Annotated in this window: 194 protein-coding genes, 1 tRNA gene and 2 pseudogenes (2 of these 197 cut by a window edge); 103 read left to right on the forward strand and 94 right to left on the reverse strand. The window is 59.4% G+C overall.

Translation table 11 applies throughout. The features are described 5' to 3' along the window. Window positions 1–211 carry the 3' portion of a type II toxin-antitoxin system ParD family antitoxin gene (locus JOE33_RS15220; protein WP_010433119.1) on the forward strand. Its footprint begins 23 nt before the window's first position, so the window shows 211 of its 234 coding nt (coding positions 24–234); its start codon lies off the left edge, out of view; the stop codon is at window positions 209–211. Between the two features lie 89 nt (window positions 212–300). Here the strand turns inward: JOE33_RS15220 and JOE33_RS15225 are convergent. The 4 genes from JOE33_RS15225 to JOE33_RS15240 form a co-directional block, all read right to left on the reverse strand. Then, a tRNA-Phe gene (locus tag JOE33_RS15225) sits at window positions 301–376 on the reverse strand. 101 nt (window positions 377–477) lie between these two features. Beyond that, window positions 478–750: an oxidative damage protection protein gene (locus JOE33_RS15230; protein ID WP_002555777.1), complete on the reverse strand. Its 273-nt coding sequence runs from the start codon at window positions 748–750 to the stop codon at window positions 478–480. After that, the gene (gene mutY / locus JOE33_RS15235) at window positions 747–1,814 is read right to left on the reverse strand and encodes an A/G-specific adenine glycosylase (protein WP_122579077.1); all 1,068 of its coding nucleotides are present in this window, start codon (window positions 1,812–1,814) and stop codon (window positions 747–749) included. Before mutY ends, JOE33_RS15230 begins: the two co-directional genes overlap by 4 nt. A gap of 93 nt (window positions 1,815–1,907) precedes the next feature. Continuing rightward, window positions 1,908–4,133, reverse strand: coding sequence for an AsmA family protein (locus JOE33_RS15240; protein ID WP_187625506.1), 2,226 nt, complete (start codon window positions 4,131–4,133; stop codon window positions 1,908–1,910). Between the two features lie 498 nt (window positions 4,134–4,631). Here JOE33_RS15240 and JOE33_RS15245 point away from each other — a divergent pair, with 498 nt between their 5' ends. The 8 genes from JOE33_RS15245 (at window position 4,632) to JOE33_RS15280 (ending at window position 11,974) form a co-directional block, all read left to right on the forward strand. After that, the gene (locus JOE33_RS15245; protein ID WP_122579075.1) at window positions 4,632–6,293 is read left to right on the forward strand and encodes an OFA family MFS transporter; all 1,662 of its coding nucleotides are present in this window, start codon (window positions 4,632–4,634) and stop codon (window positions 6,291–6,293) included. A gap of 335 nt (window positions 6,294–6,628) precedes the next feature. After that, the gene (locus tag JOE33_RS15250; RefSeq protein ID WP_187625505.1) at window positions 6,629–7,828 is read left to right on the forward strand and encodes an amino acid aminotransferase; all 1,200 of its coding nucleotides are present in this window, start codon (window positions 6,629–6,631) and stop codon (window positions 7,826–7,828) included. A 93-nt stretch (window positions 7,829–7,921) separates the two neighbouring features. Further along, entirely contained in the window at window positions 7,922–8,515 is a 594-nt protein-coding gene (gene hisB / locus JOE33_RS15255) for an imidazoleglycerol-phosphate dehydratase HisB (protein ID WP_002551454.1), read from the forward strand. Next, entirely contained in the window at window positions 8,515–9,153 is a 639-nt protein-coding gene (gene hisH / locus JOE33_RS15260) for an imidazole glycerol phosphate synthase subunit HisH (protein WP_032613091.1), read from the forward strand. The genes hisB and hisH overlap by 1 nt, the downstream gene beginning before the upstream one ends. Before the next feature lie 4 nt (window positions 9,154–9,157). Further along, window positions 9,158–9,418 (forward strand): DUF2164 domain-containing protein, encoded by a 261-nt coding sequence (locus JOE33_RS15265; RefSeq protein ID WP_010433134.1) that lies wholly within the window; start codon window positions 9,158–9,160, stop codon window positions 9,416–9,418. Between the two features lie 87 nt (window positions 9,419–9,505). Then, window positions 9,506–10,243: a 1-(5-phosphoribosyl)-5-[(5-phosphoribosylamino)methylideneamino]imidazole-4-carboxamide isomerase gene (gene hisA, locus JOE33_RS15270; protein ID WP_003372206.1), complete on the forward strand. Its 738-nt coding sequence runs from the start codon at window positions 9,506–9,508 to the stop codon at window positions 10,241–10,243. Window positions 10,244–10,262: 19 nt separating this feature from the next. Then, window positions 10,263–11,033 (forward strand): imidazole glycerol phosphate synthase subunit HisF, encoded by a 771-nt coding sequence (gene hisF, locus JOE33_RS15275; RefSeq protein WP_010433139.1) that lies wholly within the window; start codon window positions 10,263–10,265, stop codon window positions 11,031–11,033. A 185-nt stretch (window positions 11,034–11,218) separates the two neighbouring features. After that, entirely contained in the window at window positions 11,219–11,974 is a 756-nt protein-coding gene (locus JOE33_RS15280) for an ABC transporter substrate-binding protein (protein ID WP_096101730.1), read from the forward strand. A gap of 4 nt (window positions 11,975–11,978) precedes the next feature. Here the strand turns inward: JOE33_RS15280 and JOE33_RS15285 are convergent, their stop codons facing one another. From JOE33_RS15285 to gpmI, 5 genes are all read right to left on the reverse strand, one after another. Then, entirely contained in the window at window positions 11,979–13,481 is a 1,503-nt protein-coding gene (locus tag JOE33_RS15285) for a serine protease (protein WP_187625504.1), read from the reverse strand. A 1,014-nt stretch (window positions 13,482–14,495) separates the two neighbouring features. After that, window positions 14,496–15,278 carry a divergent polysaccharide deacetylase family protein gene (locus tag JOE33_RS15290; protein WP_032613086.1) on the reverse strand — a complete coding sequence of 261 codons (783 nt, stop codon included), beginning with the start codon at window positions 15,276–15,278 and terminating at the stop codon, window positions 14,496–14,498. Between the two features lie 3 nt (window positions 15,279–15,281). Next, on the reverse strand, window positions 15,282–16,619 hold the full coding sequence (locus JOE33_RS15295) for a S41 family peptidase (protein ID WP_010433148.1): 1,338 nt from the start codon (window positions 16,617–16,619) through the stop codon (window positions 15,282–15,284). Window positions 16,620–16,652: 33 nt separating this feature from the next. Then, window positions 16,653–17,978, reverse strand: coding sequence for a murein hydrolase activator EnvC (locus JOE33_RS15300; RefSeq protein WP_054993776.1), 1,326 nt, complete (start codon window positions 17,976–17,978; stop codon window positions 16,653–16,655). Window positions 17,979–18,131: 153 nt separating this feature from the next. Continuing rightward, window positions 18,132–19,664 (reverse strand): 2,3-bisphosphoglycerate-independent phosphoglycerate mutase, encoded by a 1,533-nt coding sequence (gpmI, locus tag JOE33_RS15305; protein WP_187625503.1) that lies wholly within the window; start codon window positions 19,662–19,664, stop codon window positions 18,132–18,134. Window positions 19,665–19,820: 156 nt separating this feature from the next. Here gpmI and JOE33_RS15310 point away from each other — a divergent pair, with 156 nt between their 5' ends. The 3 genes from JOE33_RS15310 to secB are packed head-to-tail and all read left to right on the forward strand — an operon-like array spanning window position 19,821 to window position 21,017. Further along, window positions 19,821–20,234 (forward strand): rhodanese-like domain-containing protein, encoded by a 414-nt coding sequence (locus JOE33_RS15310; RefSeq protein ID WP_187625502.1) that lies wholly within the window; start codon window positions 19,821–19,823, stop codon window positions 20,232–20,234. A 2-nt stretch (window positions 20,235–20,236) separates the two neighbouring features. After that, the gene (gene grxC, locus JOE33_RS15315; protein ID WP_002551467.1) at window positions 20,237–20,488 is read left to right on the forward strand and encodes a glutaredoxin 3; all 252 of its coding nucleotides are present in this window, start codon (window positions 20,237–20,239) and stop codon (window positions 20,486–20,488) included. 40 nt (window positions 20,489–20,528) lie between these two features. Then, window positions 20,529–21,017 carry a protein-export chaperone SecB gene (gene secB / locus JOE33_RS15320; RefSeq protein WP_003372189.1) on the forward strand — a complete coding sequence of 163 codons (489 nt, stop codon included), beginning with the start codon at window positions 20,529–20,531 and terminating at the stop codon, window positions 21,015–21,017. A gap of 488 nt (window positions 21,018–21,505) precedes the next feature. Here secB and trmL read toward each other — a convergent pair whose 3' ends face one another. Next, complete coding sequence (gene trmL, locus JOE33_RS15325) at window positions 21,506–21,961, reverse strand: tRNA (uridine(34)/cytosine(34)/5-carboxymethylaminomethyluridine(34)-2'-O)-methyltransferase TrmL (protein ID WP_002551469.1); 456 nt, start codon at window positions 21,959–21,961, stop codon at window positions 21,506–21,508. Between trmL and JOE33_RS15330 the strand changes: the two genes are divergently transcribed. The 8 genes from JOE33_RS15330 to JOE33_RS15365 all read left to right on the forward strand — a co-directional run bounded on the left by JOE33_RS15330 (window position 21,960) and on the right by JOE33_RS15365 (window position 30,221). Then, window positions 21,960–22,400, forward strand: a complete 441-nt coding sequence (locus JOE33_RS15330; RefSeq protein ID WP_054993777.1) for a hypothetical protein — start codon at window positions 21,960–21,962, stop codon at window positions 22,398–22,400. The genes trmL and JOE33_RS15330 overlap by 2 nt on opposite strands. Window positions 22,401–23,481: 1,081 nt before the next feature. Continuing rightward, on the forward strand, window positions 23,482–24,828 hold the full coding sequence (locus tag JOE33_RS15335) for an OprD family porin (RefSeq protein ID WP_096103306.1): 1,347 nt from the start codon (window positions 23,482–23,484) through the stop codon (window positions 24,826–24,828). A 169-nt stretch (window positions 24,829–24,997) separates the two neighbouring features. Beyond that, the gene (locus JOE33_RS15340; RefSeq protein ID WP_024648852.1) at window positions 24,998–25,636 is read left to right on the forward strand and encodes a peroxiredoxin; all 639 of its coding nucleotides are present in this window, start codon (window positions 24,998–25,000) and stop codon (window positions 25,634–25,636) included. Between the two features lie 506 nt (window positions 25,637–26,142). Further along, window positions 26,143–27,108 (forward strand): sulfonate ABC transporter substrate-binding protein, encoded by a 966-nt coding sequence (locus JOE33_RS15345; protein ID WP_010435801.1) that lies wholly within the window; start codon window positions 26,143–26,145, stop codon window positions 27,106–27,108. Between the two features lie 28 nt (window positions 27,109–27,136). After that, the gene (gene ssuC, locus JOE33_RS15350) at window positions 27,137–27,934 is read left to right on the forward strand and encodes an aliphatic sulfonate ABC transporter permease SsuC (protein WP_032614408.1); all 798 of its coding nucleotides are present in this window, start codon (window positions 27,137–27,139) and stop codon (window positions 27,932–27,934) included. Beyond that, window positions 27,931–28,743, forward strand: a complete 813-nt coding sequence (gene ssuB / locus JOE33_RS15355; RefSeq protein ID WP_096101952.1) for an aliphatic sulfonates ABC transporter ATP-binding protein — start codon at window positions 27,931–27,933, stop codon at window positions 28,741–28,743. The genes ssuC and ssuB overlap by 4 nt, the downstream gene beginning before the upstream one ends. Before the next feature lie 26 nt (window positions 28,744–28,769). Next, complete coding sequence (locus JOE33_RS15360; protein WP_002555770.1) at window positions 28,770–28,985, forward strand: TOBE domain-containing protein; 216 nt, start codon at window positions 28,770–28,772, stop codon at window positions 28,983–28,985. Between the two features lie 144 nt (window positions 28,986–29,129). Beyond that, on the forward strand, window positions 29,130–30,221 hold the full coding sequence (locus JOE33_RS15365; protein ID WP_187625501.1) for an RHS repeat-associated core domain-containing protein: 1,092 nt from the start codon (window positions 29,130–29,132) through the stop codon (window positions 30,219–30,221). A gap of 46 nt (window positions 30,222–30,267) precedes the next feature. On the opposite strand, the gene JOE33_RS15370 is transcribed toward JOE33_RS15365, so the two are convergent. Both JOE33_RS15370 and JOE33_RS15375 read right to left on the reverse strand, forming a co-directional pair. Continuing rightward, window positions 30,268–30,912, reverse strand: coding sequence for a TetR/AcrR family transcriptional regulator (locus JOE33_RS15370; RefSeq protein WP_187625500.1), 645 nt, complete (start codon window positions 30,910–30,912; stop codon window positions 30,268–30,270). A gap of 331 nt (window positions 30,913–31,243) precedes the next feature. Further along, window positions 31,244–32,620 (reverse strand): glutamine synthetase family protein, encoded by a 1,377-nt coding sequence (locus JOE33_RS15375; RefSeq protein WP_003413528.1) that lies wholly within the window; start codon window positions 32,618–32,620, stop codon window positions 31,244–31,246. A 593-nt stretch (window positions 32,621–33,213) separates the two neighbouring features. On the opposite strand from JOE33_RS15375, the gene JOE33_RS15380 reads away from it, so the two are divergent. From JOE33_RS15380 to JOE33_RS15410, 7 genes are all read left to right on the forward strand, one after another. Further along, window positions 33,214–34,572 carry a glutamine synthetase family protein gene (locus JOE33_RS15380; RefSeq protein WP_002555767.1) on the forward strand — a complete coding sequence of 453 codons (1,359 nt, stop codon included), beginning with the start codon at window positions 33,214–33,216 and terminating at the stop codon, window positions 34,570–34,572. A 68-nt stretch (window positions 34,573–34,640) separates the two neighbouring features. Further along, window positions 34,641–36,005: an aspartate aminotransferase family protein gene (locus JOE33_RS15385; protein WP_187625499.1), complete on the forward strand. Its 1,365-nt coding sequence runs from the start codon at window positions 34,641–34,643 to the stop codon at window positions 36,003–36,005. 141 nt (window positions 36,006–36,146) lie between these two features. Further along, window positions 36,147–37,244: a polyamine ABC transporter substrate-binding protein gene (locus JOE33_RS15390; RefSeq protein ID WP_032614400.1), complete on the forward strand. Its 1,098-nt coding sequence runs from the start codon at window positions 36,147–36,149 to the stop codon at window positions 37,242–37,244. Between the two features lie 171 nt (window positions 37,245–37,415). After that, window positions 37,416–38,510, forward strand: coding sequence for a polyamine ABC transporter substrate-binding protein (locus tag JOE33_RS15395; RefSeq protein WP_032614398.1), 1,095 nt, complete (start codon window positions 37,416–37,418; stop codon window positions 38,508–38,510). A gap of 55 nt (window positions 38,511–38,565) precedes the next feature. Next, window positions 38,566–39,708, forward strand: coding sequence for a polyamine ABC transporter ATP-binding protein (gene potA, locus JOE33_RS15400; RefSeq protein ID WP_010438884.1), 1,143 nt, complete (start codon window positions 38,566–38,568; stop codon window positions 39,706–39,708). Continuing rightward, window positions 39,705–40,625: an ABC transporter permease subunit gene (locus JOE33_RS15405; protein ID WP_003372160.1), complete on the forward strand. Its 921-nt coding sequence runs from the start codon at window positions 39,705–39,707 to the stop codon at window positions 40,623–40,625. Before potA ends, JOE33_RS15405 begins: the two co-directional genes overlap by 4 nt. Continuing rightward, window positions 40,622–41,503 carry an ABC transporter permease subunit gene (locus tag JOE33_RS15410; protein ID WP_003394422.1) on the forward strand — a complete coding sequence of 294 codons (882 nt, stop codon included), beginning with the start codon at window positions 40,622–40,624 and terminating at the stop codon, window positions 41,501–41,503. The genes JOE33_RS15405 and JOE33_RS15410 overlap by 4 nt, the downstream gene beginning before the upstream one ends. A gap of 355 nt (window positions 41,504–41,858) precedes the next feature. On the opposite strand, the gene JOE33_RS15415 is transcribed toward JOE33_RS15410, so the two are convergent. Beyond that, window positions 41,859–44,246, reverse strand: a complete 2,388-nt coding sequence (locus JOE33_RS15415) for a penicillin acylase family protein (protein ID WP_187625498.1) — start codon at window positions 44,244–44,246, stop codon at window positions 41,859–41,861. A 271-nt stretch (window positions 44,247–44,517) separates the two neighbouring features. Between JOE33_RS15415 and JOE33_RS15420 the strand changes: the two genes are divergently transcribed. Next, entirely contained in the window at window positions 44,518–45,459 is a 942-nt protein-coding gene (locus tag JOE33_RS15420; RefSeq protein ID WP_032614394.1) for an alpha/beta hydrolase, read from the forward strand. On the opposite strand, the gene JOE33_RS15425 is transcribed toward JOE33_RS15420, so the two are convergent. Together JOE33_RS15425 and JOE33_RS15430 are read right to left on the reverse strand one after the other, a co-directional pair. Continuing rightward, on the reverse strand, window positions 45,456–45,647 hold the full coding sequence (locus JOE33_RS15425; RefSeq protein WP_096126348.1) for a hypothetical protein: 192 nt from the start codon (window positions 45,645–45,647) through the stop codon (window positions 45,456–45,458). The genes JOE33_RS15420 and JOE33_RS15425 overlap by 4 nt on opposite strands. A 51-nt stretch (window positions 45,648–45,698) precedes the next feature. Continuing rightward, window positions 45,699–46,457, reverse strand: coding sequence for a DUF2059 domain-containing protein (locus JOE33_RS15430; RefSeq protein WP_003372151.1), 759 nt, complete (start codon window positions 46,455–46,457; stop codon window positions 45,699–45,701). Window positions 46,458–46,598: 141 nt separating this feature from the next. On the opposite strand from JOE33_RS15430, the gene JOE33_RS15435 reads away from it, so the two are divergent. Both JOE33_RS15435 and JOE33_RS15440 read left to right on the forward strand, forming a co-directional pair. Then, a complete protein-coding gene (locus tag JOE33_RS15435; protein WP_032614391.1) occupies window positions 46,599–47,234 on the forward strand; it encodes a 2OG-Fe(II) oxygenase in 636 nt (211 codons plus the stop codon). Between the two features lie 138 nt (window positions 47,235–47,372). Then, window positions 47,373–47,810, forward strand: a complete 438-nt coding sequence (locus JOE33_RS15440) for a DUF4399 domain-containing protein (protein ID WP_025991017.1) — start codon at window positions 47,373–47,375, stop codon at window positions 47,808–47,810. Window positions 47,811–48,689: 879 nt separating this feature from the next. Here the strand turns inward: JOE33_RS15440 and serA are convergent. Further along, window positions 48,690–49,919 carry a phosphoglycerate dehydrogenase gene (serA, locus tag JOE33_RS15445; protein ID WP_032614772.1) on the reverse strand — a complete coding sequence of 410 codons (1,230 nt, stop codon included), beginning with the start codon at window positions 49,917–49,919 and terminating at the stop codon, window positions 48,690–48,692. Between the two features lie 160 nt (window positions 49,920–50,079). On the opposite strand from serA, the gene JOE33_RS15450 reads away from it, so the two are divergent. From JOE33_RS15450 to JOE33_RS15465, 4 genes are all read left to right on the forward strand, one after another. After that, window positions 50,080–51,474, forward strand: coding sequence for an FAD-binding oxidoreductase (locus JOE33_RS15450; protein WP_010434116.1), 1,395 nt, complete (start codon window positions 50,080–50,082; stop codon window positions 51,472–51,474). Window positions 51,475–51,540: 66 nt separating this feature from the next. Further along, window positions 51,541–52,206 carry a fumarylacetoacetate hydrolase family protein gene (locus JOE33_RS15455; RefSeq protein WP_010434117.1) on the forward strand — a complete coding sequence of 222 codons (666 nt, stop codon included), beginning with the start codon at window positions 51,541–51,543 and terminating at the stop codon, window positions 52,204–52,206. Window positions 52,207–52,387: 181 nt separating this feature from the next. Then, complete coding sequence (locus JOE33_RS15460; RefSeq protein WP_010434118.1) at window positions 52,388–53,332, forward strand: SdiA-regulated domain-containing protein; 945 nt, start codon at window positions 52,388–52,390, stop codon at window positions 53,330–53,332. 123 nt (window positions 53,333–53,455) lie between these two features. Beyond that, window positions 53,456–54,361 carry an SdiA-regulated domain-containing protein gene (locus tag JOE33_RS15465; protein ID WP_025991018.1) on the forward strand — a complete coding sequence of 302 codons (906 nt, stop codon included), beginning with the start codon at window positions 53,456–53,458 and terminating at the stop codon, window positions 54,359–54,361. A 45-nt stretch (window positions 54,362–54,406) separates the two neighbouring features. On the opposite strand, the gene rpiA is transcribed toward JOE33_RS15465, so the two are convergent. Continuing rightward, on the reverse strand, window positions 54,407–55,078 hold the full coding sequence (rpiA, locus tag JOE33_RS15470; protein WP_010434120.1) for a ribose-5-phosphate isomerase RpiA: 672 nt from the start codon (window positions 55,076–55,078) through the stop codon (window positions 54,407–54,409). Between the two features lie 160 nt (window positions 55,079–55,238). Here rpiA and ilvA point away from each other — a divergent pair, with 160 nt between their 5' ends. Together ilvA and JOE33_RS15480 are read left to right on the forward strand one after the other, a co-directional pair. Next, the gene (gene ilvA, locus JOE33_RS15475; protein WP_209924099.1) at window positions 55,239–56,753 is read left to right on the forward strand and encodes a threonine ammonia-lyase, biosynthetic; all 1,515 of its coding nucleotides are present in this window, start codon (window positions 55,239–55,241) and stop codon (window positions 56,751–56,753) included. A 412-nt stretch (window positions 56,754–57,165) separates the two neighbouring features. After that, window positions 57,166–57,594, forward strand: coding sequence for a DUF2269 family protein (locus tag JOE33_RS15480; protein ID WP_096125555.1), 429 nt, complete (start codon window positions 57,166–57,168; stop codon window positions 57,592–57,594). Between the two features lie 13 nt (window positions 57,595–57,607). Here JOE33_RS15480 and JOE33_RS15485 read toward each other — a convergent pair whose 3' ends face one another. Then, window positions 57,608–58,264 (reverse strand): HAD family hydrolase, encoded by a 657-nt coding sequence (locus tag JOE33_RS15485; RefSeq protein WP_187625290.1) that lies wholly within the window; start codon window positions 58,262–58,264, stop codon window positions 57,608–57,610. 142 nt (window positions 58,265–58,406) lie between these two features. Here JOE33_RS15485 and JOE33_RS15490 point away from each other — a divergent pair, with 142 nt between their 5' ends. The 6 genes from JOE33_RS15490 (at window position 58,407) to JOE33_RS15515 (ending at window position 64,583) form a co-directional block, all read left to right on the forward strand. Beyond that, entirely contained in the window at window positions 58,407–58,886 is a 480-nt protein-coding gene (locus JOE33_RS15490; protein WP_002555745.1) for an RNA pyrophosphohydrolase, read from the forward strand. 21 nt (window positions 58,887–58,907) lie between these two features. Then, a complete protein-coding gene (gene ptsP, locus JOE33_RS15495) occupies window positions 58,908–61,187 on the forward strand; it encodes a phosphoenolpyruvate--protein phosphotransferase (protein ID WP_003420161.1) in 2,280 nt (759 codons plus the stop codon). Between the two features lie 385 nt (window positions 61,188–61,572). Further along, window positions 61,573–62,385: a prolipoprotein diacylglyceryl transferase gene (gene lgt, locus JOE33_RS15500; RefSeq protein WP_010434503.1), complete on the forward strand. Its 813-nt coding sequence runs from the start codon at window positions 61,573–61,575 to the stop codon at window positions 62,383–62,385. Window positions 62,386–62,437: 52 nt separating this feature from the next. Next, the gene (locus tag JOE33_RS15505; protein ID WP_003405274.1) at window positions 62,438–63,409 is read left to right on the forward strand and encodes a thymidylate synthase; all 972 of its coding nucleotides are present in this window, start codon (window positions 62,438–62,440) and stop codon (window positions 63,407–63,409) included. Between the two features lie 76 nt (window positions 63,410–63,485). After that, a complete protein-coding gene (locus JOE33_RS15510; RefSeq protein ID WP_010434507.1) occupies window positions 63,486–63,683 on the forward strand; it encodes a hypothetical protein in 198 nt (65 codons plus the stop codon). Window positions 63,684–63,686: 3 nt separating this feature from the next. Continuing rightward, complete coding sequence (locus JOE33_RS15515; RefSeq protein ID WP_032614301.1) at window positions 63,687–64,583, forward strand: hypothetical protein; 897 nt, start codon at window positions 63,687–63,689, stop codon at window positions 64,581–64,583. Window positions 64,584–64,604: 21 nt separating this feature from the next. Here JOE33_RS15515 and cadR read toward each other — a convergent pair whose 3' ends face one another. Beyond that, on the reverse strand, window positions 64,605–65,051 hold the full coding sequence (gene cadR / locus JOE33_RS15520; protein WP_010434512.1) for a Cd(II)/Pb(II)-responsive transcriptional regulator: 447 nt from the start codon (window positions 65,049–65,051) through the stop codon (window positions 64,605–64,607). 86 nt (window positions 65,052–65,137) lie between these two features. Here cadR and JOE33_RS15525 point away from each other — a divergent pair, with 86 nt between their 5' ends. Then, complete coding sequence (locus JOE33_RS15525; RefSeq protein ID WP_122695095.1) at window positions 65,138–67,402, forward strand: heavy metal translocating P-type ATPase; 2,265 nt, start codon at window positions 65,138–65,140, stop codon at window positions 67,400–67,402. A gap of 120 nt (window positions 67,403–67,522) precedes the next feature. On the opposite strand, the gene hutG is transcribed toward JOE33_RS15525, so the two are convergent. From hutG to hutU, 9 genes are all read right to left on the reverse strand, one after another. Continuing rightward, window positions 67,523–68,323 carry an N-formylglutamate deformylase gene (hutG, locus tag JOE33_RS15530; RefSeq protein ID WP_122695094.1) on the reverse strand — a complete coding sequence of 267 codons (801 nt, stop codon included), beginning with the start codon at window positions 68,321–68,323 and terminating at the stop codon, window positions 67,523–67,525. 11 nt (window positions 68,324–68,334) lie between these two features. Continuing rightward, on the reverse strand, window positions 68,335–69,540 hold the full coding sequence (gene hutI, locus JOE33_RS15535; RefSeq protein WP_096125550.1) for an imidazolonepropionase: 1,206 nt from the start codon (window positions 69,538–69,540) through the stop codon (window positions 68,335–68,337). A gap of 15 nt (window positions 69,541–69,555) precedes the next feature. Beyond that, window positions 69,556–70,932 carry an amino acid permease gene (locus JOE33_RS15540; protein ID WP_054994409.1) on the reverse strand — a complete coding sequence of 459 codons (1,377 nt, stop codon included), beginning with the start codon at window positions 70,930–70,932 and terminating at the stop codon, window positions 69,556–69,558. A 102-nt stretch (window positions 70,933–71,034) separates the two neighbouring features. Further along, window positions 71,035–72,582 carry a histidine ammonia-lyase gene (gene hutH / locus JOE33_RS15545; RefSeq protein ID WP_122695093.1) on the reverse strand — a complete coding sequence of 516 codons (1,548 nt, stop codon included), beginning with the start codon at window positions 72,580–72,582 and terminating at the stop codon, window positions 71,035–71,037. A gap of 54 nt (window positions 72,583–72,636) precedes the next feature. Then, window positions 72,637–74,178, reverse strand: a complete 1,542-nt coding sequence (gene hutH, locus JOE33_RS15550; protein WP_187625292.1) for a histidine ammonia-lyase — start codon at window positions 74,176–74,178, stop codon at window positions 72,637–72,639. A gap of 12 nt (window positions 74,179–74,190) precedes the next feature. Continuing rightward, window positions 74,191–75,021, reverse strand: a complete 831-nt coding sequence (locus JOE33_RS15555; RefSeq protein WP_096103440.1) for a glycine betaine/L-proline ABC transporter ATP-binding protein — start codon at window positions 75,019–75,021, stop codon at window positions 74,191–74,193. Further along, window positions 75,018–75,869, reverse strand: a complete 852-nt coding sequence (locus tag JOE33_RS15560; RefSeq protein ID WP_003343849.1) for a proline/glycine betaine ABC transporter permease — start codon at window positions 75,867–75,869, stop codon at window positions 75,018–75,020. Before JOE33_RS15560 ends, JOE33_RS15555 begins: the two co-directional genes overlap by 4 nt. A gap of 73 nt (window positions 75,870–75,942) precedes the next feature. After that, a complete protein-coding gene (locus JOE33_RS15565; RefSeq protein ID WP_010435922.1) occupies window positions 75,943–76,911 on the reverse strand; it encodes an ABC transporter substrate-binding protein in 969 nt (322 codons plus the stop codon). A gap of 113 nt (window positions 76,912–77,024) precedes the next feature. Beyond that, window positions 77,025–78,722 (reverse strand): urocanate hydratase, encoded by a 1,698-nt coding sequence (gene hutU / locus JOE33_RS15570; protein WP_032614315.1) that lies wholly within the window; start codon window positions 78,720–78,722, stop codon window positions 77,025–77,027. Between the two features lie 649 nt (window positions 78,723–79,371). On the opposite strand from hutU, the gene betT reads away from it, so the two are divergent. After that, the gene (gene betT, locus JOE33_RS15575) at window positions 79,372–81,327 is read left to right on the forward strand and encodes a choline BCCT transporter BetT (RefSeq protein ID WP_206429961.1); all 1,956 of its coding nucleotides are present in this window, start codon (window positions 79,372–79,374) and stop codon (window positions 81,325–81,327) included. 69 nt (window positions 81,328–81,396) lie between these two features. Here betT and JOE33_RS15580 read toward each other — a convergent pair whose 3' ends face one another. Further along, window positions 81,397–82,443 carry a LacI family DNA-binding transcriptional regulator gene (locus JOE33_RS15580; protein WP_187625293.1) on the reverse strand — a complete coding sequence of 349 codons (1,047 nt, stop codon included), beginning with the start codon at window positions 82,441–82,443 and terminating at the stop codon, window positions 81,397–81,399. Window positions 82,444–82,613: 170 nt separating this feature from the next. On the opposite strand from JOE33_RS15580, the gene JOE33_RS15585 reads away from it, so the two are divergent. From JOE33_RS15585 to mgrA, 4 genes are all read left to right on the forward strand, one after another. Beyond that, complete coding sequence (locus JOE33_RS15585) at window positions 82,614–84,929, forward strand: TonB-dependent receptor (RefSeq protein WP_187625294.1); 2,316 nt, start codon at window positions 82,614–82,616, stop codon at window positions 84,927–84,929. A 34-nt stretch (window positions 84,930–84,963) separates the two neighbouring features. Further along, window positions 84,964–86,289 carry an LLM class flavin-dependent oxidoreductase gene (locus tag JOE33_RS15590; RefSeq protein WP_187625295.1) on the forward strand — a complete coding sequence of 442 codons (1,326 nt, stop codon included), beginning with the start codon at window positions 84,964–84,966 and terminating at the stop codon, window positions 86,287–86,289. Window positions 86,290–86,400: 111 nt separating this feature from the next. Then, window positions 86,401–87,336: a sulfonate ABC transporter substrate-binding protein gene (locus JOE33_RS15595; protein ID WP_010438446.1), complete on the forward strand. Its 936-nt coding sequence runs from the start codon at window positions 86,401–86,403 to the stop codon at window positions 87,334–87,336. 81 nt (window positions 87,337–87,417) lie between these two features. Next, window positions 87,418–88,455, forward strand: a complete 1,038-nt coding sequence (gene mgrA / locus JOE33_RS15600; RefSeq protein WP_010438449.1) for an L-glyceraldehyde 3-phosphate reductase — start codon at window positions 87,418–87,420, stop codon at window positions 88,453–88,455. Between the two features lie 147 nt (window positions 88,456–88,602). On the opposite strand, the gene JOE33_RS15605 is transcribed toward mgrA, so the two are convergent. The 7 genes from JOE33_RS15605 to glnA form a co-directional block, all read right to left on the reverse strand. Continuing rightward, a complete protein-coding gene (locus tag JOE33_RS15605) occupies window positions 88,603–90,396 on the reverse strand; it encodes an amidase (protein ID WP_187625296.1) in 1,794 nt (597 codons plus the stop codon). Between the two features lie 105 nt (window positions 90,397–90,501). After that, complete coding sequence (gene ntrC / locus JOE33_RS15610) at window positions 90,502–91,938, reverse strand: nitrogen regulation protein NR(I) (protein WP_003413458.1); 1,437 nt, start codon at window positions 91,936–91,938, stop codon at window positions 90,502–90,504. Continuing rightward, window positions 91,935–93,020 (reverse strand): nitrogen regulation protein NR(II), encoded by a 1,086-nt coding sequence (glnL, locus tag JOE33_RS15615; protein WP_002555720.1) that lies wholly within the window; start codon window positions 93,018–93,020, stop codon window positions 91,935–91,937. Before glnL ends, ntrC begins: the two co-directional genes overlap by 4 nt. 282 nt (window positions 93,021–93,302) lie before the next feature. Next, on the reverse strand, window positions 93,303–93,920 hold the full coding sequence (locus JOE33_RS15620; protein WP_187625297.1) for a DUF4124 domain-containing protein: 618 nt from the start codon (window positions 93,918–93,920) through the stop codon (window positions 93,303–93,305). An 11-nt stretch (window positions 93,921–93,931) separates the two neighbouring features. Further along, the gene (locus tag JOE33_RS15625) at window positions 93,932–94,471 is read right to left on the reverse strand and encodes a DUF4124 domain-containing protein (protein WP_280922018.1); all 540 of its coding nucleotides are present in this window, start codon (window positions 94,469–94,471) and stop codon (window positions 93,932–93,934) included. 78 nt (window positions 94,472–94,549) lie between these two features. Next, window positions 94,550–95,107 (reverse strand): chorismate mutase, encoded by a 558-nt coding sequence (locus JOE33_RS15630; protein WP_187625299.1) that lies wholly within the window; start codon window positions 95,105–95,107, stop codon window positions 94,550–94,552. A gap of 164 nt (window positions 95,108–95,271) precedes the next feature. Next, a complete protein-coding gene (gene glnA, locus JOE33_RS15635) occupies window positions 95,272–96,678 on the reverse strand; it encodes a glutamate--ammonia ligase (RefSeq protein ID WP_032614280.1) in 1,407 nt (468 codons plus the stop codon). Window positions 96,679–97,014: 336 nt separating this feature from the next. Between glnA and thiI the strand changes: the two genes are divergently transcribed. Together thiI and typA are read left to right on the forward strand one after the other, a co-directional pair. After that, window positions 97,015–98,469 (forward strand): tRNA uracil 4-sulfurtransferase ThiI, encoded by a 1,455-nt coding sequence (gene thiI, locus JOE33_RS15640; protein WP_003426934.1) that lies wholly within the window; start codon window positions 97,015–97,017, stop codon window positions 98,467–98,469. 142 nt (window positions 98,470–98,611) lie between these two features. Beyond that, entirely contained in the window at window positions 98,612–100,432 is a 1,821-nt protein-coding gene (gene typA / locus JOE33_RS15645; protein WP_003405222.1) for a translational GTPase TypA, read from the forward strand. Window positions 100,433–100,532: 100 nt separating this feature from the next. On the opposite strand, the gene JOE33_RS15650 is transcribed toward typA, so the two are convergent. From JOE33_RS15650 to JOE33_RS15660, 3 genes are all read right to left on the reverse strand, one after another. Beyond that, on the reverse strand, window positions 100,533–101,360 hold the full coding sequence (locus tag JOE33_RS15650; RefSeq protein ID WP_010438475.1) for a DeoR/GlpR family DNA-binding transcription regulator: 828 nt from the start codon (window positions 101,358–101,360) through the stop codon (window positions 100,533–100,535). Window positions 101,361–101,489: 129 nt separating this feature from the next. After that, window positions 101,490–102,263 (reverse strand): L-iditol 2-dehydrogenase, encoded by a 774-nt coding sequence (locus JOE33_RS15655; protein ID WP_096124665.1) that lies wholly within the window; start codon window positions 102,261–102,263, stop codon window positions 101,490–101,492. A 39-nt stretch (window positions 102,264–102,302) separates the two neighbouring features. Beyond that, a complete protein-coding gene (locus JOE33_RS15660; RefSeq protein WP_187625300.1) occupies window positions 102,303–103,619 on the reverse strand; it encodes a sugar ABC transporter substrate-binding protein in 1,317 nt (438 codons plus the stop codon). 282 nt (window positions 103,620–103,901) lie between these two features. On the opposite strand from JOE33_RS15660, the gene JOE33_RS15665 reads away from it, so the two are divergent. Continuing rightward, a complete protein-coding gene (locus tag JOE33_RS15665; RefSeq protein ID WP_187625301.1) occupies window positions 103,902–104,801 on the forward strand; it encodes an AraC family transcriptional regulator in 900 nt (299 codons plus the stop codon). Here the strand turns inward: JOE33_RS15665 and JOE33_RS15670 are convergent, their stop codons facing one another. Both JOE33_RS15670 and JOE33_RS15675 read right to left on the reverse strand, forming a co-directional pair. Further along, entirely contained in the window at window positions 104,802–106,061 is a 1,260-nt protein-coding gene (locus tag JOE33_RS15670; RefSeq protein ID WP_003343805.1) for a sodium:proton antiporter, read from the reverse strand. 278 nt (window positions 106,062–106,339) lie between these two features. After that, complete coding sequence (locus JOE33_RS15675; RefSeq protein ID WP_010438490.1) at window positions 106,340–106,669, reverse strand: DUF2790 domain-containing protein; 330 nt, start codon at window positions 106,667–106,669, stop codon at window positions 106,340–106,342. Window positions 106,670–106,890: 221 nt separating this feature from the next. Here JOE33_RS15675 and JOE33_RS15680 point away from each other — a divergent pair, with 221 nt between their 5' ends. Both JOE33_RS15680 and JOE33_RS15685 read left to right on the forward strand, forming a co-directional pair. Next, window positions 106,891–107,109 carry a hypothetical protein gene (locus JOE33_RS15680; protein ID WP_187625302.1) on the forward strand — a complete coding sequence of 73 codons (219 nt, stop codon included), beginning with the start codon at window positions 106,891–106,893 and terminating at the stop codon, window positions 107,107–107,109. A gap of 459 nt (window positions 107,110–107,568) precedes the next feature. Beyond that, on the forward strand, window positions 107,569–108,894 hold the full coding sequence (locus JOE33_RS15685) for an OprD family porin (protein WP_187625303.1): 1,326 nt from the start codon (window positions 107,569–107,571) through the stop codon (window positions 108,892–108,894). A gap of 760 nt (window positions 108,895–109,654) precedes the next feature. Here the strand turns inward: JOE33_RS15685 and JOE33_RS15690 are convergent. The 11 genes and pseudogenes from JOE33_RS15690 to JOE33_RS15740 form a co-directional block, all read right to left on the reverse strand. Further along, window positions 109,655–110,779, reverse strand: a pseudogene (locus JOE33_RS15690) (RHS domain-containing protein); the annotation flags it as partial. Window positions 110,780–110,923: 144 nt separating this feature from the next. Further along, window positions 110,924–111,400: a hypothetical protein gene (locus JOE33_RS15695; protein ID WP_096125767.1), complete on the reverse strand. Its 477-nt coding sequence runs from the start codon at window positions 111,398–111,400 to the stop codon at window positions 110,924–110,926. Between the two features lie 154 nt (window positions 111,401–111,554). Next, complete coding sequence (locus JOE33_RS15700; RefSeq protein WP_074909755.1) at window positions 111,555–112,025, reverse strand: SMI1/KNR4 family protein; 471 nt, start codon at window positions 112,023–112,025, stop codon at window positions 111,555–111,557. A 157-nt stretch (window positions 112,026–112,182) separates the two neighbouring features. Further along, window positions 112,183–112,833, reverse strand: coding sequence for a hypothetical protein (locus JOE33_RS15705; protein WP_187625304.1), 651 nt, complete (start codon window positions 112,831–112,833; stop codon window positions 112,183–112,185). Window positions 112,834–113,231: 398 nt separating this feature from the next. After that, window positions 113,232–113,903: pseudogene (locus JOE33_RS26060) on the reverse strand (RHS repeat-associated core domain-containing protein); the annotation flags it as partial. 98 nt (window positions 113,904–114,001) lie between these two features. Then, window positions 114,002–114,601, reverse strand: coding sequence for a hypothetical protein (locus JOE33_RS15715; protein WP_003397094.1), 600 nt, complete (start codon window positions 114,599–114,601; stop codon window positions 114,002–114,004). Between the two features lie 6 nt (window positions 114,602–114,607). After that, window positions 114,608–118,810, reverse strand: coding sequence for an RHS repeat-associated core domain-containing protein (locus JOE33_RS15720; RefSeq protein ID WP_187625305.1), 4,203 nt, complete (start codon window positions 118,808–118,810; stop codon window positions 114,608–114,610). Between the two features lie 112 nt (window positions 118,811–118,922). After that, complete coding sequence (locus tag JOE33_RS15725; protein WP_187625306.1) at window positions 118,923–119,510, reverse strand: hypothetical protein; 588 nt, start codon at window positions 119,508–119,510, stop codon at window positions 118,923–118,925. Between the two features lie 290 nt (window positions 119,511–119,800). Then, window positions 119,801–122,953, reverse strand: coding sequence for a CusA/CzcA family heavy metal efflux RND transporter (locus tag JOE33_RS15730; protein WP_187625307.1), 3,153 nt, complete (start codon window positions 122,951–122,953; stop codon window positions 119,801–119,803). 24 nt (window positions 122,954–122,977) lie between these two features. After that, a complete protein-coding gene (locus JOE33_RS15735; protein ID WP_187625308.1) occupies window positions 122,978–124,252 on the reverse strand; it encodes an efflux RND transporter periplasmic adaptor subunit in 1,275 nt (424 codons plus the stop codon). Between the two features lie 67 nt (window positions 124,253–124,319). Further along, a complete protein-coding gene (locus tag JOE33_RS15740; RefSeq protein WP_187625309.1) occupies window positions 124,320–125,546 on the reverse strand; it encodes a TolC family protein in 1,227 nt (408 codons plus the stop codon). A gap of 252 nt (window positions 125,547–125,798) precedes the next feature. Here JOE33_RS15740 and JOE33_RS15745 point away from each other — a divergent pair, with 252 nt between their 5' ends. The 3 genes from JOE33_RS15745 (at window position 125,799) to JOE33_RS15755 (ending at window position 128,377) form a co-directional block, all read left to right on the forward strand. Then, on the forward strand, window positions 125,799–126,473 hold the full coding sequence (locus tag JOE33_RS15745; RefSeq protein WP_003420115.1) for a heavy metal response regulator transcription factor: 675 nt from the start codon (window positions 125,799–125,801) through the stop codon (window positions 126,471–126,473). Beyond that, complete coding sequence (locus JOE33_RS15750) at window positions 126,470–127,861, forward strand: heavy metal sensor histidine kinase (protein WP_187625310.1); 1,392 nt, start codon at window positions 126,470–126,472, stop codon at window positions 127,859–127,861. Before JOE33_RS15745 ends, JOE33_RS15750 begins: the two co-directional genes overlap by 4 nt. Before the next feature lie 114 nt (window positions 127,862–127,975). After that, window positions 127,976–128,377, forward strand: coding sequence for an MAPEG family protein (locus tag JOE33_RS15755; protein ID WP_010431521.1), 402 nt, complete (start codon window positions 127,976–127,978; stop codon window positions 128,375–128,377). A 46-nt stretch (window positions 128,378–128,423) separates the two neighbouring features. On the opposite strand, the gene JOE33_RS15760 is transcribed toward JOE33_RS15755, so the two are convergent. The 4 genes from JOE33_RS15760 to JOE33_RS15775 form a co-directional block, all read right to left on the reverse strand. After that, window positions 128,424–128,834: a DUF1090 domain-containing protein gene (locus tag JOE33_RS15760; protein ID WP_032612367.1), complete on the reverse strand. Its 411-nt coding sequence runs from the start codon at window positions 128,832–128,834 to the stop codon at window positions 128,424–128,426. Between the two features lie 40 nt (window positions 128,835–128,874). Continuing rightward, window positions 128,875–130,560 (reverse strand): NAD-dependent DNA ligase LigB, encoded by a 1,686-nt coding sequence (ligB, locus tag JOE33_RS15765; RefSeq protein WP_187625311.1) that lies wholly within the window; start codon window positions 130,558–130,560, stop codon window positions 128,875–128,877. 745 nt (window positions 130,561–131,305) lie between these two features. Continuing rightward, window positions 131,306–132,496 (reverse strand): methionine adenosyltransferase, encoded by a 1,191-nt coding sequence (metK, locus tag JOE33_RS15770; RefSeq protein ID WP_003372639.1) that lies wholly within the window; start codon window positions 132,494–132,496, stop codon window positions 131,306–131,308. A 20-nt stretch (window positions 132,497–132,516) separates the two neighbouring features. Next, entirely contained in the window at window positions 132,517–133,512 is a 996-nt protein-coding gene (locus JOE33_RS15775; RefSeq protein ID WP_032612363.1) for a metalloregulator ArsR/SmtB family transcription factor, read from the reverse strand. Between the two features lie 258 nt (window positions 133,513–133,770). Between JOE33_RS15775 and tkt the strand changes: the two genes are divergently transcribed. From tkt to fba, 7 genes are all read left to right on the forward strand, one after another. Further along, the gene (gene tkt, locus JOE33_RS15780) at window positions 133,771–135,768 is read left to right on the forward strand and encodes a transketolase (protein WP_096126098.1); all 1,998 of its coding nucleotides are present in this window, start codon (window positions 133,771–133,773) and stop codon (window positions 135,766–135,768) included. Between the two features lie 116 nt (window positions 135,769–135,884). Continuing rightward, window positions 135,885–136,928 carry an erythrose-4-phosphate dehydrogenase gene (epd, locus tag JOE33_RS15785; RefSeq protein WP_010432325.1) on the forward strand — a complete coding sequence of 348 codons (1,044 nt, stop codon included), beginning with the start codon at window positions 135,885–135,887 and terminating at the stop codon, window positions 136,926–136,928. A 22-nt stretch (window positions 136,929–136,950) separates the two neighbouring features. Then, on the forward strand, window positions 136,951–138,114 hold the full coding sequence (locus tag JOE33_RS15790) for a phosphoglycerate kinase (protein WP_187625312.1): 1,164 nt from the start codon (window positions 136,951–136,953) through the stop codon (window positions 138,112–138,114). A gap of 27 nt (window positions 138,115–138,141) precedes the next feature. Next, a complete protein-coding gene (locus JOE33_RS15795; protein WP_010432320.1) occupies window positions 138,142–138,372 on the forward strand; it encodes a hypothetical protein in 231 nt (76 codons plus the stop codon). An 84-nt stretch (window positions 138,373–138,456) separates the two neighbouring features. Next, window positions 138,457–138,654, forward strand: a complete 198-nt coding sequence (locus JOE33_RS15800; RefSeq protein WP_003405172.1) for a hypothetical protein — start codon at window positions 138,457–138,459, stop codon at window positions 138,652–138,654. A gap of 52 nt (window positions 138,655–138,706) precedes the next feature. Further along, window positions 138,707–139,033 (forward strand): MliC family protein, encoded by a 327-nt coding sequence (locus JOE33_RS15805; protein ID WP_010432314.1) that lies wholly within the window; start codon window positions 138,707–138,709, stop codon window positions 139,031–139,033. A gap of 113 nt (window positions 139,034–139,146) precedes the next feature. Continuing rightward, entirely contained in the window at window positions 139,147–140,211 is a 1,065-nt protein-coding gene (gene fba / locus JOE33_RS15810; RefSeq protein ID WP_003372623.1) for a class II fructose-bisphosphate aldolase, read from the forward strand. 318 nt (window positions 140,212–140,529) lie between these two features. Here the strand turns inward: fba and JOE33_RS15815 are convergent, their stop codons facing one another. Beyond that, window positions 140,530–140,949, reverse strand: coding sequence for a DUF3010 family protein (locus JOE33_RS15815; RefSeq protein ID WP_010429341.1), 420 nt, complete (start codon window positions 140,947–140,949; stop codon window positions 140,530–140,532). A gap of 55 nt (window positions 140,950–141,004) precedes the next feature. Then, on the reverse strand, window positions 141,005–141,415 hold the full coding sequence (locus JOE33_RS15820) for a lysozyme inhibitor LprI family protein (protein ID WP_032612356.1): 411 nt from the start codon (window positions 141,413–141,415) through the stop codon (window positions 141,005–141,007). Window positions 141,416–141,643: 228 nt separating this feature from the next. On the opposite strand from JOE33_RS15820, the gene JOE33_RS15825 reads away from it, so the two are divergent. The 6 genes from JOE33_RS15825 (at window position 141,644) to JOE33_RS15850 (ending at window position 149,436) form a co-directional block, all read left to right on the forward strand. After that, window positions 141,644–142,621 carry a dipeptidase gene (locus JOE33_RS15825; RefSeq protein ID WP_003372603.1) on the forward strand — a complete coding sequence of 326 codons (978 nt, stop codon included), beginning with the start codon at window positions 141,644–141,646 and terminating at the stop codon, window positions 142,619–142,621. 83 nt (window positions 142,622–142,704) lie between these two features. Continuing rightward, a complete protein-coding gene (locus tag JOE33_RS15830; protein ID WP_032612354.1) occupies window positions 142,705–143,235 on the forward strand; it encodes a DUF5943 domain-containing protein in 531 nt (176 codons plus the stop codon). Window positions 143,236–143,250: 15 nt separating this feature from the next. Then, window positions 143,251–145,311: a dimethylglycine demethylation protein DgcA gene (gene dgcA / locus JOE33_RS15835; protein ID WP_187625313.1), complete on the forward strand. Its 2,061-nt coding sequence runs from the start codon at window positions 143,251–143,253 to the stop codon at window positions 145,309–145,311. A gap of 156 nt (window positions 145,312–145,467) precedes the next feature. Beyond that, complete coding sequence (dgcB, locus tag JOE33_RS15840) at window positions 145,468–147,429, forward strand: dimethylglycine demethylation protein DgcB (protein WP_187625314.1); 1,962 nt, start codon at window positions 145,468–145,470, stop codon at window positions 147,427–147,429. Then, on the forward strand, window positions 147,429–148,649 hold the full coding sequence (locus tag JOE33_RS15845) for an electron transfer flavoprotein subunit alpha/FixB family protein (protein WP_010429330.1): 1,221 nt from the start codon (window positions 147,429–147,431) through the stop codon (window positions 148,647–148,649). Before dgcB ends, JOE33_RS15845 begins: the two co-directional genes overlap by 1 nt. Next, window positions 148,639–149,436 carry an electron transfer flavoprotein subunit beta gene (locus tag JOE33_RS15850; protein WP_032612349.1) on the forward strand — a complete coding sequence of 266 codons (798 nt, stop codon included), beginning with the start codon at window positions 148,639–148,641 and terminating at the stop codon, window positions 149,434–149,436. The genes JOE33_RS15845 and JOE33_RS15850 overlap by 11 nt, the downstream gene beginning before the upstream one ends. 712 nt (window positions 149,437–150,148) lie before the next feature. Here JOE33_RS15850 and gbcA read toward each other — a convergent pair. Next, window positions 150,149–151,447, reverse strand: coding sequence for a glycine-betaine demethylase subunit GbcA (gene gbcA, locus JOE33_RS15855; RefSeq protein WP_004415612.1), 1,299 nt, complete (start codon window positions 151,445–151,447; stop codon window positions 150,149–150,151). Window positions 151,448–151,756: 309 nt separating this feature from the next. On the opposite strand from gbcA, the gene gbcB reads away from it, so the two are divergent. Beyond that, window positions 151,757–152,857: a glycine-betaine demethylase subunit GbcB gene (gene gbcB, locus JOE33_RS15860; RefSeq protein WP_010429324.1), complete on the forward strand. Its 1,101-nt coding sequence runs from the start codon at window positions 151,757–151,759 to the stop codon at window positions 152,855–152,857. 534 nt (window positions 152,858–153,391) lie between these two features. Here the strand turns inward: gbcB and JOE33_RS15865 are convergent. Further along, complete coding sequence (locus JOE33_RS15865) at window positions 153,392–153,658, reverse strand: hypothetical protein (protein ID WP_010430136.1); 267 nt, start codon at window positions 153,656–153,658, stop codon at window positions 153,392–153,394. A gap of 119 nt (window positions 153,659–153,777) precedes the next feature. Beyond that, complete coding sequence (locus JOE33_RS15870; RefSeq protein ID WP_187625315.1) at window positions 153,778–154,008, reverse strand: DUF3077 domain-containing protein; 231 nt, start codon at window positions 154,006–154,008, stop codon at window positions 153,778–153,780. Between the two features lie 377 nt (window positions 154,009–154,385). On the opposite strand from JOE33_RS15870, the gene rlmJ reads away from it, so the two are divergent. Further along, a complete protein-coding gene (gene rlmJ / locus JOE33_RS15875) occupies window positions 154,386–155,222 on the forward strand; it encodes a 23S rRNA (adenine(2030)-N(6))-methyltransferase RlmJ (RefSeq protein ID WP_003432503.1) in 837 nt (278 codons plus the stop codon). Between the two features lie 111 nt (window positions 155,223–155,333). Here rlmJ and msrA read toward each other — a convergent pair whose 3' ends face one another. The 6 genes from msrA to JOE33_RS15905 form a co-directional block, all read right to left on the reverse strand. Next, window positions 155,334–155,981 (reverse strand): peptide-methionine (S)-S-oxide reductase MsrA, encoded by a 648-nt coding sequence (gene msrA / locus JOE33_RS15880; RefSeq protein ID WP_096140532.1) that lies wholly within the window; start codon window positions 155,979–155,981, stop codon window positions 155,334–155,336. A gap of 149 nt (window positions 155,982–156,130) precedes the next feature. After that, on the reverse strand, window positions 156,131–158,824 hold the full coding sequence (locus JOE33_RS15885; RefSeq protein WP_032612341.1) for a GGDEF and EAL domain-containing protein: 2,694 nt from the start codon (window positions 158,822–158,824) through the stop codon (window positions 156,131–156,133). A gap of 251 nt (window positions 158,825–159,075) precedes the next feature. Continuing rightward, a complete protein-coding gene (gene mdtD / locus JOE33_RS15890; protein ID WP_010430123.1) occupies window positions 159,076–160,488 on the reverse strand; it encodes a multidrug transporter subunit MdtD in 1,413 nt (470 codons plus the stop codon). 9 nt (window positions 160,489–160,497) lie between these two features. After that, window positions 160,498–161,823: a metallopeptidase TldD-related protein gene (locus JOE33_RS15895; RefSeq protein WP_187625316.1), complete on the reverse strand. Its 1,326-nt coding sequence runs from the start codon at window positions 161,821–161,823 to the stop codon at window positions 160,498–160,500. Further along, complete coding sequence (locus JOE33_RS15900; RefSeq protein ID WP_096140534.1) at window positions 161,823–163,265, reverse strand: TldD/PmbA family protein; 1,443 nt, start codon at window positions 163,263–163,265, stop codon at window positions 161,823–161,825. The genes JOE33_RS15895 and JOE33_RS15900 overlap by 1 nt, the downstream gene beginning before the upstream one ends. A 123-nt stretch (window positions 163,266–163,388) precedes the next feature. Further along, the gene (locus JOE33_RS15905) at window positions 163,389–164,429 is read right to left on the reverse strand and encodes a low specificity L-threonine aldolase (protein ID WP_003432507.1); all 1,041 of its coding nucleotides are present in this window, start codon (window positions 164,427–164,429) and stop codon (window positions 163,389–163,391) included. A 99-nt stretch (window positions 164,430–164,528) separates the two neighbouring features. Between JOE33_RS15905 and JOE33_RS15910 the strand changes: the two genes are divergently transcribed. After that, on the forward strand, window positions 164,529–165,275 hold the full coding sequence (locus JOE33_RS15910; protein ID WP_096125686.1) for a TraX family protein: 747 nt from the start codon (window positions 164,529–164,531) through the stop codon (window positions 165,273–165,275). Between the two features lie 339 nt (window positions 165,276–165,614). Here JOE33_RS15910 and JOE33_RS15915 read toward each other — a convergent pair whose 3' ends face one another. Both JOE33_RS15915 and JOE33_RS15920 read right to left on the reverse strand, forming a co-directional pair. Beyond that, window positions 165,615–166,811 (reverse strand): class I SAM-dependent rRNA methyltransferase, encoded by a 1,197-nt coding sequence (locus JOE33_RS15915; protein WP_032612333.1) that lies wholly within the window; start codon window positions 166,809–166,811, stop codon window positions 165,615–165,617. An 85-nt stretch (window positions 166,812–166,896) separates the two neighbouring features. Next, on the reverse strand, window positions 166,897–167,436 hold the full coding sequence (locus JOE33_RS15920; protein ID WP_032612331.1) for a type 1 glutamine amidotransferase domain-containing protein: 540 nt from the start codon (window positions 167,434–167,436) through the stop codon (window positions 166,897–166,899). 239 nt (window positions 167,437–167,675) lie between these two features. Here JOE33_RS15920 and JOE33_RS15925 point away from each other — a divergent pair, with 239 nt between their 5' ends. The 3 genes from JOE33_RS15925 (at window position 167,676) to JOE33_RS15935 (ending at window position 169,782) form a co-directional block, all read left to right on the forward strand. Further along, complete coding sequence (locus JOE33_RS15925; protein ID WP_186005908.1) at window positions 167,676–168,488, forward strand: HDOD domain-containing protein; 813 nt, start codon at window positions 167,676–167,678, stop codon at window positions 168,486–168,488. Between the two features lie 45 nt (window positions 168,489–168,533). After that, window positions 168,534–169,346 (forward strand): bifunctional DNA-formamidopyrimidine glycosylase/DNA-(apurinic or apyrimidinic site) lyase, encoded by an 813-nt coding sequence (mutM, locus tag JOE33_RS15930; protein WP_010434763.1) that lies wholly within the window; start codon window positions 168,534–168,536, stop codon window positions 169,344–169,346. 97 nt (window positions 169,347–169,443) lie between these two features. Continuing rightward, on the forward strand, window positions 169,444–169,782 hold the full coding sequence (locus tag JOE33_RS15935) for a hypothetical protein (RefSeq protein ID WP_003411945.1): 339 nt from the start codon (window positions 169,444–169,446) through the stop codon (window positions 169,780–169,782). An 8-nt stretch (window positions 169,783–169,790) separates the two neighbouring features. On the opposite strand, the gene JOE33_RS15940 is transcribed toward JOE33_RS15935, so the two are convergent. After that, window positions 169,791–170,042, reverse strand: a complete 252-nt coding sequence (locus tag JOE33_RS15940; protein ID WP_003316325.1) for a YfhL family 4Fe-4S dicluster ferredoxin — start codon at window positions 170,040–170,042, stop codon at window positions 169,791–169,793. A gap of 98 nt (window positions 170,043–170,140) precedes the next feature. Then, window positions 170,141–170,620: a pantetheine-phosphate adenylyltransferase gene (coaD, locus tag JOE33_RS15945; RefSeq protein WP_003348749.1), complete on the reverse strand. Its 480-nt coding sequence runs from the start codon at window positions 170,618–170,620 to the stop codon at window positions 170,141–170,143. Between the two features lie 367 nt (window positions 170,621–170,987). On the opposite strand from coaD, the gene JOE33_RS15950 reads away from it, so the two are divergent. After that, entirely contained in the window at window positions 170,988–171,650 is a 663-nt protein-coding gene (locus JOE33_RS15950) for a TetR/AcrR family transcriptional regulator (protein ID WP_054992473.1), read from the forward strand. 54 nt (window positions 171,651–171,704) lie between these two features. Beyond that, window positions 171,705–172,562 (forward strand): sulfurtransferase, encoded by an 858-nt coding sequence (locus JOE33_RS15955; protein WP_187625317.1) that lies wholly within the window; start codon window positions 171,705–171,707, stop codon window positions 172,560–172,562. Window positions 172,563–172,569: 7 nt separating this feature from the next. Here JOE33_RS15955 and JOE33_RS15960 read toward each other — a convergent pair whose 3' ends face one another. From JOE33_RS15960 to JOE33_RS15975, 4 genes are all read right to left on the reverse strand, one after another. After that, a complete protein-coding gene (locus JOE33_RS15960) occupies window positions 172,570–173,604 on the reverse strand; it encodes a hydrolase (RefSeq protein ID WP_187625318.1) in 1,035 nt (344 codons plus the stop codon). A gap of 307 nt (window positions 173,605–173,911) precedes the next feature. Further along, window positions 173,912–174,502: a 16S rRNA (guanine(966)-N(2))-methyltransferase RsmD gene (rsmD, locus tag JOE33_RS15965; protein WP_003316320.1), complete on the reverse strand. Its 591-nt coding sequence runs from the start codon at window positions 174,500–174,502 to the stop codon at window positions 173,912–173,914. Then, window positions 174,502–175,992 carry a pitrilysin family protein gene (locus tag JOE33_RS15970; RefSeq protein WP_187625319.1) on the reverse strand — a complete coding sequence of 497 codons (1,491 nt, stop codon included), beginning with the start codon at window positions 175,990–175,992 and terminating at the stop codon, window positions 174,502–174,504. The genes rsmD and JOE33_RS15970 overlap by 1 nt, the downstream gene beginning before the upstream one ends. Then, window positions 175,989–177,341 carry a pitrilysin family protein gene (locus JOE33_RS15975; protein WP_122528862.1) on the reverse strand — a complete coding sequence of 451 codons (1,353 nt, stop codon included), beginning with the start codon at window positions 177,339–177,341 and terminating at the stop codon, window positions 175,989–175,991. The genes JOE33_RS15970 and JOE33_RS15975 overlap by 4 nt, the downstream gene beginning before the upstream one ends. Window positions 177,342–177,597: 256 nt before the next feature. On the opposite strand from JOE33_RS15975, the gene ftsY reads away from it, so the two are divergent. The 4 genes from ftsY (at window position 177,598) to rpoH (ending at window position 181,778) form a co-directional block, all read left to right on the forward strand. Further along, window positions 177,598–179,106, forward strand: coding sequence for a signal recognition particle-docking protein FtsY (gene ftsY, locus JOE33_RS15980; protein ID WP_187625320.1), 1,509 nt, complete (start codon window positions 177,598–177,600; stop codon window positions 179,104–179,106). Continuing rightward, window positions 179,103–179,774 carry a cell division ATP-binding protein FtsE gene (ftsE, locus tag JOE33_RS15985; protein ID WP_002555631.1) on the forward strand — a complete coding sequence of 224 codons (672 nt, stop codon included), beginning with the start codon at window positions 179,103–179,105 and terminating at the stop codon, window positions 179,772–179,774. Before ftsY ends, ftsE begins: the two co-directional genes overlap by 4 nt. Further along, entirely contained in the window at window positions 179,771–180,805 is a 1,035-nt protein-coding gene (gene ftsX, locus JOE33_RS15990) for a permease-like cell division protein FtsX (protein ID WP_003393643.1), read from the forward strand. The genes ftsE and ftsX overlap by 4 nt, the downstream gene beginning before the upstream one ends. Window positions 180,806–180,923: 118 nt before the next feature. Beyond that, window positions 180,924–181,778: an RNA polymerase sigma factor RpoH gene (rpoH, locus tag JOE33_RS15995; protein WP_002555629.1), complete on the forward strand. Its 855-nt coding sequence runs from the start codon at window positions 180,924–180,926 to the stop codon at window positions 181,776–181,778. A 196-nt stretch (window positions 181,779–181,974) separates the two neighbouring features. Here rpoH and mtgA read toward each other — a convergent pair whose 3' ends face one another. After that, window positions 181,975–182,685 carry a monofunctional biosynthetic peptidoglycan transglycosylase gene (mtgA, locus tag JOE33_RS16000; protein WP_054992489.1) on the reverse strand — a complete coding sequence of 237 codons (711 nt, stop codon included), beginning with the start codon at window positions 182,683–182,685 and terminating at the stop codon, window positions 181,975–181,977. An 80-nt stretch (window positions 182,686–182,765) separates the two neighbouring features. Between mtgA and JOE33_RS16005 the strand changes: the two genes are divergently transcribed. The 4 genes from JOE33_RS16005 to trmB all read left to right on the forward strand — a co-directional run bounded on the left by JOE33_RS16005 (window position 182,766) and on the right by trmB (window position 185,053). Further along, on the forward strand, window positions 182,766–183,146 hold the full coding sequence (locus JOE33_RS16005; protein WP_003372515.1) for a DUF423 domain-containing protein: 381 nt from the start codon (window positions 182,766–182,768) through the stop codon (window positions 183,144–183,146). 115 nt (window positions 183,147–183,261) lie between these two features. After that, window positions 183,262–183,462: a sulfur carrier protein ThiS gene (gene thiS, locus JOE33_RS16010; protein ID WP_010432400.1), complete on the forward strand. Its 201-nt coding sequence runs from the start codon at window positions 183,262–183,264 to the stop codon at window positions 183,460–183,462. 51 nt (window positions 183,463–183,513) lie between these two features. Continuing rightward, entirely contained in the window at window positions 183,514–184,308 is a 795-nt protein-coding gene (locus tag JOE33_RS16015) for a thiazole synthase (RefSeq protein ID WP_010432397.1), read from the forward strand. 97 nt (window positions 184,309–184,405) lie between these two features. Then, window positions 184,406–185,053: a tRNA (guanosine(46)-N7)-methyltransferase TrmB gene (gene trmB, locus JOE33_RS16020; RefSeq protein WP_222943635.1), complete on the forward strand. Its 648-nt coding sequence runs from the start codon at window positions 184,406–184,408 to the stop codon at window positions 185,051–185,053. A 41-nt stretch (window positions 185,054–185,094) separates the two neighbouring features. On the opposite strand, the gene JOE33_RS16025 is transcribed toward trmB, so the two are convergent. Together JOE33_RS16025 and JOE33_RS16030 are read right to left on the reverse strand one after the other, a co-directional pair. Continuing rightward, window positions 185,095–186,153, reverse strand: coding sequence for a phosphorylcholine phosphatase (locus tag JOE33_RS16025; RefSeq protein WP_096130491.1), 1,059 nt, complete (start codon window positions 186,151–186,153; stop codon window positions 185,095–185,097). Window positions 186,154–186,343: 190 nt separating this feature from the next. Next, window positions 186,344–186,856 (reverse strand): dihydrofolate reductase, encoded by a 513-nt coding sequence (locus JOE33_RS16030; protein WP_032612310.1) that lies wholly within the window; start codon window positions 186,854–186,856, stop codon window positions 186,344–186,346. Window positions 186,857–186,965: 109 nt separating this feature from the next. On the opposite strand from JOE33_RS16030, the gene JOE33_RS16035 reads away from it, so the two are divergent. From JOE33_RS16035 to JOE33_RS16080, 10 genes are all read left to right on the forward strand, one after another. After that, complete coding sequence (locus JOE33_RS16035; protein WP_122528865.1) at window positions 186,966–188,345, forward strand: DUF2868 domain-containing protein; 1,380 nt, start codon at window positions 186,966–186,968, stop codon at window positions 188,343–188,345. Beyond that, the gene (locus JOE33_RS16040; RefSeq protein WP_187625322.1) at window positions 188,338–189,726 is read left to right on the forward strand and encodes a GTPase/DUF3482 domain-containing protein; all 1,389 of its coding nucleotides are present in this window, start codon (window positions 188,338–188,340) and stop codon (window positions 189,724–189,726) included. Before JOE33_RS16035 ends, JOE33_RS16040 begins: the two co-directional genes overlap by 8 nt. Before the next feature lie 453 nt (window positions 189,727–190,179). Further along, window positions 190,180–190,773, forward strand: coding sequence for a transcriptional regulator BetI (gene betI / locus JOE33_RS16045; RefSeq protein WP_002555619.1), 594 nt, complete (start codon window positions 190,180–190,182; stop codon window positions 190,771–190,773). Between the two features lie 102 nt (window positions 190,774–190,875). Then, a complete protein-coding gene (betB, locus tag JOE33_RS16050; protein WP_096244392.1) occupies window positions 190,876–192,348 on the forward strand; it encodes a betaine-aldehyde dehydrogenase in 1,473 nt (490 codons plus the stop codon). Between the two features lie 140 nt (window positions 192,349–192,488). Beyond that, a complete protein-coding gene (gene betA / locus JOE33_RS16055) occupies window positions 192,489–194,195 on the forward strand; it encodes a choline dehydrogenase (RefSeq protein WP_010432379.1) in 1,707 nt (568 codons plus the stop codon). A 288-nt stretch (window positions 194,196–194,483) separates the two neighbouring features. Continuing rightward, a complete protein-coding gene (locus JOE33_RS16060; protein WP_010432377.1) occupies window positions 194,484–195,002 on the forward strand; it encodes an RNA polymerase sigma factor in 519 nt (172 codons plus the stop codon). Beyond that, window positions 194,999–195,982 (forward strand): FecR family protein, encoded by a 984-nt coding sequence (locus tag JOE33_RS16065; RefSeq protein WP_187625323.1) that lies wholly within the window; start codon window positions 194,999–195,001, stop codon window positions 195,980–195,982. The genes JOE33_RS16060 and JOE33_RS16065 overlap by 4 nt, the downstream gene beginning before the upstream one ends. 121 nt (window positions 195,983–196,103) lie before the next feature. Then, the gene (locus JOE33_RS16070; protein WP_010432370.1) at window positions 196,104–197,237 is read left to right on the forward strand and encodes a PepSY-associated TM helix domain-containing protein; all 1,134 of its coding nucleotides are present in this window, start codon (window positions 196,104–196,106) and stop codon (window positions 197,235–197,237) included. Beyond that, window positions 197,234–197,416 carry a hypothetical protein gene (locus JOE33_RS16075; RefSeq protein WP_010432367.1) on the forward strand — a complete coding sequence of 61 codons (183 nt, stop codon included), beginning with the start codon at window positions 197,234–197,236 and terminating at the stop codon, window positions 197,414–197,416. Before JOE33_RS16070 ends, JOE33_RS16075 begins: the two co-directional genes overlap by 4 nt. Before the next feature lie 69 nt (window positions 197,417–197,485). Beyond that, window positions 197,486–198,115 (forward strand): glutathione S-transferase family protein, encoded by a 630-nt coding sequence (locus tag JOE33_RS16080; protein WP_187625324.1) that lies wholly within the window; start codon window positions 197,486–197,488, stop codon window positions 198,113–198,115. A gap of 558 nt (window positions 198,116–198,673) precedes the next feature. Here JOE33_RS16080 and JOE33_RS16085 read toward each other — a convergent pair. Continuing rightward, entirely contained in the window at window positions 198,674–199,177 is a 504-nt protein-coding gene (locus tag JOE33_RS16085; protein ID WP_010435849.1) for an ATP-dependent zinc protease, read from the reverse strand. Window positions 199,178–199,370: 193 nt separating this feature from the next. On the opposite strand from JOE33_RS16085, the gene JOE33_RS16090 reads away from it, so the two are divergent. Continuing rightward, window positions 199,371–200,264, forward strand: a complete 894-nt coding sequence (locus JOE33_RS16090; protein WP_032612291.1) for an acyltransferase — start codon at window positions 199,371–199,373, stop codon at window positions 200,262–200,264. A gap of 71 nt (window positions 200,265–200,335) precedes the next feature. Continuing rightward, window positions 200,336–201,400, forward strand: a complete 1,065-nt coding sequence (locus tag JOE33_RS16095; RefSeq protein WP_187625325.1) for an RHS repeat-associated core domain-containing protein — start codon at window positions 200,336–200,338, stop codon at window positions 201,398–201,400. On the opposite strand, the gene JOE33_RS16100 is transcribed toward JOE33_RS16095, so the two are convergent. After that, window positions 201,380–201,943 (reverse strand): DUF2780 domain-containing protein, encoded by a 564-nt coding sequence (locus JOE33_RS16100; protein WP_122578999.1) that lies wholly within the window; start codon window positions 201,941–201,943, stop codon window positions 201,380–201,382. The genes JOE33_RS16095 and JOE33_RS16100 overlap by 21 nt on opposite strands. 235 nt (window positions 201,944–202,178) lie before the next feature. Here JOE33_RS16100 and JOE33_RS16105 point away from each other — a divergent pair, with 235 nt between their 5' ends. Next, a complete protein-coding gene (locus JOE33_RS16105; RefSeq protein ID WP_187625326.1) occupies window positions 202,179–208,007 on the forward strand; it encodes a hypothetical protein in 5,829 nt (1,942 codons plus the stop codon). A 143-nt stretch (window positions 208,008–208,150) separates the two neighbouring features. Then, complete coding sequence (locus JOE33_RS25835; RefSeq protein WP_010435861.1) at window positions 208,151–209,230, forward strand: RHS repeat-associated core domain-containing protein; 1,080 nt, start codon at window positions 208,151–208,153, stop codon at window positions 209,228–209,230. An 88-nt stretch (window positions 209,231–209,318) separates the two neighbouring features. Here JOE33_RS25835 and fdhA read toward each other — a convergent pair whose 3' ends face one another. The 10 genes from fdhA to JOE33_RS16160 all read right to left on the reverse strand — a co-directional run bounded on the left by fdhA (window position 209,319) and on the right by JOE33_RS16160 (window position 221,459). After that, window positions 209,319–210,518, reverse strand: coding sequence for a formaldehyde dehydrogenase, glutathione-independent (gene fdhA, locus JOE33_RS16115; protein ID WP_010435863.1), 1,200 nt, complete (start codon window positions 210,516–210,518; stop codon window positions 209,319–209,321). A 49-nt stretch (window positions 210,519–210,567) separates the two neighbouring features. Continuing rightward, window positions 210,568–211,425, reverse strand: a complete 858-nt coding sequence (gene purU, locus JOE33_RS16120) for a formyltetrahydrofolate deformylase (protein ID WP_096139732.1) — start codon at window positions 211,423–211,425, stop codon at window positions 210,568–210,570. A 205-nt stretch (window positions 211,426–211,630) separates the two neighbouring features. Next, window positions 211,631–212,263: a sarcosine oxidase subunit gamma family protein gene (soxG, locus tag JOE33_RS16125; protein WP_010435867.1), complete on the reverse strand. Its 633-nt coding sequence runs from the start codon at window positions 212,261–212,263 to the stop codon at window positions 211,631–211,633. Window positions 212,264–212,313: 50 nt separating this feature from the next. Then, window positions 212,314–215,334, reverse strand: a complete 3,021-nt coding sequence (locus JOE33_RS16130) for a sarcosine oxidase subunit alpha (RefSeq protein ID WP_032612278.1) — start codon at window positions 215,332–215,334, stop codon at window positions 212,314–212,316. Beyond that, window positions 215,331–215,627 (reverse strand): sarcosine oxidase subunit delta, encoded by a 297-nt coding sequence (locus tag JOE33_RS16135; RefSeq protein ID WP_003316160.1) that lies wholly within the window; start codon window positions 215,625–215,627, stop codon window positions 215,331–215,333. Before JOE33_RS16135 ends, JOE33_RS16130 begins: the two co-directional genes overlap by 4 nt. A 15-nt stretch (window positions 215,628–215,642) precedes the next feature. Next, entirely contained in the window at window positions 215,643–216,893 is a 1,251-nt protein-coding gene (locus JOE33_RS16140) for a sarcosine oxidase subunit beta family protein (RefSeq protein WP_010435875.1), read from the reverse strand. Window positions 216,894–216,910: 17 nt separating this feature from the next. Further along, window positions 216,911–218,164 (reverse strand): serine hydroxymethyltransferase, encoded by a 1,254-nt coding sequence (glyA, locus tag JOE33_RS16145; protein ID WP_010435878.1) that lies wholly within the window; start codon window positions 218,162–218,164, stop codon window positions 216,911–216,913. A gap of 259 nt (window positions 218,165–218,423) precedes the next feature. Beyond that, window positions 218,424–219,602: a choline ABC transporter ATP-binding protein gene (choV, locus tag JOE33_RS16150; protein WP_003420013.1), complete on the reverse strand. Its 1,179-nt coding sequence runs from the start codon at window positions 219,600–219,602 to the stop codon at window positions 218,424–218,426. Continuing rightward, window positions 219,599–220,447 (reverse strand): choline ABC transporter permease subunit, encoded by an 849-nt coding sequence (gene choW / locus JOE33_RS16155; protein WP_170846044.1) that lies wholly within the window; start codon window positions 220,445–220,447, stop codon window positions 219,599–219,601. Before choW ends, choV begins: the two co-directional genes overlap by 4 nt. 64 nt (window positions 220,448–220,511) lie before the next feature. After that, window positions 220,512–221,459 (reverse strand): choline ABC transporter substrate-binding protein, encoded by a 948-nt coding sequence (locus JOE33_RS16160; protein WP_010407068.1) that lies wholly within the window; start codon window positions 221,457–221,459, stop codon window positions 220,512–220,514. 782 nt (window positions 221,460–222,241) lie between these two features. On the opposite strand from JOE33_RS16160, the gene JOE33_RS16165 reads away from it, so the two are divergent. Beyond that, window positions 222,242–223,345 (forward strand): GlxA family transcriptional regulator, encoded by a 1,104-nt coding sequence (locus JOE33_RS16165; protein ID WP_010435885.1) that lies wholly within the window; start codon window positions 222,242–222,244, stop codon window positions 223,343–223,345. A gap of 315 nt (window positions 223,346–223,660) precedes the next feature. Here JOE33_RS16165 and JOE33_RS16170 read toward each other — a convergent pair whose 3' ends face one another. Further along, window positions 223,661–225,286, reverse strand: a complete 1,626-nt coding sequence (locus JOE33_RS16170) for a methyl-accepting chemotaxis protein (protein WP_010435565.1) — start codon at window positions 225,284–225,286, stop codon at window positions 223,661–223,663. Window positions 225,287–225,697: 411 nt separating this feature from the next. On the opposite strand from JOE33_RS16170, the gene JOE33_RS16175 reads away from it, so the two are divergent. Both JOE33_RS16175 and JOE33_RS16180 read left to right on the forward strand, forming a co-directional pair. Next, window positions 225,698–225,931: a hypothetical protein gene (locus JOE33_RS16175; RefSeq protein WP_003316169.1), complete on the forward strand. Its 234-nt coding sequence runs from the start codon at window positions 225,698–225,700 to the stop codon at window positions 225,929–225,931. After that, window positions 225,928–226,230, forward strand: a complete 303-nt coding sequence (locus JOE33_RS16180) for a cell division protein ZapA (RefSeq protein ID WP_003316170.1) — start codon at window positions 225,928–225,930, stop codon at window positions 226,228–226,230. The genes JOE33_RS16175 and JOE33_RS16180 overlap by 4 nt, the downstream gene beginning before the upstream one ends. Window positions 226,231–226,255: 25 nt before the next feature. Here JOE33_RS16180 and JOE33_RS16185 read toward each other — a convergent pair whose 3' ends face one another. Together JOE33_RS16185 and JOE33_RS16190 are read right to left on the reverse strand one after the other, a co-directional pair. Then, window positions 226,256–226,969: a 3'-5' exonuclease gene (locus JOE33_RS16185; RefSeq protein ID WP_122528875.1), complete on the reverse strand. Its 714-nt coding sequence runs from the start codon at window positions 226,967–226,969 to the stop codon at window positions 226,256–226,258. Next, complete coding sequence (locus JOE33_RS16190; protein ID WP_032611846.1) at window positions 226,966–228,900, reverse strand: DUF294 nucleotidyltransferase-like domain-containing protein; 1,935 nt, start codon at window positions 228,898–228,900, stop codon at window positions 226,966–226,968. The genes JOE33_RS16185 and JOE33_RS16190 overlap by 4 nt, the downstream gene beginning before the upstream one ends. A gap of 231 nt (window positions 228,901–229,131) precedes the next feature. Between JOE33_RS16190 and JOE33_RS16195 the strand changes: the two genes are divergently transcribed. After that, on the forward strand, window positions 229,132–229,578 hold the full coding sequence (locus JOE33_RS16195; RefSeq protein ID WP_010435570.1) for a response regulator: 447 nt from the start codon (window positions 229,132–229,134) through the stop codon (window positions 229,576–229,578). Between the two features lie 66 nt (window positions 229,579–229,644). Here the strand turns inward: JOE33_RS16195 and JOE33_RS16200 are convergent, their stop codons facing one another. Next, window positions 229,645–230,686, reverse strand: partial view of a malate synthase G gene (locus JOE33_RS16200; RefSeq protein WP_122695058.1) — the end only. Its footprint extends 1,136 nt past the window's final position; 1,042 of the gene's 2,178 nt are visible here — the last part of the coding sequence; its start codon lies beyond the right edge, outside the window; its stop codon occupies window positions 229,645–229,647.

The raw sequence follows: 230,686 nt of genomic DNA on the forward strand, positions 1-230,686 counted from the left end.
TCAAAAGGGCGCCTTGATAAACGCGCAGACCGACGTAGACGCTTACACCAGCGACAGCGAACCTATTCGCGACTTGATTCGTCGCAGCCAGGCCCGTAGCGCCGACATCGAAGCTATCCAGCTTGCGCTGATCGAAGGCGAGTCCAGCCGGGAGCCTCGTCCATTCAACGTCGATGAGTTCAAGCAGAGAATGTTGAAAGCGAATGGCTGAGTACTGTTTCGCCAGACAACAAAAAGCCCGCACGAGGCGGGCTTCTTATGTGCTTTCAGGTGTGCTTGGCATCACCTGAAAACGGAAGGTGGTGCCCAGAGACGGAATCGAACCGCCGACACGGGGATTTTCAATCCCCTGCTCTACCGACTGAGCTATCTGGGCAACGGGGCGCATTAGACGTGTTTTTCAGGAGGTCGTCAAGCGTGTTTTTTAAAAAATTTGAATTATTACCGACGCTTACGACCTTCACTGCGTGAAACGCTTTATTTTTCGGGGGGAACGTAGCCTTCGGCCTGGGCGTATTCTTCGCCCGAGAGAAACTTGTCCATCTCGGTCTGGAGGAATTTGCGGTCTTCGGCGTTCATCATGTTCAGGCGACGCTCGTTGATCAGCAGGGTCTGGTGTTTCTGCCAGTCGGCCCAGGCTTTCTGCGAGACGTGGTTGAAGATGTCCTCGCCCTTGGCTCCCGGATACGGGGCGCGTTCCAGGCCGGGCAGTTCTTCTTTGTATTTGCGGCACATTACGGTGCGGGTCATGACGACTCTCCTGCGTTCAATACGTCGGCTGCGCGTTTGAGCAGCTTTTTCACCGGGGCAGCAAGGCCCAGGCGTGGCGGGGTGGCGAGGTTATACCAGAGCCAGTCGGCCTCGGCCACGTGATCGGCGGACTCGCGGACCTTGACCAGCCAGGGTTCGATGCTCAACTGGAAGTGGCTGAAGGTGTGGATAAGTTCCGGCAGTTCATGGTGCTCGCCCAGTTGCAGCGCGTGCTGGGTGGCCAGGTGCTGAAGGTCATCGAAGTCATCCAGCTCCGGCAGGCTCCACAGGCCGCCCCACAAGCCGCTGGAAGGGCGGCGATAAAGCAGGATCGCGCCGTCTTCGTTGGCGAGCATCGGCATGAGCGTGCGTTTCTGCGGCACGGTCTTGCGCGGCTTGGGGATCGGGTAGCGCGTTTCCAGGCCCAGCATGTGCGCCTCACAACTGCGCTCCAGCGGGCAGAGCAGGCAGCTGGGTTTGCTGCGGGTGCAGAGTGTGGCCCCCAGGTCCATCATCGCCTGGGTGTAGTTGTTGACCCGGCTGTGCGGCGTGAAGCGTTCAGCGGTGGCCCACAGCTGTTTGGCCACCTTCGGTTCGCCAGGGTAGCCCTCTTGCGCGGTGAAGCGCGCCAGCACGCGTTTGACGTTGCCATCGAGGATCGGCGCACGAATGCCCATGCTCAGGCTGGCAATCGCGCCCGCGGTGGACAGGCCGATGCCGGGCAGCAGAATGAGTTTTTCGACATCGCGGGGAAACTCGCCGCCATGATCGGCGACGACGATTTTTGCCGTCTTCTGCAGGTTGCGGGCACGGGTGTAGTAACCCAGCCCGGTCCACAGGTGCAGCACTTCGTCCTCGGGCGCTTCGGCCAGCGCCTGCACGGTCGGCAGGGCCTCCATGAAGCGGTCGAAATAGCTCAGAACGGTGCTGACCTGGGTCTGCTGCAGCATGATTTCCGATACCCAGACCCGGTACGGCGTGATGTCTTGTTGCCAGGGCAGGTCATGTCGGCCATGACGGTCGTACCAGTCCAGCACGGCGCTGGAGAATTGTTCGGGTTGCATGGCCTGGAGGGCTCTCGTCGAGATGTGAGTCGGGATATGAAAGGTTGCGCCAGTGGAGCGCCGCGAGGGCGCTCCTGAGCAGTCCAAGTTGCCCTAGCGTTTGAACAGTCCCTTCAAGGCGTCCTTGAGTTCGGGGCTGACCTTGTCACCGAGTTTGTCGTTCAGCTTGTCCTCAAGCTTCTCGCTGATCCGGTCGCCTGCCAGTTTCGCAGCGATCTGGCCGACGCCTTCCTTGTCCAGACGGCAGGCCTTGGCGCCCAGTTCCAGCGGGCCACGGCACTGTACCGGCCACTCGATGCCGACAAAGCGCGGGTTGACCTCACAGGCCGGGTCCGGCATATCGCTCTTGTCGCCTTCGACGATGATGCCGACGCGGTAGTTCATGCCCAATACGCGCAGGTCGACGTCGCCGTTACCGTTGACCGCCATGCCCGGCGTGCGGACCTTGAGGTCCGGATTGCTGGCTACGCCATTGCGTATCACCAGATTGCCGTTGAGCTGCTGGAAAGGAGTGTCCTTGGCACGCGGTTCGCCACTAAGCGTCTTGCGGTTCAGGATCGAAATCCCCTTGCACAGCTGCTGCTCCAGGTTGGCATTGACCAGTACGCCGTTGTTGAGCGCAAAGCTGGCGGTGCCGTTCAGGCTGTCGATCAGGGTTTTTTCGCTGTTGCCTGTGCCGGTCAGGTTGCTGTCGAGGTTCAACAGGCCGCGCACGGGCGGCGTTTGTCCCAGGCTTTCCAGAATGCGTTCGACCGGTACTTTGGCAATGCGCGTCTGCACAGTGGCTACAGGCGTGTCCGGACGTGCGTCCAGATTGCCTTTGACCTCGAAATTGCCGTTGTACAGATCGCCACTCAGCGTATCGACCTTGATAAGGCCGCCGTTGGCCTGGGTCTTGAAGGCTGCGTTGTCGATTGGCAGTTTGTTCAGGGTCAGCTTGCCGAAGCTCAGGTCAGCCTCGACATCCAGCGCACGCAAGCGCTCCAGCGGCAGCAGTTTTGCCGTGCTCCAGGCGGCCTTGGTCGGTTGTTCGGGCAGCGGCGAGTCGCCTGCAGCGGCGGCGGCTTCACCTGCCTGCACCTCGGATTTGCGCGCGGCCTTGGCACCTTTGCTTTCTTCGCTTTCGGCCGGACGATAGCGGTCGGTGTCGAAGGTATCGCCCTTGAGCTGGACACGCAGCGCCTGTTTGGCGAAGTCGTCCACTGCGATGCGACCGGTGAAGGTGCTGTCGTCGACTTTCAGGTTGAGGTTGTCCAGCGCAAGGCTGGTCGGCGTGCCCGCCAGGCGCGTGACCATTTCAACCTTGCTCAGCGCGCCCTCGGACATGGCCGGCAGCGGCTGGCCGATGTTCTCGAAGAACGCGCGCAGATCGAGCTGGGCAATGGACAGGCCGCCGCTGATCTGTGGCGTTTTGTCCAGATCGCGGGCACGCAGTTCGCCGAGTGCACGCAACTGGTTGGCCGAGACTTTGAGGCTGTTCCACTCAGCGATATTGGCAGCCAGGTCGACGAGCAACTGGCCCTGCGCCGAGAAGGTCACGGTCTTGCCTTGCAGCGGCTCGCCGGCGACTTCACCGGACAGGCGCATGTCTTCGAATTGATAACGCTTGAGCACGCGGTCCATGCGCAATTCGCCGACCAGCTCGGTCTTGGCGCGCACGACGGGCTGGTTGGTGCTCAGGAACGCCGTCAGTTTGATCGGGATATCGGACGCCTCACGAATCGGCCCGGTACTCAGCTGAATGCTCTCGGCCATGAAGGTCCGGCCTTTTCGGGCATCGCTGTAATCCACGCGGGCGTTGTTGACGGTCAGGCTGTCGATATCCAGCCGGATCGGCTGGGAAGGGCGATCCGTTTTGGGTGCGTCCGGAGCCGGGGCCGGTGTTGGCTCGCCAGGTGTTTCAGTGCTTGCCACGGCAGGCTTGCCGATGTCTTCCCAGTTGCCATGACCGTTTTCATCGCGGTGCAGGGTCAGGTTCAGGCCTTCGACGCGAATGTCGCTCATCTGGACCTGGCGACGCAGCAGTGGAAGGACGCGAACGGACAGGCCGAGCATCTGCACATCGGCGAACGGCTGATCGGGAGCGGTCAGGGTGGCGACATGGGCGTCGTGCAATTCCAGGCCGAGCCAGGGGAACAGGCTCCAGCCGATATCGCCATTGAGCGTCAGCTCGACGTTGGCCTTGTCGCGTGCCAGCTGGCGAATCTCGTCTTTGTAGTCGTTGGGATCAAACAGGTGGGTCAGGGCGAAGCCTAGAGCCACGATGATCAGCAACAACCCGAGAATAAACAGCCCCAGGATTTTGCCGAACGCTTTCATGGGCGAGTCCTTGTGTCGATGTTCAAAAATAGCCCACGAGTATACCGCTCTGACGAGCCGACCGTGCTGCGGATGCCGTTATTGCTGTCTGGCCACGTGCCTGATGAGGCAGCGCAGCGCTCCATGACGTCTGGGTGCAGCTATAAAGATGGCATGCGTCTGGTGCCGATATAGCTGCCGAGCCACTTGTGCAGCGCACTAACAGGTACACCGTTACCGGTCCAACTTCGGCTCAGGCCGATGTTATGTAACGCTTAATTGACTGCATCTATGGCTTCATAGAGCAGGTGGATTAACTTCTGAAAATAGATAATAAAAGCATATGACGAGATGCTTATTTGCCATCAGACAGTGATAGTCTCCGTTTTTGCTGGTTCAGGTGCGTCTTTTTGTCACGTATCCGGATAACCTGCCGATAAGACAGACATGGCCGCTCGGCACTAAGTCTGTGGCGGACCAGCGGACCATCTGCGAGCTTCACACATTGGGGTAATTATAATGAGCACAAGCACAGCCTTGGGCGGCGAAGCCGTTCAGCCTGCGTTCTTGTCCAAAGAGCGCATTATCGCCAAGCCCGGTTTCAACCGTTGGCTTGTTCCACCTGCAGCATTGGCCATCCATCTTTGTATCGGTATGGCTTACGGCTTCTCGGTATTCTGGTTGCCGCTGTCGAAGGCTATCGGTGTTACGGCGCCTGTCGCTTGCACACCGGACATGGGTTTTTTCGCGCAGATGTTCGCGTCGACCTGTGACTGGCAGATCTCCATGCTGGGCTGGATCTACACACTGTTTTTCATCTTCCTGGGTTGCTCGGCTGCCATTTGGGGTGGCTGGCTGGAGCACGCAGGTCCACGCAAGGCGGGTGTGGTGTCGGCACTCTGCTGGTGTGGTGGCTTGCTGATTTCCGCACTGGGCATTTATACGCACCAGATCTGGCTGATGTGGCTGGGCTCGGGCGTGATCGGCGGTATCGGTCTGGGGTTGGGCTATATCTCCCCGGTATCGACCCTGATCAAGTGGTTCCCGGACAAGCGCGGCATGGCGACCGGCATGGCGATCATGGGCTTTGGTGGCGGCGCGATGGTGGGTGCTCCGTTGGCTACGGCTCTGATGGGTCACTTTGCTTCGGCTGAAGGCGTTGGCGTATGGCAGAGCTTCGTGGTGATGGCGGTGATCTACTTCATCTTCATGATCGGCGGTGCGCTGGGCTACCGTGTTCCGCCAACCGGCTGGAAACCTGAAGGCTGGACCGCTCCGGCTGCCAAGGCCAAGAACTCGATGATCACCAACCGTCACGTGCACGTCAGCGTGGCCTGGAAGACACCTCAGTTCCGTCTGGTCTGGCTGGTGCTGTGCCTTAACGTATCGGCCGGTATCGGCATCCTGGGCATGGCTTCGCCGCTGCTGCAGGAAGTCTTCGCCGGTAAACTGCTGGGCCTCGATCTGACCTTCAGCCAGCTCAATGCCGACCAACTGAAAGCCATTGCTGCGATTGCAGCCGGCTTCACCGGTCTGCTGAGTCTGTTCAACATTGGCGGTCGTTTCTTCTGGGCGTCGTGCTCGGACTTCATCGGTCGCAAGGCAACCTACTTCGTGTTCTTCGCACTGGGTTTCCTGCTTTATGCGTCGGTTCCGACCCTGAGCCATATGGGTAGCATCGCCCTGTTCGTGGCTGCGTTCTGCATCGTGCTGTCGATGTACGGTGGCGGTTTTGCGACGGTTCCGGCTTATCTGGCTGACCTGTTCGGTACGCAGATGGTCGGCGCGATTCACGGTCGTCTGCTGACTGCCTGGGCTGCGGCCGGTGTGCTGGGTCCGGTATTGGTCAACTACCTGCGCGAGTACCAACTCGCCCACGGTGTTGCACGTGCCGACGCCTACGACATCACCCTGTACATCCTCTCGGGTCTGCTGGTGCTGGGCTTTATCTGCAACCTGCTGATTCGTCCGGTTGCCGACAAGTACTTCATGACCGACGCCGAACTGGCGGCTGAACAAGCCATCGGTCACGACAAGGGTGCCAACGCCACGACTTCGCTGGAGTGGAAAGCATCCGCAGGCAGCAAGCCATTGGTCATCGCCGCCTGGCTGGCCGTAGGCATCCCGCTGGCATGGGGCGTCTGGATTACCCTGCAAAAAACCGCAGTGCTGTTCCACTAAAAGCCTGCCGTTAACTGAAAAGCGCTTGCACCTCGGTGCAGGCGCTTTTTTTTGCCTGGGTTTTTGTGGGCTGCGCTTTTGACTATCGTGCCAATGCTCTGAACTCACCCCCCAAAAGTTGGACGCCTTTGCGCTTGATACCGCGCAAGGCTGCAGATTTTGTGACGCGGAGCGTCACGAACGGCATTCCCACGCGGAGCATGGGAACGATGACCAGTGTGTTCGCCGCGATAGCGATATTCAGTTGACCCTATGTACTCGATGCACTGCCCGTTTCGGTGCATACGCTGCTACATTAGTCAGCCCTGATTTTATTGCCCGAAGGAGTTGTTTGCATGCTAGCCCACGTGGAGTCATACGCCGGTGATCCGATCCTTTCGCTGATGGAGACCTTTGGCAAGGACTCGCGTGCGGACAAGGTCAATCTGAGCATCGGCCTGTATTACGACGCACAGGGCCGCATCCCGCAGTTGGCATGCGTAGCAACGGCACAACAGCAACTGGCCGAAGGCGAGCAGGCAGCGTCCGTGTACCTGCCGATGGAAGGCCTGGCGGCGTATCGGCAGGCGGTGCAAACCCTGTTGTTCGGCGCCGATCACCCGCTCGTTCAGGCAGGCCGCGTGGCCACCATTCAAACCGTGGGCGGCTCGGGCGCACTCAAGGTAGGTGCCGATTTCCTCAAGTATGCGTTTCCGGACTCGCAGGTCTGGGTCAGCGACCCGACCTGGGAAAACCATAACGCGCTGTTCGGTGGGGCGGGCTTCAAGGTCAACACCTACCCGTACTTCGATGCCCAGACGGGCGGAGTGAGGTTCGAGGCCATGCTCGACACGGTGCAGGGGCTGCCTGCGCAGAGCATTCTTCTGCTGCACCCGTGCTGTCATAACCCGACCGGTGCCGACCTGACGGTGGCGCAATGGGACCGCCTGATCGAAGTGATCAAGGATCGTCAGCTCATTGCCTTCCTGGATATCGCCTATCAGGGCTTCGGCAAAGGCATCGACGAAGACGCCTATGCCATCCGGGCAATGGCCAACGCAGGTGTCACAACGCTGGTCAGTAACTCGTTCTCGAAAATCTTTTCGTTGTACGGCGAGCGGGTCGGCGGGCTGTCGGTGGTCTGTGAAGACAAGGCCTCCGCGGCCAACGTATTCGGTCAGCTCAAGGCGACTGTGCGCCGCAACTATTCCAGCCCGCCTGCGCACGGTGCCTTTCTGGTGTCGAAGGTGCTCAACACGCCGCCATTGCGCGAGCAGTGGCTGAGCGAAGTCGAAGCCATGCGCCTGCGTATCATCGACATGCGCACGCGTCTGGTCGAGGTGCTGGCGCAGAAAGTGTCCGGCCGCGATTTCAGCTTTATCCTCAGGCAGAACGGGATGTTCAGTTACACCGGTCTGACCCCGCAGCAGGTCGACGAACTGAAAGATGTTCACGGCATTTACATGCTGCGCAGTGGCCGGGTATGCATGGCAGGTTTGAATGAAGGGAATATAGACAAGGTATGTAACGCAATCGCGAGCCTCTTCGCCCGTTAAATACCCTGCTGGTCGTCTGTTTGCTTCATGGCGGGCGCTTCTGGGCCTATAATGCTCGCCTTTTTTTCGCCCAATGATTTTGCGGAGCTGGTGATGGCCGAACGTAAGGCGTACGTCGAGCGCAATACTCTGGAAACCCAGATCAAAGCCTCGATCAACCTGGATGGTACCGGAAAGGCCCGATTCGATATCGGCGTGCCTTTCCTTGAGCACATGCTCGACCAGATCGCCCGGCACGGGCTGATCGATCTGGACATCGAATGCAAGGGCGACCTGGCAATCGACGATCACCACACGGTGGAAGACGTCGGTATCACCGTGGGCCAGGCGTTCAGTCAGGCGATCGGCGACAAGAAGGGCATTCGTCGTTATGGCCATGCCTACGTGCCGCTCGACGAAGCGCTGTCGCGCGTGGTCATCGATTTCTCCGGGCGTCCGGGCCTGCAGATGCATGTGCCGTATACCCGCGCCACGGTAGGCGGCTTCGACGTGGATCTGTTTCAGGAGTTCTTTCAGGGCTTCGTCAACCACGCGAACGTGACGCTGCACATCGACAACCTGCGTGGCACCAACACTCACCACCAGATCGAGACCGTATTCAAGGCCTTCGGTCGTGCGCTGCGCATGGCGGTCGAGCTGGATGAGCGTATGGCCGGACAGATGCCATCCACCAAGGGTGTGCTCTGATGCAGACAGTTGCGGTCATCGATTACGGCATGGGCAACCTGCACTCTGTCGCCAAGGCGCTGGAGCACGTGGGTGCAGGCCGTGTGCTGATTACCAGTGACGCCAAGGTGATTCGCGAAGCCGACCGCATCGTCTTTCCGGGTGTGGGCGCGATTCGCGACTGCATGGCGGAGATTCGCCGCCTGGGCTTCGACTCGCTGGTCAGGGAAGTCAGCCAGGACCGTCCGTTTCTGGGTATCTGCGTCGGCATGCAGGCGTTGCTCGACAGCAGCGAGGAGAACGGCGGTGTGGACTGCATCGGCCTGTTTCCCGGCCAGGTCAGGTTTTTCGGCAAGGACCTGCACGAAGAGGGCGAACACCTGAAAGTGCCGCACATGGGCTGGAACCAGGTCGCTCAGGCGGTGGATCACCCGCTGTGGCATGACATTCCGGATCAGGCGCGTTTCTACTTCGTGCACAGCTTCTACATCGATGCTGCCAATCAGCGTCAGGTGGTCGGGCGTGGTCACTACGGCCTCGATTTCGCCGCTGCGCTGGCCGACGGTTCGCGTTTTGCCGTGCAATTCCACCCTGAAAAGAGCCATACCCACGGCCTGCAGTTGCTGCAGAACTTCGCCGCCTGGGATGGTCGCTGGTAAGCGCATGAACAAAGCCAAGGGCAAGCCGCCGATCCTGACCCTCTCGCCCGAGCACGAGCAACAGGCGATCGACAAGCTCAAGCGCCTGTTTGCACAGCGCTTCGAGCTGGATCTGGGCTCGTTCGAAGTGGCTGAAGTGCTCGAGCTGTTCACGCGCGAGATTGCCCCGCATTACTACAACCGCGCCATTTTCGATGTTCAGCAGCAGCTCAAGGAGCGCTTCGAGAGCATCGAAAGTGACCTGTGGGCACTCGAAAAAAATTAGCTAGAAAGCAGCTGCACGCATCAAGCAGCAAGAATGGGTGAGTGCGCATCATTGCAGCTTGCCGCTCTTTTTGACCAAGGAAAAAGCATGCTGATTATCCCCGCTATCGATCTCAAGGACGGCGCTTGCGTGCGTCTGCGTCAGGGCCGGATGGAAGATTCCACGGTGTTCTCCGATGACCCGGTGGCCATGGCCGCCAAGTGGGTCGAGGGTGGTTGCCGCCGTCTGCATCTGGTCGATCTGAACGGTGCGTTCGAAGGTCAGCCGGTCAACGGCGATGTGGTCACGGCCATCGCCAGACGCTACCCGAACCTGCCGATCCAGATCGGCGGCGGCATCCGTTCGCTGGAAACCATCGAGCATTACGTCAAGGCGGGTGTGAGCTACGTCATCATCGGCACCAAGGCCGTCAAAGAGCCTGAGTTCGTGGCCGAAGCCTGCCGTGCGTTCCCCGGCAAGGTGATTGTCGGTCTGGATGCCAAGGATGGTTTCGTCGCCACCGACGGCTGGGCTGAAGTCAGCTCGGTGCAGGTCATCGATCTGGCCAAGCGTTTCGAGGCCGATGGCGTGTCGGCCATTGTCTACACCGACATCGCCAAAGACGGCATGATGCAGGGCTGCAACATCCCGTTCACCGCGGCACTGGCGGCTGCCACGCGGATCCCGGTGATCGCTTCGGGTGGCATTCACAACCTCGGCGATATCCAGGCGCTGCTGAATGCGAAGGCTCCGGGCATCATCGGCGCAATCACTGGCCGTGCGATTTATGAAGGCACGCTGGATGTGGCCGAAGCTCAGGCGCTCTGCGACCGAGAACAACGCTGAACAGCTGGAGACTGACCCTGTGGCCCTAGCCAAACGCATCATCCCTTGCCTGGACGTCGACAACGGTCGAGTGGTCAAGGGCGTTAAGTTCGAGAACATCCGGGATGCAGGCGATCCGGTGGAAATCGCTCGTCGTTACGATGAGCAGGGTGCCGACGAAATCACTTTTCTCGACATCACCGCCAGCGTCGATGGCCGTGACACCACGCTGCATACCGTCGAGCGCATGGCCAGTCAGGTGTTCATCCCGCTGACCGTAGGCGGTGGCGTGCGTACCGTGCAGGACATCCGCAACCTGCTCAATGCCGGTGCCGACAAGGTTTCGATCAATACGGCCGCGGTGTTCAACCCCGAGTTCGTCGGTGAAGCGGCCTCGCGTTTCGGGTCGCAGTGCATCGTGGTCGCTATCGACGCCAAGAAGGTCTCCGGTCCGGGCGAAACCCCGCGCTGGGAAATCTTCACCCACGGCGGGCGCAAACCCACCGGGCTGGACGCGGTGCTCTGGGCGAAAAAGATGGAAGACCTGGGCGCTGGCGAGATCCTGCTGACCAGCATGGATCAGGACGGCATGAAGAACGGCTTCGACCTGGGCGTCACGCGCGCCATCAGCGATGCGCTGGGTATTCCGGTGATTGCTTCCGGCGGTGTCGGCAACCTTGAGCACCTGGCTGCCGGTGTCATCGAGGGCCACGCCAGTGCTGTGCTGGCGGCGAGTATTTTCCACTTTGGCGAATACACGGTCCCCGAGGCCAAGGCTTACATGGCCAGCCGCGGGATTGTCGTGCGCTAAGTCACTGCGCATAAAAGCGGGCGCCGCCTGTTTCAGACCAAGTGTTTGAAACAGGCGGCGCTCGCTTTGTTTCAGCCCTGTGGCATTCGACTATTGCCTGTAAGCGACATCGCCGGACAGCGCGCTAGACAGTACGCCGGGTTCACGGCACTCTGCATGCGTCGTTCACGATCGAGTGCCGGAACATGTTCAAACGCCTATTGCTTGCACTGATCGGGATCGGTGTCTTGTCGAGTGAAGGTGTCCGGGCCAACGAGTCGACGCCTTATTCCATGGTGTTGCTGACCGAGAACTTCCCGCCGTTCAACATGGCGGTCGACGGCAAGAATTTCGCGCAGGAAAACAACATCGACGGTATCGCCGCCGAGGTGGTGCGCGAGATGTTCAAGCGCGCGAATATCGGCTACAGCATGACGCTGCGCTTTCCGTGGGACCGTGTCTACAAACTGGCTCTGGAAAAGCCCGGCTACGGCGTGTTTTCCACCACGCGTCTGCCCGAACGTGAAAACCTCTTCAAATGGGTCGGCCCGGTAGGTTCCTACGACTGGATCATGTTGGCGCGCGGTGACAGCCCGATCACCTTGACGTCGCTGGAGCAGGCCAGGGATTACAAGATTGGCGCTTACAAAGGCGATGCCATCGGCGAACGTCTGAACACCATGGGCCTGAACCCGATTCTGATGCTGCGTGACCGCGATAACGTGAAAAAGCTCGCCAACGGTCAGATCGACCTGTGGGCGGTAGGCGATCCCGTGGGCCGCTATCTGGCGAAACTGGAGGGCGTCACGGGCTTCAAGACAGCGCTGCGTTTCAACAGCGCCGAACTCTACCTGGCGGTCAACAAGAGCACGCCTGACGAGGTTGTCAATCGCCTGCAAAAGGCCCTCGACCAGATGCGCGCCGAGGGCTGGATCGACGCCGTCAAGGCGCGCTATCAGTAACCGCTCAGCCTTCAGCGGGCGACGCGATGATGTCTTCGCGCAAGGCGGATGGCTGACCGTTGATGTCGTGGGCGTAGGTGCAGATCTTCAACGGCAACGACTTCGCGCGTAATACCAGATCGCGAAATTGCGGCTTGAAACCTTCAGGAGCGGAACAGTCGGTGGTGTCCGGCTGGCCCATTTTGACCGTGTAGTGGTCGATCAGCCGGTGCTCGTGCGACCAAGTGACCGTTGTCGCGCCAGATCGGTTTTTGCCGATCTGCACGTGCGGTTCCGGGGTAGGACCTGCTGCTTGCAGCTCTATCGCAAGCGTCAGTGCGTTGCGCATCAGGCCGACGCTGGAGCGTTGCTCGGCAGAAGATACGCCGACCATGCACAGCCAGTTGATGCCGATCTGCTGATCGACAAGGTCATCAATGGCCGCGTTTTCCGAGCTGATTGTGTGGCTGTAACCCACAGGGTCTTCGCACTGCATGGCCGAATCGACCTTCTTGTAGCGATACAAGGGCGTGTCGACCATAAAGTGCAAGTCCCAGGATGGGTAGACATTCCTGCCTTCGGCATCCAGTTGCACCCTGGCAAGCCTTGCGGGCTGGCGGCCCAGCGTTTCGAAATCGACCGAGAAGGCTGGAAACAGGTCGCAGACTGCCGGATCGGTACTCAACGCGCCGCTGACGAAACACTTCTTCAGCAGCGTGACCGGGTTGCCATAGTTACTGTCGGCGACCATGGGTGGAAAGCCGGGTATTTCATCACTGAGGTCTTCGGTCGGGTTATCCGACGAGGCCTGGTTGGTGAGGTTCAAGACCGCATAGAGCTCGCCGTTGTCACGGGTCAGCAGCGGACTGCCGGAGGCGCCCGTATCGACATCACGGCATTGATTGCGTGCGGTGTGACGCCAGACCCAAGGCTGCTCCATGATCACCTCCGACGTCTGGTGAACACAGGCCGCCATGCGCAGATGCCCGGTATCCTTATCGAGCGGTGCGCCCACCCACAGGATATCTCGACCCTGTTCGGGCATCTCTGCAGCGAGCCTGACTGGCTGAATACCGTCGTTGACGAGCGTTTCAAGCGTGGGCTGCAATTCGACAATCGCCAGGTCCACACCCTGCATGCTGCTCCAGCTGACGCGTTTCAATGGATAGCTACGGGCCTTTGTGTCGGTGAAGAAGTTGAACTGCACGCCGCCTTCGACTTCGCCATCGGTGATGATCAGGCCATTCTGACGATTGATACAGTGACCGCTGGTGAGTACATAGGCGGGCGCATCAGACGGGCTGTCGACACTTCGGCTATCGATCAGCGTCGCCGTACAGTTTGACCCTGACCTGCTGTTGATACGGCCGATGCCGTTCCAGTGGTCGCGCGAGCCGTCAGCGTTGAGCAGCGCTATGGAAGGCGCGAGAGCCATCAGCCCTTCGCCCAGGTCTGCAGGTGTGGCGTGGATGGAAAAAGGCAGCAGTGCCGCAACGCAGCACGCCCCCGTCATCATGGTCGGTTTCATCATCAATCCCTGATAAATATGTCTGGGTCCCCGTCATGGGAACACCTTCCTTTAAGCCGGAATTGACACGTTTATCAAGGCTGAAACGGCGGTGGACACGGAAAGCAGATTTGCCGGACTTAACGTATGGAAATTACTGACGCGCAAGAGTGGGATTAGCCCTAAAACCCCCGTGTCTGACTATTGCTCTGTCGCGGTGTGAGACAGTCAGGCTCAACTCACCTCAATTCTGATGTCAGTCAGGAACGGAATAATTAAGGCACTTGCCGGACACACGTTTATCGCGACATACCTTGGTTCTGGCTGTTTCCTGCAGATAAAAAAAGCCCCGCCGAAGCGGGGCTTTTTCCCTTCAGCCTTTACAGGCCGTCGAATGCGTCGCAAATCCATTCCCAGGTCCTGTAGGCACTGAAAATATTCATCGCTAGGCGCAGCAGGCGTTTTATAGGTCGCATACTGTTGTCCTCGTGAAAGGACTGCCTCTCTTGGCGTCTCCCAGCCGAACTTCCAAGTCGGTCTCACGCGAATGATCCCTTGAGGCTGGTCCAGCTTAGGGCCTTTCGATAAAGCCGAGACGGGTTCCTAGGCCCGCGTCGAAAGGTCCTGCAACAGACGTCACCGGCTGTTGAGCCGGCTCGCATCTTATCAGCCTTTTAGTACCCGCTTTTTTACCATTGGCAAGAAATAGCCTGATCCTGGAAATTTTCCATGAGGCGATTTTTCGTGTTCCGTTTCGGCCTCTTCGAGGCCCTCAACAGGTTCTTCCAAGGGGCTTAATGGGCCCTGATTTGTGGTGCCATTCGCACAAAGGGTGTACTATCAGCCTCACACGCGAATGATCCCTTGGGATTGCGGAAATGGTTCCTAAGCCATTTCCATCAAAAGAGCCGCTTCCTAGAGCGGCTTTTTTGTTGCCTTTTTTTGGTAGATTTTTTCCCAATCAACTTCACTCAGGCGAGCTGTTAGTACGAGTAGAGAGCAATCTTGAGCTCTGGCTGAAAGCGACACGCCGGATCAGCGATACACGCCATTCTTGCCATGCGCCGCACTCGCCTGATTGCCGCGTTCGCTGATCATGCTGCGCAGGTCGATCCATTCGACGCCTTGTGCCTTGAGGTTGGGCAGTTCGCGTTCCAGCACGTCCAGCGTGACCGGGTAGGGGTGGCCGATAACCACGGCCGAGCCATATTTGCGGGCGATTTTTATCGCGGTCTGCAATTGGCGGGTGATGGCTTCTGCGGTGCGTTCGTCATCCAGGAATACGTCCCGCGAGACGCTGGCCAGCCCGATACGCTGCGCCTCGGCGGCCGCCACGGTTTTCGCGCTGGTGCGGCTGTCCACGAAAAACAGGTGACGGCGCTGCAGCTCGGCCATCAGCCAGGTCATGGCGACCGGCTCGGCGGTCATCCGGCTGCCCATGTGGTTATTGATGCCGGCTGCATACGGCACCTTCAGCAGGGCGGCATTGAGACGGCTTTCCAGCTCGGGCAGTGGCAGCTCGGGATGCCAGGCGTAAGGACCGGTCGCGGGGTCCATGGGCATGTGCAGCATGACCGTCTTGCCTGCGCGATGGGCTTCGCGGGCAAACTCGGTGGCATGCGGGGTGTCGGGCATGATCGCCAGGGTGACCGGGCCGGGAAGCGCGAGTGTGCGGCTGTCGCGCTGCGGATTCTGGCCCAGGTCGTCGATGATCAGGCTCAGGTAGGCCTTGGGCGGTTTGCCGCTGTTCTCGGCTGGCGCTGCATGAGCAGCGCCAGTGATCGAGAGGGTCAGCAGTAGCAGAGCTAGAAAGCGCATCCGTCAATTGCCGCGGGTGATACTCAGCCCTTTCAGCAGGCTGAGCGCCTGGCTGAGCTGGAAGTCGTCATCCTGCGGACGCGCCTTGGCTGCTGCGCCGCTCTTGACGGTCGGTTTGTCCGCGCCGCCGTTGCCATTGCCCAGGTGACCCAGCAGGTCGGCTTCCTTGTAGTTCTCGCCGTCCGCTTCGTTGGTGACCTTGGCCCGACGTACCACGATGTCCGGGTTGATGCCTTGAGCCTGGATCGAGCGGCCGTTCGGCGTGTAGTACAACGCTGTGGTGATCTTCAGGGCGCGATCGTTATTCAGCGGCAGGACGGTCTGCACCGAGCCTTTGCCGAAGGTGTCAGTACCCATCAGGATGCCGCGTTTCTGGTCTTGCAGGGCGCCGGCAACGATTTCCGATGCAGAGGCGCTGCCGCCGTTGATCAGCACCACCAGAGGCACGCCTTCGCTGGCGTCTGCCGGGTCTGCCGAGAAGCGCAGCTCGGAGTTGGCGATACGGCCCTTGGTGTAGACGATCAGGCCTTTGGTGAGGAAGTGGTCCGCCACCTGCACCGCCGATTGCAGCACGCCGCCCGGGTTGTTGCGCAGGTCGAGAATCAGGCCGCTCATCTTCTTGCCGTTGTCCTTGCGGAATTTGGCCAGCGCCTTGCCGACTTCGTCACCGGTCTTGACCTGGAACTGGGTGATGCGGATATAGCCGTAGCCATTTTCCAGCATCTGCGCCTTGACGCTCTTGACCTGAATGGTTGCCCGCGCCAAGGTCACGTCAAACGGCGTGCCGCCATCGCGGACCAGCGTCAGGGTGATCTTTTCGCCGATCTTGCCGCGCATCTTGTCGACCGCTTCCTGCATGTTCTGGCCCTGGGTCGGCGTGCCGTTGATCTTCACGATCAGGTCGCCTGCCTCGATGCCCGCCTTGGAAGCCGGTGTGTCGTCGATGGGCGAAACCACCTTGACGAAACCGTCCTCGACGCCGACTTCGATGCCCAGCCCACCGAACTCGCCGCTGGTGCTTTCCTGCAGCTCCTGGAAATCTTCCGGGCCGAGGTAGGCGGAGTGCGGGTCAAGGTTGCTGAGCATGCCTTTGATGGCGTTCTCCAGCAGGGTCTTGTCGTCGACCGGCTCCACATAGGCCGCCTTGACCCGGTCCATGACCTCGGCAAAGGTGCGCAACTCGTCGAGCGGCAGCGGTGGCTTTGCGGCGGCATTGGTTTTGGCGGGCGAGACTGCTGCAGGCGTGGCTGGCGCGGTCTTTTCGGCAGCTTGCGCCAGAGGCGCGCCGATAACGATGGCAATTGCCAGGGCCAGCGAGGTGAGGCGGGACAAATGCAGCATGTCTAACGAACTCCTACAGATATTGACGCCGACTTATCCTTGAGTGCGGCACCATTGGGCCGGATCGCTGGGGCGACCCTGCTGACGAATAGCAAAGTACAACGCTGCCGTGTCCTGACCGCCACTATTGCCGACCGTGGAAATCGCTTCACCGGCTTTTACAATGTCACCTGCCGACTTGAGCAGGCTCTGGTTATGCCCGTAAAGGGTCAGATAACCGTTGCCATGATCGAGAATGACCAGAAGCCCGGCACCGCGCAACCAGTCGGCGAACACCACTCGTCCGCCATGCACGGCACGTACCTGGCTTCCGGCTGCGGCGCTGATCATGACGCCGTCCCATTTGGTCCGTTCGTCATCACCGCGGGCTTCACCGAAACGCGCAAGCAGTCGACCATCGATAGGCCATGGAAGTTTTCCCTTGGCCTCTGCAAAAGGTCCGCCATAGGAGACACCGGCACTGGAAACGACTGCGCCTGGGGCTTTGACCGGGCGACGCGGTGCCGGTTCATCATCGCTTTTTCTACTACTGTTGCTGCTGTTATTACGAGCAACGGCTTCAGCTTCGCGCTGACGCTTCTCCTCCGCCTCGCGGGCTGCAACCAGGGCCTTCTGGCGAGCTTCTTCGGCTTCACGCGCCTGGCGGGCCAGGGTTTCCTCGATGGTCTTGAGGACTTTGGCCAGGTCGGCCTGATCCTGCTGACGGGCCTGCAGTTTCTGGTCGCGGGCCTTGTAGTCCTGATTCAGCTTGGCCAGCGCCTGCTGACGTTCCTGGCGAACCTTGGCCAGCTCTTCGCTCTGGCTGTCCAGACTGCTTTTCTGCACCAGCAGTTGGGCCTGTTGCAGGTCGATGTTTTTTTCGACATTGGCAAGCTGGCGCAGGGTTTCATTGAAATTGCGTAGCTGCTCCAGGCGCGCCTGGCTCAGGTAATCGTAATACGTGAGGGTTCGGGCGAACTTCTCGGGGTGTTGCTGGTTGAGCAGCAGCTTGAGGTATTCCTGACGGCCACTCTGGTAAGCGGCGCGGGCCTGGATGGCGATCAGGCGTTGCTGTTCAACGCGGGCGCTGTTCAGTTTCTTTTTTTCACTGTCGAGCTTTTGCAGCTCGGTTTCGGTCTTTTTTAGTTCCTTTTGCAGGACCTCGACCTGCTTTTCCAACTTGCCCATTTCGGTTTCAGTGGTGCGCAGGTCCTTCTGGACGCCTGCACGTTCTTCCTGAAGCTTGCCCAGGACTTTTTGCAGCTCCGTCACATCCTGACGCGCAGCATCTATCTGTTTTTGGGTTTGCACACGCTCGTCTTCGGCAAACGCCGGATTGAGCAGGCAGATCAGAGCAAGGGCAATCAAGGCGCGAAGCATGTGGGTGGGCGATACCGAGGAATTGTGAGAAAAAATGTCAGGCCTAGTATGCCCGCCATGCGCTGCAAAAAAAACGCCTCGCAGCCACTGCTTTGAGGCCTGAAACATAAAAAACCGGCCTTGCCTGGTGGCTAAAGGCCGGTTTTTACCGGATTACTCGTTCACAAGGATCGAGTGGCCGGTCATTTCCTGCGGCTTCTCCATGCCCAGCAGGTGCAGCATGGTCGGCGCGACATCGGCCAGAACACCGCCCTGGCGAACTTTCAGCTGGCGTTTGCCAACGTAAACAAATGGCACTGGCTCGGACGTGTGTGCGGTGTGCGCCTGTCCGGTGGAGTCGTCGGTCATCTGCTCGACGTTGCCGTGGTCAGCGGTAATCAGCGCCTCACCACCGACTTTCTCCAGCGCCTCGGTAATGCGTCCGACGCACACGTCCAGGCATTCCACGGCCTTGATCGCGGCTTCCATGATCCCGCTGTGGCCAACCATGTCGCCGTTGGCGTAGTTGACGACGATCACGTCGTAACGCTGATGTTCGATGGCATCGACAATTTTGTCGGTCACTTCCGGCGCGCTCATTTCCGGCTGCAGGTCGTAGGTAGCGACTTTCGGCGACGGAATCAGAATGCGCTCTTCACCCGGGAACGGTTCTTCACGGCCGCCGGAGAAGAAGAAGGTGACGTGGGCATATTTCTCGGTTTCGGCAATGCGCAGCTGAGTCTTGCCGTTGGCGGCCAGATACTCGCCGAACACGTTTTTCAGGCTGCCCGCAGCAAAAGCGGACGGCGCAGGGATGCTGGCCGCGTACTGGGTCAGCATCACATAGTTGACCTTCGGCTGGCGGGCGCGCTCGAAGTCCTTGAAGTCGTCTTCGACGAATACGCGGGTCAGTTCACGGGCGCGGTCGGCGCGGAAGTTCATGAACACGACTGCGTCGCCATCTTCCACGCGGGCGGCGTCGCCGATGCGGGTGGCTTTGACGAACTCGTCGTTCTCGTCGCGTGCGTAGGCGGCTTCGAGCCCGGCAACGGCGCTGTCTGCGTGGAAATCGGCGGTGCTGTCGACGATCAGGTTATAGGCGGAGGAAACCCGGTCCCAACGGTTGTCACGGTCCATGGCGAAGTAACGGCCGACGATCGTGGCAGTACGGCCCTTGCCCAGGCGGGCGAAGGTTGCGTCCATCAGCTCAAGGGATTTCTTCGCGCTGCGCGGTGGTGTGTCGCGACCGTCGAGGAAAGCATGAAGGTAGATTTTTTCTGCACCGCGTTTGACCGCCAGTTCCGCCATCGCAACCAGATGGTCCTGGTGGCTGTGCACGCCGCCATCGGACAGCAGGCCCATGATGTGCACGGCCTTGCCGGCGCTGACGGCTTTATCCACAGCGGCGCAGATGGTCGGGTTTTCGAAGAACTCGCCATCGCGAATCGCTTTGGTCACCCGAGTGAAGTCCTGATACACCACGCGGCCGGCACCCAGGTTCATGTGCCCGACCTCGGAGTTGCCCATCTGCCCGTCCGGCAGACCGACATCCATGCCAGACCCGGAAATCAGGCCATTGGGCATGGTTTGGTAAAGACGATCCATGACGGGCATCTTCGCGGCCAGAATGGCATTGCCCTTGTGGCTTTCGCTGTGTCCGAAGCCATCCAGGATGATAAGAACCAGAGGTTTTGGCGTGGCAGTCATAGAACCCACTCGATGCTGATTGGATAAAGAGATGAACAAAGTACAAGGGAACGGCATTTTAAGGACAAGTTCAAACGGCGTCACTGCCGTACGGACTTTGGCCGACCTTGGCTGCTGTGTATACTGGCCGACATTTTAACGCCCTGGAACCTACTGATGGTTGCTCACCTGCTTGAATTCGCCACTAACCACTATTTGATCACCGGTGCCTTCGTCATTCTGCTGGGACTGCTGATTGCTTACGAAATGAGCAAGGGCGGCGCCAGCCTTAGCACTCGCGAGCTGACCGCGCTGGTCAACAGCGATCAGGGCGTGATCATCGACGTGCGCTCGAAGAAGGATTACACCGCAGGGCACATCGTCGGCTCCCTGAATTTCCCCCAGGACAAGGTACTGACCCGTACCGCCGAACTGGAGAAATACAAGGACAAGACGTTGATCATAGTCGATGCAATGGGGCAGCATGCTGGCACCACCGCCCGCGAGCTGCTCAAGTCCGGCTTCAAGGCGGCCAAGCTGTCCGGCGGTATTTCCAGCTGGCGCGGCGATAACCTTCCTCTGGTGAAGTGAACATGGCTCAAGTCATCGTCTATTCCAGCGACTACTGCCCGTATTGCATCCGTGCCAAACAGCTTTTGCAGAGCAAGAGCGTGGCCTTCGAGGAAATCCGGGTCGACGGCAAGCCACAGCTGCGAGCCGAAATGACCAAGAAGGCCGGTCGTACTTCCGTACCGCAGATCTGGATCGGCTCGACCCACGTGGGCGGCTGCGACGACCTGTTTGCTCTGGAGCGTGCCGGCAAGCTCGATGCGCTGCTGGCCTGATACCCCTTACTCTTTCAGCCTAATCTGACAAGGATCCGAGATGACCGACCAACCGAACAACGACGCTGTTGCCAACGAAGAAAACGGCCCACAATTCTCCCTGCAGCGTATCTACGTTCGCGACCTGTCGTTCGAAGCGCCAAAAAGCCCGGCGATCTTCCGTCAGGAGTGGACGCCGACCGTCAGCCTGGACCTCAACACCCGTCAGAAGCAGCTGGAAGGCGATTTCTACGAAGTCGTACTGACCCTGTCCGTGACCGTCAATAATGGCGACGAAGTTGCCTTCATCGTTGAAGTGCAACAGGCCGGTATCTTCCTGATCAAGGGCCTGGACGACGGCGCAATGAGCCACACCCTCGGCGCATTCTGCCCGAACATCCTGTTCCCTTACGCTCGCGAAGCCATCGACAACCTGGTCGTACGTGGTTCGTTCCCTGCGCTGATGCTGGCTCCGGTGAACTTCGACGCCCTGTACGCGCAAGAACTGCAACGCATGCAGGAAGCTGGCGAAACGCCGACTGTTCAGTAAGCGTTACCGCTGCAAGCAAAAAGCGCCTTTCGGGGCGCTTTTTTGTGCCTGTTCAAACAGCAGCGGCTGACCGTGCACATCGTCGTGCATGCTGTCCGTATGCTTTTTATCGCGATGCTACTGACGACGCAGAGTGCGACGTAAGTGACGGCTGAGTCCTGGCGCTGATCCGGGGGGAGCCTGGCAGGACGCCAGGCTAGCCGCACCGGGCCATGGATGGCCCGTTGCGGCGACCCCCGGATCAGTGACAGGGCGAAGGAACCCGACGAAGTCGGGCCGGAAACGGAGCTTGGGACTTTGCTCACTTTGGTCCCTCAAAGTGAGTCGCCGAGGGGCGAAAAGGTGACCTGAGTCGATCCCCAATCCACCTGGCATCGCAGAACCGCTGTGTAACGCAACTCGTCACCCAATCCATGCCAACGCGTAGCATTGGCACGAGTGTCAGTCAGATAACAGGCATATGGCGCAGCAGGGTCCCGCACTGAAGCCTAAGCAAACCCGTGCTGGCGCCACGCCTCATAAACCGCCACAGCGACGGTGTTGGACAGGTTCAGACTGCGGCAGCCTTCTCGCATGGGCAGTCGCAGGCGATGCTCGCTGCTCAGCGAGTCGAGGATATCGGCGGGCAGGCCGCGGCTTTCCGGGCCGAACAGAAATGCATCGCCCGGCTCAAAGCTCGCATCATGAAAAGGGCGCGAGCCTTTGGTGGTGAAGGCGAACAACCTTGGGTTGCCTATCTTCTCCAGACAGCTTGCCAGGTCAGCATGTGTCTGCAGCGTGGCATACTCGTGATAGTCGAGCCCGGCACGGCGCAGGCGCTTGTCGTCCAGCTCGAAACCCAAGGGTTCGATCAAATGCAGGGTGCAGCCACTATTGGCGCATAGCCTGATGACATTGCCGGTATTCGGCGGAATTTCTGGTTGAAAAAGGATGACGTGAAACATGCACGGCTCCGAACGAAAGGACGGGATGCATTCTACCCTTGAAGAGGACCCGAGACCGAAGCTATGGCCGCGTGTTCTTGGTTCCATCGCGATTCTCGGGTTTACCGTGGGCACGATTATCGGCCGCCTGCAGCAGCCTGATCCGGTCCAGCTGGAGCAGATCGAAGAGTTGCCTGCCGGTCTGGCGCTGTGGTTCAACGAAGAACCGAAGTATCGCGGCGCGACAGTCGATGGCGCGGTGGTACTCAACGTCGATGCTTCAGGGCAGCCGTGGACGGGCCAACTGAGGTTCGACAATCGGGTTGCGCGCTGGAAGGTTGAACGAGGAGAGAAGGGGTTGGTGCTGACGCTCCTGGCAGCCCGCCCACTTCATGGCGACTGGCGCACTGAGAAGGTGGACGGGCGCTGGAGACTGGAGGTCAGTCTCCGGGAGGAATAAAAGAGGGGAATCCCCGGCCTGCCTGTACCAAGGTCCCCAAAACTGGTGATGTAATACCTCTTGCAGGGGGCGTGCCAGTTTTGAGAATTAATCCGAAAGAGCGGGCCCGATTAGTCATATTCAATTAAGTATTTCTGATAGAAAGAAAGCTTTCGATTACCCAAGTAATTGAATTTAATGAATATTTATTAATTTTTACAAAATCATGGCCGATCAGTTCCCTGTCTTCCATGAATGCCTGGTGACACCAGCCTGAACCCTGAATGCCACGGCAGCCCCGGCTGTGCGTCGTCAGGACATGCACCCTATTTGCGCACCGCAACGATGCACACACCCATACTGATGCATTAATGAGGCTGAACCTGCCAGGTATCAGCCTGGATGACTGCGCGCGCAGACCTGACTTCAAGCATCGGCTTGCAGAGATTTTCCTCTGGCGACTGCACATCGAGAGCCCTCTGCGCATTGGCCAATCGGCTGAGAGGGCGGGCGCCGGACAACAAAATTGCTTTTTTGTTCACCTCGACTACAGTTCAACGCGTGTTTCGGACGCTGAAAAGTACTGAAGAAGGACGTTTTGAGTGGTTTTTGGAAAATATTTCGTGGCTTGGCAGCGCTAGCCGTCAAAGTGGTGACAACTGTCATATTTCATCACTAACCTCTCTGAAGTGCCCGTTTTGAAAGGCTTTTGCCGGAAGGCAAATGGCGCGCTGTCGTAAGGGATTATGACCGACCGGCTTCGGTTTGGCTGGTCAGTGGCACAAAACCAAACGATCTGACGAACGGTATCAAAATAAATTTTGGGAATTACACAATTAGGTCGATACACTCCGTGACGTCCTGGCTGACACGAGTTGTGACATATGCCTGATTGTTCTTAGGGGTTGAAGAAATGCTTCCTTTTAGGCATGAAAAGTGTTCACTGACGTGCGGCCAATGACATACGCGGTCTAGTCAAAAGTCGGGGTGTACAGAAACCATTGACCTCCAGGTCGGGACTGTCGCCTTTCGCAATATCTCTGGGTCAGGGCAACGCCCGGCACCAGAGACATAAAAAATTAGATTCACGAGGAGCGTAGTAATGAAGAAGTCCACCCTGGCCTTGGCCGTAACCGTTGGTGTATTGGCTCAGCAGGCCGGTGCAGCTGGTTTCCTGGAAGACAGCAAAGCGTCCGTTAGTTCTCGTACTCTGTATTTCAATAACGACTTGCGTGAAGGCTTCCGTGCTTCCGACCAGCGTGAAACCGCTACCGGTCTGAAATTCGACTACCTCTCTGGATTTACTCAGGGGACCGTCGGTTTTGGCCTTGATGCGCAAGCTGTAATGGGTCTGCATTTGGGTGGCGGCATTGAGCACCATAATGCCAACACATCTAACACCGTTGTTCCGACCGATACTGATGGTTCTTCGGTCAGCGACTGGTCCCGTGTTGGCGCCAACGCCAAGATGCGCTTCTCCAAAACTGAATTGAAGGTCGGTAATGCTTTGGCACCGAACCTGCCAATTCTGGTCAGCAACGATGGTCGTCTTCTGCCTCAGGCTTTCCAGGGCGGCATCCTGACTTCCAAGGATCTGGACAACGTTACCTTCACAGCTGGTCAGCTGAACAAATCCATCGGTCGTGCTTCGAGCAACTGGACTGACCTGTCCGTGGCCGGCGCTTCCCAGACCTCCGACCAGTTCCGTTTCGCGGGTGCTGACTGGAAAGTCACCAAAGACCTGACCCTGCAGTACTACTACGCCAACCTGGAAGACTTCTACAAGCAACACTTCCTGGGCCTGGTTCACGTCTATCAGATCGATAGCGATCAGTCTTTCAAGACCGACCTGCGTTATTTCAACAGCAGCTCTGACGGTAAAAACAGTGAGGCTGCATCAGGCTATCGTTTCAACAACAACGGTGGTTACGCCTCGCACACCGGCGAAGTCGACAACCAGACCTGGTCTGCAATGTTCACTTACGCCTTGGGCGGTCACTCGTTCATGGTTGGTCACCAGCAAGTAGGTGACAGCGGCGGTATGGTCTATCTTGGCCAAGGTAACGTAGTGGACAGTCGCGGTCGCCCTGAAGGTAACGGCGGTTCGAGCTTCTACCTGTTCACTGATTCGATGATCAACGGCTTCAACCGCGCGGGTGAAAACACCACCTTCGGTCAGTACTCGTATGATTTCGCCAAGGTTGGTGTTCCGGGCCTGAAGGCCGCGATTGCTTACCTGAGCGGTGATGACATCCGTGACGTCAACCGCAATCTGGGTAGTCACTCTGAGTGGGAACGCGATATGCGCGTCGACTACGTAATTCAGAGTGGTCCACTTAAGGGCTTCGGTACCACTGTACGTCACGGCACCTTCCGTGGTGACGTCGCTACCACTGCCGATACCGATCAAACCCGTATCCTCTTCAACTACACCTACAACTTCATGTAAGTGTATTGAAGCTCAAAGGAACCCCGCCCCGTGCGGGGTTTCTTTTGCCTGTTTTTTGATATTCCTGGCAGGTCTATGAGGCGCATTATTTATTCTTTTTAACTTCTCTCGACAGGGCGCACAGTAGTGCTATACCAAGGCCTACCCGATACAGACAAGGAGCAACACCATGACACTGCGACTTGGCGACATCGCCCCTGACTTCGAGCAGGAATCCAGCGAGGGTCGTATCCGTTTTCATGAATGGCTCGGCGACAGCTGGGGTGTGTTGTTTTCTCATCCGGCTGACTTCACGCCGGTGTGCACCACCGAGCTGGGTTTTACTGCCAAATTGAAAGACGAGTTCGCCAGGCGCGGCGTGAAAGCCATTGCGCTGTCGGTGGACCCGGTCGATTCGCACATCAAGTGGATCGACGATATCAATACCACGCAAAACACCCTGGTCAACTTCCCGATTCTGGCCGACGCTGATCGCAAGGTTTCCGACCTGTACGACCTGATTCATCCCAATGCCAACGACACGCTGACTGTGCGCTCGCTGTTCGTGATCGACCCGAACAAGAAGGTGCGTCTGACCATTACCTATCCGGCCAGCACCGGGCGTAACTTCCACGAGATTCTGCGCGTTATCGACTCACTGCAATTGACCGACAACTACAAGGTCGCTACGCCCGCCAACTGGGTGGACGGTGATGACGTAGTGATCGTGCCGTCGATCAAGGACGAAGCCGAGATCAAGCAACGCTTTCCCAAGGGCTACAAGGCGGTCACGCCTTACCTGCGCCTGACACCACAGCCAAACCGCTGATTTTCGATCTACCAAGCGTGGGGTTATTCGGGCCGATTTATCGGCCCTTTTTTATTACTCCCCCATGGCCGCCTGCTATGCGCGCGATCAAGCGCGGACGCGGAGCATGGGCACGATAGTCGAGATGATCGTTCCTCACGCTCCAGCGTGGGAATGCCGTGGGTGACGCTCTGCGTCAAAAATCTTCGTCGCGCTGCAAAGTCAGGATCGGACGCGGAGCGTCCAGAGCGGCGTGCCAACGATAGTTGAGATGATCGTTCCTCACGCTTCAGCGTGGGAATGCCGTGGGTGACGCTCTGCGTCACAAATCTTCGTCGCGCTGCAAAGTCAGGATCGGACGCAGCTGGCTATCAGCGAGACCTTTATATATTCATTTATGGAATAACTAAATGAATAAATAAGATTTATAGATATAAAAAATGGCTGCTAATGTCGTGCCTATTCCCACCTTGCTCCTTCCTCAATGGTCGAGCAGGGGACCACTTCAAATAGGTAAAGGAGCGCATATGCGCACTGTCATTTTGCGTCGAGGCCTTGTCGCGCTGTTTGCTGCTGCGGTCGCTCTTGGTGCGGTCACTCAGGCCCAGGCGGAAGATCTGCGCATCGGTTACCAGAAGTACGGCACGCTGGTGCTGCTCAAGGCCAAGGGTTCGCTGGAAAAGCGTCTGGCCGAACAGGGCGTGAAAGTCCAGTGGACCGAATTCCCTGGCGGCCCGCAGCTACTTGAAGGGCTGAACGTCGGCTCTATCGACTTCGGCGTCACTGGCGAAACACCGCCGGTCTTCGCCCAGGCCGCAGGCGCGGACTTGCTGTATGTCGCCTACGAGCCGCCAGCGCCGACCAGTGAAGCCATCCTGGTGCCCAAAGACTCCCCGATTACCTCGGTCAAAGACCTGAAAGGCAAAAAAGTCGTCCTCAATAAAGGCTCGAACGTCCATTACCTGCTGGTCAAGGCGCTGGAAGATGCTGGTCTGAAATACACCGATATCCAGACCGTCTTTCTGCCTCCGGCCGATGCGCGTGCCGCTTTCGAGCGGGGCAGCGTGGATGCCTGGGTCATCTGGGACCCGTACCAGGCCGCTGCTGAAAAGCAACTGCAGGCGCGGACCTTGAAGGACGGCAGCGGCATTGTCGACAACCATCAGTTCTATCTAGCGACCAAGCCGTACGCACAGAAAAACCCCAAGGTGATTCAGGCCCTGATCGAAGAGGTCCGTGCGGTGGGCGAGTGGTCCAAGGCCAATCCCGATGAAGTGACCCGACAGGTCGCACCGTTACTGGGGCTGCCGGCCGACATCACCCTGACCTCGGTCAAGCGTCAGGGCTACGGCGCGCAGTTCATCACTCCGCCGGTGGTGGCGGCACAGCAGAAAATCGCTGACACCTTCTACCAGCTCAAGCTGATTCCAAAGCCGCTCAGCATTGCTGATGTGGTCTGGACACCTCCTGCTGCTGTTGCTCAAGCACAGTGATCGTCAGGCCCTTCGAGGAGACAACTCCATGAGCCTCAGTGCTTCGCAACGCATCGTTCATCGACTGGCGCCCTGGGCACTTCCAGTCCTGTTGTTGGCAGTCTGGCAGCTGTCGGTCAGCGCCGGCTGGTTATCCACACGCATTCTGCCCGCGCCGAGCGCGGTCATCGAAGCGGGCATAAACCTGGTCGCCAGCGGCGAAATCTGGACGCATCTGGCTATCAGCGGCTGGCGCGCCGGGATCGGTTTCGCCATTGGCGGCGGCATCGGTCTGGCGCTGGGCTTTATTACCGGCCTGAGCAAATGGGGTGAGCGTCTGCTGGACAGCTCGGTGCAGATGATCCGCAACGTGCCGCACCTGGCGCTGATTCCGCTGGTCATCCTGTGGTTCGGTATCGATGAGACCGCCAAGATATTCCTTGTCGCGCTCGGCACCCTGTTCCCGATTTATCTGAACACCTACCACGGCATCCGCAACATCGATCCTGCGTTGGTGGAAATGTCCCGCAGCTATGGCCTGTCCGGTTTCAGCCTGTTCCGTCATGTGATCCTGCCGGGCGCCATGCCTTCGATTCTGGTAGGCGTGCGCTTTGCGCTGGGCTTCATGTGGCTGACGCTGATCGTCGCGGAAACCATTTCTGCCAGCTCCGGCATTGGCTACCTGGCGATGAATGCGCGGGAATTTCTGCAAACCGACATCGTGGTGCTGGCCATCGTGTTGTACGCCGTACTCGGCAAGCTGGCCGATCTGGCGGCGCGTGGCCTGGAACGTGTCTGCCTGCGCTGGCACCCGGCCTATCAAGTGAGCAAAGGCGGTGCCGCATGACCAGTCTGAAACAGCAACCTCCACACTTGCTGCGTGGCATCCCGCTGGCGGTGCACAAGCTGAAAAAAGCGTTCGGCACCCGCGAAGTGCTCAAGGACATCGACCTGCACATCCCTGCCGGTCAGTTCGTTGCCATCGTCGGCCGTAGCGGTTGCGGCAAAAGCACGCTGTTGCGCCTGCTCGCCGGCCTCGACAAACCGACGCAAGGGCAGTTGCTGGCCGGCTCTGCGCCATTGAACGATGCTCGCGAAGACACGCGATTGATGTTTCAGGAAGCGCGCTTGCTGCCCTGGAAAAAGATCATCGACAACGTCGGCCTCGGGCTGAGCGGCGACTGGCGGGCGCAGGCCCTTGAAGCGCTTGAGGCCGTCGGCCTTGCCGAGCGCGCCAACGAGTGGCCTGCCGCATTGTCCGGTGGTCAGAAGCAGCGTGTTGCCCTGGCCCGTGCGCTGATTCACAAACCGCGCCTGCTGTTGCTCGACGAGCCGTTGGGCGCGCTGGACGCCCTGACCCGGATCGAAATGCAGCAACTGATCGAAAAGCTGTGGGGCCAGTATGGTTTCACGGTGCTGCTGGTGACCCACGACGTCAGCGAGGCTGTGGCCATTGCCGACCGAGTGATCCTGATCGAAGAAGGGCAGATCGGTCTCGATCTGCTGGTCGACCTGCCACGTCCGCGTGTTCGTGGCTCGCATCGCCTTGCGGCACTGGAGGCCGAAGTGCTCAACCGCGTGCTGGCACTCCCTGGCTCGCCACCCGACCCGGAACCGTTTTCGCCACTGCCCACGCAATTGCGCTGGGCAAATTAACCCTGATCCCCAAAGGAAGACATGCCATGACTATCAAAGCCATCAACGTTCGCAACCAGTTCAAAGGCACCATCAAGGAAATCGTCCACGGCGACGTATTGTCGGAAATCGACGTACAGACCGCATCGGGCGTCGTGACCTCGGTCATCACCACCCGCTCGGTCAAGGAGCTGGAGCTGGTCGTTGGCAGTGAAGTGATTGCCTTCGTGAAGTCGACTGAAGTCTCCATTGCCAAGTTGTAATTGCCGTAATGGAACACCCCGGACGGTGAAAGCCCCTCCGGGGCGTTTCTGTTTGTCGTCAGGGCGATCCTAGTAGATCTGCCAGCTAGGCAATGCCGCCATTGAGGTCGAAGCTGATGGCTCGAACACTGGCGGGAGAACGCCATGACGCCTACCACCTCAGCGGTATTGTGCCGCTATCGCTACGATCCGCTTGACCGTCTGGCGAGTACCTCGCCGGCCGGTCAGGGCGCTGCGCTACGTTTCTACTGCAAGAGCCGTCTGGCCACGCATATCCAGGGGGCGATTCGGCATACGATTTTTGGTCATGACGAGCACTTACTGGCCCAACAAAAGCACTCGGTTACCGGCTATGAAACGAGCCTGTTGGCGACCGATCAACCGGTTTCGGTGTTACACGGGGTGAGTGGCGCGGGCATCGAGTCTGCTGCCTACAGTGCTTACGGTTATAGCGATGCCGAAAATGGATTTGATTGTTTAATGGGATTTAACGGCGAGCTACGTGATCCGGTGTCCGGACACTATCTTTTGGGTAATGGCTACCGAGCGTTCAATCCGGTGTTGATGCGATTTAACAGCCCGGACAGTCTCAGTCCATTTGCAGCCGGCGGGATCAATTCGTACGCCTACTGTGAAGGTGATCCGATGAATAAGCGTGACCCTACAGGGCACAGTGGGAAGTGGTCTTTAATAAAAGTCCTTTCCAGGATTCTTACGCTCGGTCGATCAGCCACGTCGAACTCGAGAAGACTTCTTGATCAGCCTGCAGGAAAGCTTGAAAGAAGTCAGTCGCTCGTTCAGCTTGCTTCGCCCAAATCAGCATTTGATATGGACAAAACCTTGATAGGCTTCCATGGCTCGACGCTAGAGGATGGAAAAAGTTTGATGCAAGGGCTCAATCCCTCATATATGAATAGCTCCGCAGGTTTAAGCAGTGGGAGGGGGTTCTATGTAGCCCCCACCAGAACAATGGCTTCAGACTTCGCCGAGGTTGCAGCTAACTATAAGCCTGGCTCGACGCCCGCCGTTTACACCGTTCACATGAGCCATTACCCCGCTAGAATGCCGGGGCGGGATTATCGCTTCGGTACTATGGGGGAGGGAGGTTTAGGGCCGCGTGGTTTGGGGGATATGGAGCTGGTTATAAAGGAGCATTTATACAGGGCTATTTCCATACGTCATACCGAGGCCGGTGCGCGATTGACATTGCCGCGAGCGTCCGAGGCGCCTTTTTAGCGAGTGATGGAATTATGAATATCGCACGCTTACGGGCATTCGAGGCTCACAGGGCTTGAAGCAATTCTCTTTTTGGCAAGAATGCAGGTAAGTAAAGTCCCAGATAAGCATCAAACACCCGCATGCCTTCTTCGGCCATGCGCGGTGTAATCTCGTCGTGTAACTGAACCGACCGCGCATACACCCGATCCCCCAGTTCCATCGCCAGCGCAAACACATCTACATCGTCGGGCAGTGCGGGCAACTGGAAGTGGCGGTCAAACACTTCAAGCATCAAGTGCCCCAGTTCAATGTCGTGCTGTCGATCGGCCTGGTTGATTTCGGTCAGGCCGTGCTGGGCGAGGATCAATTGCCGGGCGGCGGCGTCGGCGTTGTAGATGGCCAGCATGCGCAGCTCGACGATGCGTGACAGGTCGCGCCAGGTGGTGAGCTGATCGTGATCGATGGGAGCCTGCAGCGAGGCGCGAAAGGCGGCGTGGATGTCGGCGGTCAATGCTTCAAGCAGCGCGGGTACGCTGGCGAAGAAGTGGTACACCGAGGATGGCGGAATGCCGGCTCGCTCGGCAACGCTGTAGATCGACAGGCTGGCCACCCCCTGTTCGGCAAGCAGCGTACGTGCGGCGTCGAGAATCGAATCGATTCTGGCCTGGCTGCGTGCTTGAGGTTTGCGAGGAGTGGCGGCGCGGGTCATGGGCGTGGCTCTTGGGTGGGCTGCGGGCATTGTAAGGGATTCTGACGGGATGAATCGCTGTCGTCGCCAAACGATTATGGCTCCCACGCTCCGCGCTCATCGGTATACACAAATCCAACTGTTTATCGTGCCAATGCTCCGCGTTGGCACGCAGTTCGTGACGCTCTGCGTCACAAATTCGGGCCGCACCGCATGTTCAAGATCGGACGCAGAGCGTCCAGAACGGCATTCCCACGCTGGAGCGTGAGGAACGATAGGTGTCCGGGGGGGACACCAGACAAAAACGCCGCAAGACTCAAAGCCTGCGGCGTTTTGTGTTGCTCGGCCTCAATCAGACCGTATGCAGGTACCAGTTGTACTCGAGGTCGGAGATGGAGTGTTCGAACTCTTCCAGCTCGCTCTCTTTACAGGCCACGAAAATATCGATGTATTTCGGGTCGATGTACTTGGCCATCACCGGGTTGTCGTCCAGCTCACGCAATGCATCGCGCAAGTTATTCGGCAGGCTCTGTTCGTGCTGTTCGTAGGAGTTGCCTTCTACCGGGGCGCCAGGCTCGACCTTGTTGACCAGGCCGTGGTGCACGCCGGCCAGGACAGATGCCATCACCAGATACGGGTTGGCATCGGCACCGGCAACGCGGTGTTCGATACGTACCGCATCGGCGGTGCCGGTCGGTACGCGAACGGCGACAGTACGGTTATCCAGACCCCAGGTCGGTGAGTTGGGCACATAGAACTGCGCACCAAACCGGCGGTACGAGTTGACGTTCGGGCACAGGAAGGCCATTTGTGCCGGCAGGGTCTCGAGCACACCGCCGATTGCGTGACGCAATGCGGCGTTCTGCTCGGGATCCTCGCTGGTGAAGATGTTCTTGCCATCGCGATCCAGAATCGAGATGTGAACGTGCAGACCATTACCCGCCTGACCCGGATAGGGCTTGGCCATAAAGGTCGTGTCCATCTCGTGATCGTAGGCGATGTTCTTGATCAGGCGCTTGAGCAATACGGCGTAATCACACGCCTTGATCGCGTCGGCGACGTGATGCAGGTTGACTTCGAACTGGGCCGGGGCGCTTTCCTTGACGATGGCGTCGGCAGGGATGCCTTGTTCCTTCGCACCTTCGAGGATGTCCTGAAGGCAATCGACGTATTCGTCGAGGTCGTCGATCAGATAGACCTGTGTCGAATGCGGGCGTTTGCCGGAGATCGGCGAGCGGGGCGGTTGCGGGCGACCGTTCACGTTCTCCTGATCGATCAGGTAGAACTCCAGCTCGAACGCGGCGCAGATGGTCAGGCCCATTTCGTCGAATTTGGCGACGACCTGACGCAATACTTCACGCGGGTCGGCGAAAAACGGGTCGCCTTCGAGTTCGTGCATGGTCATCAGCAATTGCGCGGTAGGGCGCTTTTGCCATGGCTCGTTGCACAGGGTGTCGGGGATGGGATAACAGATTCGGTCAGCATCACCGATATCCAGGCCCAGGCCGGTGCTTTCCACCGTGGAGCCATTGATATCCAGAGCAAATAAAGAGGCAGGCAGGTTGATGCCCTTCTCGTAAACCTTATGGAGGCTGGTGCGTTCGATGCGTTTGCCACGCACCACACCATTCATATCTGCAATCAGAAGGTCAACGTACAGAACCTCAGGATGTTCCTTAAGGAACGCGTTCGCTTCGTTAAGCTGAACGGCACGCGGGGGTACCGACATGATGCAACACCTTTGTTGTTAAAAATATCAATCATCAATGATTGCGGATCTCAGTCAATCCGAAAGCCATGATGAAGTCAATAGAGCCTCTTTTGCCCTAAAACTGCGCCATATGGCCTTTTTTGCTGCTATTTAGGGCGTTTTATTCCGTTTCTGACCGCTTTTAAATATGAGCTAGAGCGGCCTGTCTTCTATTCTTAACGGGTTGTTGTATAAAAAAATGAACGAGGCTAAGCTCGATCTCAACCCAGTAGAGCAACAATAGCGGGGGTCAAATGCTTCACCTTTCCCTGGTCGACACGCGACTATCAAGTCCTTACAGCGCCCATCATGCCTGTGATATCGGTGCTCGTGGTGGGTTGCCACGTATTGCGACATCCCTGAACGGCTCTCGAAGCCAGTCTGCTCTACTCTCAACGCTGGACATTACCACTATAGCGGCGTCGTCGGTGTGACCGCGGCCGTCTGGAAATCCGGCCCCGCAGCTGTCACCTTACCCCTAATCGGCGTCTGCCGAAACGAGTTGTACATCATGACGCCAATGCGTCTGGAACGCCTGATCACGATCAGGACAATAAAACCCTGAGGTATTTATGAGTACCAACCTCGACCAGCTCACCGATTGGTTGAAAGAACACAAGATTACCGAAGTCGAATGCATGATGTCCGACCTCACCGGGATTACCCGCGGCAAGATCTCGCCGACCAACAAGTTCATCGCTGAAAAAGGCATGCGCCTGCCTGAAAGCGTGCTGTTGCAGACGGTGACCGGTGACTACGTAGAGGACGATATCTACTACGAGCTGCTGGACCCGGCAGACATAGACATGATCTGCCGTCCCGACCAGAACGCGGTGTATCTGGTGCCCTGGGCGGTCGAGCCCACTGCGCAGGTGATTCACGACACCTACGACAAGCAAGGCAACCCCATCGAGCTGTCGCCACGCAACGTGCTGAAGAAGGTACTCAAGCTCTACGCCGATCAGGGCTGGCAGCCCATCGTGGCGCCGGAGATGGAGTTTTACCTGACCAAGCGCAGCGACGACCCTGACTATCCGCTACAGCCTCCGATCGGACGCTCCGGGCGTCCGGAAACCGGCCGTCAGTCGTTCTCGATCGAAGCAGCCAACGAATTCGATCCGCTGTTCGAAGACGTCTATGACTGGTGCGAACTGCAGAACCTGGACCTGGACACGCTGATCCACGAAGACGGTACGGCGCAGATGGAAATCAACTTCCGTCACGGTGATGCCCTGTCGCTGGCCGACCAGATTCTGGTGTTCAAGCGCACCATGCGCGAAGCCGCCCTCAAGCACGACGTCGCGGCGACCTTCATGGCCAAGCCGATGACCGGCGAGCCGGGCAGTGCCATGCACTTGCACCAGAGCATCATCGACATCGAGACCGGCAAGAATATCTTCTCCAATGAAGACGGGACCATGAGCGAGCTGTTTCTGAACCACGTCGGTGGTCTGCAGAAGTTCATCCCCGAGCTGTTGCCGCTGTTCGCGCCCAACGTCAACTCGTTCCGGCGCTTTCTGCCCGACACCTCGGCGCCAGTAAACGTCGAGTGGGGCGAAGAGAATCGCACCGTCGGCCTGCGTGTTCCGGACGCCGTACCGCAGAACCGTCGCGTGGAAAACCGCCTGCCGGGTGCCGATGCCAACCCTTATCTGGCCATCGCCGCCAGTCTGCTGTGCGGCTTCATCGGCATGGTCGAAGGCATCAATCCGAGCGCTCCGGTGGTCGGACGAGGTTACGAGCGGCGCAATCTGCGTCTGCCGTTGACCATCGAAGACGCGCTGGAGCGCATGGAAAACAGCAAGACCATCGAAAAATACCTGGGCAAGAAATTCATCATCGGTTACGTCGCGGTCAAGCGCGCCGAGCATGAAAACTTCAAGCGCGTGATCAGTTCGTGGGAGCGGGAATTCCTGCTTTTCGCCGTCTGATCACGCAGAGCGCCGCTGCGGTTAATGCGCGGCGCTCTGCCAACTGACCTGATCAAAGGAAGTGCTGCATGAGTGCCAACAACCCGCAAACCCTCGAATGGCAGGCCCTGAGCAGCGAGCATCATCTGGCACCGTTCAGCGACTACAAACAGTTGAAAGAGAAGGGCCCGCGCATCATCACCCGTGCCGAGGGCGTTTATCTGTGGGACAGCGAGGGCAACAAGATCCTCGACGGCATGTCCGGCCTGTGGTGCGTGGCCATCGGTTATGGCCGCGAAGAACTGGCCGACGCAGCCAGCAAACAGATGCGCGAGCTGCCGTACTACAACCTGTTTTTCCAGACCGCCCACCCGCCGGTGCTGGAGCTGGCCAAGGCCATTTCCGAGATTGCACCGCAGGGCATGAACCATGTGTTCTTTACCGGTTCAGGCTCCGAAGGCAATGACACGATGCTGCGCATGGTCCGTCATTACTGGGCACTGAAAGGCCAGCCGAACAAGAAAACCATCATCAGCCGCGTCAATGGCTATCACGGCTCCACTGTCGCCGGTGCCAGCCTGGGTGGCATGACGTACATGCACGAGCAGGGCGACCTGCCGATTCCGGGGGTGGTGCACATTCCACAGCCATACTGGTTCGGCGAAGGCGGCGACATGACGCCGGACGCGTTTGGCATCTGGGCTGCAGAGCAACTGGAAAAGAAAATTCTCGAGCTGGGCGTCGAGAACGTCGGTGCGTTCATTGCCGAGCCGATCCAAGGCGCAGGCGGTGTGATCGTCCCGCCTTACTCTTACTGGCCGAAGATCAAGGAAATTCTCTCCCGCTACGACATCCTGTTCGCCGCCGATGAGGTGATTTGTGGCTTCGGGCGTACCAGTGAGTGGTTCGGTAGCGATTTCTATGGCCTCAAGCCCGACATGATGACCATCGCCAAAGGACTGACTTCCGGTTACGTCCCGATGGGCGGCCTGATCGTGCGCGATGAAATCGTCGCGGTGCTCAATGAGGGCGGCGATTTCAATCATGGCTTTACCTACTCCGGACACCCGGTGGCGGCCGCGGTTGCGCTGGAGAACATCCGTATCCTGCGCGAAGAAAAGATCGTCGAACGGGTCAGGTCGGAAACGGCACCGTATTTGCAAAAGCGTTTGCGTGAGTTGAGCGATCATCCGCTGGTGGGCGAAGTCCGGGGTGTCGGGCTGCTTGGGGCCATCGAACTGGTGAAGGACAAGGCCACCCGCGAGCGCTATACCGACAAGGGCGCGGGAATGATCTGTCGAACCTTCTGCTTCGATAATGGCCTGATCATGCGGGCTGTGGGCGATACCATGATCATTGCGCCGCCGCTGGTGATCAGTTTTGCGCAAATCGACGAGTTGGTAGAGACGGCGCGCAAATGCCTGGATCTGACGCTGGCGGTGTTGCAGGGCTGAAAACGCGAAAAAAGCGTCGATTCGAGCGCAATGTGCATTGTTTGAGGGGCTTTGGCTTGAAAGCCTGCCCAGGAAGTTGCCAGACTAATGGCTACACGCCGCTAACTGACGGTCAGTGATAAAAATACATTGGAGCTACGCATGAAAAAATTTGGCAAGACCCTTCTCGCGCTGTCCCTGATGGGCGTTGTGGCCACTGCTGCGCAGGCCGATGACAAAGTGCTGCACGTCTATAACTGGTCCGATTACATCGCGCCGGACACCGTTGCCAAGTTCGAGAAAGAATCGGGCATCAAGGTGGTCTACGATGTTTTCGACAGCAACGAGACGCTCGAAGCCAAATTGCTCGCTGGCAAATCCGGCTATGACATCGTCGTACCGTCCAACAACTTCCTGGCCAAGCAGATCAAGGCCGGCGTTTATCAGGAGCTGGACAAGTCCAAGCTGCCGAACTGGAAGAACCTCAACGAATCGCTGCTCAAGGCCGTGTCGGTCAGCGACCCGGATAACAAGCACGCATTCCCGTACATGTGGGGTTCTATCGGTATCGGCATCAACCCGGACAAGGTCAAGGCCGCGCTGGGTGCTGACGCGCCAGTCAATTCCTGGGACCTGCTGTTCAAGCCCGAGAACGCTGCCAAGCTGAAGTCGTGCGGCATCAGCTTCCTCGATTCGCCGACCGAAATGCTGCCGATCGCCCTGCATTACCTGGGTTACCCGACCGATTCTCAGGACAAGAAGCAGATCGCCGAAGCTGAAGCGCTGTTCATGAAGATTCGTCCGTCGATTGGCTACTTCCACTCTTCCAAGTACATCTCGGACCTGGCCAACGGCAACATTTGCGTCGCCGTCGGCTACTCGGGTGATATCTACCAGGCCAAATCCCGTGCTGCCGAAGCCGGTGGCAAGGTCAAGGTTGCCTACAATATTCCGAAAGAAGGCGCCGGCAGCTTCTATGACATGGTCGCCATTCCCAAGGATGCCGAAAACGTCGAGGGTGCCTACAAGTTCATGACCTTCCTGATGAAGCCGGAAATCATGGCCGAGATCACCAACGCCGTGCGCTTCCCGAACGGCAATGCGGCGGCTACGGCGCTGGTCGACAAGGAAATCACCAGTGACCCTGGCGTTTATCCACCTGCCGACGTTCAGGCCAAACTGTATGCAATCGCAGACTTGCCTGCTGCCACGCAGCGGATCATGACCCGCAGCTGGACCAAGATAAAGTCAGGTAAATAAGTCTGTCATCAAACCTGTGGATGCTGCGTAGCCTTGGCCGCGCAGCATCCAGCAGACAGGAATATTGCCTAAACCTTTGCTGGTTGGACGCATAGACGGTAAGTTGCGCGCCGGTTTGGTTTTCCGGACGCCCTCCGGCGCTCAGGCCCCTCTGTTAAAAGGACTCATTCTTTGTCTATTTCTATTCTTTCCAAAGCCTTGCTGGCGGCTGCCGGGCTGACACTGTCGATCAGTGCCCAGGCCGAGTCCACCGTGCATATTTATAACTGGTCCGATTACATCGGCAAGACCACCCTGGCGGACTTCGAAGCCGCAACCGGCATCAAGCCGATGTACGACGTGTTCGACTCCAACGAAACCCTGGAAGCCAAGCTGCTGGCCGGACGCACGGGCTATGACGTGGTGGTGCCGTCCAATCACTTCCTCGGCAAGCAGATCAAGGCCGGCGCGTTTCAGAAGCTCGACAAGTCGCTGCTGCCCAACTACAAGAATCTCGACCCGGCGCTGCTCAAGCGTCTGGAGAAGAACGATCCGGGTAACCAGTACGCCGTGCCGTACCTGTGGGGAACCAACGGCATCGGTTACAACGTCGAGAAGGTCAAGGCAGCACTGGGCGTCGACAAGATCGACTCCTGGGCCGTGCTGTTCGAACCGGAGAACATCAAGAAGCTCTCCAGCTGCGGCGTAGCGTTTCTGGACTCTGCCGATGAAATGTTGCCAGCGGTGCTCAACTACATGGGGCTGGACCCCAACAGCACCAAGGAAGCCGATTACAAGAAGGCCGAAGCCAAGCTGCTGGCGATTCGTCCTTACGTGACCTATTTCCACTCCTCCAAATACATCACCGACCTGGCCAATGGCGACATTTGCGTCGCGGCCGGTTTTTCGGGTGACGTGTTCCAGGCCAAATCCCGGGCTGAAGAAGCGGGCAAGGGCGTGAAGATCGCCTACAGCATTCCGAAAGAGGGCGGCAACCTGTGGTTCGACATGCTGGCGATCCCGGCGGACTCGAAGAACATCAAGGCGGCCAGTGCTTTCATCAACTACATGCTCGACCCCAAGGTGATTGCCAAGGTCAGCGATGAAGTCGGCTACGCCAACCCCAATCCCGCCTCCGGCGAGTTCATGGACCAGAGCATCCGTACCGATGAAGCGGTTTATCCGCCTCAGGAAGTACTGGACCGCCTGTTCGTGAACAGCGAGTTGCCACCCAAGGTGCAACGTCTGATGACCCGCAGCTGGACCAAGGTCAAGTCGGGCAAATAAAAATCCAGCACCCGGCCATACGGGCCGGGTTGCCTACCTGTTGGGAGTTTCACCCATGGCAGTTGCCTCCGGCGCCTACAAGAAAGCCATCGAAGGCGGTCAGCAACCCAAAGAGGTGCTGGTCAGGATTGATCGGGTCACGAAAAAGTTCGACGAGACGATCGCGGTGGACGATGTGTCCCTGCAGATCAACAAGGGCGAGATCTTCGCCCTGCTTGGCGGCTCTGGCTCCGGCAAATCGACACTGCTGCGCATGCTGGCCGGGTTCGAACGGCCGACCGAAGGCCGCATCTACCTCGACGGTGTCGACATCACCGACATGCCGCCGTACGAGCGGCCGATCAACATGATGTTCCAGTCCTATGCGCTGTTCCCGCACATGACCGTGGCGGACAACATCGCCTTCGGCCTGAAGCAGGACAAGCTGGGCAAGTCGGAAATCGACGCCCGCGTGGCGGAAATGCTCAAGCTGGTGCAGATGACCCAATACGCCAAGCGCAAGCCGCACCAGCTCTCCGGCGGTCAGCGTCAGCGTGTGGCTCTGGCCCGGTCGCTGGCCAAAAAGCCCAAGCTGTTGCTGCTCGACGAGCCGATGGGCGCGCTGGACAAGAAACTGCGTTCGCAGATGCAGCTGGAACTGGTGGAAATCATCGAGCGCGTCGGCGTGACCTGCGTGATGGTGACTCACGATCAGGAAGAGGCCATGACCATGGCCGAGCGCATCGCGATCATGCACCTGGGCTGGATCGCGCAGATCGGCAGCCCGATCGACATCTACGAGACTCCGACCAGCCGTCTGGTCTGCGAATTCATCGGCAGCGTCAACCTGTTCGAAGGTGACGTGATCGAGGACATGGAAGCGCATGCGCTGATCCGCAGCCCTGAGCTGGAGCGCAATATCTATGTCGGTCACGGCGTCAGTACCTCAGTGGAAGACAAGCACATCACCTACGCACTGCGTCCGGAGAAACTGCTGATCACCACCGAGCAGCCAGCCTTCGAATACAACTGGTCGCGCGGCAAGGTCCATGACATCGCCTATCTGGGCGGTCATTCGGTGTTCTACGTCGAGCTGCCGGGCGGCAAGCTGGTGCAGTCGTTCGTCGCCAACGCCGAGCGTCAGGGCGCACGGCCTACCTGGGGCGATGAAGTCTACGTCTGGTGGGAAGACGACAGCGGCGTGGTACTGCGCTCATGAAAATCCGCAAGATCAAGCGCGCTTTCGAGCGCATAAAGCCCAACGGGCGGCAGATGGTCATCGGCGTGCCGTTCCTCTGGCTGTTCCTGTTCTTTGCCCTGCCGTTTCTGATCGTGCTCAAGATCAGCTTCGCCGAGGCCGACGTCGCGATCCCGCCGTACACCGAAATCTTCAGCTACGCCGATGAAAAGCTGCAGATGGTCCTCAACTTCGCCAACTACACCCTGCTCAGTGGCGATGACCTGTACGTTTCGGCCTATCTGGGCTCGCTGAAGATGGCCTTCATCAGCACCTTGCTGTGCCTGCTGATCGGCTATCCGATGGCCTACGCCATCGCCAGCGCCCGCAAGGACCTGCAAACCGTGCTGTTGCTGCTGATCATGATGCCGACCTGGACGGCGATCCTGATCCGCGTCTACGCCTGGATGGGCATCCTCAGCAACAACGGGCTGCTCAATGCGTTCCTGATGTGGCTGGGGCTGATCGATGCGCCGTTGCAGATCCTCAACACCAACCTGGCGGTGTACATCGGCGTGGTCTATTCCTACCTGCCGTTCATGATCCTGCCGCTGTACGCCAACCTTGTGAAGCACGACACCAGCCTGCTGGAGGCTGCGTCTGACCTGGGTTCGAGCACCTTCAACAGCTTCTGGAAAATCACCGTACCGCTGTCCAAGAACGGCGTGATCGCCGGCTGCATGCTGGTATTCATTCCGGTGGTGGGCGAGTTCGTGATTCCCGAGCTGCTCGGCGGCCCGGAAACCCTGATGATCGGCCGCGTGCTGTGGCAGGAATTCTTCAACAACCGTGACTGGCCGGTGGCTTCGGCGCTGGCGGTCATCATGCTGCTGGTGCTGATCGTGCCCATTATCCTGTTCAACCGCAGTCAGGCCAAAGAACTGGAGGGCAAGGCATGAACCGCTTTCGATTCTCGAACCTGATGCTGGTTCTGGGTTTGCTGTTCATCTATGCGCCGATGGTGATTCTGGTCATCTACTCGTTCAACGCCTCGCAACTGGTGACGGTCTGGGGCGGCTGGTCGGTGAAGTGGTACGTCGGCCTGCTGGACAACTCGCAACTGATGGGCTCGGTGATGCGCTCGCTGGAAATCGCCTGCTATACCGCCATTGCTGCGGTGGCGCTGGGGACCATGGCTGCGTTCGTGCTGACCCGCATCAGCCGCTTCAAGGGCCGCACGTTCTTTGGCGGGCTGGTCACCGCTCCGCTGGTAATGCCGGAAGTGATCACCGGTCTGTCGCTGTTGCTGCTGTTCGTGGCCATGGCGCAGTTGATCGGCTGGCCGCAGGAACGCGGCATCATGACCATCTGGATCGCGCACACGACGTTCTGTGCGGCCTATGTGGCTGTGGTGGTATCGGCGCGCCTGCGTGAGCTGGACCTGTCGATCGAAGAGGCCGCAATGGACCTGGGTGCCCGCCCGTGGAAGGTGTTCTTGCTGATCACCATCCCGATGATCGCGCCATCGCTGGCAGCCGGGGGGATGATGTCCTTCGCGCTGTCGCTGGACGACCTGGTACTCGCCAGCTTCGTTTCCGGGCCCGGTTCGACGACCTTGCCGATGGAAGTGTTCTCCGCCGTGCGTCTGGGTGTGAAGCCTGAAATCAACGCAGTGGCGAGCCTGATCCTGCTGGCCGTTTCACTGGCGACCTTTCTGGTCTGGTTCTTCACCCGCCGCGCCGAAAACAACCGCAAGCGTGCGATTCAACAGGCTATCGAGGAAAGCGCGGCAGACGCCTGGAAGCAGCCTGATCCGAGGCGCGCTCCGGCGGCGTGAAGACCTGAACGCGGATACACAAGTCCGCTCTTGATTCTGCCCGAAGGGCGTAGGAGCGAACTTGCTCGCGAAGACGTTGGTCGCAAGTCTGCTCTTGATTCTGCCCGAAGGGCGTAGGCGCGAACTTGTTCGCGAAGACGTTGGTCGCAAGTCTGCTCTTGATTCTGCCCGAAGGGCGTAGGAGCGAACTTGTTCGCGAACTGCCGGGGACCGACAGCAAAACCAGCGATCTCGGTTGTGCCTGATGTACCGCACTTGACGGTTTCACTGTCGGTTCCCGACAGTTCGCGAGCAGGCTCGCTCCCACGCCCTCCGGGAAGAAGCCCCGTTTCCGGGCTCGGCGCAGAGAGTGTCGCTACGCCCCCGGCACCAGCCGCAAAACCCCTTCCGTGTGCCTGGCCACGTCCTTCTCGCTGAAGCGCTGGGGCAGGTACTCGCCATTCACGAAGGCTTTGGCCTGATCGGAATAGTGCTTGTCGAACGGCACGCCGCTTTGTCCTACCGGGTTTATCCCCAGGCTGTGTGCCGGGTCGGCAAAGTCGATCAGGCGGCGGGTCGAGGGGCCGTAGCCGACTGGCCACGGGGCAGGGCGGATGCTCGACGACAGGTTGTTCGGTACTTCATGCGTGCCCGGCGCTGCGTACGGGCCGACGTTGAAAATCATGTCCAGCGGCTTCTGCGAACCCAGCGGATGGCCTTGAGTCAGGGTATGCGCCTTGCCCCACACCCATTCGTCCGGGTTGGTGCCGTACAGCGACCTCAAATGCGAAACACTGGCGCGCCAGGCCACCTTGACGGTGTTGGCGCGGCTTTCTTCGTGCGGTGAATTGCGATTGTTCCACCATGGCGAATCGGCATCGGCGGCCAGGCGCGGCAGGGCGGCGTCCAGTACGCGGGCCGAGAGCAGTGTTTCAAACATCGCGTCGCCCAGCTCGTCGTGAAAGGTCTCTTCGGTCAGGTCGAACAGGAACTGATTGAACAGCGTGGCACCCACCGAATCGACGGGGTAATCGCCTTTCCAGCTGGCCAGCCGCTCCACGAGTGCCAGTTCGTCCGGGTCGCTGACGACGCTGCGCAGTACCGGAATCAATGGCCTGAGAATGCTTGGTGCATAGTCGGTCTGCGTGCCCAGTTGCAGCGCTTTGTTGGCGGCCAGGTCCCACTTTATGCTGGAGTCACTCAGTTGCCGGTTGAGCGCCTGGCCACGTTCAGCCGGGTTGTAATAGCCGGGAATCTGCATGCCGGTCGGCGACTGCGGCTGGAAGTTGGCCGATACGATGTAACCACGCGCCGGATTTTCTTCGTGCGGGTTGGCGCTGAATGGGTAGAAGCCCTCTTTGTCGGCCTGCGCGGTGCTGCCATCCAGAATGAAGCCCGGGTTGACGCCTTGCGGACGGATCGGCAGTTGCGCTGCGGCCCACCAGCCGATATCGCCCTTGGCGTTGGCCCAGACGATATTGAGGCCCGGCGACTGAATCTTCTCGGCCGCGCTACGCATCTTGTCCAGAGTGTCGGCACGGTTGGCCTGGTAGAAGCCATCCAGTACCGGGTTGGCAGACACCAGAAAAGACCACCACATGGCAATCGGCGTCTGACCGGCGTTCTTGCCCATCACATTATTGACGATAGGGCCGTGCGGTGACTCCAGCAGCGTCAGTGTGACCGGGGCCTGGCCTTTGACGGTGATTTGCTGCTCGGTGCGTTTCATGTCCGCCCATTGCCCGTGGTACCAGACCTGATTCGGGTTAGCCGGGTTGGTCTTTTCGGCAATCAGGTCCACGTCATCGTTCTGGAACATGGTCAGGCTCCAGCCGAAATCCATGTTGTGCCCCAGAAACGCGAACGGGTTGAGTGCAGGAAAGTGTCCGTACAACTCAAAGCCCGGTGCAGACAGCTGCGCTTCGTACCACACCGAAGGCACCGAGAAGCGAATGTGCGGGTCACCGGCCAGTATCGGTTTGCCGCTTTGCGTGCGGCTGCCGGAAATCACCCAGGCGTTGCTGCCCTCGAACTGCGGCAGGCCCGCATCATCCAGCGCCTTGTGGCTCAACTGAGCGAGCTGCGCCAGCCCCTTCCAGTCGGCACTGGCCAGCGCCGGCTTCGAAGCCAGCATGCCGTCCGGGTGCCAGTCCAGATCGAAGACTTTCAAGTAATCCGGGCCAAGCTGATCGCGCACGTACGTCAGCAATGGCTCGGTCCTGAAGGCTGCCGCGAAGCTGTACGCCAGGTAGCCACCGACGCTGACGGTGTCTTCGGCAGTGAAGTGTCGTCTGGGGATGCCCAGCGCGTCGAACTCCATCGGCCTTGCGTGGGTGTCCTGGTACTGGTTGATGCCGTCGATGTAGGCTTCCAGCGCTTTCCAGGTCGGGGTGTTCTTGTCCTGACGTGCGACATACGCATCCGCATGTTCACGAATGCGCAGGGTACGAAACAGTTTGTCGGTCTCGACCAGGTTCGGCCCGAGTACCTCTGCCAGCTCGCCGCGTGCCAGGCGACGCAGCATTTCCATCTGGAACAGCCTGTCCTGAGCATGGGCATAGCCCAGCGCACGATAAAGGTCGGCTTCGTTCTCGGCGCGGATGTGCGGCACGCCACGCTCGTCGTAGCTCAGGGTGACGGGGGCCTGAAGACGGCTCATGGCGATCTCGCCGTCGCGTACCGGCAACTTGCTGTTTACGTACCAGCCCGCGCCACCTGCAAGCAGGGCGATGATGATGGCTAGAATGAAGAGGCTGCGTTTCATCCGGTTTCTCTGTAAATGGCGTAGGCAGGAATGGAGACTATCGTTGTGATGCAGTTGACTCGATGAAATCCGACACATGAGCCCGTTTGAAGCGGCTTCAGGGCGAACTCAGGCAGGTGAGCTGGCGAGCAATGCCCAGTGTGCAGACAGCAATGTGCACGTTCAATGACAGATGTCTGCGATTACAGCGGCTTAGCTTGCCATGCCGGAGCAGACAGAAGAATATCGTTACACAACTTTACGAGTCCTTTTGTTGAAATCTGGAAACCACATGTCCGCCACGTTTGACCCCGATAACCTGCGTGCCAGCCTGCTGCCGCTGAGCGTTATTGATCCGCTTTCTCTGGATGCCCAGGCCTACCAGCGTTTCTATGGTCTGGCCGGACTGGGCGGCGAAAACGTCATACGCAGCTGGCTGGGGCGTCTCGATGTGGCGGGCTACGAGGTGGTGGGGCAGGTATGGCTGCCTGAAAATCCGGTTGCCACGCTGTTTCTGTTTCACGGTTTCTATGACCACATGGGGCTGTATCGGCATGTGATCGAGTGGGCTCTGGCACAGGGCTTTGCCGTGATCGCCTGTGACCTGCCGGGGCATGGTCTGTCGAGCGGCAATCGTGCCTGCATCAATGACTTCGCCGAGTATCAGTTGGTGTTGCAACGCTTGCTGCTCGAAGCCGAGGGCCTTGGGCTGCCACATCCCTGGCACCTGTGCGGACAAAGCATGGGCGGTGCCATCGTGACGGATCACCTGCTTCATCAGGGGGCTGACTCGCCGGCGCAGGGTGAGGTGATCCTGCTGGCGCCGCTGGTCAGGCCGCGTGCCTGGGGCTGGTCGCGTCTGAGTTATCACCTGCTCAAGCCGTTCGTGAATGGCATTGCCCGCCGTTTCACGGAAAACTCCAACGCGCCCGCGTTCCTGCCTTTTCTGCTGGCCGATCCGTTACAGCCGTTGCGGCTGCCGACTGCCTGGGTCGGCGCGCTGGCGCAATGGATCGTGCGCGTTGAAAGCGCGCCGCGCAGCCTGCGCAGCCCACTGATCATTCAGGGTGAGGCGGACATGACGGTCGACTGGTCGCACAATCTGGCGATCCTGAAAGACAAGTTCAGCCAGCCGCAGATTCTGATGCTGGGGCATGCCCGACATCATCTGGCCAACGAAACGCCAGAGCTGCGGGCCCGGTACTTTGATTTTCTGGAAGGGCGACTTCGTTAGACTTTTTCAGCCTTGCCGGCCTGCAGCGCCTTTACCTGGCGGCGCAGGCGAGAGTTTTCAACGGCCAGTACGACGAGCATCAGCGCCCCGAACACGGCAAAGGCGTCCTGTCCCAGAGAACTCCAGAACAGCCATGAGAAAAAGGCCATGACGATAGCGGTGGCGAGCAGGGCCAATGAGTCTTTCATACGATGGTGTCCATTCCTTTGACCTCAGGCGCTTGAAGGCCTGAACGGTTTTTACTGTCCGGGATTGAGGCTCGACGCACTCTGCCCGACGGCCAGCCCGGCACGAATCGCGGCCAGAGCGGCCTGATAATAGGCTTTGCCTTCCGGCGACTCGGCGAAGGTCGAGAACTCTTCGAGCTCAGGGTCCGACAGGTCGCGATAGACGTACAGCAGCGTGTTGTTCAGATCAGCACTCATCTGCGCCATCAGTCGCTCGCGCTGGCCTTCGAGCATGCCCTGCGCCTGGCCTCCGCCCAGCAGGCCGGGAATCATCTGGCTCAGGCTATCTGCAGCAACGCCTGCGATGGCAAGGCTGACTTCCGCGCCGGCCTCTCTGGCAGGCAGCGCCTGGGCCAGATGGCCGATCAACAACTGACGCGTCGCGTCCGCTTCGATATGCGGCAGCCCCTGTGCATGTTTGGCCAGTTGATCGGCGCGGGTGGCGGTCAGCTCGGCATTGACGATCTTGCGGCCCAGCGGCGACTGGAAAAACTGCAGCGACGGGGCAGGGTCCTTGAGGCTTTCACGCAGGCGCTTCGACGCGCGCTGGTCCATGGCCTGTGGGGCGAAACGCTGATTACTGTTGTTGACCAGCGCTTGATAAACCGCGGGCGGCAGGTTGTTGCTGTAACGCTGTTGGGCAGCCTTGAGGGCATCGTTGAAATGCGCGCGCTGTTCCGGCCAGCCTGCAGACTTGTACAACTGATCGTAGCTGTCTGCCCAGGCAGGTGAGGTGCAGAACATCAACAGCAAAACAAACAAACGACGCATTGGGGACTCCTGTCGGCAGGCCGCTATTCTCCCGGTGTTAGCGTGGATTTGTCGAGTTATGAGTGCCTTCGGTGAATGAAATCTCATGCGCGTAATGCCGCCTGTATAAGCCTCTGTCCGATTTCAGGGCTTATGGATACTATGCACGCCATGCGCATACCCTCTGACCACCCACTGCTGTTACGAATCGTCGACGATCTGGCCGCCAACGGCTGGTCGCAGCAGAATATTTTCCTGCCCGAAGCTCTGACTCTGGAACTTGAGCAAGAGTGCCGCAAACGTGCTGCCGAAGGTGAGCTCGAGCCTGCCGCAATTGGCAAGGGAGCCGCGCTGGAAATACGCGAGGGTATTCGTGGCGACCGCATTCAGTGGCTTGAGCCGGGGCAGGTACAGTGCTGCGACCGCTATCTTGAGCTGATGGACAGTTTGCGTCAGGCGCTCAATCGCGGCCTTTTCCTGGGGCTTGAAGATTACGAAAGCCATTTTGCGCTGTATCCGCCAGGTGCCCGCTACCTCAGGCATGTGGACCGATTCCGCGATGACGATAGGCGCATGGTGTCGGCGGTGCTCTACCTCAACAACGCCTGGTTGCCCGAGCATGGCGGTCAGTTACGCATGTACCTAAAGGACGAGGTGGCTTACGACGTTCAGCCTGCGGGCGGCTGTCTGGTGGTCTTCATGTCCGGCGAAATTCCCCATGAAGTCATGCCCGCCAGCCGTGACCGGCTGTCACTGACGGGGTGGTTCAGGCGCCGGGGCAACGAGCTTTTTCAATGACCTTCGGGCCGCGTTCATGAAAACAGTTTCATCAACGCAATGAGCCATTGAGCCGGACTGCGGTCTATCGTGAGCACTCCTGAAGCGACGGATTCGTCGTTTCAGGGTCGACTTACGTCAACTGCAGCCGGAGCAATCATGAAATCCTTATTTTCTGGAACGATGGTCGCCGGCCTGTTGCTCAGCGCATCCATGCTGGCCAGCGCCGCCGATATACCACGCACCGCCGCCCCCGAAGGCGCCGAGGTGTACATCATCTCGCCCAAGGACGGTGAAACGGTAACCTCACCGTTCAAGGTGCAATTCGGTCTCAAGGGCATGGGCGTCGCGCCTGCGGGGGTCGATGTTCCCGAGACCGGTCACCATCACCTGCTGATCGACGTGAAGGACCAGCCCGCGATGGACGCGCCGTTGCCGGTCAGCGACAACATCCGCCACTTCGGTAAAGGCCAGACCGAAACCGAAATCAACCTGCCGCCGGGCCAGCACACCCTGCAATTGCTGATGGGCGACAAAGGCCACATGCCGCTGAATCCTTCGGTCGAGTCGAAGAAAATCACCATCAATGTGAAGTAGGGCTTTCAGTGCTTGTGTGACGCAGAGCGTCACGAACGGCATTCCCACGCTGGAGCGTGAGGAACGATAGGTGTTCGCGAAACCACTGATCGTGCCCATGCCCTGCGTGAGGATGCAGCTCTGGACGCTCTGCGTCAGATTTCCAGACGTATGACGCAGAGCGTCACGAACGGCATTCCTACGCTGGAGCGTGAGGAACGATAGGTGTTCGCGAGACCACTGATCGTGTCCATGACCTGCGTGGGCATGCAGCTCTGGACGCTCTGCGTCCGATTTCCAGACGTGTGACGCAGAGCGTCACGAAAGGCATTCCCACGCTGGAGCGTGAGGAACGATAGGTGTTCGCGAGATCACTGATCGTGCCCATGCTCTGCGTGGGCATGCAGTTCTGGACGTTCTGCGTCCGATTTCCAGACGTGTGACGCAGAGCGTCACGAAAGGCATTCCCACGCTGGAGCGTGAGGAACGATAGGTGTCCGGAAGATCACTGATCGTGCCCATGCTCTGCGTGGGCATGCAGTTCTGGACGCTCTGCGTCCGATTTCCAGACGTGTGACGCAGAGCGTCACGAAAGGCATTCCTACGCTGGAGCGTGAGAAACGATAGGTGTCCGGAAGATCACTGATCGTGCCCATGCCCTGCGTGAGGATGCAGCTCTGGACGCTCTGCGTCCGATTTCCATACGTGTGACGCAGAGCGTCACGAAAGGCATTCCCACGCTGGAGCGTGAGGAACGATAGGTGTCCGGAAGATCACTGATCGTGCCCATGCTCTGCGTGGGCATGCAGTTCTGGACGTTCTGCGTCCGGTCTTGAAGGGGCGGTGTAGCGCGGGAAATTACAGAAAGCGTGCCCACACGGGGTGGGCACGGCGATCAGATCAGAACAACACGCGGCTGCGGATGGTGCCTTTGATCTGTTGCAGCTTGGCCTGAGCGAGGTCGGAGTATTCGGCGTCGACGTCGATGACCACGTAGCCGACTTTCTCGTTGGTCTGCAGGAACTGACCGGAGATGTTGATACCGTTCTCGGCGAAGACCTTGTTGATCTCGCTGAGCACGCCCGGGATGTTTTCGTGGATGTGCAGCAGACGGTGCTTGCCAGGGTGCGCAGGCAGGGCGACTTCCGGGAAGTTGACCGAGGACACCGACGTACCGTTGTCGCTGTACTTGACCAGCTTTTCCGCGACTTCCAGACCGATGTTGGCCTGCGCTTCGGCTGTGGAACCACCGATGTGCGGCGTCAGGATCACGTTGTCCAGACCGCGCAGGGGGCTCTCGAAAATGTCGTCGTTCGAGCGCGGCTCGATCGGGAACACGTCGATGGCGGCGCCGATCAGGTGCTTGTCCTTGATGGCGTCGGCCAGTGCGTCCAGCTCGACCACCGTGCCACGCGCAGCGTTGATCAGGATGCTGCCCTTCTTCATCGCGCGGATTTCTTTTTCGCCGATCATCCACTGGGTTTCCGAGGTTTCCGGAACGTGCAGCGTGACGATATCGGACATGCCCAGCAGCTCGTTCAGGCTCGATACCTGAGTGGCGTTGCCCAGTGGCAGTTTGGTCAGCGTGTCGTAGAAGTACACCTGCATGCCCAGACCTTCGGCCAGCACCGACAGCTGCGTACCGATCGAGCCGTAACCGATGATGCCCAGCTTCTTGCCACGGATCTCGAAGGAATTGGCCGCGCTCTTGATCCAGCCGCCACGGTGGCAGGAAGCGTTCTTCTCGGGGATACCGCGCAGCAGCAGGATGGCTTCGGCCAGCACCAGTTCGGCGACCGAACGGGTATTGGAGTAGGGCGCATTGAACACTGCGATACCGCGCTCGCGCGCCGCGTTGAGGTCAACCTGGTTGGTGCCGATGCAGAAGCAGCCGACCGCAACCAGCTTCTTGGCGCAATCGAACAGCTCTTCGGTCAACTGAGTACGGGAGCGGATACCGATGAAATGAGCGTCGGCGATCTTTTCTTTCAGTTCGGCTTCCGGCAGAGACTTGGTGTGGTACTCGATGCTGGTGTAACCGGCTGCCTTGAGGACGTCGACAGCGGATTGGTGGACGCCTTCGAGAAGAAGGAACTTGATCTTGCTCTTGTCGAGGGAAGTCTTGCTCATCTGCGTAAACCTGTGTCCCGAAGAAAATTGGCAGGGGGTGGCCGGATCGGCGCTGGGCACGACTCGCGGGGGGCGTATGCTAGCATATGAGCCCCGCGAAACCTCATCCGGAACGTGAACCGTTCTCAGGATGCCCATGAATCGTTCGAGAGTTGATTCAATGACCGATCGCGTTTTGATTGATGAGCTGCAGACCCTGGTTGAACCCGGCAAGGTACTCACTGACGCCGGTTCTCTGGAGACTTACGGCAAGGACTGGACCAAGCAGTTCACCCCCGCACCATTGGCCATCGTATTCCCCAAGACCACCGAACAAGTGCAGGCCATCGTACGCTGGGCCAATGAACGGCTCGTGGCGCTGGTGCCTTCGGGTGGACGAACCGGGCTTTCGGCGGCCGCGGTGGCCGCCAACGGCGAAGTGGTCGTTTCGTTCGATTACATGAACCGGGTGCTGGATCTGAACCTCACCGACCGCACGGCGGTCTGTCAGCCCGGCGTGATCACCCGACAATTGCAGGCGCTGGCTGAAGAAAACGGCCTTTATTACCCGGTCGACTTCGCGTCTTCGGGCTCCAGCCAGATCGGCGGCAATATCGGCACCAATGCGGGCGGTATCAAGGTCATTCGCTACGGCATGACGCGCAATTGGGTCGCCGGCCTCAAGGTGGTCACCGGCAAGGGCGACCTGCTGGAGCTGAACAAGGACCTGATCAAGAACGCCACCGGCTACGATTTGCGTCAGCTGTTCATCGGTGCCGAAGGTACGCTGGGCTTTGTCGTCGAAGCGACCATGCGCCTCGATCGCGCGCCGAAGAACCTCACCGCGATGGTGCTGGGCACCTCGGACTTCAACTCGATCATGCCGGTGCTGCATGCCTTTCACGGCAGGCTCGACCTGACGGCCTTCGAATTCTTCTCGGACAAATCCTTCGCCCGGGTCATGGCGCGTGGTGACGTGCCGTCGCCTTTCGACACGCCATGCCCGTTCTATGTGTTGCTGGAATTCGAAGCAACCACCGAAGACCTGGCCGATCAGGCCCTGGCGACTTTCGAGCACTGCGTCGAGCAGGGTTGGGTGCTGGACGGCGTGATGAGCCAGAGCGAGCAGCAATTACGCAACCTGTGGAAGCTGCGCGAGTACATCTCGGAAACCATCTCGCACTTCACGCCGTACAAAAACGATATCTCGGTCACAGTCTCGAAAGTGCCCGAGTTCCTGGCTGAAATCGATGCCATCGTTGCCGAACACTATCCGGACTTCGAAGTGCTGTGGTACGGCCACATTGGCGACGGCAACCTGCACCTGAACATCCTCAAACCCGAGAGCCTCGACAAGGACGAGTTCTTCGTCAAATGTGCCCGGGTCAACAAGTGGGTGTTCGAGACCGTCGAAAAGTACAACGGCTCGATTTCGGCCGAGCACGGCGTCGGGATGACCAAGCGTGACTATTTGACGTACAGTCGCTCGCCGGTCGAAATCGAATACATGAAGGCGTTGAAAGCGGTGTTCGATCCCAACGGGATCATGAATCCCGGAAAAATCTTCGCCGTTTGATCCGTCGCAACAGTTTGATCCGCCGCAACAATAAGCAGGCTACCTCTTACAGCCTCAGGAGACGTCATGAGCTACCAGCACAAATATGTCGATGGCACCAACATTCACTTCCCGCTGGGTAAAGTGGTCTGCATCGGGCGTAACTACGCCGAACACGCCAAGGAACTGGGCAACGCGGTGCCTACCGAACCGCTGCTGTTCATGAAACCCGGCAGCGCGGTGGTTGCGCTGGAGGGTGGCTTCACCATCCCGGCAGACCGTGGTTCGGTGCATTACGAAGCCGAGATCGTGGTGTTGATCGGCAAGCCCCTGAGCAAGGACCCTTCGCGCGAAGAAGTACTCGACGCGATCAGCGGTTTTGCGCCTGGCCTGGACCTGACGTTGCGTGACGTCCAGTCGCGTTTGCGTGAGAAAGGCCTGCCGTGGGAGCTGGCCAAGTGTTTCGACGGCGCTGCGGTGATCCCGCCGTTCGTGCCCGCCGAGACCTTCCCTGATCTGGAAGACATCGGTATCCGCCTGACCCTCAATGGCAAGGTGGTTCAGGACGGCAACAGCAGCATGATGCTCAACCCGATCGTGCCGATGATCCAGCACATGGCAGCCAACTTCTCGCTGCAGGCCGGCGACCTGATCATGACCGGCACGCCTGCCGGTGTCGGGCCGTTCGAAGCCGGCGACCAGATCGCTCTGGAACTGGTCGGGCAGACGCCGTTCGAGAGCGTCGTCAGGTAAGCCGACAGCATTTCAGGCAGCGCCCAAAGCCACGCGGGATTACTCTCGGGTGGCTTTTGTTTATGGGGTGACTGATAGTCCAGTCGGTTTTGCGTTTTTTTCACACCTGTTCTGGATAATCCGGCCGTCCCTGCAAGGGCACCACGTCGTCATGAAGTCTCATTTGCTCAGGAACACATGAATGGCCAGTACTGCCGCAACGCCGCCTCGTACCAAAAAACGCTTCGCTTTCCTGCGCAACATGCGCTGGTATTCGTGGTTGTTAGTGGTTGCCTTGCTGGGCTATGGGCTGGCTTTCATCATGCATTGGGATGATCGCGCGCTGCTCTGGTTTCAGGAGCGGTTCGAGAGCAAGGCAGGTCGTCACGCCAGCATCTGGCTGCCGGACTACCATGTGGATATCGACGCAAAAGTGTTGCCAGGCATGGAAAAGGACGAGGCGTCGGACCTGTCCTATAACCCGGTGACCAAAACGCTGTTTGCGGTCATGGGCAAAAATGCGTTTCTGGTAGAACTGACGCTCACGGGCGATGTGCTGCGCAAGATCCCCTTGGTGGGCTGGAGCAATCCGGAAGGCGTTGCCGTCATGAACGATGGCCTGATTGCGATCACTGACGAGCGCCAGCACAAGCTGACCATCGTTAAAGTGAATGCAGACACCACCACCCTGAACATCGCGGATTTCCCCCAGTATGAACTCGGCAAGTCCTCCAACCAGAACAAGGGCTTCGAAGGCGTCGCCTGGGACCCGCAGCGTCAGCAGCTGATACTGGGTGAGGAACGGCCTCCCGCGCTGTACACCTGGAAAAGTGATGGTAGCGACGTGCTGACAGGCGACAAGCAGCCGCTACCAAGTCGCTCGCTGGACATGCGCAATCTGTCCTCGTTGAGCATCGACCCGCGCACGGGCCACATGCTCGCGCTGTCTGCCGATTCGCACATGTTGCTGGAAGTCGATGATCAAGGCGAGCAGGTGAGCTTCATGACATTGTTGGGCGGCATGAACGGTTTGAAGGATACAATTCCGCGCGCAGAAGGCGTCGCCCTCGATGAGGCCGGTACGCTGTATATGGTCAGCGAACCGAACCTGTTCTATTCGTTTCACAGGGCGCTTCACAAGCACTGAGCCAGGACGGCAGCTACACAGGTCGCCGATACACTCGGCAAAACATAGCACCATGCCATTAAGCTTGCTTTCAGGATGGCATGGTATCAATCCCGTCCGCTCAATCCGTCCGAGTCACCTTTCATGCGTCGCTCTACTCGCTCTTTAGTCCTGCTTCTCGCCCTTGTACCCCTGATCGTGGTGTTCGTGATCGCCAATCAACGATACCGCTATGTTGAAAGCGCCCTGTTCGACTGGCAGGTGTTCTGGCAGTCCGACTCGCTTCAGTCCATTGGCCTGGACCAGTACCGCGTTGTCACAGAAGCACAGGTGATCGACGGGCTGCAGGATGATGTCTCGGGCCTTAGCTACGACCCGGACCGCAAGAGTCTGTTTACCGTGACCAACCAGAACCCCGAACTGGTCGAGCTGAGCCTGGACGGTCGCGTCCTGCGGCGCATTCCGCTGGTGGGGTTCGGTGATGCCGAGGCCGTCGAATACATCAGCCCGGGCACCTACGTGATCAGCGATGAGCGTCGGCTCCGGCTGATTCAGATTCACGTCGATGACAACACCAAAAGTCTCGATGCAGCCCAGGCCGAGCAACTGACGCTGGGTATCACCGCCAGCGGCAACAAGGGCTATGAAGGGCTGGCCTATGATTCGGTCGGCAAGCGCCTGTTTGTCGCCCGCGAGCGTGATCCGGTGCAGATCATCGAAGTGCGCGGCTTTCCCAAGACCAACTCCGAGGCTCCCGGCAATCTGCAGGTCATCTCCAACAGCAAGCGTGATGGCCGATTGTCGGTTCGTGACCTCTCCAGCCTGCAATTCGATGAAACCAGCGGCCACTTGCTGGCGTTGTCCGATGAATCGAAGCGCATTCTCGAACTCGACACCAGCGGTCATCCGATTGGCAGCGGCTCGCTGGCAAAAGGGGCGATGGGGCTGAGCAAGGACGTTCCGCAGGCTGAAGGGATGGCCATGGACGCGGAAGGGACGCTGTATCTGGTGAGCGAGCCGAACCTGTTTTACGTGTTCCGCAAGCCTTGAGCCTGTGAGGCACATGCCCACCTTGCGTGGGCATGACCGGTTTTATCAGCGCGTCAGGGTTTTCACGCCTTCAGCGGTGCCCAGCAGCAACAAGTCGGCCGGACGTGCGGCGAACAGGCCATTGGTGACCACGCCGACGATGGCGTTGATCTGTGCTTCCAGCTCCGCCGGATTGGTGATGCTCATGTTGTGCACATCAATGATGATGTTGCCGTTGTCGGTCAGAACGCCTTCGCGATAAACCGGGTCGCCGCCCAGTTTCACCAGTTGCCGTGCAACGTGGCTGCGGGCCATCGGGATGACCTCGACCGGCAGCGGGAACGCGCCCAGCACCGGCACCAGCTTGCTGCCGTCGGCGATGCAGATGAAGGTCTTGGCCACCGCCGCGACGATTTTTTCGCGAGTCAGTGCCGCGCCGCCGCCCTTGATCAGGTTCAGGTGCTCGTCGCTTTCGTCGGCACCGTCGACATAGAACTCCAGATCGCTGACCGTGTTCAGCTCATAGACCGGAATGCCGTGCGCCTTGAGGCGCGCCGCAGTGGCTTGCGAGCTGGCGACAGCGCCGTCAAAGGCGGCCTTGTGCTTTGCCAGCGCATCGATGAAGCAGTTGGCCGTGGAGCCGGTGCCGACGCCCACAATGCTTTTGTCATCGAGCTTCGGAAGGATGAAGTCGACAGCTGCCTGGGCGACTGCCTGTTTGAGTTGATCCTGGGTCATGCGGGCTCCACGGTGCCTGATGTAGGTAGAAGAGGGGAATGCAAAAAGGCCCGCATTATAGCGGCGACTGCGCCGCAAAGCCCTGTCATTCGTATGGTCGTCTTTCAGTACGCAGAGTAGACTTCCCGACCTTGCCCGCTTCGTCAGTGATGCCACCCCGATGCTTGAACAGTACGTCAAGAAAATCCTCACCTCGCGCGTCTACGACGTCGCCATCGAAACGCCGCTGCAAGGCGCTCGTCAGCTGTCCGAACGGCTGGGCAATCAGGTGCTGCTTAAGCGCGAAGACCTGCAGCCGGTGTTCTCGTTCAAGATTCGCGGCGCGTACAACAAGCTCGCGCAATTGCCCGCAGAGCAGACTGCGCGTGGGGTAGTGACGGCATCAGCGGGCAATCATGCACAGGGCCTGGCGCTGGCGGCGCGTGAGTTGGGGATCAAGGCGACCATCGTCATGCCGCGCACCACGCCGGAGATCAAGGTCGAAGGCGTGCGATCGCGGGGTGCCACTGTGGTGCTGCACGGCGACTCCTTCCCGGAAGCGCTGGCCTACTCGCTGAAGCTGGTCGATGAGCAGGGTTTCGTCTACATCCATCCGTATGACGACCCTGACACCATCGCCGGGCAAGGCACGGTGGCGATGGAGATCCTTCGTCAGCAACCGGGCCAGCTGGATGCGATCTTTGTCCCGGTCGGCGGTGGCGGTCTGATTGCCGGTATCGCGGCCTACGTGAAATACCTGCGCCCGGAGATCAAGGTCATCGGCGTCGAGCCGGACGACTCCAACTGCCTGCAGGCGGCGATGGCCGCCGGGGAGCGTGTGGTACTGAGCCAGGTCGGGCTGTTTGCCGATGGCGTGGCGGTAGCGCAGATCGGCCATCACACCTTTGAGGTGTGCCGCCATTATGTCGACGAAGTGATCACCGTCAGCACCGACGAGATCTGCGCGGCGATCAAGGACATCTACGACGACACCCGCTCGATCACCGAGCCGTCCGGCGCGCTGGGCGTGGCCGGGATCAAGAAGTATGTCGAGCAGCGCGGCGTCAGCGGTCAGACGCTGGTGGCGATCGACTCCGGGGCCAACGTCAACTTCGACCGTTTGCGTCACGTGGCCGAGCGCGCCGAACTGGGCGAAGGTCGCGAGGCGATCATTGCCGTGACCATTCCCGAACAACCGGGCAGCTTCAAGGCCTTCTGCGAGGCCATCGGCAAGCGGCAGATCACCGAGTTCAACTACCGCTACCACACCGACCGCGAGGCGCACATCTTCGTCGGCGTGCAGACCCATCCCGAGAACGACCCGCGCAGCGCCCTGATTGCCAGCCTGACCGAACAGGGTTTCCCGGTGCTGGACCTGACCGACAACGAACTGGCCAAACTGCACATTCGCCACATGGTCGGCGGGCATGCCGAGCGGGTGAATGATGAAGTGGTACTGCGCTTCGAGTTCCCGGAGCGACCGGGCGCGCTGTTCAACTTCCTCAACCGCCTGGGCGGGCGCTGGACCATCTCCATGTTCCACTACCGCAACCACGGCGCAGCCGATGGCCGCGTGGTTGCCGGGCTGGTAGTGCCGGAGGAAGAGCGGCATCTGGTCGGCGCTGCGCTGGACGAGATTGGTTACCCGTATTGGGACGAAAGCGAGAACCCGGCGTACAGACTGTTTCTGGGCTGAGGCCGTGGATATTTCTCGCTCTTCACGCTCCGCGTCACAAGAGGACGCAGAGCGTCCAGACCGGCATGCCCACGCGGAGCATGGGCACGATAGTGTGATCCCTGACGACTATCGTTCCTCACGCTCCAGCGTGGGAATGCAGTTCACGACGCTCCGCGTCGCAAGAGGACGCGGAGCGTCCAGACCGGCATACCCACGCGGAGGATGGGCACGATAGTGTTATCCCTGACGACTATCGTTCCTCACGCTCCAGCGTGGGAATGCAGTTCACGACGCTCTGCGTCGTAAGAGGACGCAGAGTGTCCAGACCGGCATACCCACGCGGAGCATGGGCACGATGGCTTTCAAGGCGCGACTCTTGTGTCCGCGCTGCTAAACTCACTCAAGCCCGATCCAAGAGGAACACCGCGTCATGGAACCCATCATCGCTCTCAATACCCTGCATATCGCCGCCATCGCGTTGTTGCTGATCAGCGCCCTGGTGTTGGCCAGTGGGGTGGTCAAAGTGCGTCTTGAAGGCGACACGACCGTGCAGAATCGCCTGCTCAAGCGGCCTTTACTGTTTTTCTGGGTGTTGATGGCCGTGTGCCTGGCGACGTTGCCGTTCAGTGGCTGGTGGCTGGTGCATTTGAAAGGGTTGTCACTGGGCCAGACCTGGGTGCTGGGCAGCAGCGTGCTTTACACCCTTGGGCTGTGCAGTTGGGTCTGGCTGCTGGCCAGGCTCAACCGGTTGCGTCTTGGTGCCAACGGCGGCAAGCGCGGCTTTACCCTGGCGCTGACGGTGATCAGCGTCGTGTGTTTCGTGGCGATGGCCGGTCTGACGGGCTTCAAACCGGCCTGAGCATTGCCGGCACTCAGTGACGCAGGGTTATCACCGGCCAGCCGCGTCGCTCGGCTTCGGCACGCAATTTATCGTCCGGGTCGACCGCAACCGGGTTGGCCACCTGCTCCAGCAGAGGCAGGTCGTTCATCGAGTCACTGTAGAAATAGCTGTCCTCAAGGCTGAACGCGTTGTCTTGCAGCCACTGATTGAGGCGCGTGACCTTGCCTTCACGGAAGCAGGGCACACCTGTGGTGTGGCCGGTATAGCGTCCGTCCAGCATCTCGCATTCGGTCGCCAGCAGCGTATCGATCCCCAGTTGCGCCACGATAGGTGCGGTCACAAAGCGGTTGGTGGCAGTGATCACCACCAGCTTGTCGCCGGCCTCACGGTGTTTGGCGATCAATTCCAGCGCTTTGGGCAACATGATCGGTTCGATGCAATCGCGCATGAACTCGCGATGCCACTGCTCAAGCTGCGCCATGTCAGTGTTGCCCAGAATCTCCAGAGTAAAATTCAGGTAGTCGGTCATGTTCAGCGTGCCGGCCAGGTAATCCTGATAGAACTCGTCGTTGCGGGTCTTGTAGGTCGCGGCATCAAGGATCCCGCGCCGGCACAGGTAATCGCCCCAGGCGTGATCGCTGTCGCCGCCCAGAAGGGTGTTGTCGAGGTCGAATAAAGCCAGGCGCATAGGGTTACTCGCTGAAATAGTTGAAAAAAGAGCCCCAGAATACGAGGTTTTCACAAGTCTTCACATAAGGTGATAAGCCTCGTTGCTGGTTTGATCGCCTTTGTGGAACAATGCGGCGACATGCGTTTGCGAGGTTGTTGCCGTGATCGACCCCGATGGTTTCCGTCCTAATGTCGGGATTATTCTGACAAACGATGCTGGTCAGGTCCTATGGGCTCGGCGTATTAACCAGGATGCCTGGCAGTTTCCTCAAGGGGGTATCAACCCGCAGGAGACGCCGGAAGACGCGCTTTATCGTGAATTGAATGAAGAAGTCGGTCTGGAACGACATGATGTGCAAATACTTGCCTGCACTCGGGGCTGGTTGCGCTATCGTCTGCCGCAAAGACTGGTCCGTACCCACAGCCAGCCGCTGTGCATCGGCCAGAAGCAAAAATGGTTTCTCCTGCGCCTGATCTCCAACGAGCAGCGGGTGCGGATGGATTTGACCGGTAAACCGGAGTTCGATGGCTGGCGCTGGGTCAGTTATTGGTATCCGTTAGGCCAGGTGGTGACATTCAAGCGCGAGGTGTATCGACGCGCACTCAAAGAGCTTGCCCCGCGCCTCTTATCGCGCGACTGACACGGAGTTCGACCCCGAGCCATGCTCAATACGCTGCGCAAGATCGTCCAGGAAGTTAACTCCGCCAAGGATCTCAAGGCGGCGTTGGGCATTATTGTGTTGCGCGTCAAGGAGGCCATGGGCAGCCAGGTCTGCTCGGTCTACCTGCTCGATGCCGAGGTCAACCGCTTTGTCCTGATGGCTTCCGAAGGCCTCAACAAGCGCTCCATCGGCAAAGTCAGCATGGCACCGAATGAAGGCCTGGTCGGTCTGGTCGGTACGCGCGAAGAACCGCTGAATCTCGAAAACGCTGCAGATCACCCTCGTTATCGCTATTTCGCCGAAACCGGTGAAGAGCGCTACGCCTCGTTCCTGGGCGCGCCGATCATCCATCACCGGCGTGTGGTCGGTGTGTTGGTCATCCAGCAAAAGGAGCGCCGTCAGTTCGACGAGGGCGAAGAAGCCTTCCTGGTCACCATGAGCGCGCAACTGGCGGGCGTTATCGCGCATGCCGAAGCGACCGGCTCGATCCGCGGTCTGGGTCGTCAGGGCAAAGGCATTCAGGAAGCCAAATTCGTGGGTGTGGCCGGTTCGCCGGGCGCAGCGGTCGGTGTTGCCGTGGTCATGCTGCCGCCTGCCGATCTGGAAGTGGTCCCCGACAAGACCGTCACTGACATCGCTGCCGAGTTGGCGCTGTTCCAGAACGCTCTGGAAGGTGTGCGCGGTGACATGCGCACCCTGTCGGCCAAGCTCGCCACCCAGTTACGCCCCGAAGAGCGGGCGCTGTTCGATGTCTACCTGATGATGCTCGACGACGCTTCGCTGGGCAGCGAAGTGACCGACGTCATCAAGACCGGCCAGTGGGCGCAGGGCGCCTTGCGCTCGGTGGTCAGTGAGCACGTCAAACGTTTCGAACTGATGGATGATGCCTACCTGCGCGAGCGGGCGTCGGACGTCAAGGACCTGGGCCGCCGTCTGCTGGCCTATCTCCAAGAGGCGCGGCAACAGGCGCTGGTCTATCCCGACAACACGATTCTGGTGAGTGAAGAGCTGACCCCGGCCATGCTCGGCGAGGTGCCTGAAGGCAAACTGGTCGGTCTGGTGTCGGTTCAGGGTTCCGGCAACTCCCACGTTGCGATTCTGGCGCGGGCCATGGGTATTCCCACGGTCATGGGCCTGGTGGATTTCCCTTATTCCAAGGTCGATGGCATCGATCTGGTGGTCGACGGCTATCACGGCGAAGTCTTCACCAACCCCAGCGAAATCATGCGCAAGCAGTTTGGCAAGGTGGTGGAGGAGGAGCGTCAGCTCTCCCAGGGCCTGGATGCCCTGCGCGAACTGCCTTGCGTCACCCTCGACGGGCATCGCATGCCATTGTGGGTCAACACCGGTCTGTTGGCCGACGTGGCGCGTGCGCAACAGCGTGGCGCCGAAGGGGTGGGGCTGTACCGAACCGAAGTGCCGTTCATGATCAACCAGCGCTTCCCGAGTGAAAAGGAACAGCTGGCGATCTACCGCGAGCAACTGGCCGCCTTCCATCCTCTGCCGGTGACCATGCGCAGCCTGGACATCGGTGGTGACAAGTCGCTGTCCTACTTCCCGATCAAGGAAGACAACCCGTTCCTCGGCTGGCGCGGTATTCGCGTCACCCTCGATCACCCGGAAATCTTTCTGGTCCAGACCCGCGCCATGCTCAAGGCCAGCGAGGGCCTGAATAACCTGCGCATCTTGCTGCCGATGATCTCCAGCACTCACGAAGTGGAAGAAGCGCTGCACCTGATCCACCGCGCCTGGGGCGAGGTGCGCGACGAAGGCACCGACGTGCCGATGCCGCCGGTGGGCGTGATGATCGAAGTGCCGGCGGCGGTCTACCAGACCCGCGACTTGGCGCGTCAGGTGGACTTCCTCTCGGTCGGCTCTAACGACCTGACCCAGTACCTGCTCGCGGTGGACCGCAACAACCCGCGGGTGGCCGATCTCTATGATTACCTGCACCCTGCAGTGCTTCAGGCCCTGCAAAGCGTGGTGCGTGATGCCCACGCCGAGGGCAAGCCAGTGAGCATCTGCGGCGAAATGGCGGGTGATCCGGCAGCAGCGGTGCTGTTGATGGCGATGGGCTTCGACAGCCTGTCGATGAACGCCACCAACCTGCCGAAAGTGAAATGGATGCTGCGCCAGATCAATCTCAGCAAGGCCAAGGAACTGCTGGCGCAACTGATGACCAACGACAACCCGCAAGTCATCAGCAGCTCCCTGCAACTGGCGCTGAAAAACCTCGGCCTGTCGCGGATGATCAATCCGAGCTCCGTCAAAGGGCACTAAGCGCTTCCAATGCTTTCGTGAGCAAGCTCACTCCCACAGTGGGGACACATTGCCGTTGTAGGAGCGAACTTGTTCGCGAAGAGGCCGGTACAGACTCCGGGGAATGGGCGTTTGGGCTACTGCCTTCGTGAGCGAGCTCACACACACACACACACGCCTGTTTCAAGACCGGACGCAGAGCGTCCAGAACGGCGCTACCACGCGGAGCGTGGTAGCGATAACCACGTCGCACACTCCAGACCTTACGGCTGGACACATCAGGCGCATCTTTTTTCACTTCGTTCAGGCGGCTTCCATCGGTCGCCGCTAGAGCATCCTGCCGGGCTCCGGTAACATGCGCGCCTGATTCAGTCGCTCGCAAGGGCGTTCCAATTGAGGAGTCGCAATGCTGCCTTACCCGCAGATTGACCCGGTAGCCGTCGCTATCGGCCCGCTGCAAATTCACTGGTACGGTTTGATGTACCTGGTCGGTATCGGTGGTGCCTGGCTGCTTGCGTCGCGTCGCCTGAACAAGTTCGACCCGACCTGGACCAAGGAAAAACTCTCCGACCTGATTTTCTGGCTGGCCATGGGCGTGATTGTCGGTGGGCGGCTGGGCTACGTGCTGTTCTACGATCTGTCGGCCTACATCGCCAATCCGTTGCTGATCTTCGAGGTCTGGAAGGGTGGCATGGCGTTCCACGGCGGCTTTGTCGGCGTGATGATCGCGGCCTGGTGGTTTGGCAAGCGCAACGGCAAAAGCTTCTTCCAGCTGATGGACTTCGTTGCCCCGCTGGTGCCGATCGGCCTGGGTGCCGGGCGCATCGGCAACTTCATCAATGCCGAGCTGTGGGGCAAGCCGACCGATGTGCCGTGGGCCATGGTCTTCCCGCCGTTCAGCGACCCTGCGCAACTGGCGCGCCACCCTTCGCAGCTGTATCAGTTCGCGCTGGAAGGCGTTGCGCTGTTCATCATCCTCAATCTGTACGCCCGCAAGCCGCGTCCGACCATGGCCGTTTCCGGCATGTTTGCGCTGTTCTACGGGATCTTCCGCTTTGTGGTCGAGTTCGTTCGCGTCCCTGACGCCCAGTTGGGTTATCTGGCGTGGGGCTGGGTGACCATGGGTCAGATCCTCAGCCTGCCGATGATCATCGCCGGCCTGTTCCTGATCTGGCTGGCCTACAAGCGCGACCCGTCCGCCAGTAAAGCAGCGGCTTAATACCGAAACGCCGGGTGACAGCGCCCGGCGCGTTCAACAATGCAGGTGATTTATGAAGCAATATCTGGAACTGGTCGCTCATGTGATCAAGCACGGGACCTTGCAAGCCAACCGTACCGGCGTGAACACCATCAGCTTTCCGGGTGCGATGCTGCGTTATGACTTGCAGGAAGGTTTTCCGGCTATCACTACACGGCGCATGGCCTTCAAATCGGCTATCGGCGAGATGGTCGGCTTTCTGCGTGGCGTAAACAATGCCGCCGAATTTCGCGAGCTGGGCTGCAAGGTCTGGGACCAGAACGCCAACGAAAACGCTCAGTGGCTGAACAACCCGTTCCGCAAGGGCGAGGACGACCTGGGCGAAATCTACGGCGTGCAATGGCGCAAGTGGCCTGCCTACAAGCGTATCGATGCCGGCAATGTCGCGGCCATCGAGCTGGCGCTGGGCCAGGGGTATCGTCAGATTGCCGAATCCGAAGAAGACGGCCAGTCTTTCGTAGTCCTGTACAAGGCCATCGACCAGATTCGCCAGTGCGTCGACACCATCATCAACGATCCAGGCAGCCGCCGGATCCTGTTCCACGGCTGGAACTGCGCACAGCTCGATGAAATGGCCCTGCCGCCGTGCCACCTGCTGTACCAGCTGCACCCGAACCCGCAGACCCGCGAAATCTCGCTGACGCTGTACATCCGCTCCAACGATCTGGGCCTCGGCACGCCGTTCAACCTGACCGAAGGCGCCGCGCTGCTGAGCCTGATCGGCCGCCTGACCGGCTACACGCCGCGCTGGTTCACCTACTTCATCGGCGATGCCCACGTGTACGAAAACCACCTGGACATGCTCAACGAGCAGATGACCCGAGAGCCGTACCCGATGCCGAAACTGGTGATCTCCGACCGCGTGCCGGAATTCGCCAAGACCGGTGTGTACCAGCCTGAATGGCTGGAGCTGATCGAGCCTTCGGACTTCTCACTGGAAGGCTATCAGCACCACCCGGCAATGACGGCGCCGATGGCGGTTTGAGTCCTTAAGTGAGCGAATTTAGCGCTGTGCTATAGTTTTGGCGTAAGTCCCCTGACCCTGTTCAATGGAATCGACTATGTTTTTCAATCGGATTGGACATCGTAGCGATACGAAGAAGGCTGAAGATGAAGCCTTCATGCAGGCAATCAAGAACATCGACACCCTCGTGGTGAGGGGTGGTCGCATGTCCATGGACGCCAAAGAAATCGAAGGCTTGGTTCGCTCCTCCCGCGATAAGGCTAAAAAACTGGTCACTCCGCAAGCCGAATCCTGATAAATGGCTTTTTTACTTCTGCTGCCATTACTCGTCAGTGGCTTTTTGGTGTGCCTGAAAGATCCCACCATTTACTGCAGGTTGCATCGCTATGAAGGCCAGATGCTGTACTTGCAGGTGGGGCGGTATGGTATCTACTGCTTTCTAGCGGCCATGTTTGTCACCGCAGCCCTTGCAGGTCTGTTCTCGCATGACTGGGGTGTGTTTTGCCCCAAGTGGGCCCAAACCAATGACGCGGCCTCGCCAGTCTGTTTTGCCGTGAACACCGATTTCATGGGCGCTTTAGGTCAAATGGGGCAGGATTTCGACATCTCTGGCAAAAATTTCAGTCAGGTGGGCGTGTTCCTTGCCCTTTCGGGATTACTTACATTGGCGATGCCAGGCTTGGGCGCTTTTTTTACTGTCAAGATTCTCAAGTGGCAACTGAAGGCCAGTAAAGAAGAAGAAATTGCGGCCTATCTGTTGGGCGAGTCTGTAGAGCATAGTCCTATCTGCTCGACGCTTTTCGATGCATTTGTCGACAAGGAAGAAGTGATGATCACGATGGTGGATCGAAAGGTCTACGTCGGTTACATCATGGACGTCGGAGCCCCCACCGAAGTGACGGGTGTCAATCAGGAAATTTTGCTCATCCCGACCGTCAGTGGCTATCGGGACAAGGACACCCTTAAAGTGGTCTACACGACCGATTACCCGAGTGATACACCGCTCAGGCCTATTGGTTTTCGGCAGGAAAATATCGTCTCGATCAGCATCTTCAGTGATGAGGTGCGTGAAGCATTCAAGCGCGCTGATTATGAGCGGGCGGGTGAAGAGACAGCGAAAGAGAAAGCCGCCAAAGATCAGCTAGTCAAGGCGATCACTGAGCTTGTGGCGGTGGTGCAGGCTGCGCAGCGCTGAACCGGGAATTTCAAACCCGTCTCAATGCCCATGACTCCTCCCCACATGTGAAGGCTCGCCCTCGGGCGCTGCCACAGCCCCCGTCACTTCCAGCCTTTCCAGTATCGCGCAATGTTCTGTGGTGCCATCGCTGCAGCGGCGGCGCAGGTCGAGCAGTTGTTCCTGGAGCGCCTGCAGGCTCGCGACGCGGGCATTGACGTGTTCGATGTGCTCGTCGATCAGGGCGTTGACGTTTTCGCACTGGTCCTGAGGGCTGTCGCGCAGGTTGAGCAGGTTGCGGATTTCTTCGAGGGTCATGTCCAGGCTGCGGCAATTGCGGATGAACGACAGGCGCTCCATGTGCGCCTGGGTATACAGCCGGTAATTACCGTCACTGCGCGCGGGGGCGGGCAGCAGGCCTTCGCGTTCGTAATAGCGGATGGTTTCGACCTGGGTGTCGGTCAGCTTTGCCAGTTCGCCGATTTTCATTTGGACTCATCTCGTTTGAGTGCTTGACCCTATAGTGGCTACAGGGTGTTCACTTGGCAACAAGCAGAATCCTGGAGCCACAACGAATGGGCACGACGATCAAGAATTCCCCCGCACATGACCACGATCATGACCATGACCATGATCACGGCCAGCACGCACACGAGCAAAAGCCCGTGGAGCATGCGCATTCGTGCTGCTCCAGCGATGCGCAGCCTGCTGTAGTGACCTTCAGCGAAGCGCCTGCAGCAGGTGGTCGTCTGAGCAGCTTCCGTATCGAGGCGATGGATTGCCCCACCGAGCAGACGCTGATCCAGAACAAACTGGGCAAGCTGGCCGGTGTGCAGAAGCTGGAATTCAACCTGATCAACCGCATGTTGGGCGTCTGGCACGACCTGCCGTCCACCGACCCGATTCGTGATGCTATCAGCTCGTTGGGCATGCAGGCCGAGCCGGTCGAGGAAGGTGCAGCGTCTGCCGAGCCGGCGCCGGTGGTGAAAAAACACTGGTGGCCGCTGGCATTGTCCGGCGTTGCGGCGCTGGGCGCAGAAGTGGTCCATTTTGCTTCGCTCGGTCCGACCTGGGTCGTCGCGCTGCTAGCGCTGGTGTCGATCTTCAGTTGCGGGCTGACGACTTACAAGAAGGGTTGGATTGCACTCAAGAACTTCAACCTGAACATCAATGCGCTGATGAGCATCGCGGTGACCGGCGCGATTCTGATCGGTCAGTGGCCGGAAGCGGCGATGGTGATGTTCCTGTTCACCATTGCCGAGCTGATCGAAGCCAAGTCGCTGGATCGTGCGCGTAATGCAATCAGTGGCCTGATGCAACTGACGCCTGAGCTTGCCACCGTCAAACAGGAGGATGGCAACTGGCAGGAAGTCGAAGCCAAAAACGTCGAACTGGAGGCTATCGTCAGGATCAAGCCTGGCGAGCGTGTCGGGCTTGATGGCGAGGTTGTGTCCGGTAGCTCGACAATTGATCAGGCATCGATCACCGGTGAAAGTCTGCCGGTGGAGAAGACTGTCGGCGACAAGGTTTTCGCGGGCACCATCAACCAGGCCGGTTCGCTGGAGTATCGAGTCACCGCCGCCGCGAATAACTCGACGCTGGCGCGCATCATTCATGCGGTGGAAGCGGCTCAGGGTTCGCGTGCGCCGACCCAGCGCTTTGTCGACAGCTTTTCGCGTATCTACACGCCGGTGGTGTTCGTCGTTGCGTTGGCACTGGCGTTGGTCGCGCCGCTGTTCTTCGGTGGCGAATGGTATGACTGGATCTACCGGGCGCTGGTGCTGCTGGTGGTGGCCTGCCCATGTGCGCTGGTGATTTCCACGCCGGTAACCATAGTCAGCGGTCTGGCAGCAGCGGCGCGCAAGGGGATTCTGATCAAGGGTGGCGTTTATCTGGAAATGGGTGAAAAGCTCGATTACCTGGCGCTGGATAAAACCGGCACGCTGACCCACGGCAAGCCGGTGCAGACTGATTATGTGCCTTTGAACCCTGCTGTCTTCGATAGCGCGCCGGCGATTGCCGCGAGTCTCGCCGGTCGTTCAGATCACCCGGTTTCCCAGGCGATTGCCAAGGCCGCCGATGGCAGCCTGACCCTGCATGAAGTCAGTGCGTTCGAGGCGTTGGGTGGGCGCGGAGTGAAGGGCGAGATCAACGGCCAGATGTATCACCTGGGCAACCATCGTCTGGTGGAAGAACTGGGCCTGTGTTCGCCAGAGCTGGAAGCCAGGCTCGATGCGCTGGAGATGCAGGGCAAGACCGTGGTGCTGTTGCTTGATGCGTCTGGCCCGATCGCGCTGTTTGCCGTCGCCGATACGGTGAAGGAGACCAGCCGCGAAGCCATTGCTCAGTTGCACGAGCTGGGCATCAAGACGGTCATGCTGACCGGTGATAACCCGCACACGGCCAAGGCGATTGCCGATCAGGTCGGCATCGACGAGGCGCAGGGTAATCTGCTGCCTGCCGACAAGCTCAGTGCTATCGAGGCGCTTTACAGCCGCAATCACCGGGTAGGCATGGTGGGCGACGGTATCAACGATGCCCCGGCGCTGGCCCGTGCGGAGATCGGTTTCGCGATGGCCGCTGCAGGCACCGATACTGCCATCGAGACGGCAGATGTCGCCCTGATGGACGATGATCTGCGCAAGATACCAACGTTCATTGCGCTTTCACGCCGGACCTCGGCGGTGCTGAAACAGAATATCGTGTTGGCCATCGTGACCAAGGTGCTGTTCATCGGCATCACCTTCGCAGGCCTGGCGACCATGTGGATGGCGGTGTTTGCCGACATGGGCGTGAGCTTGCTGGTGGTGTTCAACGGCTTGCGGTTGCTCAAGAAGTGATCGGTCTGGAGCTTTGAGGAGCGGACGCGGAGCGTCCGGAACGGCATTCCCACGCGGAGCGCGGGAACGATAATCGGTGTTGCTATCGGCCATCGCTCCCACGCTCTGCGTCCGACGTTGTCAGCCAAAGTGCTCCTGCCCCCAGGCGATGAAGGTTTCCAGCAGTGGCTTGAGCACGGCGCGGGTCGGTTCGGCCAGGTCCGGGCGATAGTGGAAGGGCACGAACTCATCCATATAGGTGCTTTGCGCCAGCTCCAGCTGTACGGCATGGATGTTGTTGGCGGGGTTGCCATAGTGGCGAGTGATGTGGCCGCCCTTGAAGCGCCCGTTCAATACATGGCTGTAGTCTTTCGCCGCTGCGCAGACCTGCTCCATTCGGCTGGCCAGCTCCGGGTCGCAGCTCGCGCCATTGAAGGTGCCCAGGTTGAAGTCCGGCAGACGGCCGTCGAACAGGTGCGGGATGTGGCCGCGAATCGAGTGGGCGTCGAACAGCAGTGCGTAGCCGAACTCGTCACGCATGCGCTGCAGTTCCTGCTCCAGTGTCTGGTGGTAGGGCGTCCAGATCTGCTCCAGATACCGCGCCCGCTCCTCGGCGCTGGGCGTCTGGCCGTCCTTGAACAGTGGCACGCCATCGAACAGGATCGACGGAAACAGCCCGGTGGTCGCGCCGACGTACATCGGCTTATCGTCGGAGGGTCGATTGAGGTCGATGACAAAACGCGAGTACTCGGCGGCCAGGGTGCTGGCGCCCAATTCAGCGGCGAAGTCATACAGACGCGGAATATGCCAGTCGGTGTCCGGCAGGCTCAAGGCTTCGTCCACCAGCGCGGCTTCGACCACCGGGGTCAGTTTCAGACCGGCATGCGGCATGCTGATCAGCAGCGGGATCCGGCCACGTTTGAATGTCAGAACGTTATCCACAGGGCTCTCCTTCAGATCGATGATTCGACGCCGTGGCGCACGATACGTTTGTCCAGATCGCCGCCTAGCCAGTAGGCCAGATCAGCTGGTCGTTCGATGTTCCAGGCGACGAAATCCGCGACCTTGCCGGCCTCCAGCGAGCCGTGGGTCGCGCTCATGCCCAACGCTTTGGCGGCATTGAACGTCACCCCCGCCAGTGCTTCTTCGGGCGTCATGCGAAACAGCGTGCAGGCCATATTCAGCATCAGGCGCAATGACAGGCCCGGCGAGGTGCCAGGGTTGAGGTCGGTGGAAATCGCAATCGGCACGCCGTGCTTGCGCAGCGCGTCCATCGGCGGCAATTGTGTTTCACGCAGGAAGTAAAATGCGCCCGGCAGCAGCACCGCGACGGTTCCGGCAGCCGCCATGGCGATGGCGTCGTCTTCGGTCATGAATTCCAGATGATCCGCAGACAGCGCCTTGTAGCGCGCTGCCAGGCTCGATCCGCCCAATGACGACAGCTGCTCGGCATGCAGTTTGACCGGCAATGCCAACTGCCCTGCGGTGATGAACACCTGCTCGACCTGCGCGGGCGAAAACGCCAGGTATTCACAGAAAGCATCCACCGCATCGACCAGCCCTTCGGCTGCCAGCGCCGGGAGCATGTCGTTGCAGATATGGTTGATGTAATCGTCGGCGCGATCGGTGTATTCCGGTGGCAGTGCATGGGCGGCCAGGCAGGTGGCACGCACGGTGACTGGCTGGGTGTTGCCAAGGCGACGAATCACCCGCAGGATCTTGCGCTCGTTTTCCAGGTCCAGCCCGTAGCCCGACTTCATCTCGACGGTCGTGACGCCGTCCTTGAGCAAGTGCCGCAAGCGACGCTCGGCACTGGCGTACAGCTCATCCTCACTGGCGGCGCGAGTCGCACGCACCGTGCTGGCAATACCACCGCCCGCTGCGGCGATCTCGGCGTAGCTCACACCCTGCAAACGCTGTTCGAACTCGCCGCTGCGGTTGCCGCCGAACACGGTATGGGTGTGACAGTCGATAAGGCCGGGCGTGACCCAGGCACCGTTCAGATCGATGCAGTTGTCATGTTCCGGCTCGGCCAGCTCGGCCTGAGGCCCGATCCACTCGATGAGCGCTCCGGAGGTCACGATGGCGGCATCCTCGATGATCGAGTATTTGCCGTGTGCCATGCTTGCGATGTGACAGTTTTTCCAGAGCGTTTTCATTCCAGACCTCGTTGATCAGTGAGTGTGGTTGAGCGCCTTGGGCTTGACCCACACACCGTAGGCGATGAGCAGCAGCACGATCCAGATTGCGCCGACGATCAAGGCTGCACGGTTGTCCGGGAAGTAGCCCAGCACGCCGAAGATGAACAGCATGAAGGCGATGGCGGCCGCAGGCCCGTAAGGCCAGAACGGCACGGCGAATTTCAGCTGTGCCGCTTCCTCGCGGTTCATCGAGCGGCGCATGGCGACCTGCGTCAGCAGAATCATCAGCCAGACCCACACGGTGGCGAAGGTGGCCAGCGAAGCGATCAGCAGAAACACATCCTTGGGGATCAGGTAGTTGAGCAGCACGCCGCCCAGCAGCGCGATGCCCATGACCAGCACGGTCATCCACGGCACGCCATGGCGTGACACGCGGGCAAAACTGGCGGGCGCCTGACCTTCACGGGCCAGGCCATACATCATGCGGCCTGCGCCGAAGATGTCGCTGTTGATCGCCGACACCGCCGCCGAGATCACCACGATGTTGAGGATGGTCGCCGCCGAAGCGATACCCAGGTTGTCGAAAATCTGCACGAACGGGCTGCCCTGTGTGCCGATCTGCGGCCAGGGGTAAATGCACATCAGCACAAACAGTGTCAGCACGTAGAACAGCAGAATGCGCAGCGGTACGGCATTGATCGCCTGCGGCAGGCTGCGTTGCGGGTCCTTCGCTTCGCCTGCGGTAATGCCGATGATTTCGATGCCGCCGAAGGCAAACATCACTACCGCGAACGAGGCGATCAGGCCGGTGACGCCGTTGGGCATGAAGCCGCCATGCGCCCACAGGTTGCTGATGCCGATTTCGGTGCCGCTGGTCGCGCTGCCGATACCAAAGATCATGATGCCAAAGCCTGCGACGATCATCGCCACGATGGCGCTGACCTTGAGGATCGACAGCCAGAACTCGGTTTCACCAAAGACTTTCACATTGCACAGGTTGAGCGCGCCGATCAGAAAGACGATGCCCAGCACCCAGATCCAGCGTGGCACTTCCGGAAACCAGAAGCCCATGTAGATGCCGAATGCAGTCACGTCGGCCAGGCAGACGATGATCATCTCGAACGCGTAGGTCCAGCCGAGCACGAAGCCGGCCAGCGGGCCCATGTAACGCGTGGCGTAATGGCTGAACGAACCGGACACCGGGTCGTGAACGGCCATCTCGCCAAGTGCGCGCATCACCATGTACACCGCCGCGCCGCCAATCAGGTACGCCAGCAGCACGGCGGGACCGGCCTGTTGAATCGCCGAGGCCGAGCCGTAGAACAACCCTGTGCCGATGGCAGAGCCCAGGGCCATGAAGCGGATGTGGCGGGCGGATAACCCGCGTTTCAAACCATCTTGTGACGTCATTTCAGGTCCATTTCATTACAGGTATGGCAATAGCTGCGAGAACGCCTGCATCCGGCTTCCCGCAGCAATGACCAAAGCGAGCCCTGCCAGGCTCGCGGTGCATCACAGACTGGGTAGCAGACGTGCAGGAACCAGCGGGTTCAGGCAAGTGGAGGACAACAGCTGACTGGCAGCTTCGATGTCCGGTGCAAAAAAGCGGTCCTTTTCATAGAACGGGACCTTGCTGCGCAACAGGCTGCGGGCTTGCTCCAGCTTCGGAGAGGTTTTCAGACCCCCACGCAAGTCCAGACCCTGGCAGGCAGCCAACCATTCTACGGCAAGAATCCCGCGAACGTTTTCTGCCATTTCCCATAAGCGCTTGCCGGCGGCCGGGGCCATCGACACATGGTCTTCCTGATTGGCCGACGTCGGCAGGCTGTCGACACTGTGCGGATGGGCCAATGCCTTGTTTTCACTGGCCAGTGCGGCGGCAGTCACCTGCGCGATCATGAACCCGGAATTGACGCCGCCGTTGGCCACCAGGAAGGGCGGCAACTGCGACATGTGCTTGTCCATCATCAGCGAAATGCGCCGTTCGCTGAGCGAGCCGATCTCGGCGATGGCCAGCGCGAGGTTGTCCGCTGCCATGGCGACCGGCTCGGCGTGAAAATTGCCACCGGATATGACGTCGTTCTCGGCGGCGAACACCAGCGGGTTGTCGGACACCGCGTTGGCTTCGATTTCCAGCACCTCGGCGACCTGGCGCAACTGGGTCAGGCATGCGCCCATGACCTGCGGCTGGCAGCGCAACGAGTAGGGGTCCTGAACCTTGTCGCAGTTGCGGTGCGACTCGGACACGCCGCTGCTTTCGCCCAGCAGGTCACGGTAGCAGGCTGCGGCGTCGATTTGCCCGCGCTGGCCGCGTGCAGCATGAATGCGCGCGTCGAAGGGCGAGCGCGAGCCGAGTACCGCCTCAACCGTCAGCGAGCCGCAGGTCAGGGCCGCGGCGAACAGGTCTTCGCCCTCGAACAGGCCGCGCAATGCGTACGCGGTAGACACTTGCGTGCCGTTGAGCAGTGCCAGCCCTTCCTTGGCCGCCAGGGTCAGCGGTTGCAGCCCCGCAGCCGCCAGCGCATCGACGCCGTTGAGCCATTCGCCCTTGTAGCGCGCCTTGCCTTCGCCCAGCAGCACCAGCGACATGTGCGCCAGCGGCGCCAGGTCGCCGGAAGCACCGACCGAGCCCTTGAGCGGAATATGCGGGTAGACCTCGGCGTTGATCAGCGCAATCAAGGCGTCGATGACCACTCGCCGAATGCCCGAGAAGCCACGGCTCAGACTGTTGACCTTGAGCACCATGATCAGACGCACCAGCTCATCGCTGATCGGCTGACCGACACCGGCCGCATGCGACAGCACCAGCGAACGCTGAAGGTTTTCCAAGTCTTCGCTGGCAATCCGCGTCGAAGCGAGCAGGCCGAAGCCGGTGTTGATGCCGTAGGCGGTGCGGTTCTCGGCCAGAATGCGTTCGACACAGGCGACGCTGTCGTCGATCTGGCGGTCTGCGCTGCTGTCCAGCGTCAGGCTGACCGGTTGCAGATAAATGCCGCGCAGTTGCGCCAGGGTCAGTTGGCCGGGGTTCAGGTTCAGCGTCTTGGCAGATAAGGTGGTCACGATGCTGCTACTCCTTGATGGATGTCAGCGACGGCTTGTGGCCGTGCACTGTTTTTATAAGTCTGCCGAGTTGTCACGGCAGTGCTGGAAAACCCTTTCCAGCGACGTTTCGTCTTTGATCAGGGCCGCGCTGCTGGCGATGTCCGGGGCCAGCCAGCGGTCTTCGTCATAGGCCGGAATGCGCTCACGCAGCAGTCGCCACGCGGCACCGGTGCCCACGCCAAAACCCTGTGTCTTGAGAAATTCGAATGCCTGGGCCGCAAGCAAATACTCGATGGCCAGAATCTGCGTGGTATTGCCCAGCACCTTGTGCAGCTTGAGCGCAGCGCTGGTGCCCAGGCTCAGGTGATCTTCCTGCAGACCGGAGGTCACGTAATTGTCGACCACGGCCGGTTGCGCCATCTGGCGGTTTTCCGCGCACAGCGAAGCGGCGACGTACTGGACGATCATCATTCCCGAGTTGACGCCCGGCTGGGTGACCAGAAACGCCGGCAGGCCGCTGACCATCGGGTTGATCAGGCGATCCAGGCGTCGTTCGGCAATCGAGCCCAGCTCGGCCATCGCCATGCACAGCAGGTCTGCCGCCATGGCCACCGACTGGCCGTGTGGATTGGCCTGGGACACCACTCGGAAAGCCTCGGGCGTGCCGAGCAGCAGCGGATTATCGGTGACTGAATTGAGCTCGATCTCGACCTGGCGAGTGGCGTGAGCCAGTTGGTCGCGGGTGGCGCCATGCACCTGGGGAATCGAACGAATACTCAGCGCATCCTGCGTACGAATGCCTTCGCTGCTGGCGAGCACGTCGCTGCCCGCCAACAACATGCGCAGGTTCTTGCCCACCTGCTGCATGCCCGGATGTGGCTTGAGGGCGAGAATGCTTGCGTCGAACGCGTCCAGTTGGCCGCGCAGGGCTTCGAAGCTCATCGCGCCGATCACGTCGGCCCATTGGCTCAGGCGCTCGGCATCGGCAATGGCCAGACAGCTCAGACCGGTCATGCACGGTGTACCGTTGACCAGACACAAACCGTCCTTGGCACCGAGGACTACCGGAACCAGACCTTCTTCGTTCAAGGCCTGCTCAGCCGGGACGATCTGCCCGCGATAGCTGACTTGGCCGATACCCAGCAACGCGACACCGACGTGCGCCATGTGCGTCAGGTAACCCACCGAGCCCTGCGCCGGTACTTGCGGTGTGATGCCCCGGTTGAGCAGGGCCAGCAGCGCTTCGACCACTTGCCGGTGAATGCCCGACTTGCCCTGGCTGTAGTTGAGAATCGCGGCACAGATGATTGCCCGGGTCTGCTCGTCGGCCAGTGGCGCACCGACGCCGCAGGCATGGCTGAGCAGGGTATTGCGCGACAGGCGACTGAGCTGCTCGCCTTGCAGTGACACATTGCACAGCGCGCCGAGCCCGGTGTTCACGCCATAGGCGCGCTCGCCGCTGACGACGATGCGCTGCACGATGGCTTGAGCGTTGTCGATCCGTGCCCAGGCGGCGTCCGACAGGGCCAGTTTTGCGCCATGTCGGGCCACGGCGACCACGTCCTGCCAGCCCGCAGGTGCTTCACCGATGACGATCTGTTCTGCTCGCGACATCTGCAACGGTCCTTAAAGGGTGGCTACGCGGCGCTGAACGAAACGATCCACGTAATCGTCGGCGGGCGAGTGGAGGATTTCTTTCGGCGTGCCGACCTGAATCAATCGTCCGTCCTTGAGGATCGCGATGCGATTGCCGATGCGCACGGCCTCGTCCAGATCGTGGGTAATGAACACGATGGTCTTGTGCAGGCTGGCCTGCAGCTCCAGCAACTGGTCCTGCATCTCGGCGCGGATCAGCGGGTCGAGGGCGCTGAATGCTTCGTCCATCAGAATGATGTCGGTGTCGGCCGCCAGTGCGCGGGCCAGACCTACACGCTGACGCATGCCGCCGGAAAGCTGGTGCGGGTATTTGTTTTCGTAGCCCTTGAGGCCTACGGTGGTGATCCAGTGCTGCGCGCGTTCCTGACACAGCGCCTTGCTCTCGCCACGCACGGTCAGGCCGTAGGCCACGTTGGCGAGCACGGTCTTGTGCGGCAGCAGGCCGAAACTCTGGAATACCATGCTGATCTTGTGCCGGCGGAATTGGCGCAAGGCTTCCATGTCATAACGCAGGATGTCTTCGCCATCGACCAGGATCTCGCCGCTGGTGGGGTCAATCAGCCGGTTGAAGTGACGCACCAGCGTCGATTTTCCCGAGCCGGACAGACCCATGATGACGAAGATTTCGCCGCTGCCGATCGACAGCGACAAGTCGTTGACCCCGACCACGCAGCCGGTCTGGGCCAGCACCTGATCCTTGCTCTGGTTTTGCCTGATCAGCTGCAGTGCTTCCTTCGAGCGGTTGCCGAAGATCTTGAATACGTTTTTGACGACGATTTTGTTCGGTTCCACGCTGCTCATTTGTGCGCCTCATGCCGTGGGCGGCCATAGGCCTGCGTGATACGGTCGATGACGACCGCCAGAATGACAATGGCCAGGCCCGCTTCCAGCCCGCGTCCGACGTTGAGGGTCTGAATGCCCACCAGTACGTCTTCGCCAAGCCCGCGTGCGCCGATCATCGAGGCAATCACCACCATCGACAGCGCCATCATGGTGGTCTGGTTGATCCCTGCCATGATGCTCGGCATCGCCAGCGGCAGTTGCACACCGAACAGTTGCTGCCAGCGGTTGGCGCCGAACGCGTTGATGGCTTCCATCACCTCACCATCCACCTGACGGATGCCCAGATCGGTCAGACGAATCAGGGGCGGCGCGGCGTAAATCACCGTGGCGAAGATCGCCGGAACCTTGCCCAGACCGAACAGCATCAGCACCGGGATCAGGTACACGAAGCTGGGCATGGTCTGCATGATGTCGAGCAGCGGCATCAGCACCGAGCGCAGACGATTGCTGCGTGCCGAGAGGATGCCCAGCGGAATGCCGATCAGCACCGCAATGATCGTTGCGACCAGCATCAGCGCCAGGGTCTGCATCAGCTTGTCCCACAACCCGACCGCGCCGACCAGAAACAGCAGGCCGACGATGACCAGCGTCGTGACGATCTTGCGTGTCGCGTGCCAGGCAATACCGCCGACGATCATCAGCATCAGCCACCATGGCGCCATGCGCAGCAGGCCTTCGAGATTGACGATGGCCCATAGCAGGGTGTCGGAGATGTGCCGGAACACATCGCCGTACTGCGTGACCAGTGAGTCGACGCCATCGTTGACCCAGTTGGCGATCGAGAAAGTGAAGCTTTCAGGAAACATAAGCGGCTCTCAAATGAGGTGTGTCGGGTCAACGACAGGGCTGTCGAACCGTTCAGTCCGACAGCCCGGTCGTTTACAACGAAGCGTCCACCTTCTTCGCGGCGTCTTCGCTGACCCATTTGTGCCAGACTTCGGGGTGCTCTTTCAGGAAAATCTTCGCCAGCTTCGGCGATTCGATGCGTTCCTTGGCCATGCGCCCCAGGTTCTGGTTGAGCAGGTCGATCGGCAGGTTGACCTTTTCCAGGATGGCGACCAGTTCAGGGGCCTCATCGTGGAACACTTTGGACACGCCGACCTTGATATCGATCGTCTTGTTGACCCCGGCTTTCTCCTCCAGACGCACCAGGTCTACCTGACCCATGAGCGGCGTGGGTGACCAATAGTAGGTCAGGATCGGCTCGCCACGTTTGTAGCTGGAGAGAATCGCCGCATCCAGCGCCGGGCCGGTGCCCGGGCGGAAGTTGGTGTATTTGCTTTCCAGGCCGTAGCTCTTGAGCATTTCGCTGTTTTCCAGCTCACAGGTCCAGCCGGCCGGGCAGTTGTAGAAACGGCCCTTGCCAGGCTCTTCCTGATCCTTGAACACGGCTGAATACTGGGCCAGATCGCTGATGGATTTCAGGTTGGGTGCCTTGGCTTCCAGCTTGCGTTTGGGATCGCCTTCGATCACGTAGCGGGGCACGTACCAGCCTTCCACAGCGCCGACGATCGGTGCGCCGACACCGACCACCTTGCCGGCAGCGGCCGCCTTGTTCCAGACCTCGCTGCGACCGACCCATTCTTCGGCAAAGATCTGGATATCGTTGGTGCCCAAGGCGTTTTCCATGGCGATGGAATTGCCGGGCAGGGCGTCAACGGTGCAGCCGTAACCCTTGTCCAGAACCACCTGCAGGATGTCGGTCAGCAGCATCGCGCTTTCCCAGTTAAGACCGGCGAATTTCACCGGCTTGCCTGATTCGCACCAGCCGGCAGCCTGACTTGCGCCTGCGCTGGCGAGCAGGCCAGCGGATACCAGAGTGGTCAACAGGGCCTTTTTCATATTCATTGTCGATGCTCCTAAGCCTTAGAGGGATGACGGCAGCTTCAAGTAGGCATCCGGCCCGTGGGCATGCTCATGCCCGTCCCCGACGTGTGCCGGCCTGATGGCCGACAACGTTGTTAACGCCCGATCATTGGCAGGTTCAAGCCCTGCTCTCTGGCACAGTCGATAGCGATCTCGTAACCGGCATCGGCATGACGCATCACCCCGGTGGCCGGGTCATTGTGCAGCACGCGGGCGATACGCTCGGCGGCCTCATCGGTACCGTCGCAGACGATCACCATGCCGGAATGCTGCGAGAAGCCCATGCCGACGCCGCCACCGTGGTGCAGCGAGACCCAGGTCGCACCGCTGGCGGTATTGAGCAGGGCATTGAGCAGCGGCCAGTCGGAGACGGCATCGGAGCCGTCGCGCATGGATTCGGTTTCGCGGTTGGGGCTGGCGACCGAGCCGGAGTCCAGGTGGTCGCGACCGATCACAACCGGTGCCGACAACTCGCCACTGCGGACCATTTCATTGAAGGCCAGACCCAGTTTGGCGCGTTGACCCAGCCCGACCCAGCAGATACGCGCCGGCAGGCCCTGGAAGCTGATGCGCTCGCGGGCCATGTCCAGCCAGTTGTGCAGGTGCTCGTCGTCCGGAATCAGCTCTTTGACCTTGGCGTCGGTCTTGTAGATGTCCTGCGGATCACCCGACAGCGCGGCCCAGCGGAACGGCCCGATGCCACGGCAGAACAGCGGACGGATGTAGGCGGGCACGAAACCCGGAAAATCGAAGGCATTGGTGACGCCGACTTCCTTGGCCATCTGGCGAATATTGTTACCGTAGTCGAAGGTCGGAATGCCGGCTTGCTGGAAGGCGAGCATGGCTTCGACGTGCTCGGCCATCGACTGCTTGGCCGCCTTGACCACACTGGCCGGCTCGCTCACCGAACGGGCACGGTACTCGTCCCAGGTCCAGCCTTTGGGCAGGTAGCCGTTGAGCGGATCGTGGGCGCTGGTCTGGTCGGTGACCATGTCCGGGCGCACACCGCGACGGACCATTTCCGGCAGGATTTCCGCTGCGTTGCCACACAGGGCGATGGAGATGGCTTTGCCTTCGGCCGTGTATTTGGCGATACGCGCCAGTGCGTCGTCGAGATCAGCGGCCTGTTCGTCGACGTAGCGGGTCTTGATGCGGAAATCGATGCGGCTCTGCTGGCATTCGATGTTCAGCGAGCAGGCCCCGGCCAATGTCGCAGCCAGCGGCTGTGCGCCACCCATGCCACCCAGGCCTGCGGTCAGCACCCAGCGGCCCTTGAGGTTGCCGTCATAGTGCTGGCGACCGGCTTCGACGAAGGTTTCGTAGGTGCCTTGCACAATGCCCTGGCTGCCGATGTAGATCCAGCTGCCTGCAGTCATCTGGCCATACATGGCCAGGCCCTTGGCATCCAGTTCGTTGAAGTGCTCCCAACTGGCCCAGTGCGGCACCAGGTTGGAGTTGGCGATCAGGACGCGCGGGGCATTGCTGTGGGTCTTGAACACGCCGACCGGCTTGCCGGACTGCACCAGCAGGGTTTCATCATCGTTGAGCTGAGTCAGGCTCTCGACGATCTTGTCGTAGCACTCCCAGTTGCGCGCGGCACGGCCGATGCCACCGTAAACCACCAGCTCATTGGGGTTTTCGGCGACTTCAGGGTCGAGGTTGTTCATCAACATGCGTAGCGGCGCTTCGGTCAGCCAGCTCTTGGCGGTCAATTGAGTACCGCGTGCAGCCCGAACGACACCTTCGCGATGGCGGGTCCAGTCCTGCTTCAGGTCTTGATTATTCTCGGTCACAAAAAAATCCTCGGCGATCAATTCGAACCAGCCCGGTGAAGGGCGAGCAAAGCCTGGCGAAGCAGGCCGATTCAGTTGGGTAGAAGGCAGAGTGTTCAGCCTGTATCTACTTGTACATACAAGCATATGCAATCAGAAGACCAACTTTGCGCCTTTGCTGTTTTTTGATCATCGAATTGGCCTGCAGGGCTTTATTTACGCGGCCTGACGGTTTTTATCAGCAAGCAGGCATTTTCCCGATAAGGGCAGGACATTGTTACCGGAATGACTTTTTGCGCAGTTTTGGGGCGGCCGGTAACAGGTTGGTGCGGGAAATGTGTACGCAACGTCCGGAGTGGATTGAAGCCTCGTGAGTGTTCGCAAAGAGCGCATTTTGGCGGGCTGCAAATGGCCTCTTTGGCGTGGGAACGAACCCGCTCAAGCACGCGTCATACCCAGGCCTGAGCCAGCATTCACCGGCCTGCGATTAGGTCTCGCGGGTGTTTTCATGTTTAAATTGAACGCTCGTTCAAGTTAAACCGGTGGTTCGCTGCCCGCTCATAACAGGAGGCTTACCCTTGCCGTATCCGCTTTTTGCAGTTGGTTTTATCAGTCCGGAGGCACTCAACCGATGAGTTCTGCGAGTTCCTCTTCAAGCGGCATGGTTCGCATGAATGCTCCAGTGTTCTATTTCGCTGCGAGTTTTATTCTGATTTTCGGCATCGTCGTGATCGCCTTCCCGCAAGCCAGCGGCGAATGGCTGCTGGCGGCGCAAAACTGGGCGGCCAACACGGTCGGCTGGTACTACATGATGGTCATGACCCTGTACCTGGTCTTCGTGGTGGTCACCGCCTTGTCGGGCTTCGGCAAGATCAAGCTCGGTGCCGACCACGACGAACCCGAGTTCAGTTACCTGTCATGGGCCGGGATGCTGTTCGCCGCCGGCATCAGCATCACGCTGTTCTTTTTCTGCGTGTCAGAGCCCCTGACACACCTGCTGCAACCGCCGCAGGGCGAGGGCGGCACCGCTGAAGCAGCACGCCAGGGCATGCAGTTGCTGTTTCTGCACTGGGGTCTGCATGGCTGGGGCGTGTTCGCGTTCGTCGGTATGGCGCTGGCCTATTTCGCTTATCGCCATAACCTGCCACTGGCCCTGCGCTCGGCGCTGTATCCGCTGATCGGCAAACGCATCAATGGCCCTATCGGCTATGCCGTCGATGGCTTCGGTATTATTGCGACCATCTTCGGTCTCGGTGCAGACATGGGCTTCGGGGTGCTGCACCTCAATTCCGGTCTGGATTACCTGTTCGGTGTAGCGCACACCCACTGGATTCAGGTCGGTCTGATCACCCTGATGATGGGCGCGGCGATTCTGGTGGCGATCGCCGGTGTCGACAAGGGCGTGCGCGTCATGTCCGACATCAACATGCTGCTGGCCTGTGCGCTGCTGCTGTTCGTACTGTTTGCCGGCCCGACTCAGCATTTGCTCAATACGCTGGTGCAGAACATCGGTGACTACCTGGGCGCACTGCCGAGCAAGAGTTTCGACGTGTATGCCTACAACGAGCCGAGTGACTGGCTGGGCGGCTGGACGGTGTTCTACTGGGCCTGGTGGATTGCCTGGGCACCGTTCGTAGGCCTGTTCATTGCACGCATCTCCCGTGGCCGGACCATCCGCGAGTTCGTCTTCGGTGTGTTGCTGATCCCGCTGGGTTTCACTCTGGCCTGGATGTCGATCTTCGGTAACAGTGCCATCGATCAAGTGCTCAACCACGGCATGACTGCGCTGGGCCAGTCGGCTATCGACGATCCGTCGATGACCCTGTACCTGCTGCTGGAAACCTATCCGTGGAGCAAGACGGTCATTGCGGTCACGGTGTTCATCAGCTTTGTGTTCTTCGTCACCTCGGCCGATTCGGGCACTGTGGTGCTGTCGACACTGTCAGCCAAAGGCGGCAACCCTGACGAAGACGGTCCGAAATGGCTGCGGGTGTTCTGGGGTGTGGCCACGGCGCTTATCACCAGTGGCCTGCTGTTCTCGGGCAGCATCGATGCGCTGAAATCGGCTGTAGTGCTGACGTCGCTGCCGTTCTCGCTGATTCTGCTGCTGATGATGTGGGGGCTGCACAAGGCGTTCGTCATGGAGTCGCAGCGCAAGATCGCGCAGCTGTACTCGCTGGCGCCAGTGTCCGGTTCACGACGCGGCGGCTGGCGTCAGCGCTTGAGCCAGGCGGTGCATTACCCGTCGCGAGACGAGGTGTACCGTTTCCTCGATCAGACCGTGCGTCCGGCGATTGAAGAAGTGACGGCAGTGTTCGTCGAGAAGGGCTTGAGCGTGGTCAACGTCCCCGACCCGTCCAACGACTCGGTGACCCTGGAAATCGGCCATGGTGAAGAACGTCCGTTCATTTACCAGGTGCAGATGAAAGGTTTTTTCACCCCTTCGTTCGCCCGTGGCGGCATGGGCTCCAAGCAATTGAACAACCGCCGCTACTACCGCGCAGAGGTTCACTTGAGCGAGGGCAGTCAGGACTACGACCTGGTGGGTTACACCAAGGAACAAGTCATCAACGACGTGCTCGATCAGTACGAACGGCATATGCAGTTCCTGCACCTGGTGCGTTGATCGGAGCTTGGGGGGGCGGTAACCACTATCGTTCCTCACGCTCCAGCGGGGCACGAGATTGCGTCGGGCTCAAGTACTTTCCCGCTCCACCAGGCTGCACTCCAGCAGATTCAGCCGCTGTATTTCTCCCTCTACCGGTAACACGCCGAGGCTTTCAAGCACCCGTGTGGCGGCCATCACGCCGATCTGCAGTGCGGGCGGTTTGATGGTGGTCAGGCTGGGCAGCATCATTTCTGCGAAGGCGTAATCGCCAAAGCCCATCACGGCGCAATCCTGCGGAATGTGCAGGCCTGCTCGCTGGCTGGCGAGCAGGGCGCCGGCGGCCAGGTTGTCATTGGCGAAGAAGATCGCGTCAGGGCGCGGGTTGTGGTCCATCAGGGTTTCCATCGCCTGTTTGCCGGCCTCGAATGGCGCTCGACCCGCGTCCGGGACGAAGACCCACGGCGTGATACCCAGCTCTTCCACGGTTGCGGCATAGCCGTCGCGACGCTCCAGTGCGCTGAAGTCGGCCGCGATGCTGTTCTGCACGAAGGCAATGCGCCGGTAACCTTTGTCATGCAGATAACGGGCTGCCATCACGCCGACGTCATAGTGCGAAAAGCCGATCTGGATCGGGCTGCGTTCGGGTTGGTAGTCCCAGGTTTCGATCACCGGGACATCGGTCTGCTCGATCATTTTCTCGGTAGCTGAGCTGTGAAAGCGACTGGTCAGCACCAGTGCCGCCGGCGACCAGCCCAGGAACGCCCGTACCGCGCTTTCCTCCTGCTCGGCGGAAAAGTAGCTGGAGGCGAGCAGCAACTGGAAACCGTGCTGGCTCAGTGTGTCGCTGAAGCCCTGAATGGTATTGGCAAAGATCGGCCCGGAGATGTTGGGAATCACCATCGCCACCACCCGGCTGCGCGCTGATGCCAGGCCGCCAGCAACCAGATTGGGCACGTAGCCCAGCGCATTGACTGTGTTCGCAATTCGCTCGCGCAGTTCGGGCGAAACCTGTTCCGGCTGATTGAAATAGCGCGACACGGTAATGGCCGACACCCCCGCCTGACGCGCCACGGCGGTGATCGTCACCCGGCCTGCGCCTCGGCGTTTGCGTATCAGGGGCTTCTCGTCGGCCATGCTCGATCACTTCGTATAAAAGTAAAAAGAATATAAAACTAATTTTTCAGTATTGGACGATCTATAAGTCGTTTCCTGATACTGGCGATGTTAGCGCTAACAAAGATGGTTGTCTGCTACTCGCCACCGCGAATGCCCGGACCCGGTTTAGTCAGCACGCATAGGCGCCAGTGCGCATCGCACTGTCGGATCAGGGCATATTTCAGGTAGGCACGCAGATGCACACAACAGGTGGGGATGGCGTCGGACACACGCTTCTGGCGCAGGCGATCGATCAGGCTCATGCGGCGCGGGGGCGTCGTTGTGGGTGGTTGCTGATGGGGCTGACGGCATTGCCGTGTGTTCCGGCCATGGCAGAGACAGCGGCAGGGCAGAACACAGAAACGGTAGAGCTGGAATCGGTGACCGTGACCGCCACACGCCGCGAAGAATCGCTGCAAAAAGTACCGGTCGCCGTGTCCGTGATCGAGGGCGAACAACTGGAGCGCGATAACCGTAATGGTGTGGCCAGCATCGTGCAGCAGGTGCCGTCGTTGAATTTCCGCACCGGGGCTTCCAACAAGGACACTTCGCTGTTCGTTCGCGGTGTCGGCACCATTTCCACTTCGCCAGGCGTCGAACCGACCGTGGCGACCGTGATCGATGGCGTGGTGTATGCCCGTCCGGGTCAGGCCACGCTGGACTTGCTCGACCTGGAACGCATCGAAGTACTGCGCGGCCCGCAAGGCACGCTGTTCGGCAAGAACGCTTCGGCGGGCGTGCTCAACGTCACCACCAAGGCTCCGACCGAAGAGACTCACGGTTACATCGATCAGTCCTATTACAGCGGCAATGAAAGCCGCACCCGTTTCGGCATTGGCGGCAGCCTGATTCCGCAGACCCTCAAAGGCTCTATCACGACGTTGTTCGGCAGCTATGACGGCAATGTCGATAACAAGCTCAATGGTCAGGAAGTCAACGGCTACAACCGCAAGGGCGCACGCGGCAAGCTGGAATTCACGCCCAGTGACGACATTACCTTTACCCTCGCAGCGGACTACATGCAGTCCCACGACGACGCACCCAACGGTGTGGTAACCAAGGCGCTGACCCCGTCCTTCGCCAGTGCCCTGGCGCCGGTACGTGCCGACAGCGATAACCGCAATGTAGTGAGCGATTACCGCAGCCATGTCGAGGACGTCAACAAGGGTTTGTCCGGCCAGCTCGACTGGCAACTGGGTGACTACACCCTGACGTCCATCACCGCCTGGCGCGGCTGGGACAACACCCAGTATCAGGATGGCGACCGGCTTGGCACCATCACCGCCGCGTTCCCCGGCACCGAAGACCAGGGCGATCTTGAGTTCAACCAGTATTCCCAAGAGCTGCGTCTGGCGTCGCCGAAGGGCCAGTTTGTCGAATACGTGGGCGGTCTGTTTTACATGCACGGCAAGAGCGACGAGACCTATCAGCGCACGCTGATCACGCCGACGACTCAGGATCGCGGCGTCGCCGACTACAGCACCACCACCGACAGCTATTCGGTGTTCGGCGAAACCACGTTCAACTTCACACCGGACTTGCGTGCGATTGCCGGGGCACGCTGGACCCATGACGATCTGGAATACGATCATCGCCGCGTGTCGACATCGGCTACGACCGTCAGCGGCATTCAGCCAGCGACCAGCAGTTCCGGCTCGGTGGATGAAGACGGCAAGTCCGGGCGTCTCGGTTTGCAGTACGACCTGAGTGACAGTGTGATGACCTACATTACCTACTCGCGCGGCTACAAAGGCCCGGCCTACAACGTGTTCTTCAACATGCAGCCGCGTGACACCGAGGCCCTCAAGCCGGAAACCTCGAACACCTGGGAAGTCGGCCTCAAGGCCACCACCTGGAACAATCGTCTGACCACCAATCTGGCGGTATTCCACAGCGAGTACGACAACTATCAGGCGAACTTCTTCGACAGTGTGGCCGGACAGGTCGTGACACGCCTGATCAACGCAGGCAGCGTCAGTACCGAAGGTGTCGAGCTGGATTACGCCCTGCAAGCCACCCGAAACCTGAAATTCTCCGGTGCGCTGTCCTACACCAGAGCACGCATCGACAGCTTTGCCTGCCCGGCCGGTGCGGCGGCTTCCTGCAACGTCGACGGTAAAACCCTGCCGTACAGCCCGGACTGGAAAAGCTACGTTCGTGCCGATTACACCATCCCGCTGGACAACGGTCTGGATATCGAACTGGGCACCGATTACAGCTGGCAGAGCGAAGTGCAGTACGACATCAGTCAGAACCCGGACACCAAGCAGGGCGCTTACGGCATCTGGAACGCCAGCGTGGCACTGGCGGATTACAACAGCGGCTGGCGCGTTGCACTGCTGGGCAAGAACCTGGCCGACAAGTCCTATTCGCCAATGCTGGCGACCGGGGGCAACTATGTTTACCGGTCTGTCCCGCGTGATGACGAACGCTATTTCGGCGTGCAGTTGCGCAAGGATTTTTGAGTCGAGACCCCAGGCAACACGTAAGGAGTGAGGTATGAGCACGACTGCTCGACAGATGAAACTGGGCGCTTTCCTGATGGCCACCGGGCACCATGTCGCTGCCTGGCGGCACCCGGATGTGCCGGCCGATGCAGGGCTGGATTTCAAGCATTACCGGCGCCTGGCGAGGGTCGCGGAGGCGGCAAAATTCGATGCCTTGTTCGTTGCAGACAGCGTGGCTGCCGCGACCGGTGATATTGCCAGCCGCATGGCGCGCTCCGATCATTTCGAGCCGCTGACCCTGCTCTCGGCACTCAGCGCGGTGACCGAGCACATCGGTCTGATCGCGACGGCAACCACCACTTACAACGAGCCGTATCACGTAGCCCGAAAGTTCGCCTCGCTGGATCATCTCTCAGGTGGGCGAGCGGGCTGGAATCTGGTGACCTCGGATGCCGCCGCCGAAGCGCAGAACTTCGGTCGCGCCGAGCATGTGGGGCACGCCGAGCGCTATAGCCGCGCACGAGAGTTTCATCAGGTGGTGACCGGCCTTTGGGACAGTTGGGCAGACGACGCTTTCACCCGCGACAAGGCCAGTGGCGAGTATTACGACCCGGCCAGACTGCATGTGCTCGATCATCAGGGCGAGCATTTCCGCGTCAAGGGTCCGCTGAACGTGGCGCGTTCGCCGCAGGGTCAGCCGGTGATGGTGCAGGCCGGCTCCTCGGAAGTCGGGCGTGATCTGGCAGCGCAGACGGCGGAAGTGGTGTTCACCGCGCAGACCTCGCTGGCCAGTGCCCAGGCTTTTTATGCCGACCTCAAGGGCCGTCTGAGTGCTTACGGGCGGGCCGTCGACTCACTGAAAATCATGCCAGGCGTGTTCATCGTCGTGGCCGAAACCGAAGCATTGGCGAAAACTAAATTCGAGTCGTTTCAGGAACTGGTCGAGCCTCGGGTCGGGGTCGCTCTGCTGGGCCGCATGCTGGGTAATTTCGACCTGTCGGGCTACCCGTTGGACGGCCCGCTGCCAGAGCTGCCACTGACTGACAGCGGCCAGCGCAGCCGACAGAAACTGCTCACCGAACTGGCCGATCAGGAAAGCCTGACCCTGGCGCAACTGGGGCGGCGGATTGCCGGTGGGCGAGGGCACTACAGCCTGATCGGCACGCCAGAGCAGATCGCCGATGAGTTGCAACGCTGGTTCGAGCAGGGCGCGGCGGATGGCTTTAATGTGCTGGTGCCGCACCTGCCGGGCGGTCTGGAAGATGTCGCGCAGTTGCTGGTGCCGGAGTTGCAGCGGCGCGGGCTGTTTCGCACCGAGTATGAAGGCACGACCTTGCGCGAGAACCTGGGCTTGCAGCGGCCTGCTTACAGATTTTGATATTTCCCGTACCGGATACCGAGCCTGGCTGCAGAGAGGTGACGCGGAGCGTCACGGGATGCATGCCAACGCGGAGCATTGGCACGAGAGTCGACCGAGAAAGGATTACCCATGAAACCATTCACGTTTATCGCCGCCATTCTGGCTTTCAGTGGCCTGTTCGGTACGGTTGCTGCCGACGAGCCTGACACCCTTCGCATCGGCTACCAGAAGGGCTCGATCACGCTGGTGCTGGCCAAGGAACATGGCCTGCTGGAAAAGCGTTTTCCCGAGAAAAAAATCAAATGGATCGAGTTTCCGGCCGGGCCGCAGATGCTGGAGGCGCTGAACATTGGCAGCCTCGACATCGCCTCCACCGGCGACATCCCGCCGATCTTCGCCCAGGTCGCAGGTGCCGACCTGGTCTACATCGGTGCCGAGCCGCCCAAGCCGCAAGTGGAAACCCTGTTGGTGCGCAACGAAAGCCCGGTGCACAGCGTCGCTGACTTGAAAGGCCGCAAGGTCGCGCTGCAGAAAGGCTCCAGCTCGCATAACGTGGTGCTGCGTGTGCTGAACAAGGCCGGCCTGACCTTCAAGGATATTCAGCCGATTTACCTGACCCCCGCCGATGCCCGCGCTGCCTTTGAAAACGGCAGTGTGGATGCCTGGGCGATCTGGGACCCTTACTATTCCATCGCCATGAGCGAAGGCCATAGTCGCCTGCTGGCCAACGGCGAGGGGCTTGGATTGTCCGGGCCGTTCTATACCGCACGGCGTGCGTTTGCCGAGGAAAACGCGGTGCTCGTGCAGCAGGTGCTCGACGAACTGACGGTTGCCGACGGGTTGTCGCGCTCGCAGCGTGTCGAGAGTATTCAGATACTGGCGCGCAGCATGGGCTTGTCCGAAGCGGTCATGACTCAGTATCTTGACCATCGGCCTGTATCACCCAGCCTGCCGATCACGCCGGAGATCGTAAGCGCGCAGCAGGCGACCGCTGATCTGTTTTACGACAACCACTTGATACCCAAGCGGGTCGACATTCAGCAGGTTGTCTGGCAAAAGCCATGATTCCGGCGTTGCGAACAGGCCTCGCCTGTTCGCAAACGCAATCAAGACGCCTCGAATATCCCCCAGACAAGAGAGGATTCAATGACCTACATCGCTGCCGAAAATCGTTACGAAGACATGCCTTATCGCCGTACCGGCCGCAGCGGGCTGGTGCTTCCGGCACTGTCTTTGGGCTTGTGGCACAACTTCGGTGATAGCACGCCGATCGACACCCAGCGCGCCATGCTGCGCACGGCGTTCGATCTGGGCATCAATCATTTCGACCTGGCCAACAACTATGGCCCGCCGTACGGCAGCGCCGAGATCAACTTCGGCCGGCTGCTGCGCGAAGACTTCAAGCACTACCGTGATGAACTGATCATTTCCAGCAAGGCTGGCTGGGACATGTGGCCAGGGCCGTACGGACAGGGCGGTGGTTCACGCAAATACGTGCTCGCCAGCCTTGATCAGAGCCTGCAACGCATGGGCCTCGATTACGTCGACATTTTCTATTCCCACCGTTTCGACCCGGACACTCCGCTGGAAGAAACCGCCAGCGCGCTGGCCACCGCGGTTCAGCAAGGCAAGGCCTTGTATATCGGTATCTCGTCGTATTCCGGGGCCAAGACCCGCGAAATCGCCGCGCTGCTCAAAGAGTGGAAAGTACCGCTGCTGATTCACCAGCCGGCCTACAACCTGCTTAACCGCTGGGTCGAGAAAGACTTGCTCGACGCTACCGAAGAGCTGGGTGCTGGCGTGATCGCGTTTACTGCACTTGCCCAGGGGCTGCTGTCGGACAAGTACCTGAACGGCGTGCCCAAAGATGCACGGGTCAATCGTCCGGGTGGCGGCTCGCTGCAGGCTTCGCACCTGTCCGAGCAGAACATCGCCCACGTGCGTGCGCTCAATGAAATCGCCCAGCGTCGCGGTCAGAGCCTGGCACAAATGGCCCTGGCCTGGACGTTGCGCGATCCGCGCGTGACCTCAGCGTTGATCGGTGCGAGCCGTCCCGAGCAGATCGTCGAAAACGTCGGCGCGCTGAAGAACCTGGCGTTCAGCAGCGAAGAACTGACCGAGATCGACAGCTTTGCGGTGGAAGGCGGTATCAACCTGTGGGAAAAACCTTCTCTGGCAGAGTAAGCACAGCCGTTTCCGGGTAATAAGTCAGGCCCTGCGTGGGCCGCCATCGCACGTTGAAAAATGCGTCTGGCGGCTCACTCGCCTGCGCCGGCAGCAATGCCGGGTTGTTCAGTGGCTTCCACTGGATAACAAAGAAGGAGGTCGGGCTCATGATTTTTTCCGCCTGCCTTCGGCAATGACCAGCGGATCCGCTGAGTACTGCCAAGGAATCTCGTCCAGTGTCCAGAGATGAAACGCCAGAGGTGAGGCGAAGTCCGGGTCTGGCGGGGCCTTGGTGTGATACTCGGGATAATGGGTTTGAAAGTCGATGGCGGCCTGCACCAGCAAAGGCTCGCTGAAGCGCCCTCCCCAAAAGGACGCAGTAATGGGCAATTGCTGTGGAATGCCGGTCGCGCCATAGCCGATGGGCAGTGTCAGCATGGGCCATGCCAGCGCGTTGGGCATATCGAAATACTTACGTTGTACCGGAAGCGTCTTCGTCAGTGTGCCTGCCCGCTCGCCGACGTGAGCACCGAGCGGCAGCACCATCATGAAGTCAATCTGATAGTCATTCAGGGCCTTTTCAAAAAGCCCCTGCTGTTGACGGCGTCTGTTCTCTGCTTCGAGTCTGATCCCCACTGGAATGAGTGAGGCAACCTGATCGAAGAACTCCGGATATCTTCTTAGCAAATAGTCTCTGTCATCTTGATTCTCCAACACGTCTGCGAAGTCACGCACGGCCGACCAGTGCCGGGTTTCCAGTTGGTTGGCGTAACTGGTAACGGCCTGGGCGTTGACTCTCATCAGAATGCTGCCATCACTGTTCAGCACGTCGTGAATGGGTTCGGGCGCGGTGTAAGGGCTGTTTTCAGGGGGTCCGGCATCCAGCCAAGGGAAGTCGACGACCTTTGCGCCCAGCGCTGCAAGCTGATCCTTGAACCTGACGAAGGCTGCGCTGTAGTCCTCGTCGTAGGACTGCGCGGGAGGGTGACCGGGCGAAGACATCCAGTCTGTCTGCGGAATCCCTATGGTCAGCCCCTCCAGAGGAAGAGAGCCGGGGGTCGGGGTAATGCAAAGCTGCTCGCCTATCGACGGGGCCGACAGGCTTTGCGGATCGTGTTCTCCATCAGGGCCGGAAATTATCGACAGTATCAGCGATGCATCGCGAATCGAACGGGCCATGGGGCCGACCACGTCCCAGCCGCTTCGCAGTGGCATCACGCCGGCGCCAGACACCAGCCCCAGCGACGGTTTTATTGCGCTGGCGCCATTGGCTGCCGCCGGGATGATAATCGAGCCCGCAGTTTCTTCGCCCAGCGCTGCGGCGCACAGACGTGCCACCGGAGCGACCCCCGAGCCCTGACTGGACCCGCCCGGCGTACGTGCCGGGTCCCACGCATTCCCGGCAAACTGCCCGACGGTGTGGGTCGAGAGTTCGGAGCAGATGGTATGACCGATAATCAATGCGCCCTGAGCCCTCAGCCGGGCGACGCATGTCGCATCACGTAATGCCAGGTTGCCGGAAAAGGCCTGAGTGCCGTTTTTGCTTTCAAGGCCCTGGATGGCGAAAGAGTCTTTTATGCCGAAGGGAATTCCGCACAACGGAGGGGCCGGGCCGCGTTGATCGTCTGGAGTCGTCAGCCATTGATCGGCGAGTCTTGCCTGCTCCAACAGTGTCGAGAAATCTTCCAGCCGCACAAAAGCGTTGTATTTACCGTTATCGCCGTAGGTTTCTTGCGGGCCGTTGAACCGCGTGATGCGGCTCCAGTACTCGACGAACACCTGTTCGGCGGTCAGTCTTTGCGGGTTATCTTCGCGCAGCAATGCGGCGAGTTCGACAATATCGTAGTCAACAATCCGCTCGCGTCTTTCAATGCTGGCACCACGCGGCAGTGCTGCAAGCAAACGTAAATTATTGGCGTACTGTCGGGCGTCAGATTCATCGAGTAATGCACTTTCCATAATGATTAGCTCCTTATGCCCCTTGAGTGGGGGCAGAAGAAGCTAATCATTAAAGGACGTGGCGAGTAACTGTCAGAAATGCCAGTGTTCGGTCTTGAGGACGGCTCAGCCTTCGTCAGCCTCGTCGTCATCCCCGCCATCGATCTTCATGCCCAGTTCCTTGATCTTGCGGGTCAGGGTGTTGCGGCCCCAGCCCAGCAGCACCGCGGCATCGCGGCGGCGGCCAGCGGTGTGCTTGAGGGCGGTTTCGATCATGATCCGCTCGAAGGTCGGCACGGCGCTGTCCAGCAGGCTGGACTGACCGCGAGACAATGCCTGGTCGGCCCACTGGCGCAGCGCCTGTTCCCAGTTGGTGACCGGCGCGGCGTCCTGCGGCAGGCTCAGCAGTTCCGGTGGCAGATCGCTGATGTGCACTTCACGACCCGACGCCATGACCGTGATCCAGCGGCAGGTGTTTTCCAGCTGACGAACGTTGCCAGGCCACGGCAGATGCTTGAGGTACTCCTCGGTCTCGGCCTTGAGCAACTTGGGCTCGACCGCCAGTTCCTGAGCCGCGCGGCTGAGGAAGTGCTTGGCCAGGGTCGGGATGTCTTCGCGACGGTCCGACATGCGTGGAATGTGGATACGGATCACGTTCAGGCGGTGGAACAAGTCCTCGCGGAACTTGCCGGCCTGCACCAGGGTTTCCAGATTCTGGTGGGTGGCGGCAATGATGCGCACATCGACCTTGACCGGCGTGTGACCGCCGACCCGGTAGAACTCGCCGTCCGCCAGTACACGCAACAGGCGGGTCTGGGTGTCGGCGGGCATGTCACCGATTTCATCGAGAAACAGCGTGCCGCCGTCGGCCTGTTCGAAGCGCCCGCGGCGCAGGTTGGCCGCACCGGTGAACGCACCTTTTTCATGTCCGAACAGCTCGGACTCCATCAGGTCCTTGGGGATCGCCGCCATGTTCAGTGCAATGAACGGCGAGGCCGAACGCGGGCTGTGGCGATGCAATGCGTGAGCGACCAATTCCTTGCCGGTACCCGACTCACCGTTGATCAACACCGTGATGTTGGAGTGACTCAGACGGCCGATGGCGCGAAACACTTCCTGCATCGCTGGCGCTTCGCCAATGATTTCAGGGGTGCGGGTCAGCGTCGGTGCAACGTCCAGGCCCTGTTGTTCCTGAGCGTGCTGATTGGCGCGCTTGACCAGCGAGACGGCTTCATCGACGTCGAACGGCTTGGGCAGGTACTCGAACGCGCCGCCCTGATAAGACGCCACGGCGCTGTCCAGGTCCGAGTGGGCGGTCATGATGATCACCGGCAGACGTGGATGCTGCTCGCGAATCCGCGCCAGTAGGTCCAGGCCACTGGCACCCGGCATGCGGATGTCGGAAATGATCACGTCCGGTTGCTGACGGGCCAGACGGCTCATCACCCCGTCGGCGCTGTCGAAGCTCTGCGTGGTCATGCCTTCCTGTTGCAAGGCCTTTTCCAGTACCCAGCGGATAGAACGATCGTCGTCTACGATCCAGACAGTTTCACTACGGCTCATGTCGAAGCTGCTCCTTGTTCCAGCGGCAGGAAGATCGAGAATGTGGTGTGGCCGGGATGGCTGTCACACTCGATCAGACCCTGGTGCTGGCTGATGATGTTCTGGGTAATGGCAAGACCTAATCCCGTACCGTCCGGGCGGCCACTGACCATGGGGTAGAAAATGGTTTCCTGAAGTTCGGCCGGAATACCGGGGCCGTTGTCGATGATTTCGATCTTGCTCACCAAGCGATGGCGAACGTGGCCGATGGTGAACTGGCGCATGGCGCGGGTGCGAAGGGTGATCCGGCCAAGGCGCAATTCGTTCTGGCCGCTGATGGCCTGCATGGCGTTGCGCACGATATTGAGCACGGCCTGGATCATTTGCTCGCGGTCGATCAACACGTCGGGAATGCTTGGGTCGTAGTCGCGCACCAAGGTGATGCAGCCCTGGCTTTCGGCCTCGACCAGGCTGCACACGCGCTCCAGCACTTCGTGCACATTGGTCATCGCCAGCGATGGCAGCTTGTTGGAGCCGAGCATGCGGTCGACCAGATTACGCAGGCGGTCGGCCTCTTCGATAATGACGTTGGTGTAGTCTTTGAGGCTTTCTTCAGGCAGCTCGCGGGCCAGCAGCTGTGCGGCCCCGCGAATGCCGCCTAGTGGGTTCTTGATTTCGTGAGCCAGACCACGCACCAGCATCTTGGTGGTTTCCTGCTTGGAGAGCTGGGCCTCTTCCTTGGTGATGCGCAACAGCCGGTCACGCGGGTGTACTTCAAGCAGCAGCAGGGTATCGCCCTTGCTGAGGATAGGCGTCACCGCATAGTCGACAGTCAGGGTCTGACCGGTCAGTGCAGTGAGCATCGCTTCGCGCTTGGTGAAAGGATGAGCCTGTTCGACTGCCTGACGCAGCGAACTCAATGCTTCGGCCGACTCGGTGAACAGCTCGCTGATGAATTGCCCATGGCTGCGCTGCCCGCTGATGGCCAGCAGCATTTCCGCTGCCGGGTTCATGTACTCAAGTCGCAGGTCAGCGTTGAGCAGAATGGTGGCAGTGGTCAGGTTATCCAGTAACAGTCTGTGCAGCGCGTCGCTGATAGTCATGAATCGTGTTGACCTCTTTTGGCACATTGCAGTTGCGCAATGCTGGTGCTGGTTGGTCTGCACCAGCAGGAGCAAGGCCACCAATACGGTGCTGTGTCAGTGAAGTTGCAAAAAACAAACCAAGGCTCCGAAAAGAAGCGCTTTATCTGCAAAATCGGGACGTTTTTGTAAAGAGTGCCCGCATACGGCGCTACCCGGCCAGGCTTCCTGAACCAGATTGGGCTGTATTGTTGCGCAGGCAGAGATTGAGTGCACCAAAAAGGTGCTGGCGCTTTGGCGAGATCAGAAGAAGGGCAGGATGCTGCTTTTTGGCTCAGGCTTGTCCTTGAGCGGACACTCCGGACGCACGCCATAGTCATCATCCTTGCACGGATGAGTCGCGCGCTTTTGCGCCAGGGAAATACGCTGCACGTGCAGCGGCTGGTTCGGTGTTTTTTCCAGAACACGGCCGAGCTCGTCGAAAATCTCTACCGACAGTTGATGCGTGCCGCGATCCACGTTGCTCAGCGGGAACACCGGGCTGCGGCCGGCCTGGCCGACGGCAACACCGTCCAGCAGCAGCCGGTAGCTGTGCCCCGCCTGTAATAACGGTTCGCTGGTGACGGTAACGATCAGGTCGCCACTGGGATTGACCAGGGTAGCGTCCGGTTCCGGCACCAGGATTCTCAGCAACTGGTAATGAAACATCGGTTGTACTGCTGGTTTGGCAGGGTGGGTCTTCAAGGTCCGGGTCGGTGGTGTGCCGGTCATGTTGTTGCTGGGCGCAATGTCGACGCGGGTGGCGTTCTTGCGCGGCTGGTCGGTAAACACCCGATTACCCTGCGCGTCGATATAGGTGTAGACGTCGGCCACTGCGGGCAGCGTCGAGAGCAGCAACAGGCAGGTCAGCAGGCGGCGCATCGTGTGTCTGCTCATGGCTTGCCGAGGTGTACGCGCTGAACGGTCAGGGTGATGGTTTCACTCTGCTGAATGATCCGCTCGCCGTCTTTCACGACTACCGCGAAACTGTGCTCGCCGCGATCTATGTTGACCACCTGAAAGCGTGGCAGGTTGGAGGGCTGTCCGTACAGGTTGCCGTCCAGCAGCAGTTGCAGGCTGTGATTGGGTTGCAGGCGTGGCTGGATCTTCACACCGATGATGAACGTGCCATTGTTGGCGCGTAACGCTTCGTCAGCGGGCAAGTCGGTGATTGCCAGCACGTCATAGGCCGTCTGCGGCTGCGAGGGTGGTGCGACGGGGGCCGTTTGTTGCGGCTCGCGGTTGAGGGCTGGCCTGGAAGGCGTCTGCGTTTCGATGCTGTTGAGTGGCGGCAACTCGACCACTTCGGTCTTGGCCCCGTTGGGCGGCTGGTTGCTGAACGCGGTGTTCCCGTTCGCATCGGTGTACTTATAGATCTGCGCCAGCGCAGGCAGGCTGATCAACAGCAGCAGGCAAATCAGACTTTGACGCATGAGACTCTCGACAGCAGGGGCAAGATTGGCCGTCAGCATAGAACACATCGCCCTATGCTGCGCTATCCGCCTGATGTGTCAGAGTTTCGCAGGGCAAAGGTCGGCAGTGGCCAGTATCAGCGCCTGATCGTGAATCGGGTCGGTCTGATAACGCTTCAGCGCCGCATCCAGTTGCATCCGGCAGGTTTCCGCCTTGCGCAGTGGCTGGAAGTCCGCGTATGCCTGAAGCAATTGGGTTTGCAGGCGATCCAGCTTCGGGCGGATGTCATCGACCAGGCTGAGCCTGACCGTGTCGGGCGCCTTGCCTGCTGCGTGCCATTGGGCGAGCAGGGCGTTCTGCACCTGTTTATTGGCTTCGATCTGGGCGAGGAACAGGCGTTGAACGTCATCTGGGTTGAGCTTGAACTCGGCAGCACGGGCCTGGGCTGCGCTGATCACTTGCAGCTCGCGCGGCGGGTCCTCGACGGCCTTGCCGCTGTCCCACTTGCTCAGGGCAACCTGATCGGCGATGGTCAGGCGCTCGCTGATCGCTTGCAGCAGGGGTTCAAGTGCAGAAGGCTTTTGCTCGGCAGTGAAAGCGAAACAGGAAGACATGAACGTCATTGTCAGCAGGGAAGTGGCCAGAATAAGGCGCATGGCAGTTCCATCTCGGTTCGGTTGGGAGATGCAGATTTAACTCCAGGCGACCGGACAGAGCCAGTGTTGCGGGGTGAACAAAAGTTCACGCGGTAAAATCCGGGCAAAAAAAAGACCTCCCGAAGGAGGTCTCCTGTTACGCCATCAACGCTGGCGCAGCTGGATCAGCAGCTGTAGTACAGCTCGTATTCCAGTGGGTGTACGAAGGTGCGAACCTTGATTTCTTCTTCGCTTTTCAGCTCGATGTAGGCATCGATGAAGTCGTCGCTGAAGACGCCGCCCTTGGTCAGGAACGCGCGGCCCTTGTCCAGTTCTTCCAGGGCTTCTTTCAGGCTGCCGCAAACTTGTGGGATCTCTTTGGCCTCTTCAGGCGGCAGGTCATACAGGTTTTTGTCAGCTGCGTCGCCAGGGTGGATCTTGTTCTGGATTCCGTCCAGGCCAGCCATCAGCAGGGCAGCGAATGCCAGGTACGGGTTGGCCGCTGGATCCGGGAAGCGTGCTTCGATACGACGGCCGCGCGGGCTGTTGACGTACGGAATACGGATCGACGCGGAGCGGTTACGCGCCGAGTAGGCCAGCATCACCGGTGCTTCGAAACCTGGGACCAGACGCTTGTAGGAGTTGGTCGACGGGTTGGTGAAGCCGTTCAGGGCCTTGCCGTGCTTGATGATGCCGCCGATGAAGTACAGGGCGGTATCGGACAGACCGGCATAGCCTTCGCCTGCGAAGGTGTTCTTGCCATCCTTGGAGATGGACATGTGTACGTGCATACCCGAGCCGTTGTCACCGTACAGTGGCTTGGGCATGAAAGTAGCGGTACGGCCGTAAGCGTCGGCAACGTTGTGTACGCAGTACTTGAGGGTCTGAACTTCGTCAGCCTTCTTGACCAGCGTGTTGAATTTCACGCCGATTTCGTTCTGGCCGGCAGTCGCCACCTCGTGGTGGTGAACTTCCACGACCTGGCCCATTTCTTCCAGGGCGTTGCACATTGCGGTACGGATTTCGTGGTCGTGGTCGACTGGTGGCAGAGGGAAGTAGCCGCCTTTGACGCCCGGACGGTGGCCCTTGTTGCCGCCATCAACGTCGCCGTCGGTCATCCAGGAAGCCTGTTCGGAGAAGATCTTGAACATGGAACCGGAGATGTCGGACTTGAACTTCACTTCGTCGAAGATGAAGAACTCTGGCTCCGGACCTACGAATACGGTGTCGCCGATACCGGTCGACTTCAGGTATTCCTCGGCACGGTGGGCAATGGCGCGCGGGTCGCGGTCGTAGCCTTGCATGGTCGAAGGTTCGATGACGTCGCACACCAGAACCAGGGTCGGCTCTTCGGTGAACGGGTCGAGCAGAGCGGTTTCGTCATCCGGCAGGAGAATCATGTCGGACGCTTCGATGCCTTTCCAGCCAGCGATGGAGGAACCGTCGAACATTTTGCCGACTTCGAAGAAATCGTCTTCCAGTGCATCGCGCGCAGGCATGGTGACGTGCTGCTGCTTGCCCTTGGTGTCTGTGAAGCGCAGATCAATCCATTTAACGTCATGATCTTTGATGAGTTGAACCGACTTCGACATGGTGTCCTCCGGGTGGCTAGAGACCGACTTGATAGAGTTGTGGTCCCTTGGATTTGGGTGATGCCGGCGCAAATACTCTGCCAAGGCAACCTGCCTCACAAGGGAGCAATTTGCATGCCAGTGCCCCGTGTTGGGTTTTTTGCCTCAAACGCAGGTTTTCAGGGGGTGAAAACGCACCACACGTGAAAAACACGCACCTTTATGGCGCTGCAATTTGGTGCGCCGACTCTTTTTGGTGCGCCGATGATTGCGTGTACGATAACTGGTTAAACCTTGAGCAATTTCCGCTATAATCCGCGCCCCCCTTTTTTGGTCGGCACCTCACGCTCCGTTTCCATGAAACTAATCGTTAAAGTTTTCCCAGAAATCACCATCAAAAGCCCGCCGGTGCGCAAGAAGTTCATCCGGCAACTGGGCAAGAACATTCGTACCGTGCTCCGTGAACTGGACGCGGACATTGTCGTGGGTGGCGTATGGGACAACCTTGAGGTCGAAACCCGCCTTACCGACCCCAAAGTGCTGCAGGGCATCCGCGAGCGGCTGAGCTGCATGCCGGGCATTGCCAATTTTCTGCAGGTCGCCGAGTACCCGCTGGGCGATCTGGACGACGTGGTTGCCAAGTGCAAACTGCACTACGCCGACCTGTTGCCAGGCAAGATGTTTTCAGTGCGCTGCAAGCGCGCCGGCCGACACGACTTCAGCTCCATGGACGTCGAGAAATACGTCGGCAGCAAGTTGCGCATGCAGTGCGGCGCGGCCGGAATCGAGCTGAAAAAGCCCGATCTGGTCGTTCGTATGGAAATTCGCGACCAACGGTTGTTTGTCGTTCACGATCAGCATCAGGGCATGGGCGGTTACCCGCTGGGCGCGCTGGAGCAGACCCTGGTATTGATGTCCGGCGGGTTCGATTCGACCGTTGCGGCCTACCAGATCATGCGCCGCGGCCTGATGGCGCACTTCTGCTTCTTCAATCTGGGCGGACGGGCCCATGAACTGGGCGTGATGGAAGTCGCGCACTTCATCTGGAAGAAGTACGGAAGTTCACAGCGCGTGCTGTTTGTCAGCGTACCGTTCGAGGAAGTTCTCGGAGAAATTCTGCAGAAAGTCGATAACAGTCATATGGGTGTAGTTTTGAAGCGTATGATGTTACGCGCTGCATCCGCCGTGGCTGATCGTCTTGAAATCGATGTGCTGGTCACCGGCGAAGCGATTTCCCAGGTTGCCAGCCAGACGCTGCCCAACCTGTCGCTGATTGACGCGGCAACCGACAAGCTGGTCCTGCGGCCACTGGTTGCCACCCACAAGCAGGACATCGTGGACCTGGCGACTGAAATCGGCACCGCTGATTTTGCCCGGCACATGCCTGAGTATTGCGGGGTGATTTCGGTCAACCCCAAGACCAACGCCAAGCGGAATCGCGTTGAGTACGAAGAAAAACAGTTCGACATGGCGATTCTCGAGCAGGCGCTCGAACGCGCGAAGCTGGTTTCGATCGATCGGGTCATCGACGATCTGAGCCGCAATGTCGATATAGAAGAAGTCAGCCAGGCGCTGGCCGGTCAGGTGATTCTCGACATCCGTCACCCGGATGCCCAGGAAGACCAGCCGCTGCAAGTCCCTGGCGTGGAGATACAGACGTTGCCGTTCTACGCATTGAACAGCCGTTTCAAGGCACTGGATGACACGCGCCAGTACCTGCTGTATTGCGACAAAGGCGTCATGAGTCGCCTGCATGCCCACCATTTGCTCAGTGAGGGACATGCCAATGTGCGCGTATATCGACCGAGCTAAGTGCCCGGGGCTGTTTGCCTGTGGCTTGCGTCACCGGCCCCCCGACACCCGTCGTCATGCCGTAACGGCTTTTGCCGACTCAAAATAGTAATCGCTGTCCTTAACCAGTCAGCAGACCGAATCCTCTGATCGAGATACACAAGTGATCGAAAATCTACGTAACATCGCCATCATTGCTCACGTTGACCATGGTAAGACCACCCTGGTAGACAAACTCCTGCGTCAATCCGGCACTCTGGAGCGCGGCGAGCTCAACGATGAGCGCGTGATGGACTCCAACGACCAGGAAAAAGAGCGCGGTATTACCATTCTCGCGAAGAACACCGCGATCAACTGGAATGGCTACCACATCAACATCGTGGACACCCCGGGCCACGCCGACTTCGGTGGTGAAGTAGAGCGCGTGATGTCGATGGTTGACTCCGTTCTGCTGCTGGTCGATGCCCAGGACGGCCCTATGCCGCAAACCCGTTTCGTGACCAAGAAGGCTTTCGAAGCCGGCCTGCGTCCAATCGTGGTCATCAACAAGGTTGACCGTCCAGGCGCACGTCCGGACTGGGTTCTGGACCAGATCTTCGACCTGTTCGACAACCTGGGTGCCACCGAAGAACAGCTGGACTTCAAAGTCGTCTACGCCTCGGCCCTGAACGGCATTGCCGGTCTGGAACACACCGCCATGGCTGAAGACATGACCCCGCTGTACCAGGCGATTGTCGATCACGTCCCTGCGCCAAAGGTTGACCGTGACGGTCCGTTCCAGATGCAGATTTCCGCACTGGACTACAACAGCTTCCTGGGCGTCATCGGTGTTGGCCGTATCGCTCGTGGTCGCGTCAAGCCGAACACTCCGGTTGTTGCCATCGACGTCAACGGCAAGAAGCGTAACGGCCGTATCCTGAAGCTGATGGGTCACCACGGTCTGCACCGTATCGACGTTGAAGAAGCAGCTGCCGGCGACATCGTCTGCATCAGCGGCTTCGACCAGCTGTTCATCTCCGACACCCTGTGCGACCCACTGAATGTCGAAGCGATGAAGCCGCTGACCGTTGACGAACCTACCGTTTCGATGACCTTCCAGGTTAACGATTCGCCGTTCTGCGGTAAGGAAGGCAAGTTCGTCACCAGCCGTAACATCAAGGAACGTCTGGACAAGGAACTGCTGTACAACGTTGCCCTGCGCGTTGAAGAAGGCGACACCGCCGACAAGTTCAAGGTCTCCGGCCGTGGTGAGCTGCACCTCTCGGTACTGATCGAAACCATGCGTCGCGAAGGCTTCGAAATGGGTGTTGGTCGTCCTGAAGTGATCATCCGCATGGTTGACGGCGTCAAGCACGAACCGTACGAAAACGTCACCATCGACCTGCCTGAAGAAGCGCAGGGCGCGATCATGGAGCAAATGGGTAACCGTAAAGGCGACCTGACCAACATGGTTCCGGATGGCAAGGGCCGTGTGCGCCTTGAGTACAACATCCCGGCACGTGGCCTGATCGGTTTCCGTAACGAGTTCCTGACCCTGACTTCCGGCGCAGGCATCCTGACCAGCATCTTCGACCGTTACGACGTGATGAAGTCCGGCGACATGTCCGGCCGTCAGAACGGCGTTCTGGTTTCGGTTGCTACCGGCAAGGCGCTGACCTACTCCCTGGAAACACTGCAAGCCCGTGGCAAGCTGTTCCTGGGTCATGGCGAAGACGTGTACGAAGGTCAGATCGTCGGCATCAACAGCCGCGACAACGACCTGGGTGTAAACCCAACCAAAGGCAAGAAGCTCGACAACATGCGTGCTTCCGGTAAGGACGAAACCATCGCTCTGGTTCCGCCTATCCGTTTCACTCTGGAACAAGCGCTGGAATTCGTACAAGAAGACGAACTCTGCGAAGTGACTCCAAAGTCGATCCGCCTGCGTAAGAAAATCCTTGGCGAAAGCGAGCGTACTCGTGCTGCCAAGAAGTCGGGCAACTGAGTAATCAGTTAGTCGGCTAGACACAAAAAACCCGGTCGCGAGACCGGGTTTTTTTATGCCCGCCGTTTGTGGCCTATGGCACAGCTCGCTCGGCGGCAAGCTACTTTGAACGGCCGCCGCCCACTGGCGCCAACAGCAACTCGATACGTTGCTTGCGGATCCCGTCGGCAGCCGCTTCGGCCAGAGCTGCGTCGGTGATGATGGTGTCGAATTGCTCGAGCCCGGCAACCTTGTACATACCGAAGGTGCCATATTTGGAGCTGGTAGCGATCAGCACGGTTTGCGAGGCCGACTGCATGGCGGCCTGCTTGACCTCGACCTTCAGCGCTGACGGTGTGGTGGTGCCACGTTGCAGGTCCCACGAGCTGGTGGACATGAAGGCCACATCAGTCGCCAGCTGGCGCAAGGTTGCCGCTGCCAGGCCGCCGACGCTGGAGCGGTTCGGATGATCGAGCAGCCCGCCGGTGTGAATCACATCCACATGCGCAGCATCGGCCAGCGCGTTGACCACGCCGAAATCATTGGTGACCACGGTCATGCCCGACAGCGCGATGATGTGCGGGACGATTTCGAGTGTGCTGGTGCCTGCGTCCAGATAGATCGTCATGTCCGGGTGCAGCAAACCCGCTGCTAGCCGAGCCATGCCCTGCTTGTGCGGCAACTCCACCACCGCCTTGGACTGGTGGCTGGGTTCGCTGTGGACCTGGCTGGCGATACGCACGCCCCCGGTGACCGAGTAGGCGCGACCTTCCTGTTCCAGCTGGGCGATGTCGCGGCGGATGGTCATGTGCGAGCAATCGAACATCTCCATCAACTGATGCACGCTGAGCACCTGATGCTTGCGCAACTGACGCAGCATCAGCTCCCGGCGCTGATCAGGGATCATAGGTGTACCGCCGGAAATGGCGATCTCCTCTTCAGTGGACATTCGTACTCCTGTACATCAATGAGCCGCCTCAGGCAGCAGACGGTCCGCGCATCTTAGCCAATCGCTTCGGCAATGGAAGCGGTTGCAGGCTTTTTTGCGCGGTTCGGCTCATCTTACCTCTGTCGCACTTCAACTCATCCAGTTGCCACCGTCGACGTTATAGGTCTGGGCGACCACGTACTCGCTGTCCGCTGAAGCCAGGAAAATGGCCATGCCGGTCAAATCGTCCGCCGTGCCCATGCGCCCGAAAGGCACTTGTTCGCCCACCAGCCTTTTCTTCTCGCCCAATGGCCGGTTTTCGTGGCGGGCGAACAATGCATCGACGCCGTCCCAGTGTTCGCCATCGACCACACCCGGCGCGATGGCGTTGACATTGATGCCATGCCGAATGAGGTCCAGCCCGGCCGATTGGGTCAGGCTGATCACTGCAGCCTTGGTCGCGCAATACACAGCCACCAGCGCTTCGCCACGGCGACCCGCCTGGCTGGCCATGTTGATGATCTTGCCGCCGTGTCCCTGAGCAATCATTTGCTTCGCCGCGGCCTGCAAGGTGAACAGCGTGCCGCCGACATTGATCGAAAACAGCCGCTCGTAGCTGTCGCGGGTGATGTCGACGATCGGTGCCAAGTCGAACAGTGCGGCATTGTTGATCAGGATATCCAGCTTGCCGACCTGGGCGACCACTGCGGCGATGGCCTGATCGATGGACGACTGATCCGTGACGTCCATCCGCACCGCATAAGCGTGGGGTCCCAATTCGGTCGCTGTCGCCTGTGCGCGTTGCAGATCGATATCGGCAATCGCCACGCGCGCGCCTTCGTTAATGTACGCCTGCGCAAACGCCCGCCCGATGCCTCGCGCCGATCCGGTGATCAGCGCGCTTTTACCTTCAAGTCTTTTCATGAGTTCATCATCCGTTCAATACAGTTGAGGGCTGGCGCTCTACTTCGGGTAGCCGGCACGTTTCATCTCGCGCTCGGTCACCGCCTGCGCGGCTGTGAGCGCCTGTTCAGTGGTGGTTTGCCCGGTCACGGCGGCAGAGAACAGCTTGCCGACTGAGGTGCCGATGGCCTGAAACTCGGGGATGGTCACGTACTGGATACCCACGTAGGGCACGGGCTGGGCCGACGGGTGCGCCGGGTCGGCGTGTTGCATCATCTGCAGCGTGACTTTGGCGAACGGCGCAGCTTTCAGATAAGCCTCGCTGTAGGTGGAGGTGCGGGTGCCAGGCGGCACGTTGCTGATGCCGTCTGTCTCGGCGACAAGCTGGATATACGCCTTGGACGTCGCCCAGGTGATGAACGCCTTGGCCGCATCCTTGTGTTTCGACGTGGTCGGTATCGCCAGCGACCAGGCGTAAAGCCATGACGAGCCCTTGTCGGTCACTTCAACCGGCGCAGGTGCGAAGCCGACGCTGTCGACGACCTTGCTCTGCTCCTTGTCGGTGGTGAACGAGCCGGCCACGCTGGCATCCACCCACAACGCGCATTTGCCGCTGTTGAACAGCGCGAGGGTTTCGTTGAAACCGTTGCTCGACACGCCCGGCGGGCCATAGTTTTTCAGGGTGTTGACGTAGAAATTCGCGGCCTTGCTCCATTCCGGGCTGGTCAACTGCGGTTTCCATTGCTCATCGAACCAGCGCGCGCCGAATGCGTTGGCCATGGTGCTGAGCAGGGCGATGTTCTCACCCCAACCGGCCTTGCCGCGCAGGCACATGCCGTAAACGCCCTTGTCGGGCTGATGCAGCTTTGCAGCGAATTCGCCCAGCTGCGTCCAGGTCGGGTGTTCGGGCATGCTCAAGCCTGCCTGCTTGAACAAGTCGGTACGGTAATAAGTGATGGTGCTTTCGCCGTAAAAGGGCAGGGCATAGAGCGTGTCCTTGACTGACAAGCCTTGGCGCACCGAGGGAAAGATATCCTCCAGATCGTAGTCCGGCGCAAGATCGGTGATTGGCTCCAGCCACTGTTTGGCGCCCCATAGCGGGGTCTCGTAGGTGCCGATGGTCAACACGTCGAACTGGCCACCCTGCGTGGCGATGTCGGTGGTCAGGCGCTGACGCAGGACGTTTTCTTCGAGCACCACCCAGTTGAGCTTGATGTCGGGATGCTGCTGCTCAAAGGTTTTCGACAGGCGCTGCATGCGGATCATGTCGCCGTTGTTCACCGTGGCAATGGTCACGGTTTCGGCGGCCTGAGCCGTCAGGTTGAGCAGGGCGGCGGACACGCCTGCGCACAGGAAAAGCGTTTTCCGAATGTTCATCGTAGTGCTCTCCACCCCGCGCCTGATCTGGCGGGAGTCATTGTTTTTGTTGTTGGCCACGGTTGAGTCACCCTGGTGGACGGCTCGATTACAGCAGCCCTGAAGGGGCCGAACAAACGCAGCGCGGATCATCGACTGATACTTTTTTAACCGAGTGCGCTCCGGCGGTCCGAAAGCAAAAAAGTATCAGTGCCGGTTTGAACGTGAGCTAGCGCTGGTTGGGCGCGAGGGCGTATGTTCAAGCGTCCACAGTGCATTCATAACGATAAAAAGGGGCCTCCCGTGCCTGACAGCCGAGCCGCCTTGCTCGAGCAGCGCCCTGCCGAGCTTGAGGTTATTCTCCCGCAGCCCGATCACTGCTTTCGCTGGTACGAGCATGACTATCCCTATGCGCTGGCGCGCTGGAACCATCATCCGGAATTCGAAATTCACCTGATCCGCCAGGGCAGCGGCAAGCTGGTGGCCGGTGATTACATCGGCGAGTTCGCGGCAGGGCATGTGGCTCTGATCGGTCCGGATCTGCCGCATGACTGGATCGGCGATCTGGCCCCCGGTGAGCATTTGCCCGGGCGCGACGTGGTGCTGCAGTTCGATGGTGCAGCGCTGCTCGCCTTGCGTGGCACGCTGCCGGAGATGGGCGACTTGCAGCGTCTGTTCGAGCAGGCGCGACGCGGCCTGGAGTTCACCGGTGCGACAGCGGTGCAGGCTGCGCGCCTGCTTGAAGAGATTGGCCCGGCTCAGGGGCTGGAGCGGCTGATTCTGTTCCTGCAACTGGTCAACACGCTGATGAAAGCGCCTGCGCAGGAGTTTCGCCTGCTGGCCAGCACCTGGTATGCACCGACCTTGGATGCGCGCAGCTCCGAACGAATCAACAAGGCGTTCGATTATCTGCTGACCGAATTGACCAGCGATATTCGCCTGTCCGTCATCGCGCAGCGGCTGGACATGAGCGATCCGGGCTTTTCACGCTTCTTCAAGCGCACCACAGGCCATTGTTTTATCGATCTGATGCGCAAGCTGCGCGTCCAGCGGGCTTGCCGGTTGCTGCTGCACAGCGAGATGTCGGTGTCCGACATCTGCTTTGAAGTCGGCTATGCCAACCTGTCCAACTTCAACCGGCACTTCCGCGTGGAGATGCAGCAGACGCCCAGTGAATACCGGCGCGCCGCTGCGTCTGTCTGATCAATGCTCTGCCGGCTCTTTCGCCTGCGGGGCACGGGTAACGGCATTTACCAGCTTGCCAATGGTCAGGCCCTGCAGAAGGATCGACAGCAGCACCACGATGTAGGTGATGCTCAGCAGCAGATCGCGTTCCGGCCCGGTCGGTAGGGCCAGCGCCAGCGCAACCGAGACACCGCCGCGCAGACCACCCCAGGTGAGGATGCGGATCGTGCCGTGCGGCACCTTGCGCCAGCGACGCAGCAACAGAATGGCTGGGGCCACGGTGACAAAGCGCGACAGCAGAATCGCCGCTGCCAGCAGGCTGGCCGCAATCAGGTGCTGCCACGAGAACGGCAACAGCAACAGCTCCATGCCGATCAGCGCGAACAGCAGCGCGTTGAGCATGTCATCCAGCAGCTCCCAGAAACCGTCCATGTAGCGACGGGTCATGTCGTTCATTGCCAGATTGCGTCCCAGGTTACCGATGATCAGCCCGGCCACGACCATCGCGATAGGACCGGACACATGCAGTTCAGACGCCATCGCCGAGCCGCCGATCACCAGCGCGAGTGTGAGCATGACCTCGATCTGATACTGCTCGATGCTCTTGATCATCAGGTACACGGCGTAACCGATCAGGCCGCCGAACAGCACACCGCCCACTGCTTCGTGGACGAACAGCAGAGCGGTTTCGCCAACCGTCGGCGTCTCGCCCAACTGCGCGATACCCAGCAGCACGGTGAACACCACCACCGCGGTGCCGTCGTTGAACAGGCTTTCGCCGACGATCGTGGTCTTCAGCGGTTTAGAGGCGTTGGCCGTACGCAACACACCGAGTACCGCAATCGGGTCGGTGGGCGAGATCAGCGCACCGAACAGCAGGCAGTACAACGGGCTGACGTGCCAGCCGAACAGGGCAAAGATCCAGTAGGCCAGTGCACCGATCACGGTGGTGGCAATCAGCACCCCGAAAGTCGCCAGCAGGCCGATGGGCCAGCGGTAACTCCTCAAATCGCCAAGGTTGACGTGCAGCGCCCCGGCGAACAGCAGGAAGGACAGCATCCAGTTCATCAACAGGTCGCCGAAGTCGATCTGGCCGATCAATTGTTGAACGCGATCTTCCAGACCGGGATAGCCCAGAAAGCTCAGGCCCTGCAGCAGCAACGAGAACATCAGCGCGGTGACCATCACACCAATGGTGGGGGGCAGACCGATGAAACGGTAGTTCACGTAGGTCAGCAGCGCAGTGAGGCAGATAAAACCAGCAGCAAGTTCAAGCATCCGTCATTCCAGAATCCGTAAGTGCAGTGTCTCGATCACCGTAACCGAGCCTGTGTTTGATGGACCGGATCTACGTCCAGACACATCTCGACACGCCACAGTGGGGTTTGCGTTGACCACGCACATGCAGTGATGTTGCAAAAAATGCCGGAATCACCCAGCGAAGCTGGATTCGAGACGGGAGGGGAAGGGGATTGCAGACGCAAAAAAGTCAGCCCGAATGACGGTTCGGGCTGACGGGGGTGTAACGCTGAGTGGCCTTCCTGGCAGGTTCAGAATCATTGGCTGTTTCTGCACCCGCCGAGGACCTGGTACTGAACCGTGTTCAGCTTGCCCTTGGAGTCTTCGTAAGTCATCAGTTTGGGCATCACGCTACAGGTTTGCAGATCCGGGGACTTGCGGACCAGCTTGGCAACGTCCAGCTTCATTCCGTAGGTGTACTCCTTGATCTCCGGCATCGGCTTGTTATGGATGGCGGCATACTTCTGCACGCTGGCCTGGTGTTCCTTGATCACTGTAGTGGCCTTGACCTCATCAGAGGTGTAGGCGAAAGCACTGACTGGCGAAAGGATGACCAGAGCGAGTAACAACGATTTGGCTGTGCGCATTTTCTTTTGTCTCCGTTTGAATGTGGCTTAACCCTAACCAGTGCGCACTAACCGGAAGGTTGCTGAAACATTACAAATCAGTCATCTCGAAGATGTCAGCTTCCTAACAGTATTGTCATTGTTCGCTCACCTTCCTGTTAGCTCCCCCTCCGTAAGCTTGTTTCATCCCTGACGAGCGCCAAGCGCTGCGCAGGTCCGACATTCAACCGATAAAGGTAAAGATGATGAAACTGGTCAAATCGATGGTCTTCGCCGTAGCTGCCTTGTCCGCCACTGCAGCCTTTGCCGACGACGGTAACGAGTACGCAAGCCCTGCTGCCGACAAGATGCGCCAGGCGCAAGAGATGCGTTTCAAGGAACAGAACAGCAGCAAAGCCGAGCGGTACGTCAATGCCGACGAGAAAGCCGAGGCTGAACGGTCGACCAAGTCCGAAGGCTGATGCCTTTGCTGCCCGACCCGCTGCACCCCTATTCGCCCTTTGTAGCAGCTCCCTGCTCCTTTGGTCGGGGCGAATCTTTAAGCGTCCTTCGGGGCGCTTTTTTTATTCCTGGCAGAAACGTCGGCGATAAGCGTTTTTCATGCATCTGCCCGAAGGGCGTAGGAGCGAACGTGTTCGCGAAGAGGCCGGTACAGCCGCCAGAAGTAGTGCGCTCGAACCAGGGAATGCAGTTCTGGACGCTCTGCGTTCTATCCTGAATGTCTGATTGCATCGGTCAAAGCGTGTTTATTTGTATTGAGCAAAGACGACGCTGCAGTACACTTCCTTTCATATTTGTAATCCCGCCGTCACCCCGTTGTTATCTTCGCCACTTCAAGATTGTGCCCCACTGGCAGCTCTCGAAATTATAAAAAAGCCAGATCGACGCTTACATCCATCTGCCGATCAATCGGAGCACACATGACCCAACTCAGAACCCTTTCACTGGCCCTGTGTTCGACCTTCGCAGGTATGACGCCTGTTGCGACATTCGCCGAAGAACAGAAAGAAGGCTTCATCGAAGGCAGCACGCTGACGGTGCTCAATCGTAACTTCTACATGAACCGCGACCACCGCAATGGCGAGTCCAGCCCGACCGGCAATGGCTATTCCGAAGCATGGGCGCAGGGCATCATCGGGCGATTCCAGTCAGGTTTCACTCAAGGCACATTCGGCGTCGGCGTCGATGCATTTGCCATGATCGGCATCAAGCTCGACACGGGGGATGGCAGAAACGGTGGGCGCAGCGCTTTTGATGTACTGCCGGTCGATGAGCAAGGCAACGCCCGGGACGAGTACACCAAAGTTGGCGGCTCGCTGAAGGCCAGGGCTTTCGACACCGTCGTGAACGTCGGCGATGTCTTCCCGTCCACGCCGGTGGTTGCCTTCGGCGACTCCCGCCTGCTGCCGGAGAGCTTCCGCGGCGTTACCGCCGTCAACAACAGCATCAGCGGCCTGACCCTGCAAGGCGGTCGCCTGCACTCCATGAGCCAGCCCGTCTCCAGCAACCTGCGCGACGGTTTCGCCACCTTCTACGGCGGCGCAGTCGACGCTCCATGGGTTGCCTACTTCGGCGGTGACTATCAGGCCACCGATGCGCTGAGCCTTGGCCTCTACACCAGCCGGCTCAAAGATGTCTGGGATCAGAAATACGCCTCGGCGGTATACGTACTGCCACTTTCCGATCAACTCGCACTGACCGGCAGCCTGAACTACTACAACGCCACCGACGAAGGCAAAAAGCTGCTCGGCGAATTCGACAACGACATCTGGAGCGCAAAAGTCGCCCTGCAATACGGCGCACATACCCTGTCGCTTTCGCACCAGCGCAACGAAGGTGATGACGATTTCGACTACCTCAGGCAGTCCGACTCCATCTACCTGGCCAACTCCATCCAGTACAGCGACTTCAACTCACCCAAGGAGCGCTCCTGGATGGTCACCTACAACCTCGACATGTCCACCTTCGGCGTGCGCGGCCTGTCGTTCATGACCCGCTACGGCAAAGGCACCGACGCCGACTACTCCAACGCCAACAGCACCTACATGCGCCGCGACGCAGAAGGCAACCCGCTGACCGATCAAAAACGCTGGGAGCGCGATATCGAAGCGAAATACATTGTGCAGACCGGATCACTCAAAGACCTGTCGCTGCGCGTGCGCCAGGCGACGACCCGGGCCACGGCGTTCGAATCGGATCTGGATGAGGTGAGGGTGATTGTGGAGTATCCGTTGAGTGTGCTTTGAGGGGGATGATTAAGTGAAGCGTCCTTTGGGGCGCTTTATTCTGATAGTTCCGGTCTTATACGCCATATAGGAAGGGCATGTGTTGCGGAATTACGTCGTCCATCCTTGGCTAATGTTTTTGCACATGATAATGCGCACGTTTGAAAAGTTTGATTTTTTGGTTGTTGTAGGTATTCTGATTTTCAGGTTCTGTTATAAGGACTGGTTGTGTCGAGGTCGGGTTCATTATATTAATGACATGCAGCCATCAATTTCGAAGCTCTCAGAGTTTATTATAAAAATTACGAGATGATTTTCTACTTCCAAGGGGACCCAGCTTCGCAACGCCTCATCCTTTGAACCTTCAAGCGATGCTGCGCATAGTTCTGCGCCATTAAGCTGTCGCCCTTGAGCTGCCAGGTTGTTGGCTCTGAATTCTATAATGGATTTTAGCGTGTTTTTGTTTTGATCATCATAGGCAGATACTTCTGGAGGTAGCAGAAAGGAAATGTCAGATATCTTTGACTTGCTAAATAATTCGCGTGTGATGGGGTCGCATAGATTCGAAGAAACGTACGATTTGAAGTCGACTTTTTCTATGATGTCTTTAGCGTTCATTTGGATTGAATGCCTTAATTCACGATTGATTTGCTTTAAGTAGTAATCTACTTGCTCTCTAAGCCTAGCCGCAAAAAGCTCCTGCGGCCAATTTTTTCAAAGCTTGGGTGCACATTTACATGCGTTAGAAAACATACCGAATGGGCTACTCTTATCTAACCAATATTTCCATGTACTGCCCCTGAAACCTCAGGCTCTGCTCGACCTCGTTCACCACCAGCTTCTCAATCGCACCCCACGGCCGATATTTGGCCTGCCAGACGATCTGCCCTTCGGCGTCGGTCATCTCCAGCGGCGTACCGATCTGGTCGGTGTGGAAGTAATAAATCCTGTTCTCCACCTCACCTTCGCGCTGATCAACACGGGCGAGTGGCGCATAGCTGCCGGGTTCGTAGAGGTACAGGCTGCTCTGCCCAGGACTTTCTTCACGCAACATCCGCAATCCCTGCCAGAGAAAGCGTTTCTGGTCGGTCTTACCCTTGATCTCCCACTGTTTGGCGACGCGCCTGCCCAGGCTGTCGTATTGATAGCTGCTGGTGCTTTCCACCTGACTGTTGGCCATGGTCTCGGTTTTGACCAGGCGGTTTTCGCAGTCGTAGGTGAAGGTCTGCCAACGCACGATGCCGACGATTTTCTCGACCAGGTTGCCCCACGCGTCGTACTTGTATTCGTGGTTGCTCCATTTTTTGAGTCGGTTGTCTTTGACGCGGTCGAAGCGGCTGGTGTTGAAGTTCAGCCGGTTGCCAGCGGCGTCATAGCGGAATTCTTCACCGTCGAAGCGTTTTTCGGGGTTGTGTTCAAGCAGGCGGCCGTTGGCTTCGTACTCGTAGGTGACCTCGCCGCGCTGTTTGTCGAGGGTGCGGCTCAGTTCGCCGGCCGGGTCGTATTCGTAGCGGCGGTGGAGCGGGTTGTAGGCGTGCTCGACGTAGCGCTCTGGCTTTATGAGCGGGTTCTGGATCTGTGACAGTTTTTCCGCGGGCAGGGTGGTTGCGTACTGCCAGGTCTTGCGCCCCAGTGCGTCATAGCCGAAGCAACTGGTGAGTTTGCCCTGCGTGCGATAGATCTCGCGGTGCAGGTCATCGCGCTCCATGTCGCTGATCAGTTGGCCATCGAGATTCAGTTGATGCAGGTGGCCGCTGCCGTAATACAGGTGGTTCAGGTGCTGACCGGTGGGAAGGATCAGTGTGGTCAGGTTGCTGAGTGGAGCGTAGTCGTAGGTCAGCGCGCCCTGGTGCGACGATTCCTGTGTGAGACGGCCCAGATTGTTCTACCACAGGTATTTGGATTTGTGGGTTGCATCAATGAAACAGAAAGGAGGCTAACGCGATGTTAGCAGCCCCATCTGCTAGCTTGGTTTTTAAAGAGCTTTGAGGTATAAAAGAATATTGTCTTTCTAAGGTTTTTAAAATTTTATGTTGGTTGGCTTTGGTTTCTAAATTACCACTAGTTTGTCTTTTGTAAAGCCGACAGGCCAGTGGCCCTTGTAGTAAATATCTACGATTTCCTTCCACTGAACGCCATGACCATAGTAGCACTCAGATATATACTGTCGAAAAGCGAAGCAAACTCCATTTCTGGCAGCAACACTAAAATCATGTGGTCCACACAAAAAAGGATCTTTGCCCAAATTTTTCGTGGCGGCCATAACAGATTTATTTACTTTTACTCTAAGCTCGGTTAGTTTTGTGGATGGTTTAGGTAGTTTATAAAATGGGTCGTCTTGAGTTGGCGATGTTGGGAGCCACTCAACCTCCGCATAGCATCCTTTAAATTCTAGGTTCAAAGGCTCAACAAATACCTTTCGTACGTTCTCTATGCAGATAATGCGTTTTTCGCTAGAGAATGAAACGCCCATGTTAGAGAAAAAATGGCTTTCTTTTATTTTCTTAAGCTCCGCATCGATGTTCATGGTTATAGTCTTATGTCAGTTAAGGTGATAGGGAAAAGTTTTTCGACGTAGTTAAATCTTTCTCTTGAGTCCGGCGCACTCTAGCTGCCGCCCTGCAGACCCTCAAGTGATATTCGAGCTGCGCACGGATCTAAAGTATTAATCCAGGCTGGTATCATAGCTCTTCGATTGCTTTTCTAATCGTAGATAGTAAGAATAGTTCATAGTTTTCAAATATTATTTTTTTGTTGGGTTCTCTTTTGAATGATAGTTCTGTTTCTATTATTGGGTTCTCATTGGGTCCGCTATTGATCGAAGTGTCAATAGAATATATTGGACCGTATCCGGAAGACTGAATAACAACCATTTTTGAATCCGCATCGCCTTGTGAGCGTGCTTTCATTGTTGCAAAAAATACGCTGGGAATCGAAGTGGCTGCTAATCCGCTTTTGGTTGCTCCATAATATGTGTCCCCAGCGAATGATAATGCGCCAAATTTTTTAAGGAATAGCGTGTATGAGTAGGGAAACTTTAACCCCATTTCTTTCTCGAATTCTAGAATTAAGCTATCACTTGCACTTCCTGCAAATGTCAACTCTTCTCCACTTGCATTTATTTCGGATTCAATAGTTTCTAAATAATTCATAGGTGCGTTTCAAAAGTTAAGTGATCTCTTTTCCCAATAGATCTCTCGGTGGAGAGCGCCCGCGTGTTCAGGTGGCTAGGTGAGTCTTAGTCGTAGGTCAGCGCGCCTTGGGCGCAATGTTCTTGGCCAGCCGCCCCAATTAACCTATGGTGTAATGTTAATCAGTTAGCTGGCTATCAAGATAGCTTTCTAATAGCTCTAAATCAAAATTATTGTCTTTAATTATGTTCTTGTTAGAGAGTATTTTCTTAAATAAATCTTTTTTGAGGATTTTTGGATTTTGCATAATAGCGCAATGTATAAAAATAGCAGGGTATGCATAAATATTTGGGGCGTCATTTATGTCTTGAATTGTGCGTTCGCTTGCAATTATGCAACCTGCGATTTTTGGTATGTAATCTTCTTCGATAATTTGTCTGATATGCTTGCTTATAGCGACGGCATCTTCAGGAGTCGGTGTTTTTAATACGCCACCGCTCACCAGTGTGAGTTTTTTGTCTTCTATTTTTAATGTGGTGTAAGAGCTGCACGCTTTGTTCAGTAAGTTGCTTTTATAGGGGGCGATAAAATTTGCGGTGCATTCGAAAATAGGCCCGCCGAAAACGTGCCAGCCGAGATAGTAGCCATTGGCGTTGGTAAGGTGTTCCAAATAAAGCTCGGCAACATATGCTTTTTCAAACTTAAACTTTATTTTGTTTTTAGATGCTAGAATTTTTATTCTGTCTGTGCCGATTAACTTGGAGGGTGTGATGGCTTTAAGCTCTTTTAATACTTCGTTTTCAAATATTTTTCTATTTTCCAAGCTCATAAAATTACCTATATTTTAATATGCTAAAGATCGCATTGTGAGTTGCTCCTTTGCCGCCCAGTTCAATGCCGCGCTGCCCTTTAGTGTCAACTTTAAAAGTCCCTGCAATTCCTCTTGATTGCTTGATCACCCCCCCCGCCTAAGTGAATAGTGGTATTGGCAGGTGTGGACATGTTGTATATGCCTGCTGCTTTTTGGTTTTTTGTGAGCCCGCCTGATCTGTGTTTTACTTCAAATACGTGAATTACACCATTTTTATCTTTGGCCACGAAGTCCGCACGTATTCTGCTACCGTTAACTTTCATTGTCAGTTCTTCTGCAAGTACCTCGTAATTATTGCGCTCAAGATCACGCTTGGCTTTGAGTCGTCCTTTTTCACCACTTGCAGCACTCTTGCACAGACCCCAAGGATCAACCCACCCATTAGGATTAGGCGCATATTGATACAGGTTATCCCCACCACTCAACCCAATCGGATCCTGCGTGATAAACCGCCCAATCTCCGGATCGTAATACCGAAACGTGTTGTAGTGAAGCCCCGTCTCCACATCGAAATACTGCCCCTGAAACCTCAGGTTCTGCTCGACCTCGTTCACCACCAGCTTCTCAACCGCCCCCCAAGGTCGATATTTGGCCTGCCAGACGATCTGCCCTTCGGCGTCGGTCATCTCCAGTGGTGTACCAATCTGGTCGGTATGGAAGTAGTAGACCTTGTTCTCTACCTCGCCCTCTTTCTCATCAACACGGGCGAGCGGCGCATAGCTGCCGGGCTCGTAGAGGTACAGGCTGCTCTGCCCAGGACTTTCTTCACGCAACATCCGCAATCCCTGCCGGAGAAAGCGTTTCTGGTCGGTCTGCCCCTTGATCTCCCACTGTTTGCCAACGCGCCTGTTCAGGCTGTCGTACTGGTAGCTGCTGGTGCTTTCCACCTGACTGTTGGCCATTGTCTCGGTTTTGACCAGGCGGTTTTCGCTGTCGTAGGTGAAGGTTTGCCAACGCACGATGCAGACGATTTTCTCGACCAGGTTGCCCCACGCGTCGTATTTGTATTCGTGGTTGCTCACTTTTTGAGGCGGTTGTCTTTAAGGCAGTTGCCTCTCTCATTTCAGTAAAAATCTACCTTGTCGATAGGTTCTTATAGAGATACGAGAAATATTCAATTATAAAATCAGTCGTTTTTATTATAGATAACTATCTTGCTGCCTTTGTTATCAAAAAAGATACTATTGACCGCGTCGCCAGAGTAGTCAACAAATAACCTAATGCCAGGTATGCTGTTGCTTGAAAAAGTTGTGATCTCCACAATTTTCATATTTTCCCACTTGTAACGATAACTCCAAAATTCCGAATCCGAGTCTATCCTGCATGCCCTAATAGGCAGCCCTTTTTCAAACTCGACAGCCTTCAACCAATTAACTTCTCCGAAATTATTTTTTCTAATAGAGTATCTTATTCCACTGTCTGTCTTTGTTGACTCTATTTCACTGAGTAGCCCCATCCTATCGAAGGATTCGACTCTAGTTAAAGTGTTGTCTAAGAAATAATTTTTATGAACATTCTTTTTGTTTTTTGGTTCGTGAGCTAAAAGTTCGGCAGGCTTCACACCTGACATTTCTAAGTCTAAAGGTATAATAGAGCATGCAGGCCCCTTAGACCAAGAAACCTTATAATCTAGATTAGTATTAAATGAAAAAGCTTTTTGGAAGTCATTATTTTCCAAGTGCTCCAAAGTCAAATTTTTAAATGCTATTAAGTCATCATGGCTCATTGGGGGCTACCTCGCTTTTGGAAACTCTATTCCGTCAGCTAACGATTTTTTAATCATGCTTAGAGAATTCAGGAATTCTTCTCTGGTCTGCGCGCCGGATAAGATTTCAAATATATATTGTCTGTAGGCGTTTCCATGGACTCCGGCGCCTTTGTGTGGCGTTGTATTTGTGCCAGGAATTCTGTCTGACTTGTTGTTAGGAAGCCAAATCCCATTAGGTTTGTCATTGATTTTTATTTTAAAGCCTTCCATCTTTTCACGTAATGCTTTCATCATTGGGTCTTTTGAGTTGGATAGCACAATATGATGAGCATCAAACTTTCCACCGCCCAACGGGCTGCTACCGAGATTTGCTCTTAATAGTCTCGCATCAGAAGTACATGAAAGACCGAACGGATCAACCCACCCATTAGGATTCGGCGCATATTGATACAGGTTATCCCCACCACTCAACCCAATCGGATCCTGCGTAATAAACCGCCCAATCTCCGGATCGTAATACCGAAACGTGTTGTAGTGAAGCCCCGTCTCGACATCGAAATACTGGCCTTGAAACCTCAGGTTCTGCTCGACCTCGTTCACCACCAGCTTCTCAATCGCCCCCCACGGCCGATATTTGGCCTGCCAGACGATCTGCCCCTCGGCGTCGGTCATCTCCAGTGGCGTACCAATCTGGTCGGTGTGGAAGTAGTAGACCTTGTTCTCTGCCTCGCCCTCTTTCTCATCAACACGGGCGAGCGGCGCATAGCTGCCGGGTTCGTAGAGGTATAGGCTGCTCTGCTCAGGACTTTCTTCACGCAACATCCGCAATCCCTGCCAGAGAAAGCGTTTCTGGTCGGTCTGCCCCTTGATCTCCCACTGTTTGCCAACACGTCTGCCCAGGCTGTCGTATTGATAGCTGCTGGTGCTTTCCACCTGACTGTTGGCCATGGTCTCGGTTTTGACCAGGCGGTTTTCGCAGTCGTAGGTGAAGGTCTGCCAACGCACGATGCCGACGATTTTCTCGACCAGGTTGCCCCACGCGTCGTATTTGTATTCGTGGTTGCTCCATTGCTTGAGGCGGTTGTCTTTGACGCGGTCGAAGCGGCTGGTGTTGAAGTTGAGGCGGTTGCCGGCAGCGTCGTAGCGGAATTCTTCACCGTCGAAGCGTTTTTCGGGGTTGTGTTCAAGCAGGCGGCCGTTGGCTTCGTACTCGTAGGTGACCTCGCCGCGCAGTTTGTCGAGGGTGCGGCTTAGTTCGCCGGCCGGGTCGTATTCGTAGCGGCGGTGGACCGGGTTGTAGGCGTGCTCGACGTAGCGTTCTGGCTTTATGAGCGGGTTCTGGATCTGTGACAGTTTTTCAGCGGGCAGGGTGGTTGCGTACTGCCAGGTCTTGCGCCCCAGTGCGTCATAGCCGAAACAACTGGTGAGTTTGCCCTGGGTGCGATAGATCTCACGGTGCAGGTCGTCGCGCTCCATGTCGCTGATCAACTGGCCATCGAGGTTCAGTTGATGCAGGTGACCGCTGCCGTAATACAAATGGTTCAGGTGCTGGCCGGTGGGAAGGGTCAGCGTGGTCAGATTGCTGAGTGGATCGTAGTCGTAGGTCAGTGCGCCCTGTGGCGAAGTCTCCTGCGTCAGGCGGCCCAGAATGTCGTAGGCGAATTCCAGTTTTTCAGCCGTGACACCGAGTTTTCTGCCGCCGTCGGTGGGTGTGCGCTGAATGGACAGCAGGCGGTCGCTGTCGTCGTAGGTGAAATCCTGACGGGCGTCGTCGTTGAGTCTGGCCAGCAAGCGGCCAATCGGGTCGCGCTCGAAATGCGTGCTGCGTTGTGGTCGCTCACCTTTTTCGCTGTAGCCGATTTCCTCCACCTGAGTCAGGTGTCCGCCGAGGTTGTAGCTGAAACGGCGGGTCAGTTGGTCGATGCGCTTTTCTTCGATCAGCCGGTCGGAGTCGTCGTAGGCGAAGGTGTAGGTGGCGTCGTTTTCATTAGTCAGCGCGGCAAGGCGCAGGGCTTTGTCGTACTGGTAGCCCACGATCAAACCCTTGGGGTCCTGGCGTCTGATCGGCAGGCCACGGGCGTTGCGTGCCAGATGCGTGGTCTGGTCCTTGCCGTTGGTGTGCGTCAGAACCTGGCCGTGGGGGTTGTAGGTGAAGCTCTCGCGGGTGCCGTCCGGATGGTTGATGCTCAGCACTTCGCCGCCGGGTTTGCGTTCCAGTGTGGTGGTGTTGTTCAGGGCATCAGTGACGGCGACCAGTTGATCGCGCTCGTCGTAACGGTACCAGGTGCTCTTGCCCGAGCAGTCCTGAAAGCGTTCGACCTGCGCCAGGTTGTTCCACCACAGGTATTTGGATTTATAGGTCGCATCGATGATGGTGTGCGGCAGGCCATCTTCGCTGTTGAGGTATTCGGTCTTTTGACCCAGCGCATCGATCTCGGCAACCAGATTGCCTTTCGAATCGTAGCGGGCCTTCCAGATGCTGCCGTCGGGGTAGGTGATCTGTTTGACCAGTGTGGTCTTGTAGTGATGCTGATAACGCGTGGTTCGGCCCAGCGGGTCGGTTTCTGCGGTCAGGCGTGACAGATCGTCGTACTCGAAGCCCAACTGGTTACCATCGGGCAGCGTCAGGCCGGTGATATTGCCGGTGTTGTCCAGCGCGATACGGTACTGCTCACCGCCGAAATCAGTGCTGGCGATGACGCGACGGTCCTTGTTGTAGGTCACCTCGGCACGACGCCCCAACACATCGGTTACGCGCGTCTGGCGCGCCTCGAAATCATAATCGAAATGAAAGTGCTCGCCGTCGCTGGTCCAGTGCTCGACCACGCGCGGCTTGCCGTCGAGAACTTCCCAGCGGTATTCGCAACTGAGCCCCAGCGCATTGGCGTGGCGGGTCATCAGGCCATCGGTGTAGCTGAAGTTGCGCACCGAGTCGCCATTGCGGTTGTACACACTGTTCAGCTGGCCATTGTTGTCGTAGCCATAGCGCACCAGCGTCTCGACGGCCTGGTCGCCGACGATCCGCTTGACGGTGCTCAGGCGGTTGGTCACCTCGTCGTAGTGCAGGTGCACACGATGCCCGCCGGTGGAGCAGATGTCGGTCAGAACGCCGTCTTCGCTGCGCACGAAATGCAGAAAATGACCGAGGGCGTTTTCGACGCGTTGCAGGGGAACAGGCTGGTTGTCGTCAGGCACTTCACCAAAGTAGTAAAAGACGTTATCCAGTGTTTGCAGCAGGTAATGACCACCTTCGGTACGCACCAGATACAGCTGTTCCTGTGCGTTGTAGATGCGCTGGTTGTAGTCCAGTGTCACGAACGGCACGCTGCGGCCCTGATTGTCGCTGAGGTACAGAAAGCTGCCCTTGCGCCGCAGGCTTTGTTCCCAGGGCAATACCCAGCCCTTGCCCAGCGCGCTGTCGACATCAAGGTCGCTGGCGTAGAAGCGTGTCCACTCGATCGGCATCAGGCCGGGCAGGCTGAAATCGGACTCGTCGATCAGCAGCTTGCGTCCGGTGGTGGTGTCGACCGGGTTGCCGTGCAGGCCGCCCAGCACTTTTTCGGCCACGGGGGCGACGCCGAAGCGAAAAATGGCGTCCCCGAGAAAGACACCGCCCATGAACTGCAGCGCGCAAGGGCCCGCCGCTTTCAGACCGGCCTGCATGCCCAGCTTGGCAATGCTGAGCACGGCCTTGGCGCCGCCGGCCACGACCAACAGAATGTCCACGGTGTAGCGGGCCGTCGCCGACACTTCGTCATCCACCGGCAGGTAGCGTTGGGTACCGCCGTCGATGAAAACGTTGGGCGAGCCGGTGCCGATCTTCGCCCCGCAGGTCAGCTTGTCACCTTTGCGCGCGGCGGGCTGACCGTTGATGAAGACGTTGCTGGAGCCTTCGGCCACCTTGACGATCGGCGAGTGCTTGTCACACACGGCGGTGCTTTCGATGGCAAAGGCCGCGGGGCGGCCATTGATGAACACGTTGGGCGAGGCAGATTCGATCTGCCCCGCGGGAGAGCTAAAGGCGCTGCCGATACTCTCCCCGATACTGGCGATAGCATTACCGGCCAGGCCGACTGCCATGGCCAGTAAAAAACCGCCGAACCCGCACGTGGCGACGGTGAGCGAGACATACGCCACTGCCGCGATGCCCACAATCGCTCCGAGCACAAAGCCCGCCATTGCCCCGGTGTGTTCGATATCATCCAGTAACCGCGCTGCCTCGAACATCGCCGTTACTCCTGCGGGCTGCGAGTAGTTAAGGTGCGATCACCTGGCGTGACGCTGATGTTCTGCAACGGATAGTCCATTAAAGCGTGTCCTGTCAGCGATGAAATAGAGTTCAGGGGGCGGTCAGGCCTTCAAGCATGCTGTCGAAATCCAGCAACCAGGTTTTCAGCGCGGGCTTTTCGGAGTCAATCACGCAGCCCACGCTCAGCCATTGGCGTTCGTTGTGATCGGCACACGGCACGATGGCACCGATCAGGCGTCCATGCCGCTCTTCGAGGCCTGCGCGAAAATGAAAATCCAGCGCCAGCGCTGCATTGCCCGCCAACAGCGTTTCATAGTGGCGAATGACCTGGACTTCGCCATGCACGGGCTGCAGCGCCTTGACGGCTTCGGCGAACGCTTCGGCAAGCGTTGCCTCTTCAGGTACATCGCGACGCTGAATGGAGACGACCACAGGCTCTCCGCCCACTTGAACGGTGGCTTCAATCGCGTTGCACTGGAAACCTTCCGGAAAGCCGAAGTGGAACCCGCCGAAATTGAAACTGCAGGGCGCGTTGAGCAACGGCTTTGGAACAGGAATGAGCGCTTCGACACGTTCAAGTGCCTGCTGCGCGGCAGCATGTTCGGCTGCCTCACGCGCCAGGGCTTCGTCAGCCAGTCGGCGCTCGGAGATGCGGTCGTAAATACTGGTGCGCGTCATATGGCCGGAACCTTGTTCGTCAACATCTACATGTCCTTATGCACAGCGGCCCCAATGACTGCCATTTGCAAGTTGACGATAAGCACTTGCGCGGGAGTTTTATATGTCCTGCGGTTACCCGCTTGCCTGGAAATGTCTGAAAGCCCCGTGTGAAGAAGGCTACGGACACAGTCTACTGTCGAAGGCTGAATCGTTTGACCTTTTCCCAAATGAAAGTTCAGTGTGGGCAGGGCAAAGCTCCAGAAGGCCCTGTGCCGGGCTTTCTGGAGCTTTAGCGGTTGCTTTGAAGCCTATTTCAACGCCTCAACCGCCTCCTCATCCTCCCGCCGATGCGCCCACTGATACAACGCTGGCAACACCAACAACGTCAGCGCTGTCGACGACAGAATCCCGCCAATCACCACCGTCGCCAGCGGTCGCTGTACTTCGGCGCCAGTCCCGGTGGCGAGGGCCATGGGGATAAAGCCCAGAGAGGCGACCAGTGCGGTCATCAGCACCGGGCGCAGGCGGGTGAGGGCGCCTTCGTTGATGGCGTCGTGCAGCGAGTGGCCTTGTTCGCGCAGGCTGCGAATGAAGGCGATCATCACCAGACCGTTCAGCACCGCTACACCCGACAGGGCGATGAAGCCCACGCCTGCGGAGATCGACAGCGGAATGTCGCGCAGCCACAGGGCCATGACGCCGCCGGTCAGGGCGAACGGGATGCCGGTGAAGACCAGCAGACCGTCCTTGAGGTTGTTGAACATCATGAACAGCAGCGCCAGTACCAGCAGCAGCGCCACCGGCACGACGATCTGCAGACGTTTGGCGGCCGATTGCAGTTGTTCGAACTGACCGCCCCAACTGGTCCAGTAGCCGGCCGGGATCTGCACGCCGTTGTCGATGGTGTTACTCGCTTCTTCGACAAACGAGCCGAGGTCGCGGCCGCGCACGTTGGCGCTGACGATGATCACACGCTTGCCGTTCTCGCGGCTGATCTGGTTCGGGCCGAGTATCAGGTCGAGGCTGGCGACCTGGGACAGGGCGATGAAGCTGATCTGCTGGTTGCCAGCGCTTGCAGGCACCGGAATGAGCAGACTGGAAAGCCCGTCCACATCGGTTCGCAATTGCTCTGAGAGGCGCACCACCATGTCGAATCGGCGGTCGCCCTCATACAGCGTGCCCGCCTGACGACCGCCCAGCGCAATGGCGATGGCGTCCTGCACATCGGCCACGTTGAGGCCATAGCGCGCGGCCTTGTCGCGATCGATATTGATGGTCAGCACCGGCAGCCCGGTGGTCTGCTCGACTTTCACTTCTGATGCGCCCTGCACCTTCTGAAGCGTGGCGGCGATTTTTGTGGCGGTCTGGTTCAGCACGTTCATGTCGTCGCCGAAGACCTTCACTGCAACGTCGCTGCGTACACCGGAAACCAGTTCGTTGAAGCGCAACTGGATCGGCTGGGACAGTTCGTAGTTGCTGCCCGGCACACTGGCGGCGGCCTTTTGCAGGTCGGCGATCAGCGTTTCACGGGACTTGTCCGGGTCAGGCCATTCGCTTTGCGGCTTGAGCATTACGTAGCTGTCGGAGATGTTAGGCGGCATCGGGTCGGCGGCGATCTCGGCGGTGCCTGTGCGGGCGAACACGCGCTGCACTTCCGGGACCTTGTCGATGATGGCTTTTTCCAGACGCTGCTGCATGTCCACCGACTGGGTCAGGCTGGTCCCGGGTACCCGCAGCGCCTGCAGCGCGAAGTCGCCTTCGCTCAGGCTCGGGATGAACTCGCTGCCCATGCGGCTGGCGGTGAAGCCGGACAGCACGATCAGTAAGAAGGCCATGCCGAACGCTATCGAGCGATGCCCCAGTACCCAGCTCAGTATCGGCGCGTAGCGCTGGCGAGCGGTGCGCATCACCAAGCCTTCTTCTTCCTTGACCTTGCCGGTCACGAACATGGCGATGGCGGCAGGTACGAAGGTCACCGAAAGAATCATGGCGCCGAGCAGGGCGATGACCACGGTGAAGGCCATGGGGTGGAACATTTTGCCTTCCACACCGGTGAGGGCGAAGATCGGCAGGTAAACGACCATGATGATCAGCTGACCAAAGATCAGCGGCCGACGCGCTTCTCTGGCGGCGGCGAAGACCTCGTGGAAACGCTCGCTACGAGTCAGCATGCGGCCATGCTTTTGCTGGGCATGCGCCAGCCTGCGGATCGCGTTTTCGACGATCACCACCGCGCCGTCGACAATGATGCCGAAGTCCAGCGCGCCCAGGCTCATCAGGTTGGCGCTGACCTTGTTGGTGAACATGCCGGTGAAGGTGAACAGCATGGCCAGCGGAATCACCATGGCGGTGATCAGCGCAGCACGGATGTTGCCGAGGAACAGAAACAGAATCACGATGACCAGAATCGCGCCTTCGATCAGGTTCTTCTTGACCGTCGCGATGGCTTTTTCCACCAGCGTGGTGCGGTCATAAACCGTTACGGCTTCCACACCTGCAGGCAGTGTGCGGTTGATCTCGGCGAGTTTGGCGGCCACCGCCTGCGAAACGGTCCGGCTGTTTTCACCGATCAGCATGAACACCGTGCCGAGCACCACTTCACGGCCATTTTCGGTGGCTGCGCCGGAGCGCATTTCCTTGCCGATGCCGACCTCGGCCACGCTGCTGATCCTGATCGGCGTGCCCTGCACATTGGCAATGACGATGTTGGCGATGTCGTCTACGGTGCCCAACTGACCCGGTGCGCGAATCAGTAACTGCTCGCCGCCGCGTTCTATATAGCCTGCGCCAACGTTGGCGTTGTTGCGCTCCAGCGCTGCCACCAGATCGTTCAGCGTCAGCTTGTAGGCGGCCAGTTTCTTCGGGTCAGGCGCGATCTGGTACTGCCTGGCGAAACCGCCGATGGTGTTGATCTCGGCCACGCCTGGCACGTTGCGCAGTTGCGGCTTGATGATCCAGTCCTGAATCACCCGCAGGTCGGTCGGCGTGTATGGCGTGCCGTCCTCCTTCAGCGCACCCTCGCGGGCCTCGACTGTCCACAGGAAGATCTCGCCGAGGCCGGTGGAGATCGGCCCCATCATCGCATCGACCCCTTCCGGCAACTGGTCCTTGGCGATCTGCAGGCGCTCGTTTACCAGTTGGCGGGCGAAGAACAGGTCAGTGCCGTCCTCGAAAATCACCGTGACCTGGGACAGGCCCGAGCGCGACAGCGAGCGCGTCTGTTGCAGACCGGGCAGGCCCGCCATGTTGGTCTCGATGGCGAAGGTGATGCGCTGCTCGGTTTCCAGCGGCGAGAAGCCGGGCGCAGACGTGTTGATCTGCACCTGTACGTTGGTGATGTCGGGGACCGCATCGATGGGCAGTTTCTGGTAGCTGGCGATGCCCAGCCCAGCCATGAGCAGCACAGCAAGCATCACGACGATGCGCTGTTCAATCGCGAATTGGATCAACCGTTCAAACATGTGGGTGTACTCGTGGGACGCAGATCAATGGGCGTGCTCGGCGGAGCCTTTGCCCAGCTCCGACTTGAGGATGAAACTGCCGGCGGTGGCCACTTGTGTGCCGGCCGCCAAGCCCTTGACGATTTCCACGTGGCCACCATCGCTGCGGCCAAGTGTCACTGGCGTCAGTTGAAACCCTTCGGCGTTGCGCACGAAAACCGAGGGCTTGTCCTCGACCGACTGGATCGCTGATTCAGGAAGACTGAGCGCCACGCCGACCTGCTCGGCGGCGACTTCCACCGACACGAACAGACCAGGACGCCACGCACCCTGCGGGTTGGCCAGCGTCACGCGCACGGCCGCAGCGCGGGTCTGCTCGCCCAGCAGGCTGCCGACATAGCCGACTCGCCCTTCGACCCGGGCATTCAGGTCGGGCGCACTGACGATGACCGGACGACCGACCACCACCTTGTCCAGATCCCTGGGCGCTACACCGAAGGTGGCCCAGACACGCGACAGGTCGGACAGCGTGAAGGCGTTGCTCGCCTCGCTGACCATCTCGCCGATGCCCAGGTGCTTTTCCACGACCACGGCATCAAACGGCGCGATCAGCTCGTAGCGGCTTCCCGCCGAAGGATTGGTGCTGGCGCCAATGGCGCTGATCTTCTGCCGGGCATTGGCCAGGTTGATATCGGCCTCCTGAAAGTCCTGACGCGCCTGCAAGTAATCCTGCTCGGCCGAGATCCTGTCTTCCCAGAGTTTCTTTTCGCGTTGCAAGGTCAGGCGCGCCAGTTCCTGACGTCGTTGTGCGGCGTTCAATTCGCTGCGTTGATCGGAAATCTGCTGGCTGGCAATCACCGCCAGCACCTGGCCCTTTTTCACCGACTGACCCAGATCGACCTTCACTGCTTCGACCACGCCGCTGACCCGAGGCACGACATGCGCAGTGCGGTCTTCATCGAAGCGGATTTCACCGGGGAAGGTCACGGTTGTGCTCATCTGCCGGGGTTCGGCGCTGGCCAGTTCAATGCCTGCTGCCTTGATCTGCTCGGCAGTCAGCTCGATGTGTCCTTCTTCCTCTTCTTCATGGGAAGACTCGGAGGCTGCAGCGTCCGTTTTTTTCGCCTCGTTGCCGTGACGCTGCTCGTCGGCGTGATCTGGTCCCTCGGCATGGCCCTGCTCGGATTCATGCGCGTGCTCATCGGCTGACGGCTCGGGTCCGGCTGCGAACGGCAACATCTGTGGGTTCAGGGTCAGACTGCCCAGACCAATGATGACCACCACCGCCAGCGCGATGGCAATGCTTCGTTTGTTGTTCATGAAGGCTCCCGGCGATCAGGTGCGTGCAGCACCTTTCGATACGCTCGATACAGGCGGAAAAGAAAAGTCAGGGGTTGAGGCTGAAGCGGTTGAGATCACCGTGGATTCGCTCGATGGCGACTCTGGCGTCGGTGGCGGTGGCCAGCGATTCGAGGTACTGGCTGCGCGCCGAAATCAGCGTTCGTTGCGCGTCCAGCACTTCCAGAAAACCGAACTTGCCCATTTCGAAACCGCGCGTTGCCGTGTCGACGGCACGTTGCGCGGCAGGCAGGATCACGCGGTCGAAGGACTCGACTTCCTGTGCGGCGGTGTTCCATTGATCGAGGGCGGACTGCGTCTGGGTACGCAGCTTCAGTTCGACGGCGTTGCGCAGGTCGCGCGACTGGTCGGCACGGCGTGATGCCGCGAGCACGTTGCCCTGATTGCGGTCGAATAGCGGCAGTGGCATCGACAGGCCCACGACGTTGACCCGCTCGCGCTCTTCGCGGCTGTACTGGCTGCCGACGCTGACGGTCAGGTCAGGTATGCGCTTGGCGCGCTCCGACCCCAGCGCGGCTTCGCGCTGCTCGATCTGGGTCTGCGCCAGGCGCAGTTCGGCAGACTGATTGAGGGCGGTCAGTAGCTTTGCGCTCGGTGGCAGCTTGCCCGGCGACAGGTCGCTGTAGTCCAGACGCTCGAAAGAGGCGAGCGGCGAACCGGTAGTGCGCGCCAGCTCGCGGTTGCTGTTGATTTTCAGGGTCTCGGCGCGGCGTACCAGCAGGTCGGTTTCGGCCAGCTGCACCTGGGCGCGTGTGGCTTCCACCGGCGATACCTTACCCGCCCGGACTCGCCCTTCGGCAACCTCAAGACCGCGCTCGGCCAGTGTTCTGGATTGGCGCGCCAGCTCCAGGCCAGCCTGTGCCCGCGTCGCTGCGTAGAACGCCTGAACCACCTCGGCACGCAGCTCGTTGCCGCGACGCTCCAGCTCCAGACGCGCAGCGTCCTGCCCCTTGCTGGCGGCCTCGATACGCGCACCGCGCTTGCCGCCCAGTTCCAGTGCCTGGCTGAGCATCACGGTGGTGGTGCTGGTGTCGCGGCGGGTGTCTTCCACTTCCCATGACACTGTTGGGTTGGGAATCAGCCCGGCCTGCTGTCGATCACCCTCGGCGACGCCGATCTCCCACTGTGCTGCGGCAAGTTCCGGGTTACGGGCGAAGGCTGCCTCCAGTGCCTGAGCCAGGCTGATGTCCTGGGCTGCGGCAATGCCAGGGGCAACAAACGGTAACAACACCAGGCAAAGTGCGGCGACTCTCATAGCGCACTCCCTGCCGATCGATCTGTACGCTGAGCGCGCACGTTATTCTCCAGTCGCATGACTCACCCCATCCAAAGCAAAAAAACAAACAGGCACCAAGGCGCTGAAGTTGGCTGGGGGGACTGTATGCAAACGGAGTTATCAGAGGGATTGCTGCAAAATTACGATTTTGTTATCCAGCGGGATGGGCGTTTCTTTTCAGTACACTGCACGGCATCGTCATCCACCGTTCATCAAACAGGAAGCCTGGTTATGCGAATCCTTGTCGTCGAGGACGAGCCGAAAACTGCCGAATACATGCATCAGGGTCTGACTGAAAGCGGCTATATCGTCGATATCGCGGCAACCGGTCTCGATGGGCTCTATCTCGCGCAGCATCAGGCTTACGATGTGGTGATACTGGACGTGAACCTGCCGGAGATGGACGGCTGGGAGGTGTTGAGCCGCCTGAGGAAGACCGTCAGTACGCGCATCATGATGGTCACTGCACGAGGACGTCTCGAAGAGAAGGTCAAAGGTCTGGAAATGGGCGCCGATGACTATCTGGTCAAGCCGTTCGAGTTTCCCGAGCTGCTGGCACGGGTCCGCACGCTGATGCGCCGCAGCGAGCAGACCAGCACTTCCAAGGTCTTGCAGGTCGGTGATCTGGAGCTGGATCAGGGTCGCCACAGAGCCTTCCGTGGCAGTCAGCGCATCGACCTGACGACCAAGGAGTTCGCGCTGCTGCACCTGTTGATGCGGCACAGCGGCGAAGTCATGTCGCGCACCCAGATCATCTCTCTGGTCTGGGACATGAACTTCGATTGCGACACCAATGTGGTGGAGGTGTCGATCCGCCGTCTGCGCGCGAAGATCGACGATCCGTTCGAGACCAAGCTGATTCACACCCTGCGTGGCGTCGGTTACGTACTGGAAGTGCGTGAATGAAGCTGACCCGTCTCTCGACCCGCCTCGGATTGACGGTCGCGGCGCTCATCGGGTGTCTGGTGCTGATGATGGAAATGCTCGCCTATGCGGCGATTTCCCGTCAGCTCGATATACGTGCTGAAGACGCGTTGAGCGAGAAGTTCAGGCAGATCGAACACAGCATGAGCGAGGGGTTTCTGGGCGTCGCCGACATCGTCCAGTACCCCCACACGCTGCGTGACCAGATTGTCGGGCATGACAGCTTCTCGCTGACCATTCTCGACGTGGGCAACCCTCGGCAAGAGTTGATGAGCGTCGGTAACCAAGAGGGACGAAGTCTGCCGGTTCCCGATACCGAAGCGCTGCCGCAAGGCTTTCAGGAACTGAGATCCGCCCAGGGTCACAAGATTCTGCTGGGTTACAGGACCGTGCGCCTCAAGACCGGTCAGGACGTGCTGGTCAGACTGTCCATGGACAGGGAAAGCGACACCGTGCTGCTGCACGCTTACGTCAGGTCGACCTGCCTGGCCTTGCCGGTGATTCTGCTGCTGGTCGGCTTTGGCGTCTGGTGGGTGGTGCGTCGCGGGCTCAGGCCGCTGGGGGCGTTCAGAAAAGTCACCGCGCTGATCTCGGCCCGCGACCTGTCTCATCGCATGAAAGTGAAGGGCCTGCCTGACGAGTTGCGCGACCTGGCACATGCCGTCAACTTCATGCTGCACAGGCTGGACGGCGATGTGCAGCAACTGGCGCAGTTCTCGGACGATCTCGCGCATGAGTTGCGCTCGCCGATGAACAACCTGATGGGCAGGGCGCAGGTCACGCTGTCCAGACCGCGCCCGCCGGAGGAGTACAAGCAGGCGCTGGAGTCCTGTACCGAAGAGCTGGAGCGCATGTCGCGCATGATCAGTCAGATGCTGTTTCTGGCCAGCGTCAGCCAGCCCGCAGCGCCGCTGCCGGTCGAGATCATCGATCTGCGTGAGGAGGCAGACAAGGTCGCCGAACTGTTTTCCTCCTCGGCTGAGGATCGCGACATCACCCTGCAGGTTCAGGGGCACGCCGTGGCGACCGGTGACCGGCTGATGATTCAGCGAGCGATTTCCAATCTGCTGTCCAACGCCATTCGTCATGGTCTGTCCGGCAGCGTCATTACCCTTACGCTTGCTACGCATGAGGATGAAGTGTCACTGGCGGTGCGCAATGCGGGGGATGGCATTGATGCCGAACATCTGCCGCGCCTGTTCGATCGTTTCTATCGGGTGCATGTCAGCCGCGCGCGACAGCAGGGCGGGACCGGGCTCGGGCTGGCGATTGTGCGTTCCATCATGAGCCTGCATGAAGGGCAGGTTACGGTGCAGAGCGAGCCAGGCCAATTCACTACGTTCAGTCTGATCTTTCCTAAACTGGTGTAATGCGTCAGGTTGGTGGTCGTTCTTCAAGAACCTTTCGCTGACCCCCGGCTCATAGCTTGTGAGCGGGTATTGCCCGGATGCTTCAGATGAAGCTGAACCTATAAGGATGGACGTATGACAGTTGCTTTCTGGTGCGTGCTGGTCGCGATCTTGCTGCCGATTATGTGTGCCGGTATCGCCAAGTTCGGCAGCGGCAAATTTGGCAGCGGGCATAATCATGACCCGCGTGCCTTTCTCGACAAGCTGGAGGGGTTCCCGCGCCGCGCGCATGCTGCCCAGATGAACAGCTTTGAAGTGACCCCGGCGTTTGCTGCTGCGGTGATCATTGCGCACATTGCCGGTAACGCGCAGCTGGTGACCATTGATGTGCTGGCGGTGCTGTTTATCACCAGTCGCCTGCTCTACATCATCTTCTACCTGGCCGATCTGGCCGCACTGCGCTCGCTTGTCTGGCTGGTGGGTATGGGCCTGATCATCGCGTTGTTCGGGGTATCGGCTTTCCCGGCCGCGTCCTGACAGCCGGTTTGCGACGCTGCCGAGCATGGGCAGCGTCGCAACCCGATCAATCGTCTGGCTGGACTTTCTCGAGTTCGGTCTGGGCTTCCTGCAATTCCTTGCGCGAATCGGCGAGCTTGTCCTTGCGCTTGTTGATCTTCTCCGGATCGCCCTTTTCCATGGCCTTGTTCAGGTCGGTCTGACGGCGGCTGACTTCCTGCTTGGCATCAAGCACCTTCTGCTTGCGCTGTTTGATCAATGACGTCTCGGTGCAGTTGGCATTGACCTCGGCCAGTGCCTTTTCAAGGTCGGCCTGTTCCGCCTTGTTACCCTCGGTCTTGGCATCCTGAATCTTGCTGCTGATTTCCTGACTCTTGATCTGGCATTCGGACGGCATTGGGGCCTGTTCGTCTGCGAATACGGTGGTGGCGAGCAGCGTGCAGCTGGTGAAAAGGATCAGTGGCGATAAAAACTGCATATGAACTCCGTTTGAATACGGACAGAAAAATGAACGTCCGCTACTTAAAACCTGAAATGCCCTGTGCCTGCAATTGCTGGCTCAGTGCCTGTACCTTTGGGTCTTGAAAAAAAGCCCTGAGCCTGGCTGCACGACCAGGACCGATGCCTGGCTCTGCTTGCCATTGCTCAACGCTGCGGTCAGCCAGCTCGTGCCAGTTGTCGGGCAGTCTGGCGTCTCCCGTGGGCGGCAGTCCGATGGCCTTGAGCCATGTCTGAAACGGCCGTTCGCGTGCGGAGTGCAGGCTGTCGAGCAGTTTAGCGCTACTGCGTTCAGCGAAGCCGGGAATGTTAACAAGCTCAGCATGATTCAGGGTCATCCAATCGAGTAAGCCCATGATTTGGCCGTTCTCGATAAGCGTGTTCCAGGTCCCCGGACCAATGCCGGGCAGTGCCAGGCCCTTCTTGCCACTGAGCCATGCCAGTCTGGCGCGGAACTGGCTTTCACAGCCCGGCGTGGCTTGCCAGCAGCTCAGCTCGTGAAAGTCGGCGGCTCGTGGAATGATCATGTCAGCTCGTTCGGCAGCACGGGACACCACGCCATCGAGTCGTGGAATCGTCAGCCCGGCCAGGCTCACGGCGATCTGATCGCCAGGCCTGATATCCAGTGTCTGCCAGCGCTGCAGCGATCCCGTGCTGATGCGGCTGACGGTACGGTCGTCAAGGCGTACCGGGGTCAGCTCCAGCACCGGCGTAATCCTGCCACTGCGGCCGATCTTGAAGTTGACCTTGCGCACTTCTGCGAGCGCCTGGGCGTAGGGATGTTTCCAGGCGGCGATCCAGTAAGGTGCACTGGCCTGCCAGCGCTGCGCAGGCGGACGTTGACCCTGGCGCATGATCACGCCATCTGTGGCGAACGGCAGAGGATTGCGATACCAGTGCTCGCGCCATCGTGCGGCCTGGGCGTAGTTTTCCAGTGAATGCGTATAGGCCGCGCTGTCTTCAAAGCCCATGGTTTGCAGGCCTGCGAGTCGTTGCGTCATATCGGCCGGCCCGTTCGGCCAGTCCCAGACGAACAGCCCGATGGCGTCGGCCTGTTGCGGGCTGATCGTCTGCCGCGCCAGCAATCCCGCGACCTTGCTGCGCGCGTTGACGCTGCCGGATGCGGCCTGAATGTGGTCGTCCAGCCGCCAGTACAGCTCGCCTTGTAGTATTGGGGATTCAGCCTGGGGCAGTTGTTGAGGAATGGCCTTGATCAGTCGCGCCTGAGACGTCCAGTCCTGTCCGTTGCGCCCGTCACCACGACTGATCACCTGCACAAGCTGGCCTTTTTCATAGACCAGCGTGACGGCTACGCCATCGACCTTGGGTTGTATCCACAGATCGTTGCGGCCCTTGAGCCAGTCCTTGACGCTGCCTTCGTCGGCCAGCTTGTTGACGCCCGTGTGCGGAACGGGATGATGCAGCGGGCCAACTGCTGTCTTTAGCGGATTGGACTCGGGAGTGGAAACGGCAAAGCACGAGCGCCACAGGCTCAGCTTCTGCCGCGCCTGATCGTAGAGCTCGTCCGGGATTTGCGAAATTCCCTGGCGGTGGTAGCTGTCATCCCACGCGGCAATCTGCTGTTGCAAGGTGGTGACCTCGCTGCGCGCCTTGGCTGCAGGCCAGTCAGGGCATTGGCTGGCATGGCCGGGGGCGGGTAGAAGAAACACAAGAGCGCACGTCATTAGGCGAACGGTGGGCAGCATCGAAGCATCCTTGCTTTAGGAATGGGCCCGATGAGGCTAGTCGTTGTCGTGTGGTGAAGGGGTAGGGCTTGGTTACCGGGTTTTGCCATTGCGCGGGGCGGCATGTCCACGCGGAGTGCTCAGTGACTGCACCGGCGTCTTCGTGAGCAAGCTCACACGCCCTTCAGGCAGAAGCGCAGAGCATCGGGCACGATAGTTGAGGTTATCGTTCCTCACGCTCCAGCGTGGGAACGCAGTTCTCGACGCTCTGCGTCGTCAAGAGGACGCGGAGCGTCCAGAAAGGCATACGACGCAGAGCGCCGCACGATATCGCGACTGCACCTGCCCCTTCGTGAGCAAGCTCACACGCCCTTCGGGCAGAAGCGCAGAGCATCGGGCACGATAGTTGAGGTTATCGTTCCTCACGTTCCAGCGTGGGAACGCAGTTCTCGACGCTCTGCGTCGTCAAGAGGACGCGAAGCGTCCAGAAAGGCATACGACGCAGAGCGCCGCACGATAGTCGCGACTGCACCTGCCCCTTCGTGAGCAAGAGTTGTGTATAAAAATGAGCGCGGAGCCTGGGCACGATAGTGTTCTCCCGCCTGGCTCTCGTTCCTCACGCTCCAGCGTGGGAATGCCTTGGGTGACGCTCTGCGTCACAAGCCTGCGGCGCGCCGCATTTTCTTGATCGGCTCGGAGCGTCCATATCTCCAGACGAAAAAAAGCCCCGAAACGACCAGGTCGTCCGGGGCTTTTTTCTGGGTTTTTACAGGCCGGCAGCGGCGCGCAGGGCGTCGGCGCGGTCGGTTTTTTCCCAGGTGAAGGCGGTGAAGGTGTCATCGCCAACGGTCATTTCGACCGGGATACGACCGAAGTGGCCGTAGGCCGCAGTGGCCTGGTACATCGGGTGCAGCAGGTCGAGCATGGTGGTGATTGCATAAGGACGCAGGTCGAAGTTATCGCGGACCAGCTTTATGATCTTGTCATCGGACAGCTTGCCGGTGCCGAACGTGTTCAGCGAGATCGAGGTCGGTTGAGCGACGCCGATGGCGTAGGACACCTGGATTTCGCAACGCTCGGCCAGGCCGGCAGCGACGATGTTCTTGGCAACGTAACGACCGGCGTAGGCGGCCGAACGGTCAACCTTCGATGGGTCCTTGCCGGAGAAAGCACCGCCACCGTGACGGGCCATGCCGCCGTAGGTGTCGACAATGATCTTGCGGCCGGTCAGACCGCAGTCGCCTACCGGGCCACCGATGATGAAGTTGCCGGTCGGGTTGATGTGGAACTGGGTGTCCTTGTGCAGCAGGTGCGCAGGGATGACGTGCTTGACGATCAGCTCCATCACGCCTTCGCGCAGGTCCTTGTATGACACATCCGGGTTGTGCTGTGTCGACAGGACGATGGCGTCGACGCCGACGACCTTGCCGTTTTCGTAACGGCAGGTGACCTGGGATTTTGCATCCGGGCGCAACCACGGCAGCAGGCCGGATTTACGCGCTTCGGCCTGACGCTGCACCAGCTGGTGGGAGAAGGTGATCGGCGCAGGCATCAGCACGTCGGTCTCGTTGCTGGCATAGCCGAACATCAGGCCCTGGTCGCCAGCGCCCTGATCTTCAGGCTTGCTGCGGTCAACGCCCTGGGCGATATCCACCGACTGCTTGCCGATGATGTTCATCACGCCGCAGGTCGCGCCGTCGAAACCGACGTCGGAGCTGTTGTAGCCAATGTCGAGGATGACGTTACGCACGATGTCTTCCAGATCGACCCAGGCCGAAGTCGACACTTCGCCAGCGATGATCGCCACACCGGTCTTGACCAGTGTCTCGCACGCTACACGGGCGTATTTGTCTTCAGCGATGATGGCGTCCAGAACCGCGTCGGAAATCTGGTCGGCGATCTTGTCCGGATGCCCTTCGGACACGGACTCGGAGGTGAAAAGTGAGTATTCGCTCATCTCTACGGGTTTCCTTCATTTTACCGATGGTGAGTGTCGCCAGCCGGTCGCTGAAAATGGCGAACCTGGATCTGGAAACCATTACGTAAGCCTACATAGAGGCTTTCCCCGGGAACTAGCCCCGCAGCGATGGCCCAACGGGCCAGGTCTTCCTGCTCGAAACCTAACCAGAGATCGCCACAGGCCTCCCTGGCCCAACTCTGGTCATGACTACACAATTCTGTTACCAGCAGGCTACCGCCGGGTTTTACGTGTTCGGCCAGTTGCCTCAAGGCTTCGGCCGGTACCGCGAAATGATGCAGCACCATGTTGAGGACGACGCACTCGGCACTGACTTTAGCGTCGGTCAGTGCATCGGCCAGCCTCAGCTCAACGTTAGCCAGCGCCTTGCGCTCGCAGACGCCGCGCGCCAGGTCCAGCATCACCGGGCTGTTGTCCATCGCGATGACCTGAGCGAAGCGTCGCGCCAGCTCAGGAAGGAAGCCACCGTCACCGGGGCCTACTTCCAGAGCGGTTGCCTGCGCACCGAAGCTCAGTTTGTCGAGCAATGTCAGCAGGCTTTCGCTGTACTGCGCCAAACCGGCGATCAGGTCTTGCTGGGCGCGAAACTTTTCTGCGGTACGGGCGAAAAAATCTTGACTGGCCAATGCTCGTTGCCGATGCACCAGGCCGATACGGCTCTGCACGTCGTCCGGCAAGTCCAGCGTATCCACTTCATCGAGCAGCGCCGCATGCAGCCTGCCACCTGGCAATTCGGTATGGGGCAGGGCACGCCGGTAGAAAATCGCGTTGCCTTCACGCCGTGTCGCCACCAGATCAGCCTGCGCCAGCACCTTGAGGTGATGGCTCATGCCGGACTGGCCGATGGCGAAAATCTGCGCCAGTTCCAGCACGCCGAACGAGTCGTTGGTCAGCACACGCAGCACGTTCAGCCGCAAGGGATCGCCGCCGGCCTTGCACAATGCAGAGAGGTCGTCGCATGCATCGTGGCGAATGGCAGGTACACGCAGGTTCATAGCTGCGCAGTCTAGAGAGCGATCCGGAGTGTCGCAAGGGCAATATCAAAAAGTTTTGATATTGCTGGATGGATGGCGCCGGTCAGGGGTTGTGAACTTGTCGTGCAGACGGATGATCCAGTCTTTGCGTGGCAAATAATGTCCGCAACCCCGGAAAAAAGCCTATGGTCGTCTATCTGTGATTGCCCCCGGCCTGTCCGTGAGGGAAAATGGCCTTCTTTTTCTCAATCCTATTTCTTAATTCCCAGGAGATCAGCGATGCCAAGCCGTCGTGAGCGTGCCAACGCTATTCGTGCCCTCAGCATGGATGCCGTGCAAAAAGCCAACAGCGGCCATCCGGGTGCCCCCATGGGCATGGCGGATATCGCCGAGGTTCTTTGGCGCGATTATCTGAAACACAACCCGGCAAACCCTTCGTTCGCCGACCGTGACCGTTTCATCATGTCCAACGGCCACGGCTCGATGCTGGTCTATTCGTTGCTGCACCTGACCGGCTACGACCTGTCCATCGACGACCTGAAGAACTTCCGTCAATTGCACAGCCGTACACCGGGTCACCCTGAATACGGTTACACGCCTGGCGTCGAGACCACCACCGGTCCGCTGGGTCAGGGCTTTGCCAACGCCGTCGGTTTCGCTGCTGCCGAGAAGACGCTCGCCGCGCAGTTCAACCGTCCAGGCCATTCCATCGTCGATCACCATACCTACGTATTTATGGGTGATGGCTGCATGATGGAAGGTATTTCCCACGAGGCGGCCTCGCTGGCCGGTACGTTGCAGCTGAACAAGCTGATCGCGTTCTACGATGACAACGGCATCTCCATCGATGGCGAAGTGGAAGGCTGGTTTACCGACGATACGCCGAAGCGTTTCGAGTCCTACGGCTGGTTGGTGATCCGCAATGTCGACGGTCATGACCCTGAAGAAATCAAGACGGCTATCGAGACCGCTCGCAAGAGCGATCAGCCGACGCTGATCTGCTGCAAGACCACCATCGGCTTCGGTTCGCCGAACAAGCAGGGCAAGGAGGAGTCCCACGGTGCGCCGCTGGGTGCTGACGAAATCGCCCTGACCCGTGCTGCGCTGAACTGGAACCACGGTCCTTTCGACATTCCCGCTGATATCTATGCCGAGTGGAACGCGAAGGAAAAAGGCCTGGCTGCCGAAGCCGAGTGGGACCAGCGCTTTGCTGCCTACTCCGCCGCTTTCCCGGAGCTGGCCAATGACTTCATTCGTCGCATGAGCGGGCAACTGCCTGCTGATTTCGCCGAGAAATCAGCGGCTTATGTCGCCGAAGTCAACGCCAAGGGCGAAACCATCGCCAGCCGCAAGGCCAGCCAGAACGCGCTGGGTGCATTGGGCCCGTTGCTGCCTGAAATTCTGGGTGGTTCGGCTGACCTTGCCGGGTCCAACCTGACCATCTGGAAAGGCTGCAAGAGCATCACCGGCGAAGACCCTAACGGCAACTACCTGCATTACGGTGTTCGCGAGTTCGGCATGGGCGCCATGATGAATGGCATCGCCCTGCACGGCGGTTTCGTGCCTTACGGCGCAACCTTTCTGATCTTCATGGAATACGCTCGCAACGCGGTGCGTATGGCCTCGTTGATGAAGAAGCGCGTGATCTACGTATTTACCCATGACTCCATCGGTCTGGGCGAAGACGGCCCGACTCACCAGCCGATCGAGCAGTTGACCAGCCTGCGTACCACGCCAAACCTGGATACCTGGCGTCCTGCAGATGCGGTGGAGTCGGCCGTGGCCTGGAAACACGCTATCGAGCGTGATGATGGTCCGTCGGCACTGATCTTCTCCCGTCAGAACCTGACTCATCAGGCGCGTGACGAGAAGCAACTGTCCTACATCGCGCGTGGCGGCTACGTACTGCGTGATTGCGCGGCCGAGCCTGAGCTGATCCTGATCGCGACCGGTTCGGAAGTCGGTCTGGCTGTGCAAGCATACGACAAGCTGACCGAGCAGGGCCGCAACGTGCGCGTGGTGTCCATGCCATGCACCAGCATCTTCGAAGCTCAGGATGCTGCGTACAAGCAGGCGGTGCTGCCGTTGCAAGTCAGTGCGCGTATTGCCATCGAAGCGGCTCACGCCGACTACTGGTACAAATACGTCGGCCTGGAAGGGCGCGTGATCGGCATGACCACCTTCGGCGAGTCGGCCCCTGCGCCGGCGCTGTTCGAAGAGTTCGGGTTCACGCTGGAAAACGTCCTGAGCACTGCTGAAGAGCTGCTGGAAGACTGATCAGCTTAATGGTTGGTAGTTGATTTTGTGGGAGCGACCGGGGCGGCGATCCGCCTTGCTCGCTCCCACAGGTTTTATCGTTTACGCAATCAGATCCATCCCCTGGCGAAAATTTCATGCCCCAGCCCCGCCCTTACAAAGTTGCTCTGAACGGCTACGGCCGTATTGGTCGTTGCGTCGTTCGCGCACTGTGCGAGCGGGGGGCCAAGGCCGGGTTTGAAGTGGTTGCCATCAATGATCTGGCCGACATGGCCAGTCTCGAATACCTCACGCGCTTTGACTCCACACACGGCCGGTTCCCCGGCGAAGTGCGGGTCGAAGGGCAATACCTGCACATCAATGACCACCGGATCAAGGTGCTGCGCAGTGCCACGCCGGAAGGCATCGACTGGGCCGGTCTGGAAGTCGATCTGGTGCTTGAGTGCTCCGGTGTCTACAACACTCGCGAAGACGGCCAGCGCTTTCTGGACGCCGGTGCGCCGCGGGTCCTGTTTTCCCAGCCGATGGCCAGTGAGCGCGATGTCGATGCCACCGTGGTGTTCGGCATCAACCAGCACAAGCTGACCGGCCGCGAATTGCTGGTCTCCGCCGCGTCGTGTACCACCAACTGCAGTGTGCCGCTGCTGCGCTTGCTGGATCAGGCCATCGGCCTGGAATACATGACCATTACCACCATCCACTCGGCGATGAATGATCAACCGGTGATCGACGCTTATCACCACGAGGATCTGCGCCGTACCCGCTCGGCGTTCCAGTCGATCATTCCGGTGTCCACCGGTCTGGCGCGAGGAATCGAACGGCTGCTTCCGGAACTTGCCGGCCGAATTCAGGCCAAAGCTGTTCGCGTGCCGACCGTGAATGTGTCATGTCTGGACATTACGTTGCAGATGTCGCGAGACACGGATGCCGTGGAGATCAACCGTATCCTGCGTGAGGCCGCCACCAGCGGCCCGCTCAAGGGGCTGCTGGCCTACACTGAATTGCCGCACGCCAGTTGCGATTTCAACCATGACCCGCATTCGGCCATTGTCGATGCGAGTCAGACCCGCGTTTCCGGACCCCGGCTGGTCAATCTGCTGGCCTGGTTCGACAACGAGTGGGGCTTTGCCAATCGAATGCTCGACGTCGCCGATCACTTTCTGCGCGTCGCTGACCAATAACAGTAAAAAAACAGGAATGCTCATGACCGTCTTGAAGATGACCGACCTCGATCTGCAAGGTAAACGTGTACTGATCCGCGAAGACCTCAACGTCCCGGTAAAGGACGGCGTGGTCAGCAGTGATGCACGTATCCTTGCCTCGCTGCCGACCATCAGGCTGGCGTTGGAAAAGGGCGCGGCCGTCATGGTCTGCTCGCACCTTGGCCGCCCGACAGAGGGTGAGTTTTCTGCCGAGAACAGCCTCAAGCCGGTTGCCGACTACCTGAGCAAAGCGCTGGGTCGTGACGTTCCGCTGGTTGCCGATTACCTGGAAGGCGTTGACGTGAGGGCGGGTGATGTCGTCCTGTTCGAGAACGTTCGCTTCAACAAGGGCGAGAAAAAGAACGCCGACGAGCTGGCACAGAAATATGCAGCGCTTTGCGACGTGTTCGTGATGGATGCCTTTGGCACCGCTCACCGTGCCGAGGGCTCCACTCACGGCGTAGCCAAATTCGCCAAGGTGGCCGCAGCAGGTCCGTTGCTGGCTGCCGAGCTCGAAGCACTGGGCAAGGCCCTGGGCGCCCCGGCTCAGCCGATGACTGCCATTGTTGCCGGCTCCAAGGTCTCCACCAAGCTGGACGTACTCAACAGCCTGAGCGGCATCTGCAATCAGTTGATCGTCGGCGGCGGCATTGCCAACACCTTCCTGGCCGCAGCCGGTCACAAGGTCGGCAAATCGCTGTACGAACCTGATCTGCTCGACACCGCGCGCGCCATCGCCGCCAAGGTCAGCGTGCCATTGCCGACGGACGTGGTGGTTGCCAAGGAGTTCGCCGAGAGCGCTGTCGCTACCGTCAAGCTGATCGCCGACGTCGCCGATGACGACATGATTCTTGATATTGGCCCGCAAACTGCTGCGCATTTCGCCGAATTATTGAAATCTTCCGGGACTGTCCTGTGGAACGGTCCGGTCGGCGTGTTTGAGTTCGATCAGTTCGGTGAAGGCACCAAAACGCTGGCCAAGGCCATCGCTGAAAGCCAGGCATTCTCCATCGCGGGCGGTGGTGACACGCTGGCGGCCATCGACAAGTATGGTGTTGCGCAACAGATTTCCTACATTTCGACCGGTGGCGGTGCGTTCCTCGAGTTCGTGGAAGGCAAGGTTCTGCCAGCGGTGGAAGTGCTCGAACAACGCGCCAAGGCTTGAGTGAAAGCCTTGGACAAGGAGTGGTCAATGGTCAGGGCGTTACCGTGGTTTCTCATCGCAGGTTTGCTGGCCGGTTGCGCAGGCAAGCCTGCGGCTGAAGAGGTGGAGAGCGACTCCCCGACCCAACCGCTCCAGTTAAGCTGCTATCAGGCGGGCTGGCAGGCAGAGACGGTGCCGGTGATCTACAAGCGCGGCGGTCCGGAGGTGTGGGATCGTTACGAATTCATGCCACGGACAGGCAATGTAGGGTGTCTGTGAGCCAGGTCTGAAACCCGTCGGCAACATTGACGGGCTTCAGCGGTCTTTAAAGGGTGGATATTTTTCCGGGAAAGGAGTTTCGCCATGAAGATCGCTGCCCTGGCTCTGATGAGCTGCATTGTACTGGCTGGTTGTACCGGTTCTGGCTCGCGTGCCAAGACCTGTCAGATATTCAGCCCGGCCGACGTGAATGTGCCGACGACTGAAAACAGTCAACGGGTCGAGGCACATGTCACCGGTGAGCCGGCCGATGACCGAAAACAGGAACAGAACTGCCCCTGACAGTTGAAACGAACGGCACATGCCGCGTTTCGCAGGGCAGCCAGGAGACGTAATGAAAGGCGTGATTGCCCTCGGGGTTTTGGCAGTGCTTGGCGGTTGTTCGAGCATGGGTTCATCGCAGCAGAATGACCCCTGGACTCGCTGGGTATGCGACAGCAAGGCAGAGGTTAACTGGCGCTACATCGACTCGGCCAAAAAGGAAGTCGATGTTCGTCTGAATCAGAGCGATCAGGTGTTCAGGCTCAAGGCTGAACCCGGCGCTGCCAGCGGTACGTTGTACAGCAACAATGTGTTGGCATTCGTCAACAAGGGTAGCGAGGGCCTGATCTACTGGGACGCTACCAACGATCTGATCGGTCGCGGCTGCAAGGCCAGATAAGTCGGATCTCGGGCACACACGCGCAGCCTAGCGGCTGAGCTTATAACTTGAATGGCAGCCGCCACTACGGCAGGCTTGCTCGACTAACGACCCTACCGGGAGAGAAACAGACAATGGCACTTATCAGCATGCGCCAGATGTTGGACCACGCGGCCGAATTCGGCTACGGCGTTCCAGCCTTCAACGTAAATAACCTGGAACAGATGCGCGCCATTATGGAAGCGGCCGACAAGACCGACTCCCCGGTGATCGTCCAGGCTTCTGCCGGTGCCCGCAAATACGCCGGTGCGCCGTTTCTGCGTCACTTGATCCTTGCAGCGATTGAAGAGTTTCCACATATCCCGGTGGTCATGCACCAGGACCACGGCACCAGCCCTGACATCTGCCAGCGCTCGATCCAGCTGGGCTTCAGCTCGGTCATGATGGACGGCTCGCTGCGTGAAGACGGCAAGTCCCCAGCCGATTACGACTACAACGTCGACGTTACCCGTCGTGTTGTGTCCTTCGCTCACGCCTGTGGCGTTTCCGTGGAAGGCGAGCTGGGCGTGTTGGGTTCGCTGGAAACCGGCATGGCCGGTGAAGAAGACGGCGTGGGTGCGGAAGGCGTTCTGGATCACAGCCAGATGCTGACTGACCCTGAAGAAGCCGCTGACTTCGTCAAGCGCACTCAGGTCGATGCCCTGGCCATCGCCATTGGTACCAGCCACGGCGCTTACAAGTTCACCAAGCCGCCTACCGGCGACATCCTGGCGATCGAGCGCATCAAAGAGATCCACAAGCGTATCCCGAACACTCACCTGGTGATGCATGGTTCTTCGTCCGTTCCACAGGAATGGCTGAAGATCATCAACGAGTTCGGCGGCGACATCAAAGAAACCTACGGTGTGCCGGTCGAAGAAATCGTTGAAGGCATCAAGCACGGCGTGCGCAAGGTCAACATCGACACCGACCTGCGCCTGGCATCGACCGGTGCCATCCGCGAATTCATGGCGAAAAACCCGAGCGAGTTCGACCCGCGCAAATACCTGGCCAAGACTGTCGTGGCCATGCGCGACGTATGTATCGCCCGTTATGAAGCGTTCGGCACCGCTGGCAACGCCTCGAAGATCAAACCGATCTCCCTGGACGCCATGTTCGAACGCTACGCGCGTGGCGAACTGGATGCCAAGGTCAACTGAGTTGACTGAGCATTGAAGAAACCCGCAGAAATGCGGGTTTTTTATGTCCGGTCAAAAGCACCTGCCGGGCGAATGAATGCTCCGCGCTCATGGTTAGACACAAGTACTGAAGAGCCTGAACATCTCGCTTCTGCCCGGCGGGCGTAGGAGCGAACTTGTTCGCGAAAGGGCCGGTACATTCTCCGAAAATGCATTTTCTGAACGACCGTCTTCGCGAACAAGTTCGCTCCCACGGCCTTCGGCCAGAATCAAAAGCGGACTTGTGCGTAACGATGGGTACTCCGCATGAGCATGCGGTTCTGGAAGCTCTTGAAGCGTCTAAGCGCTCTTCATCAGCCCCGCACACGCCGCCTTGTATGCTTCGTGCTGGTACTTGTTCAGGGTGTCGGGCAGGGCGAAGGTGTGCTTCTTGTTCTGCGCGTTGATGGTTTGCGGCGAGATCAGTACCACGTTGCAATCGGACATCAGTTGAAAGATGGTTTCGATCTTGAAGGTGGTCGGGCCGCCAGCGAATTCACCTTTCTTGCTGCGTTTCTTGATGGCGATGTGGCTGACGCCGTTTTCGCGCACGAAGCCGGCGAGTTGCGTAGCGAAAGCCTTGACGTTGGCAGGCTCTTCATCGTCCTCCAGCGCAATCTTTTTCGTGGCCAGCGGCAGGTGGGCAAGGCCGCTGCTCTGCCGTGTGGCGAGGGCGAAGATGGCTTCGCTGCCTTTGATTTCTACACCGCAAATAATCATGAGAAAACCTGATGAGCTCGTTCATATAAAGAGGCAGGTTATCTCATCGTAGACGTTATTCCTGAGCTATCGACTCCAGATACTCCGAGCGCTCGTCACTCATGCGCGCAACGCAGTCGTTTTCACTGATGGTGAAGGCCTTGCTGCCTGCTGCAGAAGGGAAGACTTCAACCGCGCAGTCGGCATCACGCAGTTTCTCCCAGGCTTGCTGGGCGGTCTTGAGTTTGCTGGTAAAGTCGTTGAACTGGGTCTTGTTGGCGACGAACTGGGACTGAACGCGCTTGAGCAGGTTGTCGAAGTTCTCCTTGAGCAGCTGTTCGGCAGTGGTGCGGCTGTAGGCCGAGCATTCTAGGGTCTGCTTGTCGTCCTCGACACCGTCGCAGGGTGACGCGTCCGGGTTCTGAGCGGCATGTACCGCTGTCACAGCCGTCGTCATAAGGGCCAGGGTCAGCAAAAACGTTTTCATCGAGTCGCTCCGATCCATTGATAGGCTCGATTCTGTCTCAAGCGCGAGACATTGAACAGGTTTACGACATCGCACGACGACCCGCCGTCCCCCTTTGTCGCATCTTGACGCTTTCGGCAAACCCCCTGTCGTTTTTGCACCCGGTTCCCCTGACCCTCCGGCATATGCTGACCCCATTAGCGCCGACAGCCGATTCGGTGCACCGGAATCAAAAAAGGGGACAGCCTGATGAGCCCAGCCGAATTACACGCCGACAGCATCGTTATTGACGGGCTGATCATCGCCAAGTGGAACCGCGAGCTGTTTGAGGACATGCGCAAGGGCGGCCTGACCATGGCCAACTGCACCGTGTCGGTGTGGGAGGGCTTTCAGGCGACCATCAACAGCATCTGCACCAGCCAGAAACTGATGCGTGAGAACAGCGACCTGGTCATGCCCGTGCATACCACTGCCGACATCCGCAAGGCCAAGGAACTGGGCAAGACCGGCATCCTGTTCGGCTTCCAGAACGCGCACGCCTATGAAGACCAGATCGGTTATGTCGAGATCTTCAAGAAGCTCGGCGTCGGCATCGTGCAGATGTGCTACAACACCCAGAATCTGGTGGGCACCGGCTGCTACGAGCGCGACGGCGGGCTGTCGGGTTTTGGTCGTGAGATCGTCGCTGAAATGAACCGTGTCGGGGTGATGTGCGACCTGTCCCACGTCGGCTCGAAAACCTCGGAAGAAGTCATTCTCGAGTCGAAAAAGCCGGTCTGCTATTCCCACTGCCTGCCGTCCGGCCTCAAGGAGCACCCGCGCAACAAGTCCGACGCCGAGCTGAAGTTCATCGCCGACCATGGCGGGTTTGTCGGTGTAACCATGTTCGCGCCGTTCCTGGCCAAGGGCATCGAGTCGACCATCGACGATTACGCCGAAGCCATCGAGTACGTAATGAACATCGTCGGCGAAGACGCCATCGGCATTGGTACTGACTTCACCCAGGGTCACGGCCAGGAGTTTTTCGAGTACCTGACCCACGACAAGGGTTACGCCCGCCGTCTGACCAACTTCGGCAAGATCATCAACCCGCTGGGCATCCGCACCGTCGGGGAGTTTCCCAATCTGACTGAAACGCTGCTCAAGCGCGGTCACTCCGAACGCGTGGTGCGCAAGATCATGGGCGAGAACTGGGTCAACGTTCTGGCCGACGTCTGGGGCGAGTAAACCGCCCGCCATACCTCATCGAATTGAACCCCACGGCCCTTCAGGCGGTGGGTGCAGCCCGAATCATCTGGAGTTTGACCGCCATGGCTAAAATCGCCCCGCAACTGCCCATCGAAGTCGACAGCGAAACCGGCGTCTGGACCTCCGATGCATTGCCGATGCTCTACGTGCCCCGGCACTTTTTCGTCAATAACCACATGGGCATCGAGGAAGTGCTGGGTGCCGACGCCTACGCCGACATCCTCTACAAGGCGGGTTACAAATCCGCCTGGCACTGGTGCGAGAAGGAAGCCGAATGCCATGGCCTGGAGGGCGTTGCGGTGTTCGAGCACTACATGAAGCGACTGTCGCAGCGTGGCTGGGGCCTGTTCAAGATCCAGGACATCGACATCGAGAAAGGCACTGCCAGCGTGAAACTGGAGCACTCCTGTTTCGTGTACGTCTACGGCAAGGTCGGGCGCAAGGTGGATTACATGTTCACCGGCTGGTTCGCCGGGGCAATGGACCAGATCCTCGCTGCCAGCGGCAGCTCCATGCGCACGGTTGCCGAGCAGGTTTACGGTGGTTCCGAAGAAGGTCATGACGACGGCCTGTTTGTCGTCAAGCCGCTGTAAATCGAGGATCGGGTTATGGCTTTCGAAGCGATGTTCCAGCCGATCCAGATCGGCAAGCTCACCATCCGCAATCGCGTGCTGAGCACTGCGCACGCCGAGGTCTACGCCACCGATGGCGGCATGACCACGGATCGTTACGTGAAGTACTACGAGGAGAAAGCCAAGGGTGGCATCGGTCTGGCCATTTGTGGCGGCTCTTCAAGCGTGGCCATCGACAGTCCGCAAGGCTGGTGGAAATCGGTCAACCTGGCGACCGACAGAATCATCCCGCACTTCCAGAACCTCGCCGACGCCATGCACAAGCATGGCGCCAAGATCATGATCCAGATTACCCACATGGGCCGTCGCTCGCGCTGGGACGGCGATCACTGGCCGACCCTGCTGTCGCCGTCTGGCATTCGCGAGCCGGTACACCGGGCAACCTGCAAAACCATCGAGCCGGAAGAAATCTGGCGGGTGATCGGCAACTACGCCAGCGCTGCGGCGCGTGCCAAGGCCGGTGGCCTGGATGGCGTCGAGTTGTCGGCGGTGCATCAGCACATGATCGACCAGTTCTGGAGCCCGCGCGTCAACAAGCGTACCGATGAATGGGGCGGCAGTTTCGAGAACCGCATGCGCTTCGGTCTGGAAGTGATCAAGGCGGTGCGCAAGGAAGTCGGCCCCGACTTCTGTGTGGGGCTGCGCCTCTGTGGCGACGAGTTTCATCCCGATGGCCTCAGCCACGAAGACATGAAACAGATCGCCAAGTATTACGACGACACCGGCATGATCGATTTCATCGGCGTGGTGGGCTCGGGGTGTGACACCCACAACACCCTGGCCAACGTCATTCCGAACATGAGTTACCCACCGGAGCCGTTCCTGCACCTGGCGGCCGGGATCAAGGAAGTGGTCAAGGCCCCGGTGCTGCACGCGCAGAACATCAAGGACCCGAACCAGGCAACGCGAATTCTGGAAGGCGGCTATGTCGACATGGTCGGCATGACCCGCGCGCACATTGCCGATCCGCACCTGATCGCCAAGATCAAGATGGGCCAGATCGATCAGATCAAGCAGTGCGTCGGTGCCAACTACTGCATCGATCGCCAGTATCAGGGCCTGGATGTGCTGTGCATCCAGAATGCCGCCACGTCCCGCGAATACATGGGCGTGCCGCACATCATCGAGAAGTCGGCCGGGCCAAGGCGCAAGGTCGTGGTGGTCGGTGCCGGTCCTGCCGGGATGGAAGCTGCACGCGTCTCTGCAGAGCGTGGGCATGACGTGACCCTGTTCGAGAAGAAGGACTTCATCGGCGGGCAGATCACCACCGCATCGAAGGCACCGCAGCGCGACCAGATTGCCGGCATTACCCGCTGGTTCCAGCTGGAGCTGGCGCGCCTGAAAGTCGATTTGCGTCTGGGGACCGCGGCGGACGCGGCAACCATCCTCGACCTGCGTCCGGACATCGTGGTGCTGGCGGTCGGCGGTCATCCGTTTCTGGAGCAGAACGAACACTGGGGCGCTGCGGAAGGCCTGGTGGTCAGCAGTTGGGATGTGCTGGACGGCAAGGTTGCGCCGGGCAAGAACGTGCTGGTCTACGACACCATCTGCGAGTTCACCGGCATGTCGGTGGCCGACTTCCTGGCCGACAAGGGCAGCCAGGTCGAAATCGTCACCGATGACATCAAGCCGGGCGTGGCGATTGGCGGAACCTCGTTCCCGACCTACTACCGCAGCATGTACCCCAAGGAAGTGATCATGACCGGCGACATGATGCTGGAAAAGGTCTATCGCGAGGGCGACAAGCTGGTGGCGGTGCTGGAGAACGAATACACCGGCGCCAAGGAAGAGCGGGTCGTCGATCAGGTGGTGGTGGAAAACGGCGTGCGTCCTGACGAAGCGATCTACTACGCGCTCAAGGAAGGCTCGCGCAACAAGGGCCAGATCGACATCGACGCGCTGTTCGCCATTCAGCCACAGCCTTCATTGAGCCAGCCGGGTGACGGTTACCTGCTGTTTCGTATCGGCGATTGCGTGGCGCAGCGTAATACCCACGCGGCGATCTATGACGGCTTGCGGCTCTGCAAGGACTTTTAAGGCTCGCCTGTCTTTGATTCTGGCCGCAGGCCGTGGGAGCGAACTCGTTCGCGAATGCGATAGATCAGTCGGCATACAGGTTGTCTGATCCACAGTTTTTGCGAACCAGCGAAGCGTCACCCTGACTGCAAGACCGCTTGGTACCTGGAGCTTCAGATGCTAGACACCCTTCTTCCGATCCTGCTGTTCAGCGCCCTGGCCCTTGCGGCGCTGGGCGCCTGGCGGCGGGTGACCCTGTGGCGCAACGGTCGGTCCTCGAAAGTCGATTTGCTGGGTGGGCTGCTGGCCATGCCCAAGCGTTACATGGTCGATCTGCATCATGTGGTCGCGCGTGACAAATACATCGCCAACACCCATGTGGCCACAGCGGGCGGCGCGGTGGCCTCGATTGTGCTGGCGATTCTGGTGCACGGTTTCGGCCTGCACAATCGCCTGCTTGGCTATGCGCTGTTGTTGATGACGGCGGTGATGTTTGTCGGCGCAGTGTTTGTCTATCGTCGTCGGCTCAATCCGCCTGCGCGTCTGTCGAAAGGGCCGTGGATGCGTCTGCCGAAAAGCCTCATGGCGTTTTCCGCGAGCTTTTTTCTGGTCACGTTGCCGGTTGCCGGCATTCTTCCCGAGCATTTCGGCGGCTGGGTGCTGGTGTTCGTTCTTGGGTTGGGCGTGCTGTGGGGCGTGAGCGAGCTGTTTTTCGGCATGACCTGGGGCGGGCCGATGAAGCATGCCTTCGCCGGGGCGCTGCACCTGGCCTGGCATCGCCGGGCCGAGCGTTTTGGTGGCGGGCGCTCCACGGGGCTGAAACCGTTGGACCTGAACGATCGAACCGCGCCGCTGGGTGTGGAGAAACCCCAGGACTTCACCTGGAATCAACTGCTGGGCTTCGACGCCTGCGTGCAGTGCGGCAAGTGCGAGGCTGCCTGCCCGGCGTTTGCGGCAGGCCAGCCACTCAACCCCAAAAAGCTGATTCAGGACATGGTGGTCGGCCTTGCCGGTGGCACCGATGCAAAATTTGCGGGCAGTCCGTATCCATCGCTGGACGGTAAAGGCAAGCCGCTGGGCGAGCATGGCGGTAATCCGCATCAGCCCATCGTCAACGGGCTGGTGGACGCCGAGACGCTTTGGTCCTGCACCACCTGCCGGGCCTGCGTCGAAGAGTGCCCGATGATGATCGAACACGTCGATGCCATTGTCGACATGCGCCGTCACCTGACTCTCGAAAAGGGCGCTACCCCGAACAAGGGCGCCGAAGTGCTGGACAACCTGATCGCCACCGATAACCCCGGCGGGTTTGCGCCGGGCGGGCGAATGAACTGGGCGGCCGATCTGAACCTGGCGCTGCTCAGCGAGAAAAAAACGGTGGATGTGCTGTTCTGGGTCGGAGACGGCGCGTTCGATATGCGTAATCAACGTACCCTGCGCGCGTTCGTCAAAGTCCTCAAGGCGGCCGGGGTGGATTTCGCCGTTCTGGGCCTCGAAGAGCGCGACAGCGGTGATGTTGCCCGGCGGCTGGGTGATGAAGCGACCTTCCAGGCGCTCGCCCGCCGCAACATTCAGACCCTGTCCCAGTACAGTTTCCAACGCATCGTGACCTGCGACCCGCACAGCTTTCATGTGCTGAAAAACGAATATGGCGCATTTGGCGGCGACTATCAGGTGCAGCACCACAGCACCTTCATGGCCGAGCTGGTACGTAACGGTGCCCTGAATCTGGGCCAGCACAAAGGCGCCAGCGTGACCTATCACGACCCTTGTTACCTGGGCCGTTACAACGGCGAATACGAGGCTCCGCGTGAAGTGTTGCGTGCGCTGGGGATCGAGATCAGAGAAATGCAGCGCTCGGGCTTCCGTTCCCGCTGCTGCGGTGGCGGCGGTGGCGCGCCGATCACTGACATTCCCGGCAGACAGCGGATTCCCGACATGCGCATGGACGACATCCGTGAAACGGCTGCCGAGCTGGTCGCGGTAGGTTGTCCACAGTGCACAGCCATGCTCGAAGGCGTTGTCGAACCGCGGCCGCTGATCAAGGACATTGCCGAACTGGTGGCCGATGCACTGATTGAGGAAGTTATCCCCAGCACGCCAGCGCCTGCCAAACGTGAACCCGCCGAGGTGCTCTGATGAGTGACATTATCCGTCGTGATCCACGCGCCGAGTGGATCGCCCGCAATCGACTGCACCCACTGCATGCGGCCATGCAGCCTGCGCAGATCAGCTGGATGGGGCCGAATGGCCTGATGCGCAAGAATGTGCACGGTGTAGGCTTCATGGGTCCCAACGGTATCAAGCGTATCGACCGTAGCGGCGCGCAGCAGGGCGGCGCGGTCAAGCGTTCGGCCGCTGCCGACGTGCAACTGCCGCTGCATACCGTGGCCGAGCCAGCGTTCTATATCACCGTGGTGCCCGATATGGTCGGCGGCCGCCTGAGCAGCCATGACCGTGACTTGCTGGGCCTGGCGCGTCAGTTGGCCGGGGCCGAAGGTGCTGTGCTGGCGGTGGTGTTCGGCGAACACAAGGAAGCTGCATTCGACACCGCTGGCGTTGATCGGCTGTTGCTTATCGACGGTGTCGGGTTCGATGGTTATTCACCGGAACAACGCGTGCAGGGTTTGCGAGCTGTGGATAACCAGTTCAACCCGCGCCATTGGCTGTTGCCGGACAGCCGCAGCGGCGGTGGCGAACTGGGAAGACGTTTTGCCGCCAGCATCGGCGAGCGACCCGCAACGCGGGTCTGGCAGGTCAAGGACCAATTGTGCATAAGTCGGGCTGGAGCCGGCCGCGAAGACCTGGTTCGACCTCTGGCGCGCTTGATTCTGGCCGCTGCGGAGTGCGCCGAACCGGTTAGCGAAACCCGTCACGAGGTATTGCCGGTCGAGTTGTCCACAGGCGTGGCGCGCAGCCTGCCGCGTATCGAGGATCTGGGGGCGGTAGCCGTCGATCCCGCAGTTATCCCCATGGCTGAAGCCGAATTCATTCTATCTGGCGGCAATGGTGTCAAAGACTGGGACCTGTTTCATCAGGCCGCTTCGGCACTCGGGGCCACCGAGGGGGCGTCGCGGGTCGCAGTGGACGACGGTTTCATGGGCCGCGAGCGGCAGGTAGGCGCGAGTGGCACCTGGGTTACCGCAAGGGTGTATGTTGCCGTCGGTATTTCCGGGGCCATCCAGCATCTGCAGGGCATCGGTGCCTGCGACAAGGTCATTGCGATCAATCAGGACGCGGGCTGCGACATGGTCAAGCGCGCTGATCTATCGGTCATCGGCGAGAGCGCCGAAGTGCTCACGGCGCTGATCGCCGCAGTGCAAGCCTGGCGTAGCGGAGGTAAACGCGATGCAGCCTGACGTGTCTGTGGATAAGCATGCGGTACACATCATCAGTCTGGTGTCCATCGGGGCGCACCCGACATCAGGTCGTGCGCGCCGCGCCGAACAGGATGCCCGAGCCGTCGAGCTTGGCTTGCAGCTGGCTGGGGATAACTTGCAGGTACTGCACGCCGGCAATGCCGAAGAGCCCGCGCTGCGCGCTTACCTTGGCATGGGGCTCAACGAGCTGCATGTGCTGGAGCAGCCCGAGGGCGCCGATGCGCTGGTCGCTCTGACGGACTACCTCCAGGATTCTGCCGCACAGGTGGTGTTGGCCGGCAGCCAGGCTGAAACCGGTGAAGGGTCGGGCATGCTGCCCTTTCTGCTGGCTGAACGGCTGGGCTGGCCACTGGTGACCGGTCTGGCTGAAGTCGAGTCGCTGAACAACGGTACCGCACTGGTCCTGCAGGCTTTGCCTCGCGGCCAGCGTCGTCGTCTGAAGGTTCGTCTGCCGTTTCTCGCCACGGTGGATAACGCGGCCCCCAAACCCCGGCAGAGCGCGTTCGGGCCCGCACAGCGTGGCACGCTAAGCATTGACGATGTTGAGATGCAAGTGGATGAGGTGCTTGCCGAGGGGGCGCTGCAATCGGCCAGGGTCCGCCCGAAACGTCTGAAAGTCATCAAGGCCAAAAGTGGCGCAGACCGCATGAAGGCTGCGACCGCCAAGGCGAGCGGCGGTGGCGGAAAAATCCTCAAAGGCTTGAGCCCGGAAGAGGGGGCTGAGGCAATCCTCAAGTTGCTCATTGAGGAAGGGGTGGTCAGATGATTCGAATCGTCCAGGCCTGAGGCAACTTACGCACAAAGTCTGTGTGCCCGTCTGTGGATAACATGTTCGCTGCTGGCTGAAGCCCTTGTAGTGCGGTGCCTGTAGAGTTGTGTTTAAAAAATGATCAGGTAACCGACGGTTTTTACAGGACTTTTGCTGTGGACAAACAGTTCACAGGCGTCCGTGTGTTTTCGGGTTTGCCCACATTCTCTGTTGGTTGCTCTGTGGACAAGTTGTTCGTGATCGTCTGTAAGCCTTACATGTAGAGGTCTGTAGGGTTTTGTACGAAAAACAACCAATCGTTGGTCGCACACACTGGTTATCCTTTCGATAACGTTGCGAGACGCACGTTCTTACGGTTTTCCACAGCAAACAAGGGCCGTACGCAGAGTTGTACCCAAAGTCTGTTGGCGCTTCTGTGGATAAGGTGTTCGTGCTCGTCTGCAGCCCAGGTAAATCAAGCTCTATAGACAGCTGGTTAAAAAACATACAGGCTTTGTGGTTGGGCTTTTCCAGGTAAGCCATTGTTGTCCCGGATATTTCCGGCCCCATGAAAAAACGACTTATCCATAAACCCCCTTCGTGGCTCTGTGGATAAGTCGTTCAGTTATTACGGCCATCATCTTTTTATGAGCTGGAGCAGGCGGGCCGAGTCGGACTCACTTTGTGAACGAGGTGAGTTCGCACGGGAGCATCACGTCGGCGGCGATCTTTACTCGTGATTGACCGCCACGCCCTTCAAGTACGGCGCAGGTTCTGCACCGAGGTTTTCCAGCATGCGCGAGCTGTACCAGTCGACGAAGTTGACCACGCCGAACTCATAGGTTTTCGAGTAAGGGCCGGGTTGATAGGCGCTGGAGTTGATACCGCGCTGGTTTTCTTCGGCAAGACGACGGTCCTGATCGTTGGTGGCGTCCCAGACCTGGCGCATGCGCTCGACGTCGTAATCCACGCCTTCGACCGCATCCTTGTGCACAATCCATTTGGTGGAAACCATGGTTTCCTGTGCACTGATCGGCCACACCGTGAAGACGATGATGTGATCGCCCATGCAGTGGTTCCACGAGTGCGGCAAATGCAGAATGCGCATCGAACCCAGGTCGGGGTTCTGGATGCGGCCCATCAGTTTCTTGCAGCCGACCTTGCCGTCCATGGTCATCGACACTGTGCCTTTGAGCAGCGGCATGCGCACGATACGGTTACGCAGGCCGAAACTGGCGTGGGCGTACGGAATTTTCTCTGCGTCCCAGGCGGCTGCAGACGCGGCCACATGGTCCTTGAAGGTCTGATCGGCACGGGGATCGGTGACGTCGTCCCATTCCAGCAGGGTCTTGAGCAATTCCGGGTGCGAGCCACTGCAGTGGTAACACTCGCGGTTGTTTTCCAGCACCAGCTTCCAGTTGGCCTTTTCCATCAAGGTGGTTTGCACCGCCACCTTGGTGTTCTCCATGTCATAGGGCTCCATGTAGTGCCGCAGCGTCGACAGGAACTCGTCGATGGCAGGCGGGTTCTCTGCAAGGCTGATGAAAATGTAGCCGCCTGCGGTCTTGACGTGGACCGGCTTGAGGCCGAACTGCTTCATGTCGAAGTCGTCGCCCATCTCGGTACCGGCATACAGCAGGCGACCGTCCAGTTCATACGTCCACTGGTGGTAGTGGCAAACCAGTTTGGCGACTTTGCCTTTTTCGGCAGTGCACAGGCGCGAGCCTCGATGGCGGCAAACGTTGTGGAACGCGTTGACGACACCGTCCGGGCCGCGCACGACCAGGATCGGGTTCTTGCCGATCTGCAGCGTCAGGTAGTTGCCCTTGGTCGGGATTTCGCACGTCATCCCGGCAATCAGCCACTCCTTGTGAAAGATTTCCTGCATGTCGATTTCAAACAGTCGCTCATCACTGTAGAAAGGCTGCGGCAGCGAGTACGTGCGCTCGCGATTCTGCAGCATCTCGGCAGTGGCCTTGCGTGCAGGTTCCAGCGGATCGCCCAGGCTCAAGGTTGCGGTGACGTCCATCGATTAAATCCCTCATGACCGCGGCATGGGCGGCCTGCGAATGTGGCTGATACGGGTGTGATCGCGTTTCAAGCATGACGATAGATCAGTCGCTCATGCTTATGACCCTTGGTGGCGAGTGTGGAGCCGGGCGCGCCGAGAACCTTATCCATGGGCGACATGGCCGCATCCGTTCCCGACGCGACAGGCCTTGTTGGACGGGGCTGGTCGCGGTAAGTACGTGAATGTCGTTGATAGATAAATGGCCGCCTCGGACGTTACGCAGAATCCGCAACATGAGAGGCCGACAGTCGGCCGTGGAGATCGAGTATGTCCCAAAGTTTCCTGAGCCCGGTCACGACCCAGACATGGGCCAACGGGCGTCACCTGGTACGTGTCGTCAAAGTCATCCAGGAAACCTGGGACGTGCGCACGTTCTGCTTCATGGCCGACCAGCCGATCATGTTCTTCTTCAAGCCCGGCCAGTTCGTGACCCTGGAGCTGGAGATCGACGGCCTGCCGGTCATGCGCTCCTACACCATCTCCAGTTCGCCATCGGTGCCGTACAGTTTCTCGATCACCGTCAAGCGTGTGCCGGGCGGCAAGGTTTCCAATTACCTGCATGACACGCTGATTGAAGGTCAGGAGCTGGCGGTACACGGGCCGGTCGGGCTGTTCAACGCCATCGACTTCCCGAACCCGAAGATTCTCTACCTCAGCGGCGGTGTCGGTATCACGCCGGTGATGTCCATGGCGCGCTGGTTCTACGACACCAACGCCAACGTCGACATGGTTTTCGTACACAGCGCGCGTTCACCGAAAGACATCATCTATCACCGCGAGCTGGAGCACATGGCCTCGCGGATCGAAAACTTCAGCCTGCATCTGGTCTGTGAAAAACACGGACTGGGCGAGCCGTGGGCCGGTTATCGCGGCTACCTGAACCAGAAAATGCTCGAGCTGATGGCGCCGGACTTCATGGACCGCGAGGTGTTCTGCTGCGGGCCGACGCCGTACATGACAGCGGTCAAGCGTCTGTTGCAGGAAAACGGCTTCAACATGGCGCAATACCATGAAGAGTCGTTCGGCGCGACACCGCCCGAGGCCAGGGCCGATGCCGTCGAGCAGGCCGAAATCGCTGCCGACGCGCCCGACGTCGATATCGCCGACCTGCATCAGGTGGAGTTCACCGATACCGGCAAGAGCATCCGCGTGGGACCGGGCGAAACCGTGCATGCCGCTGCCGCCAAACTCGGTCTGATGATCCCCAAAGCCTGCGGCATGGGCATCTGCGGGACCTGCAAGGTCATGAAACTGAGCGGCGAAGTCGAGATGGAGCACAACGGTGGCATTACCGACGAGGATGTTGCAGAGGGGTACATTCTGTCCTGCTGCAGCGTGCCGAAGGGGGATGTGCGGATTGAGTATTGAGCACGCTTGAAACCATATGACGCACGGCGTCCGGAAAGGCGTCTCCACGCGGAGCATGGGTACGATAGTTAGAGCCTTATCGTTCCTCACGCTCCAGCGTGGGAATGCATTGCGTGACGCTCTGCGTCACAGATCTGCGCCGCGCCGCAGGTTCAAGGCAGGACGCGGAGCGTCCGGAACGGCATACCCACGCGGAGCATGGGCACGATAGTGATCTACCTGACGACTATCGTTCCTCACGCTTCAGCGTGGGAATGCATTGCGTGACGCTCCGCGTCACAGATCTGCGCCACGCCGCAGGTTCAAGGCAGGACGCAAAGCGTCCGGAACGGCATCCCCACGCAGAGCATGGGCACGATAGTGATCTACCTGACGACTATCGTTCCTCACGCTCCAGCGTGGGAATGCCTTGCGTGACGCTCCGCGTCACAGATCTGCGCCACGCCGCAGGCTCAAGGCAGGACGCAGAGCACCCGGAACGGCATGCTCACGCAGAGAATGGGCATGATAGGCGTTCTTTTGGGCACCTATCGGTCATGATCCGCTATGACTCTGCTTATAAGCCGCCAATGCGGGCAGCAGTTGCTGGTCGATGGCCTGGCGTACGGCGGGGAGGAGGGTGGCGCTGCCGGTCAGGAGTTGTTCTACCAGACGTCGCAAGGCGGTCGCGCGTTCGGTGTTGAGGCCGCAGACAGCATTTGCGCAGGCTTGTTCAGCGGTTGCGCCGCCGGGTGCTTCGAAGCCCAGGGCTCTGAGCTGGCCGAGCAGGTCTTCCTGGTCAATCAAATCCGCGTGCATCATGACGTCTGTTCCTTTGATCGGGCTTTTTCCGATTCTGGAAGGACAACCGCCTGCGGGCAACCCCTGCACGCCGTGAGTGGCAGGATTGGCTACAAGTGCGTCGTTTTCAGTTCATGCGGTCATTCGGTTTGCAGGTTGTCTATGGTTCTGTCGACCATGACCTTGGCCATTTCCACCAGATGCATGATCGACAGCGTCATGTCGCGCTGGGTGCCGGTCATGCTGTCGCTGAATTCAGAGGCGCTGGTGGCGGCGCAGCGTAGCAGGTCGCTGGCATGCATCAGGGCGTCTTCATGACTGACATTGGGGTTGGCGGTGAAGAGGGGCGGATCGGGGACGATTTTTAGCATGTGATGTATCTCCTGGAGTTTTAGAAGACCATCACCGTCGGCTACTAATCGAGGGTGGTGATCATGCGCAGGTAGTAGCCCGGTCCAGGAACCCCGGTGCATCCAAAGATGCCCCACGCACGACCACCATAAAAGCGCAGGCCGTGAAAGGGCACCTGCACAAGGTGGCGCAATGCGCCTGGATAACGAGGGCTACTAATCCTCACCGCTGAATATGCAGCGACGGGCGCAGAGTAGAGATCGAAACAGGCAGGCACAAGGGGCGGGGAGTTTCTCGGAAATTTCCTTCAAGCGAAAGGGACGAGTCCCGCAAATTCGTTACAAATTCTTGTTCATTGCTCAGGTTTGCTAAACTGCGCAGCTTGCCAGGAGCTGCCATGAATTACCGTCACGCCTACCATGCCGGCAACCACGCCGACGTGTTCAAACACCTCACCCTGACTCGCCTGATCGCCCTCATGGCGCGCAAGGAGCAGCCGTTCGCCTATCTCGACACCCACGCCGGGCTCGGCCTCTACGACCTGAAAGGTGATCAGGCCACACGCACCGGAGAATGGCTGGAAGGTATCGGCCGTCTGTGGAACGCCACCGACCTGCCTGCGCTGGCGTCCGACTATCTGCAAGTGCTGCACGACATGAACCCGGATGGCGAGCTGCGCTATTACCCTGGCTCGCCGGAACTGGCTCGCCGCCTGACCCGCGAGCGCGAGCGTGTGCTGCTCAACGAGAAGCACCCCGAAGACGGGCGTCTGCTCAAGGAAAACATGAAGGGCGACCGCCGCGTGGCGGTGCATCTGGGGGAGGGCTGGCATGTCCCGCGTGCCTTGCTGCCCGTGGCTGAAAAGCGTGCTGTGATGCTCATCGACCCGCCATTCGAGCAACTCGATGAAATGAAGCGTTGCGCGGTTGCGCTCAAGGAAGCCATCGGGCGCATGCGTCAGACAGTGGCGGCGATCTGGTACCCGATCAAGGATACCCGCCTGCTGCGCCGCTTCTATCAGGACCTGGCGGAAACCGGTGCGCCCAAGCTGCTGCGCGTCGAGCTGTTCGTCCACCCGCTGGACACCCCGGCCAGCCTCAACGGTTCAGGCCTGGCGATCGCCAACCCGCCATGGGGTCTGGAAGAAGAACTGCGTGAGCTGATGCCGTACCTCGCCCAGAAACTGGGCCAGACCCAGGGCGGCTGGAAGATGGACTGGTTGATTGCCGAGTAAGCTTGCAGGCCTCCGGGCCGTGTTGCGCGGTCAGGGGCGGACGCAGAGCGTCCAGAACTGCATTCCCACGCGGAGCGTGGGAACGAGCATTATCGGGCCGCCAGGCGCGAATCAAGCCGGCATGCACACACCCGTGCCGCCCAGCCCGCAGTAGCCCTGTGGGTTCTTGGCCAGGTATTGCTGGTGGTAGGCTTCGGCAAAGTAAACCGTCGGTGCCTCCTCGATTTCAGTAGTGATGCTGCCCTTACCGGCTTTGTTCAGTTCCGCCTGGAACGTTTCGGCACTGGCTTTGGCGGCGTCGAGCTGTTCGGGAGTGGTGCAGTAGATCACCGAGCGATACTGAGTGCCGATGTCGTTGCCCTGACGCATGCCTTGAGTCGGGTTGTGCACTTCCCAGAACACCTTGAGCAGCGCTTCATAACTGATTTTTGCCGGCTCGTAGACCACCAGCACCACTTCGGTGTGGCCGGTCAGCCCGGAGCAGACCTCTTCGTAGGTCGGGTTCGGGGTAAATCCGCCTGCGTAGCCGGCGACAGTGCTCACCACACCGTCCTGTTGCCACAGACGGCGTTCTGCGCCCCAGAAGCAACCCATGCCGAAGATGGCGAATTCGACGTTGCTCGAAAACGGCCCCAATAGCGGATTGCCGTTGACGAAGTGGGTTTCCGGAAGCGCCATAGGTGTTTCACGACCCGGCAGTGCTTGTTCGGCGGTAGGCAGTACGTTTTTATTCACTAGAATTTCCGAGCGCAAAGTCATGAACCATATCCTCTCGTGTGGAGACGGCAGCGGGGGCCAGGACGGATGATCAATACGAATACATGGGTCCCGTTACACGCCTAAACAAGAGCTGCCGTGTAATAACAGGCTTACAGTGTGCCCGAGAGAGCGGGGTGCAGGGAAGGTTGTCAGGCGGATGGGCGACGAGGGTAGCGCTTCAGTTTCTCGATCAGTTCTTCGCCGGGGATAGGCCTGTCGAACAGATAGCCCTGGCCGACATCGCAGCGATGGCGCCGCAGGAAGGTCAGCTGAGCTGCGGTTTCAATGCCTTCGGCCACTACTTTGAGCTTGAGGTTGTGAGCCATCGCGATAACCGCAGAAGTGATTTCCATGTCGTCTTCGTCATCCGGAATATCGCGGATGAAGCTGCGATCGATCTTGATTACATCGATGGGGAATTTCTTCAGGTAACTGAACGACGAGTAACCGGTACCGAAGTCATCCATGGCCAGCGACAGACCGAGTTTCTTCAACGAGTCGAGTTGCTGGCGGGTGTCTTCTGTAGCTTCCAGCAGCAGGCCTTCGGTCAGCTCCAGTTCCAGCAGCGAGGGGTCAAGCTCTTCCTCTTTGAGGATAGCGGCAATCGACGACACCAGTTCCGGGTCGGAGAACTGCTTGGGCGAGACGTTGATGGCCACCTGCAAGTTGCCGAACCCGGCGGCGGTCAGGTCCTTGCTCATGCGGCAGGACTGACGTGCGACCCATTTACCGATGGGGATGATCAGGCCGGTCTCTTCGGCCACGCTGATGAACTGGTCCGGTCGGATCATGCCTTTTTCAGGATGGTTCCAGCGCAGCAGCGCCTCCATGCCCAGCAGGCGGCCGGTCAGCAGGCACAGCTTGGGCTGATAGAACACCTCCAGCTCGTTCTGGGTCAGCGCGCGGCGCAAGTTGTTTTCCACGAACAGCTTGTAACTGGCCTCGGCATTCAATGCTTCGGTGAACACCTGAACCTGATGTTTGCCATTGGCTTTGGCCTTGTGCAGGGCCAGACCGGCGTTTTTCATCAGGGTCTGCGGGTCACGACCGTGCAGCGGCGCGCAGGCGAGACCGACCGAGCCGGTGACGCTGATCAGCTGATTGTCGACGAACATCGGCTTGTCCAGCGTGGCCAGCACCTGGGTGGCGGTGGCCTGTCCGGCTTCCTGGTCGGTGTTGTCGATCAGCACGGCAAATTCGTTACTGGCAAAGCGCGCCAGTACGTCGGACGGGCTCAGCGTGTTGCGCAGACGGCGCGCCAGACTGATCAGCAGCTTGTCACCGGTCTGGTGGCCGAGGCTGTCGTTGATGCGCTTGAAATTATCGATGTCGACCAGCAACAGGCTCATCGGCGTATCGGTGTCGCGGGCAAAGCGTTCGTCCAGATTGCGGATAAAGGCCGGACGGTTGCCCAGGTTGGTCAGGTTGTCGGTGTACGCCAGGCGCTCGATGCGCTGCTGGGCCAGCTTGCTCTGAGTGATGTCTTCGTAGATGCCGATATAGTGCGTGAGCTCACGATTATCGCCATACACCTTGGAAATCGACAGCTGGCCCCAGTAGGGTTCGAGGTTCTTGCGGCGGCTTTTGAACTCGCCCTGCCAACTGTTGCTGTTGGTCAGGCTGGAGTTGGCTTCCAGCAGCAACTGGTTGAGGTTTTCCAGCGCGGGCAATTCCGACAGTTTGTGCCCGGAGACTTCCTCCGAGCTGTACTGGGTGATTGCCGTGAAACTCGGGTTAACGTACTCGACCACGCCGTTGCAGTTGACCAGCAGAAACGCGTTGGCGCTCTGTTCGACCGCGCGCTGGAACAGGTGCAGCGCGTTGGTCGCAGCCCGCCGATTATGGTTGTTGATGACCTGGGCAAACTGATCGGCCAGCTCGCCAGCGAAGGCGATCTCGTCGGACTGCCATTCGCGCGTCGAGCCCGACTCTTCCAGACACAACACACCGATTACCTGCCCATCGATACGGATACTGGCATCGAGAACCGCCTTGGTTTCTCCAGGGTTCAGGCTTTTGGCCATTTCGCAGGTGCGCGGGTCGGTCTGGATATTGCTGGCGTCAATCGCCCTGCTGGTATTCAGCGCTTGCAGGTAGGTGGGGTAGGGGCTGATATCCACCGGCGTGCGTGACTGATAATCGCCGGTTTCACGGCTGTAGTCGGTGATTGGCTCCAGGCGCTTGTCGTTGAGGTTCCAGATACTGACATGATCGACATCGTAGATATCACAGGCGCTTTTGGTGATCAGCTCTGCCGCTTCAAGCAGGGTATTGGCCGTGGTGTAGCGATGTCGGGTCAGGCGCAGGATCAGATCCTGCTGGGCGCGCACGCGCTCCAGGTGGGCAAACTGGTCGCGCTGGGCGCGCTGGTTGAGTTCCAGGGCGATCTGCAGTCGCAGGTTGCGGGTTTCCAGATCGGAGTCCGTGACCGGTTCGCCGCTCGTGACAAGGCCTTCGACGATCAGAAAATAACCACGTAACAGATGGCGGTTGTGCTGTTTGTAGGCTTCGCCGATTTCCAGCAGGCCAAGGGGGCCTTTGGGGCTGTGAAGGGTGTAGCGGATCAGGTAATTCGGGGAAGAGGCCAGTTGCTGCTGGATGTCATCATGCAGTTGATAACGTGCTTCCGGCTCCATGAGGCTGGCATAAGGGGATCCAATCAAGGCGCAAAGGTCAACGGCGGGCAGACCGAGCTGTTTTTCGCAGTTCGGATCGAGAAACAATAGCGCCCAATTGGCTTCATTCAGCCGCTCGAAACGCAGCATCCCCAAGCGCGAAGGCACTGGCAATTGCGTCACTACCTCGGCTGCGGATCTACCGGCAGCATCGGTTTGGCTTTTCATGAACAAACTCGCTTCCGGAATACTAGTCGCGACAGGGATAAAACCCACTTTCGCGTATGGCAAGGTTGCATCATGCGGCCCGTGCTTACAAGAGCACCACAGTGGCTTAGTGCTATAAAAGTGTCGGCCGATTGTCCAGGTTCTTCAATGTATCTGGTCGGATACTCAAATTCGTTGATTTTTCGGGCAAAACCCCCGTTTTCCAGGGGAATTCGCTTTGCAGATTTGCTCCAGTCACGGTCCGTTGTCAATCAGGCTTTGGCCATCCGGGGCTCCTTTGCTGGCAATTGCAGGAAAATACCTGCTGCAAACATGGCAAGCACCCCGACACTCAGGAACGTCAGCTGGAATGCCCCCAGCATACTGCTGACCTCGCCGGTGGCCACTTCTTCGCTGAAACCACCCAGCAAGGCTGCTGCGCTTGCCACGCCCAGACTCAGCGACAGTTGCGCCACCACCGAGAGCAGGCTGTTGCCACTCGCTGCGCTGGCGTCGTCCAGATCGATCAGTGTGACCGTATTCATGGCCGTGAACTGCAAGGAATTGACGGCACCGAGCAGTCCCAGATGCACCAGCAACACCCAGTATGGGGTTTGCACATCCACCAGCGCCAGGCTGGCCAGCAGGATGCCCAACAGCAGCGTGTTGCCGGTCAGGATCATGCGATAGCCCAGCCGCTCGATCAGCCAGCGGGCGACAGTCTTGGCGAACATGCCAGCGGCTGCCAGCGGCAGCATGCTCATGCCTGCCTGAGACGGCGAATACCCCAGCGCCACTTGCAGCAGCAACGGCACCAGGAACGGCAGGGCACCACTGCCCAGGCGCGCGAACAGGTTGCCCATAATGCCGACGGCAAACGTCCGGGTACGGAACAGTGAAGGCGCAAACAACGGCGATTCGATATGCCCGGCACGCAGCCAGTACGCCGCCAGGCAGCCCATGCCGGCAAACAGCAGCAGCACCACGCGCATGTGCGGCAAGTGCAGTTCGCCCAGACCCTCCAGGGCAATGGTGATCAGCACCATCGCCGCGCCGAACAGGATGAAGCCGACGCCGTCAAACCGCGTTCGGCCGCCTCCCGGAAGATCAGGGATGAAGTGTTTGACGGCGTAGCAACCGAGGATGCCGACCGGAATGTTGATCAGGAAAATCCAGTGCCAGCTCAGGTACTCGACCATCCAGCCGCCAAGCGTTGGGCCCAGCAACGGACCCAAAAGGCCCGGCACGGTGATAAAACCCATGATTCGCACCAGCTCCGATCGCGGATAGGCGCGCAATACGATCAGGCGCCCGATGGGCAGCATCAGCGCGCCTCCCAGCCCTTGAATCACCCGCGCGGCCACCAGCACGTTCAGTGACCACGACAGCGCGCACAGCAATGACCCGAAGCTGAACAGCAGGATGGCGCTGAAGAAGATGCGCTTGATTCCGAACCGGTCGGCAATCCAGCCCGAAGCCGGGATCAGCAGCGCAATGGTCAGCATGTAGGCGATGACCACCGACTGCATCCGCAGAGGGTCTTCTGCCAGTGAGCGGGCCATGGACGGCAGGGCGGTATTGAGAATCGTACCGTCCAGGCTTTGCATGAAGAATGCGATGGCGATGACCCAGGGCATCCAGCGCAGGGTCTTTTCGTCCATGATCGGCGCTGCTGAGTTCTGCATAGGCTCCTGCTATAGCGTGAGGGTGAGTCGGCTGATCAATGCGCCAGGCAACTGGATTGAACCGGTCTGGCGCTGACTGTAGGTGCTCGATTGGAGAATCAGTTCCCTCTCTTTGGTCAGGTCCTCCAGTGCGCTGCCCAGCAGGCTGTAGGCGCTGTCATCGAAGCGCATGGTGCTCACCGGCGCGACGATCTTGCCCTCTTCGACCCAGAACGTTGCGAAACGTGTCATTCCGGTAAGGCGCGCAGCGGCGCGGTCGGAGAAGTTCAGGTACCACAGGTTGCTGATGTAAAGACCGGTGCCGAGCCTGGCGAGGATCTGATCCAGCTCCAGCGAGCCGCCGGCAATGCTCAACGCGCTCGGGCCTTCGCCATCATCCGCGCCGTTGGCAGGCAGGTCGTATTCGGCTGCGCTGCTCGAATCCACCAGTCGATCGCGGGCTTGCCCGTTGACGATCAGTTTCAGGTCCTTGCGGGGATAGCCTTCGCGTGAAAACGCCGGCGAGAGTGAACCGCTGACTTGCTCGTCGAAGTTGACCAGCGGGCTGAAAAGCGTCTCGCCGTCATACAGCCTTTGCAGCGGGCTGCGTTTACTGGCCAGTGCCTGCGCGGAAAATCCGCCCCAGGTGAGCATGCCGATGACTTCGTCCAGAGCCGCTGGCGCCAGGTACGCGCGGTATTGACCGGGCTTGAGCGCATGCAGCGGGCGGCCGAGAAATTCCAGCTGTTCGCGGGCCTGCTGAAAACGCTGCACGAAGGCTTCGTTGCTCCAGTCGTGACCCGCGTAGTTGGCTTTCACTGCCTGGCCGTTTTCGTGAAACAGGCTCCAGTCGAAATTGAAGCTGTTGGCCTGATGCCAGCCCAGCGCACCCCATGAACTGGCGAAGCCCCGGTAAAGCGGGCCTGCAGCATAAAAACCTACCAGGTCCAGATCGCCTGCCAGCTCGCTGATCTGCTCGACGACCTGAGCGCTGTCCGGCAGCGGCAGGTCTTGAACGTTATTGCTTTGCCAGGCGTTGGTGTTCGGCAACAGATAGGGATCCCTGGCCAGCGACGGCAGTGTTTCGCGCAGTTGTTGCAGGGCGTCGACAAGGCGCTGCTGGTCGGTCCCGGCGTCGCCGGACAAGGTCAGCTCCAGATTGGCATGCCGTCCGTCATCGATCAGTTTGAACGTCGCAATGACCTGCTGGACGCTCCCGGCCTGTCGAACCTGGCCGTGGTTGAACCGGATGAAGTCAGACGCCTCGGCGTCGTAGGCCAGAGTGAAGTGTTCCGCTGGGCTGATGGCAGCCTTGAGCACGGCGACCAGCGCCTCGAACTGCTGTTGGTGCGACATCAGGCATCTCCTCCAAACACATCGACATTGGCAAATACGCACGCCGGAGAGGCATGACCTACACGGATAGCCTGGTTGGGCTCACCCTTGCCGCAGTTCGGCGTGCCCAGGACCTTGAAGGTACTGGCATCACCCACGGCGCTGAGGTTTTTCCAGAATTGCGCGGAGATCGCCCGGTAATTGGGGTTCTTCACCACGCCCTTGAGCTCACCGTTCTCGATCAACTGGCCCCATTCGCAGCCGAACTGGAATTTGTTGCGTGCATCGTCGATGGACCAGGAGCGATTGCTCGACATCAGGATGCCGTGCTCGATGTTGCCGATCAGACTGTCCAGCGACTGATCGCCCGGTTCGATGTTCAGGTTGGCCATACGGTCGATGGGCGCACGGTTCCAGCTGCACGCGCGACTGTTGGCGACGCCCTCCAGGCCGCTGCGGTATTGCGACAGTGCACCACCGAGCGGGCGCTGTAGCAAGCCGTCACGAATCAGGAACTGTTTGCTGGCTGACGTACCATCGTCATCGTGCGCGTAGCTGGCCAGTTGCTCGGGAATTTCCGGGTCGAACGTCACATTCAGCAGGCTGGAGCCGTATTGCAGGGTGCCGAAGTCAGTCGTTTTGACGAAACTGGTGCCTGCGTAATTGCGCTCGTCACCGAGAATCCGGTCCAGCTCCAGAGGATGGCCGATCGACTCGTGAATCTGCAGGACCATCTGATCGGGCATCAGCAGCAGGTCGCGTGGGCCTGATGGTGTGTTGGGGGCGAGGATCAACTGCAAGGCTTCGTCGGCGACATTGGCGGCAGAGCCGATCAGACCGCAGCTGCTCAGCACTTCGATGCCACCCTGTTGGCCAAAGTTATGCCCGCCCAGCGTGCGCGTCTGGCTGTCGCGACCGTCGTAGGCCGTCACGCTCATGCCGGGAAACACAAAGCGCTGCGCCTGACGCAATTCCGCGCCCGCACTGTTCAGGTAGATTTGCTCAACGGTTTCCAGGTCCAGTATGGCCTGCCAGTTGACCAGGCGTTCGTCTGTCGGCACCGCGCTGGACTCGGCCATCAACAGGCCGATGCAGTCGCTGAGCGGTGGAAAGGCGTCGTGCATGTGCGGCGACAGGTAGTCAGCCCTGGCGCTCGAGACAGCTTGATCGCTCAGGTCCAGCAACGCATGCGGCGCCAGACGACGCGCCAGCGTTTCGGCTTGCTGCAAGGCAGCCTGCAAACCCTTCAGGGAGATGTCGTTGGTGGCGGCGTACGCTTCGACGCCGTTCAGGCGCACGGTCAGCATGGCGCCCTCGTCGCTGATCAGTGACGGCGGCTCGGCCACATTCTTGCGCACGCACAGGCGTTGGCCGGTGCGGTGCACGTAACGTACGGAAAAGAATTGCGCTTCACTCTGCAGGGCAGCGAAATGCTGCTTGAGCCGGGCGGAGAAATCGAACATGCAGACAAGCTCCTTCTTGAGGGCGGTCGGTAAAGTCCGGATGGCCTTGTGGACCGGTTGCCGTTGAGAAGGAGATTACCCCGTCGCTCGTCAGGCTGCACCTGCAAGCTTGATCCAGACGCCTCAGCCCTGCATCACCAGCTTGATATCGGCGGCCAGTTCACGCACGCGTTCTTCTTCGGTGTCCCACGAGCACATGAACCGTGCACCGCCGTTGCCGATGAAGGTGTAGAAACGCCAGCCCCGGGCGGTCAGTGCGGCAATGGCCGGCTCCGACAGTTGCAGGAACACGCCGTTAGCCTGCACCGGGAACATCAACTCCACGCCAGGAATGTCCTTGACCAGTTCGGCCAGCAGTTGCGCGCAGCGGTTGGCGTGGCGGGCGTGTTTGAGCCAGGCGTCGTTTTCCAGCAGGCCGACCCATGGCGCAGAGAGAAAGCGCATTTTCGACGCCAGTTGCCCGGCCTGCTTGCAGCGATAGTCGAAGTCTTCAGCCAGGTCATGGTCGAAAAACAGAATGGCTTCGCCCACGGCCATGCCGTTTTTGGTGCCGCCGAAGCACAACACGTCAACGCCGGACTTCCAGGTCAGTTCAGCCGGGGAGGCCTCCAGAAAGGCGCAGGCATTGGAGAAGCGGGCACCGTCCATGTGCAGATGCAGGCCCAGTTCCTTGCAGGTCGCGCTGATCGCCTTGAGTTCTTCCGGCTGATAGACACCGCCCACCTCGGTGGCCTGTGTCAGGGTCACGACGCGCGGCTTGGGGTAGTGAATGTCCTGACGCTTGAGCGCCACTTCACGAATCGATTCCGGGGTCAGCTTGCCGCCCGCGCTGCGTGCGGTCAGCAGTTTGGAGCCATTGGAGAAAAACTCCGGCGCACCGCACTCATCGGTTTCGACGTGAGCCGTTTCCGAACAGATAACACTGTGGTAACTCTGGCACAGCGATGACAGCGCCAGCGAGTTGGCCGCCGTGCCGTTGAAGGCGAAAAATACTTCGCAGTCGGTTTCGAACAGTCGGCGGAAATCATCCGACGCGCGTGCAGTCCATTGATCGTCACCATAAGCGCGTTGATGGCCCTTGTTCGCCTGTTCCATGGCCGCCCAGGCTTCAGGGCAGATACCGGAATAGTTGTCGCTGGCGAACTGTTGGCTTTGGTCTGTCATGGCCGATTCCTTATGGGCGATTATGGTGCGCACTGTAGCGACAATATAAGGTTCGGTCATGTGTTGGCTGCATGACGCAATTCCTCGTTCAGGAGCACTATGGATCTTTCCAACCCGCCTTTTCTGCCCGGACGCAACAAGGCGCTGGACCTGCTCAAGTGGCTGGCGATGTTGAGTATGGTGCTTGACCACCTTCGCTATGTGGGCTGGTCAGTCGATTTTCTTTACGTGCCGGGGCGTTTTGCCTTTCCCTGGTTCTGCCTGGCAATAGCCGTGAATCTTTCCCGGCGCAGCGCAGCCATTGTGGCCCCGCAGGTGCAATGGCGTTATCTGGGCTGGTTGCTGGCATTTGCCGGGCTGTCGGAGATCCCGTATCGGCTGTTCATGGCTGACGCGAGCGTGCTGAATGTGATGCCGACCCTGCTGCTGGGGCTGGTGATCGCTCAGGGCTGGCAGCATCGCAATCCGACAACCCGAGTGATGGCCCTTGTCGCACTGCTGCTGACGGCGATCTTCCAGAAATACCTGATGTTCGGCTTTGCCGGTGTGCTGCTGCCGCTGGTCTTTGTGCTGGTGCTGGAAAAGCGGCTTTGGTATTCGGTGTTTCCGGCGGTCTTTTGTCTGGCGGGCAACGCCTGGTCGCAGATGTTTGCCGGCGCGAGCTGGGGCGATCTGATTTCCATAGGATCGATAGTCGCCTGCGTATTGGCGCCTGTGCTGGGCATCGCACTGCTGCGGGCCAAACCCGGGTTCGCCGTGATCCCGATGCGGCGCTGGGCCTATGCGATCTATCCGCTGCACTTTCTGCTGTTGCTGGGGCTGCGGGGGGTGTTGAGCAGGGTTTGAACGGGGAGGACGCAGAGCGTCCGGAACGGCATGCCAACGCAGAGCATTGGCACGATAGTTACAAGAGTCTCGTTCCTCACGCTCCGCGAGGGAATGCATTTTGCGACGCTCTGCGTCACAAGAGGACGCAGAGCGTCCGGAACGGCGTGCCAACGCAGAGCATTGGCACGATAGTCACGAAACTATCGTTCCTCACGCTCCGCGTGGGAATGCATTTCGCGACGCTCCGCGTCGCAAGAGCACGCAGGGCGCTCAGAAGGGCATGCCAACGCAGCGCATTGGCACGATAGTCAGGACAGGCGAGCTCTTGTAGGCGCGACGAGGCCGGGCGCTTCGATATCAGCTGTTGGGCAGTAACCGGCAGGTGATGCTCTTGATGTAGCGCGTCTCGGCAATCGCCGGGTGTACCGGATGGTCCGGGCCCTGGCCGCCGCGTTCCAGCAGCTGGATGTTGCGGTCCAGATGACGGGCGCTGGTCAGGAGGATGTTCTGCAGGTCATCTTCCGGCAGGTGCATCGAGCACGATGCGCTGACCAGAATGCCGTCCTTGCTGAGCAGGCGCATGGCTTGCTCGTTCAGGCGGCGGTAGGCGCCTTCACCGTTTTTCATGTCTTTCTTGCGTTTGATGAACGCAGGCGGGTCGGCGACGATCACGTCGAAACGCTCTTCTGCGGCTTTCAATTCCTTGAGCGCCTCGAAGACATCGCCTTCGATGCAGGTCATCTTTTCCGCAAAACCGTTCAGGGCTGCGTTGCGTTCCACGCCATCAAGGGCGAAGGACGATGCATCGACGCAGGTGACGTCGCTGGCGCCGAAAGCTGCTGCCTGAATCCCCCAGCCACCGATGTAGCTGTACAGGTCGAGCACACGCTTGCCTTTGACGTAAGGGGCGATGCGCGCGCGGTTCATGCGGTGATCATAGAACCAGCCGGTTTTTTGCCCGGCCATGACCGGTGCTTCGAACTTCACGCCGTTTTCTTCCAGCGCGACCCATTCCGGTACCAGACCGAAAACGGTTTCGACATAACGATTCAGGCCTTCCGCATCGCGAGCTGCCGAATCGTTCTTGAACAGGATGCCGCTTGGCTTGATGACCTGAACCAGCGCCGCGATGATGTCTTCCTTGTGGTTTTCCATCGTGGCTGAGGCCAGTTGAACGACCAGAATGTCACCGAAACGATCGACCACCAGACCCGGCATCAGGTCGGAGTCACCGTAGACCAGACGGTAGAAGGGCTTGTCGAACAGACGTTCACGCAGCGACAGCGCGACGTTGAGGCGATGGACGAGCAGAGACTTGTCGAGCGGCAGCTTGATGTCGCGTGACAGCAGGCGTGCGCAGATCAGGTTGTTGGGGCTCATGGCGACGATGCCCAGCGGCTTGCCGCCCGCAGCTTCGAGGATGGCCTGGTCACCGGCTGCAAAACCGTGCAGTGGGGTGGCGGCTACATCGATCTCGTTGCTGTAGACCCACAGATGACCGGCGCGCAGGCGGCGGTCGGCGTTGGCTTTGAGGCGCAAGCTAGGCAGGGACATGACGTCGCTCCTGAAAAAAGAGCGGGATTATAGCGCGTCATCCCGGCGCTGGGCCGGGACGACTGCAATTAACCGACGGAATCTGTCAGGCAGACAGTGCTTCGATCAGTTTGCTGTTGAAGGCAGGGATGTCGTCGGGCTGGCGGCTGCTGATCAGCTTGCCGTCGGTGACGACTTCCTGATCGACCCATTTTGCGCCGGCGTTGACCAGATCATCCTTCAGCGTCTTGAAGCTGGTCAGGGTTTTGCCTTTTACCAGGCCCGCCGAGATCAGCAGCCAGCTGCCATGGCAAATGACCGCCACGGGCTTGCCCGAGGCCTCGATGTCCTTGACGATCTTCTGCGCATCGCTGTCTATGCGGATGGTGTCGGAGTTCTGTACGCCGCCCGGCAGCACCACGCCATGGTAGTCACTGGCGTTGGCAGCCTTGAACGTGCCATCAATCTTGAAGTCATCGGCAGGTTTGTCGTGATTCCAGCCTTTGACCTTGCCCTCTTCAGCGGAAAGGATTTCCACGGTGGCGCCAGCTTGCTCCAGCGCTTCTTTCGGACCGGTCAATTCAACCTGTTCGAAACCGTCGGTTACAAGAATTGCTATGCGTTTGCCAGTCAATGCTTTAGACATGGGATCCTCCAGTGTCGGGCTTCAGGGGTAGCGTCTGACAGGCCGTTTTGAGGCCGCCGTTCACGCCGGTAACACAAAGTCCGAAGCTTCGTACCAGGCAAAGTTCCGAGAATATCTTCATCTCGGATGATGGACCGTTTCTCCGCAAGGGGGCAGAATCCACTCATCACCGTGAGTAAAATCCTATGTCCGAAGAGCTAAGCCCAGAACAGATCCAGCAAGCGTTGCAGGGCATCAGTGTGCCTCCGCAGCCGCAAATCATGGTGGACCTGCAGATGGAGCAGTACATGCCCGATCCGGACCTTGGGGCGATTGCGCGATTGATCGCGCAGGATCCCGGGTTGTCCGGGGCGCTGTTGAAGATCGTCAACTCCGCCCACTACGGGCTGTCCAACAAGATTGCCTCCATCGACAAGGCGGTGACTCTGCTGGGCAGTCGCACGGTGATCAACCTGATCAACGCACAGTCGATCAGGGGCGAGATGACCGATGAAACCATCGTCGCGCTCAACCGCTTCTGGGATACCGCGCAGGATGTCGCAATGACCAGCCTGACCCTGGCCAAGCGCATCGGCTCGCAGGCGGTGGACGAATCCTACGCCCTGGGCCTGTTCCATGACTGCGGCATTCCGTTGATGCTCAAGCGTTTCCCCAATTACATGCCGGTGCTGGAAGAGGCCTACGCCAACGCGGGGCCCGATTGCCGCATCGTCGATACCGAAAACAGCGCCTTCCACACCAACCATTCGGTCGTCGGCTACTACACGGCCAAATCCTGGCGTCTGCCTGCACACGTTACCGACGCGATTGCCAATCATCACAACGCATTGGCGATTTTTCAGGACGATACCAGTCGCAATGCCACGCTCAAGAACCTCCTGGCCCCCCTGAAAATGGCTGAGCATATTTGCCAGTCCTATCGGGTGCTGGGCAGTCAGGACGAGGATCACGAGTGGGAATGCATCGGTGCGCTGGTGCTGGACTACGTGGGTCTGTCCGAATATGACTTTGAATACCTGAGGGAAAGCATTCGCGAGCTGGGCGCGCGCTGATCCGGCGCCGTCCCGGCCTGTCCTTTCTGCACGACCGAGTTGTCCATGCCTGAATTACCTGAAGTCGAAACCACCCGCCGTGGCATTGCGCCGCATCTTGAAGGTCAGCGCGTCAGCCGCGTGATCGTGCGCGACAGCCGCTTGCGCTGGCCCATTCCCGAGGATCTGGACATTCGCCTGTCCGGTCAGCGCATCGTGCAGGTTGATCGACGCGCCAAGTACCTGTTGATCCAGGCCGAGGTGGGCACCCTGATCAGCCACCTGGGCATGTCCGGGAATCTGCGTCTGGTCGAAGCCGGGCTTCCGGCGCTCAAACACGAGCATGTCGATATCGAACTGGAGTCCGGGCTGGCCTTGCGTTACACCGACCCGCGTCGTTTCGGCGCGATGCTCTGGAGCCTTGATCCGCATAATCACGAACTGTTGATTCGCCTGGGGCCGGAGCCGCTGACCGATCTGTTCAATGGCGAGCGTCTCTACGAGCGCTCGCGTGGCAAGTCGATCGCGGTCAAACCGTTCGTCATGGACAACGCCGTTGTGGTCGGCGTGGGCAATATCTATGCGACCGAAGCACTGTTCGCAGCCGGCATCGACCCGCGGCGCGAAGCGGGAGGTGTGTCCCGGGCGCGTTATCTGAAGCTGGCCATCGAGATCAAGCGCATTCTGGCCTACGCTATAGAACGTGGCGGCACCACCCTGCGTGACTTCATCGGCGGTGACGGCAAGCCAGGGTATTTCCAGCAGGAATTGTTTGCGTATGGGCGTGGCGGTCAGCCGTGCAAGGTGTGCGGTACGACGCTGCGTGAAGTCAAGCTGGGCCAGCGCGCCAGCGTTTACTGCCCGAAATGTCAGCGCTGAAATACGGATGACAGGGGCTTTGGGCCATTTGCTTAACCCACAGCCCTGTTTATAGTGATGGCACCTTAATTATTTGCTACGCCTGAAGGATCAAGCCATGAGCCCGTTTCGTATTCTCGCTGCCACGCTGGCGTTGTTCATCGGCCTGCAGGCGCTGCCGGCGGTTGCCGCCGATGTCACCACAGGCAGCGGCGATCCGGTCTACACCATCCAGAACCCGCCGGCGTTTGCCATGATCGGTGACTTGCTGATTGCCCGACCCTTGTTGATAGCGGCCACTGTTATCGGTACGGGACTGTTCGTGATCGCTGCGCCTTTTGCGGCGGCAGGCGGCAACCTTGGGGCAACGGGCAAGGCGCTGGTGGTGGATCCAGGCAAGGCAGCCTTCGTGCGTTGCCTGGGCTGCACGGGTGACGGGTACGGCAAGCAGCAGTAAGGGCGCTATCAGGCCTTGCTGGTGATGATCCGGTACTTGTCCATCAGTTGCTCTTTGCTCTCGACGTGATTTTCATCCAGAGGGATGCAGTCGACCGGGCAAACCTGCTGACATTGAGGCTCGTCGTAGTGACCGACGCATTCGGTGCACAGGTTCGGATTGATCACATAGATCTCCTCGCCTTGTGAAATCGCCTCGTTTGGGCACTCGGGTTCGCAGACGTCGCAGTTGATGCAATCGTCAGTGATGATAAGGGACATGAATTGCTCCTGCCGCAGCCGACGCCGGGGCACATTAAAACCAATGCGGCGAATTGTGCCGCATTAGTCTTCGGGATGCACCTTCACATGCAGCGAGTCTAGCGCTTGAAGCGCTCGGTCAGCGCCTGGGCAACGGCCGGGTGAACGAATTTGGTGATATCACCGCCCAACGCGGCGATTTCACGCACTAACGTCGAGGAAATGAACGAATAGCGCTCCGAGGGCGTAAGGAACAGGCTTTCGACGTCCGGTGCCAACTGGCGATTCATGTTGGCCAACTGAAACTCGTACTCGAAGTCCGACACGGCACGAAGTCCGCGCAGAAAGACGTTGGCATTCTGCTCCTTGGCAAAATGCGCCAGCAGGGTCGAAAAGCCGACCACTTCCACATTGGGCAAGTGCTTGGTGACTTCGCGGGCCAGCTCGACGCGTTGCTCCAGGGGGAACAGCGGGTTTTTCTTCGGGCTGGCAGCAACCGCAATGACCACTTGGTCGAACAGGCGCGATGCGCGCTCGACCAAATCTCCATGGCCCTTGGTAATCGGGTCGAAGGTGCCTGGGTACAACACTCGGTTCATCGCGTCGTCCTGGTCGGAGTCCGTTGTGGGACTCGGATGGTATCGCAGCCTTCCCGATGGGCCAAGCTGTGTGGCAGCTATCAAACGTCGTATTGCGCCGATTATCGGCCATGTTTGCACTGAGATCCCTGATTTTGGGGCTATTTACCGCAGCCACATTGGCTGGTCGGTGCATGAAAATTTTGTATGACTGACATTGATTGATGAGCGGAACGCCATGCGGATTTTCGATCAGTGCGGGTATCTGTCCTGTGCCGTCTCCCTGCGTCGACATGACTCTGTCATCGCAACGATTCTGCCACCATCGCAGTATCAGCCTGCGCTAAGATTGCCATCACCTGATCAGCAAAGAGTGGCCTGGCCCAGCATGGCACCGCGTACCAAAACCCGTGAACGAATCGTGCAAACCAGTCTGGAACTGTTCAATCAGCAGGGCGAGCGTTGCGTGACCACCAATCACATCGCTGCGCACATGGAAATCTCGCCCGGCAATCTTTATTACCACTTCGCCAATAAGCAGGCGATCATCGCTGAGCTGTTCTCCGAGTATGAGGTGCTGATCGGCAGTTTCCTGACCCTGCCAGCCGACCGTGTACCCACCATCGAGGACAAGCGCGATTACTTCCTGGCGATTATCGACGCCATGTGGCGCTACCGTTTTCTGCACCGTGACCTTGAGCACCTGCTGACGTCGGATGAGGAACTGGCGAGGCGTTATCGGCGTTTTTCTTACCGCTGTCTGATGCAGGCGATGACCATCTACCGGGGGTTCATCAAGGCGGGCATCCTGAAGATGGATGAGTCGCAGATCGAATGGACCAGTCTCAACACCTGGATCGTCCTGACGTCGTGGGTGCGTTTTCTGTGCACCAATCGGGAAAACGCCACGGAGATCAACCAATCGGCTATTCGACGTGGCGTCTATCAGGTACTTATGCTCGAATCTGTTTTTGTCGCGCCTCAGGCTCGCGAAGCGTTCGATGCACTGTGCAAAACGTTTCATGCATCGCTGCCCGAGGTTCTGATGTGAATTCCGGGACCGACGAGCAGCCAGCTTGGCGGTTCTCTGCCACAGGAGTGTGTCATGTCCATTGCGCAACTGATCAACCCCGAGCGACTGGCTGAACGCCAGAAAACTCCAGGCCTGGTGATTCTCGATTGCCGTTACGCGCTCGAGGATTCCGACTACGGTCAACGCAGTTACGCCCAGGGGCATATCGAGGGCGCGTCTTTTGCCGATCTGAAGCGCGACCTCAGCGGGCCTGTGATCAAGGGCAGGACCGGACGTCATCCACTGCCCGATCCCGCCGCCTTGCTGCAATGCTTTCAGGCGTGGGGCATCAACCCTGACAGCGATGTGGTGCTGTACGACGATGGTCCGGGAATGTATGCCGCGCGGGCCTGGTGGTTGCTGGCCTGGATGGGCAAGCGCGAAGGCGTCTACCTGCTCGATGGCGGCCTGAAGGCCTGGCACGCTGCGGGGCTGCCGTTGAGCCTTGACGCGCCGAATCGTGAACCCGGTCATTTCAGCGGTGAGCCGGATATGTCCATGGTGCTCAGCGGCAGTCGCTTGCAGGGTCGTCTGGGACGCCCGGAAATGACCCTGATCGACGCCCGTGCCGAAGCGCGCTTTCGAGGCGACGTAGAGCCTCTGGATCCGGTGGCCGGGCATATCCCCGGTGCGCAGTGTGCGGCCTGCACTGACAACCTTGGCGCGGATGGACGCTTTTTGCCGCCCGAGCAGCTCAGGCAGCGTTTCGCTGAAAAGCTGCAGGACCGCCCGCCGGAGAGTCTGGTGTCCTATTGCGGTTCAGGCGTCACCGCCTGCCATAACCTGTTCGCCCTGTGCCTGGCAGGTTATCCGCTGGCAACGTTATATGCGGGATCGTGGAGCGAGTGGATCACCGATCCTGAGCGCGCAATCGCCACGGGCGCCGATTGATTCGTTATCAACCGGTGGGCGGGCCGTCGCGCTCCTGGGCGGCGCATAGCCACAGCGGTATGCGACGTTCGAGGTAGTAACGCGGATTACGAAGCGAGCCTTCGACGAAGCCGACATGCCCGCCTTTGGTGTGCAGTTCGAATTCGGTGCAGGACGATAGCTCGCTGGGTTCGGGCAGGCTGTGAGGGAACACGAACGGGTCGTCGCTGGACTGGATGATCAGCGTCGGCGTCTGAATCTGGCCCAGGTAGTAGCGGCTGGACGCCCTGCGGTAATAATCCGTGGCATCGGTAAAGCCGTGCAGCGGCGCAGTCACCCGGCCATCGAAGTCCCAGAAAGTGCGCATGTTCTCCAATGAGCCCAGCGCGGCAAGCTCGGCCAGCCCCTCGCTGATGCCTTCATGCTGAAACCGATGCTGCTTGTCACGGATATAAGCCAGCATTGCGCGCATGAAGTGCCGTTGATAAACCCGCGAGAAGCCTTGACCGATACGGTTGGCGCATTCGTCCAGACGAAACGGCACGGACACCGCCACCGCCCCCCGCAAATCACTGCTGGCGCCGGATTCACCCAGGTACTTGAGCAACACATTGCCGCCCAGCGAATACCCCACTGCATAAATCGGAGCCAATGGCCGCAGCGAACGCAAATGAGCGATCACCTCGGCCAGGTCTTCGCTCGCCCCGGAATGATAACTGCGCGACAGCAGATTGGGTTCTCCCGAGCAGCCGCGCCAGTTCAACGCCACACTGGGCCAGCCCTTTGCCGCCATGGCCTTTTGCAGGCCGGCAACATAGGGCGAGTTGGACGACCCGGTCAGGCCGTGCAGTACCAGCACCAAGGGTTTATCGGACTCATCCGGACCATGCCAGTCCATGTCCAGAAAGTCCCCGTCCTGCAGCCACAACCGCTCGCGCGTACGCGCCAGCAGCGTCGGCTTGCGCAGCAGCGGCCCCCAAAGCGTCTGCAAATGCGGATTGCCCATGCCGACGGCCGGGACGAATGGATTGGCATGGGACAGAAAGGTAGGACGTTTGGACACGTGCTTGCTCAACGATCAGGTCTGGGGTGACGGGCTATACGTTGCCACTAAGCAGTCCGGGATGTAAGGGGGACTGATCGTTACGTCGTTACGCGAGCCGGAAGAATGTGTTCATGACACTCTGCATGGAAAAGAGGACGCTGAGCGTCCAGAACTGCATGCCGACGCAGAGCATCGGCACGATAGTTACAAGAGTCTCGTCCCGCACGCTCCAGCGTGGGAGCGCCTTTCGCGACGCTCTGCATCGCCAAGAGGACGCAGAGCGTCCAGAACGGCATGCCAACGCGGAGCACTGGTACGTGAGCTGTCAGCCCTGGCCCCGCTGCCACAACGCGTAATAGACCTGGCCGGCCTTTTTCTCGCGGTGCAACCGCCAGCTGCCCGGCAAGCCGGTGGTCGATGGCGGTGTTTCGCTTTCGGTGTAGATCCAGGCGGTGTCGGCCAGCCAGCCGTGGCTTTCCAGCAGGTTGCAGGCTGAAGCCAGCAGGCCCTGATGGAAGGGCGGGTCGAGGAACACGACGTCGAAGGGCGACGCTGTGGCGGTTTCCAGATGGCGCAGGGCGTCGGTCTGGGAGACCTGGCCGCTGGTGCAGTTCAGTGCATTGAGGTTCTGGCGCAGGCTGGCGATGGCTGCCGCGTTGCTGTCCAGGGCCAGGCCCATGCTGGCGCCACGCGACAAGGCTTCGAAATACAGCGCGCCGCTGCCCGTGAAAACGTCCAGCACCCTGGCGCCTGCGATGTAGGGGGCCAGCCAGTTGAACAGGGTTTCGCGCACGCGATCAGGTGTCGGGCGCAAGCCTGGGGCGTCGGGGAAGGTCAGGCGGCGGCTGCCCCATTCTCCGCCGATGATACGAAGCTGACCCAGGCCGTTGTGGCCCTTCGGACGTGGATTGGCCATCAGTGTTCCGGGACCCCTGCAGGTTGGCGGGCGGGTTTGTCGGTCGGCGCTGGCAATGGTTTTTGCTCAACGGTCGGACCCACGGTGACGATGACCATCTTGTCGGCGCTCAGGTGCTTGCTCATAGCTGCTTTCACCTGCTCGACGGTCACGTTCTGCGCGGCGGCCATGTAGTCCTCGAGGTAGGTCAACGGCAGGTTGTAGAAGCCGATGGCACCCAACTGACCCACAATGGCCGAATTGCTGGCTGCGGTCAGCGGGAAGCTGCCGGTCAGTTCGCGCTTCACATCGTCGACTTCTTTCTGGGTCGGACCATTGGCGAGGAAGTCGCGCACGATGTCCTGCACCAGCTTGAGGGTGTTTTCGCTCATTTCCGCACGCGTCTGCAGGCCGATCATGAACGGTCCCGCCACCTGCATGGCGGTGAAGCCGGAAGACACACCGTAGGTCAGGCCGCGTTTTTCCCGCACTTCGGTCATCAGCCGGCTGCCGAAGCCGCCGCCGCCCAATACCGAGTTACCCACGGTGAGTGCCGCGTAGTCCGGATCGTTGCGGTCAACACCCAGCTGCGCGAGCATCAGGTGCGTCTGGTTGGAGGCAAATTCGATGTGTGTGGTGCCTGCCTTGGGCTCGACCGGGTCAGCCACTTTGGCCAGCGCCGGGCCTTTGGGCAGCGAGGCAGATACCTGAGCCGCGATGGCCTGTGCTTCGTCTCGCGACAGGTCGCCGACCAGAGCAATCACTGCATTGCCCGCCGCATAGCCCTTGGCGTGGAAAGCCTTGAGCTGAGCCAGGGTAATGGCATTGACGCTCTTGGCGTCGCCTTCGCTCGGGTGGGCGTAGGGGTGATCACCGTACAGACGATTGAACAGTTCCTTGCTGGCGATAGCGCCGGGGTTCTGTTTCTGAGTCTCGAAGCTGGCGATCAGCTGGTTCTTGATGCGGGCCAGAGAATCGGCAGGGAAGGTGGGCTTGCCCACGACTTCACTGAACAGCTTCAGGGCCGGCTCGCGCTTGTCCGCAGCACTCAGGCTGCGCAACGAGGCCACCGCCATGTCGCGGTAGGATCCGTTGCTGAAGTCGGCGCCCAGGCCTTCGAAGCCCTGGGCGATCGCGTTGACGTCCTTGCCTTTGATGCCCTCGTTGAGCATGGCGTTGGTCAGCAGGGCAATGCCGGGCGATTTCTGGTCCTGGCTGCTGCCCGCAGCGAACGTCAGGCGCATGTCGAACATCGGCAATTCGCGGGATTCCACGAACAGCACACGGGCGCCCTCGGCGGTATTCCAGGTCTGGATATTCAGGGCGCGGCGGGCCGGAGCCTTGCCGTCCAGCTCCTTGAGAGTCTGCAGGTTGCTGCCCAGCGCGGGAGCGGCCTGGCCCTGCTCGGCAGGGGCGTCGTCGGCCAGAGCTGGCGGTGCGACAAAGGCACCGAGCGAACCGGCCAGGATCAGGCCAAGCAGCGCATGACGTGGAGCATTGCGCGTGATCATTTGGCTTTCTCCTCAGGCAGAACGTGCGCAACGCTGAGGCGCTCACGGGTGAAATAGGTGTTGGCAGCTTTCTGGATGTCTTGCGGTGTCACGCTCTGCAGCGCCTCCAGTTCATTGTCCATCAGCTTCCAGGACAGACCGACGGTCTCCAGCTCTCCGATCATGGTTGCCTGGCTGGTGATCGAGTCGCGCTCGTAGACCACGCCGGCAATCACCTGGGCGCGGACACGATCCAGCTCCTCGGCGGACGGCGCCTTGGTTTTCAGCTCATCGAGCAGGCGCCAGATCCCGGCTTCCACATCGGCCAGGGTCTTCTTCTTTTGCAGGTTGGGTGTGGCGCTGATCATGAACAGGCTGTCGCCGCGAGCGAACGCGTCGTAGCGCGACGAGGCGCCGGAGACCAGCTCTTCGCCGCGTTCCAGGCGCGAGGAAATGCGTGCGCTGTAACCACCGTCGAGCAGCGCTGCGATCAGACGCAGGGCGTTCGCCGAGCGAGGATCTTCAGCGGTCGCGACACTCGGTACGTTGAAACCGTAGATAAGGCTCGGCAGCTGGGTCTTGACGTGCAGGGTGATCTTGCGCTCGCCCGGCTCGGCCAGTTCCAGTGGTTTTTTCGACGGCGGTACGTCGCGGCGCGGGATTGACCCGAAAAAGCGTTCTGCCAGGGCTTTGACTTCGTCCGGCTGTACATCACCCACCACCACCAGTGTGGCGTTGTTCGGCGCATACCAGGATTCGTACCAGTGGCGCAGTTCTTCGACCTTCATGCGCTCCAGGTCCGCCATCCAGCCGATGGTCGGCGTGTGATAGCCGCTGGCAGGGTAGGCCATCGCCTTGAAGCGCTCGAACGCCTTGCCCATAGGCTGGTCGTCGGTACGCAGGCGGCGCTCTTCCTTGATGACCTCGATCTCGCGGCTGAACTCGTCGGCGGGCAATTTCAGGGTCGCCATGCGATCGGCTTCCAGCTCCAGCGCGACGCTCAGACGGTCACGCGCCAGCACCTGGTAATAGGCGGTGTAGTCGTCGCTGGTGAACGCATTCTCTTCAGCGCCCAGATCGCGCAGAATCAGCGAAGATTCACCCGGTCCGGTTTTGCTGCTGCCTTTGAACATCATGTGTTCAAGCGCGTGGGACAGACCGGTCTGGCCCGGCGTTTCGTAGCTGGAGCCAACCTTGTACCAGATCTGCGAAACCACCACCGGAGCGCGGTGGTCTTCGCGGACAACAACCTTCAGGCCATTGTCGAGGGTGAATTCGTGAGTCGGTTGCGGATCAGCAGCCAATGCTGTCAAAGGCAGACAAATTGTGCTGAGCAGCAGGCCTGCGGCGCGGCGGGCTAGAGCATTCATTCGTAGTTTGAACCTGTAGGACGGCCCGCTTGAACTTAGCGTCGGCGGGCGCGGGGGTGTTAGGATACTGATCCGTTTGCTTCAGAGACACCCTTCACTGGCCGATTGCGAGTGAAACCTGTCTGAAACGCAGGTAAAGGTAGCTGCACAAGCGGCCGTTGAGTGAACAAGAAGTCCTAAACGCAGTCTGTTTTGCATGTCAGAATTTTTCCGGGTCGCCCTCTGGCGCCCCGCAACCTTGAGATAGCCGTCATCCATGTTTGGTTCCAACGACGACAAGAAGACCCCAGCCGAGGCTGGAGAGAAGAAAGGCCTGTTCGGATGGCTGCGCAAGAAGCCGCAGCAGACCGAGCCGAAGCCAGCAGAATCATCCCCGACGCAACCCGACCCGATCGCCGATCAGGTTGCAGCGACGCCGCAGGCTGAGCCTCATGTTGTCTCGCAATCGGTGCCCGAAGTCACTGCCGAAGCAGCAGCGCCTGCGCCGCAAGGCCATGTCGAGCCCGGCGCGCCGTCGCCTCAGCCCTGGCTGACCTTGCCGGTGACCGAAGAGCCGGTGGCATTGAGTGACGAGCGCGAGCCGCATGTCACGCCGGCCATCCCTGAACAAAACCATGCCCTTGTTGCGCCCCAACCGCTGGAGCCTGAACCCGTTGCAGCGGAGCCGGTGGCGGATATCGTGCCGCTCGCGATGCCTGAGCCGGTGCTGGTTCAGCCTGTTGCAGAGCCAGAGCCAGAGCCAGCCGTCGCGCAGGCAGTGCCGCAACCTGTTCAGCCTGCTGCGCAAGAGCTTGCAGTGCCGGGGCCTGCTACACCCGAGCCGGAAACCGGTAAGGTCGGCTTTTTTGCACGCCTCAAGCAGGGGCTGTCGAAGACCAGTGCCAGCATTGGCGAAGGCATGGCCAGTCTGTTTCTGGGCAAGAAGGCCATCGATGACGACCTGCTCGAAGAAATTGAAACCCGACTGCTGACCGCCGATGTCGGCGTTGAAGCCACCTCGGTCATCATCAAGAGCCTGACCCAGAAGGTCGCGCGCAAGCAGTTGACCGACGCCCAGGCGCTGTACACCTCTTTGCAGGGCGAGCTGGCCGCGATGCTCAAGCCTGTCGAGCAACCGCTGGTGATCAAGTCCGAACACAAGCCGTTCGTGATTCTGGTGGTCGGCGTCAATGGCGCAGGCAAGACCACGACCATCGGCAAGCTGGCCAAGAAGCTGCAACTGGAAGGCAAGAAGGTCATGCTGGCAGCGGGCGACACGTTCCGCGCTGCAGCCGTCGAGCAATTGCAGGTCTGGGGTGAGCGTAATCACATACCGGTCATCGCCCAGCACACCGGTGCCGACTCGGCTTCTGTCATCTTCGACGCCGTGCAGGCCGCCAAGGCTCGCGGTATCGACGTGCTGATCGCTGACACCGCCGGTCGTCTGCACACCAAGGACAACCTGATGGAGGAGTTGAAGAAGGTTCGCCGCGTGATCGGCAAGCTGGACGCAGACGCTCCCCACGAAGTTCTGCTGGTCCTCGATGCAGGCACCGGGCAGAACGCTATCAATCAGGCCAAGCAGTTCAACCAGACCGTCACGCTGACCGGGCTGGCGCTGACCAAGCTGGATGGCACCGCCAAGGGCGGCGTGATTTTCGCCCTGGCCAAGCAGTTCGGCTTGCCGATTCGCTATATCGGCGTCGGTGAAGGTATCGATGATCTTCGTACTTTCGAGGCCGAACCCTTTGTTCAGGCACTGTTTGCGGAGCGGGAGCGTTCATGATTCGATTCGAGCAGGTCGGTAAGCGCTACCCGAATGGACATGTCGGGTTGCATGAACTGAGCTTTCGAGTACGTCGCGGCGAGTTTTTGTTTGTCACCGGTCATTCCGGTGCCGGCAAAAGCACGCTGCTGCGCCTGTTGCTGGCCATGGAGCGTCCGACCACCGGCAAACTGATGCTGGCCGGTCAGGACCTTGGGCAAATCAGCAACGCGCAAATCCCGTTTCTGCGTCGTCAGATCGGCGTGGTGTTCCAGAATCACCAGTTGCTGTTTGATCGCACGGTGTTCAACAACATCGCGTTGCCGCTGCAGATCCTTGGTCTCTCCAAGCCCGAGATCGCCAAGCGCGTCGACTCGGCGCTTGAGCGAGTGGCGTTGTCCGACAAGGCCGAGCTGTATCCGGGTGACCTTTCTACCGGTCAACAGCAGCGTGTCGGCATTGCCCGCGCCATCGTTCACCGTCCGGCCCTGCTGCTTGCCGATGAACCGACCGGTAACCTCGACCCGCGCCTGGCGGCGGAGATCATGGGTGTGTTTGAAGATATCAACCGACTGGGGACCAGCGTGCTGATTGCCAGTCACGACCTGGCATTGATCGCCCGCATGCGCCATCGCATGCTGACCCTGCAGCGCGGTCGTCTGATCGGTGACGGGGAGGCCGGAGTATGAGTGCCACACGCAGCCCCAAGGTTTCAGAGCGCGTCGCGCCAAAAGCCGCCGATCCGGTGCCGCCGAAACAGAAAAAGCAGCGCCACGACCACGATGACGACGGCCCTGATTTCAGTGCACTGTTGTCCGCCTGGCTGGAAAGTCACCGTTCCAGTCTGCTGGACAGCCTGCGACGTCTGGGCAAACAACCGATTGGCAGCTTCTTTACGTGTCTGGTGATGGCGATTGCCCTGAGCCTGCCGATGGGCTTGTCGTTGCTGTTGAGCAATGTCGAGCGTCTGGGCGGTTCATGGCAGCGCGCGGCGCAGATTTCTATCTACCTGAACCTGGATGCCAGCACTGCCGATGGCACTCGCCTGCGCGATGAAATCAAGGCGATGCCCGGCGTGGCAGATGCTGAGTACATCAGCAGCGAACAGGCGTTGGGTGAGTTCAAGCAGCAGTCCGGGTTGGGCGAGGCGCTCAAGGAATTGCCGGAGAACCCGCTTCCGGGCGTGGTGCTGGTGACGCCGGACGAGGTGGACAAGCCTGCGCTGGAGGCCTTGCGCACGCGGCTGGCCGAATTGCCCAAGGTAGAGCAGGCGCAGCTTGACCTGGTCTGGGTCGAAAGACTGGCCGCGATCCTCAAACTGGGTGATCGCTTCGTTTTCGGCTTGACGGTTTTGCTGGTCTCGGCTTTGCTGTTAGTAATTGGTAACACAATTCGTCTACACATTGAAAACCGCCGCATCGAAATCGAAGTCATCAAACTGGTGGGCGGTACCGACAGCTACGTGCGCAGGCCTTTCCTTTATATGGGCGCGCTGTACGGCTTCGGGGCTGGCATCCTGTCCTGGGGCGTTCTGGCTTATGGCCTGAACTGGCTGAACGGCGCAGTGGTCGGGCTGGCAGGTCTCTATGGAAGTGACTTTGCGCTGGCCGGCGTGCCAATGGGTGATGGTCTTTCCCTCTTGCTTGGAGCGGTTCTGTTAGGGTATATCGGTGCCTGGATTGCGGTGGCCCGACATCTTCGTGAACTGGCGCCCCGGTAGAGCCACATTATTGATTCACCAGACTGGCCTCTGAAAATCAAGGAACTTGGTTAGCGGTTCCGGGTCAATCTGGCTAATGCTGAACTGCACATTACCTGTGCGCTGGAGGTTTTTTCGTATGACCACTTCTTTGCAACCTGCTTATGCTCTAGTCCCGGGTGCGAACCTCGAGGCCTATGTGCACACGGTCAACAGCATTCCCTTGCTGACGCCCGAGCAGGAGCGTGAACTGGCTGAGAGTCTCTACTATGAGCAGGATCTGGACGCGGCCCGTCAAATGGTCCTCGCCCACCTGCGATTCGTCGTGCACATCGCGCGCAGTTATTCGGGTTATGGTCTGGCGCAGGCCGACCTGATCCAGGAAGGTAACGTCGGTCTGATGAAGGCCGTGAAACGTTTCAACCCGGAAATGGGCGTGCGTCTGGTGTCTTTCGCCGTGCACTGGATCAAGGCCGAAATTCACGAGTTCATCCTGCGCAACTGGCGCATCGTCAAGGTCGCCACGACCAAGGCGCAGCGCAAGCTGTTCTTCAACCTGCGCAGCCAGAAGAAGCGTCTGGCCTGGCTGAACAACGATGAAGTCCATCGTGTTGCAGAAAGCCTTGGCGTCGAGCCGCGTGAAGTGCGTGAGATGGAAAGCCGTCTCACGGGTCACGACATGGCGTTCGACCCGGCAGCCGAAGCGGATGACGACAGCGCCTTTCAGTCGCCGGCCAACTACCTGGAAGACCACCGTTACGACCCGGCGCGTCAACTGGAAGACTCCGACTGGACCGACAACTCCACCGCCAATCTGCATCAGGCGCTGGACGTGCTGGACGAACGCAGCCGTGACATCCTCTACCAGCGCTGGCTGGCAGAAGAAAAAGCCACGCTGCACGACCTGGCGCAGAAGTACAACGTCTCTGCCGAGCGTATTCGTCAGCTGGAAAAAAGCGCGATGAACAAGCTCAAGACGTCGATCGCCGCGTAAGGCTGAACGGCAACGAAAAACGCCCCGAGATGATCGGGGCGTTTTTGTTTGTGTATCGGCTATCGTGCGACGCTCTGCGTCGGCACGCCGTTCTGGACGCTCTGCGTCCTCTTTGTGACGCAGAGCGTCACGAACTGCATTCCCACGCTGGAGCGTAGGGAACGATAAGCTCCAAACTAGAGCCAGCTCATCATCATCACCAACGACGGCTGCTGTTCAACCCCTGCAGGTACTCATCCCCACCCAGCTGACGCATCTGCTGACGAATCCAGCCTGCGCGGCGAGAGACGTAGCTGCTTGGGTGACTGGCGCTCCACTGGCGCGGGTTGGGGAGGACGGCGGCGAGGTAGCTGGCCTGTTGCGCCGACAGCGCGCTGGCGTTGGTGCGGAAGTGGTGTTGCGCCGCAGCCTGGGCGCCGAATACACCTTCGTCCCACTCGACACTGTTGAGGTACACCTCGAGGATGCGCTCCTTGGACCAGAGCAGCTCGATAAGCATGGTGAACCAGGCTTCAAGCCCCTTGCGCAGATAGCTGCGGCCGGACCACAGGAACAGGTTTTTCGACACCTGCTGGCTGAGCGTGCTGGCCCCGCGTATCGAGCCGCCGCGCTCGTTGTGCAGGATGGCCGCTTGAATCGCGTCGACGTCGAAACCCCAGTGTTCGGCGAATTTCTGGTCTTCGCCGGCAATAACCGCGATTTTCAGATTTTCGGAGATTTTATCCCACGGCTCCCAGTCGCGTTGCAGGTCGATAGGCTCGCCGTCGACCCAGGATTCGATCTTGCGCTCGACCATCAGCGCGGTGCCCGGTGGCGGCACCCAGCGCAGAACCAGAACCACGAGAACACTGCCTGCGGCGAACCACAGCAGGGCTTTGAAGAGGCGACGAAGAATAGACTGCAGCATAGAGATGGCTTGGCCGAACCCGTTGAGCGGGCCATTATACAGACCGTGCGCCTTCCGACGATTTTTCACTGGAGTTCCTGATGCTTCGTAGCTTTTTGATGCTGGCCGCCTTCTTCGGCTTCACCGGTGTGGCCCTGGGCGCATTTGCCGCCCACGGTCTCAAGGAACGCCTGAGCGCCGAGTACCTGGCAGTGTTCCACACCGGTGTGCTTTATCAACTGATCCACGCGCTGGCCCTGCTCGGCGTGGCGATCCTGGCAACGCACATCCCCGGACGCCTGATCACCTGGGCCGGATTCTCCTTCGCGGTCGGTATTCTGCTGTTTTCCGGCAGCCTCTACGCCTTGACCCTCACCGGGTTCAGCAAGCTGGGCATCATCACGCCGTTCGGTGGTCTGGCATTTCTGTTCGGCTGGTCGATGCTGGGGCTGGCGGCCTGGAGGCTGGGTTCGCCTCCTTGAGCATTTGCTCTGCGCGAAGCAGGCCGCGCTTGAGACGAATGGCGTGGCTTTGCCTTGGTCATACCGGCTGATCGGGCTAGAATGCTGGCCCCCCAAAAATGATGGCTGCTCCCGCATGCACATTCAGTTGAACGGCGAACCCTTTGAATTGCCCGATGGCGAAACCGTCGCGGCATTACTGACCCGTCTGGACCTTGCCGGGCGCCGGGTCGCGGTGGAACTGAACCTGGATATCGTGCCGCGCAGTCAGCATGTAGCAACTGTCCTGAGTGAAGGCGATCAGGTCGAAGTGGTTCATGCCATTGGCGGTGGCTAGTTCGCAATCCGCACTGCGCCCAACCCAATCTGCACGTTATGAGGATTTCCGATGAGCAATGTTCGCAGCGACAAGCCCTTCGTCCTGGCCGGCCGGACTTTCGAGTCGCGCCTGCTGGTAGGCACCGGCAAGTACATCGATATGGAACAGACCCGTCTGGCCATCGAAGCGTCGGGTGCCGAGATCGTCACCGTTGCAGTGCGCCGCACCAACCTGGGCCAGAACCCTGGCGAGCCGAACCTGCTGGACGTGCTGCCGCCTGATCGTTACACCATTTTGCCGAATACCGCCGGCTGCTTCGATGCGACCGAGGCCGTGCGTACCTGCCGCCTGTCCCGGGAATTGCTCGACGGCCGCAATCTGGTCAAGCTCGAAGTGCTGGCTGACCAGAAAACCCTGTTCCCGAATGTGATCGAAACCCTCAAGGCCGCCGAGATTCTGGTCAAGGACGGATTCGACGTGATGGTCTACACCAGTGATGACCCGATCATCGCCCGCCAGCTGGCCGAAATCGGCTGCATCGCGATCATGCCGCTGGCTGGCCTGATCGGCAGCGGTCTGGGTATCTGCAACCCGTACAACCTGCAGATCATTCTTGAAGAAACCAAAGTGCCGGTGCTGGTCGATGCCGGTGTCGGTACCGCCTCCGATGCCACCATCGCGATGGAACTGGGCTGTGAAGCGGTACTGATGAACTCGGCCATCGCCCATGCCCGGCAGCCGGTGATGATGGCCGAAGCCATGAAGCACGCCGTAATTGCCGGTCGTCTGGCGTACCTCGCCGGGCGTATGCCACGAAAACTCTATGCCAGCGCGTCTTCGCCGCTGGATGGCCTGATCAAGTAAGAGCCCGTTGATGACTGATTCGCACGTTCCGCACCCAGAGTCGCCTGCTGTCGAAGAAGGCGAAGAGCGCCCGCACCGCCGCATCAAGAGTTTCGTGATGCGTGCCGGCCGCATGACCGAAGGTCAGCAGCGCGGCCTCGATCAAGGCCTCCCGCTGTATGGCCTGTCGCTGACCGACACGCCGGTGGATTTCGATCAGGTATTCGGTCGCGTTGCGCCGCGTACGCTGGAAATCGGCTTTGGCATGGGTCACTCGCTGCTGGAAATGGCGGCTGCGGCCCCCGAGCACGACTTCATCGGTGTTGAGGTGCATTCTCCAGGCGTGGGCGCGCTGCTCAATGGCGTACTGACCCAGGGACTGACCAATGTGCGCGTCTACGATTGCGACGCTATTGAAGTGCTGAACCGCTGCGTTGCGGACAACAGCCTGGATCGCCTGATGCTGTTCTTCCCGGACCCGTGGCACAAGAGCCGTCACCACAAGCGCCGCATCGTGCAGCCGGAATTCGCCGCGCTGGTGCGCAGCAAACTGAAGGCCGGCGGCGTGTTCCACATGGCCACCGATTGGGGGCCTTACGCGGAATACATGCTGGAAGTGATGAGCGTGGCGCCCGGTTATCGCAACCAGGCTGAAGACAACCAGTACGTCCCGCGCCCTGCGGAAAGGCCGATCACCAAGTTCGAGCGCCGTGGCGAGAAGCTCGGACACGGCGTCTGGGATCTGAAGTTCGAGAAAGTCGACTGACCGGGCTTGCGGGTTGCTGACAACCCGCAATGCCGTGTCGCTTACTGAATCTCGTCCGGCTTGACGATCACCCAGTTCTTGTCTGCCGTGACCGGCAGCTTCTCCCTGGCCTGAGCGTCGGCGTTGTCCTTGATCATGCCGTTAAGCTGGGTCATGTATTTGTCCTTGCGGTTGATCCACAAGTGCACGCCGCCCTTGCTTACATCGACGCTGTGAAACAGCATGTAGCCGTCGCTGGTCGGGGTATCGCCGCCGACCAGGACCGGTTTCTTCCACTGATCGATGTAAGTCAGAATAGCCGCCTGCTTGCCCGCCATCCAGGTTGCCGGGGTCCACAGATACGGCGTCAGCTCCAGGCCCATGTTGCTTTTCGGATCGTATTTGCCCGCCGTGATCTGCTTGCGTGCGGTGGTCAGCTCGCCTGTCTTGCGGTCTTTCAACAGGGTCGAAACGCCTATCACGTTCTGCGGTTTGACGTTGTAGCCGTACTTCGGATCTGCAGCGACCATGCGTACCAGCTCTTCGGACGCCGCGGTCATCACATACACCTCGATGCCGTTTTCCATCAGCTTGTTGTACAGCTCGGTCTGCCCGGTGAAGACCCGCGGCGGCTCGACATTGAGCTGCTTGACGGTGTCGCCGTCGTAGTAGGTCGCAGGGATCGGCTTTTTCAGGGCCATCAGCTCATCGACGTAGCCCTTGAGCTCCTGAAGCGTAAAGCCGGAAAACACCTGCGCGACCCACGGGTAGCAGACCATGTCGTCTATTTCGCAAAGGCGATAGTAGTAGCTGAACAGGCTTTCCTTGTGCTCGGCGGTGTCTTTGAAGGGGATCAGCTTCAGCGACGGATCGAGTGTTTCCCGGGTGATCAGGCCTTTGTTTTCCATGTAAGGCAGCAGCGACTCTTCGAGGTCGAAGCGGTAACTGGTGTTGTCCATGTCGAAGACTGCGTAATTGCCCTTGTTGGCGTTCGCCGCAATCATTGCGTCGAGCGCCTTGGCGGCAGGCTCGGGCCAATGTTTCAATTCGGTGGCTGCGATAGCCTGGCTGGCGAGCCCGAAGCAGACGGCAGCGGCCAACAGTTTTGGCACGAGTTTCATAGGCAATTTCCCCTTGTCGAAAAAACGAAGGGGCAGACCGTAACAAATTATTGTGAAGGCAAAAGTACGTCAGCGACCTGAAAAAAGCCAAATGACGCCGTTTGCCCCTTTATTTGCGACAGTGAAACCAAAAACGACACTTTTATTGCAGTTTTTCGTCAACGGCCGCAATTGCGCCAAAAGTTGTTGATCAGACGCGTTCCCAGACTTCGAAGTTGTAAGCCGGCTTGTCATCGACGGCGGCGTTTTCGCTGTTGGATACCAGCGCCCACTGCGCCGTATCGAATTCCGGAAACCACGCGTCGCCGTCAGGGCTCAGCGCCACGCGAGTCAGGTACAGGCGATCGGCCTGAGGGAGGCCCTGGGCGTAAAGCTGCGCGCCGCCGATCAGCATCACCTCGTCGACACCCTGTTCCTGCGCCCACTGCTCGGCACGCACGACGGCGGCGTCCAGCGAAGCGAAGACTTCCGCGCCTTCAAGCTGCAGGTCAGTCTGGCGGCTGACCACCAGGTTGAGACGGCCGGGCAGCGGGCGGCCCAACGAATCCCAGGTCTTGCGACCCATGATGATCGGCTTGCCGAGCGTCGTTGCCTTGAAGTATTTGAAATCCCCCGGCAAATGCCAGGGCATGGAATTGTCGACGCCAATCACTCGGTTTTCACCAAGGGCGGCAATCAGGCTGAGGGGGAGATGAGTTTTCATGCCGCGAGGATATCAGAGGTCGCCGGGCAGGCGAATGAACTGACATGCGCCGTGCTCAGTCCCATGACTGCGGTTATGCTCACCGCTGAATTCAATCAAGAGACACTGTGTGACTGCACTGACCCCCCTCGATACCCTCTGGCTGACCGAAGCCGTGCGCCTGCGTGAACAACAGGCCGGCGTGCTGGATGATCAGGAAGCCAATCGCCGTGCCCGCGCTGCCGGAGGCGACCTGACTGCGCGCATTACCCATCGCGCCCTCGGCTTGGCGCAGCGCGACGGCATGCTGGGCGCATTGCAGCACTGGAAGCAAGGCGCGCGGCTGGCGTTGATTGCGCTGGCGGTGCTCTCGGTCATCAGTGGCGCGGGCCTGGCGTTCGCCGCAATGGGCGACGGGCAGGCACCGGTCAATGTGTTCTGGGCGCTGGGCAGTCTGCTGGGGCTGAACCTTGTGCTGTTGCTGACCTGGGCGCTGGGCCTGATCTTCGCCGGGCGCAGTAACACCGGGCTGGGCCGGGTGTGGCTGTGGCTGAGTGAGAAACTCGCGCGTGACGCCCAGGCCGCGCAACTCGCTCCCGCACTGGTTTTGCTGTTGCAACGCCAGCGCCTGAATCGCTGGGCGCTCGGGCTGGTGGTGCACAGCCTGTGGCTGCTGGCGTTACTCAGTGCGCTGGTGCTGCTGTTGATGCTGATGGCGACCCGACGCTACGGGTTTGTCTGGGAAACCACCATTCTGAGCAGCGATACGTTCGTCAGCCTTACCCGGACACTCAGTACGATCCCGGCCTGGCTGGGGTTCAGCGTGCCGGACGAAACCATGATCCGTGCCAGCGGCAATGGTGCGCTGAGTATCGACAATGCCCGTCAGGCCTGGGCGGCCTGGCTGGTGGGTGTGCTGCTGGTGTACGGCATCGTGCCGCGTCTGTTGCTGGCCGGGTTCTGCCTGTGGCGCTGGAAGCAGGGGCGGGCAGCGCTGCGTCTCGATCTGGATTTGCCTGAATACCTTGAATTGCGTGAGCGCCTGATGCCCAGCAGCGAGCGCCTGGGTGTCAACGATGCTGAACCTGCTGCGCTGCATCAGGTGCAGCCCAGCGCAGGGACGACCGAAAGCGACGGCGCGCTGCTGGTGGCCATCGAGCTGGATGATCAGCAGGTCTGGCCGCCAGCGTTACCGTCTGGTGTTGCCGATGCAGGCGTTCTCGACAGCCGTGAGTCGCGCCACAAGCTATTGGAGCAACTGACCCAGTATCCGCCTGCGCGCATGGTGATCGCCTGCGACCCGCGCCGCTCGCCGGACCGTGGCAGTCTGGCGTTGATCGCCGAACTGGCGCGCTGCGCCGGTGCAGCGCGCATCTGGCTGCTGCCCGCGCCTGCCGGGCAGAGGCTTGACCCGGAGCGCCTCGGCGACTGGCACCTGGCGCTGGATCAATTGCAGTTGCCGCACGCCGACAGTGCGCCCTTGAACTGGCTGGAGACAGGCCATGAATGAAGCAGACAGCAGTCGTGCGATCAAGCTGGCGGTGGTCGGTCACACCAATGTCGGCAAGACCTCGCTGCTGCGTACCCTGACGGGCGACGTAAGTTTCGGCGAAGTGTCCCATCGTCCCAGCACGACTCGCCATGTCGAGGGCGCGCGCCTTTCTGTTGACGGCGAGGCATTGGTCGAGCTGTACGACACGCCTGGCCTGGAAGATGCTATCGCGCTGCTTGATTATCTGGAGCGCCTGGACCGTCCCGGCGAGCGTCTGGACGGGCCTGCACGACTGGCGCGTTTTCTGGAGGGCAGCGAGGCACGCCAGCGTTTTGAGCAAGAGGCCAAGGTCATGCGCCAGTTGCTCGACTCGGACGCGGGGCTGTATATCATCGATGCGCGTGAGCCGGTGCTGGCCAAATACCGTGACGAGCTGGCGGTATTGGCGAGCTGTGGCAAACCACTGCTGCCGGTTCTGAATTTCGTCAGCGCGCAGCAGCACCGCGAGCCGGAGTGGCGCGAAGCGCTTTCACGGTTGGGCCTGCATGCGCTGGTGCGTTTCGACAGCGTGGCGCCACCGGAAGACGGCGGCCGTCGGCTGTATGAAAGCCTGGCGCTGTTGCTGGAAAGCGCGCGGCCGCGGCTCGAACGGCTGATTGATGATCAGGAAAAACAGCGCACAGCCAAGCGCCACAGCGCTGCTCGCCTGATCGCCGAACTGCTGATTGATTGCGCAGCTTGCCGGCGCAGTGTCGAAACCACCGCCGACCAGGAGCAGCAGGCTGTGGAAGCGCTGCGCAAGGCGGTTCGGCAGCGCGAACAGCAGTGTGTTGAGGCGCTGCTCAAGCTGTATGCGTTTCGCAAGGATGATGTGTCCAGCAGTGATTTGCCGTTGATGGACGGTCGTTGGGGCGATGACCTGTTCAACCCGGAAACCCTGAAGTTGATGGGCGTGCGCGTTGGCGGCGGTGTGGCGGCTGGCGCGGCGGCCGGGGCAGGGGTCGACCTGATGGTTGGTGGCGTAACGCTGGGTGCTGCTGCGCTGGTCGGGGCGATTGCCGGTGGTGCGTTATCCACAGCGCGCAGCTACGGAGGCCGGTTGCTTGGCAAGTTCAAGGGGCGCAGAGAATTGACCGTCGACGATGCGGTACTGCGCCTGCTCGCACTGCGTCAGCGCCATTTGCTGCTGGCGCTGGGTGTCAGAGGCCATGCTGCCCTGCACAGCATCGAACTGACCACACCGCAGGACAAGACCTGGCGCAAAGGCAAAATCCCCGAGCCGCTGTCACGCGCCCGCGCCCACCCGCAGTGGTCGACGCTCAACCCGCAGCCCAGACCGAATCAGGGCGAGAGGCAGGAAGCAATCGATGAACTGGCTGACGTGGTGTTGCAGGATTGAGCGTTGTCGACGCTCAAGATCGGACGCAGAGCGTCCAGAACGGCATACCGACGCAGAGCGTCGCACGATAGTTGAGGTTATCGTTCCTCACGCTCCAGCGTGGGAATGCCTGTCGTGACGCTCCGCGTCACAAATCTGCGCCGCACCGCACGCTCAAGATCGGACGCAGAGCGTCCAGAACGGCATACCGACGCAGAGCGTCGGCACGATAGTTACAGAACCCATCGTTCCGCACGCTCCAGTGTGGGAATGCCTTGCGTGACGCTCCGCGTCACAAAATCTGCGCCGCACCGAACCCCGATCACCCCCGCCATCAAGCGCTTTTCAACGTGCCGATTGCCGCTAAAACTGGCCATTGATTTTTTATTGATTGATCGTTCAATAAAAAATCTTTAGACTGGTCTCGTCTTTTCGCTACAACGATCACTGCAGATACCCGGGAGAATCGCGCCAATGCCCAAGGTCGGAATGCAACCCATCCGCCGCCAACAGTTGATCCAGGCCACGCTGACTGCGGTCGATCAGGTCGGTATGGGCGATGCCAGCATTGCTCTCATTGCGCGACTGGCAGGCGTGTCCAACGGCATCATCAGTCACTATTTTCAGGACAAGAACGGCCTGATCGCTGCCACGATGCGGCACCTGATGAACGCCTTGATCCAGAACGTCCGCGAACGCCGTCAGGCGCTGACCGAAGACAGCCCCAGGGCTCACCTGCAAGTGATCATCGAAGGTAACTTCGACGCCAGTCAGGTCAGCGGCCCGGCCATGAAAACCTGGCTGGCCTTCTGGGCGACCAGCATGCATCACCCTTCGCTGCACCGATTGCAGCGTATCAACGACCACCGTTTGTATTCGAACCTGTGCTGTCAGTTCCGCCGCACCTTGCCACTGGAACAGGCACGCAGCGCCGCCCGCGGGCTGGCAGCCCTGATAGACGGGTTGTGGCTGAGAGGCGCGCTGTCAGGCGATGCATTCGACACCGAGCAAGCGCAACGGATCGCTTACGAGTACATGGATTTTCAATTGGCGAAATCGGCGAGCTGAGGCTTTCGAAGCCCTCACCGAACGACTGTATGAGCCTGTTGCCGGACAAACCCCGGCACACTGAAATCAGTCATCGCCCCCCACTGAATTTGCGAGGACTTTATGGCCCGTTTTGAACTGCAGAAACTTTACATCGATGGCGGTTATGTCGATGCCAGCAACCCTGAAACCTTCGACGCCATAAACCCGGCGAACGGCGAAGTTCTGGCGCAGATCCAGCGTGCCGGTAAGGACGACGTCGAGCGCGCCGTCGTCGCTGCCGAAAAGGGCCAGAAAATCTGGGCCGCCATGACTGCGGTCGAGCGTTCGCGCATTCTGCGCCGTGCCGTCGACATCCTGCGTGAGCGCAACGATGAACTGGCCGCTCTTGAAACACTGGACACCGGCAAGGCCATCTCCGAAACCCGCTACGTGGATATCGTGACCGGCGCCGATGTGCTGGAGTACTACGCAGGTCTGGTGCCGGCCATCGAAGGCGAGCAGATCCCGTTGCGCGATTCTTCATTCGTATACACCCGCCGCGAACCGCTGGGTGTGGTGGCCGGTATTGGCGCATGGAACTACCCGATCCAGATCGCACTGTGGAAATCCGCCCCGGCGCTGGCGGCGGGTAATGCGATGATCTTCAAGCCGAGTGAAGTCACTTCGCTGACCACTCTGAAGCTGGCAGAAATCTACACCGAAGCGGGCGTACCGAACGGCGTATTCAACGTGCTCACCGGCAGCGGCCGTGAAGTCGGCACCTGGATCACCGAACACCCGCGCATCGAGAAAGTCTCCTTCACCGGCGGTACCGACACCGGCAAGAAAGTCATGGCCAGCGCCTCGAGCTCGTCGCTCAAGGAAGTGACCATGGAACTGGGCGGCAAGTCACCGCTGATCGTGTTTGACGACGCCGATCTGGACCGTGCCGCCGACATCGCGATGATGGCCAACTTCTACAGCTCCGGTCAGGTCTGCACCAACGGCACCCGCGTGTTCGTGCCGAACGGCCTGAAGGCCGAGTTCGAAGCGAAGATCCTCGAGCGTGTGAAGCGCATTCGCGCCGGCAACCCTGAAGACGAGAACATCAATTTCGGCCCTCTGGTCAGCTTCGAGCACATGGAAAGCGTGCTGGGCTATATCGCCAAGGGCAAAGAGCAGGGCGCACGTCTGTTGTGCGGCGGCGATCGCCTGACCGGCGGTGTGTTCGACAAGGGCGCGTTCGTTGCGCCGACCGTGTTCACCGACTGCACCGACGACATGACCATCGTGCGTGAAGAAATCTTCGGCCCGGTGATGAGCATCCTCGGTTACGACAGCGAAGATGAAGTGGTGCGCCGTGCCAACGATACCGACTTCGGTCTGGCTGCAGGCATCGTGACCCGCGACCTGAACCGCGCCCACCGCGTGATTCATCTGCTGGAAGCCGGTATCTGCTGGATCAACGCCTGGGGCGAGTCGGCGGCACAAATGCCGGTCGGCGGTTACAAGCAGTCGGGTGTCGGCCGTGAGAACGGCATCAGCTCGCTGGCCCAGTACACGCGCATCAAGTCGGTACAGATCGAACTGGGCGATTACGCCTCGGTTTTCTAAACACGGTTTCAGTGGCAAGCGGCAGGCCTCAAGCAGACGCACTCAAAAGCTGCCTGCCGCACCCCATTTTCACGAGTATCGCCTGGCTGCTTCTGCTTGCGGCCAAGGCTTGAAACTCGCAGCTCTATGAGGGAGCCTCTATGACGACTCAATCCGAATACGACTACATCATCATTGGTGCCGGCTCGGCCGGTAACACCCTGGCAGCCCGTCTCACCGAAGACGCAGGCGTCACCGTTCTGCTGCTCGAAGCCGGTGGCCCGGACTACCGTCTGGATTTCCGTACCCAGATGCCTGCCGCCCTGGCATTCCCGCTGCAGGGCCGTCGCTACAACTGGGCCTACGAGACCGAGCCAGAGCCGCACATGAACAACCGCCGGATGGAATGCGGTCGCGGTAAAGGCCTGGGCGGCTCGTCGCTGATCAACGGCATGTGCTACATCCGCGGCAACGCGATGGACTACGATGGCTGGGCCAAGGAGCCGGGTCTCGAAGACTGGAGCTACCTCGACTGCCTGCCGTACTTCCGCAAGGCCGAGACCCGCGACATCGGCCCGAATGACTACCACGGTGGTGAAGGTCCGGTCAGCGTTGCCACACCCAAGGCGGGCAACAATCCGCTGTTCCACGCGATGGTCGAGGCGGGCGTGCAGGCCGGCTTCCCACGCACTGACGACCTCAACGGTTATCAGCAGGAAGGTTTCGGTCCGATGGACCGCACCGTGACGCCTAACGGTCGTCGCGCCAGTACCGCCCGTGGTTATCTGGACGAGGCCAAGAAGCGCCCGACCCTGACCATCGTCACTCACGCACTGACCGACCGCATCCTGTTCGAAGACAAGCGCGCCGTTGGCGTGGCGTACCTGGTGGGCGACAGCGACACCCGCATCCAGGCCCGTGCCCGCAAGGAAGTGCTGCTGTGTGGCGGCGCGATCGCTTCGCCACAGATTCTCCAGCGTTCCGGCGTCGGCCCGGCCGAAGTGCTGAACAAACTCGATATTCCGGTGGTACATGACCTGCCGGGCGTTGGCCAGAACCTTCAGGATCACCTGGAGATGTACCTGCAGTACGCCTGCACCCAGCCGGTGTCGCTGTATCCTTCGCTGAAGTGGTGGAACCAGCCTGCTATCGGTGCCGAGTGGATGTTCCTCGGTACAGGTATCGGTGCGAGCAATCAGTTTGAAGCTGGTGGTTTCATTCGCTCCAGTGAAGCGTTCGAATGGCCGAACATTCAGTACCACTTCCTGCCGGTCGCGATTAACTACAACGGCACCAAGGGCGTTCAGGAGCATGGTTTCCAGGCTCACGTCGGCTCCATGCGTTCGCCGAGCCGTGGTCGTGTGCAGGTCAAATCCAAAGACCCGCGCGAGTACCCGAGCATCCTGTTCAACTACATGGCCAGCGAGCAGGATTGGCAGGAGTTTCGCGACGGCATCCGCCTGACTCGCGAGATCATGCAGCAACCGGCACTTGACCCGTACCGTGGCCGCGAAATCAGCCCCGGCATCGACGTGCAGTCCGACGAGGCGCTGGACCAGTTCGTGCGTGAGCATGCCGAAACGGCTTATCACCCGTCCTGCTCGTGCAAGATGGGCACCGACGAAATGGCGGTTGTCGATGGCCAGGGTCGTGTGCATGGCCTGCAAAGCCTGCGCGTGGTCGATGCCTCGATCATGCCGATCATCACCACCGGTAACCTGAATGCACCGACGATCATGATCGCCGAGAAAATCGCCGACAAGATCCGCGGTCGCCAGCCGCTGCCACGCAGCACTGCCGACTACTTCGTCGCAGGCGACAAGCCAGCGCGCGGCAAGCCGCTGCGCGAGATCAGCCACCAGGCCTGATCTGCCGACCAGGCGTCCTCACGGGACGCCTTTTGTTGTGCATGCTCCAGTGTGGAATGCATTTCGCACTGGAGCACTGGCACGGTAGTTACAAGATTCTCGTTCCTCACGCTCCAGTGTGGGAATGCATTTCCCGACGCTCCGCGCCGCAATGGATGCGGAGCATAGTTACGAGCGCCGACTCGATTCAGACCCTCCTCCCGACAGACGCGAATTGCCACTACCCCTCCGCTCTGCCACAATCGCGAATGATTCTCTTTAGTTAGAACTTTCTCATCGAGGCCATTCGTGTCGTCAGTCCCAAGCACTCATAGCGAGATCGTTGGTGCGCTGTATCGCGATCATCGCGGCTGGCTGCTGGCCTGGCTCAGACGCAATGTCGCCTGCCCGCAACGTGCTCAGGATTTGAGTCAGGACACGTTCGTGCGCTTGCTGGGGCGCCATGAATTGCTTGCGCCCAGAGAACCGCGTGCGTTCCTGGCAACCGTCGCCAAAGGGTTGATGTTCGACCACTTCCGACGTGCTGCGCTGGAGCAGGCTTATCTCGGGGAATTGATGCAGGTGCCCGAGGCCGAGCAGCCCTCTCCGGAAGAGCAGATGCTGATTCTGGAAGACCTCAAGGCCATCGACCGCATGCTCGGCACCCTGTCCAGCAAGGCGCGGGCAGCCTTTCTGTACAGTCGCCTCGACGCGATGGGGCACGCTGAAATTGCCGAGCGACTGGGCGTTTCGGTCTCGCGTGTCAGGCAATACCTGGCTCAGGCCATGCGTCAGTGCTACGTGGCGCTCTACGGTGAGCCGACGTGAACACCAGACCGGTCTCTGCCCGAGTGCTCGATGCGGCCATCCAGTGGCAACTGAATATGGACGGCAACGGCGGCAATGACGCCGAGCTGGCGCGCTGGTTGGCCGCTGACGAAGAGCATGCCCGGGCCTGGAGCCAGTTGGGGATGGTCAATCAGCGCTTTGCTTTGCCCGCGGGTCCGGCACGCAAGGCATTGCAACAATCACCGGGTGCCCTGCGACACAGTTTGCGCACGCTCGGTGGCGGTCTGGCCGGAGTGTTCATGGCCTTGGGCCTGGCATTGTTCGTCGGCGACCGCTATCTGCCGATGGATTACTGGCTTGCCGACCAGCGCACCGCCACCGGTGAACAGCGCGACGTGCGTCTGGCGGACAACACGCTGATTCGCCTAAACACCCACAGCGCAATCGATGTGCGCTTCGATGCGCAGCAACGTCGGGTCATTCTGCAGGACGGTGAAATATTGGTGCAGACCGGCGATCATGACGACCCGCGGCCCTTCATCGTCGAGACAGCGGATGGAAAGATGCGCGCCCTGGGTACGCGTTTTCTGGTCCGACGCGAGTCCGATGGAACACTGCTCAGCGTGTTGCAATCGGCGGTTGTCGCCGAGCCGCGCAACGCCTCTGGTGAACAGGTTTTGCGCGAGGGCCAACAGGTTCTGCTGACCCGCAACGGACTTGGCCCTTTGCTTGGCCTGCCCTCCGGCGTCGACGCCTGGACGCGCGGCATGCTGGTGGTGGACAACGCGCGACTGGCAGACATGCTCGCTGAACTGGGGCGTTACCGGACAGGACACCTGGGCGTCGACCCGAAGGTGGCTGATCTGCGGGTGACCGGCACCTTCCCGTTGACTGATACCGACCTGGCGCTCAAGGCGCTGCTGCCGACCTTGCCTGTGCAGATCGAGCAGCACACTGCGTGGTGGGTGTCCGTGCTGCCCAGGGATCAACAGCCCGGTAATCCTCCGGCAAAACTCTGAAACATACCCGTTCATGCAGACAGCGGATCGCCCTGACACTTTTTCGGTTTCGAGCGGCTTAGTCTTACAAGTCATTTCGGGGACGCGCTCAGCGCTGCGTCTCTTCGTCTGTGGATAAACCATGAAAAGCCAAACCGTGCGCCGCTGGTCCATCGTGCATACCTGGAGCAGCCTGATTTGCACCCTGTTCCTGTTGATGCTGGCGGTCACCGGCCTGCCGCTGATCTTTCATCATGAAATCGATCATCTGCTGGGCGACGCTCCGCATTACAAGGAGATGCCTGCCGACACGCCACGCCTGGACCTGGAGCAATTGGCCAGGGCTGCCGAAGCGCATCGCCCCGGCGAGGTGATGCAGTATTTCGGCTGGGACGACGAAGACCCCAATGGTGTAATGGCAATCACCGCTGCAACCGCCGGCACCGAGCCCAACTCCTCGCACACCTTCGCTCTTGATGCGCGCACCGGTGAGGCACTGGAGATGCCTTCTGCCAACGGTGGCTTCATGATGGTCATGCTGCGCCTGCATGTAGACATGTACGCCAATCTGCCCGGCAAGCTGTTGCTGGCGTTCATGGGCCTGCTGTTTGTGGTGGCGATCGTTTCCGGGACCGTGTTGTATGCGCCGTTCATGCGCAAGCTGGAGTTCGGTCAGGTGCGGGTCAATAAATCCACGCGCACGCGCTGGCTGGACCTGCACAACCTGATCGGCGTAGTGACATTGACCTGGGCGCTGGTGGTCGGCGTGACCGGGGTGATCAGCGCCTGTGCCGACCTGCTTATCGCTTCCTGGCGCAATGACGCGCTGGCCACCATGATCGCCCCTTACAAGGATGCGCCACCGTTGACCCAGCGGGCTCCGGCAACTCGCTTGCTGGAGATTGCCGAATCCGCTGCGCCCGGCATGCAGGCCGATTTCATCGCCTTCCCCGGCACGCGCTTCTCCAGCGAGCATCATTACGCAGTGTTCCTCAAGGGCAATACGCACCTGACTGCGCACCTCGCCACGCCGGTGCTGATCGACGCGCAGAGCCTGCAAGTCACTGCCGTGGTCGAACGTCCCTGGTACATGGATGCACTGGGCATGTCGCAACCTCTGCATTTCGGCGATTACGGCGGCATGCCGATGAAGATTCTCTGGGCAGTGCTGGATGTGCTGACCATCATCGTACTCGGCAGCGGCGTTTATCTGTGGTGGGTCAGGCGTCGCGCCGCGCGCTCGGTAAGCGTTGTTCAGGCTCAGGTGGCGCGATGAGCTCCAGGCCATCGCGATTCTGGAAGACCTTTGCGATACCCGCCGTCATAGCGCTGCTTATCGGCATAGGGCTCTTCGCGGCGCTGCTGGGTGACGGCTGGTGGGATACGCTGGCGTGGCTGGGGATGGGGGCGGCTGCCCTGTTGAGTATCAGGGGCTTGCTGATACGGCGCGGCTGATTGAAACGCTGATTGCAGACGCGCCACAGGCTGACTAGTCTAGGATCCTGTCTCATTCGAGGAATACCCATGTCAGCGCCCACGATGACGTTGTACTTCAACGCGGCTTCACCTTTCGCCCGCAAAGTTATGGTGATGCTGCATGAAACCGCTCAGCTCGATCGTGTCGAGTTTCAGAGCACAGTGCTGACACCGGTCAGCCCGTCTGCCGAGCTCAATGAAGACAACCCGGCCGGCAAGCTCCCCGCGTTAAGGCTGGCCGACGGCAATGTCATTCATGACAGCCGGGTGATTCTTGATTATCTCGACCATCAGCACGTGGGCCTGCCACTGATCCCCCGCGAAGGTTCGGCACGCTGGAGGCGCCTGACCCTGGCCTCGCTGGCCGATGCGGTGCTGGATGCTGCGGTGCTGATCCGCTACGAAACCGCCTTGCGTCCGCAGGAAAAACACTGGGACCAGTGGCTGGACAATCAGCAGCAGAAGATTGAACGCTCGCTGCAGTACTTCGAAAGCAACGCGATCACCGAGCTCAGCAGTTCCTTCGATGTCGCATCGATCAGCGTCGCTGCTGCACTCGGCTATCTGGATTTCCGCCAGCCGGATCTCAACTGGCGCAGCACCTATCCGCGCCTGGCCGCCTGGTACCTGGACGTCAGTCAACGGCCATCGATGATCGCGACCCAGCCGCCGGTCTGAGTCAATCTGCGCCGCGCCGCACAGTCAAGACAGGACGCAGAGCGTCCAGAAATGCATACCCACGCGGAGCATGGGCACGATAGTGTTCTTGCGGGCGGCTATCGTTCCTCACGCTCCAGCGTGGGAATGCAGTTCTCGACGCTCTGCGTCACAGATCTGCGCCGCGCCGCACAGTCAAGACAGGACGCGGAGCGTCCAGAGATGCATACCTACGCGGAGCATGGGCACGATAGTGTTCTTGCGGGCGGCTATCGTTCCTCACGCTCCAGCGTGGGAATGCTGTGGGTGACGCTCTGCGTCACAGATCTGCGCCGCGCCGCACAGTCAAGACAGGACGCGGAGCGTCCAGAGATGCATACCTACGCGGAGCATGGGCACGATAGTGTTCTTGCGGGCGGCTATCGTTCCTCACGCTCCAGCGTGGGAATGCTGTGGGTGGCGCTCTGCGTCACAGATCTGCGCCACACCGCACAGTCAAGACAGGACGCAAAGCGTCCAGAAATGCATACCCACGCGGAGCATGGGCACGATAGTGTTCTTGCGGGCGCTTATCGTTCCTCAGCAATCAGGCTCGTCAGCGGTATAACGACGGGCCGGATTGACCGCGGCGTCGAACTCACGCAGTGCCTTGGCACCGATCAACAGCGGGAAGTTGAAGTGGCTGCGGTCCACCAGGTTGACCTCGACCGTACGCTTCTTGTCGCCCAGGCACAGTTCCAGGTCAACGACCGGGCGCTTGGCAGGGTTGATGCCTTCATCTTCATCGTCGTCACCTTCGGCGCGTCCCTTGATCTTGCTGATTCGCGAGACCTTGTGCTCGTACACCTTATTGTCCGCACCCTTGGTTGCCAGGCGGAAACGTACCCAGTCATCGCCATCGCGTTTGAACAATTCAATGTCCTTTGCCGACAGCGAGGCGGTCAGTGCGCCGGTGTCCATCTTGGCTTTGAAGGTCTGGCCTATTTCCGCAACCTTGATGTTCTCGTAGCGACCATACAACGTCGGTTCAGCAGCCATGACCGGCAGGGCCAGCAAAGACAATAGCGCCAGGATCGGTTTCACGTGGGAGGTTCCTCGCAATAGTCAGCGCCCGATTGGCGCCCGGGTTTAGACAGCGAACCTGCAGTAGGTTCGTCGTGATAAATGTGACGTCAGCATAAAGGTCGCGACGTGAAACATTTGTAAGCACCTGTGTAATTGGCGTAAAACGCGTGGGTCTTTATTATTGCCGCCCCTGAACCTTCAAGAGTCCGTCATGCGCCGTCTGCTCACCGGCTGTTTTGTTGCCTTGCTGTTACTGATCAATACGCTGGTGCTTATTGGCCCGCTATTGATTTTTGCGTTGCTCAAGCTGCTGTTCAGAGGCCGGATGCGCGATCGCTGTTCAGCTGCAGTGATGTGGATCGCTGAAACCTGGGCCGAGGTCGACAAGGTCATCTTTGCCATCTGCACACCCACGCAGTGGGACATTCGTGGCGATGAAGGGCTGCGTGGTGACACTTCCTACCTGGTCATCAGCAATCATCAGTCGTGGGTGGATATTCCCGCGCTGGTCCAGGCACTCAACCGGCGCACGCCGTTCTTCAAGTTCTTCCTGAAAAAAGAACTGATCTGGGTGCCGCTGTTGGGGCTTGCGTGGTGGGGGCTGGACTACCCGTTCATGAAGCGCTACAGCAAGGCTTTTCTGGAAAGGCACCCTGAACTCAAGGGCAAGGACCTGGAAATTACCAAGGCCGCCTGCGAGCTGTTCAAACGCCAGCCAGTGACTATCGTCAACTACCTGGAAGGCACGCGCTTCACTCCGGCCAAACATGCCGCTCAGGGCTCGCCTCATACCTATCTGCTCAAGCCCAAGGCCGGCGGCGTTGCCTTCGTGCTGGCGGCGATGGGCGAGCAACTGGATGCCATTCTGGATGTCACGGTTGTGTATCCCGGCTCAGGCATTCCCGGTTTCTGGGACATGTTGTGCGGTCGGGTCTCCAGAGTGATCGTCGATATCAGGACCCGCGAGCTGGACCCCGCACTGTGGCAGGGCGACTACGAGAACGACCCTGTGTTTCGCGAGAAAGTGCAGGGTTGGGTCAATCAGCTCTGGGTCGAGAAAGATGCGCGTATTGCGGCATTGCGGCTGGATCTGGCGGGGCACTGACATTTCTGACAGGTAGACGAGACTCAAACGGCGGATGAAACTGGCCTTCAGTTCTGCGAGAGGCCACTTCCATGTTGACGCTCAACTCTTCTCCACTTGGCACCTACCGCTACGACGCGCTGGACCGGCTGTCTTACATAGCGCCTGCTGGACAGGCGTCTATCAGCCGATTCTATCGGGAGAGCCGTCTGACTACCTCCATACAGGGCGCCTCTCACCATTCTGTTGTTCAGACAGAAGACCTCTTACTGGCGTTGCGCCGCGTTGACTCCGGTCAGGTTCTGTTCGATGTGCTTGCCACTGATCAACAGCACTCAGTGCTGTGCAGCATCGAGGCCACGCAAGACACGGCATTCGCCTACAGCCCCTACGGTTTTAGACCTTCGCAAACGGCGTCACAGGGTACTCCTGGTTTTACCGGGCAGATGCTTGACCCGCTAACGGGGCATTACGGCCTGGGAAATGGCATTCGGGCATACAACCCGAAGCTGATGCGCTTCAACTGTCCGGATACGCTCAGCCCATTTGGTGCGGGTGGACTGAACAGCTACGCCTACTGTGTTGGAGATCCTGTGAACTACAGTGATCCGACGGGGCATTGGCCTCTGAGGATGCTGGCAATGGCATTTACGCGCGCTAGAAATTTTCGTGTACCCGCGACATTGACAGTAAACGTGGACGAAGTGATGGAGACATCTCGTCAGGCCATGACGAGAAATGCTGATTTTTCAGGAGAAGTGACGGGCGTCAGAAAATATCTTGGGCAGAACCTTGGTGAACTTGATAAGCACAATGCGTTTATCAATAAACTTGATTCCGTTAATGACAACCTTGCCAGCCATCTCAATGACGCTCTTTCGCAATCACATGCCGACTACTACTTGGGAATAGCTCGTAAAGTGCATGCTGGAGAACTGAGCAATACCGGCGCCCATGTGGCGGCAGCCGAGAAATGGATGCCACAAATTCTTGATCCACGCACCCGCTCGGACGGTATCGTCGGCACCACTTTCAATCTGGGAGGTGCGTTTGGCGAGGGCGTGAATGATCACAGACTCTATAAAACCGGATCGGCATTAACCGGGAGCGCCAGACGCAAAGCCCTGGATATCAGATTAACTGCCGGCACCCCATAACCCACTCAAACTCTGCAACGCCGAACCACTGGCGCCTTGCTGTCCCAGGTATTGCAGAATCAGCGGGGCAAACTGGCTGACCATTGTGCTGTCCATGCCCAACGCCTTGAAGGCGTTATTCACATCACCCATGCTCTGCACGTTGCCCAGTGCGCTGTTGAGCATCGAGCTATTGCCCGACTTGCCACCCAGCAGGCTGCCCAGCCCGTTGGCGCCGCCCAGGCTGTCCAGCGCGGACGTACCGGACATTTGCTCAAGGCCCGGGACCGACTTGGCCAACTGCGAGTAATCGGTGTTGGTCAGTTTGTTCTTCGCCAGCCCGAGCAGCGCGCCTGTCCCGCCAACCGCCTGTTCCGGGGTGACATTGAGCTGCGTACCGAGGGTATTGAGCAGCCCCGCGACTTCGGGTGCCGCCGTGGCTTTCTGATTGCCATTGGTGGCGTTGGAGACCGCATTCGCTGCGTCATTCAGATTGAAGGCGAATGCAGGGCTTGCAGCCACGGCCATCAACGTTGCCAAAGCCATTACGCGTGCAGTTTTCATTGCGTCACCTTTATCGAAACGGGACCGCCCGTGAGTGGGCGATGAAGCAGAGGCTTTGACTGGAGGAACAGGAGCTTGTTCCCGGCGCGGGGCAGCAACAACGGCGACTTTCCGATCTGCACCGTCGAGCCTGCGCATTGGGTGCCCGGCGTAGTGATAGAACATCTATGTATTACCCGGCTTTTTCCGCGAAACAGCATGGTGTCGGTCATTTGGAATGCACGGAGCATCAGCAATGACCGACACCTACACTGCATCATTTCCTTCCAGGCCAACTGTCGTACGGGAAAGTCTTCAGCACGTATTGGCGGTTGAGGGTAACGAGCAACTGGCCGCCATTCTGCAACGGCCCCGGCCTGAAGGTTTCACGCTACTGGACGAGATCCAGGTACTCGGGGCCGCCAGCGCGTTCGGACGATGGGCAGACGACCTCGAACTCTTGAGTAGCCTGAAATCAATGTTGTTCGACGATGAGCTGAACGCGCTTGGCGACAGCGCAGAACGCGTTACCCGTTCCGTCGGTTCGTCAACATCGGAGGCCGGCCCCGAGCACGAACTGGCCAAAGCGGCGTTCGATATTGCGCAGAGTCATCAGCGCGAGTCACATTCGCCAGGTGTTCGAACCGGGCATATTGATCGCACCCGGGGCTATTACCCCAGGTTGCTGAATACGCTGCGCGCACGCCTGCGGGACGTGAAGACCGGCAACTGTGCGACTGACAGAGTGTTCGTGGCCGTTGCCGACGACTCGCCGCTGTCTGCAGGGGTCGCTTTTGGCGGTTCGATATTGCAACAGTTCAAGGCGTTGCTCCGGGTTATCGCCGGTGTGGATCCGGCTGGCGATGCCGATGAAGATCTATTGCCCAGAGTACGCCGCAAAGACCTGCGCTACGTTCTTGATCTGGTCAATACGACCCGCTTCGACTTCAGGCAGCCCTTCACCTGTGTGTTGCATGTCAGGATGAATGCAGGCAGGCCGGTTTACTCGTTGAGACTGCAGGGCGTTTCCGGGAGCCGGCACCCTGTGTATGCCACGCTGTCAGATCTGCACCTGCGGGTCATCCGGCTCACGGACAGCCTGGCCCGGATGACGCCGCATCTGGAGTCGGCCGATGCCAGGTGCATTCTGGCCATTCGCGACGATCAAAGCATGTCACTGCATGGCCTGCTCCATTACTACGGTGTCGAGATTCCTCTGGCAGCCACCCGAGACGATCTGCTGCAGGCGATCACTGCGCTTTTGCCCGGGGAGAGCGAAGTCCACCCCGCAGTGATGACGCCCGCGTTGCCTTTTGCCCTCGCAGAACACCAGCGTTTCCTGCTCGATACATCGCAGGTCTACACCTTTCGGCAGCATAAGGTCCAGGCGCACGGCACGGACGATTATGCTGTCATCGACCTTGAGCTGGAGAAGGAGATGCAGTGGCATCTTGGTCGATGCCGCACCTTGCTGAACAGCTACCGACATTTCGGTGCGTCGCTGCAAGACAACGAAAACGCGCTGCTGGCAATGCTCCAGCAAGCCGGTGGCATCACTCTGAAACTGGTCGTTTACGACAGCGACGGCCACCACGATGTCTACCGCGAGCAGCACACCGTCAACCCCTGGCGCGAGAAGGATCTTCCCGGATACTTCGACGCGGCGCGCCAGGAACTGTCGTCTTACATGATCAACACTATTCGCTATGGCGAGGCCGAGGGGGCGATCAATATCGAGCGGCTGATTGTGGAAGTGATCGTGCCCAATCCTGTCCAGCGTTGCCATCCGCTGACCGATATCGACATCGAAGCCTTCGATATCCGCAGCAAAGAACCTCCGTTTCTGTTCGTGGATCCTTTTGCACTGGGGACTTATGACGTGATCAGGTCACGCTTTATGGAGCTGACCGAGGAGTTGCGCGAGGCGCAGTGGGACGTCGGCCAATCTGCGACATTGCAGCGCGCGGTCAGTTATCTGCTGACACATTACCAGGAGGACCTGCCGGCTTTGCCGGAAGCACAGCGTCAGACGGCCTACACCCAGCGCTTGAATGATGCAGTCAACACCTACTACAGAGTGATTGCAGAGAACCTCGAGGATCAACAGCGACTGCAAGTCGTTCTGCAGCCTACCCAGCCGGAGTTCGTGGCGCGTGAACTGTGCCGTTATCTGGGGCTGAACGAATCCTGTTGGCCGGTAGTTGCGCGGTCTTCGTTCGATATCAGTTACCAGGCCGGCTGGATCAATACCGGCACGTTTTTCAAGCATGAAGAGTCGGCCGGTTATCGAACACTGCTGAGTGTGGTGTATGACGAAGACCTGCGCCGCGAGCTGGCGCTTGCCGACAATCGTGATGAGCGGCTCGGGCAGCTGGCTCAGGCGCTCGCCGATAAAACCCGCTACACCGCAAGCCTGGACGTGCTGCAAGCGAAGCTGACCGGTTTATTCGACGCGAACATTGCCTTCGTCAACAACGCTCATCTGCCTGCTCAAATGACAACACCCCAGGCAGCGTTCAGGCTCGAGGCCGAGAACTACGCCATCCAGGCCACCGGAACCTACCGGGCGCTGGAGGCCGAGCGGCTGGTGCTGGTCTCCGGCACTGCCGCCGAGCGCCTGCAGACTCTGGAAGGCGCCGTGCTGTCGGACAGTGACAGACCGGTTCATTGCATCGAGTTATTGAGCGCCGACGAGAAGGTCCGGCTTGAAGCCAGCGCTCTGGCGTTCCGGCAGATGTTGAGCGCCCGAGCCAACGACGATGATATTCAGAACATGTCGACCAGCGCGCAGCATGTGCTGCAACTGGTGCATCAGGTCGGCGGACTGATTCCTGTGCTGGGCAACTTCATCAACCTGGGATTCGATATTTACGACGGCAACGATGAAGGCATTTCGATGGATGCACTCAACATCATTGCCGAGCTGGTGCTGTGCAAAATGCGCACGGTCCCTCCCAGGGTGCTGGGTGTGCTGATGCTGCAAGGCACCAATATCTGGACGATGAGCCAGCAGGTCCAGGCCCTCGGCGAGTCGATCAAGGCCAACGACTACGAGGCGTCTGTGAAGAACTTCGGCTTTATGCTGGTCGGCCTGCGTTCGGCGCTGCACTGCGGTATATCGGCAGTGAAAGGGCTCAGGTCCGCGATACGGCATTACCAACAGACTGTCAGCGAGCACACTGTGTCTGACAGGTCTGATTTGACCGAAACGGTTCGACGCAACGAGCACGGCGATGCCATTGAGCGCGAAGCTGGGGGCGAATACTTGGCGAGGCGTCGGCCATCCACAAGCAGCTCACTCTGGCGGGTTGCCGAGGATGGGCAGATATCCGAGCGGCCGACGGGCAGGAAAATCATGCGCATCGACTGGAACGGCAACGCGATGGTCGAGGGTGGCGCTCGGGCGGTGCTGCTGGGTGGAATAAGCGAGAAGATCTACATGCTAAACGGCCATGCCTGCCGGACGGTCAGCGCAATGGCGGGTGCGGAATTGCGACCGCTGTATGCGCTGGACCTGGAAGCAGGGCAATGGCGCAGGCATCCGCAGTCAACGGTCGACGCCCCGCAGCTTTCACGGTTTGCCCACACCGAAGATTTTCCGGTTGGCTTCAGCGGCCGTCCGGAGCGTTTTCTGGCTCCCGCCAACACGGTCAGTTGGTATGACAACTGCGTGGCGACGCTTGAAGCAGCCCCCGTCCGTGTCATTGACCTGGATAGCGGGGCAAGCCGGCAGACTATGGCGCTTGGCGTGATCGAGCACAAATATGTCACCGAGCGTAATGGCCACGTCGAGGTGCTCGAACATGCAGGCATCGAAGTGGAGACTACCGCCTTCATTCGCGCTGACGGCAGTCGCATGGAAGTCGCCAGGGTGTTGCCTGCCATCCCGAGCTACAAGCCTGAAATTCAGGCACAGATTGTCGCGGCTCAGGGCATGTTCGTGACCGTTCGGATAAGCGACACGTTGCAAGGTCTGGCCGGCAGAAAGACCGTGGCGGGTGTTTTGGCGACGCTCAGTGATGGCCGCGGGCAGGAGCTGGTGATCGAGGCGGATCGCGGCGTTCACTATCGCGGCACGGTGCCCATTGATAGCTTCCTTGCGCTGGCACCGGGCGATACGTTGCATGATCAGCAACCCATTGCCCTGACCCTGCAGAAAGTCAGCCCGCAAGCCGATCCCAAACGGGCGTTGCCACACCTGTGGCGCGACCAGTCGGATTATCGCAACGGGATTGCCCATGATGACTTTGCGCTGGAGCTGTTCTACGGCTCGAAGGCAGCGAACGAAGCCTATGCACGCAACCCTCAGTGGGTTGCCAGGAACATCGACGCTGTGGCCAAAATCAAATCGCGGCTGCCCTCGTCCATTACCACGGTGGAAAATCCCTTTTATGTACTCGATACCCCCGAGGAACTGGCCATTCTATTTGCTGCGCGTAACCAGGCGGCGCTGGCCAATACCTTGCTGGGCAATACCATTGAATGGGGCGCGGCATCGAGATCCCGGGAGTTGAGCCTGGGGGAAAATATCCTCAGACAGCTTCGTCTGAACGAGCCGCTTCTGGCTGCACAGGAAAACATTCCGCCGCTCGCCAGCGAGCGGAGCGCCTTCGTCACTCAGCTTCAGGAGAAGCTGGCCCGGAACAACCTGATGATGGCAGAAGTCAGCCTGAAGTCAGGAGAGAAAGCCTGGTTCGCCCATTCGCCTGCCAGGCATCTCGGCATGCTGGCTGGGCATCTGCACGACGAGTTTTACCTGAGTCATTCGGGGTCTGTCATCGATCATGTCGAAGCCTGTTTTACCGACCCGTCGAGAATTGAAAGTATCGCCGTGCTGTCCCTCGACGATGTCTGCGAAACCGATGCCCGACGCATTTTTCTCTCCTCCCAGCGCGGCTACACCTATGAGTCGGTGACCAGCCTCGAGCAGCCGGTCGAGCATGCATACCTGAGCGGCGCGCAGCTGCAGTTGCACATCGACGATGCCATTTATCCCGAGCGAACCCGAGGCGTGGGGATCGCCAGCGCGGTTGTCGATCTGTCCGCCGCCGAAGCGGTCAGCAGTGGGCCAAAGCGCGGCAGTTATTCGATCGAGGGGCGTGACTACATCAAGCTGGATAACGGCAGAATCTACCGGGCAGACTGGGATGAGCGCAATGGGGTGTTTCTGCTGGTACCGCCGCAGGGGCGGTCGCGAGCCGAGCCCCTGGCACTGCCCTGGGTGCGTCACATCGGCGGGCATGAGTTCACGCTGATCAACCGGCCAGCGCTCAAGGGCGGCCATGTCATCGATCAGATGATCTGTAGCATTCGCACCCGGCGGCTGGCCGGTAGCCTGGCAACCCACGAGTCCCATTCTGCTCATGACACAACAAGCGGAACGCTTCAGGTTCACCATGAAGACCTGCACATCATGAACGACGGTGTTCCGGTACCCGGCAAGCTTAATGTGCCATCGAACCTGTTCCACTCCATCGCAGCAGATCGTGACGGTTATGTGAGGCTCGAAGCCAAGGCAGCCGTGCCTGAAAGCTGCATTTCCAGCACTGAGTTTCTGGTATCGAAATATGCTGGCGGGCAAGTACCGTTCGATTACAAGGGCGAGCGTCTGGGCGATCCGGCTCCAGTGGTGCCCAATGTCGAAGTCGTCGCCCTGCAGGATGGCCAGCCGGTGAGCCTGAATATCACGACGACAGCGCTTGATACCTGGATAAATGCACGCGGCCACTCTGACTACTTTGTCGGCGAGCGGTCATTTCCCGAAGTGGGTGAGGGTATTGGCTTCATCGAGCGAGGTGAGCTGGAGGGCAGTCCGTCATCGGACTACCCGTTTCATTTCATGTTCGTGGCCGGGAAAGTACTGGATCAGAACGGGCAGATTATAGGCGTGCTGGCCTCGGATTTGTCCGAGCCCGCACGTGAACCCGATCAAAACGGAGTCACGCCGCAATTGCCCGCCAGACGTAACTGGAATCTTGGGCTTTTCCCGTCAATCGACAGCATGCGCGGGACACCGGAGCCTGACAGCAACGCCTATGTGCAGGAGCATTACTACTCGGTATTGGTGAGGCCTGTGCGGGAGTAAGGCGTTATCCGAGGCGCTGGAGGCTTGTGCCCCGGCGCTTTTTGGTCCCGCAGGCGAAACAGCCTAGTAGTTCTGCTAGCTGGGCGAAAGCAGGGAGTCAGCCCAGACTTGCTGCCATAGGGTTACCTCAAAGGAGTGACATCATGGCTTCGTCTGGGCAATCAGTACTTTGTGTCTACCGCTACGACGGACTGGATCGCCTGGCCGATTGCGCGCCTGCCGGGCAGGGCGACACCCGCCTTTTTTATCAGAAGAGTCGCCTGGCTACGCAAATTCAGGGGCAGATCCAGTACACACTTCTGCGCACGGACGAGTATCTGCTGGCGCAACGACGCATGGAAAACAATCAGAGCGATTGCACCTTGCTGGCGACCGATCAGCAGCAATCCGTGATCGCCGCTCAGGGCTTGGCGTTTGCCTATACGCCTTACGGCGATCATCACCCTGCAGCAGGGCCGATGAACCTGCCGGGTTTTACAGGCCAGCGGGTTGATCCGGTGACGGGACACTATTTGCTGGGGAGCGGATACAGAGCATTCAATCCGGTGTTGATGAGGTTCAACAGTCCGGACAGTTTGAGTCCGTTTGGCGAGGGTGGGTTGAATGCGTATGGGTACTGTGGGGGAGATCCGGTTAATCGGGTTGATCCGAGTGGGCATGTGCCCTCGCTTCTCAGGCCACTGTTGAAAGCTATGCGTTTTTTTAAACCTAAGCCGATCAAAAACCTGAAAGTTGTCTCAGAAGGTATAGCGAGTTTTGAAGACACTGCAAATGGGGCAAAAAGAATTAATTTCTTTGGGCACGGATATAGACTAAAAGAACATGGGTATCATCCCATGAGAACAGCAGGCAGAAGCTTTACTCCTGAGCAGCTCTATCACTCAGCGGTGACGTCTGGTGTTGATATCGATAAATATCAAAAAATAAGGCTGATTATGTGTCATTCAGGCTCGGGGGAGAGTAAGTCTTTTGCGGCCGCTTTTTCGGATATTACACAAAAGCCTGTCAAGGGCTACGTGTCAGGAGTGTTTACCAGTCCTGGGCCGGAAGAAATGACATCAATGATTGTTAATAAGTCTGATGCCATTCGCTGGCTGGGTAACGGTAAAAACCGGTATGACAAGGGGTTAACTGTTCTTAAGAAGAATATCTATGCGCCTGGCTCTGTCGAATCTACAGACTTTAGCTATAACCCCGTGGTTCATCAGCTTACTGAGCTTTAAAGTAAGCAGTTTGAATGTGGGTTTTAGTTGAGTGTTGCTGGAATTGGATGTGGAATGGGTAACTATGAGTTACCCATTCTGCGGGTAGTCAAGATGCACTAAACAACCTATGCGGATCAATCACAAACTTTTTCGGTACGCCCGAATCAAACTCGCCATACCCCCGCGGAGCATCATCCAGACTGATCACCTCGACACCCACTATGTCGGCGATCTTGATACGGTCCCACATGATCGCCTGCATCAACTGGCGGTTGTATTTCATGACTGGGGTCTGGCCGGTATGGAAGCTGTGGGATTTGGCCCAGCCCAGGCCGAAGCGAATGCTCAGGCTGCCCATTTTTGCAGCGGCGTCCACGGCTCCCGGGTCTTCGGTGACGTACAGGCCGGGTATGCCTATCTTGCCTGCGACGCGCACTACGCCCATCAACGAGTTGAGAACAGTCGCGGGTGCTTCGGCCTGAGCGCCAGCATGGCCGTGACCGCGTGCCTCGAAGCCCACGGCATCGATGGCGCAATCCACTTCAGGTTCGCCGAGCAGGGCAGCGATCTGTTCGTGCAAGGGTGTGTCCTGGGACAGGTCGGCAATTTCGAAGCCCTGGGCCTTGGCGTGAACCAGGCGTGTCGGGTTGACGTCGCCGACGATTACCACCGCTGCACCCAGCAAGCGTGCTGACGCCGCCGCAGCCAGGCCGACCGGGCCCGCGCCGGCTACGTAAACCGTGCTGCCAGGCCCAACCCCTGCAGTCACTGCACCGTGATAACCGGTGGGCAGGATGTCGGACAGGCAGGTCAGGTCGCGAATTTTTTCCATCGCCGCGTCGCGGTCCGGGAGTTTGAGCAGGTTGAAGTCCGCGTAAGGCACCAGCACGTATTCAGCCTGGCCGCCAACCCAATCGCCCATGTCCACATAACCATAGGCACCACCGGGACGCGCCGGATTGACCGTCAGGCAGACGCCGGTGTTCTGCTCCTTGCAGCTGCGGCAGCGACCGCACGCCACGTTGAATGGCACGGAAACCAGGTCACCGACTTTCAGATGCTCCACGTCACGACCGGCTTCCAGCACCTCGCCGGTGATTTCATGACCGAGCACCAGCCCGGTCTGCGCCGTGGTGCGGCCACGTACCATGTGCTGGTCGGAGCCACAGATATTGGTAGAGACCACGCGCAGGATAACGCCGTGTTCGATGCGCTTGCCGCGTGGGTCTTCCATTTTCGGGAAAGGAATTGATTGCACTTCGACCTTGCCAGCGCCGAGATACACTACACCGCGATTACCAGACATACATGTCACCTCGCTTTTATTGTGGTGGAGCAGAGAGAAGCAGTTGCAGCTATAAAACCACCGTCCTGTTGGCGTTGAGGAAAACCCGCCGTTCGATGTGATAACCCACCGCGCGGGCCAGTGTCAGGCCTTCGATGTCTCGACCCTTGGCGATCAGGTCTTCGGGATAGTGACTGTGATCGACCACTTCCACGCCTTGAGCAATGATCGGACCTTCGTCCAGATCGTTGTTGATGTAATGCGCCGTGGCACCGACCAGTTTCACCCCCTTGTTGTAAGCCTGATGGTAAGGCTTGGCGCCTTTGAAGCCGGGCAGCAACGAGTGGTGGATATTGATCGCCTTGCCATCCAGCTTGCGACACAGATCCGGGGACAGGACCTGCATGTAGCGGGCAAGAATCACCAGTTCTGCACCAGACTCTTCGATGACCTGCCAGACTTTGCCTTCCTGCGCGGGCTTGTCGTTGGGGTCCAGGGGGAAATGGTAGTACGGAATGCCGTGCCAGCCAGCCAGTGGCTCGAGATCAGGGTGATTGGACACCACCGCGACCACGTCCATGGACAGTTGATTGATACGCTGGCGATAGAGCAGGTCATTGAGGCAGTGATCGGCTTTCGAGACCATGATCACTACTTTTGGCCGGTAGTTGGGCGCCGTGAGTTCGAAGATCATGCCGAACGTTTCACCGCGCTCACTCAGACCGGCCCTGAACGCGTGTTCGTCGAAAGCCTCGGGCTGACGAAATTCCACACGGATGAAGAAGCGTCCCGAGAGACGGTCATCGAAGGAGTGGTGCTCTGTGACGTAGCAACCCTGCTCGAACAGAAAGCGCGTCACTGCGTCTACCGTGCCGAGCATGCTGGGGCAGTCGGCGGTCAAAATCCATGTGTCGGGCGCGCGGCTCATTAAATGAATGCTCCAGAGTATTCGTTATCCGCAAATCTGACTGACAGTGTCAGCCAGCTTGCTCAAGCAGGACGCAGAGCGTCCGGAACTGCATTCCCACGCGGAGCGTGGGGACGATAGTCACCGTTTCGGCTATCGTGCCAATGCTCCCGCAGGAGTCTTCATTGAGACTGCCGCTGCGGTTTCAGCCCCGGTCCCCGGCGCTTCACGCTTGAACGCTCAGCCCGTACTCGGCACTCGCATCCTGCAACCACAACCACCAGTAATCCGAGAAGCTGCGGCGGACCAGCAGCTCCCAGGTTTCTTCACCGGTCCGGCGGATTACCAGTTGCGACTTGGCGAACACGGTGCCGACTGCCTTGCCCACCGGGAAGTTGTCCGGGTGCACGTCGTAGCTGGTGGACTTCATCAGTACCTGGCGCACCTTCGGTCCGCTCAGTTCAAGGATCGATTGCCCGCCGCTGACATTGACGATAGCGATGTGTTGTCCGCTCAGTTCGGCCCGCAGTCGCTGTTCTGCAGCGAACTCTTCGCCGCTTGGCACGATCAGCAGCCACTCATCCGGGCCCAGCCACTGCAGCGAGCTTTCGCCGCTGATGACCAGCATCAGCGCGGCGGGCAACTCCATGCCCAGCGCCTTGTGTACGCCAGCGGCGAAGGCCGGATCGTGGGCATTGCCACGAATCGTCAGATGCCCCAGCAGCTTTTTCTCGCGCAGGAAAACCCCCGGGCTGGCGCGCCCCTTGCCAATCAGGCTGTCGAGGTTTGCATGGAACAGCGGCGACTCGGCTTTGACGTCGGTGGTCGGGCGCTGCTGGTAAACGTTGGCTGTGCTCATGATTCACCTGCTTGAATTCTGTGTGCTGCGGATGATCGGCTCACCGCGGACTACTCGACGTTCTGCCGCTCGCCCTTCGGATCGAAGAACACCGAAGAAACGATCTCGGCTTCGATCACGCTGCCATCGGCCAGAGGCGCGAATACCCGCTCGCCCATACGCGCCAGGCCGCCTTTGACCACGCCCATCGCGAACGAATAGCCCAGCGAGTTGTGCGCGTAACTGGAGGTCACGTGGCCCACCATGCTCATCGGGATCGTCTGTTTGGTGTCGAAGACCAGTTGCGCGCCTTCCGGCAGCCATTTGGCAGGGTCCACCGGCTTGAGGCCGACCAGTTGCTTGCGCTGTTCGCGTACGCAGTCTTCGCGATTCATGCCGCGCCAGCCGATCCAGGAGAACGGCTTGGTACGGCCTACACACCAGCCCATGTTCAGGTCGTCAGGCGTCATTGAGCCATCGGTGTCCTGACCGACGATAATGAAACCCTTCTCTGCGCGCAGAACGTGCATGGTCTCGGTACCGTAAGGCGTCAGGTTGTACTGCTTGCCCGCCGCGGCGATCTTTTCCAGGACGCCCATGGCGTAGTCGGCCTGAATGTTGACCTCGTAGGACAGCTCGCCGGTAAACGAGATGCGGAATACACGGGCCGGCACTCCGGCGACCAGACCTTCCTTCCAGGTCATGAACGGGAAGGCTTCACGGCCCAGATCGATATCGGTGACTTCGCTGAGCAGTTTGCGGCTGTTGGGGCCGGACAGCGTCAGGGTCGCCCAGTGATCGGTCACTGAAGTGAAATACACTTTCAGGTCCGGCCATTCAGTCTGTTGATAGATTTCCAGCCATTGCAGGACGCGCGCTGCGCCGCCCGTGGTGGTGGTCATCAGGAAGTGGTTGTCAGCGAGACAGGCGGTTACCCCGTCATCGAAGACCATGCCGTCTTCCTTGCACATCAGGCCGTAGCGGGCCTTGCCGACGTCCAGTTTGGTCCAGGCGTTGGTGTAGATGCGATTGAGGAACTCGCGTGCATCCGGGCCTTGAATATCGATCTTGCCCAGCGTCGAAGCGTCCAGCAGGCCGACGCTGTCACGCACCGCCTTGCATTCGCGAGCGACGGCTGCCGGCAGGTCCTCGCCGTTTTTCGGGAAGTACCACGGCCGTTTCCACTGGCCGACGTCCTCGAACTCGGCACCGTTTTTGACATGCCAGGCATGCAGCGCAGTGAAGCGCACGGGTTCGAAGATGTGCTTGCAATGACGCCCGGCTATCGCGCCGAAGGTCACCGGCGTGTAGTTGGGGCGGAACATGGTGGTGCCCATTTCCGGGATCGACACGTTCAGCGAACGGGCAGCGATGGCCAGACCGTTGACGTTGCCCAGCTTGCCCTGATCGGTGCCGAAACCCAGCGCGGTGTAGCGCTTGACGTGCTCGACCGACTCGAAACCCTCGCGGGTTGCCAGTTCGATGGCGGCGGCGGTGACGTCGTTCTGAAAGTCAACGAACTGCTTGGGGGCGCGTGCGGTGCCTTTTTCGTGCGGCACCTGGAACAGCGCCAGCGTCGGCTCTTCAGCACGGCTGAGGGCTTTGGGCATCACACCTTCGACAACCTTGAAGCCCGCTTCACTGGCAGCGCGCACGCCGCCTTCGAAGCCATCGGCCAGGCTGTCAGCCAGGCTGTAGACGCCGTTGACGCCGCCTACGCAGATACGTTTCTGCGGTGCTTCGCCCGGCACGAAGCCGAGGATGTCCTCGCGCCACACCGGCTTACCGCCCAGGTGCGAGGCCAGATGCACGATCGGGCTGTAGCCGCCGGAGCTGGCTACCACGTCGCATTCAAGCCATTCGCCGGGGCTGGTCACGCTGTGCGTCTTGACCTCGATGGCGGCCACGCGGGCAGCCGTCACGCGCTTGCTGCCGCGGGTCTCGATGACCGCGCTGCCGGTCAGGATGCGAATGCCTTTGGCCCGCGCTTCCTCAACCAGCGGGCCGCGCGGGTTATGCCGTGCATCGGCAATGGCGACCACGTGCAGACTGGCGTCGAGCCAGTCCAGAGCGACGCGATAAGCGTGATCGTTGTTGGTGGAAAGCACCAGTTTCTTGCCCGGTGCCACGCCATAACGACGAACGTAAGTCGATACCGCACCGGCCAGCATGTTGCCGGGCACATCGTTGTTGCCATAGACCAGCGGACGCTCGTGAGTACCGGCGGCCAGCACCACACGTTTGGCACGTACCCGGTGCATGCGCTGGCGAACCATGCCGATCGGCGCACGATCACCCAGGTGGTCGGTGAGGCGCTCGTGGATGGTCAGGAAATTGTGATCGTGGTAACCATTGACCGTTGCACGCGGCAGCAGGGTGACGTTGTGCAGGCTTTTCAGCTCGGCAACGACCGTCGATACCCATTCGGCGGCGGGTTTGCCGTCCAGGCTTTCACGGCTGTCAAGCAGACTGCCACCGAACTCTTCCTGTTCGTCGGCAATGATCACCCGGGCACCGGAGCGACCTGCTGCCAGCGCGGCAGCCAGACCGGCCGGGCCCGCACCGACGATCAGCACGTCGCAGTGCTGGTTCATTGCGTCGTAGCTGTCCGGGTCGTTCTCGGTCGGCGAGCGACCGAGGCCTGCAGCCTTGCGGATGTACTTCTCGTAAGTCATCCAGAACGATTGCGGGTACATGAAGGTTTTGTAGTAGAAACCCGGCGGCATCAGCTTGCCGCCGACCTTGCCCAGAATGCCCATGACATCGGTATTCACGCTCGGCCAGCCGTTGGTGCTGGTCGCGACCAGCCCTGAATAAAGCGCCTGTTGCGTGGCACGCACGTTGGGGATCTGCGTCGCTTCGGTCGCGCCGATCTGCAGCACCGCATTGGGCTCTTCCGAACCCGCTGCGAAGATGCCGCGCGGGCGGGAGTATTTGAAGCTGCGGCCGATGATATCGACGCCGTTGGCCAGCAGGGCAGAGGCCAGCGAATCACCTTCAAAGCCCTGGTAGGTCTGGCCGTTGAAGGTAAAGTTGAGCACCTTGCTGCGATTGATACGGCCGCCGTTGGGCAGGCGATGGGTCTGGCTCATACCTTGTCTCCCTGATCCGTGAACTGCGGTCTGGTACCGATCGGATAGGTCTCGAGAATCTCGTAGGTCACGGTGTTGCGCGTCATGTTGAAATACTGGCGGCAACCGGCGGCGTGTATCCACAGTTCGTGATGCAGGCCGCGCGGGTTATCGCGAAAGAACATGTAGTCGCCCCATTGCTCATCGGTGCAGGCACCGGGGTCCAGCGGGCGCGGGATGTGCGCCTGACCGGACGGGTGGAATTCCTCTTCGGAGCGCAGTTCGCCACAGTGAGGACAGAAGATATGCAGCATGGTCGGGTTCTCCTGTTAGTGGGCTACGGCTGCAGCGCCGTGTTCGTCGATGAGTGCGCCGTTGTGGAAACGGTCGATTGAGAACGGCTTTGCCAGCGGGTGCATCTCGCCTTTGGCCAGGCTGGCGGCAAATACGTTGCCCGAGCCCGGCGTGGCCTTGAAGCCGCCTGTGCCCCAGCCGCAGTTGAAGAACATATTCGGCACCGGGGTCTTGGAAATGATCGGGCAGGCGTCCGGGGTGGTGTCGACGATACCGCCCCATTGACGGTTCATGCGCACGCGGGACAGCACCGGGAACATCTCGACGATGGCCTGGACGGTGTGTTCGATCACCGGGTACGAGCCGCGCTGGCCGTAGCCGACCCAACTGTCGATACCGGCACCGATCACCAGGTCGCCCTTGTCGGACTGGCTGATGTAGCCATGTACCGCGTTGGACATGATGACGCTGTCGATAATCGGTTTGATCGGCTCGGAGACCAGTGCCTGCAACGGATGTGACTCGATAGGCAGACGGAAGCCTGCCAGCCTGGCCATGTGCCCGGAGTTGCCGGCGGTTACCACGCCGACACGTTTTGCACCGATGAAACCCTTGTTGGTTTCCACACCGATGCACACGCCGTTTTCCTTGCGAAAGCCGATGACTTCGGTCTGCTGAATAAGGTCAACGCCCAGTGCGTCTGCCGCACGGGCGAAACCCCAGGCCACCGCATCGTGACGAGCGACACCACCACGGCGCTGAACTGTCGCGCCGATGATCGGGTAACGGGTGTTTTTCGAGCAGTCCAGGTACGGGATTTCCTCGGCGACCTGCTGGCCGTTGAGCAATTCGCCGTCCACGCCGTTAAGCCGGTTGGCGCTGACACGGCGCTCGGAGTCGCGCATGTCCTGCAGGGTGTGGCACAGGTTGTATACGCCGCGCTGGGAGAACATGACGTTGTAGTTCAGGTCCTGGGACAGGCCTTCCCACAGTTTCATCGCGTGTTCATAAAGGTGGGCCGATTCGTCCCACAGGTAGTTGGAGCGCACGATGGTGGTGTTACGCGCGGTATTGCCGCCGCCCAGCCAGCCTTTTTCGACCACGGCCACATTGGTGATGCCGTGCTCCTTGGCCAGATAATAGGCCGTCGCCAGACCGTGCCCGCCGCCGCCGACGATGACCACGTCATAGACCTTTTTCGGGGTGGGCGTGCGCCACATGCGCTGCCAGTTTTCATGGTGGCTGAGGGAATGCTTGAGAAGGCCGAAGCCTGAGTAATGCTGCATGTGAGGCTACTCCTGACTCAGCGATAAACCGGGAAATCGGCGCACAGTGCGGCGACCTGGCTGGCAACGTCGGCCTCGACATCGGCATCCCCGAGGTTGTCGAGGATGTCGCAGATCCAGCCTGCCAGCTCGACGCACTGGGTCACCATGAAGCCGCGAGTGGTCACGGCCGGTGTGCCGATGCGCAGGCCGGACGTCACGAATGGCGACTGCGGGTCGTTGGGCACCGAGTTCTTGTTGACGGTGATGTGCGCGCGGCCCAGCGCCGCGTCGGCGTCTTTGCCGGTCAGGCCCTGACGGATCAGGCTGACCAGAAACAGATGGTTGTCGGTGCCGCCGGAGACCACGTCGAAGCCCCGATCGATGAACACCTGCGCCATCGCTTGCGCATTGTCGATGACCTGCTGTTGATAGACCTTGAAGGCGGGCTCCATGGCTTCCTTGAAACACACGGCCTTAGCGGCGATGACGTGCATCAGCGGGCCGCCCTGACCACCGGGGAAGACGGCGGAATTGAATTTCTTCTCCAGCTCTTCGTTGGCCTTGGCCAGGATCAGGCCACCACGTGGACCGCGCAGGGTCTTGTGGGTCGTGGTGGTGACCACATCTGCGTAAGGCAGCGGATTCGGGTAAAGACCGGCGGCAACCAGGCCGGCGACGTGCGCCATGTCGACGAACAGGTAGGCGCCCACCTTGTCGGCGATTTCACGGAAACGCGGGAAGTCCAGGGTCTTCGAGTAGGCCGAAAACCCGGCGATGATCATTTTCGGCTGGCATTCGACGGCAATGCGCTCGACTTCGTCGTAATCGATCAGCCCGGTCGCGGTGTCGATACCGTACTGCACGGCGTTATAGAGTTTGCCCGAGAAGCTGACCTTGGCACCGTGGGTCAGGTGGCCGCCGTGCGCCAGGCTCATACCCAATACGGTATCGCCGGCCTGGAGCAGCGCGAGGTAGACCGCTGCGTTGGCCTGACTGCCGGAGTGCGGCTGGACGTTGGCGTAGTCGGCGCCAAACAGCTGTTTGGCGCGCTCGATGGCCAGTTGCTCGACCTTGTCGACATGCTCGCAACCGCCGTAGTAACGCTTGCCGGGATAGCCCTCTGCGTACTTGTTGGTCAGGCCGCTGCCCTGCGCCTGCATCACGCGTTTGCTGGTGTAGTTCTCCGAGGCGATCAGCTCGATATGGTCTTCCTGACGCTGCTCCTCGGCGTTCATCGCCGACAACAGTGCATCGTCATAACCCTGGATCTGGTCTTGCTTGCTGAACATCGCGGATCTCCCAGCGGCGGCGCGGCGCCTGACTTGTCGTTCGGGCGGAACAGAGCCCTCTGAGAGCGATGGTAGGGCTGGACCGAAGACGCCAAATGCCTATGGACGCCACACAAAGGTGCGTTTACGACATGGCGGCTGAGGGAGCAGAAATAGCCGAAGGGGAGTTGCCCGGGTGACAGGCTGCGGACGAAAAAAAGCCCGCTCCCGGCTGTATGAGTCCAGCGCGGCGGAGCGGGCTTGTCGGCTTGAGGCCTTGTCAGCCGTGGTTTTTGCCCAGCAATGCGTGATACAGCTCGGTATCACCCAGAATGCCGACCACTTTATTGCCGTCCTGCAGGACCAGTTTGTTGCCGGTCTGGTAACGGATCTGCAACGCGTCGCGCATGCCGATGTTGGAATGCACAAGCGTCGGGCGTCTATCCAGAGTGGCGACGTCCTGACCGGGGGTCCAGTTCTGCAGGTCAAGGGCGGTGGCACCTTGCCGCGCACCCTTGATCACGTTGCCTTCGGCCAGATCGAGCCATGAGTCGCCGCTCGGGTCCAGGCACACCGAGCCGTTGACGTGGGTGCACTCGTCGACGGTGCGCATCAGGCTGCGACCGCACAGCACGTTGAGCGGGTTGGTGTGTGCAACGAAGGTGCGCACGTATTCATCTGCCGGATTGAGAACAATCTGTTCCGGCACGCTGTATTGAACGATACGGCCGTCCTTCATGATGGCAATCCGGCTACCGAGCTTCAGTGCTTCATCCAGATCGTGGCTGACGAACACAATGGTCTTGCTCAGTTTGGTTTGCAGGGCCAGCAGTTCGTCCTGCAAACCCTGGCGGATCAGGGGGTCGAGCGCCGAGAACGGTTCGTCCATCAGCAGGATGTCGGCGTCCATCGCCAGTGCCCGCGCCAGGCCCACTCGCTGCTGCATGCCGCCAGACAGCTCGTCGGGCTTCTTGTTGCGCCACTGGGTCAGGCCCACCAGCTCGAGTTTTTCATCCACCAGCTTGCGCCGTTCCTTTTCGGGGCGGCCCTGCATCTCCAGACCGAAGCTGATGTTCTCGCGCACCGTCAGCCAGGGCATCAGGGCGAATTTCTGGAACACCATGGCGATGCGTTTGGTGCGCATCATTTTCAGTTCGGCTGCGCTGCAGTTGGCGATGTTGATCTGCGAGCCTTCATGCTCGACGAACAGTGAGCCGCGGCTGACGGTATTGAGACCGTTGATACAGCGCAACAGGCTGGATTTGCCGGAGCCCGAAAGGCCCATCAGGACGCAGATTTCGCCCTTTTCGATGTCCAGACTGGCGTTCTCGACACCGACGATCTGTCCGGTTTTCTTGAGGATCTGATCACGCGTGAGGCCTTCGTCGAGCAGCTTGAGGGCTTCACGCGGATCCTTGGAGAAGATGACGTCTACCTTGTCGAATTTGATGATACTCATGCGTCGGACCCTACCTTGGCTTCGGGTTGTTTGCAGATGCGGTCGAGCATGATGGCCAGCAATACGATTGCCAGACCGGCTTCGAAACCGAGCGCGATGTCGGCCGTGTTCAGCGCATTGACTACCGGCTTGCCCAGGCCGTCGGCGCCGACCAGGGCCGCGATGACCACCATCGATAACGACAGCATGATGCACTGGGTAATCCCGGCGGCAATGCTGGGCATCGCGTAAGGCAGTTCAATGCGCGTCAGCAACTGGCGGCGTGACGAGCCGAACGCCTTGCCGGCATCCAGCAGCTCCTGAGGTACATCGCGGATACCCAGGTAGGTCAGGCGAATCGGCGCGGCAATGGCGAAAACCACCGTCGATATCAGGCCGGGTACCACGCCCAGACCGAACAGCGTGAGTGTCGGAATCAGATAGACGAAGGTGGGCACGGTCTGCATCAGGTCGAGTAACGGCCGGATGATGGTGTAGAACAGCGGCTTGTGCGCGGCAATGATGCCAAGCGGCACGCCGATGACGACACAGACCAGCGTGGCGAAGAGCACTTGCGCCAGGGTTTCCATGGTCTCCTGCCAATAATGCAGGTTGAGGATCAACAGAAACGAAAGGATGACGAAAACCGTCAGGCCCCACTTGCGCTGGATGAAGTGCGCGAGGGCGGCGATAAGGCCGATCAGTACGAATGGATTGAACCAGGTCAGCGCGAAAGTGAACCCGTGGATCATCATTTCCAGTGTCGAGGCTATTGCGTCGAAGTAGTCGGCGCCATTGGCCGTCAACCAATCGACAAATGCGGCGATGTACTCGCCCAGAGGGATTTTATGGTCAGTCAGCATGATTTCGGGTGTCCGCTTGCGGAAGGTGAAGAGGGCAGCAGGCGGGTCAGCCCCGCCTGCTGTCGGCTTACTGGGTCAACTTGGCTTTGGCTGCCTCCAGGCCTGGTTTGCCATCGACGGTGGTCACGCCTGCGAGCCAGGTGTCGAGTACTTGCGGGTTTTTCTTGATCCACGCCTTGGCGGCGGCATCAGGCTTCATTTTGTCGTCCAGTACGTTACCCATCAGGGTGCTTTCCATGTTCAGCGTGAAGGACAGGTTCTTGAGCAACTGTCCTACGTTGCTGCACTCCTGACTGTAGCCTTTGCGGGTGTTGGTGTAGATCGTCGCTTGGCCATAGTTGGGGCCGAAGAAGTCATCGCCGCCAGTCAGATATTTCATCTTGAAGCGGGTGTTCATCGGGTGCGGTTCCCAACCGAGGAACACCACATCGTTCTTGCGTTTCACGGCGCGGTCGACCTGCGAAAGCATTGCGGCTTCACTGGATTCAACGACCTTGAAGCCTGCGTCTTTGAGGCCGAAGGCGTTCTTGTCGATCATGCTCTGGATCAGGCGATTGCCGTCGTTGCCAGGCTCGATCCCGTAGATCTTGCCGCCCAGTTCCTTCTTGAATTTGGCGATGTCGGCGAAGTCATGCAGGCCTTTGTCGTAGAGCGCTTCCGGCACTGCTAGGGTGTACTTGGCGTTCTCCAGATTGGCACGCACGGTTTCGACGGTCCCTGCTTCGCGATAGGGCTTGATGTCGTTTTCCATGGTCGGCATCCAGTTGCCGAGGAACACGTCCATGTTCTTGCCGTCGGCCAGCGACTTGTAGGTCACCGGTACTGAGATCATGGTGGTCTTGGTCTTGTAACCCAGTGACTCGAGTACGGCGCTGGTTACCGCAGTGGTGACGGTAATGTCAGTCCAGCCTACGTCGGAGAAGTTGACCGTATGACAGGCCTCTGGCTCGGCTGCCTGGGCTAGCACCGGCATACAGAGCGTGGCGGCCAACAGCAACGATTTGGAACCTTTCATGGGGTGGACTCCTGTGAGTTTCTTCTAGTCATCAGCAGGTGAACGCTGACGCGGCTTATGGGTTGGCGAGGCTTTTCGCGAAGCTCCATCACTGCGCCTGGCGATCGAGTCGGAACCGATCATGTAACAGGGAAAATCAAACGCCTACAGGGGGCGTCGTATCCAGTGCAGGAGGCGTCGTATCCAGTGCGCGCAAGGTCGCTTACAGATTCGTTGCATCGTACGCACGCCCGGTTGCAGTGTCGGAACTGCGAAAAAACGGCCAGTACGTTACACAGTCGCTGCGCAGGTCGGCAGCGGTCGGTTGGCAGGTCGGAGCCTGCGCGAACGCGGTGTTTTGGAGGGGAGTAACGCCGACAAGTTCATTATCGGGTCGGATCCGGCAGTGGTCACGCCATGTCGGGTGCCATTTTTGGTGGCTGCGCGCTTTTCGATCACGCGCTCGGCAGGCCGCCACTTTTTAGCGCGAACGCCTGTCCTTTGCAGGCTTTTCCCGGGATGTGCATTGAGTATCACTTGGCGTGCGAAGACCCCTTGGTCGTTTCCGTCAAGTGCTACCGAACTGCTCATCGAACTGCGCATGCGGAGGCCTGGCTGTCGCAAACAGGTACGTGGGTCGCAGCCGGTTAGACGCTTCGCGACGTCGTTTTCAGATGTTCTTGAATGAGCGATCAAATTCCGGCATGGGATTTGCGATGTCATTACAAAGCTCTGCAGCAACGGGGGCTACAAGAAGAGCCTGTTCTGGGGCCAACCATTGCCATATGAGAGGAGATAGTGTGATGACATCGTTCAATCAAGGGACTCAACCCCAGAACCGCGCGCCACAGTCCATCGGCTTTCTGCTGCTGGATAACTTCACGCTGATCTCCCTCGCATCGGCGGTAGAACCCCTGCGCATGGCCAACCAGTTGTCGGGCCGCGAGCTGTATCGCTGGACCACGCTGAGTCTCGACGGCGGTCAGGTGTGGGCCAGCGATGGTCTGCAGATCACGCCGGATGCGGCGATGCACAAGGCGCCTTTGCTCGACACGGTCATCGTCTGTGGCGGTGTCGGTATCCAGCGCTCCGTCACGCGTGAACATGTCAGCTGGCTCCAGAGCCAGGCACGTCAGTCGCGTCGTCTGGGCGCCGTGTGCACCGGCAGTTGGGCGCTGGCGTGCGCGGGTTTGCTGGACGGTTTCGAGTGCAGTGTGCATTGGGAATGTCTGGCGTCGATGCAGGAAGCCTTTCCGCGAGTGTCGATGAGCACCCGGCTGTTCACGCTGGACCGCAACCGTTTCACCAGTTCAGGCGGCACCGCACCACTGGACATGATGCTGCACCTGATCAGTCGTGATCATGGGCGCGAGTTGTCGGCAGCCATTTCCGAGATGTTCGTCTACGAGCGCATTCGTAACGAACAGGACCACCAGCGCGTGCCGCTCAAGCACATGCTGGGTACCAATCAGCCGAAGCTGCAGGAAATCGTGGCGCTGATGGAAGCCAATCTTGAAGAGCCGATCGATCTTGACGAGCTGGCTGTGTATGTCGCCGTTTCGCGCAGGCAGCTGGAGCGGCTGTTCCAGAAATACCTGCACTGTTCGCCATCGCGCTACTACCTGAAACTGCGCCTGATTCGCGCCCGACAGCTGCTCAAGCAGACACCAATGTCGATCATCGAAGTGGCCTCGGTGTGCGGCTTCGTGTCGACGCCACACTTCTCCAAATGCTATCGCGAATACTTTGGCATCCCGCCACGTGATGAGCGCGTAGGCTCCAACACCGCACAGCAGGTCGCCATGATGCCAATCCCGCAGGCCCTGGTGCTCGCCCCGTTGTCCGGGCCGATGTCGGCACTGAGTCAGGCGCGTAATGAGTCGACGTTTGCGAGTGTGAGGCTGTAGCCGCCCAGCATCGTCAAGAGGACGCGGAGCGTCCGGAAAGGCATGCGACGCAGAGCGTCGCACGATACTTGCGGTCATCATTCCGCACGCTCCAGCGTGGGAATGCAGTTCTCGACGCTCTGCGTCGCAAGAGGACGCGGAGCGTCCAGAAAGGCATGCGACGCAGAGCGTCTCACGATAGTTGCGATCATCGTTCCGCACGCTCCAGCGTGGGAATGCATTTCGCGACGCACTGCGTCGCCAAGGGGACGCAGAGCGTCCAGAACTGCATGCCAACGCGGAGCATTGGCACGAGAGTCATGTACCTGTCTGTAATCAAAGCGCGAAGCGCGAAACCATGCCGTTGAGGTCGATTGCCAGGCGTGACAGCTCGGTGCTGGCTGCGCTGGTCTGGTTGGCGCCGTTGGTGGATTGTGCCGACAGGTCGCGGATGTTGACCAGGTTGCGGTCCACTTCACGGGCGACCTGTGCCTGCTCTTCGGCGGCGCTGGCGATGACCATGTTGCGTTCGTTGATCTCTTCGACGGCGCTGTTGATGGTGTTCAGTGCCTGGCCCGCGCCCTTGGCGATGTTCAGCGTCGATTCGGCGCGTTCGGTGCTGTTGCGCATCGAGCTGACGGCCTGTTCCGTGCCGGTCTGAATGCTGCTGATCATGCGTTCGATTTCGCTGGTCGATTGCTGGGTGCGGTGGGCCAGGGCACGGACTTCGTCGGCGACGACGGCAAAGCCACGTCCTGCTTCACCGGCGCGTGCAGCTTCGATGGCGGCGTTCAATGCCAGCAGGTTGGTCTGGTCGGCCAGGCCGCGAATCACGTCGAGCACCTTGCCGATATCACGCGACTCATTGGCCAGGCTGATGATCAGCTCGGCAGTGCCTTGCACGTCGCCACTCATGCGCTCGATGGCGCTGACGGTTTCCTGCACCAGGTCGCGGCCATCGCCTGCAGAGGTCGCCGCGCTGCGCGATGCCTGCGAGGTGCTGGTGGCGTTGCGCGCCACTTCTTCCACGGCGCTGGTCATCTGGTTGACCGCGGTGGCTGCCTGTTCTATTTCATCGTTCTGCTGCACCAGCCCGCGTGCGCTTTCGTCAGTAACGGCATTCAGCTCTTCGGCTGCCGAGGCCAGTTGCGTGGCCGAGCCGGAAATACCCTGCAAGGTATCGCGCAGCTTGTCCTGCATGGTCTTCATGGCCAGCAGCAGACGACCGGCTTCATCGGTACCGTCGATACTGATCGGCCGGGTCAGGTTGCCTTGCGCGATGGTCTCCGCCGCAAGCAGCGCGGTGGCGATCGGCGTGGTAATACTTTTGATCAGCATCCAGGCAAACACCAGGGTCAGCAGGGTGGCTGCGATCAGCAGTCCGATCACCATGTTGAATGCCGAGTCATACTCGATGGAGGCCTGTTCTTTGACCGCATTCAACTGCGCCGTATTGATATCCACCAGCTTGCGCAGCACAACGTTCATCTGGTCGGAGTTGCTGACCATTTCGTTATTGAGCAAGCCCTGCAATTCGTCGATGTTGTTCGCGCGGGTCAGCGTTTTCAGGCGGTCTTCAAGCTGGCGATACTGGCCCAGCAACTGCACGTACTGGCTATAGAGATCGCGCTCGTCGGAAGTGCTGATCAGCTTCTCGTAAATGGCCTGAGCGTCGGTGATCTGCTTGTTGCGCATCGCCATCAGCTCGATGGTTTTCTGCTGGGTTTCCGGATCGCGGTTGACCAGCAATCGGTAGGACAGCACCCGCAGGCGAATACTGACTTCAGCGAAGCGATCGAGGCTTTTAATACTGGGTACATTGCTGTCGGCCAGCACTTCGGTTGCGCTGCGGATCTTGCTCATCTGTGACAGTGCAAAGACGCCCAGAATCAGCATGAGGGTGCCGATCATGGCAAATCCAAGAAACGCTCGGGGCGCGATGTTCATATTTCGCAAGGACATAGAAAGCTTCCAGGGTCATTGACGCGTTCCATGCGATTTAGAGACGGGGATAAAGCCGTAAGTGGGGTGCCTATCGGACGTGCGACTGAAGTCTTGAGCCGATAGGCACGTATCGCATGTGCCTTAATCATGACGATTTCTTCATTTCTTTCGCGGATCTGGCGCAACCCATTGAAAAGACGGGGCGGGGGCTTTTTTCGCGATGGCAGTCCGCCCAATGGCTGCGCGCATTTGTCGCAGTTTCAGACGGTCTGACGAACAGCAGGAACCGGATACCGAATAAGGAGTCACAAGCCCCCTACGCGTCTACGTTATCGATGTGTCGATGTGATGACAGAGCGGTGAGCGCTGGTATGCGCAACGACTTTTCTTTATCGTACGCGCCCGTTGAAATTTGCTCGAGAAATCAAAATGTTGGAAGCCTCCCTTAGCCAATTGGAACAACTTGTCGGCGATCTGGTACAGCAGAATCAGGCCCTTCAGGAAACAAATGCACAGCTCGGTGCCGAGCTGGCAAAAGCCAAGGACGAGAACGAGAACTTGCAACTGAGTCTGATGGAGCAGGAAGAGAAGCATGGCAGTACTGCCGCGCGCATCCAGGCACTGGTTGATCGCGCGACCAGCGCAAGTGCTGTCGGCGCATGAACGTCGATGGCAGCGGGGTAACCGTTCTCACCATTCTGGGTAATGAGTACTCGGTCAAGGCGCCGGCTGGCGAAGACCTGACCCTCATGAAGGCCGCGGCGATGCTCAATGCATCGCTGGCCGACACCAAGCGTAAATACCCGACGTTGATCGGTGATCGTCTACTGGTCCTCGCCGCGCTGAACCTTTGTTCGCAGCAGATCGAGCTGGAGCAACTGCACAAGGTCGAACTCAAGCGCTACCGGGAGCAGGTCGAAGCGACGGTGGATGTGATCGCCAAGACCATCGCCCCGAACTGAACGTGAGGCGCTGACGCAGTCGCAATCAGAACGAGTGCGACTGTCTGCGCCTGCGCCATTGCCCGAGTGCTTCCTCCAGCCGCAAGGGGCTGTCGATCTGCTGACGACGGGCGTGGCTGAACAGGATCAGCGCCAGTTCTGCGGTGACCAGCGCATCGGCGCTGGCGTGGTGACGCTCTTCGGCATGCAGACCAAAGAAACGGGTCCAGCCATCCAGCCCTGCATGACGCAGGTTGGCGTGCTCGCATAGCATCGGGGCTATTTCGGCGGCGTCGAAAAACGGATGCTGCAAGCGATAGCCCAGGCTTTCTTTCAAGGCGCGTGACAGCATGTGCTGATCGAATGGCGCATGAAAGCCGAGAATCGGGCTGTCACCGACGAACTCCATGAAGTCCAGCAAGGCTTCGACCGGCTCACTGCCGGCGGCAATCGCACTGGGCGCCAGCCCGTGAATCAGAACGGCCGGACTGACCTTGTGGTCGACGCGCAACAGGGTGCGCTCGAACTGCTGGCCCAGATCAATGGCGCCGTCTTCAATCACCACCGCACCAATGGACAGCACCTGATCACGGTTCATGTTCAGGCCGCTGGTTTCCAGGTCCAGCACTACCCAGCGCTGTTCACGCAGTGACGTGGCGCTGAGCTTCGCGCAAACCGGCAGTCGTTCGAGACGATCCAGCTGATGCGCGTGCAAAGGTGTCTTTTTCGGCCGTGGTTTGAGCCATTCGAACAGATTCATAGTTGATAACGCAGGGTCAGGCTGGTTTGCAATCGCTGCGCCTGGCGAAACGATTCGCGCAGAATGCGCCGGTCCAGATGGTTGAGTGTGTCGGGGTCGATACGGTTGGAATAAGCCAGATTCTGGCGACTCTGCAGTTGGTGTTGCTGCATGCGGGTCTGCTGAATGAAGTGATAGGCCTCCTCATACGCGGCGCCATCCAGCGGGTCGATAACCTCACGCTCGACTAACTGGCGCAGACGTTCCTGCGTGTTGTTGACGCCAATACCGTTGGCCAGCGCCAGCAGGCGCGCACCGTCGACGAAGGGCGTCAGGCCTTCGACCTTGAGGTCCAGCGTATCCTTTTCACTGCCTTTGCGGGCCAGCACGAAATCCTTGAAGCGACCCACTGGCGGACGCTGGCGCAATGCGTTGTCGGCCATCATGCGCTGGAACAGCCGATTGTCTGCGACCTGATCAAGAATGCCGCGGCGCAGTTGCTCGCAGCCGCTTTCATCCCCCCAGACCACGCGCAGATCGAAATAGATACTCGAGGCCAGCAGGTTCTCCGGCGTCGCCTCGCGAATAAACGTCGAGAAGCGCTGTGACCATTCGAGTCGGGACAGGCACAGGTCGGGATTGCCGGCCATGATGTTGCCCTTGCACAGGGTAAAACCGCACTGCGCCAGGCTCTGATTGATGCGTTCGGCAATCGGCAGCAATACTTTGCGAATCTGCTCTGCCTCGGCTGCATCACGCGCTTCGAACAGAATGCCGTTGTCCTGATCGGTATGCAGCGTCTGCTCGCGACGGCCTTCGCTGCCAAAGCACAGCCAGCTGAATGCGATGCCGGGATCGCCTTTCTCTGCAAGCGTCAGCTCTATTACCCGGCATACGGTGTGGTCGTTGAGCAGGGTGATGATCTGGGTTATCTGGGTCGAAGACGCGCCATGGGCGAGCATGCGATCAACCAACTGGACTATATCGCCCCGCAAGCCGGCGAGCGCTTCGATGCGTGGCGCGTTGCGAATGGTCCGCGCCAGGTGCACCAGGTCGACCCGTTGCAGGGAAAACAGGTCCCGCTCCGACACCACGCCGCACAAGCGTCCGTCCCGAACCAGGCACACGTGGGCGATATGACGACCGGTCATGGCGATGGCTGCGTCGAACGCACTGGCGTCGGGGCTCAGGTGGAACGGTGACAGGCTCATGGTGTGACTGACCGGTGCGCTGAAGTCGGCATTCACATCGGCAACCGCCTCACGCAGGTCGCGCAGGGTAAAGATACCCAGCGGCGCCTGCCGCTCGTCGACAATCACGATGCTGCCGACTTGCTGCTCATGCATCAGCTTCACGGCGTCGCGCATGGGCGTTTCCGGGCTGCACATCACCGGATGGCGCATGGCAAGTTCACCCAGCCGGGTGTTCAGAGAGTACTGCGTGCCGAGGGTTTCGACGGCGCGCTGCTGGACCTGTTGATTGACTTGATCTAGCAGGCTGCTGACACCGCGCAGGGCAAAGTCGCGAAAGGTTGTGGAGAGTGCGAACAGTTTGATGAATGCCTGCTTGTTCAACTGCAGGCAGAAGGTGTCCTCGGCAGCCAGATGCTCGGTGCGAGTGGCACGCTCGCCCAACAGTGCGGCGAGCGGAAAACACTCGCCCGTGGTTATTTCAAATGTCGTTTCCGTAACGCCTTTGGCAGAATGCGGACGCTCGCCGACGATGCGCCCCTGCTTGACGATGTAAAAGTGCTCCACCGGTCCGTCGCCAGGCTTGATGATGCTTTCACCGCCAGCGTAGAACCGCAGCTGACACTGCTCGACCAGATACGCCAGATGAGCGTTTTCCATCTGATTGAATGGCGGGAATTTTTGCAGAAACTGCATGGTGCCGTGTATGTTCTGCAGCACGGCTGTCTTGCCTGCCTGGGTGAAAGCATCTGCCTTGCTCATGGCCTGTTCCGCGTTCTTGTTATTGGTGCTCATGGTCGGCCGCTTGCAGCCAGGTGCCCATTGGACGTAAGTCTTACCTTGAACCCGGTGACACCGCCGTGCCGGTTGCGGCATAACTGATTTGACGAGCGCAATGGATTGCGAGCGAAGATTGGCCAGGATGCCGACGAAATGCATCGCAGATTGACCCGTATCTGCTGTCGGATTAGTTCAGGGAATGATGAGACTGCAATGATTGACCACGATATTCTGAGCGACGATGAGCGCGATGCCCTCCATGAGGTCATGCTCACGCCCGACCGCAGCGCCCCGCAACGGGTCCTGATCGTCGATGACGACAGCGACGCGCGCGAACTGTTGGCCGAAATTCTGAGCCTCAATGACATCAGCTGCATGACCGCGCCCGGTGGCGATACTGCGCTGCAGATGATCCACTCGCGTCAGTCCATTGGACTGCTGATCACCGACTTGCGGATGGCTCCTTTTGACGGGCTTGATCTGATTCGCAAGGTTCGTGAGTCGGACCGCGCCGAACTGCCGATCATCATCGTTTCCGGCGACGCCAATGTGCGAGATGCCATCGATGCCATGCACCTGAACGTGGTGGACTTCCTTCTCAAACCGCTCAATACCAGGCAGTTGGTGAAGCTGGTCAAGCGGGAGTTGGGGATGAACTGAGGCGGTGAGCCGTTGCAGGTTCTGGTCCTTCAAGGACCAGAACCTGCAACGAGGGTGTGCGACGCGTTACAGGCCGTTGATGGCCTTGAACTCTCGACGGCGACGGTGCAGTACCGGCTCGGTATAGCCATTAGGCTGTCGGGTGCCTTCGATGACCAGTTCGACCGCCGCCTGGAAGGCGATGTTGCTGTCGAAGTCCGGTGCCAGCGGGCGATACAGCGGGTCGTTGGCGTTCTGGCGATCCACCACCGGAGCCATGCGCTTGAGACTCTCAAGCACCTGAGTTTCGCTGACGACACCATGACGCAGCCAGTTGGCCATGTGCTGGCTGGAGATACGCAGCGTGGCGCGGTCTTCCATCAGGCCGATGTCGTTGATGTCCGGCACTTTCGAACACCCCACCCCCTGATCGATCCAGCGCACTACATAGCCAAGAATGCCCTGCGCGTTGTTGTCCAGTTCGTTCTGGATTTCTTCCGGCGTCCAGTCAGTGTTTGGCGCAAGCGGAATGGTCAGAATGTCATCCACCGAGGCTTGCTCGCGCTGTGCCAGTTCGGCCTGCCGGGCGAACACGTCGACCTTGTGATAATGCAGGGCGTGCAACGCAGCGGCCGTAGGTGAGGGGACCCAGGCCGTGTTTGCACCCGCCAGTGGATGAGCGATTTTCTGCTCCAGCATCGCCGCCATCAGGTCCGGCATGGCCCACATGCCTTTGCCGATCTGTGCGCGACCTTGCAGGCCGCATTTCAGGCCGATGTCGACGTTGGAGTTCTCGTAGGCAGTGATCCACTTCTCGGCTTTCATCTGTGCCTTGCGCACCACCGGACCCGCTTCCATGGAGGTATGGATTTCGTCACCGGTGCGGTCGAGGAAGCCGGTGTTGATGAACACCACACGCTCGCTGGCGGCCTGAATGCAGGCTTTGAGGTTGACCGTGGTGCGGCGCTCCTCGTCCATGATCCCGACCTTCAAAGTGTTACGCGGCAAGCCCAGTACCTGCTCGATACGCTCGAAAAGTTCGTTGGTGAATGCAGCTTCCTCCGGGCCGTGCATCTTCGGTTTGACGATGTACATCGAGCCGCTGCGGCTGTTGCAGCGCGAGTTGTTG

Source organism: Pseudomonas sp. PvP027, assembly GCF_017833005.1.
Lineage (GTDB): Bacteria > Pseudomonadota > Gammaproteobacteria > Pseudomonadales > Pseudomonadaceae > Aquipseudomonas > Aquipseudomonas congelans.

Coding starts and splice junctions, on each gene's coding strand:
- JOE33_RS15230 (WP_002555777.1), bottom strand. CDS start 750: ATGACCCGCACCGTAATGTGCCGCAAATACAAAGAAGAACTGCCCGGC.
- mutY (WP_122579077.1), bottom strand. CDS start 1,814: ATGCAACCCGAACAATTCTCCAGCGCCGTGCTGGACTGGTACGACCGT.
- JOE33_RS15240 (WP_187625506.1), bottom strand. CDS start 4,133: ATGAAAGCGTTCGGCAAAATCCTGGGGCTGTTTATTCTCGGGTTGTTG.
- JOE33_RS15245 (WP_122579075.1), top strand. CDS start 4,632: ATGAGCACAAGCACAGCCTTGGGCGGCGAAGCCGTTCAGCCTGCGTTC.
- JOE33_RS15250 (WP_187625505.1), top strand. CDS start 6,629: ATGCTAGCCCACGTGGAGTCATACGCCGGTGATCCGATCCTTTCGCTG.
- hisB (WP_002551454.1), top strand. CDS start 7,922: ATGGCCGAACGTAAGGCGTACGTCGAGCGCAATACTCTGGAAACCCAG.
- hisH (WP_032613091.1), top strand. CDS start 8,515: ATGCAGACAGTTGCGGTCATCGATTACGGCATGGGCAACCTGCACTCT.
- JOE33_RS15265 (WP_010433134.1), top strand. CDS start 9,158: ATGAACAAAGCCAAGGGCAAGCCGCCGATCCTGACCCTCTCGCCCGAG.
- hisA (WP_003372206.1), top strand. CDS start 9,506: ATGCTGATTATCCCCGCTATCGATCTCAAGGACGGCGCTTGCGTGCGT.
- JOE33_RS15280 (WP_096101730.1), top strand. CDS start 11,219: ATGTTCAAACGCCTATTGCTTGCACTGATCGGGATCGGTGTCTTGTCG.
- JOE33_RS15285 (WP_187625504.1), bottom strand. CDS start 13,481: ATGAAACCGACCATGATGACGGGGGCGTGCTGCGTTGCGGCACTGCTG.
- JOE33_RS15290 (WP_032613086.1), bottom strand. CDS start 15,278: ATGCGCTTTCTAGCTCTGCTACTGCTGACCCTCTCGATCACTGGCGCT.
- JOE33_RS15295 (WP_010433148.1), bottom strand. CDS start 16,619: ATGCTGCATTTGTCCCGCCTCACCTCGCTGGCCCTGGCAATTGCCATC.
- JOE33_RS15300 (WP_054993776.1), bottom strand. CDS start 17,978: ATGCTTCGCGCCTTGATTGCCCTTGCTCTGATCTGCCTGCTCAATCCG.
- gpmI (WP_187625503.1), bottom strand. CDS start 19,664: ATGACTGCCACGCCAAAACCTCTGGTTCTTATCATCCTGGATGGCTTC.
- JOE33_RS15310 (WP_187625502.1), top strand. CDS start 19,821: ATGGTTGCTCACCTGCTTGAATTCGCCACTAACCACTATTTGATCACC.
- grxC (WP_002551467.1), top strand. CDS start 20,237: ATGGCTCAAGTCATCGTCTATTCCAGCGACTACTGCCCGTATTGCATC.
- secB (WP_003372189.1), top strand. CDS start 20,529: ATGACCGACCAACCGAACAACGACGCTGTTGCCAACGAAGAAAACGGC.
- JOE33_RS15330 (WP_054993777.1), top strand. CDS start 21,960: ATGCACGGCTCCGAACGAAAGGACGGGATGCATTCTACCCTTGAAGAG.
- trmL (WP_002551469.1), bottom strand. CDS start 21,961: ATGTTTCACGTCATCCTTTTTCAACCAGAAATTCCGCCGAATACCGGC.
- JOE33_RS15335 (WP_096103306.1), top strand. CDS start 23,482: ATGAAGAAGTCCACCCTGGCCTTGGCCGTAACCGTTGGTGTATTGGCT.
- JOE33_RS15340 (WP_024648852.1), top strand. CDS start 24,998: ATGACACTGCGACTTGGCGACATCGCCCCTGACTTCGAGCAGGAATCC.
- JOE33_RS15345 (WP_010435801.1), top strand. CDS start 26,143: ATGCGCACTGTCATTTTGCGTCGAGGCCTTGTCGCGCTGTTTGCTGCT.
- ssuC (WP_032614408.1), top strand. CDS start 27,137: ATGAGCCTCAGTGCTTCGCAACGCATCGTTCATCGACTGGCGCCCTGG.
- ssuB (WP_096101952.1), top strand. CDS start 27,931: ATGACCAGTCTGAAACAGCAACCTCCACACTTGCTGCGTGGCATCCCG.
- JOE33_RS15360 (WP_002555770.1), top strand. CDS start 28,770: ATGACTATCAAAGCCATCAACGTTCGCAACCAGTTCAAAGGCACCATC.
- JOE33_RS15365 (WP_187625501.1), top strand. CDS start 29,130: ATGACGCCTACCACCTCAGCGGTATTGTGCCGCTATCGCTACGATCCG.
- JOE33_RS15370 (WP_187625500.1), bottom strand. CDS start 30,912: ATGACCCGCGCCGCCACTCCTCGCAAACCTCAAGCACGCAGCCAGGCC.
- JOE33_RS15375 (WP_003413528.1), bottom strand. CDS start 32,620: ATGTCGGTACCCCCGCGTGCCGTTCAGCTTAACGAAGCGAACGCGTTC.
- JOE33_RS15380 (WP_002555767.1), top strand. CDS start 33,214: ATGAGTACCAACCTCGACCAGCTCACCGATTGGTTGAAAGAACACAAG.
- JOE33_RS15385 (WP_187625499.1), top strand. CDS start 34,641: ATGAGTGCCAACAACCCGCAAACCCTCGAATGGCAGGCCCTGAGCAGC.
- JOE33_RS15390 (WP_032614400.1), top strand. CDS start 36,147: ATGAAAAAATTTGGCAAGACCCTTCTCGCGCTGTCCCTGATGGGCGTT.
- potA (WP_010438884.1), top strand. CDS start 38,566: ATGGCAGTTGCCTCCGGCGCCTACAAGAAAGCCATCGAAGGCGGTCAG.
- JOE33_RS15405 (WP_003372160.1), top strand. CDS start 39,705: ATGAAAATCCGCAAGATCAAGCGCGCTTTCGAGCGCATAAAGCCCAAC.
- JOE33_RS15410 (WP_003394422.1), top strand. CDS start 40,622: ATGAACCGCTTTCGATTCTCGAACCTGATGCTGGTTCTGGGTTTGCTG.
- JOE33_RS15415 (WP_187625498.1), bottom strand. CDS start 44,246: ATGAAACGCAGCCTCTTCATTCTAGCCATCATCATCGCCCTGCTTGCA.
- JOE33_RS15420 (WP_032614394.1), top strand. CDS start 44,518: ATGTCCGCCACGTTTGACCCCGATAACCTGCGTGCCAGCCTGCTGCCG.
- JOE33_RS15425 (WP_096126348.1), bottom strand. CDS start 45,647: ATGAAAGACTCATTGGCCCTGCTCGCCACCGCTATCGTCATGGCCTTT.
- JOE33_RS15430 (WP_003372151.1), bottom strand. CDS start 46,457: ATGCGTCGTTTGTTTGTTTTGCTGTTGATGTTCTGCACCTCACCTGCC.
- JOE33_RS15435 (WP_032614391.1), top strand. CDS start 46,599: ATGCACGCCATGCGCATACCCTCTGACCACCCACTGCTGTTACGAATC.
- JOE33_RS15440 (WP_025991017.1), top strand. CDS start 47,373: ATGAAATCCTTATTTTCTGGAACGATGGTCGCCGGCCTGTTGCTCAGC.
- serA (WP_032614772.1), bottom strand. CDS start 49,919: ATGAGCAAGACTTCCCTCGACAAGAGCAAGATCAAGTTCCTTCTTCTC.
- JOE33_RS15450 (WP_010434116.1), top strand. CDS start 50,080: ATGACCGATCGCGTTTTGATTGATGAGCTGCAGACCCTGGTTGAACCC.
- JOE33_RS15455 (WP_010434117.1), top strand. CDS start 51,541: ATGAGCTACCAGCACAAATATGTCGATGGCACCAACATTCACTTCCCG.
- JOE33_RS15460 (WP_010434118.1), top strand. CDS start 52,388: ATGGCCAGTACTGCCGCAACGCCGCCTCGTACCAAAAAACGCTTCGCT.
- JOE33_RS15465 (WP_025991018.1), top strand. CDS start 53,456: ATGCGTCGCTCTACTCGCTCTTTAGTCCTGCTTCTCGCCCTTGTACCC.
- rpiA (WP_010434120.1), bottom strand. CDS start 55,078: ATGACCCAGGATCAACTCAAACAGGCAGTCGCCCAGGCAGCTGTCGAC.
- ilvA (WP_209924099.1), top strand. CDS start 55,239: ATGCTTGAACAGTACGTCAAGAAAATCCTCACCTCGCGCGTCTACGAC.
- JOE33_RS15480 (WP_096125555.1), top strand. CDS start 57,166: ATGGAACCCATCATCGCTCTCAATACCCTGCATATCGCCGCCATCGCG.
- JOE33_RS15485 (WP_187625290.1), bottom strand. CDS start 58,264: ATGCGCCTGGCTTTATTCGACCTCGACAACACCCTTCTGGGCGGCGAC.
- ptsP (WP_003420161.1), top strand. CDS start 58,908: ATGCTCAATACGCTGCGCAAGATCGTCCAGGAAGTTAACTCCGCCAAG.
- lgt (WP_010434503.1), top strand. CDS start 61,573: ATGCTGCCTTACCCGCAGATTGACCCGGTAGCCGTCGCTATCGGCCCG.
- JOE33_RS15505 (WP_003405274.1), top strand. CDS start 62,438: ATGAAGCAATATCTGGAACTGGTCGCTCATGTGATCAAGCACGGGACC.
- JOE33_RS15510 (WP_010434507.1), top strand. CDS start 63,486: ATGTTTTTCAATCGGATTGGACATCGTAGCGATACGAAGAAGGCTGAA.
- JOE33_RS15515 (WP_032614301.1), top strand. CDS start 63,687: ATGGCTTTTTTACTTCTGCTGCCATTACTCGTCAGTGGCTTTTTGGTG.
- cadR (WP_010434512.1), bottom strand. CDS start 65,051: ATGAAAATCGGCGAACTGGCAAAGCTGACCGACACCCAGGTCGAAACC.
- JOE33_RS15525 (WP_122695095.1), top strand. CDS start 65,138: ATGGGCACGACGATCAAGAATTCCCCCGCACATGACCACGATCATGAC.
- hutI (WP_096125550.1), bottom strand. CDS start 69,540: ATGAAAACGCTCTGGAAAAACTGTCACATCGCAAGCATGGCACACGGC.
- JOE33_RS15540 (WP_054994409.1), bottom strand. CDS start 70,932: ATGACGTCACAAGATGGTTTGAAACGCGGGTTATCCGCCCGCCACATC.
- hutH (WP_187625292.1), bottom strand. CDS start 74,178: ATGTCGCGAGCAGAACAGATCGTCATCGGTGAAGCACCTGCGGGCTGG.
- JOE33_RS15555 (WP_096103440.1), bottom strand. CDS start 75,021: ATGAGCAGCGTGGAACCGAACAAAATCGTCGTCAAAAACGTATTCAAG.
- JOE33_RS15560 (WP_003343849.1), bottom strand. CDS start 75,869: ATGTTTCCTGAAAGCTTCACTTTCTCGATCGCCAACTGGGTCAACGAT.
- JOE33_RS15565 (WP_010435922.1), bottom strand. CDS start 76,911: ATGAATATGAAAAAGGCCCTGTTGACCACTCTGGTATCCGCTGGCCTG.
- betT (WP_206429961.1), top strand. CDS start 79,372: ATGAATGCTCCAGTGTTCTATTTCGCTGCGAGTTTTATTCTGATTTTC.
- JOE33_RS15580 (WP_187625293.1), bottom strand. CDS start 82,443: ATGGCCGACGAGAAGCCCCTGATACGCAAACGCCGAGGCGCAGGCCGG.
- JOE33_RS15590 (WP_187625295.1), top strand. CDS start 84,964: ATGAGCACGACTGCTCGACAGATGAAACTGGGCGCTTTCCTGATGGCC.
- JOE33_RS15595 (WP_010438446.1), top strand. CDS start 86,401: ATGAAACCATTCACGTTTATCGCCGCCATTCTGGCTTTCAGTGGCCTG.
- mgrA (WP_010438449.1), top strand. CDS start 87,418: ATGACCTACATCGCTGCCGAAAATCGTTACGAAGACATGCCTTATCGC.
- JOE33_RS15605 (WP_187625296.1), bottom strand. CDS start 90,396: ATGGAAAGTGCATTACTCGATGAATCTGACGCCCGACAGTACGCCAAT.
- ntrC (WP_003413458.1), bottom strand. CDS start 91,938: ATGAGCCGTAGTGAAACTGTCTGGATCGTAGACGACGATCGTTCTATC.
- glnL (WP_002555720.1), bottom strand. CDS start 93,020: ATGACTATCAGCGACGCGCTGCACAGACTGTTACTGGATAACCTGACC.
- JOE33_RS15620 (WP_187625297.1), bottom strand. CDS start 93,920: ATGCGCCGCCTGCTGACCTGCCTGTTGCTGCTCTCGACGCTGCCCGCA.
- JOE33_RS15625 (WP_280922018.1), bottom strand. CDS start 94,471: ATGCGTCAAAGTCTGATTTGCCTGCTGCTGTTGATCAGCCTGCCTGCG.
- JOE33_RS15630 (WP_187625299.1), bottom strand. CDS start 95,107: ATGCGCCTTATTCTGGCCACTTCCCTGCTGACAATGACGTTCATGTCT.
- glnA (WP_032614280.1), bottom strand. CDS start 96,678: ATGTCGAAGTCGGTTCAACTCATCAAAGATCATGACGTTAAATGGATT.
- thiI (WP_003426934.1), top strand. CDS start 97,015: ATGAAACTAATCGTTAAAGTTTTCCCAGAAATCACCATCAAAAGCCCG.
- JOE33_RS15650 (WP_010438475.1), bottom strand. CDS start 101,360: ATGTCCACTGAAGAGGAGATCGCCATTTCCGGCGGTACACCTATGATC.
- JOE33_RS15655 (WP_096124665.1), bottom strand. CDS start 102,263: ATGAAAAGACTTGAAGGTAAAAGCGCGCTGATCACCGGATCGGCGCGA.
- JOE33_RS15660 (WP_187625300.1), bottom strand. CDS start 103,619: ATGAACATTCGGAAAACGCTTTTCCTGTGCGCAGGCGTGTCCGCCGCC.
- JOE33_RS15670 (WP_003343805.1), bottom strand. CDS start 106,061: ATGCTTGAACTTGCTGCTGGTTTTATCTGCCTCACTGCGCTGCTGACC.
- JOE33_RS15675 (WP_010438490.1), bottom strand. CDS start 106,669: ATGCGCACAGCCAAATCGTTGTTACTCGCTCTGGTCATCCTTTCGCCA.
- JOE33_RS15680 (WP_187625302.1), top strand. CDS start 106,891: ATGATGAAACTGGTCAAATCGATGGTCTTCGCCGTAGCTGCCTTGTCC.
- JOE33_RS15685 (WP_187625303.1), top strand. CDS start 107,569: ATGACCCAACTCAGAACCCTTTCACTGGCCCTGTGTTCGACCTTCGCA.
- JOE33_RS15695 (WP_096125767.1), bottom strand. CDS start 111,400: ATGAACATCGATGCGGAGCTTAAGAAAATAAAAGAAAGCCATTTTTTC.
- JOE33_RS15700 (WP_074909755.1), bottom strand. CDS start 112,025: ATGAATTATTTAGAAACTATTGAATCCGAAATAAATGCAAGTGGAGAA.
- JOE33_RS15705 (WP_187625304.1), bottom strand. CDS start 112,833: ATGAGCTTGGAAAATAGAAAAATATTTGAAAACGAAGTATTAAAAGAG.
- JOE33_RS15715 (WP_003397094.1), bottom strand. CDS start 114,601: ATGAGCCATGATGACTTAATAGCATTTAAAAATTTGACTTTGGAGCAC.
- JOE33_RS15720 (WP_187625305.1), bottom strand. CDS start 118,810: ATGTTCGAGGCAGCGCGGTTACTGGATGATATCGAACACACCGGGGCA.
- JOE33_RS15725 (WP_187625306.1), bottom strand. CDS start 119,510: ATGACGCGCACCAGTATTTACGACCGCATCTCCGAGCGCCGACTGGCT.
- JOE33_RS15730 (WP_187625307.1), bottom strand. CDS start 122,953: ATGTTTGAACGGTTGATCCAATTCGCGATTGAACAGCGCATCGTCGTG.
- JOE33_RS15735 (WP_187625308.1), bottom strand. CDS start 124,252: ATGAACAACAAACGAAGCATTGCCATCGCGCTGGCGGTGGTGGTCATC.
- JOE33_RS15740 (WP_187625309.1), bottom strand. CDS start 125,546: ATGAGAGTCGCCGCACTTTGCCTGGTGTTGTTACCGTTTGTTGCCCCT.
- JOE33_RS15745 (WP_003420115.1), top strand. CDS start 125,799: ATGCGAATCCTTGTCGTCGAGGACGAGCCGAAAACTGCCGAATACATG.
- JOE33_RS15750 (WP_187625310.1), top strand. CDS start 126,470: ATGAAGCTGACCCGTCTCTCGACCCGCCTCGGATTGACGGTCGCGGCG.
- JOE33_RS15755 (WP_010431521.1), top strand. CDS start 127,976: ATGACAGTTGCTTTCTGGTGCGTGCTGGTCGCGATCTTGCTGCCGATT.
- JOE33_RS15760 (WP_032612367.1), bottom strand. CDS start 128,834: ATGCAGTTTTTATCGCCACTGATCCTTTTCACCAGCTGCACGCTGCTC.
- ligB (WP_187625311.1), bottom strand. CDS start 130,560: ATGCTGCCCACCGTTCGCCTAATGACGTGCGCTCTTGTGTTTCTTCTA.
- metK (WP_003372639.1), bottom strand. CDS start 132,496: ATGAGCGAATACTCACTTTTCACCTCCGAGTCCGTGTCCGAAGGGCAT.
- JOE33_RS15775 (WP_032612363.1), bottom strand. CDS start 133,512: ATGAACCTGCGTGTACCTGCCATTCGCCACGATGCATGCGACGACCTC.
- tkt (WP_096126098.1), top strand. CDS start 133,771: ATGCCAAGCCGTCGTGAGCGTGCCAACGCTATTCGTGCCCTCAGCATG.
- epd (WP_010432325.1), top strand. CDS start 135,885: ATGCCCCAGCCCCGCCCTTACAAAGTTGCTCTGAACGGCTACGGCCGT.
- JOE33_RS15790 (WP_187625312.1), top strand. CDS start 136,951: ATGACCGTCTTGAAGATGACCGACCTCGATCTGCAAGGTAAACGTGTA.
- JOE33_RS15795 (WP_010432320.1), top strand. CDS start 138,142: ATGGTCAGGGCGTTACCGTGGTTTCTCATCGCAGGTTTGCTGGCCGGT.
- JOE33_RS15800 (WP_003405172.1), top strand. CDS start 138,457: ATGAAGATCGCTGCCCTGGCTCTGATGAGCTGCATTGTACTGGCTGGT.
- JOE33_RS15805 (WP_010432314.1), top strand. CDS start 138,707: ATGAAAGGCGTGATTGCCCTCGGGGTTTTGGCAGTGCTTGGCGGTTGT.
- fba (WP_003372623.1), top strand. CDS start 139,147: ATGGCACTTATCAGCATGCGCCAGATGTTGGACCACGCGGCCGAATTC.
- JOE33_RS15815 (WP_010429341.1), bottom strand. CDS start 140,949: ATGATTATTTGCGGTGTAGAAATCAAAGGCAGCGAAGCCATCTTCGCC.
- JOE33_RS15820 (WP_032612356.1), bottom strand. CDS start 141,415: ATGAAAACGTTTTTGCTGACCCTGGCCCTTATGACGACGGCTGTGACA.
- JOE33_RS15825 (WP_003372603.1), top strand. CDS start 141,644: ATGAGCCCAGCCGAATTACACGCCGACAGCATCGTTATTGACGGGCTG.
- JOE33_RS15830 (WP_032612354.1), top strand. CDS start 142,705: ATGGCTAAAATCGCCCCGCAACTGCCCATCGAAGTCGACAGCGAAACC.
- dgcA (WP_187625313.1), top strand. CDS start 143,251: ATGGCTTTCGAAGCGATGTTCCAGCCGATCCAGATCGGCAAGCTCACC.
- dgcB (WP_187625314.1), top strand. CDS start 145,468: ATGCTAGACACCCTTCTTCCGATCCTGCTGTTCAGCGCCCTGGCCCTT.
- JOE33_RS15845 (WP_010429330.1), top strand. CDS start 147,429: ATGAGTGACATTATCCGTCGTGATCCACGCGCCGAGTGGATCGCCCGC.
- JOE33_RS15850 (WP_032612349.1), top strand. CDS start 148,639: ATGCAGCCTGACGTGTCTGTGGATAAGCATGCGGTACACATCATCAGT.
- gbcA (WP_004415612.1), bottom strand. CDS start 151,447: ATGGACGTCACCGCAACCTTGAGCCTGGGCGATCCGCTGGAACCTGCA.
- gbcB (WP_010429324.1), top strand. CDS start 151,757: ATGTCCCAAAGTTTCCTGAGCCCGGTCACGACCCAGACATGGGCCAAC.
- JOE33_RS15865 (WP_010430136.1), bottom strand. CDS start 153,658: ATGATGCACGCGGATTTGATTGACCAGGAAGACCTGCTCGGCCAGCTC.
- JOE33_RS15870 (WP_187625315.1), bottom strand. CDS start 154,008: ATGCTAAAAATCGTCCCCGATCCGCCCCTCTTCACCGCCAACCCCAAT.
- rlmJ (WP_003432503.1), top strand. CDS start 154,386: ATGAATTACCGTCACGCCTACCATGCCGGCAACCACGCCGACGTGTTC.
- msrA (WP_096140532.1), bottom strand. CDS start 155,981: ATGACTTTGCGCTCGGAAATTCTAGTGAATAAAAACGTACTGCCTACC.
- JOE33_RS15885 (WP_032612341.1), bottom strand. CDS start 158,824: ATGAAAAGCCAAACCGATGCTGCCGGTAGATCCGCAGCCGAGGTAGTG.
- mdtD (WP_010430123.1), bottom strand. CDS start 160,488: ATGCAGAACTCAGCAGCGCCGATCATGGACGAAAAGACCCTGCGCTGG.
- JOE33_RS15895 (WP_187625316.1), bottom strand. CDS start 161,823: ATGTCGCACCAACAGCAGTTCGAGGCGCTGGTCGCCGTGCTCAAGGCT.
- JOE33_RS15900 (WP_096140534.1), bottom strand. CDS start 163,265: ATGTTCGATTTCTCCGCCCGGCTCAAGCAGCATTTCGCTGCCCTGCAG.
- JOE33_RS15905 (WP_003432507.1), bottom strand. CDS start 164,429: ATGACAGACCAAAGCCAACAGTTCGCCAGCGACAACTATTCCGGTATC.
- JOE33_RS15910 (WP_096125686.1), top strand. CDS start 164,529: ATGGATCTTTCCAACCCGCCTTTTCTGCCCGGACGCAACAAGGCGCTG.
- JOE33_RS15915 (WP_032612333.1), bottom strand. CDS start 166,811: ATGTCCCTGCCTAGCTTGCGCCTCAAAGCCAACGCCGACCGCCGCCTG.
- JOE33_RS15920 (WP_032612331.1), bottom strand. CDS start 167,436: ATGTCTAAAGCATTGACTGGCAAACGCATAGCAATTCTTGTAACCGAC.
- mutM (WP_010434763.1), top strand. CDS start 168,534: ATGCCTGAATTACCTGAAGTCGAAACCACCCGCCGTGGCATTGCGCCG.
- JOE33_RS15935 (WP_003411945.1), top strand. CDS start 169,444: ATGAGCCCGTTTCGTATTCTCGCTGCCACGCTGGCGTTGTTCATCGGC.
- JOE33_RS15940 (WP_003316325.1), bottom strand. CDS start 170,042: ATGTCCCTTATCATCACTGACGATTGCATCAACTGCGACGTCTGCGAA.
- coaD (WP_003348749.1), bottom strand. CDS start 170,620: ATGAACCGAGTGTTGTACCCAGGCACCTTCGACCCGATTACCAAGGGC.
- JOE33_RS15950 (WP_054992473.1), top strand. CDS start 170,988: ATGGCACCGCGTACCAAAACCCGTGAACGAATCGTGCAAACCAGTCTG.
- JOE33_RS15955 (WP_187625317.1), top strand. CDS start 171,705: ATGTCCATTGCGCAACTGATCAACCCCGAGCGACTGGCTGAACGCCAG.
- rsmD (WP_003316320.1), bottom strand. CDS start 174,502: ATGGCCAATCCACGTCCGAAGGGCCACAACGGCCTGGGTCAGCTTCGT.
- JOE33_RS15970 (WP_187625319.1), bottom strand. CDS start 175,992: ATGATCACGCGCAATGCTCCACGTCATGCGCTGCTTGGCCTGATCCTG.
- JOE33_RS15975 (WP_122528862.1), bottom strand. CDS start 177,341: ATGAATGCTCTAGCCCGCCGCGCCGCAGGCCTGCTGCTCAGCACAATT.
- ftsY (WP_187625320.1), top strand. CDS start 177,598: ATGTTTGGTTCCAACGACGACAAGAAGACCCCAGCCGAGGCTGGAGAG.
- ftsE (WP_002555631.1), top strand. CDS start 179,103: ATGATTCGATTCGAGCAGGTCGGTAAGCGCTACCCGAATGGACATGTC.
- ftsX (WP_003393643.1), top strand. CDS start 179,771: ATGAGTGCCACACGCAGCCCCAAGGTTTCAGAGCGCGTCGCGCCAAAA.
- rpoH (WP_002555629.1), top strand. CDS start 180,924: ATGACCACTTCTTTGCAACCTGCTTATGCTCTAGTCCCGGGTGCGAAC.
- mtgA (WP_054992489.1), bottom strand. CDS start 182,685: ATGCTGCAGTCTATTCTTCGTCGCCTCTTCAAAGCCCTGCTGTGGTTC.
- JOE33_RS16005 (WP_003372515.1), top strand. CDS start 182,766: ATGCTTCGTAGCTTTTTGATGCTGGCCGCCTTCTTCGGCTTCACCGGT.
- thiS (WP_010432400.1), top strand. CDS start 183,262: ATGCACATTCAGTTGAACGGCGAACCCTTTGAATTGCCCGATGGCGAA.
- JOE33_RS16015 (WP_010432397.1), top strand. CDS start 183,514: ATGAGCAATGTTCGCAGCGACAAGCCCTTCGTCCTGGCCGGCCGGACT.
- trmB (WP_222943635.1), top strand. CDS start 184,406: ATGCGTGCCGGCCGCATGACCGAAGGTCAGCAGCGCGGCCTCGATCAA.
- JOE33_RS16025 (WP_096130491.1), bottom strand. CDS start 186,153: ATGAAACTCGTGCCAAAACTGTTGGCCGCTGCCGTCTGCTTCGGGCTC.
- JOE33_RS16030 (WP_032612310.1), bottom strand. CDS start 186,856: ATGAAAACTCATCTCCCCCTCAGCCTGATTGCCGCCCTTGGTGAAAAC.
- JOE33_RS16040 (WP_187625322.1), top strand. CDS start 188,338: ATGAATGAAGCAGACAGCAGTCGTGCGATCAAGCTGGCGGTGGTCGGT.
- betI (WP_002555619.1), top strand. CDS start 190,180: ATGCCCAAGGTCGGAATGCAACCCATCCGCCGCCAACAGTTGATCCAG.
- betB (WP_096244392.1), top strand. CDS start 190,876: ATGGCCCGTTTTGAACTGCAGAAACTTTACATCGATGGCGGTTATGTC.
- betA (WP_010432379.1), top strand. CDS start 192,489: ATGACGACTCAATCCGAATACGACTACATCATCATTGGTGCCGGCTCG.
- JOE33_RS16070 (WP_010432370.1), top strand. CDS start 196,104: ATGAAAAGCCAAACCGTGCGCCGCTGGTCCATCGTGCATACCTGGAGC.
- JOE33_RS16075 (WP_010432367.1), top strand. CDS start 197,234: ATGAGCTCCAGGCCATCGCGATTCTGGAAGACCTTTGCGATACCCGCC.
- JOE33_RS16080 (WP_187625324.1), top strand. CDS start 197,486: ATGTCAGCGCCCACGATGACGTTGTACTTCAACGCGGCTTCACCTTTC.
- JOE33_RS16090 (WP_032612291.1), top strand. CDS start 199,371: ATGCGCCGTCTGCTCACCGGCTGTTTTGTTGCCTTGCTGTTACTGATC.
- JOE33_RS16095 (WP_187625325.1), top strand. CDS start 200,336: ATGTTGACGCTCAACTCTTCTCCACTTGGCACCTACCGCTACGACGCG.
- JOE33_RS16100 (WP_122578999.1), bottom strand. CDS start 201,943: ATGAAAACTGCACGCGTAATGGCTTTGGCAACGTTGATGGCCGTGGCT.
- JOE33_RS16105 (WP_187625326.1), top strand. CDS start 202,179: ATGACCGACACCTACACTGCATCATTTCCTTCCAGGCCAACTGTCGTA.
- JOE33_RS25835 (WP_010435861.1), top strand. CDS start 208,151: ATGGCTTCGTCTGGGCAATCAGTACTTTGTGTCTACCGCTACGACGGA.
- fdhA (WP_010435863.1), bottom strand. CDS start 210,518: ATGTCTGGTAATCGCGGTGTAGTGTATCTCGGCGCTGGCAAGGTCGAA.
- purU (WP_096139732.1), bottom strand. CDS start 211,425: ATGAGCCGCGCGCCCGACACATGGATTTTGACCGCCGACTGCCCCAGC.
- soxG (WP_010435867.1), bottom strand. CDS start 212,263: ATGAGCACAGCCAACGTTTACCAGCAGCGCCCGACCACCGACGTCAAA.
- JOE33_RS16130 (WP_032612278.1), bottom strand. CDS start 215,334: ATGAGCCAGACCCATCGCCTGCCCAACGGCGGCCGTATCAATCGCAGC.
- JOE33_RS16135 (WP_003316160.1), bottom strand. CDS start 215,627: ATGCTGCATATCTTCTGTCCTCACTGTGGCGAACTGCGCTCCGAAGAG.
- JOE33_RS16140 (WP_010435875.1), bottom strand. CDS start 216,893: ATGCAGCATTACTCAGGCTTCGGCCTTCTCAAGCATTCCCTCAGCCAC.
- glyA (WP_010435878.1), bottom strand. CDS start 218,164: ATGTTCAGCAAGCAAGACCAGATCCAGGGTTATGACGATGCACTGTTG.
- choV (WP_003420013.1), bottom strand. CDS start 219,602: ATGAGTATCATCAAATTCGACAAGGTAGACGTCATCTTCTCCAAGGAT.
- JOE33_RS16160 (WP_010407068.1), bottom strand. CDS start 221,459: ATGAAAGGTTCCAAATCGTTGCTGTTGGCCGCCACGCTCTGTATGCCG.
- JOE33_RS16165 (WP_010435885.1), top strand. CDS start 222,242: ATGACATCGTTCAATCAAGGGACTCAACCCCAGAACCGCGCGCCACAG.
- JOE33_RS16170 (WP_010435565.1), bottom strand. CDS start 225,286: ATGTCCTTGCGAAATATGAACATCGCGCCCCGAGCGTTTCTTGGATTT.
- JOE33_RS16175 (WP_003316169.1), top strand. CDS start 225,698: ATGTTGGAAGCCTCCCTTAGCCAATTGGAACAACTTGTCGGCGATCTG.
- JOE33_RS16180 (WP_003316170.1), top strand. CDS start 225,928: ATGAACGTCGATGGCAGCGGGGTAACCGTTCTCACCATTCTGGGTAAT.
- JOE33_RS16185 (WP_122528875.1), bottom strand. CDS start 226,969: ATGAATCTGTTCGAATGGCTCAAACCACGGCCGAAAAAGACACCTTTG.
- JOE33_RS16190 (WP_032611846.1), bottom strand. CDS start 228,900: ATGAGCAAGGCAGATGCTTTCACCCAGGCAGGCAAGACAGCCGTGCTG.
- JOE33_RS16195 (WP_010435570.1), top strand. CDS start 229,132: ATGATTGACCACGATATTCTGAGCGACGATGAGCGCGATGCCCTCCAT.